We start from the raw sequence: 227,883 nt of genomic DNA on the forward strand, positions 1-227,883 counted from the left end.
ACGGGCGGAAGGCGAAGCAGGGGGCGATTGGGAGGCCATGTGAGGGCTGTTTCCTGATTTTTATGACGTTTGGACAACACACTGTAGGCAAGGCACAACGACCAGCCGGGAAATTATCCAGACAGGATGTGAAAAAAACGGCAAAAGGCAGGAAACAGGGGGACAAATCAAACGCGGAGCGTGGAAGTGATTCAGGCGTCTGTGGGAGCCTGGCTTACCAGAACACCGGACCGCCGCGAAGAGCCCCTTGAGGCCGCTGAAAGCTTCGCGGCGATGCGGCGCCCCGACGAGCCCGCTCCCACAGTTTTTTTAGCGGACGCTGCTGCTGAAGGTGCTGACGTTCGGCAGTTCCAGCACCAGTTCGTCACCGGCGTTGAGCGGACCGACACCTGCCGGCGTGCCGGTCAGGATCACATCACCGGCCTGCAACGAGAAGCACGCGGCCATGTACTGGATCATCGGCACGATCGGGTTGAGCATATCGCTGCTGATGCCGTCCTGGCGCACCTGGCCATTGATGGTCAGGCGGATGCCGATCTGGGTCAGGTCGGGAAAGGTGCTGCCCACCACGAACGGTGCGATCACCGCCGCGCCATCGAACGACTTGGCGATTTCCCACGGCAGGCCCTTGGACTTCAGCTCGGCCTGCTTGTCACGCAGGGTCAGGTCCAGCGCCGGGGCGAAACCGGAAATCGCGTCGAGCACCTCTTCCTTGCTCGGCTTGGTCGACAACGGCTTGCCGATCAGGACGGCGATTTCCGCCTCGTAATGCACCGAGCCGCGATCGGCCGGGATGCTGAAACCACCCTCGATCGGCACGACGCAGCTGCCCGGCTTGATGAACAGCAGCGGCTCGGTAGGCACCGGATTATCCAGTTCCTTGGCGTGTTCGGCGTAGTTACGACCGATGCAGACCACCTTGCCCAGGGGAAAGTGAATGCGGGTACCGTCGACATACTGGTGCTGATAGCTCATTGACCGACTCCTGATCTGTTTTATCGTCGTGACGCGAGGTTCAAACCGCGAAAATCTTGCCCGGGTTCATGATCCCGTTAGGATCGAACACCGCCTTGATCGCCTTCATGTATTCGATTTCAGCCGGGGAACGGCTGTAGGTCAGGTAATCGCGCTTGGTCATGCCCACGCCGTGCTCGGCGGAAATCGAACCGTTGTACTTCTCGACGGTCTCGAATACCCACTTGTTGACGGTGGCGCACTTGGCGAAGAACTCGTCCTTGCTCAGGTTTTCCGGCTTGAGGATGTTCAGGTGCAGGTTGCCGTCGCCGATGTGGCCGAACCAGACGATTTCGAAGTCCGGATAGTGTTCACCGACGATCGCATCGATTTCCTTGAGGAAGCCCGGCACTTTCGACACGGTGACCGAGATGTCGTTCTTGTACGGCGTCCAGTGGGAGATGGTTTCGGAGATGTACTCGCGCAATTTCCAGAGATTCTGCAACTGCTGCTCGCTCTGGCTCATCACGCCATCGACCACCCAGCCCTGCTCCACGCAGTGCTCGAAGGTCGCCAGGGCATCGTTGGCCACTTCTTCGGTGGTCGCTTCGAATTCCAGCAGCGCGTAGAACGGACAGTCGGTTTCGAACGGTGCCGGCACATCGCCACGGCCGAGGACCTTGGCCAGCGCCTTGTCGGAGAAGAACTCGAAGGCGGTCAGGTCCAGCTTGCTCTGGAAGGCATGCAGCACCGGCATGATCGAGTCGAAATCGGGGGCGCCGAGGACCATGCAGGTCAGGTTCTTCGGTGCACGGTCCAGGCGCATGGTCGCTTCGACCACGAAGCCCAGGGTGCCTTCGGCGCCGATGAACAGCTGGCGCAGGTCATAGCCGGTGGCGTTCTTGATCAGGTCCTTGTTCAGTTCCAGCACATCGCCCTTGCCGGTGACGACCTTCATGCCGGCCACCCAGTTGCGGGTCATGCCATAGCGAATCACCTTGATCCCGCCGGCATTGGTGCCGATATTGCCGCCAATCTGGCTGGAGCCCGCCGAGGCGAAGTCCACCGGATAGTACAGGCCGTGTTCCTCGGCCTGGTTCTGCAACTGCTCGGTGACCACGCCCGGCTGGCAGACCGCGGTGCGGTCGGTCAGGTTGATGTCGAGGATCTGGTTCATGTAGTCGAACGACACCACCACTTCGCCATTGGCGGCCACGGCGGCGGCGGACAGGCCGGTACGACCGCCCGACGGCACCAGCGCGACGCGGTGCTGGTTGGCCCAGCGCACGATGGCCTGGACCTGCTCGATGGTCTTCGGAAACACGATGGCCGTCGGCGCCGGCGCGAAATGTTTCGTCCAATCCTTGCCGTAAGCATTCAGGGAGTCAGCATCGGTCAGCACCTTGCCAGGCTCAACCAGGGTCTTCAGCTCATCAATCAGGGCAGGATTGGTCATCGACAGAACTCTCGAACATTTCATGGTCACCCTGAGAACGCTTCACGTCGCAGAATGAGTGTTTGCGGGTCGCATATGCTAGCATACGCACCCCGCAGAAGCGTGCTATCAGGCCGATCTGCGGTGCCGGCGATCACGCCGTGGGGTCAGCTCAAGCTGTCCATTTCCCTGCCATTTTTCTCCGGGACACAGGTTTACGCAGATGAGCAAGACTTCTCTCGATAAGAGCAAGATCAAGTTCCTTCTTCTCGAAGGCGTCCACCAATCCGCAGTCGACGTCCTCAAGGCCGCCGGGTACGTCAACATCGAGTACCACACCAAATCCCTGCCGGATGCCGAGCTGAAGGAAAAGATCGCCGATGCCCACTTCATCGGCATTCGCTCCCGCACCCAACTGACCGAGGAACTCTTCGATCACGCGAAGAAACTCGTCGCCGTGGGCTGCTTCTGTATCGGCACCAACCAGGTCGACCTCGACGCGGCTCGCGAGCGCGGCATTGCCGTGTTCAACGCACCGTACTCCAACACCCGCTCCGTTGCCGAGCTGGTGCTGGCCGAAGCGATCCTGTTGCTGCGCGGCATTCCCGAGAAGAACGCTTCCTGCCATCGCGGTGGCTGGATCAAGAGCGCGGCCAACTCCTTTGAAATCCGTGGCAAGAAGCTGGGGATCATCGGTTACGGCTCGATCGGTACGCAGTTGTCGGTCCTGGCCGAAGGCCTGGGCATGCAGGTGTTCTTCTACGACACCCTGACCAAGCTGCCGCTGGGCAACGCGACCCAGGTCGCCAGCCTGACCGACCTGCTGGGCATGTCCGATATCGTCACCCTGCACGTTCCGGAAACCGCTGAAACCCAGTGGATGATCGGCGAGAAGGAAATCCGCGCCATCAAGAAGGGCGGGATCCTGATCAACGCCGCACGCGGTACCGTGGTCGAGCTGGACGCCCTGGCGGACGCGATCAAGGACAAGCACCTGATCGGCGCGGCCATCGACGTGTTCCCGGTGGAGCCGCGCTCCAACGACGACATCTTCGAAAGCCCGCTGCGTGGCCTGGACAATGTGATCCTGACCCCGCACATCGGTGGTTCCACCGCCGAAGCCCAGGCCAACATCGGCCTGGAAGTGGCGGAAAAGCTGGTCAAGTACAGCGACAACGGCACCTCGGTATCGTCCGTCAACTTCCCGGAAGTGGCGCTGCCGGCGCACCCTGGCAAGCACCGCCTGCTGCACATCCACGAGAACATCCCGGGTGTGATGAGCGAGATCAACAAGGTCTTCGCGGAAAACGGCATCAACATCTCCGGTCAGTTCCTGCAGACCAACGAGAAGGTCGGCTACGTGGTGATCGACGTCGACGCCGAGTACTCGGACCTGGCGCAAGAGAAGCTGCAGCACATCAACGGCACCATCCGGTCCCGCGTGTTGTTCTAAGCTTTACCGGCGCTCATGAAAAAGGGAGACCCTCGGGTCTCCCTTTTTCTTTCTGAACAAATCTTACTTGACGTTAACCGTGATGCGTTTCGACGCTACAGTCGGGTTGAACTGCATGTGCAGTTTGTCGCCAGCCACCAGCTGCAAGGTGTGCTTGCCCGGGGTGAGGGTCAATTGGGTTTCGGTCTGCGCCTTGCCGTAGTGGATCACGGTGTCGGTGGCCGGAATCGGCACGCTGGCGTCCGGCAACTCTTTCTGGTCGACCAGCAGGTGGTGGTGGCCGGTGCCCGGGGTCTGGTCGGTGGCCGGGGCCAGCTTGAGACCTTCCATGCCGAATTTTACCGTGAAGGTCTTGTCGACGGTGGCACCGTCCTTCGGCGACTCGATAAAGACCTTGGCGCCCTCGGGGGGTGCCGAGCGCGGAATGCCGTCGGCCGCGACGGCGAGCAGGCTGGAACTCAACAAAACAGTGGCTAAAGCGACGCGAGACACTAAGGTTTTCATTAACTTCTCCGGTTTTTCCACAAAATTTGGGCAGTCATGACAACTTCAGGACAAATCGTTGTCCAAACCTGCCAATCAACATAAAGCAAAGCGAGCAGCAGTTGCGCATCGCCCGTTACGAATTCATCTAGGAGTGACCATGCGTTTTTTGCCTGGCCTGTTGCTGTTACTGCCCCTTGCAAGTCCTTTCGCCCAAGCCGAACTGATCGATGACGTCAACGACCGGGGCGAACTGCGCATTGCCCTGGAAGGTGACATGCGGCCCTTCAGCTTCAAGGAAGACGGTCGCCTGACCGGCTTCGAAGTGGAACTGGGCGAACTGCTCGCCAGGGAGCTGGACATCAACCCGTCGTTTATCACCACCGATTCCGCCGATCTGCTGCAAGGCGTCGAAAGCGGCAAGTACGACATTGCCATCAACCACATAGCACTGACCCCGGAACTCAAGGAACGTTTCGATTTCAGCGAGCCTTACAGCTACACCAGCGCCCAGTTGATCGTGCGCAAGGAAGAACAAAGACCACTGGGCACACTGGACGCATTGAAAGGCCGTGCCTTGGGTGTAGCCCAAGGCAGCCAGTTCGTCGACGAAGCGCGAACGGTCGAAGGGGTGGACCTGCGCAGCTACCCGAACGCGCAGCAGCCACTCAAGGACGTCGCCGACAAGCAGATCGACGCGGCGATCAGCGATCGCCTGCTGATCCCCTTCGCCATTCGTGACAGCCGCCTGCCGGTCAAGGAAGGTCCTCCCGTGGGGCCGACCGTGACCCTGGCCATCCCGTTCCAGAAGGGTAACCCGGCCTTTCAGGCCAGCATCGACCGGGCCCTGCAGCGGATCAAGGCCGATGGCCGGCTGATGGCGTTGTCGGAAAAATGGTTCGGCATGGATGCGAGCGAGCCGCCGAAGCCCTGATACCAGGGAGGCGGAGCGTCCAGGGTGGCGGTCCCACGCAACCCGTGGGACGGCTTGTCAGGGTTGCGCCGAGTCCAGCACAGCCAGGGCCACCGCTGCCTCGGGCAGTTCCAGCTCGCTGAATACCTGGACGCCGGCCTGCTTCAGCAAGGCCGCCGTCACGCCCTCTCCCGGCACTTTCACACCGCTGAAGGTGCCGTCGTAGGTCAGCAGATTGCCACAGGACGGACTGTTGGCCTTGAGCACCGCGATCCGGATGGCATGCCGCCGCACCAGCTCAAGCGCCTGCCGGGCGCCGTCGAGAAAGGCCGCGCTGACGTCCTCGCCCTCGGTGGTGATGACCCGGGCGCGCCCCTCCAGCACCTGCACGCCCTGCCCTCCGGGAATCTCCGCCGCTGCACGCGGGGTCGGCAAGCCGCCGGCGACTTCCGGGCACAAGGCCACGACCCGGCCTTCAGCCTGCCAGGCCGCCAGTTGGGCGTAGGGACCGCTGGCACCGCCGTCATAGCGCACCAGATGCCCCAGCAGGCAGCGACTGACCAGAATTTTCTGCGGCATCAGAAAGGCTCATCGCCGCGACGACGGAACCAGCCGGTCAGCGACAGGCGCTCGCGCGTCGCCGGCAGCACTTCATGGGGCACCTCGCCGGAAAGGAAGACCACCAGGCTGCCGCCGGCCGGATCCACGTCATGCTCCACGCCACCGTCCAGGTACATCCGCAACTGGCCACCCTCCTCGGGCAACCAGGCGTCGTTCAGGTAGATCACGGCCGAGACCATCCGCCGATCGTCATCGCGAAAGCGATCCACGTGCTTGAGATAGAAAGCCCCGGGCGGGTACAGCGCAAAATGGCTCTCGAAATCCTCGAGGCCGAGAAACAACCCGCGGTTCAACGCCTCGCGCAGGCTGTCCATCATCCCCAGATAACGGTCGCAAGGCTCTGCCTGACCCGGTTCCAGCCATTGGATATGGTCACCGCGGATGCCTTCGCGCACCTGTTGCGACGGCCCGCGACCCACCGCGGCCGGTGCCAGTTCGCCTTCAGCCGCACGTTTACGGCACTCGGCGGCCAGCTCCACGGTCAGAGCAGCAGGCAGGAACACAGGCTGCCGCGACCAGCCGCGCGCGGCCAGGTCGTCGACGATACGTAACAGCAGCGGATGATCAGAGGGTATTTGCATGGCGCGCATAGTATCCATACGCCTGGAAATCCGACAGAGCCACCGGGCATGACAATACGAATTCTCGACAAGTCCCGCGCTCGTCGGGAGAATAGTCGGCTGTAGACAGGAGTCCCTATGCGCCGTTTGCTTTTTTCGCTGTTGATGTTCTGCACCTTGCCCACCTGGGCAGACAGCCACGACCAGTTGTACAAGGTCGCCGGTTGGCCAGAACAACGCGCGCATTTCAGCGATGCCCTGAGCGCCGCCCAGCAAAAGTACCGCAACAGCCTGCCGCCGGCCGTCTATCAGGCCCTGGTCAACAACAGCAACCAACGTTTTGCGCCGCAGGCCATGGACCAGCGGGCCGAGACCCAGCTGCGCCAGAACCTGAACGATCCGAAGCCGGCCCTGACGTTCTTCCAGTCACCGCTGGGACGCAAGATCGTCGCCGCCGAACTGCTCGCCACCCGACGCGACCAATTGGCCAAGAATGCCCAGGGGCTGCCGCATATCGAAGCCAGCGCGACCCGTCGCCTGCTGATCAACCACCTGGCCAACGCCTTGCCGGCCCGTGAAGCCGGTGCCGAAGTCAGTCTCGCCATCGCCGGCGTCGCCGCCGACAGCCTCAGTTCAATGATTCCCGGCCTGCTGGGCGCGGGTTCGGCCCAGGGCCTGCTCAACGGTCAGCGCGAACGCCTGATGCAACAGATCGGCAACGACCTGGACAACACCTTGCTGTACGTCTATCGCGACCTGTCCGACCCTGAGCTGGAAGAGTTCTCGACCTTTGCCGAATCGGCCGAAGGCAAGGCGTACTACCAGGCCGCCCTGGCGGCAATCCGCGCGGGGTTGGCCGTGGGCCAGAACCTGGCGCCGGCGCAACCTGGAAACTGACCGCCACATAGCCCAGCCGGCAACGGTCTATAATCCAGGCGCAATATGAAAGTCCGGGTGCCATCCGTGCAGTAGGCTCACCTCCCCTCAGGAGACGACTCATGTACAGGATCAACCTCGCTACCGCCGCGGACATCGAGGGCATCGCCCAACTGCTCCAGGCCAATTCCCCCTCCCGGGGCGGATCGCTGACCGGGGAATTTCCCCTCGACAAGGTCAGGCAGATGGCCCTCGGCGGCTCCCCCGTGGTGGTTGCCTCTCGCGATGACAACGTCGTTGGCGTGCTGTTCAGCGCGGCCAGGGACATGCACCCCGCCCCGCCGTCGATCCAGGCCATGCTGGCCGCATGGCCGGGCACGTCCGATGCCTACGTGTACGGACCCGCCTGCATCGCCAGCACGGAAAGAGGCCAGGGTCTCCTGCCGCGACTCTATGCCCAGCTCCAGCAGCATTATCCTGGCCGCGAAGCGATTCTGTTCATCCGCCGGGACAACGGCGCCTCGCTGCGCGCCCATGAACGCCTGGGGATGCGCGAGGTCGCGGGTTTCACCCTGGAGGGTGAGGAGTACGCCGTCCTCAGTGACCGACCGGCTGCCACAGAGTAAGGCACGCCTCTCAACGATAAAGCAGGGCGCCTGAAACACCGCGAACCTGCAGGAGCCCGGCTTGCCGGCGAATGCGTCCTCAAGGCCGCCAGAAGCTTCGCTGGCAAGCCAGGCTTCCACAGACAACTTCAGCCTAGGCGGTTTGTGCCTGCCCGGCATGGGACCAGGCCGTGACCCACTCCCGCACCTGCGCATAGGGATAGGCCTCCAGCGCTGAAAACCCCGGCAGCGCCCGCGCCTTCAATTTCGTGAACAACGGCACGCTGATACCGCAGAGGAAGCGCGTCAGGCATTCCGTACTCGGTGAGTGTCCACTGTGCTCCTGGTGCTTGTGGATAAATCCACTGCATAGCCCCGGGAAATCCCGCTGTTCGAGCGCAGGCAGTGCCGGTGGCTCCGGCAGACGGGCCACTTGCCCGTGGCACACCGAACAATGCCCGCAGCGTTCAGGTGCCTGCTCGTCGCCGAAATAGCGGGCCAGCCGATAACCCAGGCATTGCTCGGTCGCAAACAACGCCAGCATCGCGTGAATCCGTGCAATCTCGCTGACCTCATGCTGGGCGAAACAGGCATACAGCTCCAGGCTCAAGGCATGGGGATCGAAGTCGCTGACCAGCAGGCTGTAGACCTCGGTCATCTGCTTGCTCTCCAACTCGATCCAGCGCCGTTCCTGGAAGAAATCCAGGGCCTTCACCACCCGCCCGCGCTCGGCCTGGTGCTGCTGGTACATGGCGTCGAAATCCACCGTGGCCCAGGTGCGCGCGCGACTGGAGGTGTGGATGATCGCCGCGACAAAATCGCGGCGCTCGCCCTCGAACTTCGCCAGCAGCACCTCCGGCTCCACCAGGAACTTGAAACGGTACTCGGCAAAATAGGCATAACGCGGTGCGATCAAGCCACGCAACTCCAACTGGACCAGCAAGGTCTTGAGCGGCAACTGGCGGATATTGCTCTGGTCGGCCAGGGGCCCGAGAAGGAATTCCCACTGGCCGTCCGGGCTCGCGCCCTGCAGTTCGTCCAGCACCCGCCGAATCCCCTCCAGCTCCGGGGTATCGCCGTAGACGAAGTTTTCCAGCACGTTGAGGCTGTCGCGGTTGGCCAGCACCAGGCAATCGGAAGGCTGGCCGTCGCGCCCGGCCCGGCCGATTTCCTGGCTGTAGTTCTCGATGGACTTGGGCAGGTCGAAGTGCACCACGTTGCGGATATCGCTCTTGTCGATACCCATGCCGAAGGCGATGGTGGCGACGATGCAGTTCAACTGCCCGGCCATGAACTGCTTCTGGATCGCCTCGCGCTGCTCATGGGGCAGGCCGGCGTGATAAGCGCTCGCCGCAATACCGCGCTGGCTCAGGTGTTCGGCGATCTGCTCGGCGGTTTTCTGCAGGGTGACGTAGACGATGCTCGCTTGCCCGCTGCGTTCGCCCAGCCACTCCACCAGGCGACGACGCTTGTCCGGGCCGCTGACCGGCTCCACCAGCAGGTTCAGGTTCGGCCGATAGAAACCGGTGGTCACCACATCGGTCGGCGCAATGGCGAACCTGGCCTGCATGTCGACGATCACCTTCGGCGTCGCGGTGGCGGTCAGCAACAAGGCCTGGGGAATACGGAACTGGCGCTGATAATCTGGCAGCTTGAGGTAATCCGGGCGGAAATTGTGGCCCCACTCGGAGATGCAGTGCGCCTCGTCCACCACCAGCAGGGAAATCTGCACCTGCTGCAGGAAATGGCGGAAGCGCTCGTTTTTCAGGCGCTCCACGGAAATCATCAGGATCTTCAGCTCCCCGGAGCGGGCCCGGGCCATCACCGCATTGGCCTCATCGCGACTCTGCACCGAGTCGATACTCGCCGCCGCAATGCCGTGGCCTTGCAGAAAGGCCAACTGGTCCTGCATCAGTGCCAGCAGTGGCGACACCACCAGCGTCAGGTGCGGCAGGAGCAGTGCCGGCAGTTGATAACACAAGGACTTGCCGGAGCCGGTGGGAAAGATCGCCGCCGCCGAACGCCCGGCCAGGACCGCGCTGATCGCCGCTTCCTGGCCGTCGCGAAACCGTGGATAACCAAAAACCCGCTGGAGGGTGTCGTGCATAGGCTGTCACTCCGTTGACCGCTGTGGATAAACAAACCCTAGGCGGTCAGGCGAGAAAAGGTCCGAGGCAAGCATTACAAACCACTACAGCGCGCCAGCCTATCGCAAAGCCGGCCGCGGTTGCGGGATAACCACCAATAGCCGGATACAAATCCACGGGTGCGCCCCCGCGAAAATGTCGATTATATCCAAGCCTCCTATGTTGACTGATACCCGGTCGCCGATCTTCGCGTCGTTGAAACGGACGGTTCAACGACGCTCGTTTACCCAGGAGCCCCCCATGGACACCGCCCCTCGCCCCTTCTCTTCACTGGCCCGTCACGGCCTGCTACTCGCGCCCCTGTTGCTCAGCGGTTGCCTGTCCGGCCCGGACTCCGGCCTGCTCAAGCCGGGCGCGGCGGGCGTCGAGCCGCCGTCCAGCCGTTTCGAAACCCCGGAATACAAGGCACAACGCGCGCTCGCACTGGTCAAGGCGTCGACCCTGTATGCACTGGGCGGCACCGGCAAGGGGGTCAGCGTGGCCATCATCGACTCCGGACTCAACACACAATTACCCGAGTTCAAGGACCGCCTCGCCACCCCGGGTCACGACTACGTACGCGACGTCCCCGCACTGATCGACCCCCACGGACATGGCACCCAGATGGCCGGGATTGTCGCCGCCAACCGCGACGGCCAGGGCATGCATGGCATCGCCTTCGACGCCAGGCTGATCGTCATGCGTATTGGCGACAACAACGAACCGTTCTTTTTTGACGATCAGATCGCCCGCGCCTGGAAAGACAGCTTCGCCGCTGGCGCCAGGATTCTCAGTAACTCCTGGGCCAACGATATTCCCGCCACCGAAATCACTGAAGCGCGGTACAAGCAGGTGATGGGCGATTCCTTGCCGGTCGCCCGCCAATTGGTGGCCGAAGGCGCCGTGTTTGTTTTCCCCACGGGCAACGAGCTGCGGCGCGAGCCCCTGGCCGAACCTGGCCTGCCCCAGGCATTGCCTGAACTGGAGAAGGGCTGGATCGCGGTGGTGGCGCTGAAGAATGACGGCACGCTCATCAACCAGAAATCCAATTACTGTGGCGTGGCAGAGCGATGGTGCATCGCGGTCCCGGGCGGGGATGGTGGTGTCGACAATGGCTTGCTCACCACCAGCGCCAAGGGCGGCTACCAGGAAACCGCCGGGACTTCGCCCGCCGTGGCGTTGGTCAGCGGCGCACTCGCCGCCCTGCAGAGTCGCTTTCCCGAACTCACCACCCAGCAATTGCGCGATGTATTGCTCGATAGCGCCAACCACAGCGGGCCTTACGCCAAGGGCGAAGCCTACGGACGCGGGCTGATGGATCTGGCGGCGGCGGCGCAACTGGCAGCCGAACGGGTGAAGAACCCGCCGACGACGCCGGCCCAACGGTAACGGCCCCGCACAAACGCACAACGCGCCAGACAGGGCGCGTTGTGGGCTTGGATCAGTTCGCTATTCAGCGATTCCTGACCCGCTCGATCGCCGTGTCGTACACCGGGTTGGCTTTCTGTTCCTTGGCCAGCTCGTAGTGACGCAGCGCGTCGGAGAACTGCCCGGCGTCTTCATAGATACGCGCAATGTTGTAGTAGGAACTGGCGCGCACGGTGTTCGCCGAGTTGCCGGATGCCAGGGCAACGGCCTTGCGGTTGGCCCAGATGGCTTCGGCGGTGTTGCCGGCCTTCTGGTACGCCAGGCCGAGGTTGCTGTAGGCCTGGCCGAAGCTGTTGTTCAGATCGATGGCCTGGCGGAAGAAGGCAATCGCCTGTTCCAGATTTCCAGCCTTGTAGGCTGCTTCACCTTTGACATTCAGCGCCTTCGCATCGGCCTGGGCCGTGGAACTGACGGCCACTTCGGCGACCGCCACCTTGTCGTCCAGCAACGGCGAGACTTCGTTCAGCACATCCTTGGCTTCCACGGTCACGCCGCTGAAGGTGTTGATGTCCTGGAAATCACCGTTGCCGGTCATGCGGAACACGGTCCACAGGTTGCCGCTGCGATTGGCCGGCACGTAGTAGGTACGAACCAGGGACTGGCCCATGTAGACAAACACCTTGGCCTGGCTATTGGACAACTGGCGCGAGCTCGGATTGCCGCCGTTGGTGAAGTCATGCACGGCATACACATAGCTTTCGCCATAGTGCTTCTTCTGCAGGGTGATGGTTTCCGGGCCATAGCTGTCGGTGTCATCCACATCCAGCTCGGCATCGTCGCCCCTCTGCTGTTCGAAGTAGATATTGTTGCCGGGGAAGATCATGTGGGAGTCGAGGTCAGCCGGGGTCTTGCCCCAGGTCAGCACCACGCGCAGGCCGTCGAGGCTCTGCATCACCGGGCTGATGGCGTAGGTCATGTCCTTGCACGGGCACTTGACCACCAGGTTGGAATAACCGGCCTTCTTGATGATCAGCAGGTTGCTGGCGTCATCGGCGAAGTTGGCGGCAAGGGTGACCTGGCCCTGGGCGTTGGTCTTGCCGACCACGTTCTGCTCGCCGTTGCGCTGCAACAGCACCTCGGCGTCGGCGATCTTCTGATCCTTGACCACGGCACTGAGTACTTCGATGGGCAATGATTCGGCCTGGACCGTCCATGCCGCGGCACACAACGACACCACCGAGGCCACGCGAAGCAGAGACATACTTAACTCCCTTTAAGTGCAAGTTCGAGCATCGGATGACGCCCGTAAAATTGCAGGGAAACATACCGATTTTTTGCCTGAAGTGTCTGACTTTCATAAGGGAAATTTCATTTTTGTGGAGCCGTCGTTACTGGCAAACGGCTATTTCGCGATTTAATCTGCAAATCTCCTCAAAGCCCATGAGAAAGCGCCGATAACCCGCTGACTCACCAAGGAAGGCAGCGGCGAACCATGCAACAACCACCTGAAGACGACGGCGTCATTCATTTCAAGCGCCTGCACCCCGAGCATTTCGATGTGGTGCTGGGATCGCACCCGACCCGGCAAAAGCCGCCACGTCCGGTTCGCCCCAGATCCTACGGCCTGTGGATACTGTTGCTGATCCTGCTGGGTATGCTCGGCTACATGGTGCACAGCCGCAACAGCAGTCATCGCCCGCCACAGAATGAACCGGTACCACAGCCTGCTGCCGAACCGCTGGCGACCGAGCCTGGCGTCCAGCCCGAAGCCCCGGCAGAGCCGCTGCAATTGCGGACCGAACCCAGCGCCAACCTCGCGCCACTGCCGGCGGAGCCCGTCGCCGCGCAAATCCAGGCACCGCCGCCCAAGGCCCAGGGACTGGTATCCGCCAGCTACCTGGCCGAGTACAAGGCCGACCTGAAGGCGCCCGAAGCCACCCATACGCGCCGGGGCGAAGTCGCCACCGTACTCATCCGCGAGTGGGACGGACGTAATCGCTACGCCGCGAAATGGCGCATCTTCAACAACGTCATCGACAATGCCAGCGTCTGCGCAAACTTCCCGACCACCTCCACGGAACATCGCGAATGCCGCAAGGCCGCCGAGGTGTTTTTCAAGGAACAGTGCGCGGAATGGGGCAAACGCTCGAACCGCGACAAGGACGAGCAAAGCAAGGGGATGCAGGCACGGTATTGCACGGCGATGCAGACGTATAGCCCGCAGGGGTGACCGTCTGTTTCCGCTACGCTTGGACCTTGTCCTTTGAGATAGAAATCATGAGCAAACTGACATTTCGGGAAAAGCAGGATCACTACAACAAGATCCGTCGATCAAACAGCCTGGCAAGCCTTCGTCTCGAAGGGTTCAACACTTCCCGTGCCGATGTCGATAAACCGCTCCCGACGATGGAAGCCGTTCTCAGCCAGTACCGTAGTATCTCCAACTGATGCCAGCCCAATACGGAATTGGTAAAAATCCGTATTGCGACCCCAGCACCCAGGTTCTGCGCAATCTCCCCCGCTCCGAGCTCATAGTCGAAATCGCGCAAACTTATGGAGACTTCAATGTCATTCACCCTTTTCGCGAAGGCAATGGACGAGCCCAGCGAGTTCTGTTCGAGAACATCATCGTAAAACCAGCGCCCACCAACGCCTCCAGGCCGCCAGCGACCTGCTGGAAGCCATGACCTGTGTCAGCCTCGACACCACCTGCGACAAAGACCTCCCCCATGTCACCAATGCCGCCTACCTGTTGGTGCGCGAAGGTTGTGTCCTGTTGCAGTTGGTTCAGCAGCGAACGATGGCATTGAGCAGGCAAGTCGCCCAGTAACATCACGACAAACAGGCCATTTCACAATAGGAAATGGCCTACTGATATTGTGGAATTCACAGCCCATTTTGAGAGTCTGGCTACGAGATTGAAGGTAAAAGCTGATCCACAGCCGGTGTCAGCACCGCCATTATTTCATTCGACCTTCTGACGCTGACTTTCATAGCCCGGAGGAAATACCTTCTGGAGGTAACCCGGTGACAATTCAGACGATGCCCGAGCTGGCATATGCCTTGCCTATGCAAAAAATCGACACTACACTGCATATGCCAGACATATGCAGGGGCGATATCATGCGCACAGTCTCAATTTTCAAGAACGGCAAAAATCAGGCGATACGCCTGCCAAATGACATGGCTTATGAAGGCGTAGGAGAACTGGAGATCACGCGCAATGGCGATGTGATCACCCTGCGCCCTGTGCGCCCCAGCTGGCAATCGCTGGCAGAGCTACCTGCGGCTGATGCTGACTTTCTACAAGAACGCCCGGACATCATCGGCGATGAAGGCAGGTTCAGTCTGTGACCACCTATATGCTCGATACCTGTATTTGCTCGTTCATCATGCGTGAACGCCCCGAATCTGTATTGAAGCGATTGGCAGCAGAAGTGGGTCGAAATAACCGGATCGTAATCTCTGCGATCACTTACTCAGAAATGCGCTACGGACAGATCGGCAAAAAAGCTTCCTCCAGGCACAAAATAATGATCGATGAGTTTGTGAAGCGCCTGGATGCGATCCTGCCGTGGGATCAGAACGCCGTGGACGCGACAGTCGAAGTGAGACGCCAACTGACGGATATCGGCTCGCTCATTGGCGGTAATGACACGGCCATCGCGGGCCACGCCATAGCCACGGGATGCAAGCTGATCACCAACAATCTACGTGAGTTCAGCCGTGTTACAGGGCTCGAATACGAAGACTGGGTTCATTGAGGCATTACCCGCCAGGTTTGTTGTGCAGGGTCAGGCCGATTGATAAAATTTCCGCAACGCATCTGCGTTGAATATTTGCCCAACGTCCAAGGCCCGCATCGATTCGTCTAGCGGGCCTTCGTGTTTTCGGGCTTCCACTGAGACACCTCCCCGATGATATTGGCCAGCAGCCTTCCAGACACCGAATTGATGAAACAACTGATCGAGTTGCTGGACGACGAGATCGGCTTGCCGGAGCACAAGTCCGTTGGCCTGCACACAGCCATCAATCTTGACCTGGGCTGCGACGGCAAGGATGCCAGTGAGTTGATGGAAGCACTGGAAGAACGATTCATCCTGGATCTCATCGACTTCGATCCCTATCGCTATTTCGAACCCGAAGGTTTCGATGTTTTCGCCAAACGTCGCACCAAGGTGCGCAGCCGCAAGGTCGCCCTGACCATCGGCATGCTCTATCAGGCCATCCGACAGAAACACTGGAACACAGCCGAACTGGAACGCCTCGTCGAAAAACGGGTATAAAAAAGCCGCCCCGAAGGGCGGCTTTTCAAACAGCTGGCAACCGATGCTTACAGCTTCGGACCCGCCGCCTTGATCGCGTCGCTCACGTCGAACTTCTTGAAGTTCTCGATGAACAGGCCTGCCAGGGCTTTTGCCGCTTCGTCGTAGGCAGCTTTGTCGGCCCAGGTGTTGCGTGGGTTCAACAGGCCGGTCTCGACGCCCGGTACGGCCAATGGCACGTCCAGGTTGACGGTGTCCAGGTGCTCGGTTTCAACGCCGATCAGCGCGCCGCTCTGGATCGCGGCAATCACGCCACGGGTGGTCGGGATGTTGAAGCGCTTGCCAACGCCGTAGCCGCCGCCGGTCCAGCCGGTGTTGACCAGGTAGACCTTGGAACCGAAACCACGGATACGCTTGATCAGCAGTTCCGCGTATTCGCCGGCCGGACGCGGGAAGAACGGCGCGCCGAAGCAGGTGGAGAAGGTCGACTTGATGCCGCCACCCGAACCCATCTCGGTCGAACCGACCAGGGCGGTGTAGCCGGACAGGAAGTGGTAAGCGGCCTGCTCTTCGCTGAGGATCGACACTGGAGGCAGTACGCCAGTCAGGTCGCAGGTCAGGAAGATCACGGCGTTCGGCTCGCCACCGAGGTTTTTCGGCGCGCGCTTTTCGATCAGTTCACGCGGGTAGGCCGCACGGCTGTTCTGGGTCAGGCTGCTGTCGGCGTAGTCGGCCTTCTTGTTGGCATCGAGCACGACGTTTTCCAGCACGGCGCCGTGCTGGATGGCTTTCCAGATCACCGGTTCGTTCTTCTCGGACAGGTCGATGCACTTGGCATAGCAACCGCCTTCGATGTTGAACACCACGCCCACGCCCCAGCCGTGTTCGTCGTCGCCGATCAGGTAGCGGCTTTCGTCAGCCGACAGGGTGGTCTTGCCGGTGCCCGACAGACCGAAGAACAGGGTCACGTCGCCCTCTTCACCCATGTTGGCCGCGCAGTGCATCGGCAGCACGTCGGCGGCCGGCAGCAGGAAGTTCTGCACCGAGAACATGGCTTTTTTCATTTCACCGGCGTAGCGCATGCCGGCGATCAGGACTTTCTTGGCCGCGAAGTTGAGGATCACGGTGCCATCGGAGTTGGTGCCGTCACGCTCGGGTACGCACTCGAACTCCGGAACGTTGAGGATCTGCCACTCGTCCTTGCCACCGGCGTTGTACTGGCCGGCTTCAGGGTTGATGAACAGGCAACGGCCGAACAGGTTGTGCCAGGCAGTACCGGTGGTCATCTTGACCGGCAGGTAGTGCGCAGGATCGGAACCTACGTGCACGTGGGAAACAAAACGCTCGCGCTCGCCGATAAAGGCTTCGACGCGGTTCCACAGGGCGTCGAACTTGTCGGCCGGGAACTTGCGGTTGATCGGGCCCCAGGCGATGGCATCCTGGGTGGAAGGCTCTTCTACGATGAAACGGTCTACCGGCGAACGACCGGTGCGGTGACCGGTCCGCACGACCAGCGCGCCGGTATCGGCGAGTTCGCCTTCACCACGAGCCAGGGCTTCCTTGACCAGATCATCGACACTCAGATCGGTGTACACGGCATTGTTTGCTTGCGTCATGAGATTCCCCGTCGGCCAGTGGCCGAGTGCTCCAAACGTTTTGTAGTAGAAAGTCGTGCACTACTACCGCGAAAAAAGTGGGCCGGATTATGCCAGAAAAGCCCAAAAAGAGTAGGGCCCTCCTGTCAGAACGCCTATTTTCCGGCGTTTGACAGGAGATTTACCTGTGCTGAAGCGTTTTAGTGACGAGTATCTGACGGGGTGTCGACCCCGGCACCGGCAAACAATTGGGCAATATCGGCCGCATCGAACAGATAACGCTGGTTGCAGAACTGGCAATCGATCTCCACGACACCGCCCCGTTCGACCACCAGTTCCTGGGCATCTTCCAGTCCCAGGCTGACCAGCGCGTTGCCCGAACGCTCGCGGGAGCAACTGCAGCGGAAGCTCAGCGGCTGGATATCGAACAGGCGCACAGCCTCTTCGTGATAGAGGCGATGCAGCACGGTTTCGTTGTCGAGGCCGAGCAGTTCCTCGGCGGTCAGGGTGGTGGCCAGGGCGGTGATGTGCTGCCAGCTGGCGGCACGCTCTTCTTCATCCTTGAGGCGGTCGGCCGGCAATTGCTGCAACAGCAGGCCACGGGCACGCTGGCCATCCGCGTTGAGCCAGAAACGGGTACCGACCTGCTGGGACATGACGAAGTAGTTGGTGAAGCACTCCGACAAGGTGGCGCCGTCGAGGTCGACGATCCCCTGGTAGCGCTGGCCCTGGATCGGGTCCACGGTCAGGGCCAGGACACCATTGGGCATCAGGTCGGCGAGGCTCGCACCGGGGGCGACCTGGTCCGCTTCATAGCGCGCCAGGCCGCGGATTTCGCGCTCGCTGGAGCACTCCACCATCAGCAGCGGCACCGCGCCTTCGGAACGGGCCTGGAGAATCAGCAGGCCGTCGAACTTCAAGGTGCCGACCAGCAGGGCGGCGGCGGCCATCAGTTCACCGAGCAGTTGCGCAACCGGTTCGGGATAGGGGTGCTTGGCCAGGACTTCGGCATAGCTGCGCTCCAGAGACACCAGTTCGCCACGGGTGTCGCTGTCATCGAAGATGAAGCGTTGGGTGTAATCGGTGTCCGGTAGATCTGACATAGGGTTCAATTCTGGAAGTAGGAATAAGGGCGTTCGGCTCAGGAAATATGAGCATTTTATGAACAAACAGGGTTCGAACCAAGCAACATGGGGGCGAATGTCGGCCAGTCAAGGACATGAGGTCCTCTAATAACCGTGCGAGCCGATAGTCAGTCGGCGCCGCTGCCGCGGAATTTGAACAGGTCGCGCCGCTGCTTCTTGCTCGGCTTGCCATCGGTGGTCAGCCCCAGGGCCCCGGCCTTGCGCTGGGCCGCGGCGGCTTCGCGCCGGGCGATGCTGGCTTCGGTTTCAGTGTAGAGCGCCTGCGCCTCCGGTGCGCCGCGCCGGACCACCGACAGCGCCTGCACCACCACGGTACGCTCGTCGAAGCCGACGCGAATCAGCAACTCGTCGCCCACATGGGGCTCCCTGGACGGTTTGCAGCGCTCGCCGCGACAATGCACCTTGCCGCTTTCGATCGCGTCCTTGGCCAGGGCGCGGGTCTTGTAGAAGCGCGCTGCCCATAACCACTTGTCGAGTCGAACCTTGTCGTCCGCTTCCGGTTTCTGCGCCACGGGGATTCCTCAAACTGAAATATTGCTGAACTGTACTACCGTTGCCGTCGAAGCTGAATGTCCCTGGCCAGTCTAGAATGCGGGGAGCCGGGCTGATTTCACGGCCTGATACAAGTCGCACAGATATCTGTCGCCATTTACCCATTATTCTGCGTGAATACCGCGATTATGGCCGCCTCGCGGCCTGAGCGGGTTTCTCACCGGTTGAGCATTTTGAAGACATTTGACCATTTGACTGTTGTAGGTCTGCGCGAGTGGGTGGCGCTCCCGGATCTGGGAGTCGCGGGCCTGCGGGCGAAGATCGACACCGGCGCCAGTACCTCCAGCCTGCATGGCACCGAAATCGAGCCGTTCGAGCGCGACGGAGAGAAGTGGGTGCGCTTCACCGCCCACCTGGGCAGCTTGGTGCAATTGCGCCATCGGCGCTGCGAAGCCCCGTTGCTGGCCATGAAAACCATCAAAAGCTCCAACGGCCATGCCCAGGTGCGCTATGTGATCGCGACCACCCTGGCCATGGGAGACAAGGTCTGGCAGGTGCAATTCACCCTCGCCTGTCGCAAGGCCATGCGTTATCGCCTGTTGCTGGGTTCCAAAGCTCTGATCGACGGTCAGCTGGTGGTCAATCCGGGCCAGAAATACGTTCAAGACAAGCCGGTTTTCCCGGTCACTACTACCTCTGCCACAGGTGTTGCATGAAGATCGCTGTGCTGTCGCGTAACCCGCGTCTGTATTCCACTCGTCGCCTGGTCGAAGCCGGTGTCGAGCGTGGCCATGAGATGGTAGTGGTCGATACCCTGCGCGCCTATATGAACATCGCCAGCCACAAGCCGCAGATCCACTATCGCGGCAAGCCGCTGGAGGGTTTCGACGCGGTGATCCCACGGATCGGTGCTTCGGTGACCTTCTATGGCTGCGCGGTGTTGCGCCAGTTCGAAATGATGGGGGTCTTCCCCCTCAACGAATCGGTGGCGATTGCCCGTTCGCGGGACAAGCTGCGCTCGCTGCAATTATTGTCGCGCCGCGGGATCGGCCTGCCGGTCACCGGTTTCGCCCACTCGCCGGACGATATCCCCGACCTGATCGAGATGGTCAACGGCGCCCCGCTGGTGATCAAGGTGCTGGAAGGCACCCAGGGTATCGGCGTGGTGCTGTGCGAGACGGCGACGGCGGCGGAGTCGGTGATCGAGGCCTTCATGGGCCTGAAGCAGAACATCATGGTCCAGGAATACATCAAGGAAGCCGGCGGTGCGGATATCCGCTGCTTTGTGGTCGGCGACAAGGTGATCGCGGCGATGAAGCGCCAGGCCAAGCCGGGCGAGTTCCGCTCCAACCTGCACCGTGGCGGCAGCGCCAGCCTGATCAAGATCACCCCGGAAGAACGCATGACCGCGATACGCGCGGCCAAGGTGATGGGCCTGAGCGTGGCCGGGGTGGATATCCTGCGTTCCAATCACGGACCGCTGGTGATGGAGGTGAACTCGTCTCCGGGCCTGGAGGGGATCGAGGTCACCACCGGCAAGGATGTGGCGGGAATGATCATCCAGCACATCGAGAAAAATGGCGGGCCGAACATGACCCGCACCAAGGGCAAGGGCTGATCGTCTATTCAGATCCGCGCTGCACGGCTATCCGGCCAAGGCCGGCTAGACCGCGTCGCGCGGCAGCATCAGGCCCAACGGCAGACGAACCCGCGCTTCCAGGCCCCCACCGGAGCGGTTGCGCAGTTCGACATTGCCGCCATGCATCGAGGCGATCCGCTTGACGATCGCCAGGCCCAGGCCGGTGCCCTTGCCGCCACGGGCCTTGTCGCCCCGGGTGAAGGGGTTGAAGATTCCTTCCAGTTCGGCCGGATCGATACCCGCGCCACGGTCCATGACACTCAGGACCACGTAGGGCGCACTGGTATCTCCCGACACATAGGCCGCCACTTCCACGCCCTCTCCGGCATGGTTGAGGGCGTTGCCGATCAGGTTGTTCAGCAGCCGCTTCATCGATACCCGCCGCAGGGGGAACGGCTGGATCGGCTGCAGGCGCATGCGCACCCGCTCTTCGTTCTGGTTGTAGGGCATCACCACCTCGCGCACGAGGTCGCTGAGGTCCACTTCTTCCACCGACTCGTCGCGGCCGTCGCGGATGAATGCGAGGAACTGGTCGAGAATGGCGTCCATGTCCTCGATATCCCGCACCATGTCTTCGCTGAGGTCGCTGTGGTCGCCCATCAGCTCCAGGGACAGGCGCAAGCGCGTCAGCGGCGTGCGCAGGTCGTGGGAAACCCCGGCCAGCATCAGCTCCCGTTCGCGCCCCGCCTGCTCGACGTCCTCGGCCATCTGGTTGAAGGCGCTGTATACCTCGGTCATTTCGCTCGGGGTGTCACTGATCGGCAGGCGCACGCTGCGACCCTGGCCCAGTTGCCGCGCGGCAAAGACCAGGCGCTTCAACGGCTGGTTGAGCTGGCTGACGAAGATCCACGCCGATGCCGTGGACAGCAGGCCGATGGCCAGGAACCAGCCCAGCACACTCCAGATCTTCTGCCCGCGTAGCGGATGCGGATACAGCGGCACCTTCAACCAGCCCGCGCCCAGGCTCGGCGCCCGCACCCACAAGGCCGGCGGCGCATGCATGCGCAGGCGGACCTCGGTATCGGCACCCAGCTCGGCCTGCATCTGGCGCTGGTAGATTTCACTGTAGGGCCAGTGCTGCTCGCCTTCCGGCACGCCACCACTGACCACGCGGATCAGGCCGGCCGCATCGGCGATCTTGTCGCGGTCGTCTTCATCCGCGGCCCAGTAGGCCCGCAGGGTCAGGGCCACGCCGTGGCTGTACTGGCGATCCACCAGGACGTCCTCGTTCATCAGCAGGTAGACCAGGGTCAGTGCCTTGGAGAACAACACCACGATGAGCACCAGCCAAAGGGTGCGCGAGAAGAAACTTTGGGGAAACCAGAGAGGGGTTTTCATAGACAGCCGCTACATACTTTGCAGGAGCGAGCAGGCGGGCTCGCACAATTGTGGATCGCGACTTGCCCGGGCGGCTTTCGCACACCCGGGCAACCCGCTCCTACAAATCACCGGTCACTTGGTTGCAGCGCCATCCGGCACGAACACATAACCCACGCCCCAGACGGTCTGGATATAGCGCGGCTTCGACGGGTCCGGTTCGATCATGCGACGCAGGCGGGAAATCTGCACATCGATGGAACGCTCCAGCGCATCCCATTCCCGCCCACGGGCCAGGTTCATCAGCTTGTCGCGGGTCAGCGGTTCGCGGGCATGCATCACCAGGGCCTTGAGCACGGCGAATTCGCCGGTGGTGAGCATGTGCACTTCGTCGCCGCGCTTGAGTTCGCGGGTGGCGAGGGACAGCTCGTAGTCGCCGAAGGTGACGCTCTCGTCTTCGCTGCCCGGAGCGCCCGGAACCGGAGCCGCCTGACGCCGCAGCACGGCCTTGACCCGCGCCATCAGTTCGTCGGGGTTGAACGGCTTGGCCAGGTAATCGTCGGCGCCCAGTTCCAGGCCCTTGATCCGGCTCAGCTCGTCGCCCTTGGCGGTCAGCATGATGATCGGCACCTGGTTGTTCGCCGCGCGCAGGCGACGGCAGGCCGTCAGGCCGTCTTCGCCAGGCAGCATCAGGTCGAGGACCACCAGATTGAACACTTCACGCGCCAGCAGACGGTCCATTTGCTCGGTGTTGGCCACCGCGCGGGCACGATAGCCCTTGCTGGTGAAAAAACGTTCCAGCAGGCTGCTCAGCCCCGGATCGTCATCCACGATGAGAATTTTTTCGCCTTCAGCAGTTTGTGCAGTGCTGCTCATGGGTTGCTCCTTTGATCTCGGCGCGCATTATGGGGCCAGCGACCGTTATACGTATCCTGTGCATTGTTAGCAGATTTTTCCTCGACTACCAGCAAACGCTGTTTTATGCCTACACGCGCACAATCCCCCCAAGCCCGGAACGCTGGTTATAATGCCCCGCCTTCTGCGTCAGGCAACGTCTGATCATTGCTGTTCGATGCCATCTTTTTTTCAAAGGCTCACAGCAATGTGCTGATTTCACGGGTCACAAGGTGCGCCTTTTGATCCCAAACCAGGCTCGCCCGACAGGCCCAAAGGCCCGGCGTGCCTGATTTCACACTTTGTCAGGTGGTTTTATGGACAGCATCAACAGCCGCATCGCCGAAGAACTCGGCGTACGCCCACAACAGGTCGAAGCGGCCGTCGCTCTACTGGATGAAGGTTCTACCGTACCTTTCATCGCGCGCTACCGTAAGGAAGTGACCGGCAGCCTGGATGACACCCAGCTGCGGCACCTGGAAGAGCGCCTGCGCTACCTGCGAGAACTCGACGAGCGGCGCATCAGCATCCTCGCCAGCATCGAGGAGCAGGGCAAGCTGACCCCGGAACTCGCTCGCGACATCAAGCTCGCCGACACCAAGACCCGCCTCGAAGACTTGTACCTGCCTTATAAGCAGAAGCGCCGCACCAAGGGCCAGATCGCCCTGGAAGCCGGTCTCGGCGAGCTGGCGGACGGCCTGTTCAACGATCCGTCGCTGACCCCGGAAAGCGAAGCCGCGCGCTTCGTCAACGCGGAAAAAGGCGTCGCCGACACCAAGGCGGCCCTCGAAGGCGCCAAGTACATCCTGATGGAGCGCTTCGCCGAAGACGCCAGCCTGCTGGACAAGCTGCGCAACTACCTCAAGCAGGAAGCCACCCTCAGTGCCCGCGTGATCGCCGGCAAGGAAGAAGAAGGCGCCAAGTTCCGCGACTACTTCGAACACGACGAACCGCTCAAGAGCATGCCGTCGCACCGCGCCCTGGCGATTTTCCGTGGCCGCAACGAAGGCATCCTCAGCTCGGCACTGAAAGTCGGCGACGAACTGCCCGGCACCATGCATCCGTGCGAAGGCATGATCGGCCAGCAGTTCGGCATCCAGAACCAGAACCGCCCTGCCGACAAATGGCTCGGCGAAGTGGTGCGCTGGACCTGGAAGGTCAAGCTCTACACCCACCTGGAAACCGACCTGCTGGGCGAGTTGCGCGACGGCGCGGAAACCGAGGCGATCAACGTGTTCGCCCACAACCTGCATGACCTGCTGCTGGCCGCCCCGGCCGGCCCGCGCGCGACCCTGGGTCTGGACCCGGGCCTGCGTACCGGCTGCAAGGTCGCGGTGGTGGACGCCACCGGCAAGCTGCTGGACCACGCCACGGTCTACCCGCACGTGCCGCACAACAAGTGGGACCAGACCCTGGCCGTCCTCGCCGCGCTGTGCGCCAAGCACTCGGTGGACCTGATCGCCATCGGCAACGGCACCGCCAGCCGTGAAACCGACAAGCTGGCCGCCGAACTGATCAAGAAATACCCGGCCATGAAAATGACCAAGGTCATGGTCTCCGAGGCCGGCGCCTCGGTGTACTCGGCCTCGGAGCTGGCGTCCAAGGAGTTCCCGGACCTCGACGTATCGATCCGGGGCGCGGTGTCCATCGCCCGCCGCCTGCAGGACCCGCTGGCCGAACTGGTGAAGATCGATCCGAAATCCATCGGTGTCGGCCAGTACCAGCACGACGTGTCGCAGTTGAAACTGGCGCGCGGCCTGGACGCGGTGGTGGAAGACTGCGTGAACGCCGTCGGCGTCGACGTGAATACCGCCTCGGTGGCGCTGCTGGCACGGATCTCCGGCCTGAACACCACCCTGGCGCAGAACATCGTCAACCATCGCGACGAGAACGGTGCCTTCAAGACCCGCGCCGCCCTGAAGAAAGTCGCGCGCCTGGGCGAAAAGACCTTCGAGCAGGCCGCCGGCTTCCTTCGTGTGATGAACGGCGACAACCCGCTGGACTCGTCCGCCGTGCACCCGGAAGCCTATCCGCTGGTACAGCGCATCGCCGCCGAAACCGACCGTGATATCCGCTCGCTGATCGGCGACGCCAGCTTCCTCAAGCGCCTGGACCCGAAAAAGTACACCGACGAGACCTTCGGCCTGCCGACCGTCACCGATATCCTCCAGGAACTGGAGAAACCGGGTCGCGACCCACGTCCCGAGTTCAAGACCGCCGAGTTCCAGGACGGTGTCGAGGACCTCAAGGACCTCGAACTGGGGATGATCCTCGAAGGCGTGGTGACCAACGTGACCAACTTCGGTGCCTTCGTCGATATCGGCGTCCACCAGGACGGCCTGGTGCACATTTCGGCGCTGTCCGAGAAGTTCATCAAGGACCCGCGTGAAGCGGTGAAGGCCGGTGACGTGGTCAAGGTGAAAGTCATGGAAGTCGACATCCCGCGCAAACGCGTCGGCCTGTCGATGCGCATGAGCGATACCCCTGGCGAGAAGATCGACGGCGCCCGCGGCTCGCGTCCGGGCTCGGCCCCGCGCCAGTCGCAGAACAACGCCCCGCGCAAGGAAACCGTGGCCCCGGCACCGAGCAACAATGCCATGGCCTCGCTGTTCGCCAACGCCAAGCAGCTGAAGAAACGCTGATGGAAATCCCTGACGGCCTTACCCAGAGCGCCTTCAGCGAGCTGATCGGCTGCCGCCTGCAACGCCTCGACAGCGGCGTTGCGGAGGTGGCTCTGTCGCTGACTCCGCAACTGCGCAATCGCGGCAACGTGTTGCATGGCGGCGCGCTGTTCAGCCTGGTGGATATCACCATGGGCCTGGCCTGTTCGGCGACCCATGGCTTCGACCAGCGCAGCGTGACCATCGAGTGCAAGATCAACTACATGCGGGCGGTGGCCGAAGGCGATGTGCTGTGCATCGCCACCGTCATCCACCCCGGGCGCCGCACTCTGGTGGTCGAGGCCGAAGTGCGCCAGGGCGACAAACTTGTCGCGAAAGCACAAGGCACGTTCGCTGTTCTCTAGCTGTCCCGTCTCGATTTGGGTTAATTTCGGCACTGCGAATGCGGTGTCGGAATTTTCCGTCGGCATCACATCCGACTCAGGGACGAAGTATCGGCGTTTTCTGACATTTACCAGGCGACAACGCCAGTTCTCAACTTCACCCTTGTAGACCGTCTTGCCCACCCCCATATTGGGGCGACTGACGCGTGAAGGAATCCAACTTGAGCGAACTTCTCAACCGCCGCCTGGCTCTGCTCGGCGAGCGCGCCCACCTCTCCCTGCTCGAAGAGTGCCTGCACGGCATCGAGCGCGAATGCCTGCGCGTCACCGGCGAAGCCCGCCTGGCGCAGACACCGCATCCGGAAGAACTGGGTGCCGCACTGACCAACGAGCAAATCACCACGGACTACTCCGAGTCGCTGCTGGAGTTCATCACTCCGGCCCTGCCCGACCCGGCCGACACCCTGCAAAGCCTGGACAAGATCCATCGCTTTGCCTACAGCAAGCTCGGCAACGAGTACCTGTGGAGCCCGTCGATGCCCTGCCCGCTGCCAGCCGAGGAAGATATTCCGATCGCCTACTACGGCACCTCGAATATCGGCAAGCTCAAGTATGTGTACCGCCAGGGCCTGGCCCTGCGCTACGGCAAGACCATGCAGTGCATTGCCGGAATCCACTACAACTTCTCGCTGCCGGAAAAACTCTGGCCGGTGCTCAAGCAGGCCGAAGGTTTTGTCGGCACGGACCGCGACTACCAGTCGCTGGCCTATATCGCGCTGATCCGCAACTTCCGCCGCTACAGCTGGCTGCTGATGTACCTGTTCGGTGCTTCGCCGGCCCTGGACGCGGGTTTCCTGCGCGGTCGCTCGCATTCGCTGGAACAGTTCGACGCCGACACGCTGTACCTGCCCTACGCCACCAGCCTGCGCATGAGCGACCTGGGTTACCAGAGCAACGCCCAGGCCGGCCTGACGCCGTGCTACAACGACCTGAGCAGCTACACCGACAGCCTGCGCAAGGCGGTGGCGACGCCCTACGCGCCGTATGTCGAGATCGGCACGCACAAGGACGGTGAGTGGGTCCAGCTCAACACCAACATCCTGCAGATCGAAAACGAGTACTACTCCAACATCCGCCCGAAACGCGTGACCTACACCGGCGAGCGGCCTATCCAGGCGCTGATGGCCCGTGGCGTGCAGTATGTCGAGGCGCGCTGCCTGGACATCAACCCGTTCCTGCCGACCGGCATCGACCTGACCGAGGCGCGCTTCCTCGATGCGTTCCTGCTGTATTGCGCGCTGAACGACAGCCCGCTGTTCGAAAGCAACGAGTGCAACAATGCCACTTCGAACTTCCTCACCGTGGTGAAGGAAGGCCGGCGTCCGGGCCTGCAATTGCAGCGTCGGGGCCAGGCGGTGGACATGAAGGAATGGGCTACCGAATTGCTCGAGCAGATTGCTCCATTGTCGGCGTTGCTCGACCGCAGCCATGGCGGCGATGGTCACAGCAAGTCCCTGGACGAGCAAATGGCGAAGGTCCGCGATTCGTCCCTGACGCCGTCGGCCCAGGTGCTGGCGAGCATGACCCAGCACAAGGAAAGCTTTGCCCAGTTCTCCATGCGCCAGAGCCTGGCCCATGCCGAGTACTTCCGCAGCCAGCCGCTGGCCAAGGACGAACAGGCCGCCTTCGAAGAAAGCGCGCGCCAGTCGCTTGTCCAGCAACTGGAGCTGGAGCAGAACGAAGTGGGTGATTTCGACGTGTTTGTCGGGTCGTACCAGGCGAGCATCCTGTCGATCAGCAACTGAGGCGGCGCCTGTACTGACGCCTTCGCCGGCAAGCCGGCTCCCACAGAGACTTCAGTCGGCCACACATCCGTGGCCGACCCCGCATCCTTGTAGGAGCTGGCTTGCCAGCGAAGAGGCCCTGGAGCGCTCCAAAGCCCCGCAGACCCAACCGGCTCTGAAGCTCAGAGGGCCTTTTCGAAGATCTTCGAATTACGCTGGTAGTTGTACAACGACGCCCGCGCGCTCGGCAGGCGCTCGACGCTGCTCGGCACAAACCCGCGCTCACGGAACCAGTGGGCGGTACGGGTCGTCAGGACAAACAGGGTCTTCAGGCCCTGGGCCCGGGCCCGGGTCTCGATACGCTCCAGCAGTTCGTCCCCGCGCCCGCCATGACGGTACTCCGGGTTCACCGCCAGGCACGCCAGCTCACCAGCATCCGAATCGGCGATCTGGTACAGCGCCGCACAGGCGATGATCATCCCTTCACGCTCGACCACGCTGAACTGCTCGATCTCGCGCTCCAGCACTTCCCGCGAACGCCGCACCAGGATGCCCTGTTCTTCCAGCGGACTGATCAGGTCGAGCAGGCCGCCGACGTCTTCGATCGCCGCTTCGCGCACCAGCTCGAACTGCTCCTGGGCCACCAGCGTACCGCCACCGTCGCGGGTGAACAGTTCGGTCAACAGCGCGCCGTCTTCGGCATAACTGACGATATGGCTGCGAGCCACGCCGCCACGGCAGGCTTCGGCCGCCGCGTCGAGCAACTCGGCCTGGTAATCGCTGCCCAGGCGCTGCAGGTGCGCCGGCACCTGCTGTGGGCGCAACTCGCGGACCAGACGACCATGTTCATCGATCAGGCCGTGATCGGCGCCGAACAACAGGAGTTTTTCCGCCCCCAGGTCGATGGCGGCGCGGGTCGCGACGTCTTCGCAGGCAAGATTGAAGATTTCCCCGGTGGGCGAGTAGCCCAGCGGCGACAACAGCACGATGGAGCGTTCGTCCAAGAGGCGGTTGATGCCCCGGCGGTCGACCCGGCGCACCTCGCCGGTGTGGTGATAGTCGACCCCTTCCAGCACGCCGATCGGCCGCGCCGTCACCAGGTTGCCGCTGGCGACCCGCAACCGCGAACCCTGCATCGGCGAGGCGGCCATGTCCATGGACAGGCGCGCTTCAATGGCGATCCGCAGATAGCCGACCGCGTCGATCACGCACTCCAGGGTGGCGGCATCGGTAATGCGCATGCCGTGATGGTAATGCGGGGTCAGGCCACGGGCCGCCAGGCGGCTTTCGATCTGCGGGCGCGAACCGTGGACCAGCACCAGGCGCACGCCCAGGCTGTGGAGCAGCACCAGGTCATGGACGATATTGCCGAAGTTGGGGTGCTCGACACCGTCACCGGGCAGCATGACGACAAAGGTGCAATCGCGGTGGGCGTTGATATAGGGAGACGCATGGCGAAGCCAGTTTACGTATTCGGGCATGACCTGAACCTGTATAAAAAACAGCCAATAAAAAGTGGGTGCAACATGAAAACGCACAACGGGCTGTTGGTTATCGTCGGAACAGGCTTGGCGACACGCGGGCTCTCCTTAATCGGTAACGGATGGTCTGGCCTGGCATTTAACGCAAGGTCGGGGCCGGGCTCAAGCAATAATGTTCAATCAGTTCACGCAGTAACGCCACGGTAGGCTGCAAACGTGACATTTCGAGGTATTCCCCCGGTTGATGCGCACACGCGATATCGCCAGGGCCGAGTACCAGGGTCTCGCAGCCAAGGCGCTGAAGATAAGGCGCTTCGGTGCCAAACGCCACTGCTTGTGCACGATGGCCGGTGAGTTTTTCGGCGATGCGCACCAGTTCGGCATCCGCCACCTGTTCGAAGGGCGGCACCTCGGGGAACAACGGCGCATAGTCGATCCGGACCTGGTGCAGTTCCGCCAGGGGTTCGAGCTTGGCGCGGATCGCCGCGCGCAGCACGCCCGGGTCCATGCCAGGCAGCGGCCGCAGGTCGAACTCCAGGGAACATTGGCCGCAGATGCGGTTAGGGTTGTCGCCGCCATGGATACAGCCGAAGTTCAGGGTCGGCTGCGGCACGCTGAACTGCGGGTTGTTGTACTCACGCTGCCACTGCCAGCGCAGGCCCTTGAGCTCGCCGATCGCATCGTGCATGGCTTCGAGGGCGCTGTGCCCCAGGCTTGGATCCGACGAATGGCCACTGCGCCCGAGGATTTCGATGCGCTCCATCATCACGCCCTTGTGCAGGCGGATCGGCTTGAGCCCGGTCGGCTCGCCGATCACCGCCGCGCGCCCCAGCGGCCGCCCGGCCTCGGCCAGCGCGCGGGCACCGGACATCGAGCTTTCCTCGTCGCAGGTGGCCAGGATCAGCAACGGCTGCTTGAACGGCTGGTCGAGCAACGGCTTGACCGCCTCGATGGCCAGGGCAAAAAAGCCCTTCATGTCGCAACTGCCCAGGCCGACCCAGCGGCCGTCGACCTCGGTCAGTTTCAGCGGGTCGGTCTGCCACAACGCCTCGTCGAACGGCACGGTATCGCTGTGCCCGGCCAGCACCAGCCCGCCGGGACCGCTGCCGAAGCTGGCCAGCAGATTGAATTTTCCGGGGCTGACCGGCTGGATATCGCAGCTGAAGCCCAGGTCGCCGAGCCATCCCGCCAGCAGGTCGATCACCGGCCGGTTACTCTGGTTCAGGTTCGGCTGGGTACAACTGACGGAGGGAACTGCGATCAGGGCAGCGAATTGATCTTTCATCGACGGCAAAAGCATACACTTGCTCCTTGTTCACAGGACGGCCCCTGCTGCACGCCTCCAGACCTCACGCCATCCTGTGGGAGCCCGGCTTGCCGGCGACGACGTCTTCAAGGACAACGCATGGCATGACGGCCTCATCGCCGGCAAGTCGGACTCCTGCAAGGATCGCGTGGATTTCGAAATCGATCGGCATCCGGGCGATGCCCCATCATAGAGCCATCCAACGCCCGGAATAAACCGCCGCGACGCGTGCGACCCGCTTGTCCTGTACACTGCACGGCCTAGGCAGCCACCCTTTTCCCCGGCTGCGCTCCCGATCCTGGATTTTCCGGCCATGCAGAAAGAAACCGAAATCAAACTCCGCGTCAGCCGCGAAACCCTCGCCGCCTTGCGCGAGCACCCGCTTTTGAAGAAGCGCAACAAAAGTGGCTGGGAACGTCGCGAGCTGACGAATCAGTATTTCGACACCCCCGAGCGCGACCTGGCCAAGGCCAAGGTCGCCCTGCGCCTGCGCCGTGACGGCGAAGAAGTGATCCAGACCCTCAAGACCCGCGGCCAGAGCGTCGCCGGTCTGTCGGAACGCAACGAGTACGACTGGCACCTGCCCAAGGCCAAGCTCGATGTGAAGAAGCTCGACGGCGAATGCTGGCCAGTAGCACTGGCCGAGCTGGACAAGAAGACCCTGAAGCCGATCTTCACCACCGATTTCGTCCGCGAACGGGCAGAAATCGCCTGGGGGCGCGGCAAGTCCAAGGTGGTGATCGAAGCCGCTCTGGACCTGGGCTTCGTTGTCGCCGGCAAGCAGAAGGAAGAAATCTGCGAGCTGGAACTGGAATTGCGCGAAGGCGAGCCGGCCGCCCTGCTGGAACTGGCTGCCGAGCTGGCCGAGAAGCTGGCACTGATGCCCTGCGACATCAGCAAGGCCGAGCGCGGCTATCGCCTGTTCGACGCCAACAGCTACTCCCTGAGCCTGCCGGCCCCGCAACTGACCGCCGAGATGCCGCTGGACGACGCCTTCGCCGCCCTGGCCTGGCATTTGCTCGGCAGCAGCCAGCGACTGGCCGAGCAATACCGCTTCAACGGCCACTGGCGCCTGCTGCAGGATTGGGTCGCGCAACTGATCGAATTGCGCGCCCTGGTCGGCAGCCTCGGCCAGGCCGCGCCACGGCAGGCGACCAGCGAGCTGCGCAGTGCCCTGGATGCGCTGCTTGAAGACTGGCGTCCGTTGCTCAACGCCGGTGCGGAAGACGAAGACGTGCGCAAGGCCGCGCCGGAACAGTTCCTCGAGGAGCTGGAAGACGTGCGCTGGGGCCTGTTCTCCCTGAACACCTCGCGCTGGTTGCTGGCCCGTAGCTGGGCGGCCGACCGTACCACCCGCGGCAACCGCCAGGGCGCGGCGCAGTTGCAGAACTGGCTGCCACGCCTGCTGGCCGAGGAAGCCACTTCGTTGCAACTGGGACGCTACCAGCAGCAACCGGAAGACCTCGCCGAGCAACTGCCGCGCATCGAGCGGATCCAGGCCTGGCTGCACCTGGCTCGTGGCGTGCTGGACCTGCCGGACCTGGATCGCCTGTTCGGTGAACTGAACAAGCTGGCCCAGCTGGCGGAACTGGATATCAGCGAAGAAGTCCTGGAAGCACGGGTGCAGCAGGCGCTGACGGTGTTCCAGAGCCGTGCCTGGAAGACCTTGCTGCGCCTGTAACCTCGCAACCGGTACAAGCCAGGCTCGCTGCAGGAGCCTGGCTTGCCAGCGAAGCTTTTAGCGGTCTTGCAACCCGCTTCGCCGGCAAACCAGGCCCCCATTGAAAAAAATCGCAACCTTTGTCTTGGTATCGGACCAAACGTCAGGCAGCCTCGCGACTATTCTTTGCAATCCAGGGTCAGACAGGGACTACGTCTGAATCAATGGTTGCAAGACCGCCTGAATAGGAGCCCGCATGCCCGTCGCCCCACTCTCCCAGGACCGCTGGCTGGATCTCAACGAGCTGCTGCGCGAACTGGTCGCCCAGGGTTTTATCAGCCAGGACTCGGCCGAGCACGCCCTGACCATCCGGCGCAACGCGCAGAACAGCCAGTTGCATCCGCTGGAATTCATCGCCAGCCAGCACCTGCCCGACCAGAGCCGCCCCGGCAAGCCGCTGGAGCTCGAGAACCTGACCTTGTGGCTGGCGCAACAGGTCGGCCAGCCATACCTGCGCATCGATCCGCTGAAAATCAACGTCGCCGCGATCATGCCGCTGATGTCCTATGCCTTTGCCCAGCGCCACAAGATCCTCGCCGTCGCGGTGGATCACGACGGCGTGACCATCGCCAGCGCCCAGCCCCACGTAAAGGCCTGGGAAGCCGACCTGAGCCATGTGCTCAAGCTGCCGATCAAGCGGGTAGTCGCCAACCCGGTGGATATCCAGCGCTACACCGTGGAATTCTTCCGCCTGGCGAAGTCGGTCAGCGGCGCCAACATGGTCGACCAGAAAGGCCATAACCTGGGCAACTTCGAGCAACTGCTGAACCTCGGCGCCAGCGACCAGGAACCGGACGCCAACGACGCGCATATCGTCAATATCGTCGACTGGCTGTTCCAGTACGCGTTCCAGCAACGGGCCAGCGATATCCATATCGAGCCGCGGCGCGAGCAGGGCACGGTGCGTTTTCGCATCGACGGTGTACTGCACAACGTCTACCAGTTCCCGCCCCAGGTGACCATGGCGATTGTCAGCCGCCTCAAGAGCCTGGGTCGGATGAATGTCGCGGAAAAACGCAAACCCCAGGACGGCCGGGTCAAGACCAAGACCCCGGACGGCGGCGAAGTGGAATTGCGCCTGTCGACCCTGCCGACCGCGTTCGGCGAGAAGATGGTCATGCGCATCTTCGATCCGGAAGTGCTGCTCAAGGATTTCGACCAGCTCGGCTTCTCCGCCGAAGACCTGCGCCGCTGGCAGGACATGACCCGCCAGCCCAACGGCATCATCCTGGTGACCGGGCCCACCGGCTCGGGCAAGACCACCACGCTGTACACCACGCTGAAAAAGCTGGCGACTCCGGAGGTCAACCTCTGCACCATCGAAGACCCGATCGAGATGGTCGAGCCGGCCTTCAACCAGATGCAGGTCCAGCACAATATCGACCTGACCTTCGCCAGCGGCGTACGCGCCCTGATGCGCCAGGACCCGGACATCATCATGATCGGCGAGATCCGCGATCTGGAAACCGCCGAGATGGCGATCCAGGCGGCGCTGACCGGGCACCTGGTGCTCTCGACCCTACACACCAACGACGCGCCGAGCGCCATCAGCCGTTTGCTGGAACTGGGTGTACCGCATTACCTGATCAAGGCCACGGTGCTCGGCGTCATGGCCCAGCGCCTGGTGCGCACCCTGTGCCCACACTGCAAGGCACCGCAGAGCCTGTCCGAGGAAGACTGGCAGACCCTGACCCGGCCCTGGCAGGCACCGCTGCCCACCGGCGCGCAGCGCGCCATCGGCTGCCTGGAGTGCCGCGATACCGGTTATCGCGGGCGAGCCGGGGTCTACGAGATCATGTTGCTCAGCGACAGCGTGAAGGCGCTAATCCATGCCGATACCGACCTGCTGGCGGTGCGCCGCCAGGCGTTCATGGAAGGCATGCGCAGCTTGCGCCTGTCCGGCGCGCAGAAGGTCGCGGCGGGGCTGACCACCATCGAGGAAGTGCTGCGGGTCACGCCTCAGAGCGAACAGCGCTGAACGTGCCGCGACCAGTGTCCGGGCCCGTCCGGCAGGCGTTCATTACGGGGTGATCTCCAACCAGTCGATCACCCCGACCTCGGCATTGGCCTTGATGCTCACCGAGTCCTCATTGCCACGACGCTGGAGGATCGAACGGCCCAGGCTGACCTTTTCTCCCGTGCGCAGATTGACGGCATCCTGCGCCCTGGAAGGGCTGAACAACCAGGCGCCGCCGGCATCGCCCCTTACCCGCGTGCCCGCCACGTAGCGCCAGTCCCCCAGCGTGGCGGACTGGGCCAGTTGGCCCTGCCAGGCCAGCGGCTGGCGCTGCGCATCGAGCATCATGCGCAGCGCCGCCAGTTGCAGGCCGTCGAGGTCGATGCTCAGGTTGTCGGCGTCCTCGGCCCGCAGCATCCAACCCGACCTGTCGCCAGAGACCACCGTGCCCACCGGCCAGTCCACCCCGGCCACACCCATCCCGGGGACCAGGCCACACTCTTTGAAATGCCAGCGACTTGGCCGGAACCTGTCGTCGGCTGCATGCCCGAAGACCACCCAGGCACTTGCGGCACAGGACCAGCCCTGCACCATCCGGTCATGCTCGAGACGTACACGGGCGTTGTCGGAGCCCCAGGAAAAATCCAGCGCCACCACCGGCAACCCGAGGACATCGAGGGCACCGGGCAATTCGATTGACGTCAGGCTTTGCAGGCCGTGCGCCTGGGGCTGCCCCTGCCAGTCCAGCGCCTCCAAGGTACCGATATGCGCCTGGCTGCCCGCCGGAAAATGCAGTTCGCCCAACTGCAGATCAGCTTGCAGGCGAGGGTTCAGTGCCTGCCGTTGCGATTCGGCTTCCTCGTCGATCCGCTGGAAATCCCGCCACATCAGCCCGCCCAGTCCGGCAAACACCAGGGCGACCAGTATCAGCACTGCGTAACGCCGGGGGTTGCGCCGCAGGTGATCGCGCGTCGGCGCGAACAGCGAGGCCACCAGCACCCACAGCAACCCGGCGGCACTGAGCGCCGCCAGCGCGATCAGCAGGAAAACCAGGAAAATGACGGAGGGATCGGGACCGAAGATCATCGAAACCAGGCGCTCACAGGATGCGACAGTGAAAGGACCGCCAAATTAGCATGGCCCGACCTCTACACTTGAATACAAATGAAACACTTATCTTCAACCAGGCTCGCTACAATCATTCCACTATCGCCACCTCGATAAACACTTGAACACAGGGAACCGTCATGCAAATCGGTAGCGTGCTTCTGCTTTTCGTCGGCCTGGCCATTGCCATCGTCTTCATGGGCTTCAAGGTCGTACCCCAGGGGTATCAGTGGACGGTGGAACGCTTCGGCCGCTACACCACCACCCTCAAGCCCGGCCTGAACATCATCGTCCCGGTCATGGACCGTATCGGGCGCAAGATCAACGTGATGGAAAGCGTGCTGGATATCCCGCCCCAGGAAGTCATCACGTCCGACAACGCCACCGTGCAGATCGACGCGGTGTGTTTCTTCCAGGTGGTCAATACGGCCCAGGCGGCCTACGAGGTGAACAACCTCGAACACGCCATCCGTAACCTGCTGCAGACCAACATCCGCACCGTGCTCGGCTCCATGGAGCTCGATGCCATGCTCGGCCAGCGCGACACCATCAACGAGAAACTGCTGCGCACCGTCGATGAAGCCACCGCACCGTGGGGCATCAAGATCACCCGGATCGAAATCAAGGACATCAGCCCGCCCGCCGACCTGATGGCGGCAATGTCCGGGCAGATGAAGGCCGAACGGGTCAAGCGCGCGCAGATCCTCGAGGCCGAAGGCCTGCGGGCGTCGGCGATCCTGACCGCCGAAGGCAAGAAGCAGGCGCAGATCCTCGAAGCCGAAGGTAATCGCCAGGCCGCCTTCCTCGAATCCGAGGCCCGCGAACGGGAAGCCGAGGCCGAGGCCCGGGCGACCCAGGTGGTGTCCGAGGCGATCGCCAACGGCAACGTGCAGGCGGTCAACTACTTCGTCGCGCAGAAATACATCGATGCCCTCGGCAAGCTGGCCTCGGCCAACAACAGCAAGGTGATCCTGATGCCGCTCGAAGCCAGCCAGGTCATCGGCGCGGTCGGCGGCATCGGCGAAATCGTCAAGGCCACTTTCGACGGCAAGAAGGCCTGAGGCACCGCCATGTGGGAATTCCTGCAACACCTGTCCTTCTGGGACTGGCTGGCCCTCGGCACGATCCTGCTGATACTCGAAGTGTTCGGCGCCGGCGGCTACCTGCTGTGGGTCGGCATTGCCGCGGCAGCGGTCGGCGTGTTGACCTTCGTGATTCCCGGCCTGCCGTGGACCGTGCAATTCCTGTTGTTCGGCCTGCTCTCGGTGCTGACGGCGGTGTACTGGTGGAAACGCCAGCGCAGCGCCGCCAGCGTCAGCGACCAGCCGGGCCTCAACGAACGCGGCCATGAGCTGATCGGCAAGACCTTCGTGGTACACGCGGCGATCAGCAACGGTCGCGGCAAGGTCAAGGTCGGCGATGGCGTATGGATGGTCACCGGCCCCGACGCCGAGGTCGGTGTACGGGTCCGGGTGGTCGGCCAGAACGGCACGATCCTGCAGGTCGAAACCGTTGAATGAAGACGATGGAACTCCGCATCGATAACCGCAATCCAACGGTTCATATACCCCCATGCGGAGTCACCACCATGCGTCTCAAATATGCTGTCGCCACCCTGGCATTGCTGTCCATCCCCGTTGGCTCGGCCATGGCCGACGGTTTCTGGCGCAACGTCATTTCGTCCGGTGCCACCACCGGCTCGACCTATCTGACCTTCAAGGACCACAAGCTGATCGTCGCCGCCCAGGACGATGCCGGCAGCTTTGTTGCCAGCGACGGCAATATCCGCGGCCCTTATCTGGAAGCCGCCATGCAGAAAGTGCGTGCCGATAATCCGGACCTGAAAGCAAGCGACATGGAACTGGCCAACGCGATCCTGGCGAAGAACGCACTGGCAGACGAATGATCGACAGCTCGTCGAACTGAATGATGAAAACGCCGACAGCCTGTCGGCGTTTTTCGTTTCTGCCACTCCGTTATTGCGCCGCTACCGCCTTCAGCCCCGCCAGGGCGTAAGTCATCATGTGCTCGATCAGCGCCTGGGGCTCGATATCCAGGCCCGGCAACACGTTCTGGCTCAGGGTCTCATGGGCCAGCAGCAGGAACAGGCAAGGGGCGAATACCCCCAGCGCACAGCGCAACGTGGTCGGGTGGTCGTCCGGCAGGTTCATGATCTGCCCGAGGATGCCACGGAAGATCTTCGCCTTGGGATACGCCTGCTGTTCCAGCACCGAGGGCAACAGGCTCGAGGGCGACAGCAGTTCCCGACTGAGGACCTTGAGGGCCCAGGCCTCGCGATGATCCTGCAGGCGCTCCACCAGCACCGTGATGATCAACCGCAACTTGTCCTCGGCAGGTGCCGGGCTCTGGCTCAGGCTGAGCAGGGTATCGATGCGCAGCAGGCGATCATGGGCCTCCAGCAGGACGGCCCGGTACAGGCCGTCCTTGTTCTCGAAGTGATAGTTGACCGAGGCGGCATTCGACCTGGAGTTTTCACAGACCTGCTTGCTGGTGGTATTGGCGTATCCCAGCTGCGCGAACAACTGACCCGCCGTTTCCAGGATCTGCTGGCGGGTCGCCTGGCCATCCTGGCGCTGGGCACGTTGAGAGGCGGTCTGGTTGGGACCGGACACGGGCATGGGATTCCTCACTAGATCAAATTCAAATTTGACTTTTATTTATACACGGCTTAGTTTCAAATCAACCACTCCCCTCGACAGGCGTGGACGCTGCCGACAGATGCTGTCAGGTCCACAGCCGTTTAGCCAAAGGAAATTACCGCAATGGATGCGCGCGTCATGACCCCGTTCACCTACTTCTCCCTGCCGATGCAGAAGCTGTTCCTGCGCAACCGCGAGGCGATCAAGGACAAGCCCTACGCCAGGTATTTCAGCGGGCACATGCAGGTTCCACTGTCTGCCGTGCGCGGGATCCAGCAAGGACCACTGGCTCCGGAACAGACGCTGACGCCGGGTATCGAGGATATCAATCGTCTGCTGGAAGCGGATTTCGTCAGCGCCGAGTCGGGTTATGCCCTGCTGCCCGGGCCCATGGCCTACGTCCAGAGCCGCAAGTTCTTTCCCGGCTGCACCGCCGAGATGTTCAAGTGGTGGTTCATGTGGCATCCGCTTGAGGCCGAGCGCTATACCCTGTGGTTTCCCTATGCCCATGTCAGCAATCCCTGCGTCAATCACGAACGGCTCAAGGACACTTCCCTGAGTTTCGAAGAGCGCTTGTACGGCAATACCTTCTGCGCCTCGGAATATGTCGGCGATCGCCTGATGCACCTGCATATCCACTTCCAGGAACCGGAGAAACTGGGCCTGCGCACCGAGCTGTACCGGGATGCGAAGATCGACGGCAGCGTCAGCGCGCTGATGAGCCTCGCCGAACAACCGGATGTGCCGGTGTCGCTGATGGTCCACCTGTTCAAGCAGACCCCGGATGGCCTCTACCTGACCAGCCGCTACTGGGTCGGCAGCCATCCGTCGATGGCGCGTTTCCCCGGTGCCGAACGCGCCGCGGCGCTGCTACAGGCCAACGGCCTGGGTGAGGCGGAGCTGGAGACCCTGGCCTACGAGTTCGCCGTCCACGACCTGTGCGAATTCAACCACCTGGCCAGTTTCCTGCCGGATCTGTACCGGGAATTCAGCGCCAGCTGAATCACCGGGCAAGGCATTCCGCCCGGCGGGCGGAATGACCTCCAGGCCTCAGCGTTGCCCCGCCGGACACACACCGTTTATCAGAAGCGTCGTAAATTCCCCGATATCCTGTTCCGCTGTCAGTTGCTCGGTCAGCAGGCGATACCAGCAAAAACCGAAGATCATATCGAGCAGCAATTCGCGATTGGTGTCCTTTGGCAGTTCACCATTACTGATGGCATTTTCCACCAGCTTCTTCGGCATCTCCCGCCGCCGTTCCATGAACTGGTCCTTGAGCTGGACCAGGGTGACCGGATCCAGCTGGGCCTCCGCGATGACACAGCGAAAAGCCTCGCCACAAATCGTCTCACGCCATACCTTCCAGAGATTGTGCAGCAAAAAGTCGAGATCTGCCTTGAAAGAGCCGAGATCAGGAAACTTCCTCACCTGCTCGCTTTCATTCTCGTAAACCTCGGCGATCAACGCCGCCTTGTTGTTCCACCAACGGTAGATCGTCGGCTTGCTGGCACCCGCCCGTCGGGCGACCGACTCGATACTGAGTCCCGAATAACCGCATTCCTTGAGAATCTCGATCGTCGAACTGAGGATGGCCTTGTGGGTGTGGGGGCTTCGTAGGGAACCGATGGAGCTGCGAGAGGGTGTACGAGCCACGGTGAAATCTCCAGGCAGGGTGCTTGACAAAAGCAACGCAAGGTATAGGATTCCCTCGAAATGAAATGAAACGGTCCGTTTCGTTTCATTTCGATGAAACTATGAACGACTGACTTAGATCAATCTGTTTTCCGATTTTCTCATTAGCGTGCAGGAAACAAAGCCTTCTGCTCAGGGCATCCCCCATCAGTCGGCAGCTGTTTTTTCCACCTATGAAATCAAGTCATTTGTTTTATGAATCAAACGATACGTTTCGTATCATAGCAGCTTGAGAGGTAAAAAGGCAATATTTGGCACGTTTTCAGACCCATCGGTCGAAAACGCCAAGTAGTTGAAATCACTGGATAAAACGGCGTTCCCAAGACTCAGGGCTCTACAAACTGTTTTCCGTATGTTTCACGGTGTCTGGCAAGACGCCACCAGGGTTTTCTGACAAAGAATGGAATCAAGAGGAAAATGAACGTGAAAAAAGTAGGGATAGTGAGCTACGGCACCGGCGTTCCCGTTTGTCGCTTGAAAGTCGAAGACGTCATCAACGTCTGGAAGAACACCGATCTGCACCTGGTGCAAAACCAGCTGGGCGTGACCGAAAGAGCGGTGCTGCAACCGGACGAAGATGTCATCACCCTCGGGGTCCTGGCGGCCCAGCGGGCGCTCGACAAGGTCCCCGGCAGCAGCGTCGAAGCCCTCTACCTGGGCACTTGCACCAACCCCTATGACTCCCGCGCCTCGGCCTCGGTCATTCTCGAAATGCTCGGCGCCGGCTACGACGCCTACTGCGCCGACGTACAGTTCGCCGGCAAGTCCGGCACTTCGGCCCTGCAGATCTGCCAGGCGCTGGTAGCGTCCGGCATGACCGGCAGCGCCATCGCCATCGGCGCCGACACCATCAACCGCAACACCGCCCCCGGCGATCTCACGGAGTCCTACGCCGGTGCCGGTGCGGCGGCGCTGCTGGTGGGCACGCAGAATGTCATCGCCGAATTCGACGGCAGCTTTTCCTGCGCGGCCGACGTCGCCGACAACATTCGCCCGCAAGGCGACCGCTACATCCGCTCCGGGATGGGCCTGGGCTCGGACAAGAACAGCATCGGCCTGGAAGACCAGACCCGCCGGGCGGCCGAAGGCCTGATGGCCAAGCTGCGCACCGAACCGAAGGACTACGACTACGTGGTGTTCCAGCAGAACCTGGTGTCCACGCCCTACTCCCTGGCCAGGCACCTGGGCTTCGAGCCCAAGCAGGTCGAACCCGGTATCTACGCCGGTAGCGTGGGCGACGCCGGCGCCGCCAGCCCGCTGCTCGGCCTGATCAACGTGCTCGACCAGGCACGCCCGGGGCAGACGATCCTGCTGGTGTCCTACGGTTTCGGGGCCGGCAGCGACGCCATCGCCCTGACCGTCACGCCGGCCATCGAGGCCTACCAGAAACACAACAAACCGCTGCGCGACCTGCTCGAAAACAAGCTGTACGTCGATTACGGCACTTCCATCAAATACGAGTTCAAGTATTTGCGGGCCGATTACGCCCTGACCGCCTACCTCTGATTTCGCCTGTCTACGCAAGGAGCATGAACATGTGCGCACGTCGTGTTGCAATCGTTTCGGCCGCTTACACGCCGAAACCGGGAAGTTCGCGGGTCCGGCAGACGTTCAAGGAAATGATCGTCGAGTCGGCCTACAAAGCCATCAAGGACGCCAGGATGCACCCGCGGGAAATCCAGGGTGTGGCCTACGGTTATCACGGTGAAGGCATTTCGGAATACGGTGGCCTCGGGCCGACGATCTCCGACGCGCTGGGCATCAGCCCGGCACCGACCTTCATGAGCACGGCCAACTGCACCAGCAGTTCGGTGTCGTTCCAGATGGGCCATCAGATGATCGCCTCCGGGGAATACGACATCGTCCTGGTCGGCGGCTTCGAGAAGATGACCGACCACTTCAACTACGCCGAATACATCGGCTCCAGTACCGAGTGCGAGTACGACTACTTCCTCGGCATCTCCCACACCGACGCCTTCGCCCTGGCGACGGCGGAGTACTTCCAGAAGTTCGGCTACGCCGGGCGCGAGGCCGATGTACTGGCGACCTTCGGCCGGCAGATGCGCATCTATGCGCAGAACACCCCCAATGCCACCCGCTACGGACTGCCGATTCCGTCCCTCGAGGCCCTGAAGAACAGCGAAGCCTTCGGCTCGATGCTGGCCTGGGGCGAAGCCAGCGGCTGCGCCATCCTGGTCGCCGAACACCTGGCCCACAAGTACACCGACAAACCGGTGTTCGTCCGTGGCTGTGCCTACACCGGGGTGTCCCACTACTTCGGTACCCGCTTCCACAATCCCACCCTGCATCACCCGGGCCTGCCCAAGGATGTCGGCATGGCGGTCTCGGCCAACTCGATCGCCTGCGCGGAAATCGCCTACAAGAAAGCCGGGATCACCGCCAAGGATATCGACGTGGCGCAGGTCTACGACCTGCTCGGCGCCGGCCTGATCCAGATGGAATCCATGGGCATCTGCGGCAAGGGCCAGGCCGGCGACTTTGTCCTCGAAGGCGGTATCGCCATCGACGGCCAGCTACCGCTGAACACCGACGGCGGCAATATCGGCCGCGGCCATGCCTCCGGCTGCGACGGCATCCTGCACATCACCGAACTGTTCCGCCAGTTGCGCGGCGAATCCGACAACCAGGTCAAGGGCGCACGCATCGGCGTGTCGCAGAACCTGGGGGGTTACGCCGCCCACAACTCAGTGATCGTTCTTTCCAACGACTAAGGAGCCGGACCATGTCCATGTACCCCGAACAGATCCACCGGATGACCACCGCCAGCATGCTTCGCGAATGGCGCGAACATGGCGGCAAATACCGCCTGGAAGGCAGCCAGTGTGAAGAGTGCAATGAAATCTTCTTCCCGCGCCGGACGGTCTGCGGTGCCTGCAACTCACTGAGCGTCAAGCCCTACCGCTGTGCCCGCAGCGGCAAGATCGAAGTCATGGCCCATGCCGAGAACCCGATCCTCGCCGCCATGGGCTACGGCGAAACCGTACCGCGCTGCATGGCGATGGTGCGCCTGGACGATGGCCTGGTCATTGCCTCGGAAATCGTCGACGTCACCCACCCGGAACAACTCAAGGCCGGCGCGCCGGTACGCATGGTCGTGCGCAAGCACGTCCGGGAAAGCAACCTGGCCTGGCAATACGCCTACAAGTTTGTCCTGGATATATAAGTAACTTGCAACTTGCAGGGCGTCAGTTATTGACGCCCTGCCCTCCCGATATCAAAAACAAGAACTGTGCGTCAGCTTTATAACAACGGCCTCTACATATATTGCAGAAGCCTTTAAGACCCTGTTGCTTCAGGGGCTACGGACTGCCTTCGTCTTAAAAGCGGGGAATGACTCCCCATACTCATTATTGGCCTATATATAGCCGAGGATTCATCATGTCTACTCTTTGTCTCCCACACGTACTGTTCCCGAAAAACAAGATTACCCAGCAACAGATGATCGACCACCTGGAAAGCCTGCACGCCGACCATCCGCGCATGGCGGTGGCCAAGCGCATGATCCAGAACACCGAGGTCAACGAACGCCACCTGATCCTGCCGATCGACGAACTGGCGGTGCATACCGGCTTCACCCACCGCAGCATCGTCTATGAGCGCGAAGCCCGCCAGATGTCCTCCGCCGCAGCCCGCCAGGCCATTGAAAACGCGGGCCTGACGGTCAACGACATCCGCATGGTGGTGGTCACCTCCTGCACCGGCTTCATGATGCCGTCGCTGACCGCGCACCTGATCAACGACCTCGACCTGCCGACTTCCACCGTGCAGTTGCCGATCGCCCAGCTCGGCTGTGTCGCCGGGGCCGCTGCCATCAACCGGGCCAATGACTTCGCCAAGCTGGACGCGCGCAATCATGTATTGATCGTTTCCCTTGAGTTCTCTTCGCTGTGTTACCAGCCCAACGATACCAAGTTGCATGCCTTTATTTCCGCCGCACTGTTTGGCGACGCCGTTTCCGCCTGTGTATTGCGCGCGGATGATCAGGCAGCGGGTTTCAAGATCCATTCGACCAACTCGTTCTTCCTGCCGAAAAGCGAGCACTACATCAAATACGATGTAAAGGACACCGGCTTCCACTTCACCCTGGATAAAGCCGTGATGAACTCCATCAAGGATGTCGCGCCGATCATGGAGAAACTCAACTACGACACGTTCGAACAGAACTGCGCGCAGAATGACTTCTTCATCTTCCATACCGGCGGCCGCAAGATCCTCGACGAACTGGTCCTGCAACTGGACCTCGCCTCCAACCGTGTCTCGCAGTCGCGCACCAGCCTTTCCGAAGCCGGCAATATCGCCAGCGTGGTGGTGTTCGACGTGCTCAAGCGACAGTTCGAGGCCGGTCTGAATCCGGGCGACGTCGGCATGCTGGCGGCTTTCGGTCCGGGCTTCACCGCCGAAATGTCCGTGGGTGAATGGGCGGCCTGACAGGCCGGATATCTGCTCGGGCAACGGGGAACCGCTACGCAAGCCCTGACCGTCAATCGACGCCAGGGCTTGCCGCGCGCCCTCGGGCATCGCGCAAGACGGCGCAGCGCTTCATTGCGCCTGGTTCATGGTTTCACACGGAAGATGAGCGATGAACACAGACAATCACACGACGCTGCCCAGGCGGCGTTACGAACGACGCATGGTACTGCTGCTGTCCCTGAGTTTCGGGCTGGTCGGGCTTGATCGCTTTATCATCCTGCCGCTGTTCCCGGTGATCATGCACGACCTGCACCTGGATTATCAGGACCTCGGTTTTCTCTCGGCCGCGCTGGCCTTCACCTGGGGTTTTTCGGCCCTCGGCGCGGGCTACGTGATCGATCGCCTGGGGCGCAAGAACGCCCTGGTCCTGTCGATCGCCGTGCTGTCCCTGCTGGCGGGGCTCTCGGCCCTGGCCAGCGGTCTGTTCGGCCTGGTGCTCCTTCGCGCCCTGATGGGACTTTGCGAGGGCGCGTTCACGCCGACCAGCATCATCGTCACCGACGAGGTCTCGCATCCCGACCGACGCGGGCAGAACCTGGGTTTCCAGCAGGCGCTGTTTCCGATTCTCGGCCTGTGCCTGGGACCGCTGCTGGCAGCCAGCCTGCTGGAACTGTTCGGCTCCTGGCGCACGGTGTTCGCGATCATTTCCCTGCCCGGCCTGCTGCTGGCCGCCTACCTGTGGAAGGTCTATCGACCGGTTCCGCTGTCCGGGCAGCAACGGCAAGCCCGTGGCAATGCCCGGAACTGGCTGGCGGCCTTCAGGAGCGGCAATGTCAGCCTGAACATCCTGATCATGTTCTGCATCCTCACCTGCCAGTTCGTCCTGTGCGCGATGCTGCCCAGCTACCTCACGGACTACCTGCACCTGGAAACCCTGTCCATGGCCGTGGTGATTTCCGCCATCGGCATCGGCGGTTTCATCGGCCAGTTGATCATTCCGGCGCTGTCGGACCGGCTGGGGCGCCGGCCGGTGGTCATGGTTTCATTCATGACCAGCGCGACACTGGTGGGCCTGCTGATCATCTGCCCGGCGATCACCGGCCTGCTGTTTCTGTTGCTGTTCCTGCTGTCGCTCTTCAATTTCAGCCTGATCTGCATGACCGTCGGCCCGCTGACCAGCGAGTCGGTGCCGGCGGCGCTGCTGCCCACGGCCACCGGCATCGTCGTGGGCTTCGGCGAGATCCTCGGGGGTGGCGTATCCCCCGCCGTCGCCGGTTATGCCGCCACTCATTTCGGCCTGCCATCCATTCTGTACGTCGCCCTGGCCGGAAGCGTCGCCGGCCTGCTGTTGTCACTGTGCCTGCGCGACAGCCAGGCACGACGCGCCCCCGCCGCCGTCCTGCAGCCCATGGAAGCGTTGCCGGCAAGCCTGACCCTGAAGGAGTAGAGAATCATGGGACACTATTTGATGTTGCTCGACCTGTGCCAGCAGGAGCACCGTGGCATCGGCCTGTTCGATTTCCAGACCGGCCGCAACGCCCGGCTGTTTCCCGAGCAGGGCGGGTTGTATGAGACGCTGCAGTACTGCAGCCGCTGGCACCTGGGCTGGGCCGACCACCTCAAGTCCCTGCCGGCCAGCACCAGCACCCGGGAAATCAGCCTGCGGCCACCGCTCAAGCCCGCCAACAACCTGCTGGCCCAGGTCAGCGCGGTCAGCCTGGCGACCCCGAAGCGCAACCAGGCGTGGTTCTACAAAGGCAACGGCAGCCTGCTCAAGACCGACGGCGAAGCGCTGAACATCCCCTATCACGCCCTGAGCATCGCCAGCGAACCGGGGATCGTCTGCGTCTATATGGTCGATCCTTTTGGCAAGTTGCGTTTCGTCGGGTTCACCCTCGGCAACGAAGTGCAGGACCCGCTGCTCGGCAACCTCGATTCACCGGATGCCCTGCAGGCTAGCCTGCGCGAATGCGCGATTGCCCCGGCCATGATTCTCGGGGAGATGCAGTGCCGGCTGTCCATCAACGCCCGTATCGAACGCCTGGACGCGCAGATTTCCTCTCGTGAATACGTCATCGAACTGAAGGAATGGCAAGCGCTGCGCCGCTATACCCAGGCGTTCCTCGAACAGCATGAGCAGTTCCTCCAACCCGGCATGCTGCACTACGTGTTTCATGGCCTGGAGCGGCGGGACAACCCGGCGCCGCTGCAACACGGCGACTGGCTCGACCTCGATTGCCCGGAGCTGGAACTGGGCATGAGCAACCGCATCGTCGAGGAAGAACTGCTGCACCTGTATCCATTGGGCAAGCGCCTGGTCGATAGCAGCCTGCCGGCGCGGGCGGCGGCCCTGCAGCAGCGCCCCGGTGCTCAGCGATAATCGTCCACCGGCACGCAGGCGCAGAACAGGTTGCGGTCACCGTAGACGTTGTCCACCCGGTTCACCGTCGGCCAGTATTTGTGCGCCCGGGTGTGAGCCGTCGGGGTCACCGCCTGTTCGATGCTGTAGGGGCGCTCCCAGACCCCGGTGATATCCGCCAGGGTGTGGGGCGAGCGCTTGAGCGGGTTGTCCTCGGCGGACCAGTTGCCGTTCTGCACCTCGGCAATCTCCGCGCGGATGCGCAGCATGGCCTCGACAAAACGGTCCAGTTCCGCCTTCGACTCGCTTTCGGTGGGCTCGACCATCAAGGTGCCCGGCACCGGGAATGACATGGTCGGGGCATGGAAACCGTAGTCCATCAGGCGCTTGGCGACGTCCTCCTCACTGATCCCGGTCTGGGCCTTGAGCGGGCGCAGGTCGAGAATGCATTCATGGGCGACACGGCCATTGCGTCCGCTGTAGAGCACTGGGAACGCGCCACCCAGCTGCTGTGCCAGGTAGTTCGCGGCGAGGATCGCCACCTCGCTGGCATCGGCCAGTTGCGGCCCCATCATCGCGATATACATCCAGCTGATGGGCAGGATGCTCGCGCTGCCCCAGGGCGCCGCGCTGACCGCGCCGTTCTGCGGCAACGGCCCGTCGATGGGCACCACCGGGTGGTTGGCGACGAAAGGCGCCAGGTGCGCCCGCACGCCGATCGGCCCCATGCCCGGCCCGCCGCCGCCATGGGGAATGCAGAAAGTCTTGTGCAGGTTCATGTGGGAGACATCGGCACCGATATCCGCCGGCCGGGCCAGGCCGACCTGGGCGTTGAGGTTGGCCCCGTCCATGTACACCTGGCCGCCGTGGCGGTGGATGACTTCACAGATCTCGCCGATGCCTTCCTCGTACACACCATGGGTCGACGGGTAGGTCGCCATCAGGCAGGACAAGTGATCGCCGGCGGCCAGGGCCTTGGCCTTGAGGTCTTCGAGTTCGACATTGCCGGCCTCGTCGCACTCGACGATCACCACCTGCATGCCGGCCATCTGCGCCGAGGCCGGGTTGGTGCCATGGGCCGATGACGGGATCAGGCAGATATTGCGCGCGCCCTGCTGGCGGCTTTCGTGATACTTGCGGATCGCCAGCAGCCCGGCGTACTCGCCCTGGGCACCGGAGTTGGGCTGCATGCAGATGGCGTCGAAACCGGTAATCGCGCAAAGCCAGCGTTCCAGTTCCTCGATCATCGCCGCGTAGCCCTGGACCTGTTCGCGCGGGGCGAACGGGTGCAGGTTGGCAAAGCCCGGCCAGGTGATGGGAATCATCTCGCTGCTGGCATTGAGCTTCATGGTGCAGGAGCCCAGCGGGATCATCGACTGGTTGAGGGCCAGGTCCTTGTTCTCCAGCTGCTTGAGGTAGCGCAGCATCTCGGTTTCGCTGTGATGGGCATTGAACACCGGATGGGTCAGGTATGCGGAGCGGCGTTGCAGGTCGTCCGGAATACCGCTGTCCAGGGCTTGCGCATCCAGTTCGGCGACGTCCAGGCCGTGATCGGCACCCAGGAAGATATCCAGCAGGCGCAGCACCGTGGTTTCGTCGCAGGTCTCGTCCAGGCTCAGGCCCAGCTGGCCGCGCCCGAGAATCCGCAGGTTGATCTGCGCCGCCCGGGCACTTTCGAGGATGGCCGTCTGGCTGCCGCCGACCTCCAGGGTCAGGGTGTCGAAAAAGTGCCGGTTGAGGCGCGCGATGCCCTTGCGCTCAAGGCCGCTGGCGAGGATGCAGGTCAGCCGGTGGACCCGCTGGGCGATGCGCCTGAGCCCTTCGGGTCCGTGGTAGACCGCGTAGAAGCTGGCGATATTGGCCAGCAGCACCTGGGCCGTGCAGATATTCGAGTTGGCCTTTTCCCGGCGGATATGTTGCTCGCGGGTCTGCAGGGCCATGCGCAGGGCCATATTGCCCCGGGCATCCCGGGACACGCCGATGATCCGTCCGGGAATCGCCCGCTTGTACTCATCGCGGGTGGCGAAATACGCCGCGTGCGGCCCACCGTAGCCCATGGGCACGCCGAAACGCTGGGACGAACCGAACACCACGTCCGCCCCCAGCTCGCCGGGCGGGGTCAGCAGCAACAGGCTCAACAGGTCGGCCGCGACGCAGGCCAGCGCCTGCCGGGCGTGCAATTGCTCGATCAGCGGCCGCAGGTCACGGATCTCGCCATGGGTATCGGGGTACTGCAGCAAGGCACCGAATACCTGGTGCTGGCTCAAGTTATCCACAGGCCCGACCACCAACTCGAAACCGAAGCCCTCAGCCCGGGTGCGCACCACGGAAATCGTCTGCGGATGGCACTGCTCATCGACGAAGAACAGGTTGCTTTTCGCCTTCGCCACCCGCTTGGCCAGGGCCATGGCTTCCGCCGCCGCAGTGGCTTCGTCGAGCAGCGAGGCATTGGCCAGTTCCAGGCCGGTCAGGTCGATGGTCAGTTGCTGGAAATTGAGCAGGGCTTCCAGCCGGCCCTGGGCGATTTCCGGTTGATAGGGGGTATAGGCGGTATACCAGCCGGGGTTCTCCAGGACATTGCGCAGGATGACCGTCGGTGTCAGGGTGCCGTGGTAACCCATGCCGATCAGGCTGGTCCAGAGCTGGTTCTGCTGGGCATAACCACGCAACTTGTCCAGGGCCGCCTGCTCGTCCAGCGCCGCGGGCAAGTCCAGTTCGCGATTCAGGCGGATGCCAGGCGGTACCGTCTGCTCGATCAGTTCGACCCGGCTCCCGAGCCCGAGGACATCGAGCATCGCCTGCTGTTCGGCGGCATCCGGGCCCAGGTGACGACGCAGAAAAGCCTGGGGATCTCGCAACTGGCTCAAGGACGGCGATAGGGACATGACGGGCTCTCTCTTGGCGGCGCGCAGCGTCGAGGCAACACGGGAATCACCGAGACGACGACGGGTGGACACGTCGTTTCGGCCACTGTGCAAGCAGCATAGCAGCCCGCCTCCCGGGGCGCCGCGAAGCGTCCGTTCAGCATCAGGACAGCAAAAAGAACCGAAATTTCACATCAAATCAGTATCATCGACAGCATCGCGGCCTAGTGGCCTGTGTGGCCAGTTCTGTTAGTCAACTTCGGCGCCATAAGCCCCTGTCCTGCGTTGCTGTTCCTCGCCATAGCGGGCTATGACTCGTCACAGCGCCTTGGTCAGGAACTTCTGGCATCCGAATTTGAGCTAACGAACTAGCCGTACAGGCCACGAGCTGTCTATCCTTTATCGCCTGCGGATCATTTCCCGGCCTTCACATCGGACGTCACGACCCCATGAGCCAACTTCCTTTCCTGCCCTTCTCCAAACCCACCATCGACGAAGCGACCATCTCGTCGGTCGCCGAAGTCCTGCGGTCCGGCTGGATCACCAGCGGTCCCAAGGTGGCGGCCTTTGAAGCCCAGTTGTCGGAATACTTCGGCGGCCGTCCCGTGCGCACCTTCAACTCCGGCACCTGCACCATGGAGATCGCCTTGCGCATCGCCGGCATCGGCCCGGGTGACGAAGTCATCACCACGCCGATCTCCTGGGTCGCCACCGCCAACGTGATCATCGAAGTCGGCGCCACCCCGGTGTTCGCCGATATCGACCCGGTGACCCGCAATATCGACCTGGATCAGGTCGAAGCCGCGATCACTCCACGTACCCGGGCGATCATCCCGGTGTACCTGTCCGGCCTGCCGGTGGATATGGACCGTCTCTACGCCATCGCCAAGAAACACAACCTGCGCATCGTCGAAGACGCCGCCCAGGCCCTGGGTTCGGAGTGGCACGGGCAGAAGATCGGCGCCCTCGGTGACTTCGTGTCGTTCAGCTTCCAGGCGAACAAGAACATCACTTCGTCCGAAGGCGGTTGCCTGGTATTGAACAATGCCGAGGAAGCGCGCCTGGCGGAGAAATATCGCCTGCAGGGCGTGACCCGCACCGGCCATGACGGGCTGGACGTGGATGTGCTCGGCGGCAAGTTCAACATGACCGACGTCGCCGCGGCCATCGGCCTGGGCCAGTTCGCCCATATCGACGCCATCACCGCCCATCGCCGGGAGATGGCCCGCTACTACTTCGAACTGTTCGGCAGCGATTTCGAGGAACAGTACGGCGCGCAGCTACCGGTACAGGATTTCACCCACAGTAACTGGCACATGTTCCAGCTGGTCCTTCCGGAGCGTACCGATGGCCAGCCGGCGCGGGCGACCTTCATGGAGGACATGAAGCAGCAGGGCATCGGTATCGGCTACCACTACCCGGCGATCCACCTGCTGAGCCTGTACCGCGAACGCGGTTTCAAGGAAGGCATGTTCCCGGTCGCCGAACGCGTCGGGCGCCTGATCGTCTCGTTGCCGATGTTCAACGTGATCACCAGGGCCGATGTCGAGCGCGCCGTGGCGGCGGTCAAGACAGCATTGAAACGCTGATACCGCATGAAAAACTGTAGGAGCCGGCTTGCCGGCGATGGCGTCCCTGAGGACAGTACAAGGCTTGAGGACCTCATCGCCGGCAAGCCGGCTCCCACAGAATTCAGTGTACCTCTTACTCGCCGATGGCGGCCTTGTAGCCCGCCGCATCCAGCAGCTTGCCCAGGTCAGCCTCGTCGTTCGGCTTGAGCTTGAAGATCCAAGCCCCATAAGGGTCGCTGTTCAACAGCTCCGGCTCGCCGGACAGCGCGTCGTTGACCGCGATCACCTCGCCGGCAACCGGCGAGTAGATATCGGAGGCGGCTTTCACCGACTCCACCACACCCGCCTGATCACCGGCAGCGAACACATTGCCGACTTCCGTCAGCTCAACGAACACCACATCGCCCAAGGCTTCCTGAGCGTGGTCGCTGATGCCCACGGTGACCGTACCGTCGGCTTCCAGGCGGGCCCATTCATGGCTTTCGGCAAAACGCAGTTCGGCAGGGATATCGCTCATATTCAATGTCCTCGAGAAGAAGTGTCGGCGGACCCGCCACGCGGGCTCGCCAGATAAGATCAGACCAGGGTTTTACCATGACGCACGAACGTCGGCCTTACCACGCGAACCGGGTACCATTTGCCGCGAATTTCCACTTCGGCGCGATCAGCCGTCGCCGAGGGAACGCGCGCCAGCGCAATCGACTTGCTTAGCGTAGGAGAGAAACTACCACTGGTGATCTCACCTTCGCCAATGTCAGCGATACGAACCACCTGGTGGGCACGCAGAACCCCCCGCTCCTCCAGCACCAGGCCGACCAGCTTGAGCTCCGGTCCGCGGGCCTTTTCCGCTTCGAGGGCGGCCCGGCCGATGAAGTCGCGGGACGCCGGCTCCCAGGCAATGGTCCAGGCCATGTTGGCGGCCAGGGGCGAGACATCCAGGTGGATATCCTGGCCGTACAGGTTCATTCCGGCTTCGAGCCGCAGGGTATCGCGGGCACCGAGGCCGATCGGGGAAATACCGGCGCCGACCAGGTCGTTGAAGAAACCGGGCGCCTGCTCGGCCGGTAGCACGATCTCCAGGCCGTCCTCGCCGGTATAGCCGGTGCGGGCGATAAACCAGTCGCCGTCGCTGCGGCCTTCGAAGGGTTTGAGCTGCTGGATCAACTGGCCACGGGACTGGGTCACCAGCTCGCTGATCTTGTGCCGGGCCTGCGGCCCCTGGATCGCCAGCATCGCCAGTTCGGGGCGCTCCAGCAGTTGCACGTCGAACTGGCCGATCCGGGCGTTCATCCACGCCAGGTCCTGGTCGCGGGTGGCCGCGTTGACCACCAGGCGATAACCGTCGTCGATGCGGTAGACGATCATGTCGTCGATCACCCCGCCCTGCTCGTCGAGCATGGCGCTGTACAAGGCGCGGCCGGGGCTGTCGAGACGCTCGACATCATTGGCCAGCAGGTACCGCAGCCAGGCCTTGGCCTGGCTGCCGGTGATATCGATCACGGTCATGTGCGAAACATCGAAGACCCCGCAATCGCGTCGCACCTGATGGTGCTCCTCGACCTGCGAGCCGTAATGCAGAGGCATATCCCAACCGCCAAAATCGACCATCTTCGCGCCAAGGGCGAGGTGCAGGTCATACAGAGGCGTACGCTGTCCCATGGGTTTCTCCTTCCGGGCGTGGCGAAGGTGCGGACAGGCGTCGGATTGGCTTGAGCCCTTTATGGATGGGGCCTTGAGCCATGTTCCAGCACCCGGTCTGTCAGACGGACCGCACCGAATGCCGCGCATTGTAGCCGCAAGGGACCGACCTGGCACCTAACCGATTTGCCGAGCCGAGCGACGGATCAGGCCGATCACCGGCAACAGGCCGACCAGCACCAGTGTCAGCGCCGGCAGCGACGCCCGCGCCCACTCGCCCTCACTGGTCATCTCGAAGATCCGCACCGCCAGCGTATCCCAGCCGAACGGGCGCATCAGCAGGGTCGCGGGCATTTCCTTGAGCACGTCGACGAACACCAGCAAGGCGGCGCTCAAGGTGCCGGGCAGCAGCAACGGCAGATACACTTTGAAAAACAGTCGCGGCCCACCGACACCCAGGCTGCGGGCCGCTTCCGGCAACGACGGACGAATCCGCGCCAGGCTGTTTTCCAGCGGCCCATAGGCCACCGCGATAAAACGCACCAGGTACGCCAGCAACAGGGCCGACAGGCTGCCCAGCAGCAACGGCTTGCCAGCACCGCCGAGCCAGCCGGACAGCGGGATCACCAGTTCCCGGTCCAGGTAACTGAACGCGAGCATGATCGATACCGCCAGCACCGAGCCGGGCAGCGCATAGCCGAGGTTGGCCAGGCTGACTCCGGCGCGGATGGCACGGGTCGGCGCCAGGCGCCGCGCGAACGCCAGCACCAGCGCCACGGCGACGGTGATCAGCGCGGCCATGCCCCCCAGGTACAGGGTGTGCAGGATCAGTCCGGTGTAACGCTCATCGAGGTCGAAGCGGCCGCGCTGCCAGAACCACACCACCAGTTGCAGCAACGGAATGACAAAGGCGCAGGCGAACACCAGCAGGCACCAGCCACTGGCAACCCATGCCTTCAGGCCACGCAAGTGATACAGCGCCTTGCCCCGCGGCCGCTCGTTGCCGGCACGACTGGCGCCGCGGGCCCGCCGCTCGCCGTAGAGCACCAGCATCACCGCGAGCAGCAGCAGGCTGGCGAGCTGGGCCGCGCTGGAGAGGCTGAAGAAGCCATACCAGGTCTTGTAGATCGCGGTGGTGAAGGTATCGAAGTTGAACACCGAGACCGCGCCGAAATCCGCCAGGGTTTCCATCAGCGCCAAGGCCACGCCGGCACCAATGGCCGGACGCGCCATGGGCAGGGCCACGCGCCAGAATGCCTGCCAGGGCGATTGGCCGAGGACCCGGGCGGCTTCCATCAAGCCCTTGCCCTGGGCCAGGAACGCGTTGCGCGCCAGCAGGTAGACATAAGGGTAGAAAACCAGCACCAGTACCAGGATCACCCCGCCGGTGGAGCGTACCCGTGGCAGGCGCAGGCCGCTGCCGAAGACTTCCCGCAACAGGCTTTGTACCGGGCCGGAGAAGTCCAGCAGGCCGACGAAGACAAACGCCAGGACATAGGCCGGAATGGCAAAGGGCAGCATCAACGCCCAATCGAGCCAGCGACGGCCGGGAAACTCGCAGAGGCTGGTGAGCCAGGCGAGACTGACGCCAAGCAGGGTGACGCCGACGCCGACGCCGACCACCAGGGTCAGGGTATTGCCCAGCAGGCGGGGCATCTGGGTTTCCCAGAGGTGGGACCAGATCTGCAGGTCGATCGACTGCCAGGACAGCAACAGCACGCTCAGCGGCAACAGCACCAGGGCCGCGACGGCGAGAACCAGGGGATACCAGCGGCGTTGGGCGGGATGGGCCAAGGGAGCTCTCAGAACAGGTGTTTACACGCCGGCCCCCTGTGGGGGCCGGCTTGCTGGCGATCCAGACGACAGGGTCGGGCAGGAGAACGCATCGATACTATCGCCGGCAAGCCGGCTCCCACAGGGTTTTGTGTCGCGACCGGGCTTTGTCTGGCGCCCCTGTCAGTTCCAGCCGACGCGATCCATCAGGCGGATCGCCTCGGCCTGGCGCTTGCCGGCGATTTCCACCGGCAGGGCATCGGGCACGAACTTGCCCCAGCTCGCCACTTCCGCCGACGGCGGCACCGCCGGGTTGGCCGGGAACTCCTGGTTCACGTCGGCAAAGATCCGCTGGGCTTCAGGTGTGGTCATCCATTCCACCAGCGCCTTGGCCGCTTCCGGGTGCGGTGCATGCCGGGTCAGGCCGATCCCCGACAGGTTCACATGCACGCCTCGGTCGCCCTGGTTCGGCCAGAACAGTTTCACCGCCAGGTTCGGGTTCTGCTTGTGCAGGCGACCGTAGTAGTAGGTATTGACGATGCCGACGTCGCACTGCCCGGCGTTGATCGCCTCGAGCACCGCGATGTCATCGGAGAAGACGTCGGTGGACAGGTTGTTCACCCAGCCCTTGAGGATCTGCTCGGTCCTGGCCGCACCATGGGTTTCGATCAGGGTGGCGGTCAGTGACTGGTTGTAGACCTTCTTCGCCGTGCGCAGGCACAGGCGACCCTCCCACTGCTTGTCGGCCAGGGCCTCGTAGGTGGTCAGGTCGGCGGGTTGCACCCGCTCGGTGGAATAGGCCAGGGTCCGCGCCCGCAGGCTCAAGCCGGTCCATTGGTGGGCCGACGAGCGATATTGCAGCGGGATATTGGCGTCGATCACCTTGGAGGTGAACGGCTGCAGGATGCCCATCTGTTCGGCCTGCCAGAGGTTGCCGGCATCGACGGTCAGCAGCAGGTCGGCGGTGGCGTTCTCGCCCTCGGCCTTGATCCGCTGCATCAGCGGCGCTTCCTTGTCGGTGATGAACTTCACCTTCACCCCGGTCTTCTGGGTGTAGGCATCGAACACCGGCTTGATCAGCTCATCGATACGCGAGGAGTACACCACCACTTCGTCGGCGGCATGGGCCGCGCCCGCCACGAAGGTTAGGGCCAGGGCCGTCAGTAGACGCTTCGGTGCCGACATGGGAGCGATCTCTCGAATTCGAAATGAACGCGAAATGATAGTGACTCACATTTGGCACCTCAACCGAAGTCGGCGCGGAGGCGTTACCAGATGTTGCCGCGCACTGTCAGGCCCTGGCCAGCTCCGGCAGGTCGCCACTCAGGCCCAGCGCCTGGCGGACAAACAGGGCCTTGGCCTCCGGCATCTGGTTGACCATCTTCAGGCCGGTGTTGCGCAGCCAGCGCAGCGGCAGGCGATCGGCCTGGAACAGTCGCTCGAAACCTTCCATCGCCGCCATCAGGCCAAGGTTGTGGGGCATGCGCCGACGTTCGAAGCGACTGAGCACCTGTACATCCGCCAGCCGCTCGCCACGCTCGACCGCGTGCAACAACACCTCGGCCAGTACCGCCGCATCGAGGAACCCCAGGTTCACGCCCTGCCCGGCCAATGGGTGAATGGTATGGGCCGCGTCGCCGATCAGCGCCAGCCCTTCGGCGACATAACGCTTGGCATGGCGCTGGCGCAGCGGCACGCACAGGCGTGGGTCGACGGACAGTACCGTGCCGAGTCGACCTTCGAAGGCCCGCTCCAGCTCGCGGCAGAAAGTCGCCTCGTCCAGTGCCATCAGGCGCTCGGCTTCACCCGGCGTGGTCGACCAGACAATCGAACACCAGTCCTGGCCGCCATCGCGCTCCAGCGGCAGGAAGGCCAGCGGGCCGTCATCGGTAAAGCGCTGCCAGGCGGTCATCTGGTGCGGCTTCGAGCTGCGCACGCTGGTGACGATGGCGTGGTGCAGGTAATCCCACTCGCGGGTCGCGCAGCCGGTCAGGCGGCGCACCGCCGAGTTCGCGCCGTCGGCGGCGATCACCAGCGGCGAGCGCAGCTTGCGCCCGTCGGCCAGGGTCAGCAGCCAGTCATCGCCGGAGCGGCGCATCTGCTCCAGCCGCGCATTGGCCAGCAGGCCCATGTCGCAATCGTGCAGGCGGTCGAGCAAGGCGTCCTGGACCACCCGGTTCTCGACGATATGCCCGAGCACATCGGCATGCACGCTGGCCGCCGAGAAGTGGATCTGTCCGGTGCCGCTGCCGTCCCAGACCTGCATGTCGCGGTAGGGACTGGCGCGCCGCCCGGCAATGCCCGACCACACGCCCAGGCGCTCGAGGATGCGCTGGCTGGCGGCCGACAGGGCACTCACCCGGGGTTCGAACGCTGCCTGCGGGTCGAACGGCTTGACGCTCATCGGACCGCCATCGAGCAACAGTACTTCCAGCCCGCTGTCTTTCAGGGCGAGGGCCAGGGCACTGCCGACCATCCCGGCTCCGACGATCAGCACATCTGCGCGCATTTCCATGCTTTAAGCCTTAGTGAAAGTTAGACGGACCTTGCAGGAGCCGGCAAGCCGGCTCCTACAGGGATCGGCGTATGGATGCAGTGACTAGGCATCGGAACGGGTACCCAGGCCCATGGCCTGGCGGGCGAACCAGCGCTTGGCCGGCGGCAGCAGGTCGAGGCCGAGCAGGCCGAGATTGCGCCCCAGGGCCACCAGCGGCTGTGCCGTGCCGAACAGCCGGGTGACCTGGTCGGAGAAGCCGACGGTCAGCGTCTGGTCCAGGCGCTGGCGCTCCTGGTAACCGCGCAGGGTGGCGAAGTCGCCCAGCCCCGCCTCACTGGCCAGCAGGGCATCCGCCAGCGCCTGGGCGTCGCGCAGGGACAGGTTGAAGCCCTGCCCGGCAATCGGGTGCAGGCTGTGGGCCGCGTTACCCAGCACCGCCAGGTGCGGACGGACCTGCTCCTCGGCCTCCACCAGCGTCAGCGGGTACAGGTGCCGCGCACCGACCTGCTTCAAGGTGCCAAGGCGATAACCGAACACGCCCTGCAATTCACTGAGGAAGCTGCGTTCATCGAGCTCCGCCAGCCGCTGGGCGTCCATTCCGAGCCGGGTCCAGACCAGCGCACAGCGATTGTCCGGCAACGGCAGCAAGGCCATCGGCCCTTCATCGGTAAACCGCTCGAAGGCCATGCCGTGATGGGCCTCGCTCGGCGAAATATTGGCGATCAGCGCACTCTGGTTGTACGGCCGCTTGCGCACGCCGATGCCCAGTTGCTCGCGCAGGCCGGAGCGGCCGCCATCGGCCAGCACCGCCAGATCGCACTCCAGCACGGTTTCATCGTTGAGGGTCAGGCGGTAGCCGTCTTCCAGCGGCTGCAGGCGGGTGACCTCGGCCGGACAACGCCAGCTGACCACCTCCCGGTCCAGTCCCTGCCAGAGGCATTGGCCGAGCCAGGCGTTCTCGACCACGTAGCCCAGGGCCGGAACCCCTTCTTCGATGGCCGACAGCCGCGCCGTGGAGAAACGTCCGCGATCGGACACGTGAATCTGCTTGATCGGCTCGGCCCGCTGCGCAATCGCTTGCCACAGGCCAAGGCGTTCGTAGATCTGCCGGGCACCGAAGGATAGCGCCGAGGAGCGGGCGTCGTAGCTCGGCTGGTAACTGTCGCCGGGGGCGAAGGGCTCGATCAGCACGATCTTCCAGCCCCGTGCCCTGGCCCCGGCCTGCAACGCCAGCGCCAGGCTGGCACCGACCAGGCCGCCGCCGATGATCGCCAGATTGACCCGGCTCATGCCGCTTCGGTCCGGGCCGCAGCCATCAGGGCCTCGATCTCGGCAACGGTCTTGGGCACGCCGCCGGTCAGGATTTCACAACCTTGCTTGGTCACCACCACGTCGTCCTCGATGCGCACGCCAATGCCGCGCCATTTCTTCGCCACGTCCTGGTTGTCCGGGGAAATATAGATCCCCGGCTCCACCGTCAGCGCCATGCCGACCTCCAGCACGCGCCATTCGCCGCCGACCTTGTACTCGCCGACATCATGCACATCCATCCCCAGCCAGTGGCCGGCGCGGTGCATGTAGAAGGCCTTGTAGGCCTCGCCGTCGATCAGCTCGTCGACATCGCCGTGCAACAGTCCCAGCGCCACCAGCCCGCTGGTAATCACCCGCACCGTGGCCTCGTGCGCCTGGTTCCAGTGCTTGTTCGGCGCGATCTCGGCGAACGCCGCTTCCTGGGCAGCCAGCACCAGCTCATAGATCGCCTTCTGTTCGGGCGAGAACTTGCCGCTGACCGGCCAGGTACGGGTGATGTCGCTGGCATAGCAGTCGATCTCGCAACCGGCGTCGATCAGCACCAGGTCGCCATCCTTGAGCAATGCGTCATTCTGCTGGTAGTGCAGGATGCAGCTGTTGCGTCCGGCGGCGACGATGGAGCCGTAGGCCGGCATCTTCGCCCCGCCCTTGCGGAACTCGTAGTCCAGCTCGGCTTCCAGGCTGAACTCGTGCAGGCCGGCACGGCTGGCCTGCATGGCGCGCACATGGGCGCGGGCGGAAATCGCCGCGGCCTCGCGCATCACCTTCACTTCCGCCGCCGATTTATACAGGCGCATGTCGTGCAGCAGATGATCCAGGGCAACGAATTCGTTCGGCGGTTGCGCGCCGAGGTGCGCCTTGGAGCGGATCACATTGATCCAGTCCATCAGGTGGCGGTCGAACTCCGGGTTGCTGCCCATCGCCGAATAGACCCGGTCGCGCCCTTCGATCAGGCCCGGCAGGATGTCGTCGATATCATTGATGGGGAACGCGTCGTCCGCGCCGAAATCGCGGATCGCGCCCTCCTGGCCGGCGCGCAGGCCGTCCCAGAGTTCACGCTCGACATTGCGCTCGCGGCAGAACAGCACGTATTCGCCGTGGGCCCGGCCGGGGATCAGCACGATCACCGCCTGGGGCTCGGGGAAACCGCTGAGGTACTGGAAATCGCTGTCCTGGCGGTAGACATGCTCGACATCGCGATTGCGGATCGCCACGGCGGCGGCCGGCAGGATCGCGATGCTGTTGGGTTCCATCTGCGCCATCAACGCCTTGCGGCGCCGGGCGTATTCCGCTTTGGGGATATGAATCATGGGCAGATGGAGCTCCCTGTCCTGGCTCAGTGCAACGAAGGCTTGGCAGCCGGCTCAACCGCTTTGTTGACCTCGGTGAACAGCAGCAGCGGTGCGACGCGCAGGTACTCCATGACTTCCATGTAGTCGTTCTCGCCGTCGTCGGACTCTTCCAGCGCGTCCTGGACCTGAGCGATGGCCGCGAGGTCCTGCAGCACCTCGGTGGCCTCGATGCTCAGGGCGTTGGCGCGGTAGGTCAGGCCGAAACCGGCGAGGAAACCCTGGCACCACTGGCCCAGGGCAATCGCCCGCTCGGTCAGCGGCGCATCGTCGCTCGGCAGCAGCAGGACAACGGTCATGTCGTCGCTGGTAAGCTCACCCTTGACCATCTCCTGCAAGCCGACCAGGGCGTTGCGCACGTTGTCCTGCGGTTCGCCTTCGAGCAGTTCGGCGGCATCCACCAGCCAGCTGTCGGCTTCGAAGCCGGCACCGGCACAACTGCGGCCGAGCAACAGGCCGTGCAGTTCGGCGGGAGAGACCGGATGACCGCTGGTGCTCAGCAGGGTGGCAAAGGCGTTATACGGGGAATTCTGAATAGGCATGGGCGGCTAGGCGCCGAACGGCGCAATGTCTAGAATGAAGGCCTTGTATCCTAGCATTCGGGAACACGCCAAGACCATCAAGGCGGATAACTCGTTTGCCAAGCGCTCCAGCGACGACCTGCATGCCGCTCGTCATATTCAGTGGACACCAAAGTAGATAACGAATGGAAGACACCGACCTGCACGCGCTGATGGCCAGACTCGAACTGCTGATTACCCGGGTCGAGCAACTTAAAAGCCAAAACGGACTCCTACTAGCTCAGGAAAAAACCTGGCGCGAGGAGCGCGCACACCTTATTGAAAAGAACGAAATCGCCCGGCGTAAGGTCGAATCGATGATTTCGCGCCTCAAGGCCCTGGAGCAAGACTCATGAGTTCAAGCAATAACGTTACCGTGCAGATCCTCGACAAAGAGTACTCGATCATCTGCCCCCAGGAAGAACGCAGCAACCTGGTCAGCGCCGCCCGCTACCTGGACGGCAAGATGCGCGAAATCCGCAGCAGCGGAAAAGTCATCGGCGCCGATCGCATCGCCGTGATGGCCGCGCTGAACATTACCCATGACCTGCTGCACAAGCAGGAACGCCCTGATGTGCAGGCCAGCGGCTCGACGCGCGAACAGGTGCGCGACCTGCTGGATCGGGTGGATCTGGTGCTGTCTTCCGACTCGGATACCAGCAAGGGCTGATTCCCGCGGCCACTTTCAGGTATACTGGCGTCACTCCCTGGAGTACTTGCCAGTTGGTGATGTCCCTGAGCCGATTCGCACTACCCTGGGTGTTACACGTTGGGCCGGTGTGCATGTCCGCTAGACGGAAAGCCTTAAGGTCTACTGTAACTTCCACCTTGAACTTTCGGGTTCAAGGGCTAAGCCGACAGCGCTACGTCGGGGAGCCTGAATTATCGTCCAATGCCGGCCATCGCGCCGGCGTTGGTCTTTCACGAGCCGCCGTCCTGGCCGCTCGATTGCCGACAGCCCGATCCCATGAGCGAACCTGCGCCGCTTTCCCGCCCGCAACTTCGACGACTGCTGCGCAAGGCCCGCCGCGCCCTCACGCCCGGCGAACAACGCCAGGCCGCGCGCGGCCTGTATCGGCAACTGGCGCAACACCCGCTGTTTCGCCGCGCCCGCCATGTCTCCCTGTACCTGCCCACCGACGGTGAAATCGATCCGCGCCTGCTGCTGCGTGAAGCCCAGCGCCGCGGCAAGCACACCTACCTGCCGGTGCTGAGCGCCTGGCCACGAACGAAGATGGTGTTCCAGCGGATTCGTCCGGGGGAAAAGCTCCACCCCAACCGTTTTCGCATCCTTGAGCCGCGGATCAATCCGGCCGCGCAGCGCAAGGTCTGGGCACTCGACCTGGTGCTGTTGCCGCTGGTCGGCTTCGATGCGCAGGGGGGACGGCTGGGCATGGGCGGCGGTTTCTACGACCGCAGCCTGGCCTATCAGTCCCGCCGCCAGAGCTGGTGCAAGCCGCTCCTGCTGGGGCTGGCCCATGAATGTCAGAAGGTCGGGAGACTGGACCAGGCCAGTTGGGACGTGCCGCTGCAGGGAACGGTCAGCGACCGTGCCTGGTATATCGCGAAATAAACGGGGGACGAGGCGTCACCGGGGATGGCGACGCCCTTGCGACGGGATCAGCGCTTGAACAGGGTCGATTGCTGGGGCTGGTGCTGGACGATTTCAACCGGGACGTCTTTCTTGCCCGACCACAGGCCCTGTGCGTAACCCGTGGTTACCACACCCAAACCGAACAAAATAACCAAAATCCATAGTAAATCCGGTTTGCGTTTCATCGATTGCCCCCCTAGGCAAATCACATACGATGACAGCAGCGGTTTTTCTTTATAGGCCGTGCAGCAGCGTCAAGCTTAAAATCCCGGCATTTTGCGATAACGTGAACCGCTACGCAAACGCTGACGTCAACCGACTGTCGGTTTGTGCAAGAAATTGCCCGACAAACTGCCCAAGGAGCAAAACCATGGCCTACTGGCTGATGAAGTCCGAGCCGGACGAACTCTCGATCGAAGGTCTGGCCAAGCTCGGCGAGACCCGCTGGGACGGTGTGCGCAACTATCAGGCGCGCAATTTCCTGCGGGCAATGGCGATCGGCGACCAGTTCTTCTTCTATCACTCCAGTTGCCCGGAACCGGGGATCGCCGGCATCGGCAAGATCGTCGAGGCGGCCTACCCGGACCCGACGGCCCTGGACCCGCAAAGCCACTATCACGACCCGAAAGCCACCCCCGAGAAAAATCCCTGGAGCGCGCTGCAGGTCGGCCATGTGGAAACCTTCGCCAAGGTGCTCGGCCTCGGCTACCTGAAGCAGCAGGCGGCGCTCGAGCAGATGCCGCTGGTACAGAAAGGCAGCCGGCTGTCGGTGATGCCGGTCACGCCGCAGCAGTGGGCGGCCGTCCTAGCCTTGCGCTGAAACGAGCGGAACTGCCCGGTCACGACATTCTCCCTGCCAGCGGTCCGCCAATCAGGTTAGGCTTGCCCTTCATTTGACCGGCATCAAGCCGCCACCGCGCGGAACCGGTCAGACTAGGACGCTACCGATGCAGGATGCAGCAATGTCGATGAATCACCGCCGTTCCCGTCTTTTCGCCGGTTCCCTGCTGGTCGTGCTGTTGGCCGCCGGCGGCTTCGGCTACTGGAAATCCCTCCATGACCGCCTGCCCGAAGGCCTGAGCATGGGCAACGGCCGCCTCGAGGCGACCGAAGTACAGATCGCCAGCAAGATCCCCGGCCGACTGGCCGAGGTCCTGGTCAACGAAGGCGACAAGGTCACCAAGGGCCAACTGCTGGCACGCATCGACACGCGCACCCTCGAAGCCCAGCGGGTCCAGGCCGAGGCCGAAGTGCTGCGGGCCCGGGAAACCTTCGCCGCGGCCCAGGCCAACGTGCAACTGCGCCAGAGCGAACTGCTGCTGGCCGGCCAGGAACTCAAGCGCTTTCGCGAACTGTCCCAGCGCGGGTTCGCCAGCGGCCAGTTGCTCGACCAGCAGCAGGCCCGCTACGACACCAGCAACTCCGCCGTCCTGGCCGCCAAGGCCCAGGTCGCGGCACTGAGCGCTTCCATCGGCGCCGCCCAGGCCCAGGTTGCCCAACTGACCAGCGAAATCGACGACAGCAGCCTGCTCGCCCCCATCGACGGCATCATCCAGCTGCGCCTGGCCGAACCGGGCGAAGTCCTCGGGGCGGGCGGTCGCGTACTGCTGCTGATCGACCCGGGCGACCAGTACATGAACCTCTACCTGCCCGCCTCCGTCGTCGGCCGCCTGACCCCGGGTGACGAGGCGCGTGTACTGCTCGACGCCCTGCCCGAACAACCCCTGCCGGCGAAAATCGCCTTCGTCGCCGCCAAGTCGCAGTTCACCCCCAAGGAAGTGGAAACCCGCGACGAGCGCCAGAAACTGGTGTTCCGGGTCAAGCTGCGCCTGACCGACCCCGCCGCCGTGCCCCAGGCCAAACCCGGCATGCCCGGCGCCGGCTACGTGCGCACGGCGCCCACGGACTGGCCGGCCAACCTGCAATGAGCGGCCTGGCGCTGCAAGCCAGCGGCATCGGCCATCGCTACGGCAGGCAGGCGGCGCTGCTGGATATCGGTTTCAGCCTGCCGGCCGGCACCCGCTGCGGGCTGATCGGCCCGGATGGCGCGGGTAAATCGAGCCTGCTCGGGCTGATCGCCGGGGTCAAGAAACTCCAGCAGGGCCGGCTCGAAGTGCTCGGTGGCGCCATCGACGACCGGCGTCACCGCAACAGCCTCTATCCGCGTATCGCCTTCATGCCCCAGGGCCTGGGTGGCAACCTCTACCCGGAACTGTCCATCAGCGAAAACATCCGCTTCTTCGGCACGCTCTTCGGTCTGTCGAAAACCGACTGCGACCAGCGCATGCACAACCTGCTGCGCGCCACCGACCTCGAACGCTTCGCCGAGCGACCGGCGGGCAAACTCTCCGGCGGCATGAAGCAGAAGCTCGGCCTGTGCTGCGCACTGATCCACGAACCGGACCTGCTGATCCTCGACGAACCGACCACCGGCGTCGACCCGTTGTCACGCCGACGCTTCTGGGAGCTGGTGGACGAGGTCCGCCGCCAACGCCCGCAATTGACGCTGCTGGTGGCGACCGCCTACATGGAGGAGGCCGAGCAGTTCGAACACTGCCTGATGCTCGATCGCGGCAAGCTGATCGCCGCCGGGCCGAGCCGGACCCTGGCCGGCAGCACCGCCAGCGGCAAGCTCGACGATGCCTTCACCCACTTCCAGGGCGACAGCAGCCGCGACAACCGGCCCCTGGTCATCGCCCCCCGGGACAACAGCCAGATCGATATCGCCATCGAGGCCCACGACCTGACCCTGCGCTTCGGCGACTTCACCGCGGTGAACAAGGTCAGCTTTGCCATCGGCCGGGGCGAGATTTTCGGCTTCCTCGGCTCCAACGGCTGCGGCAAGACCACCACCATGAAGGTCCTGACCGGCCTGATGCCGGCCAGCGAAGGCAGCGCCCGGCTGCTCGGCAAACCCGTGGATGCCTGGGACCTGGCGACCCGCAAGCGCGTCGGCTTCATGTCCCAGAGCTTCTCGCTGTATGGCGAGCTGAGCAGCCGGCAGAACCTCGAACTGCATGCCCGCCTGTTCGACCTGCCCAAGGCCGACAGCACCGCGCGCATCCAGGAACTGATCCAGCGCTTCGACCTCGGCGAGATCGCCGACCAGCCCTCCGCCGCCCTGCCCCTGGGCCTGCGGCAACGCCTGTCCCTGGCGGTGGCGGTGCTGCATCGCCCGGAAGTGCTGATCCTCGACGAGCCGACCTCGGGCGTCGATCCGGCGGCACGGGACGACTTCTGGCGGCTGCTGGTCGAGTTGTCCCGGGAACAGGGGGTGACGATCTTCCTCTCGACCCATTTCATGAACGAAGCCCGGCGCTGCGACCGCATCTCGCTGATGCACGCGGGGCGAGTCCTGGCCTGCGATACCCCGGACGCCCTGCAACGACAGTTCCAGGGCGAGACCCTGGAAGCGGCATTCGTCCGCTGCCTGGAACAGGCACAGGACAGCGCCACGCCTGAAGCGCCGGCCCCCACGACAGAAACGCCGGCTGCCCCGGCTGCCGCGTCATCCAACGGCAGCGGCTTCAGCCTTGCGCGCCTGCTGGCGGTCGCCAGCCGCGAGGGCAAGGAACTGCTGCGGGACAAGGTGCGCCTGGCCTTTGCCCTGCTCGGCGCGCTGTTCATGATGGTGATCTTCGGCTACGGGATTTCCCTGGACGTGGAAAAACTCGCCTTTGCCGTCTACGACCAGGACCAGACCCCGCAAAGCCGGGCCTACCTCGAGGCCTTTCGCAGTTCCCGCTACTTCGCCGAACAGGCGCCGATCCGCGATGCCGCGCAATTGCACACACGCCTGCAACGCTCGGAGATCAAGCTGGCCCTGGAGATCCCACCGGGCTTCGGCCGCGACCTGTACGCCGGACGCCAGCCGACGGTCGCCGCCTGGCTGGACGGTGGCATGCCGTTTCGTGCCGAGACCAGTCGCAACTATGTCGAGGCGGTGCACCAGGCCAATCTCGAACAGGGGGCCACCCAAGGCAGCCCGGCCCTGGACAACCGACCGGCCGCCCGCCTGGAAACCCGCTTTCGCTACAACCAGGACGTGGTCAGCGTGAACGCCATTGGCCCCGGCGTCATGGCGCTGATCCTGGCCTTCATCCCGGCCATGCTCACCGCCCTGGGCATCGTCCGCGAGAAGGAACTGGGCTCGATCACCAACTTCTACGCCACGCCGCTGACCCGCCTGGAATTCCTGCTCGGCAAGCAGGCGCCGTACCTGGCGGTGAGCCTGATCAACCTGGGCCTGCTGGTGGCGATGAATCGCTGGCTGTTCGGCGTGCCGTTCAAGGGCAGCGGCCTGGCCCTGGCGTTCGGCGGCCTGCTCTATGTGCTGGCGACCACCAGCATGGGCCTGCTGATCTCGGCGTTTACCCGCACCCAGATCGCCGCGATCCTCGGCACCATGATCATCACCAGCCTGCCGACCATCCAGTTTTCCGGGCTGATCGTGCCACGCTCGTCCCTGGAGGGCGCCGCGGCGCTGATGGGCATGCTCTTTCCAGCCGGGCACTTCCTCGATATCGCCGTGGGCACCTTCACCAAGGCCCTGGACCTGCGCCAGCTCTGGCCGCAGTGCCTGGCCTTGGCCGGGTTCTTCGTGGCCTTCACCGGCCTGAGCCTGGTCATGCTCAAGAAACAGGAGGCGTGATGCACAAGCTTGCCCATATCCTGCGTCTCGGCCTGAAGGAGCTGACCAGCCTGCGCCATGACAGCGTACTGTTGCTGTTCCTGCTGTACGCCTTCAGCGTGGCGATCTACATGCCGGCCGCCGGCTCGGTGATCGGCGTGCACAACGCCAGTGTCGCCCTGGTGGACGAGGATCACAGCGCCCTCTCGCGCCAGCTCGGCGAAGCCTTGCAGCCACCGGAATTCCAGCGCCCCGCGCCACTGGCCTACGACCGGCTGGACCAGGCCCTGGACAGCGGCCAGTACACATTCGTGATCAACGTGCCGGCGAATTTCCAGGCCGACCTGCTGGCCGGGCGACAACCCGCGGTGCAGGTCAATGTCGATGCCACCGCGATGAGCCAGGCGTTCATGGGCGCCGGCTATATCGGACGGATCTTCCAGCGTGAACTGCTGGGCTATGGCGGCCAGGCCGACGCCGCCGGCAAGGCGCCGGTGCTGCTCGCCAGCCGCGCGCTGTTCAACCCGAACCTGGAAGGCGGCTGGTTCCTGGCAGTGATCCAGATCGTCAACAACATCACCATCCTGGCGATCATCCTCACCGGCACCGCGCTGTTGCGCGAACGCGAGCACGGCACCCTCGACCACCTGCTGGTGCTGCCGCTGACCGCCCTGGAAATCATGCTGGCGAAGATCTGGAGCAACCTGCTGGTGGTGGTGATCTGCACCTGGATTTCCCTGGAAGTGATCGTCAAGGGCGCCCTCGGCGTGCCGCTGGCCGGTTCGCTGGGGTTGTTCCTCGGGGTGACGGCGCTGTATCTGTTCGCCAGCACGGCGCTGGGCATTTTTCTCGCGACCCTGGCGCGTTCGACACCGCAATTCGGCTTGCTGGCGATCCCGGTGATCATTCCCATGCTGTTGCTGTCCGGCGGCAGCACGCCGCTGGACAGCATGCCCGAATGGCTGCAATGGGTGATGCAGGGTTCGCCGTCGACGCACTTCGTCAGCCTCGGCGCGGCGATCCTGTTTCGCGATGCGGGAATCAGCGTGGTGTGGCCCGATGTGCTGGCGCTGGCGGGCATCGGGCTGGTGTTCTTCGCGATTGCGCTGGCGCGGTTTCGCAAGAGCCTGGCGTCCTGAAACAGCCAGGCAGCATGGAGGCCGGCTTGCCGCAACGGCCGACCGCCGGGTAAAAGGCGGAGCGGCAGATCGCGCGTTACTGGACGATCAGGTTGTTGAACAGCAGGTCTTCCACCTGCGGCTTGCCGGTCTCGTCGCTCAATACCTGCTGGACCTGCTTCAGGGCTTCCTGGCGCATCTTTTCCTTGGCGTCGACATTGCTCATCGACTCGGTGCTCTGCTGGGCGAACAGCGCCACCAGCTGGTTGCGGATCAACGGCTCGTTGGCCTTGACCGCCTGGGCCGCGGCGTCACCCGTCACACGCAAGGCGACATCGGCCTTGTAGACCTTGAGCTTGGGGCTGCCGTCCAGGCCATAATTGCCGACGAACGGTGGCGTCAGGCTGATATAGCTGACCTTGGGACCCGCCGCTTCACCTTCCTTGGCCTCTTCCGCCATTGCCGCCATCGGTAGCGACAAGGCCAACATCAACATGATCCACGCTTTCACAATTCGCTCCTTATCCGGTTTGCGGCCTAGCATATCGATCCCCGCCGTCGAGCCCAAGCACAAAGCTTATAACCGACTATCAGGCCAGGGCATGCTCGTTGACCCGTTGACTCACACACCTACACTTATCGGCCATCACTCCCAAAGGAATAGCCCGATGAAAGCCGTGCTGTGCAAAGCCTTCGGCCCCGCCGAAACGCTGGTGCTGGAAGAGGTCGCGAGTCCGACGCCGAAAAAGAACGAAATCCTGTTGCAGGTGCACGCCGCCGGGGTGAACTTCCCGGATACGCTGATCATCGAGGGCAAATACCAGTTCAAGCCGCCCTTTCCGTTCTCGCCCGGCGGTGAAGCTGCCGGCGTGGTCGCGGCCGTGGGGGAAAAGATCAGCCACCTCAAGGTCGGCGACCGGGTCATGGCCCTGACCGGCTGGGGCAGCTTCGCCGAGGAAGTGGCGGTGCCGGGCTACAACGTGCTGCCGATTCCCGCCGCGATGGACTTCACCAGCGCCGCGGCCTTCAGCATGACCTACGGCACCTCGATGCACGCGCTGAAACAACGCGCGCAGTTGCAGCCGGGCGAAACCCTGCTGGTGCTGGGGGCTTCCGGCGGCGTGGGCCTGGCCGCCGTGGAAATCGGCAAGGCGATGGGCGCGCGGGTCATCGCCGCCGCCAGCAGCGCGGAGAAACTGGCGGTGGCCAAGGCCGCCGGGGCCGATGAACTGATCAACTACAGCGAAACCAGCCTGAAGGACGAGATCAAGCGCCTGACCGACGGCAATGGCGCCGACGTGATCTACGACCCGGTGGGCGGCGACCTGTTCGACCAGGCCGTGCGCGCCATTGCCTGGAACGGCCGGTTGCTGGTGGTCGGTTTTGCCAGTGGGCGCATCCCCGAGCTGCCGGTGAACCTGGCCCTGCTCAAGGGCGCGGCGGTGGTCGGGGTGTTCTGGGGCTCGTTCGCCCAGCGTCAGCCTCAGGACAACGCGGCGAACTTCCAGCAGCTGTTCGCCTGGTTCGCCGAGGGCAAGCTCAAGCCGCTGGTGTCCCAGACCTATCCGCTGGCCGACGCGGCCCAGGCCATCAACGACCTCGGCCAGCGCAAGGCCGTGGGCAAGGTGGTGGTCCAGGTACGTTGAAGCGTGGGAGCGGGCTTGCCCGCTCCTGCAGGACGGCCATCAATCTGGAAATATCCGGCAACACCCAACCTCCAGAAACGCCCCCTGCCTGCCCCTCGGCGACATGTTCATAAAACAACATCGAGAGTCATCCATTTCTGACTTTTGTGAATGCGAAAGCCTGCTATTTTCGGTAACGAAAATGTAACATTCGCATCCGCAGTCAAAACAAGAAATCTGGAGCTCTTGAATGTTTGCCTTCTTTCGACCTGCCGCACATCAGGCGCCCCTGCCTGAGGAAAAAATAGACAGTACCTACCGCCGCCTGCGCTGGCAGATCTTCGCCGGGATCTTCTTCGGTTACGCCGGCTACTACCTGTTGCGCAAGAACTTCTCCCTGGCCATGCCGTACCTGATCGACGAAGGCTACAGCCGCGGCGAGCTGGGCCTGGCGATGTCGGCGATCGCCATCGCCTACGGCCTGTCGAAGTTCCTCATGGGCCTGGTGTCCGACCGCTCCAACCCACGCTACTTCCTGCCCTTCGGCCTGTTGGTGTCCGCCGGGGTGATGTTCATTTTCGGTTTCGCGCCCTGGGCGACGTCCAGCGTGACCATGATGTTTATCCTGTTGTTCATCAATGGCTGGGCCCAGGGCATGGGCTGGCCGCCAAGCGGGCGGACCATGGTGCACTGGTGGTCGCAGAAGGAACGCGGCGGCGTGGTCTCGGTGTGGAACGTGGCGCACAACGTCGGCGGCGGCCTGATCGGTCCGCTGTTCCTGCTCGGCATGGGTCTGTTCAATGACTGGCACGCGGCGTTCTACGTCCCGGCGGCCGTGGCCCTGGCCGTCGCGGCCTTCGCCTTCATCACCATGCGCGATACCCCGCAGTCGGTCGGCCTGCCGCCGATCGAGAAGTACAGGAACGACTACCCGGAAGGCTACAACGCCAGCCACGAAGACGAATTCAGCGCCAAGGAAATCTTCGTCAAGTACGTGCTGCGCAACAAGATGCTCTGGTACATCGCCATGGCCAACGTCTTTGTCTACCTGCTGCGCTACGGCGTACTGGACTGGGCACCGACCTACCTCAAGGAAGCCAAGCACTTCGACGTCGACAAGACCTCGTGGGCGTATTTCTTCTACGAGTGGGCGGGGATCCCGGGCACGCTGCTGTGCGGCTGGATGTCGGACAAGATCTTCCGCGGCAACCGCGGCCTGACCGGCATGGTATTCATGGGCCTGGTGACCGTGGCGACGCTGGTGTACTGGCTCAACCCAGCCGGCCACCCGACCATCGACATGATCGCGCTGTTCTCCATCGGCTTCCTGATCTACGGTCCGGTGATGCTGATCGGTCTGCAGGCCCTGGAACTGGCGCCGAAAAAGGCCGCGGGCACGGCCGCCGGCTTTACCGGGCTGTTCGGCTACCTGGGTGGCTCGGTCGCCGCGAGCGCGGCCATGGGCTACACCGTGGACCACTTCGGCTGGGACGGCGGTTTTGTCCTGCTGGTCGCGGCCTGCCTGCTGTCCATGGCGTTCCTGGCCCCGACCCTGTGGCACAAGCAGGTCGCCAGCCAGAGCCGCGAAGCCATTGCCTAATGCGCGCCTGAACGGCAGCGCTTGAGCCGCGCCTCCAGATTACGATCCGGCATGGCGTGGCTGCGCAAGGCGCTGGCGGTCTGCTCGACATAGTCACGGGTGGTGCCGTAGCGTCCGCAAGCGCTCTGCAGCACCTGGGTCAGCACACTGTCGGGCAGGTTGCCGGCATAGCTGGGCAGGTGCCGCTCCAGCACAAAGCCCAGGGCCTGGACCGTCTGGCCATTCTCCAGGCGGCAATTGAGCCAGTGCGGCCGGTAGGACGGCACCGGCATCTCCCGCTGCCACAAGGCGTAGAGCGACGCCTCCAGTTGCTCCTCCGGCAGCCGATAGGCAAAACCACTGCAAGAACCCCCGCGATCCAGCCCGAACACCAGCCCCGGCAACTCCGGCGTCCCGCGGTGCTCGTGGGACCACAGGTACAGGCCACGGTGATAACCGTGGACCCGGCCGCGCACCCGCTCCGCCGCCGAACACTCCGGACGCCAGATCAGCGAGCCGTAGGCGAAGAGCCAGACCGGCCCGCCCTTGTGCCGGGCCATGGTGGCTTGCATCGAGCTGAGCAATTGTTCGTGGGTCAGCTGCGCCCCCAGCTCAAGGCGCGGCGGATAGGCCAGACTCAACAACGCAGGATCTGTGACAGCCATGACGAATCGCGTGGAGCTCCTGAAATAGTTACCAGTTGTAAGTCACTTTACCGTAATAAAACGCACCGCTGTAACCGTACGGCGAATAAGTGCTGTAGGCCAGGTTGCCGCCGCTGTTGGCGTAGGCGCTGAGCTTTTCCGGGTACTTGTCGGTGACGTTGTCGCCACCCAGGGTGAAGGTCCACTGCTTGAGCTTGTAGTCCGCCGCCAGGTCCAGCAGCCATGCCGCCTTGAAGGTCTGGTCGTTGATCGCATCGGCCTGGTAGCTGGTGAATTCGCCATAGCGCACCAGGTTGCTGTGCAGCACCCAGTTGCCGAAGCTCAGGTCGTTGCCGAAGGTCAGCTTGTGCTGTGGCGTGGTGTCACCCAGCAGGCCGAGCTTTTCCCGGCGATCGACCCGCACCAGGTTGACCCCGAGCTGGTTGAGGATCGCCGGGTTGTCCTTCACGTCGGTGACCTTGGTGTGGTTGTAGTTGTAGCCCAGGGTGCTGTTCCAGCGCACGCCGTTATCCAGCTGGTAGCGATAGTTGGCGACCAGGTCGATACCGTTGGTGCTGGTATTGGTGGCATTGGTGAAGTAGCGGGCGCTGGTGTAGTTGATATTGCCCACACCGTTGGCCTGCAGGTAGTTGATCGCCGCGTTGTTCAGCACCAGGTTGGACGACAGGCTGATCCGGTCGCGGATATCGATGCGGTAGACATCGGCGGTGACCGTCAGGTTGTCCGTCGGCTCCAGCACCAGGCCGAGGCTGTAGTTACGCGATTTCTCCGCCTTCAGGTCCTCGGCCCCGAGCAGGCGCGCCACCTGGCTGTTGGCCGCGAAGGTGCCGGCCTCCTGGATAGTCGGGCCGATCAGTTGCGACGAGGTGTAGGTGAAGTTCTGCTGGGCCAGGGATGGCGCGCGGAAACCGTTGGAGATGCTGCCGCGCACGGCCACCTGCGGGGTGAAGTCGTAGCGCGCCGACAACGAGCCGCTGACATTCGAGCCGAAATCGCTGTAGTCCTCATGACGTACCGCCGCCGAGGCGCTGAGTTTCTCGGTGAAGTTGGTTTCCAGGTCCAGGTACTGGGCGAAGTTGTGCCGCGAATAACTGCCGGCATCGGCCGCGCGGAAACCACCAAGGCCGGAGCTGCCGGTCTGGTAGTAGGACTCCGGCTGGCCGGCGCTGATCTGGTAGCCCTGACGCAGGTACTCGGCCCCCACCGCCACGGATACCGGATATGGCAGCCAGCCGAGATTGAATTCCCGCGACAGGTCGAAGTTCAACTGACGCTGGTCGTTGCTCAGGGTGCCGTTATCGAACTTGCGCGGGCTGTTCAGGCCCAGCGAGGTGTTGATGGTCTCGGTGCTCAGCTCGTACTGGTTCTTGCCGTAGTTGGCCGACAGGTCGTAGTGCCAGTCGTCTGCCAGCAGGCCGCGCAGGCCAACCACCAGCGAGGTGTCCTCGAGGTTGCCGTGAATCAGCGGCAGGTAGCCGTTGGGGAAAATCGCCGGGATGTTGTTCGAGGCATTGCTGGCCCGGTAGAACGCCGCGGTTTCGCCCCGACGCTTGCTGTAGCCGCCAAAGCTGTAGAGTTCGGCGGCATCGTTGAAGCTGTAGGCAGAGTTGAACTGCAGCTTGCCTTCGTTGGTCGACGGCTCGCCCTGGCGGAATACCTGCTGGCCGTAGGTCGTCGAACCGATGCTGGCCGGACGGTAATCCTTGCCGGCGCGGTTGGTATAGTCGTTGTCGGCGCCTTCGCCGGAAAGATTGAAGAAGCCGTTGTCGCCCAGGGCAAAGCCGCTGTTGCCGCCGATCTGGCGCTGGATGCCGTCGCCCTTCTTGTATTCGCCGAACTTGCTGGAGATCGAGCCGCCATGATCGGTGCTCTTGAGGATCACGTTGATCACCCCGGCAATGGCGTCGGAGCCATAACGGGCGGACGCGCCATCGCGCAGCACCTCGATATGGTCGACCGCCGACAGCGGGATCGCATTCAGGTCGGCCGGGGCCGAACCCCGGCCCACCGCTCCCCCCAGGTTGACGAAGGCGCTGGTATGGCGTCGCTTGCCGTTGACCAGCACCAGTACCTGGTCCGGCGACAGCCCGCGCAGTTGTGCCGGACGCACCAGTTCGGCGCCGTCCACCAGGCTCGGGCGGGGGAAGTTGATCGATGGAATCAGCCGTGCCAGCACGGTGCCCAGTTCATCCGAACCGCTGCTGCGCAGGCTGTCGCCGCTGATCACGTCGATGGGTGACAGCGATGCGCTGGCCGTGCGCTCCTGGGCGCGGGTGCCGGTGACAATCACGGTGTCGAGTATCGGCGCGTCGGCCGTGGTGTTATCAGACTCGGCGGCAGCCGCCGCACTGAAGGTTATTGCGCCTGCGGCGGTCAGCAAATGCGCAGACAAAATCGCCGAGTACAGCCGGTGTTGCGTGTTGCTCCCCATACCGCTCCCCTTGGAATCCAAAGTCGGGGCGTCTTGCCCCGAGTTCGCACGATCGGTCCGTGTGGCGAACGGTGTCGGTCATTGTGTTGATGATTGGCAGATACAAAGCCGGTAGTCCGATGTCATATAGCTTAATGATATGTAACAAAGAAATTAAATATCGGAATCGAATATATATAAGCTAAATGCAGTATCGGTAAAAAACCCTACATCCTTTTCAGACTCCAGGGTCTGACAACCCATTGCCCGGCTTCGTATAACGGCCACTTCTTTAATCGCCGCACACCACGAAAGGCCTGCGCTCATGAACACATCGACCTTCACTCTGGTTCTCACCCTGCTGCTGGGCTCGACCGGCGTGGCGTACGCCGTCCAGGAAGCACCTGGGGAAAAAGGCTTCTGGTACGCCCAGACCAGCCTGTATACCCGACACTATTCGCCGGACCCCGAGCACAACAATCGCCAGGACCTGATCGGTCTGGAACGCCATGAAGCGTCGGGATGGGTGTATGGCGCGGCGACCTTTCGCAACTCGTTCAGCCAGCGTTCGTACTACGGCTACGTCGGCCAGCGTTTCGACAGCTCGCGTTATCCGCTGTATGCGAAGGTGACGGGAGGGTTGCTACAGGGATATCGCGGTGAGTACCGCGACAAGATCCCGTTGAATCGCCTGGGCGTGGCGCCCGTGATCATTCCGTCGGTCGGCGCCCATTACGGGCCGCTGGCGACCGAACTGGTATTTCTGGGTTTCAATGCGGCGATGATTACCACGGGGGTGCGGTTCTGAGCCTCCGAACCACCCACCGGGGCAACACCGCCTGCCGCGGTCAGGGCCTGGGCGCGTAGGCAAACACGTCGGCGCGCATCTGGTGGGCATCCATTCCGGCCTCCACCAGCGCGTCCAGCGTCGCATAGATCATCGCCGGTGAGCCGCTGGCATAGACCTGCACGCTCGACAGATCGGCGATGTCCTCGCAGACCGCCTCGTGCAGCATGCCACAACGGCCTTCCCAGCCGCACAGATCGCTGACCACCTTGTGCAGGAACAGGTTGGGCAGCGTCTTCCATTCGTCCCAGTGTTCCAGCTCGTAGAAATCCTCGGGCCGGCGCACGCCCCAGTACAGGTGTACCGGATGCTGGAAGCCAGCAGAGCGGCAATGCTCGATCAGGCTGTGCATCTGCGCCATACCGGTACCTGCGGCGATCAGCACCAGCGGGCCGTCCGGCAGTTCCGCCAGGTGGGTATCGCCGAACGGCAACTCGACCCGGGCCATCCCGTTGCGCTGCAACTGCTCGATCAGGTTCTGCGCACTGGCTTCGCGCACCAGCACATGCAGCTCCAGGTCACGCCCGGCGTGAGGCGCCGAGGCCAGGGAAAACGCCGATTTCTCGCCGCTGTCGCGCTCGATCATCAGGTATTGCCCGGCGTGATAACGTGGCGGCTTGCCCGCCGGGGCCCGCAGGCGCACCCGCCAGACATCGCCACCGATTTCCGCGCATTCGGTCAACTGACACGCAAGGCTACGCACCGGCAGCTCTCCCAGGGCGAGAACACCATCCCAGAGCACCACGCAATCTTCCAGGGGCTCGGCAATACAAGTGTAGAACTCGCCATGGTCACGCACATCGCCCGCCTGCTCGACCCGCCCTTCCACCAGCAACGCCGCGCAGACATGGCAATTGCCATTGCGACAGCTCTGCGGGCAGTCGTAGCCCAGTCGCCGGGCACCATCGAGAATCCGCTCGCCGGGCCGTATCTCGAGCACGGCTCCGGTGGGCTGCAAGGTCACACGCATCAATCTATTCCTAACTGGTTCCACATGGCATCGATCCGCCGGGTCACGGCCTCATCCTTGACGATCACCCGGCCCCACTCGCGCGTGGTTTCGCCGGGCCACTTGTGGGTGGCATCCAGTCCCATCTTCGACCCCAGGCCGGAAACCGGCGAGGCGAAGTCGAGGTAGTCGATCGGCGTGTTGTCGATCATCACCGTGTCGCGCTTGGGGTCCATGCGCGTGGTAATGGCCCAGATCACGTCGTTCCAGTCCCGGGCGTTGATATCGTCGTCGGTGACGATAACGAACTTGGTGTACATGAACTGTCGCAAAAACGACCAGACACCCAGCATCACGCGCTTGGCGTGGCCCGGATACGACTTCTTCATGGTCACGACGGCCATGCGGTACGAGCAGCCTTCGGGCGGCAGGTAGAAGTCGGTGATTTCCGGGAACTGCTTCTGCAGGATCGGCACGAACACTTCGTTCAGCGCCACGCCGAGGATCGCCGGTTCATCCGGCGGCCGTCCGGTGTAGGTGCTGTGGTAGATCGGCTTGATCCGGTGGGTGATGCGCTCGACGGTGAACACCGGGAAGCTGTCGACTTCGTTGTAGTAGCCGGTGTGGTCGCCATAGGGGCCTTCCGGGGCCATCTCGCCCGGATGGATCACGCCTTCCAGGACGATCTCCGCGGTGGCCGGGACCTGCAGGTCATTGCCACGGCATTTCACCAGCTCGGTGCGATTGCCCCGCAGCAGGCCGGCAAAGGCGTACTCGGACAGGCTGTCCGGCACCGGCGTGACCGCGCCGAGGATGGTCGCCGGGTCCGCGCCCAGGGCCACGGACACCGGGAACGGCTGGCCCGGGTGCTTTTCGCACCACTCGCGGTAATCCAGCGCGCCGCCACGATGGCTGAGCCAGCGCATGATCACCTTGTTGCGGGCAATCACCTGCTGGCGGTAGATGCCAAGGTTCTGGCGATCCTTGTTCGGCCCCTTGGTGACCGTCAGGCCCCAGGTGATCAGTGGCGCGACGTCGCCCGGCCAGCAATGCTGGACCGGCAACATGCCGAGGTCGACATCATCGCCTTCGATGACCACCTCCTGGCAGACCGCGTCCTTGACCACCTTGGGCGCCATGGCAATGATCTTGCGGAAGATCGGCAGCTTGGACCAGGCATCCTTCAGCCCCTTCGGCGGCTCGGGTTCCTTGAGGAACGCCAGCAGCTTGCCTATTTCCCGCAGCTCGCCGACCGCCTCGGCACCCATGCCCATGGCCACGCGCTCCGGCGTGCCGAACAGGTTGCCGAGCACGGGAATATCGAAGCCGGTAGGCTTTTCGAACAGCAGGGCCGGCCCCTTCTTGCGCAGGGTACGGTCACAAATTTCAGTCATCTCCAGGACTGGGGAAACCGGCACCTGGATACGTTTCAACTCTCCGCGCTGCTCAAGTTGCTGCACGAAATCCCGAAGATCCTTGAATTTCATTAACCATGCACCCGTAAAATAGGCGTACATCCTACCTGCTCTTACGACCGCTGGCAGCTTATTGCATATCCTTGCCAGCCATTCCCGCTAAAGACGCCCCGTCACGGTTTGATTGCGCAAGGTGGTGAACAAGGGCTCAAGGAACGCCTCGACATACCGCGATCCCACGTCGGAGAGATGGTTGTCATCGGAGTACAACGAGCGGCCATCAAGCTCGACCCGGCACCCGGCGATTGCGTCGCACAATTTCGGCGCAGGATCCAGCAACTCCACTTCGGGATCGGCATCAGCCAGTTGCACGAACAGCGCATCGATATAGGCCTGACGCTTGAGATGCTCCGCCAGGGCTATGCCCTCACTGTTGATGGGCAGCCCCACCATCGCCAGGCGACTGAGACGATAAGGCACACTGAAGTCCTGCAGCGGGACTTCCTTGACCAGCCAGACCCGATGACCAGCGCCGCGCAACTGCCGCACCAGGTTCCCCATGCCTTCGGCGAAACGCCGCTCGGCGACGGCCCGGTCGTATTTCCCGGTTGCCGGGTCCATCAGGGCAGGCCCGGTATCACCCGAGCGTTGCCCATAGACGTACAGGCTCCAGCGTCCGACCAGCACCACGTCGCTGTACTTTTCCTCGTCCAGCGCCCGGGCTACACGCTGGTTGAAGCGCGCACAACCCGGGGTGCTTTCGCTCCTGCTGAAAGGCAGGCACCCGGAATAGGCGGCATGGGTAATGTTGACGCCGTGCTTGCGCGCTTCATCTTCCAGGGCCGGAATCAACGCCGCGGCATGGCTATCCCCCCAGACCAGCGCGCGCGCCGCTTGAGGTTGCGGACCGAAGTGGCAGAACGGGCGATCGCGTTTCTTGTCATCCGAGAGGCAGCTCATCAGCTCGGGACTCCAGGTGCGCGCCTGGGCATATTGCAGCGCCTGGGGTGACAGCCGCCAGGGAACACCGGCGGCCCAACCCAGGCTCTTTCCCAACAGGCCCAGGCCGAGGATGGCCACACCAGACACCAAGAGGATCTGCCGGCGACCGGCCAACAAGCGTCGCTCACGAAACGGCACCTCGACAAACCGCCAGGATCCATAACTCAGCACCAGGCTCAAAATGAACAGGCCGGCAAGCCCCCAGGCCCCCAGGCCGTAGACACTGGCGTACTTGCCAAACACCAGCACCGGCCAGTGCCACAGGTACCAGGAGTAGGAAATCAACCCGACGCCTACCAGCAAACGACTGCCCAGCACCTGGCCCACCAGGGTTGCCTGCTGGCCGTTGGCCCAGATCAGGCCAGCCGCGCCCACTACCGGTAACAAGGCCGCAGCCCCGGGAAAGGAGGTGCCCGAATCATAAGCAAACACCGCCAGCAGGATCAGCCCCAGGCTGAACACGCTGACGGCCTGGGCCTTTATCAGGCTGATACGTTGCCCGACAGGCATGACCGCCAACACCACGCCTGCCAGCAACTCCCAGGCGCGCATGGGCAAGAGGTAAAAGGCTTTTTGCGGAGAGAGGCCTAGCGTCCACTGACTCATGGCAAAAGACATCAGCAGCAACAGGAACAAGGCCATGCGCCAATACTTCAAGCGACTCGACAGCAACATCAGCAGGAGCGGAAAAATGACGTAGAACTGCTCTTCGATCGATAACGACCAGGTATGCAGCAGCGGCTTGAGATCGGACGCCGTCTCGAAATAGCCATCTTGACGCGCGAACAACAGGTTGGAAGTGAAAATCACCTGGTAGTGAACAGAGCGTCCCAGCTCGTCGTAGTCCTTGGGGGCCAGCAGAAACCACCCGGCCACCAGACTCGCCAGCATCATGACGAACAGTGCCGGCAGGATACGCCGGGCACGCCGGCTCCAGAACTCGACGAGACTGAAACGTCCGTCCTGACGCTCGCGCCAGATGATCGAGGTGATGAGGTAACCGGAGATCACGAAAAACACGTCGACGCCGACGAAACCGCCGGTGAATCCAGGAACATCAAAATGAAACAGCACAACTGCGATGACCGCTACAGCACGCAAGCCGTCGATATCCTTTCGATAGGCGAGAGAGCTCATCAACCGGAGAAACCTGTTCAGATGGAAAATACGGTGACATCCAGCGTAGCCGCGTTTTTCAATCCTGCGCTCGCCGATCAAAAACCGCCTTTCTGCCCTGATGTCCATTATGGCCAGCGTGTGGTGAGACGATCAGGCACGGCGATCGTTCCCTGCCAAACGCGCCCGGCAAAAAAAAAGCGCCCCGTCGGGGCGCTTTTTTCTGACCTGAAACGCGGTCTTACTTGCGTTTCATCGACAGGAAGAACTCATCGTTGGTCTTGGTCTGTTTCAGCTTGTCGACCAGGAACTCGATGGCGGCCACTTCATCCATCGGATGCAGCAGCTTGCGCAGGATCCACATGCGCTGCAGTTCGTCGTCGGCAGTCAGCAACTCTTCGCGACGGGTGCCGGAACGGTTGATGTTGATCGCCGGGAAGACGCGCTTTTCAGCGATCTTGCGGTCCAGGGGCAGTTCCATGTTGCCGGTACCCTTGAACTCTTCGTAGATCACTTCGTCCATCTTCGAACCGGTTTCAACCAGCGCGGTGGCGATAATGGTCAGCGAGCCGCCTTCCTCGATGTTCCGCGCGGCACCGAAGAAACGTTTCGGTTTCTCCAGGGCGTGGGCATCGACACCACCGGTCAGGACCTTGCCGGAGCTCGGGATCACGGTGTTGTAGGCACGGGCCAGACGGGTGATGGAGTCGAGCAGGATCACCACGTCCTTCTTGTGTTCGACCAGGCGCTTGGCCTTCTCGATCACCATTTCGGCAACCTGCACGTGGCGGGTCGGCGGCTCGTCGAACGTCGAGGCAACCACTTCGCCGCGCACGGTGCGCTGCATTTCGGTCACTTCTTCCGGACGCTCGTCGATCAGCAGTACGATCAGGTGCACTTCCGGGTTGTTGCGGGTGATGTTCGCCGCGATGTTCTGCAGCATGATCGTCTTGCCCGCTTTCGGCGGTGCCACGATCAGGCCACGCTGGCCCTTGCCGATCGGAGCGCAAAGGTCGATCACGCGACCGGTCAGGTCTTCGGTGGAACCGTTGCCGGCTTCCATCTTCATGCGCACGGTCGGGAACAGCGGGGTCAGGTTCTCGAAGAGAATCTTGTTCTTGGCGTTTTCCGGACGATCGTAGTTGATCGTGTCGACCTTGAGCAGGGCGAAATAACGCTCGCCTTCCTTCGGAGGGCGGATCTTGCCGACGATGGTGTCACCGGTGCGCAAGTTGAAGCGACGGATCTGGCTTGGCGAGACGTAGATGTCGTCCGGGCCGGCCAGGTAGGATGCGTCGGAAGAACGCAGGAAGCCGAAGCCGTCCTGGAGGATCTCCAGCACGCCATCACCGGAGATTTCCTCGCCGCTTTTCGCGTGCTTTTTCAGCAGGGAGAAAATCACATCCTGCTTGCGCGAACGGGCCATATTTTCTATGCCCATCTGTTCGGCCAATTCGAGCAGTTCGGTAATCGGCTTTTGCTTGAGTTCAGTCAGATTCATATAGGAATGACGTAATCATTTATGGAGGGGGGAAATTAAGCTTTTGGCTTAATGAGGCCGCGCCGCAGAGAAGGCGACAGGATCGCGTACTTGTTCGAAAAGGAGAGCGTCGGCGACGGCTTGCAGGGGGCAGTGGAGAAACCAGTGCGGGGCCGAATGTAACACCTGGGTTTCGGAGCGTCTAGCCCCTTTTTACGAAAAAGCCCCGCAATTTGCGGGGCTTTTTGAGGACAGCCGAACGACGCTTAGATGTTGGCGTCGAGGAATGCCTGCAGCTGCGACTTCGACAGGGCGCCGACCTTGGTCGCCTCGACGTTGCCGTTCTTGAACAGCATCAGCGTAGGGATACCACGCACGCCGTGCTTGGCCGGGGTTTCCTGGTTGTCGTCGATGTTCAGCTTGGCGATGGTCAGCTTGCCTTCGTAGGTAGTGGCGATATCGTCCAGGACCGGCGCGATCATCTTGCACGGACCGCACCACTCAGCCCAGTAGTCGACCAGGACAGGGCCTTCAGCCTTCAGGACTTCTGCTTCAAAGCTCGCGTCGGTGACGTGCTTGATAAGATCGCTGCTCATGGATGTCTCCGGAGTTGTGAGCCAAAAAAAACGTTGCTCATCATAGCCGTCCTTCCTACGTACAGGAAGCCGCAGATGATTGAGTCTAACTATGGTGTTCCATGAGTCAGGGTATAGGCCAATCCGACTTCTTCCGCACAAATGCGCGCGCGTGAACAGTACCGCCCCTTGCAGGAGCCCGTGCGCAGCTTCGGTTGGGGCTGATCAACCGGGCGTGACAAAGGCGATCCCGGTGCGCAACGCGGCATTGCGCACATGTTCCTGCATGGCCTTCTGCGCCGGGCCGCAGGCGCGCCGGGCCAGGGCGCGGAGGATCTTGCGGTGCTCCTGCCAGGTTTCCATCGCCCGTTCCGCCCGGATGAACGGTAGCTTCTGGCTTTCCAGGAACAGCTCGGCGCTGGCACTGAGAATGCCGGCCATCGCCTGATTTCCGCTGGCCAGCAGAATCCGTCGGTGGAAATCGAAGTCCAGGCGGGCAGCGGCCTCGAAATCCCCGGCGCGCAATTCGGCGCGCATGGCGTCGACATTGTCCTGCAGGGTGTCCAGCTCGTCCGCCGTCAACGTCACCGCCGCCAGCCCGGCCGCGAACCCTTCGAGGGCATACCGCAGCTGGAAGATGTCCTCGGCCGACGCCTGGGCCGCGAACGGCCAGGACAACCCGCCGGCCGCCGGCACCTGTTCGACCGTCGCCTGGACAAATACGCCCTTGCCCGGCTGCACGCTGATCACCCCCAGTGCACTCAGGGACGACAGCGCCTCGCGCAGGGAAGCGCGGCTCACCCCCAGTTGCAACGCCAGGTCGCGTTGCGAGGGCAGCGCATCGCCCGGGCCAAAGCCCTCGTCGCTGATCAGTTTACGGATGGCTTGCAGCGCCACTTCGGGTACGGCGCGGGAAATCGAATTCATTGTTTTCAGGCTGATCGGTCCGGTGGAGCGCTAGTTGTAAAGCTATTGCGAGCGGGCGGCAAGTCACGCCCAGCGCTGGTTCGGTCGGCGCGGCCAATGCCCGATAACAGTGCGAAATGCCTGGCAACTGTTCAGACCAGTAAGACCATGAAAAGCGCCTTGAAGCCATGAAGGGCGCGGTTCCAGGCCAGTCTGGCATGGGCTGTGCAATATCGACCGACAGAAATCATCGCCTTTTCAATTCGGAGATCTGCCATGACCAAAGGCTTCAGCGCCCTGCTCACTGCCCTGTTCGCCAGCCTGATGCTGGGCCAGGCGGCCGCCCATGCCAACGGCCTGGATGACGTCGTCGCCCGCGGCACGCTCAAGGTCGCCGTGCCCCAGGACTTCCCGCCATTCGGCTCGGTCGGCCCGGACATGAAGCCACGCGGCCTGGATATCGACACCGCGAAACTGCTGGCCGACCAGCTCAAGGTCAAGCTGGAACTGATCCCCGTCAACAGCACCAACCGTATTCCGTTCCTCACCACCGGCAAGGTCGACCTGGTGATCTCCAGCCTCGGCAAGAACGCCGAGCGCGAGAAGGTCATCGACTTTTCCCGCGCCTATGCTCCCTTCTACCTCGCGGTGTTCGGTCCGCCCGAAGCCTCGATCAACGGCCTGGCTGACCTCAAGGGCAAGACCATCAGCGTCACCCGCGGCGCCATCGAGGATATCGAGCTGACCGCCGTGGCGCCCGAAGGCGTGACCATCAAGCGCTTCGAGGACAACAACACCACCATCGCCGCCTACCTGGCCAAGCAGGTCGACCTGATCGCCAGCGGCAACGTGGTGATGGTGGCCATTGCCGAACGCAACCCGAAACGCATTCCGGCGATGAAAGTGAAGCTCAAGGACTCCCCGGTCTACGTCGGGGTGAACAAGAACGAACCGGCCCTGCTGGAGAAAGTGAACCAGATCCTCGCCGCGGCCAAGGCTGACGGCAGCCTCGAGAAGAACGCCCAACTCTGGCTCAAGCAACCCCTGCCCGCCGATCTTTGATCCGGTTTTCCCGAGGTCCGCTCCATGGCTTATCAGTTCGACTTCCTGCCGGTGCTGCACAACGCCGACCTGCTGGTGCGCGGCGCCCTGTTCACCCTGGAACTGACGGCCATCGGCACCCTGCTCGGGGTCAGTCTGGGGATCGTCGGGGCGGTGGTCCGGGCCTGGCGGATCCAGCCCTTCGCGGCGATCTTCGGCGTCTACGTCGAACTGATCCGCAACACGCCGTTCCTCGTGCAGTTGTTTTTCATCTTCTTCGGCCTGCCGTCCCTGGGACTGCAGATTTCCGAATGGCAGGCGGCGGTGCTGGCGATGGTGATCAACCTCGGCGCCTATTCCACGGAGATCATCCGCGCCGGTATCCAGGCGATCCCGCGCGGGCAACTGGAAGCCGCGGCCGCCCTGGCGATGAGCCGTTTCGAAGCCTTTCGCCACGTGGTCCTGCTGCCGGCGCTGGGCAAGGTCTGGCCGGCCCTGAGCAGCCAGATCATCATCGTCATGCTCGGCTCGGCGGTCTGTTCGCAGATCGCCACCGAGGAACTGAGCTTCGCCGCCAACTTCATCCAGTCGCGCAACTTCCGCGCCTTTGAAACCTACACCCTGACCACCCTGATCTACCTGTGCATGGCCCTGTTGATCCGCCAGCTGTTGAACTGGCTCGGGCGTCGCTACCTGGCGAGGAGCCGCTGATGGATTTCACCTTCTGGGATATCGTCAACAACCTGCTGGCAGGCCTGCAATGGACCCTGGTGCTGTCGCTGGTGGCCTTTGTCGGCGGCGCCCTGATCGGCCTGCTGATCATGGTCATGCGCATTTGCGACAGGTCCGTGGCCCGCGGCTTTGCCCGCGCCTATATCGAACTGTTCCAGGGCACGCCGCTGCTGATGCAACTGTTCATAGTGTTTTTCGGCGTGGCCCTGCTCGGGGTGGATATCTCGCCCTGGCTGGCGGCGGCAATCGCCCTGACGCTGTTCACCAGCGCCTACCTGGCGGAGATCTGGCGCGGCTGCGTCGAATCGATTCCCCATGGCCAGTGGGAGGCTTCGTCCAGCCTGGCGCTCACTCCCTACGAACAACTGCGCCATGTGATCCTGCCGCAGGCCCTGCGCATTGCCGTGGCACCGACCGTGGGCTTTTCGGTGCAGGTGGTCAAGGGCACGGCCGTGACCTCGATCATCGGCTTCACCGAACTGACCAAGACCGGCGGCATGCTCGCCAACGCCACCTTCGAACCCTTCATGGTCTACGGCCTGGTAGCCGCCGGCTACTTCCTGCTGTGCTACCCCCTGTCCCTCAGCGCGCGCTACCTGGAAAGGAGACTGCATGCCGCTTCTTAGAATTTCCGCCCTGCATAAATACTACGGCGACCACCATGTGCTCAAAGGCATCGACCTGAGCGTCGAGGAAGGCCAGGTGGTGGCGATCATCGGCCGCAGCGGATCGGGCAAAAGCACCCTGCTGCGCACCCTCAACGGCCTGGAGTCGATCAACGACGGTGTGATCGAGGTCGATGGCGAATACCTCGACGCCGCCCGCGCCGACTTGCGCAGCCTGCGCCAGAAGGTCGGCATGGTGTTCCAGCAGTTCAACCTGTTCCCGCACCTGACGGTGGGCGAAAACGTCATGCTCGCGCCCCAGGTCGTGCAGAAGGTGCCCAAGGCCAAGGCCGCCATCCTGGCGCGCAAGATGCTCGAACGGGTCGGCCTGGGGGAAAAATTCGATGCCTTCCCGGATCGCCTGTCCGGCGGCCAGCAACAGCGCGTGGCCATCGCCCGGGCCCTGGCGATGTCGCCGAAAGTCCTGCTCTGCGACGAGATCACCTCGGCGCTGGACCCGGAACTGGTCAATGAGGTGCTCAGCGTGGTGCGCCAGCTGGCGAAGGAAGGCATGACGCTGATCATGGTCACCCACGAAATGCGCTTTGCCCGGGAAGTCGGCGACAAGCTGGTGTTCATGCACCAGGGCAAGGTGCATGAAATCGGCGATCCGAAGGTGCTGTTCGCCAACCCGCAGACCGCCGAACTGGCCAACTTCATCGGCACCGTGGAAGCGCAGGCCTGAGCCTTCGCCCACCCGAACCTCCCTTGCTCCCCCCTGGTTGCGCCACGCTTGTGCGTGGCGCATGCCGCGGCACTCCCCTCCTCCCGTCGCCTGCGTCACTGGAATGTCATATTTCAGTAGGAAAAATCACCTAATATCGTCTCGTTGATAAAAATTTCCAGATACGCCAAGCCCTTTCAAAAGCAGTCCCACTCATCGCCCTGATCTTTCCTGCCTGACCGGGTAAACAGCCCGGTGGTCTACCGAGCCTCAAGCACCATCCGTTGGCGGCGACGGTCGATCGTGGCACGATGGCCGGGTTATCGACCGAGATCCTTCAACCATGCCGCATTCCCAAGCCAAGAATCTTTCCCTGATCGCCGCTATCGACCTGGGCTCGAACAGCTTCCACATGGTCGTGGCCAAGGCCCAGAACGGTGAAATCCGCATTCTGGAGCGGCTCGGCGAAAAGGTTCAGTTGGCCGCCGGTATCGATGAAGAGCGCAGGCTCAGTGAAGAATCGATGCAGCGCGGGCTCGACTGCCTGAAACGTTTTGCCCAACTGATCAACGGCATGCCCCTGGGCGCCGTGCGGATCGTCGGCACCAACGCCTTGCGCGAAGCGCGCAACCGGGCCGAATTCATCCACCGCGCCGAGGAAATCCTCGGTCACCCGGTGGAAGTCATTTCCGGCCGTGAAGAGGCCCGACTGATCTACCTCGGTGTCTCCCACACCCTCGCCGACACCCCGGGCAAGCGCCTGGTCGCCGATATCGGCGGCGGCAGTACCGAATTCATCATCGGCCAGCGCTTCGAACCGCTGCTACGCGAAAGTCTGCAGATGGGCTGCGTCAGCTACACCCAGCGGTATTTCCGCGACGGCAAGATCACCCCGGCGCGCTACGCCCAGGCCTACACGGCGGCGCGCCTGGAAATCATGAGCATCGAGCATGCCCTGCATCGCCTGACCTGGGACGAGGCCATCGGCTCATCCGGGACCATCCGCGCCATCGGCCTGGCCCTGAAAGCCGGCGGCCACGGCGGCGGCGAGGTCAATGCCGAAGGCCTGGCCTGGCTCAAGCGCAAACTGTTCAAGCTCGGCGACGCAGAGAAAATCGATTTCGAGGGCATCAAGCCCGACCGTCGGACCATCTTCCCCGCCGGCCTGGCGATTCTCGAGGCGATCTTCGACGCCCTCGACTTGCAACGCATGGACCACTGCGACGGTGCGCTGCGCGAAGGCGTGCTCTACGACCTGCTGGGTCGCCATCACCACGAAGACGTCCGTGAACGCACCCTCACCTCGCTGATGGAGCGTTATCACGTCGATCAGGAGCAGGCGGTGCGGGTCGAGCGCAAGGCGCTCTATGCCTTCGACCAGGTGGCCAAGGACTGGGAGCTGGAAGACGGTGTCTGGCGGGAACTGCTGGGCTGGGCGGCGAAGGTCCATGAAGTCGGCCTGGATATCGCCCACTACCAGTACCACAAGCACGGCGCCTACCTGATCGAGCACTCCGATCTCGCCGGCTTCTCCCGGGAAGACCAGCAGATGCTGGCGTTGCTGGTGCGCGGGCATCGCCGCAACATCCCCAGGGACAAGTTTGCCGAGTTCGGCGATGAAGGCACCAAGCTGATCCGCCTGTGCGTACTGCTGCGCTTCGCGATCCTGTTCCATCACATCCGTGGCACCCAGGAAATGCCGCAGGTCACCTTGCGTGCCGACGGCGATAGCCTGGATGTGGTGTTTCCCAAGGACTGGCTGGAGCAGAACCAGCTGACTCAGGCCGACTTCGCACTGGAAGCGGAGTGGCTGACCCGAGTCAGTATTACCCTCAACGTACGCTGAGCAGCGGGTTGCTCAGGCGATCGAGCAGGGTCGCCTGGGCGCTGCGGGCGTTCTGGTTGCCGGTCGGCGTGTTGCGGATGTAGCGGCCGTCCGACTGCAGGCTCCAGCTGTGGGTGTTATCGGTGAGATAACTTTCCAGTTCCTTCTTGACCCGCAGGATCAACTTCTTGCCCTCCACCGGGAAGCAGGTCTCGACGCGCTTGTCGAGGTTGCGCTCCATCCAGTCGGCGCTGGACAGGAACATCTGTTCCTCGCCGCCGTTGAGGAAGTAGAACACCCGGGTGTGCTCAAGGAAGCGGCCGATGATCGAGCGCACATGGATATTGTGCGAGACACCGGCAATGCCCGGACGCAGGCAGCACATGCCGCGCACCACCAGGTCGATCCGCACGCCGCACTGGCTGGCCTTGTACAGCGCGCGGATGATCTTCGGATCGGTCAGCGAGTTGAACTTGGCGATGATGTGCGCCGGCTTGCCGTCGACGGCGAACTGGGTTTCCCGGGCAATCATGTCGAGCATGCCCTTCTTCAGGGTGAACGGCGCATGCAGCAGTTTCTTCATGCGCAGGGTCTTGCCCATGCCGATCAGCTGGCTGAACAGCTTGCCGACGTCCTCGCACAGCGCGTCGTCGGAAGTCAGCAGGCTGTAGTCGGTGTAAAGGCGGGCGTTGCCGGCGTGGTAGTTACCGGTGCCCAGGTGCGCATAGCGGACGATCTCGCCGGCTTCGCGACGCAGGATCAGCATCATCTTGGCGTGGGTCTTGAAGCCGACCACACCGTAGATCACCACCGCACCGGCCGCTTGCAGGCGGCTGGCCAGTTGCAGGTTGGACTCTTCGTCGAAGCGCGCGCGCAATTCGATCACCGCGGTGACTTCCTTGCCGTTACGCGCGGCATCCACCAGCGCGTCGACGATTTCCGAGTTGGCGCCGCTGCGGTACAGGGTCTGGCGCACAGCCAGGACGTGCGGGTCCTTGGCGGCCTGGCGAAGCAGATCGACCACCGGGGTAAAGGACTCGAACGGGTGCAGCAGCAGGATGTCCTGCTTGCTGATCACGCTGAAGATGTTCTCGCTGTTCTGCAGCAGCTTGGGGATCTGCGGAGTGAACGGCGTGTATTGCAGCTCCGGATGACTGTCCAGGCCGGTGATGCTGAACAGCCGGGTCAGGTTCACCGGGCCGTTGACCTGGTACAGCTCGGTCTCGGACAGGTTGAATTGCTTGAGCAGGTAGTCCGACAGGTGTTTCGGGCAGGTGTCGGCGACTTCCAGGCGCACCGCATCGCCGTAGCGACGGGAGAACAGCTCGCCGCGCAGGGCGCGGGCCAGGTCTTCGACATCCTCGGAGTCCAGCGCCAGGTCGGCGTTGCGGGTCAGGCGGAACTGGTAGCAGCCCTTGACCTTCATGCCCTGGAACAGATCGTCGGCGTGGGCGTGGATCATCGACGAGAGGAATACATAATTATCGCCAGGGCCCCCGACCTCTTCGGGTACCTTGATGATCCTCGGCAGCAGGCGCGGCGCGGGGATGATCGCCAGGCCGGAATCGCGACCGAAGGCGTCGATGCCCTCGAGTTCGACGATAAAGTTCAGGCTCTTGTTCACCAGCAACGGGAACGGGTGCGTCGGGTCGAGGCCGATGGGCGTGATGATTGGCGCGATCTCGTCGCGGAAATAGCGGCGGACCCAGGTCTTGAGCTTGGTGGTCCAGTAGCGGCGACGGATAAAGCGCACCTGGTGCTTTTCCAGCTCCGGCAACAGGATGTCGTTGAGGATCGCGTACTGGCGGTCGACCTGGCCGTGGACCAGCTCGCTGATGCGCGCCAGGGCCTGGTGCGGCTGCAGGCCGTCGGCGCCGGCCTGTTCGCGGGCGAAGGTGATCTGTTTCTTCAGCCCGGCAACGCGAATCTCGAAGAACTCATCCAGGTTGCTGGAGAAGATCAGCAGGAACTTGAGCCGTTCCAGCAGCGGGTAGGACTCGTCCAGCGCCTGTTCCAGCACGCGGATGTTGAACTGCAGCTGCGACAGCTCGCGGTGGATGTACAGGCTGCTGTCATCCAGGCTGGGAATCGCCACCGCCGACGGCACCGCCACATGCGGCGCCTCGGCAACCACCGGCGCGGGTTCCAGCTCCGGCGGGGTTTCGACGATCTGCTCGACCACCGGTTGAGCGTCTTTTACTTCAACTTCGCTGAGTCCTTCGGTATTCATCGAGTGTTCCTGTGAGGGCTATTTTTGCTCTCGTAGCAATTGAGCGGCGCGAACGGCAAAGTAAGTCAGGATGCCATCAGCGCCGGCACGTTTAAAAGCGGTCAGGGATTCGAGAATAACCCCTTCACTCAACCAACCATTCTGGATCGCCGCCATGTGCATGGCGTATTCACCGCTGACCTGATAGACAAAGGTCGGCACCTTGAATTCATCTTTGACCCGGTAAAGGATATCCAGGTACGGCATGCCCGGCTTGACCATGACCATATCGGCACCTTCGGCCAGGTCGGCGGCCACTTCATGCAGGGCTTCGTTGCCGTTGGCCGGGTCCATCTGGTACGAGGCCTTGTTCGCCTTGCCCAGGTTCAGCGCCGAACCCACCGCATCGCGGAACGGGCCATAGTAGGCGCTGGCGTATTTTGCCGAGTAGGCCATGATCCGCACGTTGACGTGGCCGGCCAGCTCCAGGGCTTCGCGAATCGCCTGGATGCGGCCATCCATCATGTCGGACGGCGCGACCACCTGGGCCCCGGCCTCGGCATGGGACAAGGCCTGCCTGACCAGCGCGTCGACGGTAATATCGTTCTGGACGTAGCCTTCCTCATCGAGAATGCCGTCCTGGCCGTGGGTGGTGAACGGGTCCAGGGCCACGTCGGTAATCACCCCCAGCTCCGGAAATCGCGCACGCAAGGCGCGGGTGGCGCGCTGGGCAATGCCCTGCGGGTTCCAGGCCTCGGCGGCATCCAGCGACTTCAACCCGGCCGGCGTGACCGGGAACAGTGCCAGCGCGGGAATCCCCAGCTCGACCCACTTCGCCGCCTCTTCCAGCAACAGATCGATGGTCAGGCGCTCGACGCCCGGCATCGAAGCCACGGCTTCGCGATGGTTTTCACCGTCCAACACGAACACGGGCAGAATCAGATCGTCGACAGTCAGAACATTCTCACGCACCAGGCGCCGAGAAAAATCATCACGACGATTGCGTCGCAGGCGGGTGGCGGGAAACAGGCGATGGGCGGGGGTAAAGCTCACGGCAGACTCCTGAGCCCGCGCAGGCGGGCGAGCATGGCAGTTATAAGCGGCCATTATGACGAAGGAATGACAGTTGTGCTTACTCCTGCGACCGGGCGCCGCACGCGCCGTTCTTGTAGGAAATGTTAACGTCGAGACACATTTGGACACTTTCCTCTCTGTCCTCGAAGGGTTAGGCTGCGCGTTCATTTCGCCAGCATCCAGACAATGCTCCAACAATTTCTGCAGGATTTCGGCTATTTCGCCCTGTTTCTCGGCACGTTTTTCGAAGGCGAGACCATTCTGGTTCTCGCGGGCTTCCTCGCGTTCCGCGGATACATGGACATCAACCTGGTGGTTATCGTGGCTTTCTTCGGCAGCTATGCCGGCGACCAGCTGTGGTATTTCCTGGGGCGCCGGCATGGGCGCAAGTTGCTGGCGCGCAAGCCGCGCTGGCAGATGATGGGCGACCGGGCACTGGAGCATATCCGTCGTCATCCGGATATCTGGGTGCTGAGCTTCCGTTTCGTCTACGGCCTGCGCACGGTGATGCCGGTGGCGATCGGCCTGTCGGGTTATCCACCGGGACGCTACCTGCTGCTCAATGGCATCGGCGCGGCGATCTGGGCCGCGGCCCTGGCCGCCGCCGCCTATCACTTCGGCGCGATCCTCGAAGGTCTGCTGGGCAGCGTGAAGAAATACGAGCTGTGGGTCCTCGGCGGCCTGCTGGTGGTCGGCCTGATCCTCTGGAGCTGGCGCCGCATCAAGAGCGCGCGCCTCGCCCGCAAGGCCGAGGCCGAAGCCTCCCTGGCCGGACCTAAGACCCCGCCAGGCGAATGAGCCGGCTACGGCTCCAGTAAAGGCCGATCACGCTCAGCAGGCTGTAGCTGAGCAGGCCGATCCAGCCCAGCGGGCTGGCCGGCCACAACCCCACCAGCGGTGCCAGCCAGACCAGCGGCACATTCAACAGCAGCCGCGTCACTTCCAGCTTCAACGCCCACGGCCGGTTCTCCAGCGCCGCCCCCAGCACGAACAGCCCCAGCAGCATGGCCCCCCAGCCCAGGACCAGGGCGATTGGCGACAGGCTGGCGGCGAAGTTCATCAGGTAGCTGCCCAGCGCCACGTACACCACGAACTGCAAGGCGATATAGACCTGCTGGCGCGGCTCCAGCGGCACCTCGAACTTGCGGAACTTCGCCAGGTCGTGCTTTGCCAGCGGGTACTTCGCCGCCACATCCGCCGGACGCCAACCGGTGCGCATGAACCAGATCCGCAGCTTGTCGCGGTAGCTTTCGGCATGCCGGGCGTCGGCCGCCAGTTGTGCATAGAACTGCAGGTTGGCCCACAACGGATTCCAGCTGGCCAGCGGCGTGGTCACGCCGAACACCACCGGCTCGGCGTCATCCTCCTCCTGGAAGGTGCCGAACAGGCGGTCCCAGAGAATGAACACGCCGCCGTAGTTGCGATCCATATAGAGAGGGTTCTGTGCGTGGTGCGCGCGGTGATTGGAGGGCGTGACGAAAAACCATTCGTACCAGCCGAGCTTGGGGATGTGCCGGGTATGCACCCAGAACTGATACAGCAGGTTCAACGCCGCCACTGTCACGAAGACCGTCAACGGCACACCGAGGACGGCCAGCGGCAGGTAGAAGATCCAGCTCAGCAGAAAGCCGGTGCTGGTCTGGCGCAGGGCCGTGGACAGGTTGTAGTCCTCGCTCTGGTGATGCACCGAGTGCGCGGCCCAGAGGATATTGCGCTCATGACCCATGCGATGCAGCCAGTAGTAGCAGAAGTCATAGACCACGAAGGCCATGACCCAGACCCAGGGGTTGTCGGCCGCGAGGTCGAACAACGCCAGGTGCTCCAGGGCGACGGCGTAGGTCACCAGGCCGACGCCCTTGGTCAGCAGGCCGGTGGTAGTCGAGAGCACACCGGTGCTGAGGCTGTTGATCGCGTCGGCCACGCGATAATTGCGGGTGCCGCGCCAATAGTCGGCCAGCAGTTCGACAACGATCAGCACGACGAAAAACGGAACCGCAAGGGCAATAAGGTCCATGGCGCCACCCGAAAGGAACGATGGGTCCAAGATTAGGTGTAGTCGGGAAAAATTCCGCTGACAATGAATGCCAGATTGGTAGACATTTAACGCCAGGCATCGGGAGATCGAACATGACCAAGAAAATCGCGGTAATCCTTTCCGGCTGCGGCGTGTACGACGGCGCCGAGATCCAGGAAAGCGTGCTCACGCTGTTGCGCCTGGACCAGCGCGGCGCGAAGGTACAGTGCTTTGCGCCGAATATTGCCCAGTTGCATGTGATCAACCACCTGACCGGGGAAGAAATGCCCGAGTCGCGCAATGTCCTGGTGGAGTCGGCACGCATCGCCCGGGGCGAGGTCAAGGACCTGCGCGAAGCCGACGTCCGGGAATTCGACGCGCTGATCGTACCCGGCGGCTTCGGCGCGGCGAAGAACCTCTCCAACTTTGCCCTGGAAGGGGCCAATTGCAGCGTACAGGCCGAAGTCCTGGCTTTGGCCGAAGCCTTTGCCGAAGCCGGCAAGCCGGTGGGGCTGATCTGCATCACCCCGGCCCTGGCAGCGAAGATCTACGGTCCGGGCGTGACCTGCACCATCGGCAACGACGCCGATACCGCCGCCGCGCTGGACAAGATGGGCGCCACCCACAAGGAATGCGCGGTGGGCGATATAGTCGAGGACAAGGCACGCAAGCTGGTGACGACCCCGGCCTATATGCTCGCGCAGTCCATCGGCGAGGCGGCGTCCGGGATCAACAAGCTGGTGGATCGGGTGCTGGAACTGACCCAGCAGGCCTGATCGCACCCCTGTGGATCAAGCTCGGGAAGCGCGGGAAAGCCGGGTGAGGATGCGGTCGAAGGCATTGGCGAAAGCCTGCTTCTCCCGCTCGCCGTAGGGCGGCTGACCGCCGCCCATCTGCCCCTGCTCGCGCAGGTCGGTGAACAGGTTGCGCACCGCCAGCCGCTCGCCCATGTTGTTCGGGTCGAACTCCTTGCCCCGCGGATCGAGTGCCGCCACGCCCTTTTTCACCAGGCGGTCGGCCAGCGGCACGTCGCTGCAGATCACCAGTTCCCCCGGCACCGCATGCTCCACCAGGTAATCATCGGCGGCGTCCGGTCCGCTGGGCACGACGATCAACCTGACGCAGGCGAAGGCCGGCTTGACCTGCGGCTGGCCCGCCACCAGCACCACGTCGAAGTGGCGCTTGAGGGCGAACTTCACCACCAGGTCCCTGGCCGCCTTGGGACAGGCATCGGCATCGATCCACACGCGCATGCTCAGGAAGCCTGCAACCGACGCTTCTCGGCCAGCTTGCTGCGGCTGTAGAGCACGATGATCGCCAGCAAGGCGACAGCCTGGGCGCCCAGCGAGTAGGCGTCGGCATGGATTCCCAGCCAGTCGAAGTCGAAGAACGCCACCGGCCGCGTGCCAAAGATCCCGGCTTCCTGCAACGCCTTGACGCCATGGCCGGCAAACACCACCGACAGCGCGCACAGCAACCCGGCATTGATACCGAAGAACAGTGCCAGCGGCAGTTTCGCCGAGCCGCGCAGGATCACCCAGGCCAGGCCGATCAGTAGCACCAGCGCCGTCGCACCGCCCGCCAGCACCGCGTTGTGCCCGGCAGGACCGGCCTGCAGCCAGAGGGTTTCATAGAACAGGATCACTTCGAACAGCTCGCGATACACCGAGAAGAACGCCAGGATCGCGAAACCGAAACGGCCGCCACCGCTGACCAGGCTGCTCTTGATGTAGTCCTGCCAGGCCGCGGCATGACGGCGATCGTGCATCCACACGCCGAGCCAGAGCACCATCACGCTGGCGAACAGCGCCGTGCAACCTTCCAGCAACTCGCGCTGGGCGCCGCTGACATCGATCACATAGGCCGCCAGTGCCCAGGTCCCGAGCCCCGCCAGCAAGGCCAGGCCCCAGCCGATATTGACGCTGCGCACGGCCGATTGCTGGCCGGTGTTGCGCAGGAAGGCGAGGATCGCCGCCAGCACCAGAATCGCTTCCAGGCCCTCGCGCAGCAGGATCAGCAGGCCCGAGATAAAGCTCAGGGACTGGCTCAGGCCGTCGTTGCCGAGCAACCCGGCGGATTCCTTGAGCTTGCCCTTGGCGAACGCCAGGCGCTGCTCGGCCTGCTCGACCGGCAGGCCGTCCTGCAGGGATTGCCGATAGGCCATCAGGGACTTCTCGGTGTCCTTGCGCACGGTGGCGTCGACGTTGTCCAGGGAGCTTTCGACCAGTTCGAAGCCTTCCAGGTAGGCGGCCACGGACAGGTCGTAGGCCTGCTCATGGTCGCCGGCACGGTAGGCCGCCAGGCTCTTGTCCAGGGTCGCGCCGGTGTAGTCGAGCAACTGCGCCGGGCCGCGCTTGACCTGCGGCGGCTGGGCACGCTGGGCGCGGAACAGCGCGGCGGCCTCGTTGCCTTCGGCGGCCTGCACTTCGGCAGGGGTCTGGCGGGCCAGGTCGGCCAGGTTGTAGGCCTTGTCGCTCTTTGCCACCGGCGCGGCGCTGAAGCCGGCGATATAGGTGGCCAGGTCCCAGCGCTGACGTTCATCGAGCTGGTCGGCGAACGACGGCATGTCCGTGCCTTCGACACCCAGGGTCAGGGTGTTGTAGATGCCATACAGGCTCAGCCGATCCAGGCGCGCGGCATCCCGCAGGTTGGCCGGTGGCGGTGTCAGGCCGACACCCGCCGGACCGTCGCCGGCACCCGTGTCGCCATGGCAGACCGAACACTGCTGGGCGTAGAGCGGTGCACCACGGCTCGGGTCCGGGGTGATGGCCGGAGCCTGGCTGACCTCATAGGTCACCGCCAGTCGTGCCCCCAGTTGCCGGGCCTGGCGCGCGACCAGCGTGCCGTCCTGGCGCTGGCTGATGGCCGTGCGCAGATCGACCACGCCCTGCTCCAGCTCCGCCCGCTCGGCACGGGCCGGCAGCGCGACCACCAGCTTCTGCAGGGCCGTCAGGAACTCCAGCTGTTCGTGGTATTCGGTTTCGTCGATGACCTTGCCATCCGCCACCGTGGCCGGATAGTCCGCGCCGATGTAGTCGATCAGGTGCAGGGCCTGGGGGGCGCCTTCCACCGTGTTCGCCAGCAGGCTGGAGCTGCATAGGGCGAACATCGGCAGCATCAGCCAGGCCAGGAAACGCGTGGGAACAATCATTGAAACAACCTAAATGGAAATGCGAAGTAACACATTGTTCCCTCTCACTGCGCTTCACTCAAGCGCCGTGCATCCCGAAGGTGCAAATAGTGCTCTTCAATGGCCGACCGCCAGTCCCCGGTAATGCTCGCTCATGTGGTCGACAAACGCCCGCACCTGGGGCGCCAGGTGCCGCCCATGGGGATAGAGTGCGTAATAGTGTCGCTGCCCCAGGCTGTAGTTCGGCAGCAGCCGGACCAACTGGCCGCTCAGCAACGCCTCATGCACGGTCACCCGGGTGAACGCGGCGATGCCGACGCCGGCCAGGGCCGCCGCGTGCAGCGCGCTGATCGAGTCCGCCTTGAATTGACCCTGGGGGCGTATCCGCACGGGCGCGCCCCGGGGCGGTGCCAGCTCCCAGTCCGCACCCCCGCTGAAGGCCAGCAAGCGATGCCCCGCCAGTTCCTCGGCACGACGCGGCAAGCCGTGGCGGGCGACATAGGCCGGCGAGGCCACCAGCACCAGTTCCGAGACGATCAGCAGCCGCGCCACCAGCGACGAATCGGCCAACGGCGTACTGATCCGCAAGGCCACGTCCATGCCCTCGGCCACCAGGTCGATGAAACGATCGTCGCAGGACAGGTCGACCTGGATCTCGGGGTAGCGCTGCTGGAAGGCCGGCAACCAGCTCGCCAGCTCCAGCGTGCCGATCACCACCGGCGCGCTGATGCGCAACGGGCCGGCAGGCCGCTCGGAGGCCAGCGCCTGCCCGGCGGCATCGACACGGTCGAGGATATCGACGCAGGCAGCGTAGTACTGTTCGCCGGCAGGCGTCAGGCTGAAGCGGCGGGTGTTGCGGTTGATCAAGCGCGCGCTCAACGCCTGTTCGAGCTGCTGCAGTTGCCGGGAAATCGTCGAATGCGTGGTGTCCAGGCGCTCGGCAGCGGCGCTGAAACCCGCGGATTCAACGATGCAGCGAAAAGCTCGCATGGCCAGCAATTGATTCATGACCGGGTTCATCCCGCCAGTGATGGGTCGACACTCAGTGCAGCGACAGGCGCATGATCTGCGCGGTGGTCAGCACGTCGCCAAAGGTGTCTTCGATCTCGGCCAGGGCGGCACGATGCAGACTGTCCTTGTCGACGCCCTCACCGTTGTAGCGGGTGATCGCGCGGGTTGCCGTCGCGTCCGATGCTACCACGACCTGGTAACCCAGCGGTGCCGCGTCCCGGGCCGCTCCGGCGACACAGGCATGGGTCATCAGCCCGCTGATGATCAGGGTCCTGATCCCGTCCCGCTTCAGCCGGGCATCGAGGTCCGTGCTGGCGAAGACGCTGACGGTGGTTTTCTCCAGGACCTTGTCCTGCTGGCGTGGCCGCATGTCCGGATGGAATTTCCAGCCCTCGCTGCCCCGGGCAAATACCGGCGAACCCGCTGGCGCGACATGCTGGATATGGTAGACAGGGATCTTCGCCCGGTCGGCGAAGGCGATCAGTTCGCGGGTCTTTTCCAGCGCTCCCGGGCCATCCGGGATCGGCATGCGACCGGTGAAGTACTCGTTCTGGAAATCGATCACCAGCAGCGCTGTACTGGCCGGCTCCAGTCGCTCCAGGGGCTTGGCACCGAACATCGCCCGGATGGTCGGTGGCGGGTTTTCGCCGGCCACGGCCTGCATCGGCAGGCTCAATGAAAGACTCAGGCCGGCACACAGCGCGGCAAAAAGCTGTGGCAGGGATTTCGAAGGGAACGCAAACATGGTGGAACTCCTGCAAGGAAGGAAGTAAAACATCTCGCAGAAAGTCTATGGACGCGCCCCGGGTACAACTACGCCGCTTCTGCGACATGTCCTGTGCAGGAAATGCACAACCGAACCACTTCCGGACGCCAGGGAAGCCATACGCAAATGGGTTTGCGCCTCTTCACTTTCTTGTGCCTCTTCTGTCTGCTGGGCAGTTGCGCGGCCTATCGCGACTACAACGACGAACTGCGGATAACCAACGAGCAACTGGCCGCCGGCAATGTCGACGAGGCCTTGTACCTGCTCGAACGTCATAACCCCTGGGACGCCAAGGACCTGCTGTATTACCTGGAGAAAGGCGAATTGCTGCGGGCCAGGGGCGACCTGCTCGCCAGCCAGGGGGCCTGGCGGACCGCGGATCGCGCGGTGTTCCAGCGCGAGGACGCGACGGACTTCGACTACGGCAAGCTCCTGGCCGAACTGGGCACGATGTCGATCAACGACAAGATCCGCCGCTACGACGGCTATGACTATGAAAAGGTCATGCTGACCACCCAGATGGCCCTCAACCTCCTGGCCCTGCGCGACTTCGACGGTGCCCGGGTCGATATCAAGAAAACCCATGAGCGCGAAGCGCAGATCGCACAATTGCGCGACAAGGAATACCTGCGGCTGGAGACGCAGGCCCGTGAGCAGGGCATCAGCCTGCGCTACAAGGATTTGCAGGGCTATCCGGTGGCGATCCTCGATGCGCCCGAAGTTCTGGCGCTGAAAAACGGCTACCAGAGCGCGTTCAGTCACTACCTGGCCGGCTTTGTCTACGAGGCGTTGGGCGAGCGCGACCTCGCCGCCCCGGGTTATCGGCAGGCCATCGAGTTGCGCCCGAACACGCCCTTTCTCGAACAGGCCCTGTCAAACCTCGGCAAGCCCCCTGAGTCGGCCCGTGGCAGCGATGTACTGATCATTGTCCAGAGCGGACTGGCACCGGCCCGCAGCTCGGTGCGCCTGCCCTTCCCGGTGCAGATGCAGGACGGCCAGACCATCACCTCGATCGTATCCTTTCCCATACTGCTGCCGGACACCTCGACGCCCAGGCCCGGCTCGATCAGCGTCGATGGGCGTAAACAGCCCCTGACCCAGCTCAACAGCATTACCGACATGTCCCTGCGCACCCTGCGGGATGATATGCCGGGAATCATTCAACGCACCCGCTGGCGCGCCACCCTCAACGCGCAGACACAGGCGCTGGACAACAAGAAACATCCGGAGAAAGCGAAATACATCGTCGAAGCGCCTTTCGAGCAAGCCGACACCCGAACCTGGCGCACCCTGCCGGACAATACCTACGTCGTACGCCTGCGACTCAAGCCCGGCCAACACCGGTTGAGCCTGCCCCTCGCATCGGCAAGCGCGCCGGTGACCTTCACCATCGACCAGCCATTCCAGGTCATCAGCCTGCGCGTCATCGGAAATCGGATATTTCCTCGATAGTGTCAGCCACTTCCCACACAACCTGCTTCCCCCTGCACGTCGACACCGCGCATCGCCCCACTTAACGTGGTGCAGCGACAACAAAACCGGGTTTCGGCTTCGTACCGAAAGCCACGAAAGGGCATGTGCAACACAGGGAACGGATCCACGGCACAAGCCGAACCGCATCACAAACCGGAACAAAAAAGCCATTACATCGCCAGCACTCACGCCTATAATGCCGCGCCGATGTTATGGCTATAAGAAATTAAAGCGCCTCTTTTTATGAGGAATTGACAGGTAAGCAACCTGACCTGCCAATGGGTCCCTTTCAGCCTGACCCGCATTCCCGGCTGCTCTTTATCAGGGAAGATATCGTCATGACATCCTGCACTCGCCTTTTGATTGCCCTGGGCACCATTGCCTTGCTGTCCGGCTGCTCGGTATTTCGCAACTACGACAGCGAGCTGGCACAGACCAGCCAGCAACTGGCCTCGGGCAATGTCGACGCGGCACTGGCCCTGCTGGACAAGAACAACGGCAGCGAAGACCGCGATCTGCTCTATTACTTCGAGAAAGGCGAGCTGCTGCGGGCCAAGGGCGACCTGCCCGGCAGCCAGCAGGCCTGGGGTCATGCCGACCAGGTGGTCGGCCACTGGGAAGATGACGTCAAGCTGGACACCGCCAAGTACGTCGCCCAGTTCGGCAGCTTCCTGGTCAACGACAAGGTGCGCAAGTACGAGGGCTACGACTACGAGAAGGTCATGCTGACCACGCAGATGGCGCTGAACTTCCTCGCCGTCAACGACTTCGAGAGCGCCCGCACCGCCATCAAGAAGACCCACGAACGTGAAGCGGTGATCGCCGACCTGCGCGACAAGCAGTACCTCAAGAGCGAGGAAGAAGCCGACCAGCAGGGGATCAAGACCCAGTACAAGGATCTCCAGGGTTATCCGGTGGCCAGCCTCGACGCCCCGGAAGTGGTCGGCCTGAAAAACAGCTACCAGAGCGCGTTCAGTCATTACCTGGCCGGCTATGTCTACGAAGCCCTCGGCGAGAAGGACCTGGCCGCGCCGGGCTATCGCCAGGCGGCCGAGTTGCGTCCCAACACGCCGCTGCTGGAACAGGCCCTGGTCAACCTCGACAAGCCCGCCAAGGACGACGACAGCGATATCCTGATCGTCGTGCAGAGCGGCCTGGCGCCGGCCCGCGACTCGATCCGCATTCCGCTTCCATTGCCGATCGACAACGGCATCGTTATCACCCCGCTGTCGTTCCCGATCATCAAGCCCGACACCTCGACCCCGGGCTTCGCCCAGATCGGCGTCGACGGCCAGCCCGTCAACCTGACCGCGCTCAACAGCACCACCGCCATGTCCCGGCGCGCCCTGCGCGACGACATGCCGGGCATCATCCTGCGTACCAGCGTACGGGCCATCAGCCGCGGCATCGCCCAGAAGAACCTGAACAAGGTCAACCCGATGGCCGGCCTGGCCGTGGGCATCACCTCGGCCGTCCTCGAAGGCGCCGATACCCGGACCTGGCGCACCCTGCCGGACACCACCCAGGTGGTGCGCCTGCGCCTGAAGAAAGGCGAGCACCAAGTGTCGCTGCCAAGCGCCGTCGGCGGCTCGCTGGTCAAGGTCACCATCGACCGCCGCTACCAGGTCATCAGCCTGCGCGCCGTCGGTAACCAGGTATTCACCAGCGGCCTGGCGGCCCGGCTGATCCCGAGCGCCAACCCGACGGCCGTGGCCAGCATCAAACAACCTTGAGAACGGAGTCTTGCGCATGCACTTCAAACTGACCGCTGTCGTTGCCCTGGCCTTGCTGGCCGGCTGTGCCACCCCACCGCCGCCCCCGGCGCCGGGGAGTGCCGCGAGCAAGATCGTTGCCCTGGGTGAAATGGAAGATATCCAGGTCGGCGCCATTCGCGTCGCCCGGGAAAACGGCTTCCTCACCGTCAAGGTGCAACTGAGCAACACCCGCACCAAGAACAAGATGATGTACTACCGCTTTGCCTGGCTGGGCAATGACGGCTTCCCGGTCGCCGACGAGGAAACCTGGAAGACCCTGGGCCTGTATGGCGCCCAGAGCACCTTCCTGCCAGGCATCGCCCCGACACCGAAGGCCACCGACTTCCGCCTGGAAGTCAAAACCCCTTGATGCGCCGTCGCCCCCTTGCGCCCCTTTGAAGAGAACCTCTCCATGTTTGCACGCTTTTCACTCCTCGCCGTTGTCGCCCTGCTGGCCAGCGGTTGCGCCCAGAACACCTCGCCGGTCCTGGGTGGGAAGAACATCAGCTACGGTGACACCAAGGCCGTCGAGCTGGTCACCAACGAGTTCGGCTCCACCGACCTGCAGATGATCGCCGAGTCCATGACCCGTTCCCTGGCCCAGTCCGGCATCCTGCAGGGCCGTCCGGTGGTGCAGGTGTATGACGTGAAGAACAAGACCAGCGAATACATCGACACCCGCGAGATCACCACCTCGATCAAGACCCAGTTGATGAAGTCTGGCACCGCCCGCTTCGCCAGCGACAACACCGAGATGCAGAGCCAGGTCGACCAGCTGAAGCTGCAGAACCAGAGTGGCCTGTACAAGAAGAGTACCGTCAGCAAGACTGGCAACATGATCGCCGCCAAGTACCGCCTGGAAGGCTCGATCAGCTCGATCGTCAAGCGCAGCAGCGACTACAAGGACGTCTTCTACAAGTTCAGCCTGCAACTGATCGACGTCGAAAGCGGCCTGGCCGAATGGATGGACGAGAAAGAGATTCGCAAAACCACGGAGCGTTGAATGATGCGAGCATGGATTGGCATTATCGGCCTGGCCTGCGCCTTTGGCGTGCAGGCCGCGCCGAAGGTCGCGGTGGCGGACCTGGCGTATCAGGCGCAAGTGGAGCAGTACATCCGCAGCGTCTCGGCGCGCAACAACTACCAGCAGAGCTACTACGGCGCCTCGGGCTCGTCGAGTTATGACGAATACGAGAGCCGCAGCAGCTATATCGAGCAAGGCGAGTTGCGCAAGTTCACCGGCGACATCAAGGGCGAGATCCTGCGTACCGGCATGTTCCAGCTGATCCAGGGCACGCCCTACACCGCCAGCTCCAAGGGCGATGTCTACGACGTGATCAAGCGGATCAAGGGCGGCAGCTTCAAGGGTGCCGACTATGTGCTGTTCGGCACCGTCTCGGACATCGACTTCACCCAGGATGTGAATGAACTGGCCAACACCAACAGTTACTCCGCGGTACTGGGGCTGACACTGGTGGGCGATTTCAGCCTGATCAACACCCGGACCTACGAGATCACCTCGGCGTTCACCGCCATGGGCGAAGGCCAGGACACCAAGCTGGTCAACAGCCGGGATATCCGCGTTTCGCTGAATCGTCCGCGGGTGGTGCGTGATGTATCCAAGTCCCTGGGCGAGGATGTCGCGCGACAGTTGAGCATGCAACTGGGCGGCCCGGATATGTCCCCGGATGCGCGCCAGCCACTGCAACGCAACAACCTGCCACCGGATGAGCCGGCGCGGGTCCTGCAATAATCCGGGACCGCGTGATCGCTCATCGCCAGCAAGCCGGCTCCCACAAAGCCCGCGTCGAGCACACTTGCACGGCACGACGCTGATCCCGAGGGAGCCGGCATCGAGCACGCTTCCCGGCTACGGCACAGATCCTGTGGGAGCCCGCGTCGAGCACACTTGTGCAACACGACTCAGATCCTGTGGGAGCCCGCGTCGAGCACACTTGTGCAACACGACTCAGATCCTGTGGGAGCCGGCTTGCCGGCGATAGCGTCCGCTCAGGCAACAAAGAGCCTCAGGTGGTCGCCTTGTGCAGCGTTGCCAGAAATCCGGCCGCACCGACGAACAACCCGGCAAAGGTCCGGTTCATCCGGCGTTGCTGCCTGGGGGTGCGCAGCAGACGCAAGACCTTGGCTGCCAGGCCGGTGTAGCCGGCCATGACGATCATGTCGACGCCGATCATGGTCACGCCGAGGATCAGGTACTGGTGCACCAGCGGCGCATGGGGATCGATGAACTGCGGCAGCACCGCGAGCATGAACACCAGTGCCTTGGGGTTGCTGACGTTGACCAGGAAACCGCGGAACATCAGGGTCAGCGGCTTGCCGACCGGACGGATCGTCGCTTCCTCGGTCATGTCGCTGGGCAGCGCGCGCCACTGTTTGACCGCCAGGTACACCAGATACACCACGCCGAACCACTTGATGGCGTAGAAGGCCGTCGCCGAAGCGGTCAGGACGGCACCGACACCGGCAGCGATCACTGCGATCTGTGCCGCCAGGCCCAGTTGCAGACCGAGGGCATTCCAGTAACCGCGCAGGAAACCATACTGCAGGCCGCTGGACATCGAAGCGATCGCGCCAGCGCCAGGAGACAGGCTGATTACCCAGCATGCCGCAAAAAATGCCAGCCACGTCTCAATCAGCATCACGCACCTCGGATAAGAGTTTCAACAAACCTCTAAGCTAATCCGCGGGCGTGAAATTGACCATCGTTTTTTGTCGGACAACTATCGGTCAGGACAGCGCTTCCAACTCCGCCTGCATGCTTTCCAGCACCTCCAGGGCTTCCATCCAGGCTTCTTCGAGTTCCGCCTCGCGGACCTTGAGCCTGGCCTGGTCGGCCAGCAGGTCACGCAGCTCGTCCTTGCGGTCAGCTTCGTAGACCGCGCTGTCGCCGAGGCTCGCCTCGATCTTCGCCAGCCGCTCGTGCAGCTTGCCCAGCTCGGCTTCGAGCTTGTCGGCCTCGCGCTTGTGCGGGGCCAGTTGCTGACGCAACGCAGCCGCGGCCTGGCGCTGGGCCTTCTTGTCGGTCTTGTCCGCATTCACCGGCGTGTTGCTGACCGGAGCGTTGCGCTGGCGATACTCGACCAGCCAGCGGGCATAGTCTTCCAGGTCGCCGTCGAACTCCTCGACCTTGCCGTCAGCCACCAGGTAGAAATTGTCGGTGGTGCTCTTGAGCAGATGACGGTCGTGGGAGACCACCAGCACCGCACCGCTGAACTCCTGCAAGGCCATGGTCAGCGCCAGGCGCATTTCCAGGTCCAGGTGGTTGGTCGGTTCGTCGAGCAGCAACAGGTTCGGCCGTTCCCAGGCAATCAGGGCCAGCGCCAGGCGGGCTTTTTCACCGCCGGAGAAATTCAGCACCGGCTCGTCGATGCGCGCGCCACGGAAGTCGAAACCCCCGAGGAAGTCGCGCAGGGTCTGCTCGCGCTCGGTCGGTGCCAGGCGTTGCAGGTGCAGCAGCGGGCTGGCCTTGGCGTCCAGCGAGTCGAGCTGGTGCTGGGCGAAGTAGCCGACCACGGTGTTTTCACCGCGGGTCATGCGTCCCGCCAGCGGCGACAGCTCGCCGGCGAGGTTCTTGATCAGCGTCGACTTGCCTGCGCCATTGGGGCCGAGCAAGCCGATCCGCGCGCCCGGGGTCAGTTGCAGCTTGACCTTCTCCAGGATGGTTTTCTCGCCATAACCCAGGCGGGCATCGGACAGGTCCAGCAACGGGCTGGAGATCTTGTGCGACTCGCGGAAGGTGAAGTCGAACGGCGAGTCGACGTGGGCCGCCGACAGCTCTTCCATCCGTTCCAGGGCCTTGATCCGGCTCTGCGCCTGACGGGCCTTGGTGGCCTGGGCCTTGAAGCGGGCGATATAGCTTTCCATGTGCGCACGTTGCGCCTGCTGCTTCTCGTAGGCCTGTTGCTGCTGAGCCAGGCGCTCCGCACGGGCGCGCTCGAACGCGCTGTAGCCACCGCGATAGAGGGTGATCTTGCGCTGGTCGACATGGGCCACGTGATCGACCACTTCGTCGAGGAAGTCGCGGTCGTGGGAGATCAGCAGCAAGGTGCCGGGGTAGCTCTTGAGCCACTCTTCCAGCCAGATGATCGCATCGAGGTCGAGGTGGTTGGTCGGTTCGTCGAGCAGCAACAGGTCCGACGGACACATCAGTGCCTGCGCCAGGTTCAGGCGCATCCGCCAGCCGCCGGAGAAATCGCCAACCGGGCGGTCCATCTGCTCATTGGTGAAGCCCAGCCCGGCCAGAAGCTTGCGGGCCCGGGCGTCGGCGGTGTAGCCGTCGGCGCTGTCGAGCTCCGCGTGCAGGCGCGCCTGGGCAGCGCCATCGTGGGCCACCTCGGCCGCCGCCAGGTCGTGCTGCACCTGGCGCAGGCGTATGTCGCCATCGAGCACATAGTCGACCGCCAGGCGGTCGAGGGTATCGACCTCCTGGCGCATGTGGGCGATACGCCAATCGGCCGGCAGGAAGCAGTCACCCGAGTCCGGGTGCAGCTCACCCCGCAACAGGGCGAACAGGCTGGATTTGCCGGCGCCGTTGGCACCGATGAGGCCGGCTTTATGGCCGGCGTGCAGGGTCAGCTCGGCGTCTTCTAGCAGACGTTGCGGGCCACGCTGTAAAGTCAGGTTCTGAAGTCGAATCATAATGGCGGCGGAGTCTACCAGCTTCCCTCGCAACTGGCGCGGATCGAACCATGCATGCTGACCTGTGGACGTTTTCTCTCGAGACTTATGCCAAGCCCGGCGTGGAAGAAGCCTGCCTGGCCCTGCAGGCGCAGGGGGCGGATGTCTGCCTGATGCTCTGCGCGGCGTGGCTGGGGGTACGCGGCGTCAGCTGCGAGGCCGGGCGATTGGCGCAATTGCGCCTGGTCGCACAACCCTGGCAGGCGCAGGTGGTGCAGCCACTCAGGCAATTGCGCGGGCAATGGCGGGCCATGGCGTTGCAGGACAGCGAGCTGAAGGTACTGCGCGATCAGGTGAAGGCACTTGAACTGGAGGCGGAACGCCAATTGCTGTTGCGCCTGGAAGGGTTGTGCCGGGACTGGCCACAGGGAATGGCCGACGACCTGATGGCGTGGCTGGACGGCAGCACCGCACAAGCGGCCCACCTGAGCCGCGACGCGCTGCAACAGCTGCGCGTCGCGGTGAGCCAGGCTTAGGAAGCGCTGGTTGGGGTGCTGCTGGCGACCGGAGCCGGCGCTGGAGCAGTAACGGCCGGAGCCGGTGCAGCGGCTGCAGTCGGCGCCGGTGCTGCTGGAGCAGGTGCCGGAGTTGCAGGCTTGGCAGCTGCTGGCTTGGCTACGGCTGGTTTGGCAGCAGGTTTCGCCGCGGGCTTGGCAGCAGCCGGTTTGGCAGCAGCGGGTTTCGCCGCTGGCTTGGCGGCAGCCGGTTTGGCAACAGCAGGTTTTGCAGCCGGCTTGGCGGCAGCCGGTTTGGCAACAGCAGGTTTTGCAGCTGGCTTGGCGGCAGCGGTTTTAGCAGCCGCTGGTTTTGCAGCTGGCTTGGCGGCAGCCGGTTTGGCAGCGGCTGGTTTCGCCGCTGGCTTGGCGGCAGCGGTTTTAGCAGCCGCTGGTTTTGCAGCTGGCTTGGCGGCAGCCGGTTTGGCAGCGGCTGGTTTCGCCGCTGGCTTGGCAGCAGCGGGTTTGGCAGCGGCTGGTTTCGCGGCCGGCTTGGCGGCAGCGGTTTTAGCAGCAGGTTTCGCAGCCGGCTTGGCGGCGGCAGGTTTGGCAGCGGCTGGTTTCGCGGCTGGCTTGGCGGCAGCAGGTTTTGCAGCCGGTTTGGCGGCGGCGGGTTTAGCAGCGGCTGGTTTCGCGGCCGGCTTGGCGGCAGCGGTTTTAGCCGCAGGTTTTGCAGCCGGCTTGGCAGCAGCGGGTTTGGCAGCGGCTGGTTTCGCGGCTGGCTTGGCAGCAGCAGTTTTAGCAGCGGCAGGTTTTGCAGCCGGCTTGGCAGCGGCAACCTTGGCCGGAGCGGCAGGCTTGGCGGCGCGGGTGGACAGGGCCTTGGTCACGGCCTCTTTCACACGGCCAACACCTTGCGCCAGTTTCAGGCTCTCTTGCGCATCGCGCTTGAGTTGCAGGATGTAGGTACGGGTTTCGGACTGGCTGGCTTTCAGCTTGTCGAGCAGCTCTTCCAGTTCCCCCACTGCGCTCTTGGCCTTGGCTTGTGCCTTGGCTTTTCCGGCAGTAGCGGCTTCCTGCAATTTGGTGCGGGACTTGTGCAGTTTTTCCTGTGCTTTACCGCGTTGCTTTTCCAGTTTGGCGAGCAGTTTTTCAGCATCAGCCAAGGCTTGGGAACAAGCGTTTTCCAAATGCTCGAGCAGGCTGCCCGACAACTGTTGGAGTAAGTGCAACGGAGTATTTACAGGCTTCTTGGTGGCCGACATGGTTTACCTCCTGGCTGACGTGAGTGCGGCTCATACTAGCCCTCTGTGACTACCGCCGCTAGGGCATGTTGACAGTATCGAATGGCTGGCGTTGCATGCTGCAAAAAATGTTCTTCGGGATCATCGGACGAACACAGAAATCGCCGATAAAATTCCCCTCGCACAGGCGATATTTCGTCGTGTTTTTCCGGACCGCGTCCCCACTCTTTTTCGCGTTCCACCACCCGCTTCGAGCACACCGCAATCGGCGGTTTTTCAGGGCGCCGCGAGTTCTCCAACAACCGTCGCGCAGCACTGGCATAATCCTTCGGATCTCAGGTCGGAGAGTCCCCATGTCGCGTTATCTACTGCTGTCGTTGTGTCTTGTCTTGCCACTGGCCCATGCCGCGCCAGAAGAAAAAACCGACGATGCCCATGACCTCGCCTACAGCCTCGGCGCCAGTCTCGGCGAACGCTTGCGCCAGGAAGTTCCGGACCTGCAACTCAAGGCACTGGTCGAAGGTTTGCAGCAGGCTTACCAGGGCAAGCCGCTGGCCCTGAAGGACGAACGCATCGAGCAGGTCCTGGCCGCTCACGAAGCCCGGGCCGCCGAGGAAGCGGCAAAACCGCAAAGCGAGATTGCCCTCGAAGCCGAGAAGAAATTCCTCGCCGAGGAAAAAGCCAAACCGGGTGTCCGAGAACTGTCCGACGGCATCCTGGTGACCGAACTGACACCGGGCACCGGTGCAAAAGTGGCTGCCAATGGGCGGGTACAAGTGCGGTATGTGGGACACCTGCCCAATGGCACGGTGTTCGACCAGAACAGCCAACCGCAATGGTTTCGCCTGGACAGCGTGATCGATGGCTGGCGCAGTGCGCTGCCGCAGATGCCGGTGGGGGCGAAGTGGCGTCTGGTGCTGCCTTCGGCACAAGCCTATGGCGCGGATGGCGCGGGTGACCTGATCGCCCCGTATACGCCGCTGGTGTTCGATATCGAGTTGCTGGGCGTCGCCAGCTGAGCCTGCCCCACAAACGAAAAACGGCGCGCCATGCGCACCGTTTTCAGTGGAGAATCGCTACACCTCAGGCCTGGGCGACCGCCTCTTCCTTGTGTGCGGTGTGCAGCACTTCGATCAGGCAGTCCTCGAGTTCGAAGCGTTCATGCAGCAGGCCACCGAGCTCCTTGAATTTCTCCGCCACGCATTTGCCGGCGTCGCACAGATCGTTGAAGGCCAGCAGTTTTTCGGTGATCACATCGATACGGGGATAGATCGTCTCGGCCAGTTCCAGCCCGCGCTTGTCGCCGAACGCCTTGGCCTCGCCGGTCAGCTGTTCGTAGATTTCGAAGTGACCGGCCGACACGTAGTCCACCAGGACCCCGCAGAACTCCTGCAGCGGCTGGCGATTGTCCGCCAGGGCTCCGGGCTCGGCACCGAGAGCATCATAAGCCCGTACCAGTTCGTGACGCGCCTGCAACCAGCGGTCGATCAGCAGATGCACTCCACCCCAGCGTTCCTGAGCATTCTGACAACTTTCGAGCATGGTGATCTCTTCCCTTCTGGGTCATGCCGCCCGACACCTCGTACACGCCGAGGATCCTGACTTGGCCAAACAGAACAACCTATTTGCGATAACACGTGCGGGCCAGATTATGCCCGCACGACACCTGCTTCAAGGTACGCAGGAGATAAAGTTCATACAAGTGTTTAATCCGGAGGGCGACTACCGGTTGCTTCACGCACGGCGTTCAGCGCCGGTGGCCGGGCCAACTATCTGATAGATCGCCAGAATACTCATGCCGACAAAGGCCAGCAGGCTCCACTCGGGCAGACTCAGGTCGAACAGGGTCCAGTGGATCTGCGCGCACTCGGCGGTCGCCCGGAACATCAGGACCAACGCCTTGAAAGGCGAGACCTGTTGCATCAGGCAATGCAGGCCGGGCTGGCAGATCATCAGTTCCTCTATCGGCACCCGCTGCAGCAGGACCTGCCGGGCCGCGGTCGCCGCCCCCGCCAGGACGAACAGCAACCCCAGCGCACCATAGACCCAACGACCGATGCGCGCCGGCCCGTGCAAGGCGCCCACCAGGCTGACCAGGCAGAAGCCGCCGAGGAACAGGCGCTGCATCACGCACAGCGAGCACGGCTCCAGCCCGACTCCATACTCCAGGTACAACGATGCCCCCATGACCAGGGCCGCTGCCAGAAAAGCCAGGGAGAACAGAGAACGTGAGCGGGCCAAGAACATGGCTTTTCCGTAACAGGAGAGACAGGCAGTTACGGTAGAGGAAAGGCCTTGGCCCTTTCAAGGCGGGCCGCAGCAGATAATTCCTCAAGCCTGTAGGGAATTACCGACAGACATCCTATGAAACCATTAAGTAGCGAGTAGGATTTCGGTATCAGAGCATTACAGGGAAATAGGCCGGGGGCCTGAGACGGGTCGCCCATCGCGGACCACCCGCCCCGATCTCGCCTAGGCGCTCACCGGTACCGGCAGCGGCAACGCGAGCAAGCGTTCGTCCAGCAGGCCAAGACCTTCCTGGAACAGCTGGTTGCTGCGCTCGGTATCCCCCAACTGGGCCAGCAACCTGGCCAGTTCGGCACAGGCTTCCGGGTTGCGCTGTACCCGCAGGCTCCCTTCCAGATAATCGCGAGCCTTGCCCCACAGGCTGTTCTGCAGGCACAGGCGCCCCAGTGTCAGCAACAGGCTGGCATCCGCCGGATGGTCCTTGAGCCAGCCCTCGGCGGTCTGCAGCTGGCGAGCCGGATCGCGCCCGCGCAGCAGCCCGTAGAGGCGCGCCAGATGGCTGTCGTACTGACGCTTGAGCGCCGCGCGCAAGACCTCCTCGGCCTGCACCTCGGCCCCCAGCCGGCGCAGTTGCTCGGCATAAGCCAGCACCAGTTGCGGCTCCTGCCGCTGGGCCGCGGACAATTGCTGCCAGGCCCGCTCCAGCGACTGCAGGCCGGCCTCGCCATCCTCTTCACGACGCGCCGCCAGACCGAGGTTTTCGCCCCACGCGCGCCGCTCCAGTTCGGCCAGCTCGCTTTGCGGCAACGCCTTGTCCTTGCGCAGTTCCGGCAGCAGCCGGACCACCGCCGACCAGTCGCCCCGCTGCTGATGCAGGCGCTGCAACTGGCGCAGCACCTGGACACTGTGGGGATGGAGCTCGTGCATGGCCTGCAGCGTACCCAAAGCACCCTCGGTATCGCCACGGTCCACTTGCAACTGCGCGTGACTCAGCGCAATCGCCAGCTCGGCCTGCGGCTGGCGCGTCAGGGCGCGCTCCAGCAGGCTGTCGCACTCTTCATATTTACCCTGCTCATTGGCCGCACGCGCCGCGCCGAGGTAATAAAGCAGCGGCTGGCGCTCAGCCTCGGCAGCCCGATGCAGGTGTTTCTGGGCACTGGCCCAGCGACCTTCGGCGAGATCCATCTGGCCTTGTTCGATGGCCAGCTGGATCCGCCGGCTACGGTTGCGCCGGGACCAGGGGTTGGCCGCCGAACTCGACGCCGTGACCAGGCCGACGAGGAACCTGAGCAGTCGATAGGCCAGCCACAGCACCAGCAGCACGGCCAGGAATGCCCACAGGCTGGATTCGTAACGGAAGCTGTCATAGGCGATCAGGACGTAGCCGGCATGCCTGGAAATCGCGAAGCCCAGCAGACCTAGCGCGACGATGACCAGCAGTGCAATCGCGATAAACCGTTTCATGGACTGGTCTCCTGCGCCGGGTTGGCACTACCGCTCACCGGCGTATCGGCTTCCACGTGGCGCCGCTCGAGATAGGCCTGGACGGCACCGAGGGTCGCAGCCAGGTCCGGGGTCAGCACCGTCACCGGTTTCCTGCTCAGTTCGCTGAGCTGCTCGACCATGACCTTGCTCTGCGGGTTGTCCGGATTGAAGCTGCCGGTCAACACATCGCGAGCTTCCGTCAGCGCCTGGGTGTAAACCCCCGCCTGGCCGTTCAGGGCCGCCCATTGCGCCTGCTCCAGCGCCAGGCTCAAGGCCAGGCGGACCTGGGTCAGGCTCTGCCCGGCGAGCAACGGCCGGATGTTCTTGTTGGCATTGAAGTCGATACGGATATAACGCGAGATCTCGTCCCACCACTGCGCCCAGCGACTGGCGCCGTCGCCATCGGAGGTCAGGCCCAGCAGGGAGTCGCCGCGGTCCTTGTACTCCGGTGCCAGTTCGTTGAGCTGCGCGACCTGGTCACGCAAGGCGCCCAGTTGCAGGAACAGTCCGGTGCGATCCGGCTGCTCGGTACTGCGCAGCGCCGCCAGGCTCTTGGCCAATTGTTCGCGGGCGGCAAAGGAGCCCGGGTCGTTCTGTTCACGCAGGATATCGTCGGCACCCTGCACCAGGGCCAGGGCACTGGTGATGTCCTGCAACGCCGACAGGCGCAGCGTGGCCAGGCGCAACAGGTGCTCGGCCTCGGCCAGACGCCAGTCCTTGCGGCTGGCGCCCAGCACGCTTTCCAGACGCTGGCCCAGGCGCTGCTGATCGCCCTGCAACTGCGCCACCAGGCGCCGGCGGTCCTCCAGTTCGGCGGCACCCGGCAGTTGGTCCAGGCGCGCGGCCAACTGCTGTTCGCTCAGCTTGAGCGACTGCGCCTGGTTGCCCAGTTCCTGCAGTTGCCCGCCCTGCTGCTGGTGATTGGCCTGCAGGTTGCGCACCTGCCAGACACCCCAGCCGCCCGCGGCCACACCGGCGGCACCCAGCAGCAACGCCAGGATCGCCAGACCATTGCCACGGCGCTCGACAGGCGCCACCGGCGGTTTGACCGGCGCCTCGGGCACCGGTTGAGCTTCTTCTTTTGGCAAGGCTGTTTCGCTCACGTATCCATCCTTTGCATTCAGAAAGCGGGTACGGGGAACTCCCGTAGCGCCGCCAGCAAAGCCGTGGCGTTGGCACCACGACAATCCACAACATGTTGAGCCCCGGCGGCACGAGCCATCTGCGCCACCCGGGTGCTTGGAACAAACAACGGCAACCGGGCCACTTCCGGCCAGGCCGCGCCCGCCAACTGCCGCAGGTGTTCAAAACCCTGCCCACTGCTGACCACCAGCCCGTTCAGGCGTTCCGCGCGAATCTGCCCGATCAGGGTGCCCTCGGCATACGCCGGCAGGCAGCGACGATAGAGTTCCAGATAGTCGACACTAGCACCTTGGCCGCGTAAACGCTCAGCCAGGAGCTCGCGCCCGCCCTCTCCGCGCAGGATCAGCACGCGGGGATCGGGCTGTGCCAGGGCTTCCTGCAAGGCCGGCAGGTCGAGCAAGGCCTCGCTGTCATCGCCATCGGCCGGATAGTCCACCCGCAGGCCGTAGTCGTCCAGCAAGCGCGCCGTCGCGGCACCGACGGTGAACCAGGGCAGCAGCGGCGGCTGCGGCCAGTACTGGTCCACCAGCTCCAGTCCCAGGCGCGCGGCCGGCTTGCTGACGACAATCGCCGCCGAATAGAAAGGCAGGTTGAGAATCTTCGTCAGCCCGGCACCATCGACCACCAGCGGCTCGATTTCCAGCAGCGGCAAGGCACTGCTGAAGATCCCGGCCTCGGCCAGTACCGCCGACAGCGCGGCCGACTCATCCGTCGGCCGCGTGAGCAGCAGACGCCAGCCGGTCATTCCTCGCCGGCCTCGCCATAGACGGCCTTGAGAATGACGTCCGCGCCCTGCCCCAGCAGATCCTCGGCCACCCGCACGCCCAGCGCCCGGGCATCCGCTTGCGGAGCGCGCGCTTCGGCGCTCAGCAGCAGGCCGCCGCTGGGCTGGCCGACCAGGCCACGCAGCCAGACCTGCTCGCCTTCGAGCACGGCGTAACAGGCGATCGGCACCTGGCAGCCACCGTTGAGGTGCTTGTTCAGGGCCCGCTCGGCGGTGACCCGTACGGCGGTGTCGGCGTGATGCAGGGGGGCGAGCAGTGCATGGATCTCGCTGTCGGCGCTGCGACATTCGATACCGACCGCGCCCTGGCCACCGGCCGGCAGGCTGTCCTCGACGCTGATGGCCGAGGTGATACGGTCTTCGAAACCGAGGCGGATCAGCCCCGCAGCCGCCAGGATGATCGCGTCGTACTCGCCGGCATCGAGCTTGGCCAGGCGAGTGTTGACGTTGCCGCGCAGGAAGCGGATCTGCAGGTCGGGACGGCGGGTCAGCAGTTGCGCCTGGCGGCGCAGGCTCGACGTGCCGACCACCGCACCCGGCGGCAACGCATCCAGGCTGGCATGGGTATTGGAGACGAAGGCATCGCGGGGATCTTCACGCTCGCAGATGCAGAACAGGCCGAGCCCCTCGGGGAAATCCATCGGCACGTCCTTCATCGAGTGCACGGCGATATCCGCCTCGTGCTCGAGCAGTGCGGTTTCCAGCTCCTTGACGAACAAACCCTTGCCGCCGATCTTCGACAGCGGCGAGTCGAGCAGCTTGTCGCCGCGACTGACCATAGGTACCAGGGTCACCTTCAACCCCGGGTGAGCCTGTTCCAGGCGGGCCTTGACGTATTCGGCCTGCCAAAGGGCCAGCGCGCTCTTACGGGTGGCGATGCGGATTTCGCGAGAAGACATGGATCGATCCGTACTGAATAGATACGGCAGATAATAACAGTTCAGCCCGGCCAGCTTTGACTTGTATCAGAAAGTCCGCAGCCTCCCTGGCCTGGAACAGCGGACGGACAAACCTCGGGGCCTGTGACAAGCCCCGGATCAGAGCTGCTGCATCATCTTGCGCACACCGGCGACATGGCGCCGGCTGACGATCAGCGCATCGCCGTTGAGGCCCTTGAGGAACAACTGGAAGTGCCCCAGGGGCGTGCGCTGCAGGCGTTCGATGCGTTCGCGGGCCACCAGCGCATTGCGGTGGATACGCACGAAGCGGTCGCCGAACTCGTCTTCCAGGGCCTTCAGCGGCTCGTCGAGCAGGACTTCGCCGCCTTCGTGGCGCAAGGTCACGTACTTGTGATCCGCGATGAAATAGATCACCTGGTCGAGGGGAATCAGTTCGATCCCCTTGCGGGTCCGCGCACTGATATGGGTACGCGGTCCGGCGCCGGTTTCCGCGGCCGGGCGGGTCAGCGCGGCCAGTTGCACGCGGTTGGGCCGCTCGGCCTTCTTCAGGGCCTCGAGCAGATGCTCGGAACGCACCGGCTTGACCAGATAACCCACGGCGCTGACCTGGAACGCCTCCAGGGCAAACTCGTCATGGGCGGTGCAGAACACCACCGCCGGCGGCGTTTCGCGCTCGCACAGGCGCGCGGCCACCTGCAGGCCATCCAGGCCCGGCATGCGGATATCGAGCAAGACGACATCCGGCTTGAGGCTGTCGATCAGGGCCAATGCCTCTTCGCCATTGGTGGCGCTGGGCTCCAGGACACTGTAACCCTCGAGTTCGCCAACCAAACGGCTCAGGCGCTCGCGGGCCAGGGGTTCGTCATCAACGATCAGGACATTCATATTGCGCTGGATTCCTGCGTGAGTCTCGCACAAGGATAGCGTAGACAGGTGAAGTGACGTCCGTCACGGCGATCCACGCTAAGACTAGCGCGAGGCCCAAAAAGTGCCGTAAGTCGGGCACCAATGTTCACCAGCGCCAGTTGAGTACCGCTCGACACCTGCTGCTGGGCAGCATCGTCGTAGGGATTGCTGATACACAATATGAACTCTCCCTCTTTATAGTCGGCTTCGACTCTGACCACCCCGCCTTCGACCCGCGGCGCGATTCCATAGATCAGAGCGTTTTCCAGCAATGGTTGCAAGGTTAGTTGCGGGATCGGCAAATCGTCCGGAATTGTCCCCACCCTCCAGTCCAACTGTAGACGGTTGCCAAGCCGATAGTGTTCGATCGACAAATATCGTTGCGCTAATTCCAGCTCGTCGCGCCACGACACCAGGTTCCCCGGCTTGGCGAGACTGGCCCGGAACAGGTCCGACAGATCCAGCACCGCCTGCTCGGCCTGCCTCGGGTCGGTCGCCACCAGGCTGGCAATGCTGTTCAGGCTGTTGAACAGGAAGTGCGGCCTGATCCTCGCCTGCAACGCCTCGAGCCGCGCCTGCAACTCCGCCTGCTGCTGGCGCCGCCACTGACTCTGCAGGTAAAAGTAGCGCAACATCAGCGCCGACATGATGAGACTGATCAAGCCATGGCGTAGATAACGGCCGAAACTGCCGGCGTCGACCTGCCGCTCGACAAGGGAAAGGTACTCGGTCAGGGCGGTGCAGATCAGCGTCAGGCCGACCACCAGGGCACAGCACAAGGCACCCGCCACCCCGGGACGCAGGCGCGCCAGCCAGGACCGGGCGCCACACAGCACCGCCGCCGAGAGCAGCACGATCCACTGCACGTACAGCGAGGTCAGCGCCAGGCGCACCCAGTCGAAACCGGCGGGCATCGGCTCGGACAGCACCAGCACCATCACCAGCAACTCGGCCAATATCACCAGCACCAGCAGCGCTTCTGGCAGGCAGAGCTCCGGCAGGAAGAATTCCGGTGTCGCCGGCGCATCACGCGCCACCTTCGTTCGTGAGATTGGCATACGGGGCGTATTCCCGAAACGAGAGACCCAGTCTCCGCGCCTGCGCTGCCGGCGACAAGCCACCCGACCGATTCGGTCGAAATAAAAACCGCGCGACCAGTGTCAGCCCCAGCGGGGGCAACCCTGTTATGATCGGCAACGACTTTTCCGGCAACCCACCTTCAGTAGATCACGAGCGAATCCATGAGCACCGACAAGACCAATCAGTCCTGGGGCGGCCGCTTCAGTGAACCCGTCGACGCCTTCGTCGCACGCTTCACCGCCTCCGTCACGTTCGACCAGCGCCTCTATCGTCACGACATCATGGGCTCCATCGCCCACGCCAGGATGCTGGCCAAGGTCGGCGTGCTGACCGATGCCGAGCGCGACAGCATCGTCGACGGACTGACCACCCTCCAGGGCGAAATCGAGGCCGGCAACTTTGACTGGCGCGTGGACCTGGAAGACGTGCACATGAACATCGAGGCGCGTCTGACCGACCGCATCGGCGTCACCGGCAAGAAGCTGCACACCGGGCGCAGCCGCAACGACCAGGTCGCCACCGATATCCGCCTGTGGCTGCGGGACGAAATCGACCTGATCCTGGCGGAAATCACCCGCCTGCAAAAAGGCCTGCTGGAACAGGCCGAGCGTGAAGCCGGCACTATCATGCCCGGTTTCACCCACCTGCAGACCGCGCAGCCGGTGACCTTCGGCCACCATATGCTGGCCTGGTTCGAAATGCTCAGCCGTGACTACGAGCGCCTGGTGGACTGCCGCAAGCGCACCAACCGCATGCCCCTGGGCAGCGCGGCGCTGGCCGGCACCACCTACCCGATCGACCGCGAATACACCGCCCAGCTGCTGGGCTTCGATGTGGTCGGCGGCAACTCCCTGGACAACGTTTCGGATCGTGACTTCGCCATCGAGTTCTGCTCGGCGGCCAGCATCGCGATGATGCACCTGTCGCGCTTCTCCGAAGAGCTGGTGCTGTGGACCAGCGCGCAGTTCCAGTTCATCGACCTGCCGGACCGCTTCTGCACCGGTAGCTCGATCATGCCCCAGAAGAAGAACCCGGACGTACCGGAGCTGGTACGCGGCAAGACCGGCCGGGTGTTCGGTGCCCTGATGGGCCTGCTGACCCTGATGAAAGGCCAGCCCCTGGCCTACAACAAGGACAACCAGGAAGACAAGGAACCGCTGTTCGACGCCGCCGATACCCTGCGCGATTCGCTGCGGGCCTTCGCCGACATGATCCCGGCGATCAAGCCCAAGCACGCGATGATGCGCGAGGCGGCACTGCGCGGCTTCTCCACCGCGACCGACCTGGCGGACTACCTGGTGCGTCGTGGCCTGCCGTTCCGTGATTGCCACGAGATCGTCGGCCACGCGGTGAAGTACGGCGTGGAAAGCGGCAAGGACCTGGCGGAAATGAGCCTGGAAGAGCTGCGCAAGTTCAGCGACCAGATCGACCAGGACGTGTTTGCGGTATTGACCCTGGAAGGCTCGGTCAACGCCCGCGATCATATCGGCGGAACCGCGCCGGCACAGGTCAAGGCAGCGGTCGCCCGCGGCCAGGCACTGCTCGCCAGCCGCTGATCCCTGGTGGGAGCCGGCTTGCCGGCGAGGGCGATCGATCAGCCGAGGCCAGGCTTACGGGCCTCTTCGCTGGCAAGCCAGCTCCCACAAGGTTTGTGCTCGAACCCATGTTCCGCATGCGACACTCATCCGGTGGGAGCCGGCTTGCTGGCGATGGCGTCATGATGAACGCCACAACCTATTTCTTGGCGGCAATCATCGCCATGAACGCCGGCATCGCGGCCTCCTTGTCCGCCGCGATCCGCTGGGCATGCTCCGTCTGCTGCAGACGCTCCAGCAAGGCCTTCGCCTCCGGCATCCCGGCCAACAGATCGATCCCGAACAGCTTCTGGCCGACCGCGCAGGCCAGGTCGACGCTGTAGAGAAAATACAGGTCCGCCACGCTCAACTCGTTGCCCGCCACATAAGGGGCGAACCGGCCATGGCGCTTGAGCGAGGCAAAGCCCAGCAACAGCTCGGTGCGGGTCTTTTCCTTGATCGCCTCCGGCACCGGCATGCCAAAGAACGCCTCGGCAAACGAAGCCCGCGCCGGCAGCTCGATGTACAGTTCGATCTCCTTGGCCAGCGCCAGGACCTGGGCACGCCGGAACGGGTCGCTGGGCAGCAGCGCCTTGCCGCCCTGGGTGTCGTCGAGGTATTCGAGGATCACGCTGGTTTCGTTGATATAGCCCTGCTCCACGCCCAGCACCGGAACTTTCCCGCGCGGGCTGATTGCCAGGGCCTCCGGCGTCTGTCCGGCGTAGAACGGCACTTCCTCGAACGACAGGCCCTTCTCGAGCAATGCCAGCTTGACCATGTTGTAGTAGTTGCTGACAGCAAATCCATAAAGCTTGAGCATCACAAAGCCTCCAGGCCGTGCGGGGGGTTGGCGGGGGAAGTTATAGTGCACCGGACAAAATTCAACCAGCAGCATCACGGCGATGAATACGGGTAAACTGCCGACCTTTCCTTGAGGAGCCTGCCATGAGCGAGCCAACCGATATCGACAACGACGAAGAAGAGTTCGCCGAGAGCACCCTGGTCCAGGCCATCGAAAACCAGATCGAAAACGACAACCCGCCGGCCGCCAAGGCCACGTTCAACAAACTGACCCTGGTCGGCTACGAACGCGACGAGATTCTCACCCTCATGGCCCATGTATTGGCGACGGAAATCGACGCGATGCTCGACGATGACCGCGCGTTCGATACCCAGTGGTACGAAGACGCCCTGCGCGCCTTGCCGGAGCTGCCGCCCGAGAAGCAGTGAGCGTTTCAGCAAGGACTGTCTACACTGGAAAAACCCTGTAACAACTGATCCCACGCCTCCAGCACGCCATCCGGCCGCGCGCTCATCCAGCACTGGACAGCCCGCGCAAGTGGGATCACCTTAGGGGCGCTGTCGTCCAATAATTCCTAGAAAGTCTGGAGTCCTTATGTCGTATACCCCTGAGTTGGTTGCCGAACTGGAAATCCTTGCACTGTTCAACCTGGGGAGTTCCCAGGAGGGCCTGAAAATTCATCAGACCGCTGCCCCGACTGCCATCGCCGCCGCCAAACGCCTGTTCGACAAAGAACTGATCACCCAGAGAGACGGTGGTTACCTGACCAGCCTGGGCCGTGACGCCGCCGAACATGCCCAAGGCCTGCTGACCATCCTGAACGTCCGAAAAGAAGCCGCCTGAGTCCGCCCCAGGCCCACGCAATCCTGTGTTTTCACGGGTTGCGCGGGCTGACCGCGGCCACTCATCTGGCAATCTGACATCCATCGACAAATTCAGCTTAAAGCGCGGCCCGCTTAGCCTGTAAACTGCCACCCTTCAGAGATTTCCTACTGTCGAGCGCCGCTGAGCCGGTTTGAGTTTGAAATGACGCGCACCCACGAAATTCGCCCAAACCTGGACGAGGGCATCGACCGCAAGGTGCTCAGCCAGCTGCGCTCGCGCTTTCTGAAGCTCAACCAGGGTCGGCTCGACCGTGCCATGGAAGGTCTCTCGCCGCGCCAGCAGGTCGTGCTGAACGTGCTGCCGCTGTTTTTCCATGTCAATCATCCCCTATTGCCCGGCTATGTCTCGGGCAGCACGCCGGCCGGGCTGTCGAGCTACGAGCCGGACGATTCGGCGCTCGCCGAAGCCCAGCGCCTGACCCGCTCCTTCTCCTACAAGGCCCGTCACGGCAACCCACCGCGGCCGATCCACGGGCTGTTCCTGATGGGCAGCCTGGGAACCCTGGCCCAGGCCGACCAGAGCGACATGGACTTCTGGGTCTGCCACGCCAGCGACCTGAGCCAGGGCGAGCTGGCGGAACTGCGCAAGAAATGCCAGTTGCTGGAAACCTGGGCGGCCAGCCAGGGCGCCGAAGCGCATTTCTTCCTGATCGACCCGGCGCGCTTCGTCCGTGGCGAGCGGGACGCCCAACTGAGCTCGGAAGACTGCGGCACCACCCAGCACTACCTGCTGCTGGACGAGTTCTATCGCACCGCCATCTGGCTCGCCGGACGGACGCCGCTGTGGTGGCTGGTGCCGGTGTACGAGGAGGCGCGCTACGACCAATACACCCATACCCTGCTGTCCAAGCGCTTTATCCGCGCGGACGAAGGCCTGGACCTCGGCCATCTGGCGCAGATCCCGCCGGGCGAGTTCATCGGTGCCGGGCTCTGGCAGTTGTTCAAGGGGATCGAGTCGCCCTACAAGTCGGTGCTCAAGCTGCTGCTGACCGAGGTCTATGCCAGCGAGCACCCGCGGGTCGAATGCCTGAGCCTGCGCTTCAAGCAGGCGGTGTTCGCCAACCAGCTGGACCTCGACGAGCTGGACCCCTATATCGTGGTCTACCGGCGGATCGAGGAATACCTCAAGGCCCGCAACGAGCCGGAACGCCTGGAACTGGTACGGCGCAGCCTGTACCTGAAGGTCAACCGCAAGCTAACCGGCAACAGCTCGCGCAACACCAGCTGGCAACGCCAGTTGCTGGAGCGCCTGGCCGGCGAATGGGGCTGGGACCGCCGGCAACTGGCGCTGCTCGACAGCCGCAGCCAGTGGAAAGTCCGCCAGGTCAGCGCCGAACGCCGCGCACTGGTCAACGAACTCAACTACAGCTATCGCTTCCTGACCCAGTTCGCCCGTACCGAGCAGGCGGTCAGCCTGATCAACAAGCGCGACCTCAACGTGCTCGGCCGCCGGTTGTACGCCGCGTTCGAGCGCAAGGCCGGCAAGATCGAGTTCATCAACCCCGGCATCGCCCCGGACCTCGCCGAAGACACCCTGACCCTGGTCCAGTCGCCCAACCGCAAGGAGCCGGGGCAGACCCATTGGGGCCTGTACAACGGCAGCCTGGGCGCCCAGGAGTGGGAACACTTCGCGCCGATCAAGCGCAGCCGCGAGCTGCTGGAATTGCTGACCTGGTGCCACCGCAACGGCGTGATCGACAGCAGCACCCGCCTCGCCCTGCACCCCGGCAGCAGCGACCTGACCGAATTCGAGCTGTTCAACCTGCTCGGCAGCCTGCAGCAGGTGATCGCCCTGCCCCTGAGCACCGTCGGCGAGGAACAGTTGCTGCGTCCGAGCATCCCGGGCGAGGTGCTGTTGCTGGTCAACGTCGGCGTAGACCCGCTCAAGCACCACCGCGATCTGAATATCCTGATGACCACCGAGCGCACCGACTCCCTGAGTTATGCCGGTGTCCGGGAAAACCTGGTGCTGACCCTCGACCAGGTCACCCTCAACAGCTGGAACGAAGTGCTGATCAGTCGTTACGACGGCCCCCATGCCCTGCTCGACTGCCTGCGCGACTACCTCAACAACCTGCCCCTGGGCCGCGAGATGCCAAGGCTGCGGGTACGCTGTTTCTGCCACAACCGCGCGCAATTCATCGCCCAGCGGGTCGAGGAAGTGCTCAATACCGCCCAGGAATTGCTGATCGGCGACCTCAACCACCGCTACCTGGTGCAGGTCCAGCAGCATTACCACGTCCTGGAACTGGTGCCCGGCCAGGTCCGCCATATCGCCCTGGACAATCTGTCGACGCTGCTCGACTACCTGAGCGCCGACCTGTCGAGCTACAGCCCGTTGCACCTGGATCTGCGGGCCATGGAGGAACACGACCTGGCCCTGGTGCTGCCGATGGGCCAGCCCGAGTGCATACAGGTGTTCTTCCGGATCAACGAGAACCAGGCCGAGCTGTATGTGCTCGATGAGTTCAATGCCTTGTGGCAACAGCGCCTGCCATTCCATGACGAGCAAAGCCTGCTGGTGCCGCTGCAACGTTTCCTGCAGTCGATCCTGTACCGTCGCGAGGCCTTGATGCCGATGGATTCGACGTTGCCCGCGACCGTGCTGGAAACCCTGTATTACCAGCTGCTGCCCTCGGCACCGGGGCGGGCACGACGGGTCGAGACCCGGCCGGCACCGCAGACGCCGGTCAACAAGCCGTTCTACGACGTCCAGGCGATCGTCGGCAAGGCCGGGCCGAACGAAGTCCAGGTCACCCTGTACTGCAATCAGCGGGAGTTTTCCCAACTGGAATACGGCGACCAGCTGTTTATCGCGGTCGCCCAGGAAATTATCGGCCAGCGGCGCGAGGTCGAGCGCTATCGCTGCTACATCACCGACCTGGACCTCAGCGGCCTGGTCGGCGAAGGCACGGGCTCGACCAACCTGTACCTGCGCTACAAGGCCGACCTGGAAAGCTCGCTGAATATCGCCCTGGAACAGGCCTGAGAGGGTTCAGGGGTGTGAGGGCTTGTAAGTGAGGGCTCAGAGGTGGAAGTCACCGGCCGCTTCCGGCTGGTATTCCACTTCCAGCAGGGTCAGCTTCAGGGTCTTGCCACCCGGGGCCGGCCAGTCGATGTGCTGGCCGACCTGCAAGCCGAGCAGGGCGCTGCCGACCGGCGCGAGAATCGAGATCTTGCCTTCGTCGGCATTGGCATCCTGGGGATAGACCAGGGTCAGGTGATAGTCCTTGCCACTGCCTTCTTCACGGCAATGGACCCGGGAATTCATGGTCACGACACCGGCGGGCACTTCTTCGTGGCCCACGACGCTTTCAGCGCGATCCAGTTCGGCCTGCAACGCGACGACGCCCGGCAGCGAATCGTCCAGGCTGTCGATCAGGCGCTCGAGACGCTGCACATCGAGGCGGGTGAGGATGATGGAAGGTGCGGTGATCATGATCCAGGCAGACTCCTTTTTTCTGCACGATAAAAGCAAAACCCCGCCACGAAAGGCGGGGTTTTCACTGGCCTCGTCATCGCGAGGCATGGTCGGACACTATCACAGCAGCGCAAATACACAAGTCGCAGAACAATGCATGTCCCGCTGGGAGCTGGCTTGCCAGTGACTACGATGCCCTGTTCACCGCAGCCATCGCGGGCAAGGCAACGCCCGCGAGGACCGCGATCAGGCCTGCGCCCGGCGCTGTCGCGCCTGCTCGCAGATCACCCGGCGGCGCTGGTCGTCCGCCGAGCGCCATTCGCGAATGTCCTCGACATGCCGAAAACAGCCGATACACACTTTTTGCTCGTCGAGCCGGCACAGGCTCACGCAAGGCGAAGGCACGGCCGGGCTGATGTTGCTGTACAGCGGCTTGGCGGGTCTTGCCGGTGTGGCTTGCTGCGTCACGATCAGATCTCGTCGAAGTCCAGGTTGACGCCGGCTTGCTCCAAAGTCGAGCGAGCAATGATCTCGCTCAGCAACTCATCGGTCTTGTCGCACGTCCAGACGCAGTTTTCTTCATCATAGTCAAAATGAAAACCGCCCGACTTAGCGGCCAGCCAGAGCTGACGCAGAGGCTCCTGGCGGCTAACAACCAGCTGGGAGCCCCCTTCGAACTTCACGGTCAACACACCCGCGGAGTTCTCCAGGTCCACATCCAGGCCACTCTCGTCAAAAATATCTTCCAGCACTTGCTGGGTGGCATCGACCAGATCGTGAAAACGGGCTTCAGTCAAACTCATTGCGCGAACCTCGAAAAATACTGGTCACTCCAGGCGCCCGAAGATACGGGCGCTCGCGGATGATTGCAAAGCATAACCACCCTGGAGCGACAGTGACATCAATAATCCACCAGGTCCCGATCGACCCGGCGGAGTCCGGCTGGCGGCCCGCATAGGCAAGCCGCCGGGTGGCCGGTATACTCGGGCGCAATTAATGCTTTTACAAAGGATTTCGCCATGAAGCGCCTGATCTCTTCCCTTGCTGCGCTCCTCGCGATCGCTTGCCTGGTCTCTGCCTGTGGGCAAAAAGGTCCGCTGTATCTTCCCGATGACAGTCAGAACCCGGACGACCAGGCCAAGTCCTCGCAGGCCAAAGCGCACAAGCACGACACCTACTAAGGGATCACCATGGACGCTTTTAACTACCGCGACGGTGAACTGTTCGCGGAAGGTGTAGCTTTGTCCGCCATCGCCGAGCGCTTTGGCACGCCGACTTATGTCTACTCCCGCGCCCATATCGAGGCGCAGTACCACGCTTATGCCGATGCCCTGCAAGGTGCCCCGCACCTGGTCTGCTATGCGGTCAAGGCCAACTCCAACCTCGGCGTGCTGAATGTCCTGGCGCGCCTCGGCGCCGGTTTCGACATCGTATCCCGTGGCGAACTGGAGCGTGTCCTGGCCGCCGGTGGCGCGGCGGACAAGATCGTCTTCTCCGGCGTCGGCAAGAGCCGTGACGACATGCGTCGTGCCCTGGAAGTCGGTGTGCACTGCTTCAACGTCGAGTCCACCGACGAGCTGGAGCGCCTGCAGGTGGTGGCGGCCGAGATGGGCGTTCGCGCGCCGATCTCGCTGCGGGTCAACCCGGACGTGGATGCCGGCACCCACCCGTACATCTCCACCGGTCTGAAGGAAAACAAGTTCGGCATCGCCATCGCCGACGCGGAAGAGGTCTATGTCCGCGCCGCACAGCTGCCGAACCTGGAAGTCCTGGGCGTCGATTGCCATATCGGCTCGCAACTGACCAGCCTGCCACCGTTCCTCGACGCCCTCGACCGCCTGTTGGCGCTGATCGACCGCCTCGGCGAATGCGGTATCTACCTGCACCATATCGACCTCGGTGGCGGTGTCGGCGTGCGTTATCGCGATGAAGAGCCGCCGCTGGTGGCCGACTACATCAAGGCCGTGCGCGAGCGCACCGCCGGCCGCGACCTGACGCTGATGTTCGAACCGGGCCGCTTTATCGTCGCCAACGCCGGCGTGCTGCTGACCCAGGTCGAATACCTCAAGCACACCGAATACAAGGACTTCGCCATCGTCGACGCGGCGATGAACGACCTGATCCGCCCGGCGCTGTACCAGGCCTGGATGAACGTCACCGCCGTGCGCCCGCGTGACAGCGAGCCACGGGCCTACGACATCGTCGGACCGATCTGCGAAACCGGCGACTTCCTGGCCAAGGACCGCCAGCTCGCGCTGGAGGAAGGCGACCTGCTGGCCGTGCACTCGGCCGGCGCCTATGGTTTTGTCATGAGCTCCAACTACAACACCCGCGGCCGTGCCGCCGAAGTGCTGGTGGATGACGAGCAGATGATCGAAATCCGCCGTCGCGAGACATTGGCCGAGTTGTACGCCGGCGAAAGCCTGTTGCCGGAGTAAGACCATGCTGCTGCGTTTTACCAAGATGCACGGCCTGGGCAACGACTTCATGGTCCTCGACCTGGTCAGCCAGCACGCGCACATCCTGCCCAAGCACGCCAAGCAATGGGGTGACCGGCACACCGGCATCGGCTTCGACCAGTTGCTGATCGTCGAGGCACCGAGCAATCCCGAGGTGGATTTCCGCTACCGGATCTTCAACTCCGACGGTTCGGAAGTGGAGCAATGCGGCAACGGTGCCCGTTGCTTCGCACGCTTCGTCCTGGACAAGCGCCTGACCGCCAAGCGGCAGATCCGCGTCGAGACCAAGAGCGGCATCATCGAACTGGACGTGCGCCAGGACGGCCAGATCAGCGTGAACATGGGCGCCCCGCGCCGGGTGCCGGCGGACATTCCGTTCCAGGCTGCGGCCCAGGCCCTGAGCTACCCGGTCGACGTCGACGGCCAGAACGTCGACCTGGCCGCCGTGTCCATGGGCAACCCCCATGCGGTTCTGCGCGTGACGGATATCAACAGCGCCCCGGTGCACGAACTGGGACCGAAGATCGAACACCATCCGCGCTTCCCGGCGCGGGTCAACGTCGGCTTCCTGCAGGTGATCGACCGCCAGCGCGCGCAACTGCGCGTCTGGGAACGCGGCGCCGGGGAGACCCAGGCCTGCGGCACCGGCGCCTGCGCGGCAGCGGTCGCGGCCATCAGCCAGGGCTGGATGGATTCACCGGTGACCATCGACCTGCCCGGCGGACGCCTGTCCATCGAGTGGGCCGGCGACGGCGCACCGGTGATGATGACCGGGCCGGCCGTACGGGTGTATGAAGGACAAGTGCGTCTATAAGCGAGCGAACGTCATGACCGATCAGCCTCAGGCTCCAGCCGAACAGCCCAACGAACTGCCTGCGCAAAGCCTGGAGGCGGCGACCGTCGCCGCCTACCTGGAGGCTCACCCGGACTTCTTCGTCGAGCACGAAGAGCTGCTGCCGGCGCTGCGCATTCCACACCAGCGTGGTGACACGGTATCGCTGGTCGAACGGCAGATGAAGATCCTGCGCGAACGCAATATCGAGATGCGCCACCGGCTTTCGCAACTGATGGACGTCGCCCGCGACAACGACCGGCTGTTCGACAAGACCCGTCGGCTGATCCTCGCGCTGATGGACGCGGCCAGCCTGGAAGACCTGGTGATGGCCGTCGAAGACAGCCTGCGCCAGGATTTCCAGGTGCCCTTCGTCAGCCTGATCCTGTTCAGCGACAACGCCATGCCGGTGGGCCGCTGGGTCAGCGGTGCCGACGCGCAGCAGGCGATCGGCGGCCTGCTCTCGGAAGGCAAGAGCATCAGCGGCAGCCTGCGCGAGCACGAGCTGGACTTCCTGTTCGGCGAAGAACAACGCAAGCAGATCGGCTCCACCGCCGTGGTCGCCATCAGCCATCTGGGCCTGCACGGCGTGCTCGCCATCGCCAGCCGCGACCCGCAGCACTACAAGAGTTCGGTCGGCACCCTGTTCCTCAGCTATATCGCCGAAGTCCTGGGACGTGTCGTCCCGCGCTTCACCCACTCCCTGCGCTCGGTGCGCTAGTCGTGGAACGGCAACTGGACGCCTACTGCGAGCACCTGCGCAGTGAGCGCCAGGTGTCGCCCCACACCCTCGAAGCCTACCGGCGCGACCTGAACAAGGTCCTCGCCTTCTGTGCAAAGGAACAGATCGGCAGTTGGTCGGCCCTCGATATCCAGCGGCTGCGGCGGCTGGTGGCGCGCCTGCACCAGCAGGGACAATCCTCGCGCAGCCTGGCACGGCTGCTGTCGGCGGTCCGCGGGCTGTACCAGTACCTGAACCGCGAAGGCCTGTGCAACCACGACCCGGCCACCGGCCTGGCGCCGCCCAAGGGCGAACGCCGACTGCCCAAGACCCTCGACACCGATCGCACCCTGCAACTGCTCGACGGTGCCGTCGAGGATGATTTCCTCGCCCACCGCGACCAGGCCATCCTCGAGCTGTTCTACTCCTCGGGCCTGCGTCTCTCGGAACTGACCGGGCTCAACCTCGACCAGCTGGACCTGGCGGACGGCCTGGTTCAGGTCCACGGCAAGGGCAGCAAGACCCGCGTCCTGCCGATCGGCCGCAAGGCCCGCGAAGCCCTGCTGACCTGGCTGCCGCTGCGCGCCCTGAGCAATCCGGCGGACGATGCGGTATTCGTCAGCCAGCAGGGCCGGCGCCTCGGCCCCCGGGCCATCCAGCTGCGGGTCAAGGCTGCCGGCGAGCGTGAACTGGGGCAGAACCTGCACCCGCACATGCTCCGGCACTCCTTTGCCAGCCACCTGCTGGAGTCCTCCCAGGACCTGCGCGCGGTGCAGGAGCTGCTCGGCCACTCGGACATCAAGACCACGCAGATCTACACCCACCTGGACTTCCAGCACCTGGCAACCGTCTATGACAGCGCCCACCCCCGGGCCAAACGCAGCAAGGATAGTGAGTAATGACGATTCAGCTGATCACCTTCGACCTCGATGACACCCTGTGGGATACCGCGCCGGTGATCCACAGCGCGGAGAACGTGTTGCGGGAGTGGCTGGCCGGGCACGCGCCGGACCTGGGCGGCGTGCCGATCGAGCACCTGTGGGCGATCCGCGAACGGGTGCTGCTCAAGGAACCGACGCTCAAGCACCGCATCAGCGCCTTGCGCCGCCGGGTGCTGTTCCATGCGCTGGAAGAAGCCGGCTATGCCCACGGGCAGGCCGAGACACTGGCAGCGGAAGCGTTCGAAGTGTTCATTCACGCCCGGCACCAGATCGAGGTGTTTCCCGAGGTCGAGCCGACCCTGGAGACCCTTGGCCGCTCCTTTGCCCTGGGCGTGGTCACCAATGGCAATGCCGACGTGCGCCGCCTGGGCCTTGCCGACTACTTCCGCTTTGCCCTGTGCGCCGAGGACATCGGCATCGCCAAGCCCGATTCACGGCTGTTCCACGAAGCGCTGGTCCGCGGCGGGAATGTCCCGGCAGAAGCGGCGGTGCATATCGGCGACCATCCGGGCGACGATATCGCCGGGGCGCAGCAGGCGGGCCTGCGGGCGATCTGGTACAACCCCGCGGGCAAGGCCTGGGAAGCGGACCAGCCACCGGATGCGCAGATCCGCAGCCTGACCGAACTGCCGGCGCTGCTGGCCGCCTGGAACACCAGGGCCTGACCGGCAGGCATGAAAAAGCCCGCAGCGACGGCGGGCTTTTTCGACAAGCGAGGAAGCTGACACTCAGATAGGTCGGCTGCCGTACTTGTTATCCGGCTTCTTGGGTGGATCTGCCACCACATTGGCCTCGACTTCCTGCACCTTGCCACCACGTGCGAGGAACTCTTCCATCGCGCGGGCCAGAGCATCACGCTCCTTGTTCTTGGCTTCCACGCTGGGCAGTTCGTCAACCGATACGGCTGCCTTGGCCTTACCCTTGGCAGTCGGCGCGGGGACATCGCCACCGTCGTCATCGGCAACGTCTACGTCTTCAGCCGCCGCTTCCAGACCTTCTTCGGTTTCGTCTTCGTCGCCTACTTCGAGGTCATCGTTTTCCAGATCATCGTCGCTCATGTTCTACCTCATGACTTGCGAAAAGCAGATTAGTTATAGCCCAGCTGCGCCGACTGTCGTAGGCCGCCGGAAAAAAATCAACATCCGCTGGACCCCAGCGGCTTATGCCCCATCACCCTGCAGGGTGGCGAGGACTCTACGAACACCGCCATGATCACGGTGTTCGCCCAGATAGACACCTTGCCAGCTACCCAGAGCCAACCGTCCCGCCGTTACCGGCAAAGTCAGCTGACAGCCTAGCAAACTGGCCTTGAAGTGCGCCGGCAAGTCATCCGCGCCTTCGTCGTCATGTTCATACTCGAGCCCGCCTTGCGGCACCAGTCGGTTGAAAAAACGTTCGAAGTCACGGCGAACCGCCGGATCGGCATTCTCGTTGATCGTCAACGAGGCCGAGGTATGCTGCAGCCACAAATGCAACAGACCGACTCGACATGCCTTCAGTTCAGGCAAGCCATCGAGCAACTCCTGGGTCACCAAATGAAAACCCCGGGGCCTGGCCCGCAAGGTAATCAGTGTCTGTTGCCACATACAGTTCTCCGCCCATCGGCGCGCATTCTAGCGCGCTCAGGAAAAAAGCAAAGCGCCTAATACGCCAGCCATGCTGTAAGCCATCGGCCCATGGGGAATAGTCCCGGCGTTTTGGCTGGAATGCTTCTGGATAAAACCTTTCAGCTCTCTTTGCACTGACAAAATCCAGGCAAAAAAATGCCCGGCAAGCCGGGCAAATTTTTTAAACGCGCTTACAGGTTATAGCCGCGCTCGTTGTGTTGTGCCAGGTCGAGGCCGACCGATTCTTCTTCGTCGGTCACACGCAGGCCCATCACTACATCCAGGACCTTGAGGATGATGTAGGTCACGACTGCGGTGTAGATGACGGTGAAGCCGACGCCTTTGCACTGGATCCAGACCTGGGCAGCGATGTCGGTGGTTGCAGCGTTGAAGCCGCCCATCGACGGTGCCGCGAACACACCGGTCAGGATGGCGCCGAGGATACCGCCGATACCGTGCACGCCGAAGGCGTCCAGGGAGTCGTCGTAGCCCAGCTTGCGTTTCAGGGTCGTGGCGCAGAAGAAGCACACCACACCCGCCGCCAGGCCGATGATCAGCGAGCCCATCGGGCCGACGGTACCGGCAGCCGGGGTAATGGCGACCAGGCCGGCCACTACGCCCGAGGCGATGCCCAGTGCGCTTGGCTTACCGTGGGTCAGCCACTCGGCGAACATCCAGCCCAGTGCGGCAGCGGCGGTGGCGATCTGGGTCACCAGCATCGCCATACCGGCGGTACCGTTGGCCGCGGCGGCGGAACCGGCGTTGAAGCCGAACCAGCCGACCCACAGCATGGCCGCGCCGATCAGGGTGTAGCCGAGGTTGTGTGGCGCCATCGGGGTGGTCGGGAAGCCTTTGCGCTTGCCCAGCACCAGGCAGGCCACCAGGCCGGCGATACCGGCGTTGATGTGCACCACGGTGCCGCCCGCGAAGTCGAGCACGCCCCAGTCGCCCAGCAGGGAACCCGGACCGCTCCAGACCATGTGCGCGATCGGTGCATACACCAGGGTGAACCAGACGCCCATGAAGATCAGCATCGCGGAGAACTTCATCCGTTCGGCGAAGGCACCGACGATCAGCGCCGGGGTGATGATCGCGAAGGTCATCTGGAAGGTGACGAACACCGCCTCGGGGAACAACGCCGCCGGGCCGGTGATGCTCGCCGGCGTGATACCGGCGAGGAAGGCCTTGGCCAGGCTGCCGACGAAGGAGTTGTAGTTGACGACGCCGGCTTCCATCCCGGTGGTATCGAACGCCATGCTGTAGCCATAGATGAACCACAGGATGGTGATCAGACCGGTAATGGCGAAGCACTGCATCATCACGGAAAGAATGTTTTTCGACCGCACCATGCCGCCGTAGAACAGCGCGAGGCCTGGAATGGTCATGAACAGCACGAGGGCCGTGGAGGTCAGCATCCAGCTGGTATCACCGGAATTGAGGACTGGAGCCGGTACCGGGTCCGCCGCCATGGCCAGGGCCGGCATTACGAGGGACAACAGGGCTCCTAGCCCTGCGAATTTACGCAGAGTCATATTGTTTTCTCCTGGGGCGTTGGGTTTGGCGGCTTAGATTGCGTCGGTATCGGTTTCGCCGGTACGGATGCGAATAGCCTGTTCCAGATTGACCACAAAGATCTTGCCGTCACCGATCTTGCCGGTGTTGGCGGCCTTGGTTATCGCCTCGATAACCCGGTCAAGATCCTTGTCGTCGATGGCGACATCAATCTTCACCTTGGGCAGGAAGTCGACCACGTATTCCGCGCCGCGATACAGCTCGGTGTGACCCTTCTGCCGACCGAAGCCTTTGACCTCAGTAACGGTAATGCCCTGCACGCCGATTTCGGACAACGACTCGCGCACGTCGTCCAACTTGAACGGCTTGATGATGGCAGTGACTAGCTTCATGAAACTCTCTCCCGAATTGGTGGACTTGCCCCAGGAAAACAAACCCGACTCAAGTCTAAGCGCAGTGCCTGGCTTTGTAACGCATCGTTGGCCCTGATCAGCCTGTCGACGCCAGCTAACCGCTGCCGGCGAAGCTTCCCAGCTCCGCCTGCCGCACTGCTTCGTCACAGCGACTGCATCAGTGCATGGGTCACAAGCGACTAAGCAGAAACCTTGCCATCTCTACAAAACCCACTGATTTCAATCCCTTGGTCGCCGTGGAGGACGAAAATCCCGCCCGCATGCGGACAACACGCACAAAAACGGTGCGCGACCGCCCGGCGTGCTGCGCGAAAAGCGTGCATCGCCGCCCTCGGAAATCACTATAGACACTGCGTGGTACACTGGAACGACCCTGTATCCGGAACCCAGACCATGCTCGCGCCCAAAGCCTTCCTCGACGCCCTGAGCGGCCACGCCTCCCGCCTGTTCAGCGGCGAAACCCCGTTGCCGCGCACTGAAATCGAAAGCCAGTTCAAGGCCCTGCTGCAGAGCGGTTTCAGCAAGCTGGACCTGGTCAGCCGGGAAGAATTCGATAGCCAGATGGTGGTCCTGGCCCGCACTCGCGCGCGCCTGGAAAGCCTGGAGGCGAAGGTGGCGGAGTTGGAGGCAAGGCTGGCGCCAACCCAGCCATAAACCCCCTCCTGCCTCACGCGGGGAGCAGGACGATGCCGTCATCGTCCTGCCGGCCACATCCGCGCTGAGCATGCGTAGCGTCAGCCAACCCTCAAGGAATCAGATGTAGCTTCCATCGGCGTGACCGGCTGGCCAGGCCGCCGCCCTCCCTGACATACCTGACGGCCAATACCGGCCCCTGCCTGATAACAGAACCCCCCTCCCTCGAGGATGTTCACACCAACGCCCCCCAGGGCGCTGTCAGCCCCTGTTCGAACATCACCACAATTGTCCCTTATTTAGAATCAATGATTCTCTATTTCGCTAGATTGTCCCATCAGCTGATCACCCATAAAGTACACCCATGCCGCAGCCACTGACCGAAACGACAGGCCAGCACCGAATTCGCTCCACCTACTTTCTCGACTCAAAAGGAACTCGAACATGTCCATTCGTGAACTGCTGAACCCAACCAACTCCGCCCTGATCCTGATCGACCACCAGCCACAGATGTCCTTCGGCGTGCAGTCGATAGACCGCCAGACCCTGAAGAACAACACCGTGGGCCTGGCCAAGGCCGCGAAGGTCTTCAACGTGCCGACCATCTACACCTCGGTCGAGACCGAAAGCTTCAGCGGTTATATCTGGCCTGAACTGCTGGCGGTCAACCCGGGCGCCCAGCCGATCGAGCGCACCTCGATGAACTCCTGGGAAGACAAGAAACTGGTCGAAGCAGTGAAGGCCACCGGCCGCAAGAAGCTGATCATGGCCGCCCTGTGGACCGAGGTCTGCCTGACCTTCCCGGCCCTGGAAGCCATGGCCGAAGGCTACGAGGTGTACATCGTCACCGACGCCTCGGGCGGCACCACCCAGGAAGCCCACGACATGTCCGTGCAACGGATGATCCAGGCCGGCGCGGTGCCGGTGACCTGGCAGCAGGTATTGCTCGAGTTCCAGCGCGATTGGGCGCACAAGGAAACCTACGACGCGGTCATGGACCTGGTGCGCGAGCACAGCGGCGCCTACGGCATGGGCGTGGATTACGCCTACACCATGGTGCACAAGGCCCCGCAACGTACCCTGGGCTGATCCTCCCGACCACTTGCCCGCCAGGCAGCACCGCTGGCGGGCTTTCATTGCCCTATCCTGAAGAAAGGGAGTTCTCCCATGCCCCATGAAGGCAGCCTGCTGCAGGCCGCGGTCATTTTCCTGATGGCCGCGGTCATCGTCGTTCCCCTGGCCAAGCGTCTGCAGCTCGGTGCCGTGCTCGGCTACCTGCTGGCCGGCGCGCTCATCGGCCCACAGGTGCTGAAACTGATGGGTGACGCCGAGCATGTCTCGCACTTTTCCGAAATGGGCGTGGTCTTCCTGCTGTTCATCATTGGCCTGGAGCTGTCGCCCAAGCGCCTGTGGCTGATGCGCAAGGCGGTATTCGGCGTCGGTCTGGCCCAAGTGCTGCTGACCGCGCTGGTGATCGGCACCCTGGCCATCGTCGCTTTCGGCCAGACCCTGCAGGCGGCGCTCGTCCTCGGTCTCGGCCTGGCGTTGTCGTCGACCGCGATGGGCTTGCAGAGCCTGGCCGAGAGCCGCCAGTTGAACAGCCCCCACGGTCGGCTCGCCTTCGCCATCCTGTTGTTCCAGGATATCGCCGCCATCCCACTGATCGCCCTGGTACCGCTGCTGGCGGTCACCGAAGCACAGGCTGCCGGCGAAAGCGGCCTGGTCCACGGACTGAAAGTACTCGGCAGCATCGCCGTGGTCGTGGTCGGAGGGCGCTACCTGCTGCGCCCGCTGTTTCGCACCGTGGCCCGCACCGGCCTGCCGGAAGTGGCCACCGCCACCGCGCTGCTGGTGGTGATCGGCACCGCCTGGCTGATGGAGCTGGCGGGTGTGTCGATGGCACTGGGCGCCTTCCTCGCCGGCCTGCTGCTGGCCGACTCGGAATACCGCCATGAACTGGAATCGCAAATCGAGCCCTTCAAGGGCCTGCTGCTGGGCCTGTTCTTCATGAGCGTGGGCATGGGAGCGAACCTGCCGCTGCTGTTCGAAACCCCGGGGCTGATCATCGGCCTGACCGTGCTGCTGATCGCGGTCAAGTTGCCGCTGCTGATGTTCATCGGGCGCATGGCCGGCGGGTTGTCGCGCATCGGCGCAGTGCGCCTGGGCGTGGTCCTGGCCGCTGGCGGCGAGTTCGCCTTCGTGGTCTTCAAGCTCGGCCAGAACCTGGGTCTGTTCGATGCCCGCACCTACGATACCCTGATCATGACCATCACCCTGTCGATGGCCATCACTCCACTGCTGTTGTTGGCCTGCGCGCGCTTTATCAAGACACGCCCACAGCCGCCCCGCGAGGTGCCGCCAGAATTCAAGGCGATCAAGAGCGACGGCCCACGGGTGGTGATCGCCGGCATGGGCCGCGTCGGCCAGGTTATCGCGCGCATCCTGCGGGCACAGGGCATTCCCTTCGTCGCCCTGGACACATCGGTCGATACCATCGAGATGACCCGCAGCTTCGAGCACGTGCCGGTGTTCGTATGGTGATCCCATGCGCCCGGAAATCCTCAGCGCCGCCAAGGTCGGCGAGGCCGAGTACTTCATCGTCGCCCTGGACGACCCGGAAAAGGCGGTGAGGACCGCCGAGACGGTGCAGCGCCTGTACCCGCGGGTCAAGGTCCTGGCCCGTGCGCGCAACCGCCAGCACGTACACCAGTTGCTCGACGCCGGTGCGGAACCGGTGCGTGAAACCTACTATTCGAGCCTGGAGATGACCCGCCGCGCCCTGGAAGGGCTGGGCCTTGGCTCGGCCCAGGCGCAGCGGCGCATTGAGCAGTTCATGGCCCACGACGAACAGGTTCTGGCCGCTCAGCGGCTGGTGCGTGGCGACCGCTCGAAGGTCATGCAGACCGCACAGGAAGCGCGGGTGGAACTGGCACGGTTGTTTGAGAGCGATGAGGAGGATGTGGAGCAGGCAGGAGTTTCTGAGAAGAGATAAGTCACGACAGGTCTTCCGTGATCAAGCGGCCTGGAGAATGCCCCCCTTGACTGGCACTTGATCGGAACACACTCTAGTTAGTCCACATAACGGACTAAGCTTGGTTCGTCAGCCAACCTGTGGGAGGCAACGACATGCAGACTCACAACATCCATGCAGCCAAGACGCACTTCTCGCAGCTTGTTGATGCAGCGGCGGGTGGCGAAACCATCATCATCGCCAAGGCAGGTGTTCCGGTCGCCAAGCTAGTTCCCATCGCCGCACCCAAACGTCGCGGGATGCTCAGTGGCGTGGCATTCAACACCGAGGTCTCGGACGCCCTGGATGCAGATATCGCCGACCTGTTCGAGGACAAAACGTGAGGCTGCTGCTCGACACCCATATACTCATATGGGCTGCCATTGGCGACGCAAAGCTATCCATAACAGCAGCCAAGCTTATCGACGATGAAGCCAATCTCCTGTATTTCAACGCTGCCAGCATCTGGGAACTGACCACCAAGGGAGCCGAGCGTACGAGCATCACTCCAGCCGTGCTGCGCAGAGCACTGCTGGATGCCGGCTATCTCGAACTACCCATCACCGCAGAGCACGGACTTATCGTCGGCACGCTGCCCAACCATCATCGCGAACCGTTTGATCGGATCATGGTGGCTCAGGCCATTGCCGAAGGGATGAGCCTGTTGACGCACGACAGTGCGATGCATGCCTATCCGCATACGCTTATCGTGTAAGGGCGAATCATCTCGACAACGTTCCCCATATGCTGCCGGAGGGAGAACAGCCACGTAGCAAACGCCCCCCCCCATGGCGGAAACGAGCATCACGCCTGCTGCCTTCCTTCTCGTAAGGCCAACGGAGTTGAGGGCCAAGTTAAATCCTCCGGTGGCTTGAGATGGCTACGCTACCGGAGCATTTTTCCAACGCCCCCACTCGGCACAAGTCTGCGGAAACCTATCATGGGCCTGAATCCAGGCAAACAATGCAGGGTCGATCCACTTGATGACTTCTGATAGATCACGGTGGAGCGCAAAAAGCGGTTGCCAGAGCAATGGCTCGTGGTGAAAACATCTGTTGCGAAGATCTCGCCCATTGTTCAGACGTGTACGAATCAAGTCAGGCCGGCGTAGTGTTTTGGGGCAATGGAAAAAGACCTTCATCAGCGGCTTCGACAAATCTTGAATCGTTGCCCTGTTGAACAAGGTCGTCCAGAAACCAAAGCTGAGCTCTGCAACTAGATTATCCGGCGTGATCGCAACCCGCCGCTGGGCCAGACCTGCCTTGGCCTCTCTGATTTTGTCGTAAAGCCTTTCCAGAGCGGGCTTGGTGCAGCCATCCCAGACTTCATACCAGTCATCACGACCGTAGTACAAAGCCATTTCCTTTTGGATTCCGTTGCGCAACGCGACTTCCAGCACATGAAAAACAGACACCAGAGACTCGGCGATTTTCATGTTATGGAGATAGGCTTGTGCAGCCCTTGCTTCCTCTCCCTGATGCCCCTGCAGATAGCGCGACATTCTCGGGGTGGAAAGCTTTGATTCAAGCGTCTGCCATACCATCTGTCGTTCATGGCTCCTTGATTTTAACGTCTGATTTCCAGGTTTGACCGGGCCGTCACAGTCAAATATGATTACTTCGCTGCCCTAGCCACTCCACTCCCGGGCTACTGAAACGGTGAAGAAACTAGGTATGTTATGGCCCCGCTATGCGGGGCCTACTTGTTTCTGGCGAGCTCACCGCCAGTGTTTGTATCCCATGCGCCCGCCCTCCCCCACGCATAGCGTTTGCCAGAAAATCGATCATTCGGATGTCTGCCATTCCTGATCATTGTTCACCTCAGTAATGTTCTACGGTCCCGCATGATTGACGCTTGGCGCTCTCATGACCAGACAACGAATCGTCCGGACACACAAAAGCCCACAAGCCCTCCCCCCGCTCGACTAGCCTTGCAGAACCTCAGCAAATCCGCTTCGCGTTCAAGGAAAGAACATGTCCCTGGCCATCGTCCACACTCGCGCCCAGGTGGGCGTGGAAGCCCCCGCCGTTACCGTTGAAACCCATATGGCCAACGGCTTGCCCTCCCTTACCCTGGTCGGCCTGCCCGAAACCGCCGTGAAGGAAAGCAAGGACCGGGTGCGCAGCGCGATCCTCAATTCGGCCCTCGACTTTCCCGCTCGGCGCATCACCCTCAACCTCGCTCCGGCGGACCTGCCCAAGGACGGTGGGCGCTTCGACCTGGCGATTGCCCTCGGCATCCTCGCCGCCAGCGTGCAGGTGCCGACCCTCACGCTGGAAAACCTGGAGTGCCTGGGTGAACTCGCCTTGTCCGGCGCCATTCGCCCGGTGCAGGGCGTGTTGCCGGCGGCGCTCGCGGCACGCGCCGCCGGACGTACGCTGGTGGTGCCGCAGGCCAATGCCGAAGAGGCCTCGCTGGCTTCCGGGCTGACGGTGATCGCGGTCGATCATCTGCTGCAACTGGTCGCCCATCTCAACGGCCATGCACCGATCAGCCCCTTCGAGTCCGATGGCCTGCTGCACCTGGGCAAGCCCTATCCGGACCTGAGCGAAGTGCAAGGCCAGCTCGCCGCCAAACGCGCCCTGCTGATCGCCGCCGCCGGCGCCCACAACCTGCTGTTCAGCGGGCCGCCGGGTACTGGCAAGACGCTGCTGGCAAGCCGTCTGCCCGGCCTGTTGCCGCCGCTGGATGAACAGGAAGCGCTGGAAGTGGCGGCGATCCAGTCGGTCGCCAGCCATGTGCCCCTCAGCAGTTGGCCGCAGCGACCGTTTCGCCAGCCCCATCATTCGGCTTCCGGGCCGGCGCTGGTGGGCGGCGGGTCCAGGCCGCAGCCTGGCGAGATCACCCTCGCCCACCATGGCGTGCTGTTTCTCGACGAGTTGCCGGAGTTCGACCGCAAGGTGCTGGAGGTTTTACGCGAGCCGCTGGAGTCGGGCCAGATCATCATTTCCCGGGCCCGGGATCGGGTACGCTTCCCGGCGCGCTTCCAACTGGTGGCGGCGATGAATCCCTGCCCCTGTGGATATCTTGGCGACCCCGCCAACCGCTGTCGCTGCACGCCGGAGCAGGTCCAGCGCTATCGCAACAAACTCTCCGGCCCCCTGCTCGATCGCATCGACCTGCACCTGACCGTAGCCCGCGAGGCCACGGCCTTGAGGCCCGCCCGGGAGCCGGGAAACAACACGGCCAAGGCCGCGACACAGGTGGCAGAAGCCCGCCACTGCCAGCAACAGCGCCAGGGCTGCGCCAATGCCTTTCTCGATCTGGAAGGCCTGCGACAGCACTGCAAGTTATCCACAGCCGACGAACACTGGCTGGAAACGGCTTGCGAGCGATTGACCCTGTCGTTGCGGGCGGCCCATCGATTGCTGAAGGTCGCGCGGACCCTGGCGGATCTGGAGCAGCTGGAAACCATCAGCCGCGACCATCTGGCCGAGGCGCTGCAGTATCGGCCCAGTGCCAGTTGAGACCGTGGTGCCTTGCAGACCGCCTTTGCAGCGGTCCGGCATCAAGGCCTACACCCACTCAACGAAACCGATCAACCTCCTGACGCAGGTCCGCCGCCAGGCCTTCCAGTTCCTTGGCGGTCAGCGCCAGGTTGGAGACCACTTCGCGCTGTTCGCTGTTGGCCAGGGCGATGCTTTGCAGGTTGCTGCTGAGCAGGGTCGCGGTGCTGCTCTGTTCCTGGGTCGCGGTGGTGATGGCGGCGAACTGCTGGCCGGCCGAGCGGCTCTGTTCGTCGATCCGCGCCAGTGCCGAGGCAACGTTGGCATTGCGTGACAGACCTTCCTGCATCAGCGCGTTGCCCTGCTCCATGGTCTGGATGGCATGGCTGGTTTCCTGCTGGATGCTGTGGATCATCCCGGAAATCTCGTCGGTCGCCTCGCGGGTACGACCCGCCAGGCTGCGCACTTCATCCGCCACCACGGCAAAACCACGGCCCTGCTCGCCGGCACGGGCGGCTTCGATGGCAGCGTTCAACGCCAGCAGGTTGGTCTGGTCGGCAATCGAGGTGATCACTCCGACGATGCCACCGATTTCCTGGGAACGCTGGCCCAGAGTGTTGATCACCGTCGCGGTGCTGTTGAGCGCTGCGGCGATCTGCTCCAGGGAGGAGGACGCTTCGTCCATGGAGGTCCGGCCGATCCGCGTCTGCTGGGCATTTTCCTGGGCCAGGCGCTCGGTACTGCCCATGTTGTCGGCAATGTTCAGCGAGGTCGCGCTGAATTCCTCCACCGCCCCGGCCATGCTGGTGATTTCGCCGGACTGCTGTTCCATTCCCTCATAGGCCCCGCCGGACAGGCCGGACAAGGCCTTGGCGCGACTGTTGACCTCGGCGGCGGCCTTGCGGATGTGCTCGACCATGGTCGACAGCGCCTGCCCCATCTGGTTGAAGCTGGCAGCCAGTTGGCCGATTTCGTCATGGCTCGACACATTCAGCCGTACGCTCAAGTCACCGGCACCCAGGGCTTGCGCCTGGCGCACCAGGTCTCCCAGCGGTTGCAGCTTGCTGCGCAACAGCCAGACCGCCGCACCGACCGCCAGCAACATCGCCAGCACGCTGCCCAATACCAGGCGAATACCGACGCTCCAGGTCACTTCGCGAATCTCGGCCTTGGGCATGCTCGCCACCACCGTCCACGGCCCGCCTTCGAACGGCACCGCGACACTGTAGAGGTCGTCGCCCTTGTCGCTCCAGAAACGTCCCTGGCCCGGTTGCCTGGCGAGGTCGGCGATCACCGGGACCGCCTGGTCGAGGTCCTTCACCCCGGCAGGCGGCACCAGCCAGTGCTTCTGCTCGTCGAGCAACGACAGGGAACCGGTGGTGCCGATCCGGAAGCGCTTGAGGTTTTCGAACTGCGCGTTCTGCGCATCGGTGTAGTCGAAGCCGACAAACAGCACCGCGAACACCTTGCCACTGCTGTCACGCACTGGCGTGTACTGGGTCATGTAGGAGCGATCGAACAGCAGGGCGCGGCCGACATAGCCCTGGCCGGCCATCAGCCTGGCGTAGGCCGGGTGCTGGTGGTCGAGCAAGGTGCCGATGGCCCGGCTGCCGTCCTGCTTGGTCAGGGAGGTGCTGACCCGGATAAAGTCGTCGCCACTGCGCACGAACAAGGTCGCGACGCCAGCCGACATCTGCTTGAACTCGTCGACTTCGCTGAAATCGTTGTTGAGCAGGTGATCGCCCAGGTACAACCCGGGGGCCTGGGTGCCGGCGACGGCCACCGGGGCCTCGGGGCGTACGCTCAGGCCGCTGCTGAAGCGTTTTTCGAACAGCCCGCTCAGGCGCTGGGTGCTTTCGCGCAGGGTGCCGTGGAAGGTATTCAACTGGTCGGCCAGCAGCCGCGCCTCGCTGGCCAGGTGCTCTTCACGGGTGTCGAGGTTGGCGGAGTCCAGCGAGCGGAGGGCAAAGACAGTACTGCCACTGATCACCACTGCCAGGATGACAGCGAGCGCAAGACCCAGTTGCGTGGCGATTCGAGCACGGGGTTGAGACATGAACAGCTCCTGGCCGAGCGGCCGGATCATCCTGATCTCGTGGCGCTACCCGGTAATAATTCTAAAAGTTGAGTCGTGAGTGGGGCTTTCTGAACGAAGGTTCCATATGGGTAGATTCGGCGGCCAGCAGCGATACTTGAGTAAATCAGGTGGATATCGGCCAAATCCCGGACTGACGGGCTGTTTCGATTCAGCTCAGGCGTTCGACCGGGGGCAATTCCATCGCGGCGACCTCGCCTTGCAGGAAGTCGCTCAGGCGCCGCAGGCGCTCGCCGCCAGGGCGGGTTTTCGGCCATACCAGGTAGTATTTCTCGCCGCTGGCCACGGCGGTCGGCCATGGCAGGCTCAGGCGGCCCTGGGCGACATCCTCCGCCACCATCAGCAGGTCGCCCATGGACACGCCGTAGCCACGGGCCGCGGCGATCATGCCCAGTTCCAGGGTATCGAACACCTGGCCGCCCTTGAGGGAAATCCGCTCGGACAGGCCCATGCGCTCCAGCCAGCTGCGCCAGTCACGACGATCCGGCGTCGGATGCAACAGCTCGGCGCCGGCCAGCCGCTCGACATCCCAGGGCTGGTCGTTGAGCAGCGTCGGCGCGCCTACCGGGATCAGCCATTCGGAAAACAGGTAGCTGGCTTCCCAGTCCGGCGGGAAGTGCCCGTTGCCGAGCAACACCGCGCAATCGAAAGGCTCCTGGTTGAAGTCGACACTGTCGATGTCCATCCAGGCGCTGGTGAGCTGCACCTCGTTGCCTTTCTGCAAGTGCCGGAAGCGGCTGAGCCGGGCCAGCAACCAGCGCATGGTCAGGGTCGAGGGCGCCTTCATGCGCAGGATGTCATCTTCGGCGCGCAAGGTATTGCAGGCACGCTCCAGGGCACCGAAGCCTTCGCGGATCCCCGGCAACAGCAGGCGCGCGGCTTCCGTCAATTGCAGGTTGCGGCCATTGCGCTGGAACAGGCGACAGGCGAAGTGGTCTTCGAGCGTGCGGATATGCCGGCTGACCGCGCTCTGGGTGATCGACAGTTCTTCCGCCGCGCGAGTGAACGAGCTATGTCGCGCCGCGGCTTCGAAAGCACGCAAGGCGTAGAGGGGCGGCAGGCGGCGGGACATGCGGAACCTTCCGATGGCTGGATAGCGAAGAACTTACCAGAAATGCCCCTGCATGAGTTTTTATCATGCGAGCAATCGTTTTTATCCCTTTGTGCAAACCCGCGCAGGCGCCGAGAATCAATCCTTTCCCCAGCCTGCCACTTTTTGAGCCTGATGATCATGCAGCATCCAGCACGTACCGAACTCTGGGCCATCCTGCGGCTGTCGGGGCCGTTGATCGCCTCGCAGTTGGCACACATGCTGATGGTGCTGACCGACACCCTGATGATGGCCCGACTCAGCCCCGAGGCCCTGGCCGGCGGCGGCCTGGGTGCGGCGAGCTATTCATTCGTGTCGATTTTCTGCCTCGGCGTGATTGCCGCGGTCGGCACCCTGGTGGCCATTCGTCACGGCGCCGGCGATGTCGAGGGCGCCACCCGGCTGACCCAGGCCGGGCTCTGGCTGGCCTGGGCCATGGCGCTGGTCGCCGGCCTGCTGCTGTGGAACCTCAAGCCGCTCCTGCTGCTGTTCGGCCAGACCCCGAGCAACGTGCACGCGGCCGGCCAGTTCCTGCTGGCGCTGCCGTTCGCCCTGCCCGGCTATCTGAGCTTCATGGCCCTGCGCGGCTTTACCAGTGCCCTGGGACGCGCCACCCCGGTGATGGTGATCAGCCTCTGTGGCACCGTGGCCAACTTTGCCCTCAACTATGCGTTCATCACCGGGATGTTCGGCCTGCCCCGGCTGGGACTGACCGGTATCGGCCTGGTCACCGCCATCGTCGCCAACTGCATGGCGCTGGCCATGGCCTGGCACATCAGGCGGCATGCCGCGTATCGCGACTACCCCTTGCGCCGCGGCCTGTCCCGGCCGAACTGGCAGTACCTGCGCGAGCTCTGGCGACTGGGCCTGCCCATCGGCGGCACCTACGCGGTGGAAGTCGGGCTGTTCGCCTTCGCTGCCCTGTGCATGGGCACCATGGGCAGCACCCAGCTGGCGGCCCACCAGATCGCCCTGCAGATCGTCTCGGTGGCGTTCATGATTCCGGCGGGGATTTCCTATGCCATCACCCTGCGCATCGGTCAGCACTACGGTGCCGGACAACTGCTGGATGCGCGGCGCGCGGGACGGGTCGGCATCGCCTTCGGCGCGGCGACCATGCTGGCCTTCGCCATGCTCTTCTGGCTCGCGCCGCATCAGTTGATCGGGTTGTTCCTGGACCACAACGACCCGGCATTCCGTCCGGTGATCGACCTGGCTGTCAGCCTGCTGGCCGTGGCCGCCTGGTTCGAGCTGTTCGACGGCACCCAGACCATCGCCATGGGCGCGATTCGCGGGCTCAAGGATGCCAAGACGACCTTCCTCGTCGGGCTCGGTTGCTACTGGCTGATCGGCGCACCGGCGGCGTGGCTGCTGGCGTTCAGTGTCGGCTGGGGCCCTACCGGCGTCTGGTGGGGCCTGGCCCTGGGGCTGGCGTTCGCGGCGGTGGGCCTGACCCTGGCGTTCGAATGGCGGATGAAGCGGATGCTGAAGCATGGCCGGACGAATTCGTCAGCGCGCACGACCCCGACGGGTGGGAGCCGGCTTGCTGGCGATCGCGTTGTATCAGCCGGCAAAGATGTCGCCTGATCGATCGCAATCGCCAGCAAGCCGGCTCCCACGGGGGACCGCACCCCGACAGGCTCAGCAGACGTCCTGCACCGCCTGCTGGCTGGCACCGAACGTCAGGTACTCGACCAGTTCCACCAGCGGCAGCGGCCGGCTGATCAGGTAGCCCTGGGCCTGGTCGCAGCCGAAGCCACGCAACAGCGCCAGTTGCTCCGGTGTTTCGACCCCTTCGGCCACCACTTCCAGGTTGAGGTTGTGGGCCAGGTTGATCATGGCGTGAACCAGCTTGCGGTTCTCTTCGCGCAACTCCATGCCGCCGACGAAACTCTTGTCCACCTTGAGCAAGGCTATTGGCAGGCTGTTGAGGTGCACGAAGGAGGAGAAACCGGTGCCGAAGTCATCCAGGGAAAAACGCACCCCCAGCCGCCCGAGGGCATCCATGGTCTGCTTGACCAGGTCGCTGCGCCGCATGACCGCGGTTTCGGTGAGTTCGAACTCCAGCCATTGCGCCTCGACGCCGCGCTCGGCGATCAGCCGGCTCAGGGTCGACAGCAACTGGCTGTCCTGGAACTGTCGGAACGACAGGTTGACCGCCATGTGCAATGGCCCCAGTCCGCGCTCGCGCAAGTCCTGCATATCCCGCAGGGCCCGGGAAATCACCCAGTAGCCCAGGGGCACGATCAACCCGCTCTGCTCGGCCAGCGGCACGAATTCGCTGGGCGGCAACAGTCCGCGCTCGCCGTGGCGCCAGCGCACCAGGGCTTCGAGGCCGACGATCTGCCCGGTGCCCAGGTCCAGGCGCGGCTGGTAGTGCAGCTCCAGCTCGTCGCGGCGCAACGCCCGGCGCAGCTCGCTTTCAAGGTCGGCGAGGCTGCGGGCATTGCGATTGATGCGTTCATTGAAGATGTGGAAGGTGCAGCCCTGGGTGCTCTTGGCCTGCTGCATGGCAATGTGCGCGTGCCACATCAGCGGGTCGGCCCCGGCGTTGGCGCGAGCGTGGGCGATGCCCAGGCTGCAGCCGATCAACAGGCTTTCACCGTCGACCCAATAGGGTTCGGCCATGACTTCGATGATCCGCTCGGCCATCCACTCGGCCCGCTGCGGTGCGCGACGGGTATCGATCAACAGGGCGAACTCGTCGCTGCCCAGGCGCGCCAGTTGATCACCGGCTTCGAGCTGGCTCTTGAGGCGGGCGACCACTTGCAGGATCAGCCGGTCACCGGCCTGGTGCCCCAGGGCATCGTTGGCATGACGGAAGTTGTCCAGGTCGAGGTGCCCGAGGGCCAGGCCGCGCCCTTCATTCTCGGCCAGGCGCGCCGCCAGCAGGGTCTGGAACCCCTGGCGATTGGCGATACCGGTGAGCGGGTCCTGTTCGGCGAGACGTTGCAGGGTGTTTTCCAACACGCCGCGCTCACGCACGTGCCGCAGGCAGCGACGCAGGGTCGAGGCGTCCAGGTCCGCGCGGACCAGCCAGTCGCTGACGCCCAGCGGCGCCACGTCGGGCTCGCTGTCGAGCAGCAGCACGGTCGGCAGGCTGCAACGCCCCGGCGCCGGCTGCAGGCCGGGCACGGTGAGCAATACCGCCGTGCGTTCGTCATCGAAGAGGCTACTGACCAACTCCCAGGAGGTCGCACTGACCAATACGGCCGCGCCTCCCATCGGAGCGAGACACTCGCGCAACAACGCTGCCCACACCGGCTCTTCGGCCAGAAGCAGCAAACGCAAGGGTTCGACAGGCTTGGACAAGCTAGCTCCCTAGACTCTGCAAAAAATAGTGGCGAAAGGCATTATGACGCGCCGTGCAGCGACTACAAACGCAATTGATTCTCAACCGCCGTCTTGTACCGTGCAAACGTGAACGATAGCCTTAAATTCTTCGCGCATCCTGCGGGAAAGTAACAAAACCGGCAAATTTAGATCGCGTGGTACGTCACAGTGTCGGAGAGTCGCGGCAGAATCTGTCCAGCCTGTTAAAATGCCCGCCCTTTTTCGTAACAGACCACTTACTTCGCCATGTCCCGACTCAACCCCCGGCAGCAAGAAGCCGTGAACTACGTCGGCGGCCCTCTTTTGGTGCTCGCCGGTGCCGGCTCCGGCAAGACCAGCGTGATCACCCGCAAGATCGCCCACCTGATCCAGAACTGCGGCATCCGCGCCCAGTACATCGTCGCCATGACCTTCACCAACAAGGCGGCGCGGGAAATGAAGGAACGCGTCGGCACCCTGCTCAAGGGTGGCGAAGGCCGTGGCCTGACGGTCTCGACCTTCCACAACCTGGGGTTGAACATCATCCGCAAGGAACACGTGCGGCTGGGCTACAAGCCGGGCTTCTCGATTTTCGACGAGACCGACGTCAAGGCCCTGATGACCGACATCATGCAGAAGGAATACTCGGGCGACGACGGCGTCGACGAGATCAAGAACATGATCGGCTCGTGGAAGAACGACCTGATCCTGCCGCCCCAGGCCCTGGAAAACGCGCGCAACCCCAAGGAGCAGACCGCCGCCATCGTCTACACCCACTACCAGCGCACGCTCAAGGCGTTCAACGCGGTGGACTTCGACGACCTGATCCTGCTGCCGGTGAAACTGTTCGAGGAACATGCCGACATCCTCGAAAAGTGGCAGAACAAGGTCCGCTACCTGCTGGTGGACGAATACCAGGACACCAACGCCAGCCAGTACCTGCTGGTGAAAATGCTGATCGGCACGCGCAACCAGTTCACCGTGGTCGGCGACGACGACCAGTCGATCTACGCCTGGCGCGGCGCGCGTCCGGAAAACCTGATGCTGCTCAAGGACGACTACCCGTCCCTGAAAGTGGTGATGCTCGAGCAGAACTACCGCTCCACCAGCCGTATCCTGCGCTGCGCCAACGTGCTGATCTCGAACAATCCCCACGAGTTCGAAAAACAGCTCTGGAGCGAGATGGGCCACGGCGACGAGATCCGCGTGATCCGCTGCCGCAACGAGGACGCCGAGGCCGAGCGCGTGGCCATGGAAATCCTCAGCCTGCACCTGCGCACCGACCGGCCCTACAGCGATTTCGCCATCCTCTATCGCGGCAACTACCAGGCCAAGCTGATCGAGTTGAAGCTGCAGCACCACCAGATCCCCTATCGCCTGTCCGGCGGCAACAGCTTTTTCGGACGCCAGGAAGTGAAGGACCTGATGGCCTACTTCCGCCTGATCGTGAACCCGGATGACGACAACGCCTTCCTGCGGGTGATCAACGTGCCACGCCGGGAAATCGGCTCGACCACCCTGGAAAAGCTCGGCAACTATGCCACCGAGCGCAAGATCTCGATGTACGCCGCCACCGACGAGATCGGCCTCGGCGAACACCTGGACAGCCGCTTCACCGACCGCCTGGCGCGGTTCAAGCGCTTCATGGATCGCGTGCGTGAGCAGTGCGCCGGCGAAGACCCGATTTCCGCCCTGCGCAGCATGGTCATGGACATCGACTACGAGAACTGGCTGCGCACCAACAGCTCCAGCGACAAGGCCGCCGACTACCGGATGAGCAACGTCTGGTTCCTGATCGAGGCGCTGAAGAACACCCTGGAGAAAGACGAAGACGGCGACATGACCGTCGAGGACGCCATCGGCAAGCTGGTCCTGCGTGACATGCTCGAACGCCAGCAGGAAGAGGAAGAAGGCGCCGAAGGCGTGCAGATGATGACCCTGCATGCGTCCAAGGGGCTGGAGTTCCCCTATGTGTTCATCATGGGCATGGAGGAGGAGATCCTCCCCCACCGCTCCAGCATCGAGGCCGACACCATCGAGGAAGAACGGCGCCTGGCCTATGTCGGGATTACCCGCGCGCGCCAGACCCTGGCCTTCACCTTCGCCGCCAAGCGCAAGCAGTATGGCGAGGTCATCGATTGCGCGCCGAGCCGTTTCCTCGATGAACTGCCTCCCGACGACCTGGCCTGGGAAGGCAACGATGACACACCGACCGAAGTGAAAGCCGTTCGCGGCAACTCCGCGTTGGCGGATATACGCGCCATGTTAAAGCGCTAGAATTGGATTCCCCTTTATTTGTGGGAGCGGGCTTGTGTGGGAGCGGGCTTGCCCGCGAAGCTTTTCAGTAGCCTCACTGGCCCCTTCATGGGCAAGCCCGCTCCTACCCAAACCCGCTCCTGCAGGAGCAATATTTTCAGCGTAAACGCGCTATTCGAGGACGTTCCGTGGAAGCACTGCATAAGAAAATTCGCGAAGAAGGCATCGTGCTTTCCGATCAGGTCCTGAAGGTCGACGCCTTCCTGAACCACCAGATCGACCCGCAGTTGATGAAACTGATCGGTGACGAATTCGCCACGCTGTTCGCCGATTCGGGCATCACCAAGATCGTCACCATCGAAGCCTCGGGCATCGCCCCGGCGATCATGACCGGCTTGAACCTCGGCGTACCGGTGATTTTCGCCCGCAAGCACCAGTCCCTGACCCTGACGGAGAACCTGCTGTCGGCGACCGTCTACTCCTTCACCAAGCAGGTGGAAAGCACCGTGGCGATCTCCCCGCGCCACCTGACCAGCAGCGACCGCGTGCTGATCATCGATGACTTCCTGGCCAACGGCAAAGCGTCCCAGGCGCTGATCTCGATCATCAAGCAGGCCGGCGCGACCGTGGCGGGCCTGGGCATCGTGATCGAGAAGTCGTTCCAGGGCGGCCGTGCCGAGCTGGACGCCCAGGGCTATCGCGTCGAGTCCCTGGCCCGGGTCAAGTCTCTGGCCGGCGGCGTCGTGACCTTCATCGAGTAACCCGTCCCGCGACAGGCCGGTCCCCGCCGGCCTCAGAAACCCATCGCGTTCGAATCCCGTAGCGAACTGGACAGCTTGAACAGTTCGCTGTCGGTCTTGATCCCCAGCTTGCGGTAGGCCGACTGTTTCTGGGTGCTGATGGTATTGGCGCTGCGCGAGAACTTCTCGGCAATCCCATTCACCGACATGCCATCGAGAAAGCAGCGCAGCACTTCCCGCTCCCTGGGAGAGAGGATGTCATGGGCACACGCGGGCACCTGCTCGCTGGCGCTCGCCGCCTCGTACACCTCCTTCTCCGACACCGTGGCGACCTCCCTGGCCATGATCGGGTGCAGGTAGATCTTGCCCCGGGCCACGGTACGGATCGCCGCCAGCCCGTCCAGGCGCTGGGTCTTGCCAAAGAAACCCCAGCTCCCGGCCCGTAGCGCCAGCGACACGGTCGCCGGGGTGTAGTGGGCCGAAAGCACCAGTGGCCGGCAATCGGGATAACGCACCCGCAGCGCACGGATGAGGTTGATCCCGTCGATCTCCGTCGGGCCGAGCATGAAGTCGATCACGAGGATATCCGGCTGCCTGATGGCCAGGGCGGCGAGCAGTTCCCTGCCCGTGGAAAAGGAACCGACAACCTCAAGGTCAGGCTCTTTCGACAACCACAGGGACGTACCCACCCTTATCAGTTCGTGATCGTCCAGCAGCATGACTGTGTAGGAACCAGGGACTGCGCTAGTCATCTTTATTTAGACCTCCCGAGAAAAAACCGAGCCAGCAGATAAGGGCCGCGACGAATACCTACAGAACTTTCAGGCTTATAGCACCCAGCGCCGAGAGCACAAACGGAAAGCCCTTCGAGAAATCACGAAACTGCAGGGTTTCGAGTTATCTCGATGTTCCAGCGACCCCGGCTACGCGAGAGTAGCGGCCTCGTCCGACAGGCTATCACCCTCCACCCGGAGGGCTGTCGGAAGGGAAATCAACTGAAACCATTCAAGGTAATCCGATGAAAATCTCCCAAGTCTCTGCCGCCGTCTCCCTCGCCCTGGCCGCACTCATTGCCCTGCCGGCTGCCGCCGCCAATGACGGCGTCATCAACTTCAATGGCCTGGTGACCGACGTGACCTGCACCATCGAAGGCGAAGCGCCAGGCGGTGGCAGCGTGGTCAAGAACGTCGACCTCGGCGGCGTGTCCGCGGCCCGCCTGACGAACGCCGGCGATCGCGCCAACCTCACCGGTTTCTCGATTCGCGTGGGTGCGCCGGGTGAAACCGCCTGCACCAACGGTCGTACCGCAATGGTCGCGTTCGACCCGACCAGCCCGGCCATCGATGTCGCCACCGGTCGCCTGAACATCGACACCACCGGCGACGCCGCCAGCAACGTGCAGGTCGAGGTCACCCAGCGCGACGGTACGCCGATCCACGTCTACACCGAGAAATCCGAAGGCGTGGTCATCGCCGACAACCAGGCGGTCATTCCCCTGGGCGCACAGTACTACGCCACCGGTGCAGCGGGTGAAGGCCAGGTCGCCACCCGGGTCGGCTTCATGATCGAGTACGCCGAGTAAGCGTCATCCAACGGACCCGCGCCCTGTCGCGGGTCCAGCCTTCAACACGAGAGCTTCGCCAATGAACAACCTGGTTCGTTCGGGCATGGTCGCCTGTGCCCTTCTGACGGCATCGCTGCACGCTACTTCCTCGCTTGCCGCCGTGGTCATCCATGGCGCGCGCGTGATCTATCCCGCCGAGCAACAGGAAGTCGTGGTCCGGCTGGAGAACAAGGGCGAACGTCCCGCCCTGGTCCAGCTCTGGCTCGACGACGGCGACAAGCGCGCGACGCCCGCCACCGCACAGGCGCCCTTCACCGCGATGCCGCCGATCCTGCGCATCGAACCGAAAAAGCAGCAGGCCCCGCGCCTGCGCTATACCGGCGGCCCGCTACCCACGGACCGCGAAAGCCTGTTCTGGCTGAATGTGCTGGAAGTGCAGCCGACCACCGTCGGTACTGCCGACAGGAACCTGCTGGAACTGTCGTTTCGTTCCCGGCTGCGAGTGTTCTACCGGCCGGAAGGCCTGCCCTATCCGAAAACCAGCGCGGCACCGAAGCTGAGCTGGAAACTCGTGCGCCATGAAGGTGGCCACGCGCTGGAAGTCCTCAACCCGACGCCTTATCACGTCTCCCTGGGCTCGGTGGAACTGGTGGGCAAGGGCCGCGACGAGCGTTACCCGAAGGCACCGAACAAGGAGGTCAACGACAGCCTGTTGCTGCCGTCCGGCGACATCAAGCGCTTCCCGCTGCCCAACCTGCGAACCCCGCCCAGCGGCGCCCTGAAGGTCGAGTTCAGTGCGATCAGCGACTTCGGCGCGCGCGTCAGCCACAGCGCCGACATCACCTCTTGAACCGGACCGACCAGTGCTCATGAACACACTCCCGCGCAGCGCCGCGACCGCACGCCTCGTCATCCTGCTTGCCCTCGCAATCCTGATGCTGAGCACCAGCTTCATGGCCCGAGCCAGCGTCATCATCACCGGCACCCGGGTGGTGTACCCGGCGAACCAGAAGGAAGTGACCATCCGGTTCGAGAACAAGAACCAGAAACCGGCCCTGGTGCAGGTCTGGCTGGACACCGGCGACGAAGAAGTGGCGCCGGAACAGGCCCGGGTGCCCTTCCTCGCCACGCCCCCGATCTTCCGCATGGAACCGGGCAAGCAACAGGTCGTGCGCCTGGCCTATACCGGCGAATCGCTGCCCAAGGACAAGGAGAGCCTGTTCTGGCTGAACATGCTGGAGGTACCGCCCAAGGCCCGGGACTCGGAAGAGAGCAACCAGCTGCAACTCGCCTTCCGCACGCGCATCAAGGTGTTTTTCCGGCCGCGGGACCTGCCCTACCCGCCCGCGCAAGCCGTGGAAAAACTGCGCTGGACACTGGTGTCCGGCGTCCAGGGACCCGCCCTGGAAGTGCATAACCCTACGCCCTACCACCTGAACTTCGATTCGGTGGAACTGGTCGCGGCGGGCCAACGCCATGCCAAGCCGGTCGGCCAGACAGGCGCCGGGAACATGGTCAACCCGAATGCCAGCAACCGCTTCGTCCTGCCGAGCCTGAAGTCGGCCCCCGCCGCTGGCGCCCTGGTCGAGTTCCAGACCATCGACGACTACGGCGCCCGGCATTCGCACAAGGTCCAGGTCACGCCATGACCGGCTGATATCAGCGCCTGGCGCGCCTGGAACGCCAGCCAGTAAAGGAACTCCCGCCCCGTCCGCGAACAAGAACGCGCGACGGTCGGGCCCGGCTTGCCCGAATCCGGCAATACACAAGGTTTGGAATGTTTGCGATGAGATCGAAGACCCAGTCTGTACCCGGCGGATTGCGCACCCCGCGCAACCGTCTGGCCCATGTCATTCACAGCCTCCTGCTGCTGGCAGCCGGCAATGCCCTGGCCGCGGACGAGGTCGAGCGGGTGGAGTTCAACCCGGCGTTCTTCCCCGGTGGCGGCGGACAGATCGACATCTCGCGCTTCAACGAAGGCAACGTGGTCCTGCCGGGCCAGTACCGCGCGGACGTCTCCGTCAACGGCATCTGGATCGGCCGGGAAGAACTGACCTTCGCCGCCGTCGAGGGCCGCAACAATGCCCAGCTCTGCCTGGAACGCCCGCTGCTGACCCGGCTCGGGGTAGATCTCGATGGCATCGCGCAGAAGGCCGCCGAAGCCGGTGAACCCGTGCCGCCGGCGCTGCCGCCGCTGTCTACCTGTGGCGATATCGGCACCTACATCCCCGGCGCCAGCGTCAGTTTCGATGCCGGTGAAGGACGGCTGGACCTGCAGGTGCCACAGCTCTACCTGTCACGCACGGCACGCGGCTACGTCAGCCCGGAGCATTGGGATCCGGGGGTGAACGCGGCGTTCGTGCGCTACAACGCCAACGGTTTCATGAACAACAACAAGGGCCGCTCATCGTTCTCCAACTACCTGGGGCTGCACACCGGTCTCAACCTCAACGGCTGGCACCTGCGACACAACGGCGCCTACAGCAGCAACGAAGCCAGCAGCAGCTACCAGAGCAGCGCCACCTATCTGCAACGGGAACTGCCCGGGCTGCAATCGCAACTCATGGCCGGCGAGATCTACACCACCGGCGAGCTGTTCGACAGCATCCGCCTGCGCGGCATGACCCTGTCCACCGACGATCGCATGCTGCCCGACTCATTGACCGGCTACGCGCCCATCGTCCGTGGCGTGGCCGAAACCAACGCCCGGGTCAGCGTGCGCCAGCGCGGCATACTGCTGGACGAAGTCACCGTACCGCCGGGCCCATTCGTGCTCAATGACCTGTTTCCCACCGGTTACGGCGGCGACCTGGAGGTCACCGTCACCGAGGCCGATGGCCGGCAACGGCAGTTCATCGTGCCGTTCGCCTCCAACGTCAACCTGATCCGGCCGGGCTACAGCCGCTACTCGCTGAGCCTCGGCGAAATGGACGAGCTCGGTGTCGACAGCAAGCCCTGGCTGAGCCAGGGCACCTTCCAGTACGGTCTCAACAACCTGGTCACCGGCTATGTCGGCGCCTTGGCGTCGGAAGGCTATCACTCGCAACTGCTGGGAGCGGCGTTCAATACGCCGGTGGGGGCGATCTCCCTCGACCTGACCACCTCCCAGTCTGAACTGCCGGGGTTTGCCAATCGTCGCGGCCAGAGCCTGCAGGCCCGCTACAACAAGAACTTCGCCGATACCGGGACCAACTTCGCCCTGGGTGCCTTCCGCTATTCCACCGACGGTTTCCTCAGTGCCCGCGACACCGCGCAACTGCGGGATATCGCCCGCCGGGGCGGGGACCTGGAAAAAGTCAGCCGGGTGCGCGAACGCCTGGATGTCAGCCTCAACCAGAGCCTGGACCAGGGATCGGTATTCCTCACCGGCTCGTCGCAGAACTACTGGAACCGCAAGGGCGGCAGCCTGAGCTTCACCGCCGGCTATAGCAGTTCCTGGCAACGCATGAACTACACCATCAGCGCCCAGCGCAGCCGCGACCTGCTGACCGAGCGCAGCAGCAACCAGATCGACCTCACCATCAGCCTGCCGCTGGGCTACTCGAACCGCGCACCGAACCTGTGGAGCAACCTCACCCGCGGCGACCGGCAAAGCAGTGTCCAGGCCGGCCTGGGCGGCACCTGGGGCGAACGCAGCGAGGTCAACTACGGGGTTTCGGCCAGCCACGCCGGCAATGGCGTCGGCAACAGCTTCAACGCCGACCTGCAATACCGCAGCCGCTATGCCGTGGCTTCCACCAGCCACAGCCAGGGCAACGGCTACCACTCGCAATCGCTGGGGTTGTCCGGCGGGCTGGTCGCCCATGCCGACGGCCTGACCCTGAGCCCGGAACTGGGCGACACCATCGGCCTGGTCCACGCACCCGGTGCCAAGGGGGCCTGGGTCGGCAGCAACAACGATGCCCAGGTGGACGGCAAGGGGTACGCCGTGGTGCCGCACCTCACCCCGTACCGCCAGAACGTGGTCGAACTGGACCCTCGCGACATGTCCCACGACGTGGAGCTCAAGTCCGCCTCGCACAACGTCGCCCCCGGGCCGGTTCCGTGGTGGTGATGAAGTATGAGACCAGCAGCGGGCGGGCCGTGATCATCAATGCCAGTCGGGAAGATGGCAGCCCGCTGCCGTTCGGTGCCGATGTGTTCGATGAAAGCGAGGCCAACGTGGGCGTGGTCGGGCAGAACAGCATGGTGTTTGTCCGGCTGCCAGACGATAGCGGCCAGTTGACGGTCAAGTGGGGGCCGAGCAGCGCGGACAGCTGCCGGATCGCCTACGACCTGGGCACGCTCGCCGACTCGGAGGGCTTACGTCAAATGGAGGGGGAATGCCGGGCCGACAGTAGCGATACGTCCCGCTCGACCCCGCCCGATACTCCTGCAGATGAGGCTTGATCATGGTCGCGAATACCTGCCCCGCAAACGCTCCGGTCGACAGACTCCAGTCCCTGCTTCAGGCGAGACCACACATGAAACGCCCCCTCCAGGCAGCGTGTGCGTTGCTGGTCCTCCTGCTGCCCGTGACAGCCCAGGCCGCGTGCAACTATTACCCGAGCAACCCCCGCAACGGCGTGACGTTTCCAGCGACCATCAGCGTGCCGTCAACTCTGCCCGTGGGCGCCGTGATCGCCAGGGCCCCCTTCGGTGGTCCCTACCCCAGCGGCATCAGCACCTGCAGCCCGCCGATCATGCAGCAAACGGTCGGGCGGTACACCACCGCCGACTGGGTGGCGCTTCCCGGGCTGACGAATGTCTATCGAACCAACGTTCCAGGGATCGGCATGCGGGCCCATGCAACGCTCAGGGGAGGAGTCTTGTATCCCATGCCTCTCCACAGCAGCTCGATTGCACTGGGCTACACAGCCTACGAACACACGATGTTGACCATGGAGGCGCAGTTCTACAAGATCGGGAACGTATCGAACGGCACGGTCCCCAGCGGCAACCTCATGGTCAACAGCTGGGATGGACGCACCATCCACACGGTTCTCCTGAACAACGCGGTCAGCTTCGTCGCGCCCACCGCCACCTGCGACCTGGCCACCGGCGACGTCAATCGCACCATCACGCTCGACCCCGTGCAGATCGCCAACTTCACCGGCATCTCCACCGGCGTCAAGCACTTCGACCTGACCGCCACCTGCAGCAACGCCTCGAACGTCACCTTCAGGTTCACCGGCACTCCGGCGCCCACCAACCCCGCGCTCTTCGCCAACACAAGCGGCACGGCCGGCGGCGTTGCGTTATGGCTGCATACCCCGAACCAGACGGTCAGCCACAACAGCACCCGGACCGTGGCGGTATCCGCCAACCGGGCCGTGCTGCGAATGGGCGCGGAGTATCACAAGACCACCGGCGCCCTGACCAAGGGCACGCTGGTCAGCACCGTCACCGTCAACATTTCCTACAACTGAGCAAGCCCGTGGTCGGCGGCGTCTTTCACCAACCGCCACGAACCGATCGACTTCCCAACCCATGAGGACCCCGACAATGAAATCACCTCTTTTCGCACTCTCCTTGTGCATCGCTGCGACAACGATCAGCGCCACCGCCCAGGCGGTCCAGACCGGCAGCCTGACCATCCGCGGGACTATCCAGGGCGGGACCTGCCACCTGGCCACCAGTGACGTCACCCGCACGATCAATCTGCCCAATGTCAAAGTCAGTGACTTCGATAGCGCCGAGTGGGCCGGATTGCATGAGTTCAACCTGACCGCCAACTGCGACTCGGATATCAGGAATGTCACCTTCACCTTTGCCGGAAAGTCGGCTCCCACCGCCCCCACACGCTTCGCCAACGACGGCAACGCCGCCGGCATTGCCACCGTGATCCAGTCGCGCATCGGCGGATCCATCTACAACTTCCCGGCCAACGGCGACGCCACCGCTCGCTCGCGAACCATTGCGGCAACCTCCGGCCGCGCGGTACTGCCGATGGGCGCGCACTACATCAGGATCGGCACCGTTTCCAAGGGTTCGTTGCTGACCACGGCCTCCGTGACCATTACCTACAACTGACGCCCCAAACCCTATGTGGAAGCAGCCTCCAGCCGGCCCGCCAGAACGGACTACACCCCATGAAAACGTACCTGATATCCCTGGTGCTGACGGTTACGGCCATCGCCCAAGCCTCGGCCACCGAGGTCCTGAATCCGGGAAACCTGCAGATCAAAGGCACTGTCGAGGGTGGCACCTGCAGCCTGGTTGCCGATGACATCGAGCAGCCCATACGCCTGCCCTCGGTCAAGGTCAGTGACTTCGCCAATACGGACTCGGCGGGTCACAAGCCCTTCGAGCTGAGTGCCCGCTGCGAGTCGGATATCAACAGCGTCACCTTCACCTTCCATGGCACCCCGGCACCCTCGGATGGTGCCCGGTTCGCCAACACCGGCGACGCCAGGGGCCTGGGGTTGTGGCTGTACTCGCGCCTGGGGGGCGTGCAGCAGACCATTCGCGCCGACGGTCGCGAGAATGTCCGCACCCTGACGCCGAATGCCGGCCTGGCCGTGCTGCCGCTGGGGGCGGCCTACTGGAAATCCGGGACGGTAAGCGAAGGCACGCTGGAGAGCCTGGCGACTGTGGAAATCACCTACAACTGAGGCAAACAGGTTCACGCAGGTCGCGTGCGCCGGGCCCGGGAACCATCGGTATCAACAACCAGGGGAGGCAAATGAACAAACCCTACAAGGCAATATCCGCGGTGGCGCTGCTCGGGTTCATGTCCGGGCAGGCGTTCGCCGCGTGCACGTCTTCCGTCTATCATCCGGGTGGTTATTCCGGTGATATCGGCACGGTCACGGTGACCGATCTCAATGCATCGGTCGGCAGCCCGCTCACCGGCTGGCGAGACTTTCCGAGCGTGACCCACGGCACCAAGCGTGTCAGTTGGTACTGCGATAGCCGCACCGATGTGAAATTCAGTGCCCAGGGGGCCGCCGGCGCGGTGTCGACCTATAACGACGGATCTCGATCCTATAGCGTCTACCCGACCGGGATGCCGGGCATCGGCATTGTCTTCAGGACCAACGGTGACACCCAGGTGGGGGCGCACAACATCGTCACCGGTATCCTGAGCAACAACACCCAGCGAACGTACAGCCAGACCAATCTGTCGGCGAGCAACAAGACCTACGCCTATGAAATAAACTACCGGCTGATCAAGACCGGCCCCATCTCCTCCGGCAGCATCGTGCCCCGCGTGATTGCCAGGACGTGGTGGGAACCGGTGCCCTCGCATTTCAACCCGCGGGAATACAATATCCTGCTGGGCAGGGGCACCATCGTCGCTCCGGTTCCCACCTGCGACCTGGCAACGGGCGACGTCAATCGCACGGTGACGCTGGACACCATCCGGCTCTCGAACTTCACCGGCACCTGGCTGGCCAAGAAAACCTTCGAGATCAGCGCCAACTGCCGCAATGCCTCCAACGTGACCTTCAGATTCACCGGTACACCGGCAACCGGCAACGCCGCGCTGTTCAGGAACACCGGCGACGCCGCCGGTGTCGGCCTGTGGCTGTACTCGCGGATCGGCGGCGTCGAGTCGACCCTGAGCCACAACGGCTCACGGACCGTGACGGTATCGAGCGATCGGGCGGTGCTGCCGCTGGGCGCGGCGTATCACAAGACCACCGGCACGGTCACCAGAGGCACGCTGGTCAGCACCGTGACCGTCAACATCAGCTACAACTGAGGCAGGTGACAGGCCGCGATAGCATGCCGCCTAGCCGGTTGTGGCCTGCAGTCCCGCCAGCAGCAGGCGCTGGTAGAGCTCCTCGCGCAGTCCTTGCGGTTGGGTCAGGCCCATGCGTTGCAGGTGCTCGGGGAATACCGACGGCTCGGGTGCGTCCAGCGTCGCCTTGCCCAGCTCGAAGACTTCGCTCAGCTTGAACTTGCTCTTGAGCCAGTTCAGCGCCCGCAGCAGGTCACGCTCCTCGGCGCTGAAATTGCTGCCCAGCGGATACTCCGGAAACAGCTGCGGGTGCCGCGCCCGGATCGCCTGCAGGCGCTCCGGACGGTTATCGGCAAAACGCGGATCGAGGCGGAAGTCCTTCGGCAGCTTGCCGACCTTCTGCGCCTGCTCGATCAGGCCGGCCTGGAACCGCGAGTCGCTGATATTGAGCAATGCCTCGATCACCGTCGCATCGTTCCTGCCGCGCAGGTCGGCAATCCCGTACTCGGTCACGACGATGTCGCGCAGGTGCCGGGGAATGGTGCAATGGCCGTATTCCCAGACGATATTCGAACTGACCTCGCCCGCAGATTCGCGCCAGCTACGCAGGATCAGCACCGAGCGTGCACCTTCCAGGGCATGTCCCTGGGCCACGAAATTGTACTGCCCGCCCACTCCGCTGAGCACCCGCCCGTCTTCCAGCTGGTCGGCGACACCGGCCCCGAGCAGCGTCATGGTGAAGGCGCTGTTGATAAATCGCGCATCCAGGCGTTGCAGGCGCTTGAGTTCCTCCTGGCCATACAACTCGTTGATGTAGCTGATGGCGGTCATGTTGAACTCGGCGAGCCGCTCCTTCGGCAACTCCCGCAAGCGCTGGTAAAAGCTCTGCGGCCCGAGAAAGAAGCCACCGTGCACGGCGATGCCGCCGACCGCCGTCGTCTCGTCGAGCAGCCCGGCATTGGCCTGGCGCTGCTGGGCGATATCGGCATAGACCTTGCGCCGCACGATCCCCGCATCGGCCAGTACCAGCAGGCCGTTGACGAACATCTCGCTGCAGCCGTAGAGCCCCCGGGCAAACGGCTCGGTACCGCCCTGCCGGTCGATCAGCGACTTCCATGGCAGCACGTCGATATCGGCGAGCAGTGCCCGATAGCCTCCGTTATCCGCGTGGCGCGCCAGCAGCGCCGCCGTCAGCGCATCGCCCATGGAGCCGATGCCGATCTGCAGGGTCCCGCCATCGCGCACCAGGGTACTGGCATGCAGGCCGATAAAGTGATCCTGGGTGTCCACGGGCATGTTCGGCGTGGAAAACAGGGTGCTTTGCTCCTGCTCGTCGATCAGCAGGTCGAAGGCGTCACGGTCGATTTCAGAGTCGCCCGGCATGTAGGGCAGGTCGCCATGGACCTGGCCCAGCAGGAGGATGGTTTCACCGGCGGCACGGCGCCTGGCGATCATCGGCAACAGATCGAGAGTGATGTCCGGGTTGCAGCTCAGGCTCAGCCGGTCCGGCTGCCGCGGATCGGCGGCGACCAGCTGGGCCACCAGGTTCAGGCCGCTGGCATTGATATCCCGGGCCGCGTGGCTGTAGTTGCTGCTGACGTAGTCCTGCTGCGCCGCCGCGCTGTTGAGCAGGCTGCCGGGCTGCATGAAGAACTGCTCGACATGGATGTTCGACGGCAGCGTGTCACGATGCAGGTCGGCGAGGAAATCCAGTTCCGGGTAATCACCGAACACCCGCGCCACGAAGGGCTCGAGAAAGCGCCGTTGCAAACCATCGCCAAGGGCTGGGCGGCCCAGGCTCAGGGCCGTGTAGATCGTCAGCCGGCGCTCCGGCAACCGGCTGACACGCCGGTACAGGGCATTGACGAAACGATTGGGTTTGCCCAGCCCCAGGGGCATGCCCATGTGGATATGCACCGGCAACCGCGCCAGCACCTCGTCGACCGCTTGCTCGATAGAACAGTCCTGCACCATTCGATCCTCCCCACCTTTCCCTGAATTGAGGTTGGACCGAGCTTGCCCGCTCTTTGCTGCAAATGACAGCCACAAGATGTAAACGCCAGACACGAAAAAGCCGCTCGAAAGCGGCTTTTTCAGCGCGGGACCCGCGTTATTTCAGGCCGGACATCTTGCCGATGGCGCCTTTGAGCTCGTCATCGGAGCAATCGGCGCAGGTGCCTTTTGGCGGCATCGCGTTGATCCCGGTGATGGCCTTGGCCAGCAGGCCATCCAGGCCGCCCTGTTCCTTGGCACGCTTGCCCCAGTCGGCCGCGTCGCCGATTTTCGGCGCGCCCAGCAGACCGCTGCCATGGCAGGCATTACAGTGCTTGGCAATCACCTCGTCGGGCGTCTTCGCCCCGCCACCGCCACCGGCCGAGGCTGCAACTTCCATCCCCTTGCATTCCTGGCCCTGTACACAGACCTGGCCGACCGGCTCCAGGCGTTTGGCAATATCGTCGTTCGTCGCAGCTTGAGCGCTGACAGCCCATAGGGCCAACACGGTTGCTGGTACGGCCAGCATTTTCATAATTGGATTCACGCGTACACCCTCAATGGTGGCTAATCACACCCCGAACCACGGTTTCGCAGGCGGGCGTGAGTATAGCGGTAAGACCGCCACTGCGAAACAACCCCTTGAGTTACAGGGGTATTACCCCAGTCGCGTATCCGTACGGCCGGGCGCCTTGAAATCCGTGACCTGGCGCCTCTGGTTCTCAGAAATTCGCGGGTGTCGCTGCGCTGATTAGTCGCGCCGGTGTATCGAACGGATTGCGAAAGCGGTGCGGCTTGGTACTTTCGAAATAGTAGCTGTCGCCCGCTTCGAGCACGAAGGTTTCCAGGCCGACCACCAGTTCCAGCCGCCCTTCGACCAGGATGCCGGTTTCCTCACCTTCGTGAGTCAGCATTTCCTCGCCGGTATCGGCGCCTGGTGGATAGATTTCGTTGAGAAACGCGATGGCGCGGCTCGGATGGGCCCGCCCGACCAGCTTCATGGTCACGGCGCCATCGGAGATATCGATCAGTTCGTTGGCTTTGTAGACGATCTGCGTCGGTTTTTCCTGGAGAATCTCTTCGGAAAAAAACTCGACCATCGACATGGGAATGCCGCCAAGCACCTTTCTCAGTGAGCTGATCGAGGGACTGACGCTGTTTTTCTCGATCATTGAAATGGTGCTATTGGTGACGCCCGCACGCTTGGCGAGTTCACGTTGAGACAGACCTTTCAGTTTGCGGATGGATTGCAGTCGTTCACCGACGTCCAATGCGGCAGCCTCCCAGGGATTCAGGCAATTGTTGTAATTGAGCGATATCATGGCATAGCGTTCAGTATTTACAACACTTTGGCCCGAATCCACTTCGGCAGAACTTTCCGTGAGGCGCTGCGCCAGGCGCTAGCTCCCGGTGTAGAGCCTCGGGACCCGACGCAGGTTGCAGAAGATCTGGTACGGGATGGTCTCGGCGCAGGCGGCCACCTCGCTGGCGAGGATGTTCCGGCCCCACAATTCCACAGTCGAACCGAGCCCGGCCTGGGGCACGTCCGTCAGATCGACACACAGCATGTCCATCGATACCCGTCCCAGCAGCTGGCTGCGCTGCCCGGCCACCAGCACCGGCGTGCCGGTCGGCGCATGCCGTGGATAACCGTCGGCGTAGCCCATCGCGACCACACCGACCCGCATCGGCTTGGGCGTGATGAACCGCGCCCCGTAGCCCACCGGCTCGCCAGCCGGCAGTTCGCGCACGCTGATGATTTTCGACTCCAGGGTCATGACCGGCTGCAAGCGCGCCGCCACCGGATGTTCCTCGCCGAACGGCGTGGAGCCGAACAACAGGATCCCCGGACGCACCCAGTCGCTGGGAATGCTCGGCCAGCCCAGCACCGCCGGGGAATTGCGCAGGCTGACTTCTGCCGACAGGCCCTGGCGCGCCGCCTCGAATACGGCGACCTGCTCGTCGCTGCGCTGGCAGCCCAGTTCATCGGCGCGGGCGAAGTGGCTCATCAGCACGATCTTCGCCACCTTGCCACTGGCCAGCAGGCGCTGGTAGGCCGCCTGGTAGTCCGCCGGGTGCAGGCCGACACGGTGCATGCCCGAGTCCAGCTTCAGCCAGACGGTGATCGGCGCACCGACCGCCGTCCGCTCGATGGCCTCCAGTTGCCACAGCGAATGCACCACGCACCAGAAATCGTGCTCGACGATCAACGCCAGCTCGTCGGCTTCGAAAAAGCCTTCCAGCAGCAGGATCGGCGCGCGGATGCCCGCGGCGCGCAACTCCAGCGCTTCCTCGATGCAGGCCACGGCAAAACCGTCGGCCTCGGCTTCCAGGGCCTGGGCGCAACGCACCGCACCATGGCCATAGGCATCGGCCTTGATCACGGCGAGGGCCTTGGCCCCCGATATTTCACGGGCCAGCTGGTAGTTGTGGCGCAAGGCCTGGAGGTCGATCAGGGCACGGGCAGGACGCATGGCGGCAGACTTCTGGACGGTCGGTTGGGAATAAAAAACCGGCACGACAAGCGGTGTTGCCACACGCCGTGCCGGGAGAGGGATCTTGCGTTAAGGCAGGGCGGCCACGACGGACAGCTCGACCAGGATTTCCGGTTCGCAGAGCTTGGCCTGCACCGTGGCACGGGCCGGGGCCACGCCCTTGGGCAGCCACTTGTCCCAGACCGAGTTCATCCCGGCGAAATCGGCATCGACGTCTTTCAGGTAGATGGTCACCGACAGCAGCCTGGTCTTGTCGGTGCCCGCCAGGTCCAGCAAACGCTCGATATTGCCCAGGGCTTCACGGGTCTGCGTCTCAATCCCGGCGCTCATGTCGTCGCCGACTTGCCCGGCCAGATACACGGTCCCGTTGTGAACGACGATCTGGCTCATGCGCTCATTGGTGAGCTGGCGCTGGATTGACATGTCTTGCAGTCTCCTGGTGATTGCCATAACGGGAAATATCGAGGCCTTCTGCGCTGATCTGCGGCGTTTTCTTCGCCATCAGGTCGGCCAGCAGGCGACCGGAACCACAGGCCATGGTCCAGCCGAGCGTACCGTGGCCTGTATTCAGGAACAGATTGCGGAACGGCGTGGCGCCCACGATCGGGGTGCCGTCGGGGGTGGTCGGACGCAGGCCGGTCCAGAAACTGGCCGCCTGGAGGTCGCCGCCCTGAGGATAGAGGTCGTTGACGATCATCTCCAGTGTTTCGCGCCGACGTGGGTTCAGCGACAGGTCAAAACCGGCGATTTCCGCCATGCCGCCAACGCGGATACGGTTGTCGAAACGGGTGATCGCGACCTTGTAGGTTTCGTCGAGAATGGTCGAGGTCGGAGCCATTGCCGAATTGGTGATCGGCACGGTCAGCGAGTAACCCTTGAGCGGGTAGACCGGTGCCTTGATCCCCAGCGGCTTGAGCAACTGCGGCGAATAACTGCCCAGGGCCAGGACGTAGCGGTCGGCGGTTTCCAGCTTGCCGTCGATCCACACCCCGTTGATCCGGTCGCCGGCGTAGTCGAGACGCTGGATATCCTGTTCGAAGCGGAATTCCACGCCCAGCTTGGCAGCCATTTCGGCCAGGCGGGTGGTGAAGATCTGGCAGTCGCCGGTCTGGTCGTTCGGCAGGCGCAGGGCACCGGCGAGGATATCGGTGACGCTGGCCAGGGCCGGTTCGACGCGGGCAATGCCGGCGCGGTCGAGCAGTTCGTAGGGCACGCCGGACTCTTTCAGCACCGCGATGTCCTTCGCCGCGCCGTCCAGTTGCGCCTGGGTGCGGAACAGCTGGGTGGTGCCCAGGCTGCGGCCCTCGTAGGCAATGCCGGTTTCGGCGCGCAATTCGTCGAGGCAGTCACGGCTGTACTCGGACAGGCGGACCATGCGCTCCTTGTTCACCGCGTAGCGGCTGGCCGTGCAGTTGCGCAGCATCTGCGCCATCCACAGGTACTGGTCGACATCGGCGGTGGCCTTGATCGCCAGCGGCGCATGGCGTTGCAGCAGCCACTTGATGGCCTTGAGCGGCACGCCAGGCGCGGCCCAGGGCGAGGCATAACCCGGCGAGACCTGGCCGGCGTTGGCGAAGCTGGTTTCCCTGGCGGCGGCAGGCTGACGGTCGACCACCACCACTTCAAAGCCGGCTCGGGCCAGATAATAAGCGCTGGCGACACCGATGACGCCACTGCCCAATACCAGAACTCGCATGTGTATGTCCCTCAATCGCGGCCAGCTGCCGATGTTTGTTGTTCAGAGCGAAGATGCGCGCAGTGTAAAAAACAATAGCCAGTGCTTTTCACTATATAACCGCCTATATTTGGCGAGAATTCTCGGCAATATGGCTTTTCACGGAGGCGCATCCCCTATGCGAACCAACCACCAGACCAAACGCGAGCTGGACAAGATCGACCGCAACATCCTGCGGATCCTCCAGGCCGACGGGCGCATCTCGTTCACCGAGCTGGGGGAAAAGGTCGGTTTGTCCACCACACCCTGCACCGAGCGGGTCCGGCGGCTGGAACGCGAGGGGATCATCATGGGCTACAACGCCCGGCTCAACCCGCAGCACCTCAAGGGCAGCCTGCTGGTGTTCGTCGAGATCAGCCTCGACTACAAGTCCGGCGACACCTTCGAGGAATTCCGCCGCGCCGTGTTGAAGCTGCCGCATGTGCTGGAGTGCCACCTGGTCTCGGGTGACTTCGACTACCTGGTCAAGGCACGGATTTCCGAGATGGCGTCCTATCGCAAGCTGCTGGGCGATATCCTGCTCAAGCTGCCTCATGTGAGGGAGTCCAAGAGCTATATCGTGATGGAAGAGGTGAAGGAGAGCCTGAACCTGCCGATTCCGGACTGATCCGCCGAACGATCCATGGGCTCAGACCAGGACCTGGCGGGTGCTGGCGATGTACTCGTGTACCTGCTTCTCGGCACGTGGATGAATCATTTCAACCGGACGCCGGCCATTGGGGCACGGCAGGCTCGGCGTGGTGCCGAACAGGCGGCAGATCAACGGTCGCTCGTCATACACCGTGCAACCGTTCGGCCCCAGGTGCACACAGTTCAGTTCGTTCAGCGCCGCTTCCTGTTCGGCCGCGGTCTTGCGCGGCAGACGGGCCATTTCCTCCGATGAGGTGGTCACCGGCCCACAGCAGTCGTGACAACCCGGCACGCACTCGAAAGACGGGATCTGCTGCCGGAGAAAGCGGATTTTCTGGCTGTTGCAGCTCATCGGGGCGATTACCGGAGACAGGGATGGGTAAGAATTCTGCCTGAAAAGCCCGACAGCAGACAGCGGTAGCCGCCCCGCGGTTGCCCGCCCGCAAGGGTCCGGCTTATCCTCCGTAAAATTTTCCAAACACAAAAATCAGGATCATGCACATGAACGCCCCTGCCCGGCACACCACCTCCTACTACGCCGCCAGCAGCCACCCGCAGCCGGAATATCCGCTCCTGCAAGGTGAGGTGCAGGCCGATGTCTGTGTGGTCGGCGGCGGTTTCTCCGGGCTCAATACCGCCATCGAACTGGCCGAGCGCGGCCTGAGCGTGGTCCTGCTGGAGGCGCGCAAGATCGGCTGGGGTGCCAGCGGACGCAACGGCGGGCAACTGATCCGCGGCGTCGGCCATGGGCTTGAGCAGTTCACCGACATCCTCGGCCAGGACGGCGTACGGCAGTTGAAGCTGATGGGGCTGGAGGCCGTGGACATCGTCCGCCGGCGCATCGAGCACTTCCAGCTCGACTGCGACCTGACCTGGGGCTACTGCGACCTGGCCAACAAGCCCCGCGACCTCGAAGGCTTCGCCGAGGACGCCGAGGAACTCCGGCAACTGGGCTATCGCCATGCAACCCGCCTGCTGCAAGCCCATGAAATGCACAGCGTGGTCGGCTCCGAGCGTTATGTCGGCGGCCTGGTGGACATGGGCTCCGGTCATCTGCACCCATTGAACCTGGCGTTGGGCGAAGCGGCCGCCGCCACGCAACTGGGGGTGCGGCTGTTCGAGCAGTCGGCGGTGACCCGTATCGATTACGGCCCCGAAGTGCGGGTGCACTGCGCCCAGGGTTCGGTTCGCGCCAAGACCCTGGTCCTCGGCTGCAACGCCTATCTCAACGGGCTCAACAGCGAACTCGGCGGCAAGGTGTTGCCCGCCGGCAGCTATATCATCGCCACCGAGCCCCTGAGCGAAGCCCAGGCCCGCTCGTTGCTGCCGCAGAACATGGCGGTCTGCGATCAACGGGTCGCGCTGGATTACTATCGGCTATCGGCCGACCGTCGCCTGCTGTTCGGGGGCGCCTGCCATTACTCCGGGCGTGATCCGCAAGATATCGCCGCCTATATGCGACCGAAAATGCTTGAGGTGTTCCCGCAACTGGCCGGGGCCAGGATCGATTACCACTGGGGCGGGATGATCGGTATCGGCGCCAACCGGCTGCCACAGATCGGTCGCCTGAAGGAGCAGCCCAACGTGTATTACGCCCAGGCCTATGCCGGACACGGGCTCAACGCCACCCACCTGGCCGGCAAGCTGCTGGCCGAAGCCATCAGCGGCCAGCAGAGCGATGGCTTCGACCTGTTCGCCCGGGTGCCGCATATCACCTTCCCGGGCGGCAAGTACCTGCGTTCTCCGCTGCTGGCCCTGGGCATGCTCTGGCATCGCCTCAAGGAATTGCGTTAAGACCGCCAGAAAGGTTTCAGGCCTTCCGCCCTTGCCTGCTCCCGACTCAGCCCGATATCCCGCAACTCGTCGGGCGTGAGTTCGAGCAGCACCTTGCGGGTACGCAGGCGATGCCAGAGCAGCTCCATCCGACCCAGCGCGGGCGCGCATTGGCGGACGGAAACCGCACCCGCGTGCTCCTGCTCGATCATCAGTTCCTGACTGCGCAAAACCAGACGCACATCGCTCAAACCGTTCATTGCCGCTGCTCCTTTGTTACTCGGTTGCCATGAGCAGAGAGCATGACGATTCGGGGAAAACCATTACAGATTCAATCCTCCTGTATTATTTCCATACAGAATTGACAAAATCGTCACTGAATCCTGTATTTTCCACCTATCTGTACTGGTCAACCGTTTCCCTCCTGAGCGAGCACCCGCCATGACCCTCTACATCAACCTCGCCGAACTGCTGGGAACCCGCATAGAACAAGGCTTCTATCGCCCAGGCGACCGTTTGCCTTCTGTACGGGCATTGAGCGTGGAACATGGGGTCAGCCTGAGCACGGTGCAGCAGGCCTACCGGATGCTGGAGGACAACGGCCTGGCCCTGCCCAAGCCAAAGTCCGGCTATTTCGTGCCGACCAGCCGCGAATTGCCGGCCTTGCCGGTGGTGGGGCGCCCGGCCCAGCGGCCGGTGGAGATCTCCCAGTGGGACCAGGTGCTGGAACTGATCCGTGCGGTACCGCGCAAGGACACCGTACAGTTGGGCCGGGGCATACCGGACGTCGGCAGCCCGACCATGAAACCGCTGCTGCGCAGCCTGGCACAGATCAGCCGGCGCCAGGACCTGCCAGGGCTGGCCTACGACAACATCTACGGCAACCTGGGCCTGCGCGAGCAGATCGCCCGGCTGATGCTCGACTCCGGCTGCCAGCTCGGCCCCCACGACCTGGTGGTCACCACCGGTTGCCATGAAGCACTATCCGCCAGCATCCGCGCCACCTGCGACCATGGCGACATCATCGCGGTGGACTCGCCGAGCTTCCATGGCGCCATGCAGACCCTCAAGGGCCTGGGCATGAAGGCCCTGGAAATCCCCACCGACCCGATCACCGGGATCAGCCTCGACGCCCTCGAACTGGCGCTCGAACAGTGGCCGATCAAGGCCATACAGTTGACCCCCAACTGCAACAATCCGCTGGGCTATATCATGCCGGAGTCGCGCAAACGCGCGCTGTTGCAGCTGGCACAACGTTTCGACGTGGCAATCATCGAGGACGATGTGTATGGCGAGCTGTCCTACACCTACCCGCGTCCACGCACCATCAAGTCCTTCGACGACGATGGCCGGGTCCTGCTCTGCAGTTCGTTTTCCAAGACCCTGGCCCCGGGCCTGCGCATCGGCTGGGTGGCGCCCGGGCGCTACCTGGAACGCGTGCTGCACATGAAGTACATCAGCACCGGCGCCACTGCCCCGCAGCCGCAGCTGGCCATCGCCGACTTCCTGCGCAACGGTCATTTCGAACCGCATTTGCGGCGGATGCGTACGCAATACCAGCGCAATCGCGACTTGATGCTCGACTGGGTCAGCCGCTACTTTCCCGCCGGGACCCGGGCCAGCCGGCCCCAGGGCAGCTTCATGCTGTGGGTCGAGCTGCCGGATGGCTTCGACACCCAGCGGCTCAATCGCGAACTGGTGGACCAGGGCGTCCAGGTCGCCGTGGGCAGCATCTTTTCGGCCTCGGGCAAATACCGCAATTGCCTGCGGATGAACTACGCTGCCAAGCCGACGGCACAGGTCGAGGAAGCCGTGCGCAAGGTCGGCGTGGCGGCGACCCGGCTGCTGGCCGAAAACCCGTGCGGCAGCGATTGACCTTTATCCGCCGGACAGCGTCCATATGCCAATACCTGCCATGACTCAGGGCGACTGCGCTTGAAATCCTGTTTGCTGTTGATCGCCCTGCTCTTGAGCGGATGCGCCTCACTGGAAGTTCCCCGAATCCCCAGCCAGGCCTTGCCGGCAGCGGACTCGGCCTTCGGCCGCGCGCTCCAGGCCCAGGCCGCGGCCTACCAGGGGCGCTCGGGCTTTCGCCTGCTGCCCAATGGCGGCGAGGCCTTCCGGGCCCGGGCCGAACTGATCCGCAACGCCCAGAGCAGCCTCGACCTGCAGTACTACATCGTCCACGACGGCCTGAGCACACGGATGCTGGTGGACGAACTGCTCAAGGCCGCCGACCGCGGCGTGCGCGTGCGAATCCTGCTGGACGACACCACCAGCGACGGCCTCGACGACATCATCGCCACCCTGGCCGCCCACCCGAACATCCAGATCCGCCTGTTCAATCCGCTGGACCTGGGGCGCAGCACCGTGGCCACGCGCACCCTGGGCCGGCTGTTCAACCTGTCCCTGCAACACCGGCGCATGCACAACAAGCTGTGGCTGGCCGACAACAGCGCGGCCATCGTCGGCGGACGCAATCTGGGCGACGAGTATTTCGGCGCGCAACCGGACCTGAACTTCACCGATATCGACATGCTCGGCGTGGGACCGGTGGCCGAACAGCTCGGCCACAGCTTCGACCAGTACTGGAACAGCGCCCTGAGCAAACCCATCGGCGAGTTCCTCTCGCGCCAACCCACCGCTCGCGACCTGGCGGACACCCGCACCCGCCTGGAACAGTCCCTCGACGCCTGGCGCCAGCAGAACCCCGCGCTGTACCAGCGCCTGGCCGATTACCGTTATCGCCCCCGCCTCGACACCTGGCGCCGCGAGTTGATCTGGGCCTGGAACCAGGCCCTGTGGGATGCGCCGAGCAAGGTGCTGGCCAGGAACGAGCCCGATCCGCGCCTGCTGCTGACCACCCAGCTGGCGCCCGAGCTGCAGAATGTCCATACCGAGCTGATGATGATTTCCGCGTACTTCGTGCCCGGCCAACCGGGGCTGGTGTACCTGACGGGACGAGCGGACGCCGGAGTGGCCGTCAGCCTGCTGACCAACTCGCTGGAAGCCACCGACGTGCCGGCGGTGCACGGTGGGTATGCGCCCTACCGCAAGGCGTTGCTGGCACACGGGGTGAAACTCTTCGAACTGCGCCGCCAACCCGGCGACCGTGGCGGCAGTGGCCCGCACCTGTTCCACAGCGGCTCATCCAAGGGCTCGGATTCCAGCCTGCACAGCAAGGCGATGATCTTCGACCGGCAGAAATCCTTTGTCGGCTCGTTCAATTTCGACCCGCGCTCGGTGCTGTGGAACACCGAGGTCGGGGTGCTGGTGGACAGCCCGGAGCTGGCTGAACACGTGCGCACCCTGGCCTTGCAGGGCATGGCCCCGGCCCTGAGCTACGAGCCACGGCTGGAAGCCGGGCAACTGGTCTGGGTCACCGAGGACAACGGCCGGATACATGTCCTGCATCGCGAACCCGGGAGCTGGTGGCGCCGCTTCAATGCCTGGCTCGCCAGCAGCGTCGGGCTGGAGCGCATGCTTTAGGCGGACACGGGCTCCGTCCGGCCAAACGCCCCCTGGCGCAGTACCAGGATCACCAGGCCCAGCGCCCCCGCGGCCATGAACAGCGGCAAGGCATGCCCGCTGATCCACTGGCTGCCCGCCCCCGCGGCCAGCGGCCCGACCAGGCAACCGATGCCCCAGAGCTGGGCCACATGGGCGTTGGCGCGGACCAGCGCGTCGTCACGATAACGCTCGCCGATCAGGATCAGCGACAGCGTGAACAAGCCGCCCGCGCTCGCCCCGAACAGCACCCACAGCGGCCAGATCAACAGGGTGTCGAGCAACAGCGGCACCGCCAGGCTCGACAGCATCAGCGCCACCGCGCAGCCGGTGAACATCGCCCGCCGCGAGATTCGGTCGGCCAAGGCTCCGATCGGCAACTGCAGCAGCGCATCGCCCACCACCACGGTGCTGACCATCGCCAGGGCGATGTCCGCCGTGAATCCCTGGCGCAGGCAGTAGACCGGCAGCAGTGTCAGGATCATCGCCTCGAAGGCGGCAAACAACGAGATAGCCCAGGCAATCGCCGGCAGGTTCCGGCAGAACCCCAGCAGGTCCATCAGGGTCACCCGGCTGGATTCCGAGGTCGGAGCCCCGCTACGGCCCAGCAACAGGAACGGCGAAAGCACCAGCAGGCCCACCCCGACCCAGAAACCGTAGTCGCCTTGCGTGCCCACCGCCGCCAGCAGCAACGGCCCGGACAGCTGGCTCAGGGCATAGCTGCTGCCATAGAGCGCCACCAGCCGGCCGCGCCAGCGCTCGACCACCAACTGGTTGATCCAGCTTTCGCCGAGAATGAAGACGATGGTCAGGATCACCCCGATCATCAGGCGCAGCACCAGCCAGACCGGATAACTCGGCAACAGCGCCAGCAGGCCGATGGACAATGCCCCGGCCCACAGACACAGGGCCATCAGCCGCGCCGTACCGAAGTGAGCCGCCAGGCGGCTGGACACACTCGCGCCAACCAGCACGCCAATGGCCGGCATCGCCGCCATGACCCCGATGGCGAACGAACCATAGCCCCAGCCTTCCAGCCGCAGCGACACCAGCGGCATGCTCACGCCCAGCGCCAGGCCGACGCTCAGCACAGCGGCCAGGACGGCGAAATAAGTCGCCCAACGCATTTCCACGCTCCTGTGGATAACTCTGTCTGGAGACAACGCAGCCGGACCTCCTTGCGGAAAGTCCGGCTGTGTCTTTTGGATACCTTCGATCGTTCCCATGCTCCGCGTGGGAACGATCGTCAGACGCGTTCCTTGTGGGAGCCGGCTTGCTGGCGATGGCGTCCGGACTGACAGCGCAGGCCCCAGGACCTCATCGCCAGCAAGCCGGCTCCTACAGGTTTTGTTGCGCCCTGAAGATTACAGCTTGATCCAGGTCGCCTTCAGCTCGGTGTACTTGTCGAACGCATGCAGCGACTTGTCGCGGCCGTTACCCGACTGCTTGAAACCACCGAACGGCGCGGTCATGTCACCGCCGTCGTACTGGTTGACCCACACGCTGCCGGCACGCAGGGCCTTGGCGGTCAGGTGTGCCTTGGAGATGTTCGCGGTCCAGACGGCAGCGGCCAGGCCATACGGCGTGTCGTTGGCAATCTGGATGGCTTCTTCGACGCTATCGAAAGCGATCACCGACAGCACCGGGCCGAAGATTTCTTCCTGGGCGATCTTCATCGCGTTGCTCACGCCATCGAAAATCGTCGGCTCGACATAGGTCCCGCCAGTCTCCTGGAGGGTTCGCTTGCCGCCGGCCACCAGCTTGGCGCCATCGGCATGGCCGGAATCGATGTAGGACAGCACGGTGTTCATCTGCTGGGTGTCCACCAGGGCCCCGACATTGGTGGCCGGATCCAGCGGGTTGCCCGGCTTCCAGGCCTTCAGCGCCTCGATCACCAGCGGCAGGAAGGTGTCCTTGATCGAACGCTCCACCAGCAGGCGCGAACCAGCGGTGCAGACTTCGCCCTGGTTGAACGCGATGGCGCTGGCCGCGGCTTCGGCGGCGGCCTGCAGGTCCGGGGCGTCGGCAAAGACGATGTTCGGGCTCTTGCCGCCGGCTTCCAGCCAGACGCGCTTCATGTTCGACTCACCGGAGTAGACCATCAGTTGCTTGGCGATCTTGGTCGAACCGGTGAACACCAGGGTATCGACATCCATATGCAGGGCCAGGGCCTTGCCGACGGTGTGGCCGTAACCGGGCAGCACGTTGAGCACACCCGCCGGGATGCCGGCCTCGACGGCCAGGGCCGCGATGCGGATGGCGGTCAGCGGGGATTTTTCCGATGGCTTGAGAATCACCGAGTTACCGGTGGACAGCGCCGGGCCGAGTTTCCAGCAGGCCATCATCAGCGGGAAGTTCCACGGCACGATGGCGCCGACCACGCCGACCGGCTCGCGGGTCACCAGGCCCAACTGGTCATGGGGCGTCGCGGCGACTTCATCGTAGATCTTGTCAATGGCTTCGCCGCTCCAGCTCAGTGCCTGGGCCGCGCCCGGCACGTCAATGAACAGCGAGTCGGTGATCGGCTTGCCCATGTCTAGGGTTTCAAGCAGGGCCAGCTCTTCGGCATTGGTCTTCAGCAGCGCGGCGAAACGGATCATCGCCGCCTTGCGCTTGGCCGGCGCCAGGCGCGACCAGACGCCGGAATTGAAAGTGGCACGGGCATTTTCCACGGCGCGCTGGGCATCGGCGGCATCGCAGCTGGCAACATGCGTCAGCAGGCGGCCGTCGACCGGGCTGATGCACTCGAACGTGTCGTTGGAAACCGCGGCGGTGTATTCGCCATTGATGTAGGCGCGGCCTTCAATCTTCAGCTCACGGGCGCGTTGTTCCCAGTCAGCACGAGTCAGGGTGGTCATGCGAGTGTCCTCCTCTTATTGAAATACAAGCGCCACGCGCTCTTGCGCCAGCACCGTCCAGAATTCTGCCCGACGAGCCCTGTTTTCGGCCCACGGCACCCACCACCCTAAACCAGCGGCACCCGAAGTTTCAATATATTTGACACAAGGTCGGTAAACGCCGTTGCCATGTTCGTTTTAATAAACATAGACTCGTGACTGCCGATCACCCGCCTTACCACTGCCGAGGAAAAGCAGCATGAGCATCCAGGACATCGTCGACTTCAGCGAAGCCAGCACCACGCCCGAACGCTTTCGCCCGGTACCGGAAAAGGTGCTCAAGGGCGATCCGGAACAGACGATCTTCAATCACTACGCCAGCCCGTGCGGCCAGATGAATGCCGGTGTCTGGGAAGGCGCGGTCGGCCAATGGACGGTGAACTACACCGAGCACGAATACTGCGAAATCGTGCAGGGCGTTTCGGTGTTGCGCGATGCCGATGGCAACGCCAAGACCTTGCGCGCCGGCGACCGCTTCGTCATTCCAGCAGGCTTCAAGGGCACCTGGGAAGTGCTGGAGCACTGCCGCAAGATCTACGTGGTCTTCGAACAGAAAGCCTGATCAGGCCTCGATGCACCAGATGCGCGGGTCGTCGACGGCCCGCACCGGATAGGGCAGGTCGAGCTTGAGGTCGTCGCGCTCGACGCGCAGGCGACCGTCGTCGCCCTTCTCCAGTTCGTCCGCCGTCAGGGCCAGGATCCAGTAGAAATCCTCGCGCCCACAGGCTTCCTGCAGCCGACTCGCGACGGTGGCCGCCCTGAGTTCGATGCGACCGTCACGGAAGGCGAAGCCCGCCCGCACCCCCACTTCGATTTTCTCGGGCTGCGCGGCCAGAAGGTAGGACTGGACGATCTCGAAACTGCCCTGCATGGCTCGGTTCGACACCATCAGGCGTGCGCCGGAGGGATCGTTGAAACGCTGCAGGAACGGCTCGAAGGCCTGCGCCGCCTGGCGATTGGCCTTGGCGACGGCAGCGTCGATGCGCTGGCTCAGCACCTCGTCAGCAGGCGTGGCGAGCGGTGGCAGCGATCCCAGCAGGATCGCCACCGGCGTCTCGCCCCGGGCGACACGCGGCAGCCAGTCCACCCCCTGGCGCTCAAGCAGATACCCGGCCAGATCGCCCAGCACATAACTCTCGTGGTCGGCGGTCAGATAGTCTTCCCGCCCCTGCCGGACCAGCGCTTCGAGCATCAGTGTCGACCATTCGGCAGAGTCCGGCCGTACGCCCTGCGCCAGCAATCGGGCAACCGACTCCACATGACGCGCACTGCCTTCGGAGCGGTCGGTGTTGCCGACACGCCTGGCCTCGTCGGCATGCTCGCTCAACCAGCGGCGATGCCAATGGCTGGCCCGTGCCAACCCGTCAGGCTGTCCCTGGGCCGCCGCCAGCAGGTGACGGATGATCAGGTTGCGATATAGCCTCGGCGCGGCGGACGCGGGATACAGGACGCTGCGCTCCGCCCCAGGACCAACCACCCAGTCGTCCTCGGCGTAAAAATGAAAGGCCTCGTGGGTCGCCAGGCTGAACACATCGGGAACTGCCCGCGGATCCTTCAGGCGCTGCCGCTCATCCTCGGGCAAGGCTTCTCCCAGGCCGACAAAGACAGCCGGGCGGCCCTGCCAGCGGATCTTCCGATAGCGCTGGTACTCGTGTGACAGCCCCAGTGCGGTGACCTGCGCCATCTCCACTTCGCGCCCGCCCTGGGCATTCATCACCCAGGCGCGCCGGCCATTGCTGGTCACCAGCTGGATATCGGCAAACACCCGGGTGGCCTGGTTGAACCCGGCCAGCGCGGGCCAGGCGACTTGCGTCGCCTCGATCATCCGGCGCACATAGGCGTCGGTGCCGGTTTCGCCATCGGCCGACGGCGCCGCCGAAACCGCGACACTGGCCGCCGCCAGGAACACCAGCAACAGCAATGCAAACATCCTCGCAATGATCATCCACGCCCTCCATGACTGTGTTGTCCCGTTGTTCAGGCAGTCTAGGAAAGGCACAACGGGAGAGACGCAGGAAAAGGCCATGCGAAATGAAGGAAACAGCCGAAAAACAGGCGAAAAAAAACCCCGAACCAGTCGGGGTTTTTCTCGAAAAACAAAATCAATTACTTGATTTTGCCTTCCTTGTAGATCACGTGCTTGCGAACAACCGGATCATATTTCTTGATCTCGATTTTGTCCGGAGTAGTGCGCTTGTTCTTGTCAGTCGTGTAGAAATGACCAGTACCGGCGCTCGAGATCAAACGAATCAATTCACGCATGATTTAGCTCCCTTATACCTTGCCATCGCGACGGAGTTCGGCCAGCACGACATCAATGCCACGCTTGTCGATGATACGCATGCCCTTGGCGGAAACGCGCAGACGCACGAAACGCTTCTCCGACTCAACCCAGAAGCGGTGATGCTGCAGGTTCGGCAGGAAACGACGACGGGTTTTGTTGTTTGCGTGGGAAATGTTATTCCCAGTCACCGGACCCTTACCGGTAACTTGACAGACTCTAGACATGCCTCAGCCCTCTAAACCACATGCCCAACCCGGCATGGGTTGGCCGCTTAATCTCTCAGTCATTTGGCGCCAGGCGCCGCGTTTCTTTAAGGGTCTTACCGGCTACACCTACAAGCGAAGGAACCGGGCCCCTAGAAAAGAGCGCTGCTTTATACCAGAAAGACTACGTTGCAACAACATCAAGTGCGATTAAAACCGTGTCGAGCGCCCGAGAACCAGGGTACGGGACGCCAATGCCGGGGGCTTGGGCAACAAATGCCGCTCGTCGCACAAAGCCAGGCCCTGCGGGGAAAAGCCCGGAACCCTGTATGGGGAAGACCGCGCGATTGTACAGTGCCCCGGGCAAGCCGAGTAAAAATGGGATAGTCAATTGTCGCCCGGCGCACTAGGGTAGAGGTTTTTCCAGACTGCACTCGCAGATGGGACAACGACCTGCAAAGGAAACTGAATATGCGCTTCGCTGCCCTACCGCTATTGCTCGTCCCTTTTCTCAGCCCGCTGGCCTCGGCCGCGACCTCGCTGAGCGTCTGCACCGAAGCCAGCCCGGAGGGCTTCGACGTCGTGCAATACAACTCGTTGACCACCACCAACGCCTCGGCGGATGTGCTGATGAACCGCCTGGTGGACTTCGACGCCGCCAGCGGCAAGCTGGTGCCGAGCCTGGCCGACAGCTGGAGCGTCTCCGATGACGGCCTGACCTACGACTTCAAGCTGCACCCCGGGGTGAAATTCCATCGCACCGATTACTTCAAGCCGACCCGCGACCTGACCGCGGCCGACGTCCGCTTCAGTTTCGAACGCATGCTGGACCCGGCCAACCCCTGGCACAAGATCGCCCAGAGCGGCTTCCCCCATGCCCAGTCGCTGCAACTGCCGGCACTGATCAAGCGCATCGAGGCCACCGATCCGCTGACCGTGCGCTTTACCCTGGACCACCCGGACTCGACCTTCCTGGCGGCGCTGAGCATGGGCTTTGCCTCCATCTATTCGTCGGAATACGCCGACAAGCTGATGGCCGCCAATACCCCGGAGAAGCTCAACAGCCAGCCGATCGGCACCGGCCCGTTCGTTTTCGGGCGGTTCCAGAAGGACGCATCGATCCGTTATACCGCCAATCCGGACTACTTCGCCGGCAAGCCGGCGGTCGACAACCTGATCTTCGCGATCACCCCGGACGCCAACGTGCGGCTGCAGAAGCTGCGGCGTAACGAATGCCAGATCGCCCTCTCGCCCAAGCCCCTGGATGTCGGTGCGGCGAGCAAGGATCCGGCGCTCAAGGTGGAGAAGACCGCCGCCTTCATGACCGCCTTCCTCGCCATCAACAGCCAGCATCCGCCGCTGGACAAGCCGGAAGTCCGCCAGGCGATCAACCTGGCTTTCGACAAGACCAGCTACCTCAAGGCCGTCTTCGAGGATACCGCCGAAGCCGCCAACGGCCCTTACCCGCCCAATACCTGGAGCTACGCCAGGGACCTGCCCGGCTACGCCCACGATCCGGCGAAGGCCAAGGCGCTGCTGGCCAAGGCCGGCCTCAAGGACGGCTTCCAGACCACTATCTGGACCCGCCCGTCGGGCAGCCTGCTCAACCCCAACCCGAGCCTTGGCGCGCAACTGCTGCAGGCCGACCTGGCGGAAGTGGGGATCCAGGCGGAAATCCGCGTGATCGAATGGGGCGAACTGATCCGCCGCGCCAAAGCCGGCGAGCATGACCTGCTGTTCATGGGCTGGGCCGGCGACAATGGCGACCCGGACAACTTCCTGACCCCGCAATTCTCCTGCGCCGCCGTAAAATCCGGCACCAACTTCGCGCGTTATTGCGATGCCGGCCTGGACAAGCTGATCAGCGCCGGGAAAACCACCAGCGAACAGGGCGTGCGCAGCAAGCTCTACCAGCAGGCCCAGGCCCAGATCCAGCAGCAGGCGCTCTGGCTGCCACTGGCCCACCCGACCGCCTTCGCCCTCACGCGCAAGGATGTCCAGGGCTACCAGGTGAGTCCGTTCGGGCGCCAGGACTTCTCCCGGGTCGCCCTGAAACCCTGAGATTGACACGCCCCCTGCAGGAGCCGGCTTGCCGGCGATGAAGCCTTCGAGCCTTGCGGCGCCCATCCGGACGCCATCGCCGGCAAGCCGGCTCCTGCAAGGGATCGCGGTATCTGCCCGCCTCCCACCTACATCAGGCCATGCTCCATCATTGAAAACGGCTCGCCCTCGCCGACAATGAAATGATCGAGCACCCGCACATCCACGAATTCCAGTGCATCCTTCAGCCGCCGGGTCAGCAGCCGGTCGGCCTGGCTGGGCTCGGCAACCCCCGAAGGATGGTTGTGGCACAGGATCAACGCCGCCGCATTGTGCGCCAGCGCCCTTTTCACCACCTGGCGGGGATAAACGCTGGTGTTGTCGATGGAGCCCTGGAACAAAGCCTCGAAGGCCAGCACCCGGTGCTTGGCATCCAGAAACAGGCAGCCGAACACCTCATGGGGCTCATGGCGCAACATCGCCTTGAGGTAGTCGCGCACGGCCCGCGGACTTTCCAGGGCCGAATCACGCCGCAGGCGCTCGGCCAGGTGACGGCGGGCCATTTCCAGCACCGCCTGCAACTGGGCGAACTTGGCCGGCCCCAAACCCAGCTCACGGCTGAACTCCCGCTGGTCGGCCTCCAGCAGGCTACGCAAACTACCGAACCGTCCTAACAGATGTCGCGCCAGATCCACGGCACTTCTGCCGGAAACCCCGGTGCGCAGGAAGATCGCCAGCAGCTCGGCATCGGACAGGCTTGCCGATCCCAGCTCCAGCAGCTTCTCCCGCGGCCGCTCCGCAGCCGGCCAATTGCGAATACTCATCCCACCTCCCTGTCCTTTGGGCCCCGCTGTTCCATGGCGGGCGCTGTGTTATCGTAGCCCATCTTTTTTACCCCCGATCCGGCCTGGGGAGGCGTCGTCGGGGGTAGCAATCACCGGACTAAAAGGCAGGCCTATGCAGCGGCTGTATCGGAAACGCATCGTTCTCGGCGTCGGCGGCGGCATTGCTGCCTACAAGAGCGCCGAGCTGGTTCGCCGACTTCTCGACCAGGGCGCCGAAGTGCGCGTGGTCATGACCCGCGGCGGCAGCGAGTTCATCACCCCGCTGACCATGCAGGCGCTGTCCGGGCACCCGGTGCACCTGGACCTGCTCGACCCGGCGGCCGAAGCCGCGATGGGCCATATCGAACTGGCCAAGTGGGCCGACCTGGTGCTGATCGCGCCCGCCACCGCCGACCTGATCGCACGCCTGGCCCAGGGCATCGCCGACGACCTGCTGACCACCCTGGTGCTCGCCACCGACGCCACCGTGGCCATCGCCCCGGCGATGAACCAGGCCATGTGGCGCGATCCCGCGACCCAGGCCAACACCCAGTTGTTGCAGAGCCGCGGCCTGAAAGTCTTCGGCCCGGCCTCCGGCAGCCAGGCCTGCGGCGACGTCGGCCTGGGGCGCATGCTCGAAGCCACCGACCTGGCCCAGTGCGCCGCCGACTGCTTCCAGCACCTGGCACTGACCGGCAGGCATGTCCTGATCACCGCCGGCCCGACCCAGGAAAACATCGACCCAGTGCGCTACATCACCAACCACAGCTCCGGGAAAATGGGCTTTGCCCTGGCCGAGGCCGCGGTCGAGGCCGGCGCCCGGGTGACCCTGATCACCGGCCCGGTGCACCTGCCGACGCCTGACCGGGTCAGCCGTATCGATGTCGTCAGCGCCCGCGACATGCTCGCCGCCTGCGAAGCCGCGATCCCCTGCGATCTGTTCATTGCCTCGGCCGCGGTGGCGGACTACCGCCCTGAAGTGGTTGCCCCGCAAAAACTCAAGAAAGATCCTACGAACGGCGACGGCCTGCTGCTGCAGATGGTGCGCAACCCGGACATCCTGGCCACCATCGCCTCACGTCCCGATCGTCCGTTCAGCGTCGGTTTTGCCGCCGAGACCGAGCATCTGCTCGACTACGCCGCGCGCAAGCTGAAGGACAAGAACCTCGACCTGATCGTCGCCAATGACGTGGCCAACCCCAGCATCGGCTTCAACAGCGAGGAAAACGCCTGCAGCGTGATCGACCGGGACCTGCACGCGACACTTTTCGCCCAGACCAGCAAAGGCAAGATTGCCCGCCAGCTGATCTCTTTTATCGCCACACGACTGAACCAGGTTTAATCCACATGCACGCTTTGCAAGCCAAGATCCTCGACCCACGCATCGGCAACGAATTCCCGCTGCCGCAGTACGCCACCCCCGGCTCGGCCGGCCTCGACCTGCGCGCCATGCTCCAGCAGGACACCGTACTGGAACCGGGCCAGACCTTGCTGATCCCTACCGGCCTGTCGGTCTATATCGGCGATCCGGGCCTCGCCGCGCTGATCCTGCCGCGCTCCGGCCTGGGCCACAAGCACGGTATCGTGCTGGGCAACCTGGTCGGCCTGATCGACTCGGACTACCAGGGCGAGCTGATGGTGTCGTGCTGGAACCGCGGCCAGACCGCCTTCAATATCGCCGTCGGCGAGCGCATCGCCCAACTGGTGCTGGTGCCGGTGGTCCAGGCGCATTTCGAACTGGTCCAGGAGTTCGACGAAAGCCAGCGCGGTGCCGGCGGTTTCGGGCATTCGGGCAGCCATTGACCTACGCTGATCAAGGCCGGGCTCCACACCCGGCCTGAACAATTCGCGCTGCACTTCAGGATGAGTTTCGCGGAGACGGTATTTGAAAGGCATCAAGCGCAGTGCAAAGACCGCCAACGGTCCCGAACACCCTGACCATTCGTCTTCGAATGAGGCCGCCAATCCACTGCTTCCGGGCCTGAAGATCGCCCTCGGCGGCCTGCTGCTGGCAGCCGCACTGCTCTGGTTCGGCGTGCTGGGCCCATCGCACCAGTACTTCCGCCTGCAACTGGCGCAAACAGCCGGTTCCGTGATGGCCTCGGGCCTGGGACAGGCCACCACCGACCTGATCGCCCAGACCGACGCCGCCGCGCTCAACCCCGCCCTGCTGAAAGCCCTGCAAAGCCAGAACGCCGATAGCGTGAAAGCGACGGAAGACAGCCTGCGCCATATGGATGGCCTGGTGGACGTGCAGCTCAACCTGCGGGACGCCGCCCAGCCGGTTGCCGACCGTGCGGCGCCGCTGAACTTCTCGGCCCTGGACCTGATCCGCCGCGCCGAACGCGGCACCCGGCCACCGCCGGAGGCCTACAAGGTCGGCCAGCGCTGGCTGGTGTACAGCGTAGCGACCCTCGGCGACGCAACCGATGCCCGTGGAACCCTGCTGCTGGTATTCGACCTGCAACGCCTGCTCAAGCCCCTCGGCACCTGGCACCCGGACAACGGTTCGCTGCAGCTCACCCAAAGCATTCTCGGCAGCCCGGAACAGGTACTCGACCAGCGGGGCAATGGCGCCTCGGGGGATAGCTATACCCTCGGCACCAACAACGCCAACTGGATACTGAAGTTCAGCCCCGGCCCGGCGTTCCAGTTCGGCTACCCGCTCAGCGCCTATGGACTCATGCTCCTGGCGCTGCTGGTGGTGCTCGGCAGCGCGGTGCTGGCGATCTACCTGACCCACAAACGCCTGCAAAACCGTCTCGACGGCGATGCCCGACAGCTGGAACAGCTGTTTCACGAACTCTCCGGCGGAAAAGCCGTCAAAGCCTTCAGTTTGAGCCTGCCGGCCCTCAACGGACTGGCGCAGGATCTGGCGCGCTTCTCTCTGCGCAATGGCCAGCCTGCCGCCGCCGCGAATCAACCCGGCATCGATCCAGGCCCGACGACCAGCAGTGCCCCAGCGCCGATCCAGACCGTCACCCCGGGTGCCGAATGGATCGATCCGCTGTTCCAAGATACCGATATCCTCGATGTCGACATTCTCGACGAAAACCAGGATTTCCTGAGAACGGAGCACCCTCTCGCCATGAACAGCATCACACGCACTGTCCCGACATTCCCCGACAGCATCTTCCGCGCCTATGACATCCGCGGCACGATTCCGGAAACCCTGACCGCCGAAACCGCCTACTGGATCGGTCGTGCCATCGGCTCGCAGAGCCTGGCCCAGGGCGAACCGAATGTATCGGTTGGCCGCGACGGGCGCCTGTCCGGCCCGGAGCTGGTCCAGCAACTGATCCAGGGCCTGCATGACAGCGGCTGCCATGTCAGCGATGTCGGCCTGGTGCCGACACCGGCGCTGTACTACGCCGCCAACGTGCTGGCCGGCAAGTCCGGGGTCATGCTCACCGGCAGCCACAACCCGTCGAACTACAACGGCTTCAAGATCGTCATCGCCGGCGACACCCTCGCCAACGAACAGATCCAGGCCCTGCACACGCGCCTGAAGACCAACGACCTGAGCAGCGGCAAGGGCAGCATCGAGAAGGTCGAGATCCTCGACCGCTACTTCCGGCAGATCCGCGAAGACATCGTCCTGGCGAAGAAACTCAAGGTAGTGGTCGACTGCGGCAACGGTGCCGCCGGCGTGATCGCCCCACAACTGATCGAAGCCCTGGGCTGCGAAGTGATTCCGCTGTTCTGCGACGTCGACGGCAACTTCCCGAACCACCACCCGGACCCGGGCAAGCCGGAAAACCTCGAGGACCTGATCGCCAAGGTCAAGGAAACCAATGCCGACCTGGGCCTGGCCTTCGACGGTGACGGCGACCGCGTCGGCGTGGTGACCAACACCGGCAACATCGTGTTCCCGGACCGCCTGCTGATGCTGTTCGCCAAGGACGTGGTGTCGCGCAATCCGGGCGCGGATATCATCTTCGACGTCAAATGCACCCGGCGCCTGACTCCCCTGATCCAGGAATATGGCGGCCGCCCGGTAATGTGGAAGACCGGTCACTCGCTGATCAAGAAAAAAATGAAGCAGAGCGGCGCCCTGCTGGCCGGCGAGATGAGCGGCCATATCTTCTTCAAGGAGCGCTGGTTCGGTTTCGACGACGGCATCTACAGCGCCGCGCGCCTGCTGGAGATCCTCAGCCAGGAGAAAGCCACCGCCGAGGAGCTGTTCGCCACCTTCCCGAACGATATTTCCACGCCGGAAATCAATATCAATGTGACCGACGAGAGCAAATTCAGCATCATTGAAGCCTTGCACGACGCACAATGGGGCGACGCCAACCTGACCACCATCGACGGTGTACGGGTCGACTACCCCAAAGGCTGGGGCCTGGTTCGCGCCTCCAACACCACGCCGGTGCTGGTACTGCGCTTCGAGGCCGATACCGAGGCCGAGCTGCAGCGCATCAAGGATGTGTTCCACGCGCAACTGAAACGTGTTGCACCCGATCTCCAACTACCGTTCTGACATACAGGCGGTGTAAAAACACCGTCTGACCACTTGTTCCACCGGAGCCCTGAATGACCCTCGAACGCGATGCCGCTGCCAATACCGCCAAGGTTCTTTCCGAAGCGTTGCCTTACATCCGCCGCTACGTCGGCAAGACGCTGGTGATCAAGTACGGCGGCAATGCTATGGAAAGCGAAGAGCTGAAGACCGGCTTTGCCCGCGATATCGTGTTGATGAAGGCCGTGGGCATCAACCCGGTAGTCGTGCATGGCGGTGGCCCGCAGATCGGCGACCTGCTCAAGCGCCTGTCCATCGAGAGCCATTTCGTCGACGGCATGCGCGTCACCGACGCGCAGACCATGGACGTGGTGGAAATGGTCCTCGGCGGCCAGGTGAACAAGAGCATCGTCAACCTGATCAACCGTCATGGCGGCAGTGCCATCGGCCTGACCGGCAAGGACGCTGAGCTGATCCGTGCGAAAAAGCTCACCGTGACCCGCCAGACCCCGGAAATGACCGCGCCGGAAATCATCGACTACGGCCAGGTGGGCGAAGTGGTCGGGATCAATACCGATCTGCTGAACCTGCTGGTCAAGGGCGACTTCATCCCGGTGATCGCGCCGATCGGCGTGGGCGCCAATGGTGAGTCCTACAACATCAACGCCGACCTAGTCGCCGGCAAGATCGCCGAGGCACTGAAAGCCGAGAAGCTCATGCTGCTGACCAATATCGCCGGCCTGATGGACAAGGAAGGCAAGGTCCTGACCGGCCTGAGCACCGACCAAGTCAACGGCCTGATCGCCGACGGCACCATCTACGGCGGCATGCTGCCAAAGATCCAGTGTGCGCTGGAAGCGGTACAGGGCGGCGTGGGCAGCTCGCTGATCATCGACGGCCGGGTACCGAATGCGGTCCTGCTGGAGATCTTCACCGACACCGGCATGGGCACCCTGATCAGCAATCGCAAGCGCCACTAAGCGCCGGCGATGAAAAAAGCCCCGCTCCGGGAAACCGGGCGGGGCTTTTTTCTGCCGTCTGGACAACGACTCAGATGGTCAGCGTCCAGTCGTAGTCGACGATCAGCGGTGCGTGCTGCGAGAAGCGCGGCTGGCGCGGCAGGCGCGCGCTGCGTACGAAGCGGCGCAGGCCCGGCGTCAGGATCTGGTAATCGAAGCGCCAGCCGAGGTTGAGCATCTCAGCCTGCTCGTTATCCGGCCACCAGCTGTACTGGTCGCCTTCGCGGCTGACTTCGCGCAGGGCATCGACATAGCCCATGTTGCCGACAATCTCGTCCATCCAGGCGCGCTCAGGCGCCAAGAAGCCCGGGGATTGCTGGCTGTCGCGCCAGTTCTTGATGTCGAGCTTCTGCTGCGCCACGTAGAGCGAGCCGCAATAGATGTACTCGCGACGTTTGCGCCGCTGCTTATCCAGGTAGCGGGCGAAGTCGTCCATAAGCTTGAACTTCTGGTTCAAGTCTTCATCGCCGTTCTGCCCTGATGGAAGCAGCAAGGTCGCGATGCTGACCTTGTCGAAATCGGCTTGCAGGTAGCGCCCGTAGCGGTCTGCCGTCTCGAAACCGAGACCGCTGATGACAGCCTTCGGTTGCAACCGCGAATACAGAGCCACGCCACCTTGGGCAGGGACTTCGGCATCGCAGGCATAAAGGAAGTAGCCATCCAGTTGGAAGGCTGGGTCGTCCAGTTCAAAGGCGGAGGCGCGGGTGTCCTGCAGGCAGATGACGTCGGCATTCTGGGCTTGCAGCCAACTGAGCAAACCACGCTCGACTGCAGCCTGAATACCATTGACGTTCACACTGATGATCCGCATAAATGGCCCCAAAAATCACGTGCGTGTATGATACCCGAGGTCTACCTAATTAGCTAAATCCGTGGTATTTGGGGCTTTTTTCATGCAGGCGTATCAGCGCGATTTCATTCGTTTTGCCATCGATCGCGGGGTTTTGCGCTTCGGTGAGTTCACCCTGAAGTCCGGACGCACCAGTCCTTACTTCTTCAATGCCGGCCTGTTCAACTCAGGTTCCGCCCTGGCCCAGCTGGGGCGTTTCTATGCCGCGGCGATCGTCGAGAGCGGTATTCCCTTCGACGTTCTGTTCGGCCCGGCCTACAAGGGCATTCCCCTGGCGGCCGCGACTGCCGTGGCGTTGGCCGAGCATCACCAGCTCGATCTGCCATGGTGCTTCAACCGCAAGGAGGCCAAGGCCCACGGCGAAGGCGGCAGCCTGGTCGGCGCGCCATTGACCGGCAACGTGCTGATCATCGACGACGTGATCACCGCCGGTACGGCAATTCGCGAAGTGATGCAGATCATCGAATCCCAGGACGGCGCCAAGGCCGCGGGCGTGTTGATCGCGCTGAATCGCCAGGAACGCGGCAACGGTGAGTTGTCGGCGATCCAGGAAGTCGAACGTGACTTCGGCATTCCGGTGGTCAGCATCGTGTCGCTGAACCAGGTCCTCGAATTCCTCGCCGGCGACGAGCAGCTCAAGCAGCATCTGCCGGCGGTCGAGGCTTATCGCGCACAGTACGGGATCTGACCCTTCTTGAGGCGCGGATACCTGTGGCTGGCCCTGGCCATCGGGGCTTCGTTCGCCGTGCAGGCGGACGAAGTGCTGCTGTACCGTTATGTCGATAACAAAGGCGTGACGGTCCTGGATCGCCAGGGTGTGCCGCCGGAGTACATCGGCAAGGGCTACCAGGTGCTCAACCAGCGCGGCCGGGTGATCCAGACCGTGGCCCCGGCGCTCACCGCCGAACAGATCCAGCAGAAGCAGGCCGAGAAAGCCCAGGCCGATGCCAATGCGCAATTGCTGCAGCGCTATTCCAGCGTCGATGAGGTCGACAAGGCCCAGGGACGCAAGCTGGCCGAGCTGGATGGGTTGATTGCCAGCGTGCAGACCAATCTCCAGGCGTTGCTGGCCCAGCAGGCTGCCCTGCAAGGCCAGGCGGCGGAGCAGGAACGCGCCGGCAAGGAGGTTTCGCCACAACTACTGGCCCAGCTCGCCGGCTTGCGCGACGAGCAGGTGCGGATGAAGGCCGATATCGACAAGTATCGGGCGGCACGGGTCCAGTCACAGCAGGATTTCGCGGTGGATCGGGCACGGGTCGAGCAGTTGCTGCGCTGACCGACAACCACAAAAAAGCCGACCTCGCGTCGGCTTTTTTGTGCGTCGGGCTGGACAGGGGAGCTTGTACCGCCGCCTGCGCATCAACCCAGCCCCGACCCGAAGCTACTTGATCGGACGCCAGGTGAACGGATAGCGATAGGCGATGCCCTGGTTGGCCTTGATGCCGGCAATGATGGTCAACACCACCGCACCGATGGCCAGCAGGCCGAACAGCAGGAAACCGATCACCACGAACATCAGCGCAAAACAGACCATCGCGGCCACCGCCACGGTGATCTGGAAATTCAGCGCTTCCTTGCCCTGGGCATCGATGAACGGATCCTGCTCGCGCTTCATCTGCCAGAGGATCAACGGCCCGATCAGGCTGCCGAAGGGAAACCAATAGCCGAGAAACGCCGACAAGTGACAGAACATCGCCCACTGACGGACGTTTGCATCCGGTGCCGGCACAGGCATCTGCTCACTCATGGCGCACTCCTTTTACGCGGGGAAAAGTCCGGATCATCAGTCAGCCAGTGCGGCGTTCTGCAATTCGAAGATCTCGTTCATGCCTTTTTGTGCCAGTGCCAGCATCGCATTCAGCTCTTCCGGCTGGAACGGCGCGCCTTCGGCGGTGCCCTGGACCTCGATGAAGCCACCGGTGCTGGTCATCACCACGTTGAGGTCGGTCTCGGCGGCGGAGTCTTCCAGGTAGTCCAGGTCGAGTACCGGCTCACCCTGGTACATGCCCACCGAAACGGCGGCAATCATCTGCTTGAGCGGGCTGCCACCCTTCAGGCCGCCACGTTTCTTGATCACGGCCAGGGCATCGGCCAGCGCCACCATGGAACCGGTGATGGACGCGGTGCGGGTGCCGCCGTCGGCCTGGATCACATCGCAGTCGACATACAGGGTCACGTCGCCGAGCTTGGACATATCCAGCGAAGCACGCAGCGAACGGCCGATCAGGCGCTGGATTTCCAGGGTCCGGCCGCCCTGCTTGCCACGGCTCGCCTCACGCTGGTTACGCTCGCCGGTGGCCCGTGGCAGCATGCCGTACTCGGCGGTCAGCCAACCCTGGCCCTGGCCCTTGAGGAAGCGCGGCACCCCATTCTCGACACTGACCGTACAAATCACTTTGGTGTCACCGAACTCGACCAGTACAGATCCCTCGGCGTGTTTGGTGTAGTTGCGGGTGATGCGGATCGAGCGGAGCTGATCGGCGGCGCGACCACTTGGACGTTTCATCTGGGAATACCTGTACAGGGACGGAAATCTACCCGGCATTATAGAGGGCATGGCCCGCGCTGGGCACTTCTTAAAATTCTGCAGCCGCCGGCTCCCACGGTTTCGCGGCGATCGGCAGGTCATCGACCGGCATTGGGGCATTCGCCGCACTGCGCTACAATCCTGCGCCTTTGCTGCCAGTCGGCTTTAATTTATTCATCAGGTCAGCCCCGGCAACGCCGGCAGGCCCGAACAGCGAGGTACCTCCATGGTCCACAGCATGACCGCCTTCGCCCGAGTCGAAAGCGCCGGAACCCAGGGCACCCTGAGCTGGGAACTGCGCTCGGTCAACAGCCGTTACCTGGAACCGCACCTGCGCCTGCCGGAAGCGTTCCGCGACCTCGAGGGCGCGGTGCGCGAAGCCCTGCGCCAGGGCCTGTCCCGGGGCAAGCTGGAATGCACCCTGCGCTTCACCGAGGAAACCACCGGCAAGCCGCTGCAGGTCGACCGCGAACGCGCCACGCAACTGATCGCCGCCGCCGAGACCGTCGCCGGCCTGATCAAGCAGCCGGCCGCGCTGAACCCGCTGGAAGTGCTGGCCTGGCCCGGCGTGCTGGTGGCCGATGCCAGCGACCCGCAGGCCCTCAACAATGAAGCCCTGGCCCTGTTCAACAAAGGCCTGAAGGAACTGAAGAACGGCCGCGAGCGCGAAGGCGCGGAGCTGGCCCGACTGATCAACGAACGCCTGACCTCGATCGAGGAAGATGTCCTGACCCTGCGCGAACTGGTGCCGCAAATGCTCGCCACCCAGCGCCAGAAGGTTCTCGACCGCTTCGCCGACATGCAGGCCGAACTGGATCCGCTGCGCCTGGAACAGGAAATGGTCCTGCTGGCGCAGAAAAGCGACGTGGCCGAGGAACTCGACCGCCTGAGCACGCATATCATCGAAGTACGCCGGGTGCTCAAGTCCGGCGGGGCCGCCGGCCGGCGCCTGGACTTCCTGATGCAGGAGCTCAACCGCGAAGCCAATACCCTGGGCTCCAAGGCCTTCGACCCGCGCAGCACCACCGCCGCGGTCAACCTCAAGGTGTTGATCGAGCAGATGCGCGAACAAGTACAGAATATCGAGTAAGGCTACCCCGACATGACCCACAGCACTGGCACCCTCTACATCATTTCCGCACCGTCGGGCGCAGGCAAGACCAGCCTGGTCAAGGCCCTGATCGATGCCCAGCCGCAGATCCGCGTCTCGGTTTCGCACACCACCCGCGCCATGCGTCCGGGCGAAGTCGACGGGGTGAACTACCACTTCGTCGACCGCGCCGAGTTCGTGCAGATGATCGAGCACGGCGATTTCCTCGAGCAGGCCGAAGTCTTCGGCAACCTCTATGGCACCTCGCAGAGTCACCTGCAGCAGACCCTGGACGAAGGCCATGACCTGATCCTCGAAATCGACTGGCAAGGCGCCGAACAGGTGCGCCGGCAGATGCCCCAGGCCAGGTCGATCTTCATCCTGCCGCCGAGCCAGCACGCCCTGCGCCAGCGCCTGACCAACCGCGGCCAGGACAGCGATGAGATCATCGAAGGGCGGATGCGCGAGGCCGTCAGTGAAATGAGCCACTACGTCGAATACGATTTCCTGATCATCAACGACGATTTCGCCCACGCCCTGGACGATCTCAAGGCGATTTTCCGCGCCAACCAGTTGCAACAGCAGTCCCAGCAGCAGCGTTTCAGCGCCCTGCTGACGCAATTGCTGGCATGACAAGGACTTCCCAAAACCGCTGCGAGGGCTTTACATTGGCACTTGTAGCGCGTTCGGGTGTTTGCTGGAAAAATCAGCGCTTCCCTAATCGCTGGTGATTTTTTAAACTGTTCAGTCCGCTCGCCCATCCGGGCAGCGCGCCTACCGCATTTGCTACGAGGAACACCATGGCCCGCGTAACCGTTGAAGACTGCCTAGAACACGTGGATAACCGTTTTGAGCTGGTCATGCTCTCTACCAAGCGTGCTCGTCAACTGGCGACCGGCGGCAAAGAGCCGAAAGTGGCATGGGAAAACGACAAGCCTACCGTTGTGGCCCTGCGTGAAATCGCCGAAGGCCTGGTGAGCTACGAAATGATCGCCAACGAAGAGATCGTCGAAGACGAACCTCTGTTCGCGGCGTTCGAGGACGAGTCCAACGAGGCCGTCTAAGCCTATGCCTGGTCGACGTAGCACGGCGCAGGGTACAAGGCTTCGGCCGGGGGAAACCTCATGCCGAGCATAGACGCCCTCGCCGATCGCTTATCGACCTACCTCGGCGCCGACCAGGTCAATCTGGTCCGCCGGGCGTATTTCTACGCCGAACAAGCCCACGATGGCCAACGCCGTCGCAGCGGCGAAGCCTACGTCACGCATCCGCTGGCGGTGGCCAATATTCTTGCCGACATGCACATGGACCATCAGAGCCTGATGGCGGCGATGCTGCATGACGTGATCGAAGACACCGGGATCGCCAAGGAAGCGCTGCAGGCGCAGTTCGGCGAAACCGTGGCCGAACTGGTCGACGGGGTCAGCAAGCTGACCCAGATGAATTTCGAGACCAAGGCCGAGGCCCAGGCGGAAAACTTCCAGAAGATGGCCATGGCCATGGCTCGCGATATCCGCGTGATCCTGGTCAAGCTCGCCGACCGCCTGCACAACATGCGCACCCTGGAAGTGCTGTCCGGCGAGAAGCGCCGGCGCATCGCCAAGGAAACCCTCGAGATCTACGCACCCATCGCCAACCGGCTGGGCATGCATGCGATCCGCGTCGAGTTCGAAGACCTCGGCTTCAAGGCCATGCACCCGATGCGTTCCGCGCGGATCTACCAGGCGGTCAAGCGCGCCCGGGGCAACCGCAAGGAAATCGTCAACAAGATCGAGGAATCCCTCAGCCACTGCCTGGCCGTCGACGGCATCCAGGGCGAGGTCAGCGGCCGGCAGAAACACCTCTACGGCATCTACACCAAGATGCGCGGCAAGCGCCGGGCCTTCAACGAGATCATGGACGTCTATGCGTTCAGGATCATCGTCGACAAGGTCGACACCTGCTATCGCGTGCTCGGTGCTGTCCATAATCTGTACAAGCCCCTGCCCGGCCGCTTCAAGGACTACATCGCGATTCCCAAGGCCAACGGCTACCAGTCGCTGCATACGACGCTGTTCGGCATGCACGGCGTACCGATCGAGATCCAGATCCGTACCCGCGAAATGGAAGAGATGGCCAACAACGGCATCGCCGCCCACTGGCTGTACAAGTCCAGCGGCGACGAGCAGCCCAAGGGCACCCACGCCCGCGCCCGCCAGTGGGTCAAGGGCGTGCTGGAAATGCAGCAACGTGCCGGCAACTCCCTGGAATTCATCGAGAGCGTGAAGATCGACCTGTTTCCCGACGAGGTCTACGTCTTCACGCCCAAGGGCCGGATCATGGAGCTGCCAAAAGGCTCCACGGCGGTCGACTTCGCCTACGCGGTGCACACCGACGTCGGCAACAGCTGCATTGCCTGCCGGATCAATCGCCGTCTCGCCCCGCTGTCCGAACCGCTGCAAAGCGGCTCCACGGTCGAGATCGTCAGCGCCCCCGGCGCCCGGCCGAACCCGGCGTGGCTCAACTTCGTGGTCACCGGCAAGGCCCGCACGCATATCCGCCATGCCCTGAAGCTGCAGCGCCGCTCCGAATCCATCAGCCTGGGCGAACGCCTGCTGAACAAGGTCCTCAACGGCTTCGACAGCGCCCTGGACAAGATCCCGGCCGAACGCATCCAGATGATGCTCCACGAGTACCGCCTGGAGCTGATCGAAGACCTGCTGGAAGATATCGGCCTGGGCAACCGCATGGCCTACGTGGTCGCCCGCCGCCTGCTCGGCGAAGGCGAACAGCTGCCCAGCCCCGAGGGCCCGCTGGCGATTCGCGGCACCGAAGGCCTGGTGCTCAGCTACGCCAAGTGCTGCACACCGATCCCCGGCGACCCGATTGTCGGTCACCTGTCCGCGGGCAAGGGCATGGTCGTGCACCTGGACAACTGCCGCAATATCAGCGAAATCCGCCACAACCCGGAAAAATGCATCCAGCTCTCCTGGGCCAAGGATGTCACCGGCGAATTCAACGTCGAGCTGCGCGTCGAGCTGGAACACCAGCGCGGCCTGATCGCCCTGCTGGCCAGCAGCGTCAATGCGGCCGACGGCAATATCGAGAAAATCAGCATGGACGAACGCGATGGTCGCATCAGCGTGGTCCAACTGGTGGTCAGCGTGCACGACCGTGTGCACCTGGCCCGCGTGATCAAGAAACTGCGCGCACTGACCGGGGTGATCCGCATCACCCGCATGCGCGCGTAGCCGCCCAGACAGTCCAGACATTACAAGGAGTCATTCATGACCAAGAGCGTTATCAGCAGCGACAAGGCCCCGGCCGCCATCGGCACCTACTCCCAGGCGATCAAGGCCGGCAACACCGTGTACATGTCCGGCCAGATCCCCCTGGACCCGAAAACCATGGAACTGGTCGAAGGCTTCGAAGCCCAGACCGTCCAGGTCTTCGAGAACCTGAAAGCCGTGGCCGAAGCGGCCGGCGGTTCGTTCAAGGACATCGTCAAGCTGAACATCTTCCTGACCGACCTGAGCCACTTCGCCAAGGTCAACGAGATCATGGGCAAGTACTTCGAACAACCGTACCCGGCCCGCGCCGCCATCGGTGTCGCAGCGCTGCCACGCGGCTCGCAGGTCGAGATGGACGCGATCCTGGTCATCGAATAACCCGTCACCCCAGAACAACCCCGCACTGCCTGGCGCAGCCTCCAACACTGCGCCAGCCTCGTCTGCAAGGATTCGACCATGCGCAAAGCGCTTGCCATCCCGGTGTTTGCCCTCCTGCTTGGCGGCTGCGCCAGCGACCCCGCCAAATATGACATCAGCGGCACCTGGATCAACCAGGCGGCCATCGATGCGGCCGTGAAAAAGGGCAGCTTGCGTGAAGCCCTGGAAACCTACGGGCCGAACCTGGAATGGAATATCGACACCCGCAACAGCCAGGCCAAGTACAGCAACGGCTTCGAGCGCCCCGAAGGGCATGTGCGGGCGGACGGCAAGCAGAAGTGGCACGTTGATTTCTATGGCAGCACCGGCACTCCCCTGCTACGCGACGGCAAGGAGCTGATCCAGGGCGCCAGCGACTCCGAGCCCGAGCAGACATTCGTCCGGGCCCAGAGCGAGCTGCCGGCCGAAGCGCCGGTAGGCGCCAGCTTCGAACAGGCCCTGTATACGGCTTACATGGGTGGCGACTGGAAAATCGTCAGCGGCCCCGGCGAAGGCGCCCAGGTGAAATTCCTGCCGGACGGACGCCTCGAAGGCCTGCCCGGCAGCGACCGCTACGCCCTCTGCCTCGCCGGCGATTGCGCGAACATGAGCGGCGACAACGACAGCATCTGGCTGCAGCAGGGTGACAAGGGCAATGCCTGGATCTTCGTGCGCAAGGGCAAGCAACTGGAAATCTTCCAGGCACTGAACTCGGCCCAGGCCGACGAACAGCCGCAGCTTTACCCGGGCAACCGCCAATGGTTGCTGGAGAAATAATCTTCCACGACTGAAAACCGCAGGCCCCTTGCTGGCGATGAGGCCCTTGAGCCTTGCGCTGCCCATGCGAGCGCCATCGCCAGCAAGCCGGCCCCCACAATGATCGAGGCAAGACAGGGGGCGGCGACAAGGCTCCCGCAGGGATTGCGCTCGCCTGTTTCAGCAACGCCCTTCGAGAATCGCCGCATACCCCTCGCGGTAGCTCGCATACCTCGGCACCCAACCCAGGGCCCGCGCCCGGGCATTGCTGCAACGCTTGCTGCCGGTGCGACGCACGCTGGACTCGGCATCCCACTCGGTCACCCCCAGGTACTCGCGCAACCAGCCCACCACCTCGGCCAGGGGTGCCGGTGCGTCATCGACGCCGATATAACAGTCCTCCAGCACCTTGCCCGCCCGATCCGCCTCCAGCAGGAACGCCAGCAACCCGGCAGCGTCGTCGACATGAATGCGGTTGCCATATAAAGGCGGCTCGACGGCCACCCGATAACCGCGGCGCACCTGCGTCAGCAGCCATTCGCGGCCCGGCCCGTAGATCCCCGTCAGGCGCACCCGGCTCGCCGGGATACCGCTGTCGAGCGCCAGTTGCTCGGCCTCGAGCATCAGGCGTCCGGAATACCCCTCGGCTTCGGTCGGCGAGGTCTCGTCGACCCATTCGCCCTGCTGCTGCACATACACACTGCTGCTGGAGACGAACAGCAGGCGCCTGGGCCGCTGTCCCGACTGCCCGAGCCAATTCAGGACATGCCGCAGGCCTTCGACATAGGCGGCCCGATAACCGGCTTCATCGTGATCGGTGGCCGCCGCGCAATACACCAGGTAATCCAGCGATCCACCCGGCCAGCCGGTGGGACGCTGCTCGACGAACAGGTCCCCCGCCACCCCGAGAACACCTTCCGGCAGACGGGAAATCGAGCGGCGCAGGCCATGCACCTGCCAGCCGCCGGCCAGCAATTGCGTGGCCAGGCGACTGCCGACATCACCGCAACCGGCAATCAGAACAGAAGGAGCGGACATCGGGAACCTCCACAAAAAGAGCCACAGACTAGCTTCAGGAATGGACGAGCGGCTAGCAATGGAAGAAAAAAAGAGACGCTATTACTTCTGTTAACAAGAATTACTTGCAATAATGTCCACCCATTTGTTCTCGGCCCCACGAGGCCTGGAAGGACAAGACCCACTTTCAATTCGCTCAGGTCCGGCCAGAATGACACGCAATCCAATCTCCGCCTCGCCAACCCAGTCTCACCGTCCCTCTCGCGCCTGGCGTTCGATTGCTGCGTTGCTGTTCAGCCTGCTGCTGGCGCCGACTGCCGCCTTCGCCGACGAGCCGACCAACCACACCGCGCCTGCCGCTGCCGCACCGGCTGCCGCCGAACATGCCGCGCCCAGCGTGACTCCGGTGGCCGCTGATCCGGCCCAGGCTGAAAACGCCGCGCCGGCCGATGCCGACGTACTGCCGGTCGAAGACACCACCCTGGGCCTGGGCCACGACCTGTCGCCCTGGGGCATGTACAAGAACGCCGACATCATCGTCAAGCTGGTCATGATCGGCCTGGCCATCGCCTCGATCATCACCTGGACCATCTGGATCGCCAAGGGCTTCGAGTTGCTGGGCGCCAAGCGCCGTCTGCGCGGTGAAATCGCCAACCTGAAGAAGGCCACCACCCTCAAGGAAGCCAGCGCCACGGCGGCCAGGGAAGGGACCCTGGCCAACCTGCTGGTACACGACGCGCTTGAAGAAATGCGCCTGTCGGCCAACAGCCGCGAGAAAGAAGGCATCAAGGAACGCGTCAGCTTCCGCCTGGAGCGCCTGGTCGCCGCCTGCGGTCGCAACATGAGCAGCGGTACCGGCGTGCTCGCCACCATCGGTTCCACCGCGCCGTTCGTCGGTCTGTTCGGTACCGTATGGGGCATCATGAACAGCTTCATCGGCATCGCCAAGACCCAGACCACCAACCTCGCCGTGGTCGCCCCCGGCATCGCCGAAGCCTTGCTGGCGACGGCCCTGGGCCTGGTCGCCGCGATCCCGGCGGTAGTGATCTACAACGTCTTCGCCCGCTCCATCGCCGGCTACAAGGCCCAGGTGTCCGACGCTTCGGCCGAAGTCCTGCTGCTGGTCAGCCGCGACCTCGATCACCTGCCGGTCGCCGAGCGCTCCGCGCAACCCCATGTGGTCAAAGTAGGGTAATCGGCCATGGGCTTGCATTTGAAAGAAGGCGCGGACGACGATCTCGCCGAGAACCATGAAATCAACGTCACGCCGTTTATCGACGTGATGCTGGTGCTGCTGATCATCTTCATGGTCGCGGCGCCCCTGGCCACCGTGGACATCAAGGTCGACCTGCCCGCCTCCACGGCCAAGCCGGCACCGCGTCCGGAGAAGCCGGTGTTCCTCAGCGTCAAGGCCGATCAGCGCCTGTTCCTCGGCGAAGACGAGGTCAAAGCCGAGTCCCTGGGCGCATCCCTGGACGCCAAGACCCACGGCAAGAAAGACACCACCATCTTCTTCCAGGCCGACAAGGGCGTGGACTACGGCGACCTGATGCGCGTCATGGATTCCCTGCGCGCCGCTGGCTACCTGAAGGTCGGCCTGGTCGGACTCGAGACGGCAGCCAAGAAATGATCACGACGCGCCATAAACTGACGCGTTACGGCGGTAGCCTGGTCCTGGTACTGGGCGTTCACGCGGTGGCGATTCTCGCCGCCCTGAACTGGTCGGTGTCCAAGCCGATCGAACTGCCGCCGCAGGCCATGATGGTCGAGCTGGCCCCGTTGCCGCCCGCACCGCCGCCTCCGGCGCCACCCAAGGTGGTGACGCCGCCGCAGCCGCCGGCACCAGTCGAAGAACTGCCGCTGCCCAAGCTCGCCGAAGCGCCGAAGCCGACGATCTCGGTGCCCAAGCCGGTCAAGCCCAAATCCAAGCCGCAGCCACCGAAGCCGGAAGTGAAGAAGGAACCGGAAAAGGAAAAGCCCAAGGAAGAGAAACCTTCCGAGGAGCCGCCGACCAACCGTCCGCCGGAGAAATCCGCCGCACCGGCACCCGGCCCTTCGCCACAGCAGGTCGCCGCCAAGGCGAGCTGGGAAGGCACCCTGCTGGCGCACCTGGGCAAATACAAGAAGTACCCGCCCGCCGCGCAATCCCGTGGAAAGGAAGGCCTGAACCGCCTGCGCTTCGTCGTCGACGCCGAAGGCAAGGTACTCTCGTACGAGCTGGTGGGCCGCTCGGGCAATGCCGATCTGGACCGGGCCACCCTGGAAATGATCCGCCGCGCCCAGCCACTGCCCAAGCCTCCGGCAGACATGCTCACCAACGGCAGCATCGAGATTGTCGCGCCCTTCGTCTATTCCATCGACAAGCGCGGCCGCTAGATCAAGACAGGGAGCGGGACCTATGTGGGAGCGGGCTTGCCCGCGAAGCTTTCAAGGACCTCAAGGGCCTCTTCGCGGGCAAGCCCGCTCCCACAGTTTCCTGATCGCCAATCGCTCCCGAACCTCCCGTCCCACCCCCGCAAACCCGTCGTTTCATTAAATTAACGACAATCGCCGCTTATCCTGCGTCTGATAACGTGCGTCTATCGATTGCAGCCGTTATGCTTGGCCCGCAACCTTATGGACGCTCGCTATGACTCTGACAGAATTACGCTACATCGTTACCCTCGCCCAGGAGCAACACTTCGGTCACGCGGCCGAGCGCTGCCATGTCAGCCAGCCGACCCTGTCGGTGGGCGTGAAAAAGCTGGAAGACGAACTCGGTGTGCTGATTTTCGAGCGCAGCAAGAGCGCCGTGCGCCTGACGCCGGTCGGCGAAGGCATCGTTGCCCAGGCACAAAAGGTCCTGGAACAGGCCCAGGGCATCCGTGAACTGGCCCAGGCCGGGAAAAACCAGCTGACCGCACCGCTGAAAGTCGGCGCGATCTACACCGTCGGCCCCTATCTGTTCCCGCACCTGATCCCGCAACTGCACCGGGTCGCCCCGCAGATGCCGTTGTATATCGAGGAAAACTTCACCCACATCCTGCGCGACAAGCTGCGCAACGGCGAACTGGACGCGGTGATCATCGCCCTGCCGTTCAACGAAGCCGATGTGCTGACCCTGCCGCTGTACGACGAACCGTTCTACGTGCTGATGCCGGCCTCGCACCCCTGGACCCAGAAGGAAACCATCGACAGCGCCCTGCTCAACGACAAGAGCCTGCTGCTGCTGGGCGAAGGCCACTGCTTCCGCGACCAGGTCCTCGAAGCCTGCCCGACCCTGGTCAAGGGCAGCGAAGCGGCCAAGCACACCACGGTCGAATCCAGCTCCCTGGAAACCATCCGCCACATGGTCGCGTCCGGCCTGGGTATTTCCGTGCTGCCGCTCTCGGCGGTGGACAGCCATCACTATGCGCCCGGCGTCATCGAGGTCCGGCCGCTGACGCCGCCCGTACCGTTCCGCACCGTGGCCATCGCCTGGCGTGCCAGCTTCCCGCGGCCCAAGGCGATTGAAATCCTCGCTGACTCGATCCGCCTGTGTTCGGTGGCCAAGCCGCCCGTCGCGAGCTGAATGCCGTGACTGAGCTGTCGCAGGTGTCGGTCACGGCACTCAAGGGTGTCGGCGAAGCCATGGCCGAGAAACTGGCCAAGGTCGGCCTGGAGAATATCCAGGACGTCCTGTTCCACCTGCCCCTGCGTTACCAGGACCGCACCCGCATCGTCCCCATCGGCGCCCTGCGCCCCGGCCAGGACGCGGTGATCGAGGGCGTGGTCAGCGGTGCCGACGTGGTCATGGGCAAGCGCCGCAGCCTGCTGGTGCGCCTGAACGATGGCACCGGCAGCCTGAGCCTGCGCTTCTACCACTTCAGCAATGCGCAGAAGGAAGGCCTCAAGCGCGGCACCCATGTGCGCTGCTACGGCGAGGCCCGCCCCGGCGCCTCGGGCCTGGAAATCTACCACCCGGAATACCGCGCCCTGACCGGCGACGAACCGCCCCCGGTGGACCAGACCCTGACCCCGATCTACCCGCTGACCGAAGGCCTGACCCAGCAGCGCCTGCGCCTGCTGAGCCAGCAGAGCCTGGCGATGCTCGGCCCGCGCAGCCTGCCGGACTGGCTGCCCCAGGAACTGGCCCGCGACTACCAGTTGGCGCCGCTGGACGATGCCATCCGCTACCTGCACCAGCCGCCGGCCGACGCCGATGTCGAGGAACTCGCCCTCGGTCATCACTGGGCCCAGCACCGCCTGGCCTTCGAGGAACTGCTCACTCACCAGCTGTCCCAGCAACGCCTGCGCGAAAGCCTGCGGGCCCTGCGCGCGCCGGCCCTGCCCAAGGCCAGCAAGCTGCCGGAACGGTTTCTCGCCAATCTCGGATTCCCGCCCACCGGGGCCCAGCAGCGGGTCGGCAACGAAGTCGCCTACGACCTCAGCCAGCCCGAGCCGATGCTGCGACTGATCCAGGGCGATGTTGGCGCGGGCAAGACCGTGGTTGCCGCCCTGGCCGCCTTGCAGGCCCTGGAGGCCGGCTACCAGGTGGCGCTGATGGCGCCGACCGAGATCCTCGCCGAACAGCACTTCATCAACTTCCAGCGCTGGCTGACGCCGCTGGGCATCGAGACCGCCTGGCTGGCCGGCAAGCTCAAAGGCAAGGCCCGCGCCGCCGCCCTGGAACAGATCGCCGGCGGCACGCCGATGGTGGTCGGCACCCACGCGCTGTTCCAGGACGAAGTACAGTTCAAGAACCTGGCCCTGGTCATCATCGACGAACAGCACCGCTTCGGCGTCCAGCAGCGCCTGGCCCTGCGCCAGAAAGGCGTGGGTGGACGCATGTGCCCGCACCAGTTGATCATGACCGCCACGCCGATCCCGCGCACCCTGGCGATGAGCGCCTACGCCGACCTGGACACCTCGATCCTCGACGAACTGCCCCCCGGTCGCACGCCGGTGAACACCGTACTGGTGGCCGACAGCCGGCGCTTCGAAGTGGTCGAGCGAGTCCGCGCCGCCTGCGCCGAGGGCCGCCAGGCCTACTGGGTCTGCACACTGATCGAAGAGTCCGAGGAGCTGACCTGCCAGGCGGCCGAAACCACCTTCGAGGAATTGACCGCCGCCCTCGGCGAACTGCGCGTCGGGCTGATCCACGGGCGCATGAAACCGGCGGAAAAAGCCGCGGTGATGGCCGAGTTCAAGGCCGGCAACCTGCAACTGCTGGTGGCCACCACCGTGATCGAAGTCGGTGTCGACGTACCCAACGCCAGCCTGATGATCATCGAGAACCCCGAGCGCCTGGGCCTGGCGCAACTGCACCAGTTGCGCGGCCGGGTCGGCCGGGGCAGCGCCGCCAGCCACTGCGTGCTGCTCTACCATCCGCCGCTGTCGCAGATCGGCCGCCAGCGCCTGGGCATCATGCGCGAAACCAACGACGGTTTTATCATCGCCGAGAAAGACCTGGAACTGCGCGGCCCCGGCGAAATGCTCGGCACGCGCCAGACCGGCCTGCTGCAATTCAAGGTGGCCGACCTGATGCGCGACGCCGACCTGCTCCCCGCCGTGCGCGACGCGGCCCAGGCCCTGCTCGCCCGCTGGCCGCAACATGTCAGCCCGCTACTGGAACGCTGGCTGCGTCATGGGCAACAATACGGTCAAGTGTGATAGACCTCACAATTCATGGACCAATCACCAGGACAAGCTGGTTATACTGGTGAAATTGTAGGAAACCGGATACAGACCATGACAGAAGTTGCCCTCATTGATGCAACCCCGCACACCCCGTCTGTGGTCCGGCTGCTGCTCGACAAGCTAGCCATCAACTACCGCGAAGTCCCGGACCTGCCTGGTCTGCCGGCCGCTCGCAAGGTACAGGCAGTGCTGCTCGACGACGCAGTCGGCGCGCTCATGGTCCTGTTTCCGCAGAACCAGTTGCTCGACCTCAACCGCCTGACCGAACTCACCGGTCGGCGCCTGACGGCCGTACCGACCGAACGCCTGGAGCGCATGCTCGGCAAACACAGCCTGCACCTGCTGCCGGGCCTGCCGGCACTGACCAGCTCGCCGTGCCTGTACGAAGAACAGCTGCTGCGCGAACCCAGCGTGCTGATCAACTCCGGTGAGGTCGGCCTGCTGCTGGAGATCTCCAGCGACGACTTCAAGAGCATGCTCACCAAGGCCAGCGCCGCCAGCTTCGGCGAAGCGCTGAGCAGCATCCGCCCCAACCTCGACCGCCCGGACGATGACCGCGAGGAAATCACCCAGGCGGTGCAGGCCTTCACTGCCCGGCGCATCCAGCAACGCCTGGAAGCGACCATCGAGATCCCGCCGCTGGCGGAAACCGCGCAGAAGATCATCAAGCTGCGGGTCGATCCCGATGCGACCATCGACGACATCACCGGCGTGGTCGAGACCGACCCGGCGCTGGCCGCGCAGGTGGTGAGCTGGGCGGCATCGCCGTACTACGCCTCGCCGGGCAAGATCCGCTCGGTGGAAGACGCCATCGTCCGCGTGCTGGGTTTCGACCTGGTGATCAACCTGGCCCTCGGCCTGGCCCTGGGCAAGACCCTGAGCCTGCCCAAGGACCACCCGCAGCACAGCACGCCGTACTGGCAGCAATCGATCTACACCGCCGCGGTGATCGAAGGCCTGACCCGGGCCATGCCTCGCGCACAGCGCCCGGAAGCCGGCCTGACCTACCTGGCGGGCCTGCTGCACAACTTCGGCTACCTGCTGCTGGCTCACGTGTTCCCACCGCACTTCTCGCTGATCTGCCGCCACCTGGAGGTCAACCCGCACCTGTGCCACAGCTATGTCGAGCAACATCTGCTGGGCATCAGCCGCGAACAGATCGGTTCCTGGCTGATGCGTTACTGGGACATGCCGGACGAACTGGCCACCGCGCTGCGCTTCCAGCACGACCCGAGCTACGACGGCGACTATGCCGAGTACCCGAACCTGGTGTGCCTGGCCGTGCGCCTGCTGCGCAGCCGCAATATCGGTTCCGGGCCGGACGAGGAGATTCCCGACGCCCTGCTCGACCGCCTGGGCCTGAGCCGCGACAAGGCCGAGGACGTGGTGAACAAGGTGCTGGAAGCGGAAGTCCTGCTGCGCGAACTGGCTTCGCAGTTCAGCCAGGGCTGATACGGCGCCTGGACGATCGCCATCGCTGGCAAGCCAGCTCCCACAAGGTCGGTGCCGCATGCAGCCGCACTGCACGCTATCCGTGGGAGCCGGCTTGCTGGCGATCCAGGCGACGCGGTCCGACAGCAAGACCGCGGTGATATCATCGCTGGCAAGCCAGCTCCCACAAGGTCGGCGCCGCATGCAGCCGCACTGCACGCCATCCGCAGGAGCCGGCTTGCTGGCGATCCAGGCGACGCGGTCCGACAGCGAGACCGCGGTGACATCATCGCTGGCAAGCCAGCTCCTACAAGGTCGGCGCCACATGCACGCAGACTGCACACCATCCGTAGGAGCCGGCTTGCTGGCGATCCAGGCGACGCGGTCCGACAGCAAGACCGCGCTGACATCATCGCTGGCAAGCCAGCTCCTACAAGCGATCCAGGCGGCTGAGGATGAGTATCAGGCCTTCTTTTTCTTCGGCTTGAGGTACTTGGTCAGGCCCTGGAACCAGATCACCAGGGCCGGATTTCCCTTGATCTGGATCGACTTGTCCTGAATCCCCGTCATGAACGCCAGCTGCTTGTTCTTCGCCTGCATCGTGGCGAAGCCGTAGGCGGCATCCTTGAAGGCAATGGCAAACGCCGGCTCCGGGTAAGTCCCGGACTTGCTGGTGATGCGCTGGTCCTTGACCGTGAAATGACGCGCCACCTTGCCGTCCAGGGTCTGCAGCTGGAAGACCAGGGCCTTGTCGGCCAGTTGCTGCTGGAACGCGGGGTTATTGCGGCTGGCCCGGGCCATCAACAGGCCCATTGCCCAGAGAAGAAAACGGAATTTCATGCACAGCGCCTCGGCAGAAAAATTGAATAGCCGGCGCAGTGTAGCGGTTTGTTCGGGGAACGCCACCGATCTGCTTCGTTGCAAGAAGATCGGTGGGCGTTTGCTGCTTATCTCAGCACGTTAGTGACCAACCGGTCACTCAGACGTTCGGGCAAGGCACGGGTGCCCAGTCGCCCAGGTCCGGGTTCTTGCACATGCTGTTGACCTGGGACTGGCCGGTGCTCGCCACTTCCTGGCTGGCAGCTTTCTTGGCGTTGGCGTCCTGGATGGTCTTCTCGGTCGCGACTGCTTCTTTCGGCACGGTCGGCAGTGGTGGCTTCTTCACGACCTTGACCTGCTTCTTGCCCTTGCCGGTGGTCGGCGCAACCACGGGCGCGGTATCGGCGGTCGCCACGGTGACCACGTCAGTACGCTGGACGCCGACGGTCTGCAGGTCTTTTTCGTAGGCCTGGGTGTAGTTGCTCAGGTCTTCGCTGGCCTTGCCGTTCACCGCGACGATCAGGTCATTGGACTCTTTCAGGCCGGCAACGATTTCCGCCAGGCGCTTGCGGCCCTCGGTATCATTGATGGTCTTGGCCTTGCGGGCATTGACCAGGCTGGTGAATTCACGCTGGTAGCAGCTCTGCGAAGCCCTGGCGTAGGCGGTGCTGCGATCGATATCGGCGGCGCTTTTGTTGATATCGGTGGCATAGGAACCGATACGCTGGTTGTCATCGGTGATCTGCTTCTGCTTCTCGGTGTAGTAGCCTGCCGCGCCGCCCGCGAGGGCACCGCCGGCGGCACCGATGGCGGCGTTGCGACCACGCTTGTCGGAGTCGCCGGTCAGTGCGCCGAGGGCCGCGCCACCCAGGGCACCGAGTACCGCGCCGGTGGCGACGGACTTGGTCATGTCCGAGTCAGTGGCGCGCAGGTGCTGCACCGGCTCGTAGCAGGTCGGGTAGTACTCGACCTTGGTGGTCGCGCCGACCTTGGACGTCGCGGACGTGGCGCAACCGCCCATCAGCACGGTGCTGAATCCGGCGGCAACCCACAGCGCGGCACGGCACCTGGAGGTTAAAGCAAGGGGTTTGCTGGAGAAAATCATGTTCATGTTCCCTTTCTTGGTTTGACTTGGCCGGACGACACCCTGCCGCCCGGATCCCCTCTACACTCGCCGGATCACGACCGCTCAAGGCTTCTGCGCGGTCGATGCGAGTAACGCTTTCAAGATCGCCGCCGGATCGGCCCGCTGCTGCTTGCGGTAGTCCCCGACATGACGAACGAACAAGGTCGCCCGCGCCACCAGGCTGTTGCCGAGCACGGGCTTGCGATTGAGTTCTTCCCTGACCCGCTGGAACTGCGCCTGGATCACCGCATCGGTGTAGCGCGTGGCCGTTGCCAGGTTGTCGATATAGATCGCCACGGCGCCGTCCAGGGCGCTGCTGCCGTTATCGATGGCGGTGGCGAACAGCGCGGCGCTGGCTTCGTCCTTGGCATCGAGGGCCTGCTGGCGGCTCTTCTTCAGGTTGGTCAGGCGGATGTTGTAGTTGTTGACGGTTTCGGCCACCAGGGCCGCCGACTGGATCAGGTTGCCGGCGGCTTCCTCGCGCTGGCGGGCGATCAGCGAGACGTTGCGCTTGAGCTCTTCGTTGACCAGTCCCAGTTCGGCCTGCAGGCGCGGGTCGGTGCTGGCGGAAATGATCCCGTCCAGGCGCTTGGTCGGGTCCTGGGCATCGTCGATGGCATCGGTCAGGGCGGCCAGGCGGCCCTCCTTCTCCCATTGGCTGAACAGCTCCTTGTAGCGCGAGCGCGGCGCCGACAACGCGCCGATGGCCACCCGGAAGCCGGTGGTCTCATTGCTCTGCTCGGTGCCGTCTGCGGCGAACAGCGGGTACTCGCGGCGCATGCCGGTAAACAGTGTGCCTTCGCCTTCGAGGTAGTTGCCGCCCTTGACCACGAAGCCGCCATAGGCGCCCTGGCGCCGCCCGGCGTGCACCAGCTGGAAGGATTCCTGGACCATCTGCGCGGCATTGCCGATCACATCGAACAGGCCGATGGGATTGGGCAGCTTGGTGCCCACCGGCATCAGCCGCGCGGCCTGGCCGGTGCCGCCGGCAACCTGGTTGAACACCGCGTAATCGGCCAGCGGGCCGTCGCTGTCGCTGCCTGGCTGGCGCCGGGGAAACAGCCGGCCTTCCAGGTCCTGACGACTGACCGCCTGGCCACCGCGGGCCGCGAACTCCCACTCGACTTCAGTGGGCAGGCGCACGAACCCCAGGCCGCCGTCGTCGGCCGATGAACCACGTCCACTGACCGGCAGGCGATCACGGTGATACTTCATCAGCCAGGCACTGTAGACCGCGGAAAAACGCTCGGCATCAAACCGCGAGACCTTGACCTTGGGCAGGCGCCCGGCGATGCCCTCCGGTGCCTCGCAGGCCGGGGCCGGCTCGCCGCTGGCCAGCGACTGCGCCTGGGCCATGACCAGCGCGTACTGGCGCGCCGTCACCGGGTATTTGCCCATGAAATAGAACATCGGCTTCAACGGCGAGCCGCTGTCGGTTTTCGGCAGGGCCGGGGAAATGGCTTTCTGCCAATCGGCCGGCAGATCCTTGAGGGTGAACTGGCCGTTGATGAAATCGCGCCGGTAGCCGGAAATGAACGACTGCTTGTAGCCGGGTTCGTCTTCGCTGAAGGGATAACCCAGGCTGATCTCGCGGTCATCCAGGGTGCCCTGGGCGAGGATATAGACGTAGCGGAACACCATCTCGCCGTCGCACGGCAGCGGCAGGCTGATATCGCCACTCAAGGGCTTGGGGTTGTCCAGCTTGTTGCCGTCGTCGTCGGCCAGGGCCATGCCCCCCGCGATCAGGGAACCGACAAGAACCGCCAGGGCCGCGCTGCGCAGCTTAAACATCTCTGATTCCTTCCGAAGCTTCTATCCGTGCCACGCGCCAGCCACCGAGGGCTGCAGCCAGAGCACAGACCACCAACACCGAGAAAAGTGCCAGCACATAGTGGCGCCACAGCAACTGACTGGCGTATTCGCCGGCTACCTGCACAAACAGATGATTCAGGCCCTGCTCCGCCACGGCGTACAGCGCCACGCTCAACGCCGCGGCGAACAGCCCGCTGTAGAGCGCCTGCAGCACCACGAACAGGAGCAGGGCACCGGTTCCCAGGCCGAGCAGGCGTAGGACCGACAGCTCGCGACGCTTGCGCTCGACCGCCGCCAGCGCCCCGGCGCAAATCGCCGCGAAGGCACCGGCCAGGGCCAGCGCGGCGATGATCCAGAACACGATGGACAGGTTGCGGCTCAGGGACTGCACCTGGGCAATGGTCTGGGCCTGGGTCGAGACCAGCAGGCCGCGCTCGGCGAAATAGCGGCGCAACGGCTCGACATCGCCCAGCTCGCGGGCATACAGGCGGAAGGCCGGATACACCCGCTGCGCGGCGGAACCCGCCGGCTCGCCGCTCCAGCCCAGCAACGGCACGCCACGACCGTCGCGATAATCTTCCGCGGCCTCCAGCAGGCCCAGCGGCGCAAACAGCGCATCGCGACCGAAGGCCTCCAGCGGCAGCACCGCCTGCACGCGGATCTGCGTGTGCTGGCTTTCCACCCGGCCCGCCACCTGCCGGCTGAAGGACACCTCCAGCCAGTCCCCCGCCTTGGCCCCGAGCTTCTCCGCGGCCGTCTGGCTCAACAGCATCGCCGCCAACCCGATCGGTGCCGGCAGGCCACCCAGCAACGGATCGCCCTCGGCGGTCGGCAGCATCTCGACGTTGAGCGCCGGGCCCTGCCTGTCGAGGGACAGATCGGCGGTGGCGGCGATCTGTCGGGTACGCGGCAAGGCGAACGCCACGTCTTCGCGCCGCCCCAGCTCGGCGATATAGGCCGCGTTGAAGCGGCCGCCGCCCAGGGGAATGATCTCGCGCACCGTCGGGTCCTGCTCCAGCCGCTCGGTCAGGCTGCTGACCAGCCCGAACTTGAGGCCGAACAGCACCAGCAGCGGCGCGATCACCGCCACCAGCGCCAGCACCGAACAGGCCGACAGCCGGGCATCGGCGCGATAGTCCTGCCAGGCCAGCGCCGCCACCAGCGCAGCGCGCATCACAATGCCGCTCCCAGGGTCGCGGTGACACCGCCATCGGCATCGCGCCGGCAACTGATACGCAGCACCGCCAACCCCAGCTCGCGCACCAGGGCTTCGTCATGGCTGGCAATCACGCAACACGCACCCTGCTCGCGGGCCTGGTTCAACAGCAACTGCATGACCCGCCCGGCATTCAGCGGATCGAGCGCCGCGGTCGGCTCGTCGGCCAGCAACAGTCGCGGCCCATGGGCCAGGGCCCGGGCACAACCGACCCGCTGGCGCTGCCCCACCGACAGATCGCGGGGCGGCTTGTCCAGTTGATCGGCGATTTCCAGCTGCTCGGCGAGCTGCTGCACCGTGCCGTCGTCGCCCATTCCCAGCAGCTTGCGCGACAGCCCGATATTCCCGCGCACATCGAGAAAGCCCAGCAGGCCGCCGGTCTGCAACACATAGCCGAGGTAGCGGCTGCGCAACTCCGCCAGCCGTGCGTGCCGACCCTGGCGCCAGAGCGCGGCGATATCCAGCGCGCCACTGTGGTCATCGAAGGCGAACAGCCCCGCGCGATCCGGCGCCGACACCAGCGCCAGGAGGTCGAGCAAGGTACTCTTGCCGCAGCCGCTGGGGCCGACCACCGCCCACTGCTGGCCGGGCGCCAGGGTCAGGCGCGGAACCACCAGGCTGTAGCGCTGGGCGCCCTCGCCGCGCGTCTTGCGCACCTCGCGCAGGCTGATCATCACGGCAGCGTCGACAACGGCACGCGATACAGCGCGTCACCCGGCTCGGCATCGCCGAACCGGACCCAGTTGGCCACATCGTTGTGGAAGGTCTCGTAGAGACGGATCTTCGAATCCAGTTCGTCGATAAAGTCTTCCTGCTCGGCGACGCTCAGGGACAACCACAGGTCCTGGGTCATGCTCAGCGACTTGCTGCGATATGGCAGGCCTTCCAGGTACTCGCCGAGCACGCCGCCGTCGGCGAGGTTGCCGCCCTTGCGCAGGGCCGCCGGATCGCGGCTCATGTAGGCGCTGGCGCTGGCGATTTCCTGAAAGAAATCCTTGGGCGAGGTCTGGGTCTTGCGCGCGGCATCGACAATCAGTTTCAGCGACTGCTGCAGATCGTTGAGCTGCAGCTTGGTCAGCATCACGCAGACCTGGAACGCCGGCAGGGCCGGGTTGGTCAGGTCGCGGTCGGCGGTCCAGGCACTGACCAGCTGCGGCGCCTGGCTGGCCCCCTTGCGGCCGAGGAAATCCATGTGCATCGCATAGCCGATGGCCGCCGACTTGTCCGCCAGGCTTGGCGCCGCCGCCAGCAGCGGCACGGCCTGCGCCTGGTTGCTGCGCACCTGGTGCACGAGATTGGCGAACACCGAGCCGATCTCGCCGACCCGCTCGCCGAGCTTGCGCACATCGCCGCCCTGGACCGGGATATAGAGATCGCCGATCTTCGGGTTGGCGTCGGCGGTCAGGGTCCGGTACTGCTGCTCGGCGAAGGCGTGATTCTTCTTCCCGGCATCGCTGCGCAGGTGCAGCGCGTAGATCTTGATCTGCTTGCCCAGCGCCGCCTGGCGAATCTCCGCCTCGTTCATCTGGGTGCTGCTGTAGGGATCGTTCTTGCGCAGTGAACCGGCGTCGCTGACCAGCAGGATCAGGCGCCCGCCGTAGCCCGACCAGTCCATGCCGTTGACCGCCTGCATGACTCCGGCGAAGGAGTCCTCGTTGAACGAATGGCTCGACACCGTCGATGCCTTGACCTGCCGCGCCAGTTCGAGAAAGCGCTCGGGATCGCGGCCCTGGTCGAGGGTCACCAGGGTCTTGGCCAGGTACTCCAGGCCGGGGGTCTTCTGGATGTTGTTGCGAAAGCCCACCAGGCCGAAACTCACGCTGTCCAGTTCGCCGCGCTGGGCGATCTGGCTTTGCAGTTCGTGGACCACATCGCGGATCTGGTCGATATAGGGCTGCATCGACACCGTGGTGTCCACCACCAGCACGATAGCGGTACGGAAGCTGTCGGTCGCCGCCGCTACGGGCGCGGCGCCGTTGCCGGTGCTTTGCCCACCGGTGCCGGGATCGATCGAGGCGACATTGAGCAACTGCACCGGCTGGCCGTTTTCATCGAAGCTTTCCCGCGAGGCGAAAATCGGCAGCAGGTAGAACTGGTTCTGTGGCACGGCGCTGGCCGCCGGTTCCAGGGCCAGCACGCGCTGGTCGTCCGCCGGATTCTTCTGGGCGTTGAGCAGCAGGTTCTTCGCCGCCGACGGATCGGCCAGCAGGCGGTCGAGATCGGCGGACTGGCGCAGGAACATCACCGGTGCCCGTCCGGAGCGCTCGGTGAATTTCAGCACCAGGCTCTGCTTCCACTCGCTGACCTTCGCGCCCGGCAGCCAGCCCGCGCTGCGTCCGTCGCTGGCCGCGCCGACGCGCACCCAATCGGCGCCGTCGACATGCTTGCGCTGATAGACATAAAGCACCGAGAACGCCGGCAGGACCTTGTCCTTCTGTCCCCCCGGCGAACTGTAGAGCTGTGCACCGGGCTGGCTCAGCACGCGCTGGAACAGGGTCTTCTTGCCCGCCATCAGTAAGGGGCGATTGCCGCCGTCCGCTTCGCCCGGCGTCGATTCGCCGACGGTCGGGAGCGCTGTCGACGGCGTGGTCGGCTTGTCCGAGGCCGGAGGTGGTTTCGTCGCCGCGGTGGCCGTCGCCGATGAGCCCGTGGTCGCTCCCGGCGGCGTTGACGAAGACGTCGTGGCGCTGGCGCTCGACTGACCGCCCGCAGGGGGTTTCGCCGGGGCATCGGCGCTCAGCCACCAGTAGCCGGCGCCGCCGATGCCCAGGGCAGCCGCCACCGCCACGGCCAGCAACGCGAGCACCGGGCCACGGCGCTGCTGCGAGCCGGCAGCCGGATCGAGCACCGGTTGCGCAGCCGGGCGCGGCGCGGGCGCGGGTTGTGCCGGCGCACTGGTGGGAATCTCGATCGAGACCGGCGTCAGCCCACCCAGGTCGGTTCCCGGGGACGGCATCGGCTGCGCAACCGGCGTCGGCACCGCCAGGGGCTGGATCAGGGTCGACTCCAGCGTCTCGGGCGGCAGGTTGTCCAGCGCCGCCAGCAAGGCCGCCGCATCGGGGAAACGCTCCGCCGGGTCCTTGGCCAGCAGCCGACGCAGGATGTCCTGGTAACGACCGTGCTGGATCGGCAGCTCCGGCAACGGCTCGGTGAGGTGCGCCAGCGCCGTGGACAGCGCATCGGTGCCGGTATACGGCAGCTTGCCGACGAGGATCTCGTAGAGCACCACGCCCAGCGCGTAGAGGTCGGCGCGACCGTCGATATCCTGGCCCCGCGCCTGCTCCGGGCTCATGTAGCTCGGCGTGCCGACCGCGAATCCGGCCTGGGTGAACTGGGTACGGTCGTCCAGCGACTTGGCGATGCCGAAGTCCGAGAGCACCGCGGTACCGTCGGCGCGGAACAGGATGTTGGCCGGTTTCACATCGCGGTGCACCAGGCCCTGGGCATGGGCATACCCCAGCGCCGAGGCGATCTGGCGGATATAGCCCAGGCCCTGCTCCGGGCTCAGGCCGGCGGCGATGCGCTCCTTGAGCGTGCCGTTGGGCAGGTACTCCATGGCCATGTAGTACAGCTCGCCGACATTGCCGATATCGTGGATGGTCACGGTATGCGGGTGCGACAGCCGCGCCAGGGTCCGGCCTTCGCGCAGGAAGCGCTCGCAGAAGCTCGGGTCGGCGGCCAGCGCGGCCGCCATGACTTTCAGCGCCACCTTGCGCTCCAGCGACCGTTGGGTCGCCAGGTAGACGGTGGCCATGGCGCCTTCGCCAATCTCGCCGTCGATGTCGAATCCGGGAATCAGTATGTCCATGGGTTGGGGTGTCTTCAGGTGGCTTTGACGACGATCGCCGTAATGTTGTCGGGGGCGCCCCGGGTCAGGCCCAGGTGCACCAGGCTGCGCACCACCTCATAGGGATCCGGGTGGCCGAGCACGTCGCGGATCTCCGCATCCTCGGCGGTCTTGTTCAGACCGTCGCTGCACAGCAGGTAGCTGTCGCCGGAGAGCACCTGGAAGTTGCTCGTCGACAGTTCCAGTTGCGCCTCGACGCCAATCGCCCGGGTGACGATATTGGCCCGTGGATGCACCCGCGCCTCGGCCTCGCTGAGCAGGCCGCTGTCCTGCAGGTCCTGGACATAGCTGTGATCGCGGGAAATGCTCTCCAGCTGGCCGTCGCGCAGGCGATACAGGCGGCTGTCGCCGGCCCACAGGCAGACCGCGGCATCGCCGCGCACCGCCAGCAGGACCACGGTACTCCCCATCATCGCGACACCCCGGTTGCTCGTTTCCTCGCGGACCGCCGCGTTGACCTCGGCCAGCCGCGTGCGCAGGGCATTGCTGTAGATCGCCAGGGAGTCCGATGGCGGAATGCGCCGCAAGGTGTCGACGATCAGGCTGGCGACGTAATCGCCCGCCGCGTGACCGCCCATGCCATCGGCGACGGCCCACAGGCCGGCATCGGGCAATTCCAGGCAAGCGTCTTCGTTGATCTGGCGAACCATGCCGACATGGCTGTAGCTGGCGGACTGATAAGTGATTGCAGGTGTGCTGGACATCTAGTTCGACACTCCGCTGCCCAACAGGAAACTGCCGAAATCGGCGGTCGCCGGCAACCCCGTGCAGCGCATCAGGCCGGCGGCGATCCGCTGCGAACCACGTCCCCACCACAGACTCGCGCCGACACAGGCCTGCTCGGCCAGGGCCAGGCCACGACTCTGCGCATCGAGCGCGGCAAAGCGCTGCAACCCGGCGAAATCGCAGGTCGGGGGCTTGTTGGCAAACAACAGTGCGCCGAGGTCCTGGACGCCCTGGTCGAAGGCCTCGAAACCGGCCTCTTCTTCCAGGGTCGCCAGCAACAGCGCCTCGGCCTGTTCGAACCAGTCGTCGGCGCCGCCCACCACCGTCGCCAGGGCATGCCCGGCGTCCAGCGGCTGGGCGATGGTCAGCGGAAAATAACGGCCGACCCGGTCGATGCTCGGCATCAGCACGCCGGCGATCGCCTCGGGCCCACAGACGCCCGGTGCCAGGACAAAACGCCAGAGCGGGCTGACCAGGTACACATTCAGCCAGTCGCTGCCCAGTTGCTGCTGGCTGGCGAGCAGGCCGGACGCCAGCCAGGCGTCCCAGGGCTGCACGAAGCCCTGGGGCAGGCCGCGACTGACAAAGTCGCCGCGGCTGGCCAGCTTGCCGTAGAAACCCACTGTCGTCATAGGCGCTCCGGCAGGCTGAAGCCGCTGAGCACACGACTCTTGAACGGGTTGAAGGCGCTGTTGGCGCGCAGCTCGTAGGAGATGCTCGCGCCGTCCACGCGCAAGCGCAGGTTGAAGCGGTCCGGGGAATTGCCGGCGTCCAGGTCCGACTGCTCCAGCAGGCGGAACCAGGCCCACGGGCCATCCAGGGTGATGCCGGAACGACCGGTCGCCGAGGGCGGCGAGATCGACAGGCGGACCACGCCGATACTTCCGGGGTTGGGCCATTGCATCGCCACCGGCCGGCTCGGGCCGTGGTCGTAGCTGATCTGCTGGCCATCGAGGTCGAGCAGGAACTGGGTGATCGAGGCATCCATCGCTACCGGCTTCAACTCGAAACGCACGATCGGCTGAGTGCCGCCGGAGCGGAAGAACGCATCGCGAATCGACGCGGCGCGCTGGAAGGTCTGCAACACGCCCGGTGCGATCCCCAGCTTCTGCGCGGCACCCGGCTGCCAGCGCCAGGTCGCCGCCGACGTATCGACGTAGGGCTGCAGGTATTTGCGGAAGTAGTTGTCCATCACCCCGCCCACCCCGAAGAACTGGCCGAAGTCATCCAGGGTCGCGTCCCGGGCACTGCCGGAGGCCAGCGGATAACGGCCGCTGAGGGACTGCCGGTAGACATTCACCACTTCGCTGGTCCAGGCCGCGTTCAGCTGGTTGCGCACCCCGCCCATCATGCTGTTGGTGGTGGAGCTGACCACCGACTTGACCAACCCCTGGACCAGCGGTGGCTGGCGCTCGGCGGTCAGGCTGACCCGCGCGGCGGCGGCGCTGGCCTGGTTCTTCGCTTCACCGAGCAAGGCATCGCCACTGGCACCGACCATGGCGCTGACCTGCACATACAGTGCGTTCATGTCCGCCAGCAGGCCATCGATGGCCGCCGGCTCACCCTCGCCCTTGTTGACCAGGGCATTGAGTTCGGCGAAGTGCGCGCTGACCGGGTCCTCGCCCGCCGCCGCCGGCGCGGTGCCGGCCGCCTGTTCCTGGCCGAGCATCGAACCCAGGCGCTGCTTGATCTGGTCGACCCCGCTGTCGACCTTCTTGCCCTGGGCCGCCAGCAGGCGTTCTTCCTGCTGCAGGTCGGTTTCCCTGGCCACCGCCACCAGCAGTTTTTTCAGTGGCGAGGTCGGTCCGGATATCACCCGCAGGACATCGGCCGCCTGGGCCACGCTGGTGATCGGCACAAAGTCGATATCCGCCAGCAGGGCATCCCACTGGCGCAGGTAGTCCTGGAAGTACAGGCGGCGCACATCCGCCGCCAGGCTGGCGACATTCTGTTGCTCGGCCTGGTCGCGCCCCAGTACCCACTGCTCTTCGGCCAGGGTTCCGGCCTGGCTCAGGCTGCTCAGCAGGAACGCCTCGCGATAGCCCCTGGCGGTGAAGAAGCCGCTCAGGGGATCGCCCAGGGGCTTGCCGCTCTTGCGACTGAAGACCAGCGCGGCATCGCGACCGGCGGCTTCGTTCAGGCGGAAATCGGGCACCCCTTCCGGCAGCTTCTGGCGCTTGACGCGGTCGTAGACCCGCTGCGCCACCGGCAGTTGCTGCAACTGGCGGCGCAGGTCGTCGATCAGCCGCTCGTCCAGCCGGGCATTCGGCGGACGGCGCTCGAACAGCGCCTTGAGGTGCTCGCCCAGAGCCAGCCGCTGCTCCGGCGGCAGGTCACGGGGCAGGCTGCGGTCCCAGTCGAGGGCGATCCAGGCCTTGATGAACTCCGGATCGTAATGCTCGTTGTCGGCCAGCATCAGGTAGGCCTTCAGCCCCTCGTAGAGGAAGTCCGAGTTGCCGCCGCCGTGCAGTTGTTCCTCGACCCGGGTCAGCAGGCGCGGCGCGAACACCGCGATCAACAGCTTGCGATAGACACTGGCGGACTCGGCCTCGAGCATGTCGCCCTGATACAGCCCCAGCCCTTCGGACCAGCCCGGCGCATCGCCGGCCAGGTGCCTGACCGCGTTGAGCAGCGGCAGCACCGCCAGCACATCGCGCTGCGCCGGGCTGAGGTTCTGCACGCTCTGGCCCAGCGGCGCGACCTTCTGGTCGACCTGGGCGATATAGGCCTGGTTGGCGCGGTAGCTCACCAGCCACAGCGTGCCCACCAGGAGCACCACCGCGACCGTTGCCGCCAGCACGCCACGGGCCAGCCATTTGCGTCGGCGCTCGACCTTGGGGTTGACGCCGACCAGTCCGCGCTCGGCGAAGGCCACGGCGGTGAACAGCTTCTCGATGAAATAGCTGCGCCCGGTACCGCTCTGGCGGGCCAGTTGCTGGCGGTCCAGGTTCATGCTCTGGGCCATGGCACCGATCAGGCGGTCGATCGGGCTGCCTTCCTGGGTGCCGCTGGTGAAGTACACGCCGCGCAACAGCGCCCGGTCTTCATAGGCGTTGGGCTTGAACACGCCGTCGAGGAAGCTCTGCAGGCATTCCTTCAGCGCGCCGAACTGCTGCGGGAAACCGTAGATCAGGTCGCGCCGCGCCGGGTCGCGTTCCTGCTGCAGGCGCTCCACCAGGCGGGCGTTGAGGCGCTGCTCAAGCGCGGCGAATTCGCTCTTGAAATGCAACAGCGGACCTTCGGCGTTCTTGCCGTCGTCCAGGGCAAAGGTCATGCCCCAGACCTGTGCCCGTTCTTCCTTGCTCAGGGCATCGAAGAACTCCATGAACCCCGGCACCAGGTCCAGCTTGGTCAGCATCAGGTAGATCGGGAAGCGCACCCCGAGCTGGGTGTACAACTCCTGGATCCGCGCGCGGATCGCGGTGGCATGGGCCGCCCGCTCCGCGTCGGTGCTCAGCAGCAGGTCGGACAGGCTGATGGCGATGAAGGCGCCGTCGATGGGCCGGCGCGAACGCTGGGTCTTGAGCAGGTCGAGGAAGCCCAGCCAGGCCGCCTTGTCCACCTGGGCATGGCTGTCCTGGGTGGTGTAGCGCCCGGCGGTGTCCAGCAGCACCGCTTCGTCGGTGAACCACCAGTCGCAGTTGCGCGTGCCACCGACCCCGCGGATCGCCCCGGCGCCGAGTTGCGCGGCCAGGGGGAAGTGCATCCCGGAATTGACCAGCGCGGTGGTCTTGCCCGAACCCGGTGGGCCGATGATCACGTACCATGGCAACTCGTACAGGTTGCGCCGCTCGTCACCGCCGAGCTTGGCCTTCTTGAGCAGCACCAGCGCCTCGTCCATGCGTTGGCGCAAGGTCGCCAGCTCCTCGGCGGTGGCCACGCTGGCGGGGTCCGGCGCGGTTTCCGCGGCCAGGCTCTGCATGACTTTCGCCGCCTGGCGGCGGGCCTGGATCAGGCGGAACAGGCGATAGCCGATCCACACCGCGAAGATCAGGATGATCAGCGCCCAGCGCCGCCCTGGCGGCACCAGCGCTTCCAGCAGCGGGCCGACGAACCAGATGATCAGGCTCAGGGCGATCAGCCCCAGCAACGGGATCACCCAGCGAATGACAAAACCGAAAAACGCCTTCACTCGACTCCCTCCGCCAAGACTGTGATTTCCACCCGACGATTCTTCGCCCGGCCCTCGGCCGTGGCGTTCGAGGCCAAGGGCTCGGTGTCGCTGCGCCCTTCGGCGCTGAAACGTTCCGGCTGGCCGGTCTTCGCCGCGAGGATCTGCAACACCTGCTCGGCCCGCGCCTGGGACAAGGCCCAGTTCGACGGGAAGCGCAGGGTGGCGATCGGGCGGTTGTCGCTGTGGCCGGTGACCCGCACCTGGCCCTTGACCTTGTGGATAGCGTCGGCGATGCGCAGCATCAGCGGCTGGAAGTCATCGACGATGCTGGAGCTGGCCGAGGCAAAGAGTTCGTCGCCGCGAATGGTCACCACCGAGCGATCGACCTTGTCTTCGACGGCGACCTTGCCGGCCTTGATCTCCTCGGCGAGGAACCCCGCCAGGCGCGGCCGCTCCACCAGCTTGGGCTGCACCACCGGACGGTCGATGGTCTGCACCGGGATCTCGCCCAGGGCATGGATATTCCTGAACACCGGCTCGGCGTCGGCGGCCAGCTTCAGGCGCAGGCCGAACAGCAGCGCCAGCAGCAACGCCAGACCGATGGCGACACCGACCCAGGGCGGCATGAACTGGCTCAGGCGGTCGCGTACCACGCTCAGGCCGCGCCAATGGGGCGACAGCTCGCGCTCGTACTCGCCACGGGCACTGCGGATCGCCGCGCTGGTGCGTTCGCGCAGGGCATCGAGCTGGCTGCGACCGTCGTTCATCACCCGATAACGACCTTCGAACCCCAGGCAGATGCACAGGTACAGCAGCTCCAGCAGATACAGGCGTTCGCGCGGGCTCTGCAGGCAATGTTCGAGCAGCTGGAAGACCTTTTCGCCACCCCAGGCCTCGTTGTGCACAGTGATCAGCAGGCTCTGCTTGCCCCATTCACTGGCGCTGCCCCACGGCGTGCTGAGCACGGCTTCATCGAGGGCGGTGCACAGCGCGTAGCGCGCCAGCAGCACTTCGTTGCGGGCCACGCCGGCGGCTTCGGCGCGCTCTTCGAACTGGCGCAGATAGGCCAGCAATTGCGCGCGCAGGCTCGCCGGTGCCGGGTGGGCGATGGTGTTGCGCAAGCGTGTCAGCAACGCCAGCAACGGGCCGGCGGCGCTTTCCAGCGGGTTCAGGCCCTGGGACTGGCCCAGCGGCAGCGGCGCGGCCGGCATCGACAAGGGCGCCACCGGCTCGGCCCGGGCAGCGGCTTGCGGCTCGCGGCCACCGGGACGCGGCATGAACTGGGTACGGTCGTTGGGGACCGGCGCGGGCTGGCCCAGCGGATCTTCATTGGAGTGCATCGCGGCTTATCCTCGAATGGCCCAGAAGGCCAGGTTCAACCCCGGAAACTCGCCGGCGACATGGAACGCGAAGCCGCCGGAGTGGATCAGTTGCTTCCAGTGCTCGCTGCCACGGTCCAGCTCGTAGTAGGTGGAACCGGCGTGGAACGGGATCTGCCGCGGCGCCACCGGCAACGGCAACAGACCGATACCCGGCAACTGCAGGTTGACCAGGTCGCGGATGTGCTCCACCGAACCGATCTTGCTTTGCTGGGCAAAACGCCCGCGCAGGGTTTCGCTGGGGATATCGGCACGCACCACCAGGATGAAGCTGGCGTTGTCGATCAGGGTCTTGTCGGCGAGCATCGCCACATGGATACCGTAGGCTTTCTCGACGATCGGAATCGGCGTGGCCTTGCTGTCGATCAGCATCGACAAGGCTTCGCGCAGCGCCTGCATGACCGGGGCGAAGCTCAGCACCAGGGCATCGTGCTGGTACTGCGGATACTCGGCAGGACGCCGGCCGCTCTGGGAAAAGGTGGCAAACTCGCCGGCCAGACTCACCAGTTCGCTGTAGAAACGCTCGGGGTGCAGCGGGCTCAGCTGGCTCAGGTGATTGACCAGCGGCTCGGCGCGGTTGACCAGTTGCAGCAGCATGAAGTCGGCGATCTCCGAGGCACCGCCGGCGCCCGAAGCGACGACCCGCCCGGCCAGGGCTTCGCCACGCTGGTGCAGGAGGCCCAGCAGCTCGCTGCGAAAGGCCGTCAGCGGCTTGCTGGCGGCCACGTCCAGCACCGGCGGGATATAGCTGTCGTCCAGCACCAGGGCGCGGTCGGCACGTTTTTCCTTGATCCGCACCAGGCCGATGGCGGCGTAGTCGCTCAGGCCATCGCCGGTGGTCAGCAGGCGCAACGCACGGGAGCCCACGGCCACCGGCGCACGGTTCTCGAACGGGGCGTTGTCGTCACGCACTTCGCGCACCTGGCTCAGGTAGCGTGCGCCGCCGAGTTCCTCGCCTTCGTCGACGGTATCGCGGGCACCGGCACGCTTGAGCGGCAACGCCAGGTAGATCACCCCGTCACGCAGGCTGTCCTCGATGCTCAGCGGGCTCGGCGCCACGTCGTCATGGGGAATATTGAACGGCGTGCCGTCCGGCAGCAGGCCCCGGGCGGAAACGATGGCCAGCTTGCCCTGGGCCAGCAGGCCCTGGTCGATCAACAGCTCGGAAAAACCCCAGGCACCGACCGCCAGCGGGCGGCTGCGGGCGTCGATCAGGTTTTCCAGATAACGGTCATGCTGCTGGAAGTGCTGCGTTCCGATGAACATGCCTTCCGACCAGACCACTCGATTGTTCCAGGACATGGCTTCTCCGTTTGCCTAAGGGGCGGTGCGTTCGACGGCGCTGCGCACGGCACGCACATCGAGGCTGATCTGATAGTCGGTGACTTGCCGGGGCGGCACGTTGAGCACGCTGCGCCAGAGCGCCTGGTCGATTTCGCGATAGCCCACCACCAGCCCGACCTGGCGGGTCGCGGGATTGAGCGGGCGCTCGACACTCAGTTGTTCGCCGGGCTGGACCAGCACCTCGTCCTGATCGACAAGATCGGCACCGAGGGTGGCCTGGGCCCGTTCGGCCAGGGCGAAATAATCGGCACGGCTGAAGTTGGCGGTATTCTTCAGCTCGAAAATACGCACGCGCACCGGGGCCGGCGCGCCGTTGGCGCCAGGGTTGAGGCCAGCGATGGCATGGAAATTCAAGACAACGGTGGCGCTATCGGCAACCGGGCTATCGGCGGGCGCTGGAGCCGCCGCATCCCTGGCACATGCGCTCAGCAGCAGTGTCGCGGCTGCGGCGAGTAAAGCTCGGTGAATCATCCTGCGTCCTCAATGACGTGCTGAACTATCCGTTAAATCCTGTGTTGCAAAAAATCGTTGGCGCCGTGGCGCTGCTACTGGCGCCTTCGCGGGCAAGCCCGCTCCTACAGGGGTCCAGGCGTACACAAAATCTGCGCAAGACCCGGACATTGTGGGAGCGGGCTCGCCCGCGAAGAGGCCCCCGTGGCCACCCCACTAGCCCCGGCGCAATCGCGCGCTGTGTTCTTCATAGGCCCGGCTGAACTCCCGCCCGAACAGGTCCTGGAAGTCCTCTTCGGCCTCGCGGGAGATGTTCGTGTACAGCTCGGTGAACTGTTGCCAGTACTGTGCCTGACGCGAACCGCTGAACAGGTTCGACAGGCCGCCGGGCCGGCTCATGCGGGCCTCCAGTTCGGCCGGCTCGAAGCGCTTGAGCAGGTGCTTGATCGCCGCTTCCACCCCGGCCATGACCGCCAGCTGGTGGGCCCGCAGGTCATCGAAACTGTCCCGCACCGCCTGGTCCGGGGCCATGAAGGCCTGGTTGCCATGGCGCAGCAGCAACAGCAGCGCCTCATCGGCGTTCGGGGCAAATTTCAGCGGATTGTTTTCCACCGGGCGGATCATCGTCTGCTGCATGCGGAATTCGCCCTTGAGGCTGCTGCGCGCCCGCAGGACATCGATCAGTCCTTCGACCATCAGCCGATAACTGCGACCGATGGCCTCCATCTGCGCTTCCACCTGGGCGCCGTCGATACGCAACTGATCCAGGCCCGCACCGCGCAGGAAGGCTTGCAGCAGGGCCGCCTGCGACCCGGCCGTCGACGGTGAATCAACGGCCGGCGCCACAGGGGCCACGAGCGGTTCGACCACTGCCGCGAGCGGCGCGGGAATCGGCTCGATAATCTCCGGTATCGCTACCGGGACCGGTGGCGGCGGGTTGATCGCCACCTTCGGCGTATCGCCGAACAGGTCCCAGTCTTCAGGAATCACCCCGCCGGCGGGAACAACCGCGGGTGCGGCCACGGCAACCGGCGGGCTCAGGGGGGTCGGCGGACGGAAATCATGCTGCTGCGCCGGCACATGATCCGGCTGGGTGGCCGGCGGCACGCTGGTGGGTGTCAGGAAATCGAACAGGTCGGGCAAGGTATCCATCGCCGAGCCGCCCTGGAAATGCACCGCGGGCGTATTGACCGGCACAGGCGTCGGCGCTGGCGCGGCACGCCCCATCAGCGCCTCGAAACTGTTGGAAGAGTCCACGCCGGAAAACGCGGCATCGGCCAGTTGCAGGTTGAAGTCGATGCGTGCGCGGATCTCGTATTCACCGATACGGATAACTTCGCCATCCTGCAATGGCTCGCTGTTACCCCTGCGCAAACGGATACCGGCATTGACCAGTTCCACTCCATTGGTGCTGTTATCGGTCAGATAGTAACGTCCGTCCTTATATTGAATAACGCAATGTCGGGAAGAAACCAGCCGCTCCGGATCGGGAAGTACCCAGTCATTTTCAGAACTACGGCCAATTGCCATCACTCCCTTGTCCATGGATTTCTCGGGACATTGGCCGGGGGTGATCTTGTGATAACTAGTGATAGTCAAACACAGCGACATTGCGCCTCCTTGCAGTACTTCCACGCGCGGCCAGCCCGCCACAACGACCTTGCGGCGAGCCCCGTCCGGGCCTTGCAAACCCTGGATAAAAACCTATTGATTTCAGCCAGTTCGGCGAAACTACCGGATTCTACCCACAATTTTCTTACAATCGTACACGGCATGACCCATGAGTCGTCAGCCTTGCCGAGTCCGTCACAACGGTAACAAAGGGCAGATAGCTTACCTTGACAAGCCCCAAGTACTACACCAAAAATGCACAACTTCTCGTTTATACATGATGGCTACGTGATATCAAGCAGCCAATATCAACGAGAACTATGAGACTTTCCTCCCGGGAACTTTCACAGGAAATAGCTGGCACTTTGCCAGCAGATAAGGAGATCGATTTTGCTGGACGTGCCGTTGTTGCTCGCCGCTGTTTCCGCGAACTCGCCCTGTGGCGAGGACCTGGAATATGACGCGCAATTCTTGCAATTGGAGCGCGACGCCCAAGGCAAACCCGAGCGTAGCATGGGCGATTCGGTGCAACCTGCCGAGCCCCCGCCTGGCGTGCCATCGAACAGTCGAGCACGTCCCTGCTGCAGCGCAGCAAAGACCTGCGCATCACCCACTTCCTGACGCAAAGCGCCCTGGCCCTCGACGGTTTCGCCGGCCTGAACGATGCCCTGAACCTGATCAGCCAGCTGCTCCAGCAGTACTGGGCCGAGCTTTACCCGCAGCTCGATGCCGATGACGACAATGACCCCACGGTGCGGGTCAATGCGCTCTCGGGCCTGGCCTGCGAGACCAATGTCCGCCTGCTGCGCGAAAGCGTGCTGACCCGCTCCCGGGCCTTCGGCACCGTCACCCTGCGCGCGGCGCTGAACGCCAGCGGCCTGCAGAGTTTCTCCGACGAGAGCCTGAACGCCGACGAGCTGGGCGGCGCCCTGCGCGACAGCGATCCGCAGCAACTGGACGCCGTGCGCCGTAGCCTGACCGAAGCCCGCAGCGCCCTCGACGCCATCGAGCGCTTCGTCTCCGAACAGGTCGGCTCGGCCCAGGGCGTCGACCTGAGCGCCTTGCGCCAGCTGCTCAAGCTCGCCTTGCAGGTGCTCGCCGAGTACGCCCCGGACAGCGCCGGCGAGCCGGAAACCGAGGCCGCCGAAAGCCCCGCCGACACCAGCGGATACCCCCGGTCGACGCCCCTGCAGCCGCGACTCCACGCGCCACGGGCGAGATCGGCAACCGCGACGACGTGTTGCGCAGCCTCGATCGGATTCTCGCCTACTACACTCGCCACGAGCCCTCGAGCCCGTTGCCGGTGCTGTTGAACCGGGCGAAGAATCTGGTCCACGCCGACTTTGCGGCGATCGTGCGCAATCTGATTCCCGATGGCATGTCCCAGTTTGAAAACCTGCGTGGTCCCGAGGGCGAGTAAGCCCCCGCGGAATGCGCAGTTACGTTAACGGCAGACACCGATGACGCCTACACCGTCGCAGCAGCGACCAGGAGCAGCAACGTGGCGAAGCAAAGTTCTCAGAAATTCATCGCGCGCAACCGCGCGCCACGGGTCCAGATCGAGTACGACGTGGAACTCTACGGCGCCGAGAAAAAGGTCCAGCTGCCCTTCGTCATGGGCGTGATGGCCGATCTCGCCGGCAAGCCCGCCGAACCCCTGGCCGCGGTCGCCGACCGCAAGTTCCTGGAGATCGACGTCGACAACTTCGACTCGCGCCTCAAGGCCATGCAGCCACGAGTCGCGTTCAACGTGCCGAACGAACTGACCGGCGAAGGCAACCTGAGCCTGGACATCACCTTCGAAAGCCTGGACGACTTCAGCCCCGCCGCCGTGGCCCGCAAGGTCGACTCGCTGAACAAGCTGCTCGAGGCGCGGACCCAGCTGGCCAACCTACTGACCTACATGGACGGCAAGACCGGCGCCGAAGAAATCATCATGAAGGCCATCAAGGATCCGGCGTTGCTCCAGGCCCTGGCGAGTGCGCCAAAGCCCCAGGACTCCGAGCCCAGCGCTTAATCAGGACGAACGATCATGACCCAGTTGCAGCAAGACAATCAGCCTCTGCAAAGCGGCACCACCGAACCCAGCGAGTTCGCCAGCCTGCTGATGCAGGAGTTCAAGCCCAAGACCGAGCGTGCCCGCGAAGCCGTCGAAGGCGCCGTGCGTACCCTCGCCGAGCAGGCCCTGGCGCAGACCAGCCTGGTGTCCAACGACGCCATCAAGTCGATCGAATCGATCATCGCCGCCATCGACGCCAAGCTCACCGCGCAAGTCAACCAGGTGATCCATCACCCTGACTTCCAGCAGTTGGAAAGCGCCTGGCGCGGCCTGCACTACCTGGTCAACAACACCGAAAGCGATGAACAGCTGAAGATCCGCGTGCTGAACATCTCCAAGCCGGAACTGCACAAGACCCTGAAGAAATTCAAGGGCACGGCCTGGGACCAGAGCCCGATCTTCAAGAAGATGTACGAAGAGGAATACGGTCAGTTCGGTGGCGAGCCCTACGGCTGCCTGGTGGGCGACTACTACTTCGACCAGTCGCCGCCGGATGTCGAGTTGCTCGGCGAGCTGTCCAAGGTCTGCGCGGCGATGCACGCGCCGTTCATTGCCGCCGCCTCGCCGACGGTGATGGGCATGGGCTCGTGGCAGGAACTGTCGAACCCGCGTGACCTGACCAAGATCTTCACCACTCCGGAATACGCCGGCTGGCGTTCCCTGCGCGAATCCGAAGACTCGCGCTACATCGGCCTGACCATGCCGCGCTTCCTCGCGCGCCTGCCGTACGGGGCCAAGACCGATCCGGTGGAAGCCTTCGCCTTCGAAGAAGACACCGACGGCGCCGACAGCAACAAATACACCTGGGCCAACGCGGCCTACGCCATGGCGGTGAACATCAACCGCTCGTTCAAGCACTACGGCTGGTGCTCGCGGATTCGCGGCGTCGAGTCCGGCGGCGAGGTCCAGGACCTGCCGGCCCACACCTTCCCGACCGACGACGGCGGCGTGGACATGAAGTGCCCGACCGAGATCGCCATCTCCGACCGGCGCGAGGCCGAGCTGGCGAAGAACGGCTTCATGCCGCTGCTGCACAAGAAGAACACCGATTTCGCCGCGTTCATCGGTGCCCAGTCGCTGCAGAAACCGGCCGAATACGACGACCCGGACGCCACCGCCAACGCCAACCTGGCCGCCCGCCTGCCGTACCTGTTCGCCACCTGCCGTTTCGCCCACTACTTGAAGTGCATCGTTCGCGACAAGATCGGCTCGTTCAAGGAAAAGGACGAAATGCAGCGCTGGTTGCAGGACTGGATCCTCAACTACGTCGACGGCGACCCGGCTCACTCCACCGAAACCACCAAGGCCCAGCACCCGCTGGCGGCGGCGGAAGTGGTGGTCGAGGACGTCGAAGGCAACCCGGGGTACTACACCTCGAAGTTCTTCCTGCGTCCGCACTATCAGTTGGAAGGCCTGACGGTTTCGTTGCGCCTGGTATCGAAGCTGCCGTCGGCAAAAGGGGCGTAACCCCAAACCTTGTGGGTACCACCCACCCTGCAGGAGCCGGCTCCCGCAAGGGGCCGTGTAACCCTCGATAACAGCGAATCCGCCCCCTACCTGGCGGGTCCTGGCTAACAACATCGTGGTGAAGACCACACTGGAGAAAACATGGCTGTTGATATCTTCATCAAGATCGGCGACATCAAGGGCGAGTCCCAGGACAAGGCCCACAAGGACGAGATCGACGTCCTGAACTGGAGCTGGGGCATGTCCCAGTCCGGCAACATGCACATGGGCGGTGGCGGCGGTGCCGGCAAGGTCAATATCCAGGACCTGTCGATCACCAAGTACGTCGACAAGTCGTCGCCGAACCTGATGATGCATTGCGCCAGCGGCAAGCACGTCGACAAGGTCACCCTGGTGGTGCGCAAGGCCGGCGGCGAAAGCCAGGTCGAGTACATGAAGATCGACCTCGAGGAAGTGCTGATCACCTCCCTGAGCACCGGCGGTTCGGGCAGCGATGATCGCCTGACCGAAAACGTCACCCTGAACTTCGCCCAGGTGATGGTCGAGTACCAGGAACAGAAGGCCGACGGCTCCAAGCAGGGCGGCCCGGTCAAGTTCGGCTGGAACATCCGCTCGAACACCAAGCGCTGATCCCCGCGCCCCCGACGCCTGGCGTCGGGGGCGTCTGGCGTTACCCCCGAATTCGATTCACTCCCGGTGCCCGAGCATGGCCAAGCCTTCGTTTCCCGATCAGCGCTGCTGCCATCCCAGAGCGGCCCGCCCCCATGACGTTCGGACGGGCGACGTTGCGCCATGAGTAGCGTGCCCAGCGACTTCGCCCTGCGCGAACGCCTGCAACCGTCGCTGCTCGACCGGCTGACCGACGACGAACCCGGCCATCTGCAGGAAGGCACGGACAAACGCGTGTTGTCCCTCAGCCAGCTCAAGGCCTCGGTGCTGCGTGACCTGACCTGGCTGCTCAATACCACGTCGCTGCTCGACGCCGACGCCACCGTGCACACCCCGGCGGGCACCTCGGTGATCAACTACGGCCTGCCGGCACTGGCCGGCTACAGTGCCTCGAGCATCGATATCCCGGTACTGGAAAGCCTGATCCACAAGGCCATCGTCACCTTCGAGCCGCGCATCCTGGCCAGCACCTTGCGGGTCCGCGCCCAGGTCGCCTACGGCGAGATGAACCACAATGCCCTGAGCTTCGAGATCGAGGGCGATCTCTGGGCGTTGCCGGCCTCCCTGCCATTGCTGCTGCGCACCGACCTCGACCTGGAGTCCGGCCATGTACGCGTGGTCCCGGCCGAGCAACGGAGACGTTCATGAACCCGCGCCTGCTCGACCTCTACAACCAGGAACTGCAGCACGTGCGCGAAAGCGCCGCCGAGTTCGCCAAGGAATACCCGAAGATCGCCGGGCGCCTGACGCTGTCCGGGATCGACTGCGCCGACCCCTATGTCGAGCGCCTGCTGGAAGGTTTCGCCTACCTCACCGCGCGGGTGCAGCTCAAGCTCGACGCCGAGTACCCGACCTTCACCCACAACCTGCTGGAAATCGCCTACCCGCACTACCTGGCGCCGACCCCGTCGATGACCGTGGTGCAACTGCAGGCCGATCCCGACGAAGGCTCGCTGGCCGGCGGTTTCACCCTGCCCCGCGACAGCGTGCTGCGCGCCACCCTGGGCAAGGACACCCAGACCTCCTGCGAGTACCGCAGCGCCCATGCCGTGACCTTGTGGCCGCTGCAGGTCAGCCAGGCCGAGTACTTCGGCAATCCTTCGGCAGTGCTCGGGCGCCTGGCCGCCAGTGAGCCGAAAGCCAAGGCTGGCCTGCGCCTGACCCTGCGCACCGGGGCCGAGCTGCCGTTCAACCAGCTCGACCTGGACAGCCTGCCGCTGTATCTCAATGGCGCCGACGAGCAGCCGTTCCGGCTCTACGAGCAACTGCTGGGCAATGCCTGCGCGGTCTTCGCCCGTGCCCCCGGCGGCGACTGGGTCGAACGCCTGCCGCCGGATGCCCTGCGCGCCTGCGGCTTCGATGACCGGGAAGCAGCGATGCCGGTGGTGGCCCAGGCCTTCCAGGGCTATCGGCTGCTGCAGGAATACTTCGCCCTGCCGCAACGCTACCTGTTCGTCGAGTTCGCCGGGCTGGGGCGCGCGGTCAAACGCTGCGCCGGCCAGGAGCTGGAACTGATCGTGCTGTTCGAGCGCTTCGACCAGAGTCTGGAAGGCAGCGTCGGCAGCGCGCAGTTCGTGCCCTTCTGCACGCCGGCGATCAACCTGTTTCCCCGTCGCGTGGACCGCATCCACCTGTCCGACCGGGTCAACGAGCACCATGTGATCGCCGACCGCACCCGGCCCATGGACTTCGAGATCCACTCGCTGACCGGCGTCACCGGCCACGGCACCGGACCCGACCAGCCGTTCCTGCCGTTCTATGCCGTGCGCGATCCGTCCCGCTATGGCCGCGACCAGGCCTACTACACCCTGCGCCGCGAACCACGGGTGCTGTCCAGCGAACAACGGCGCAAGGGCACCCGCTCGACCTATATCGGCAGCGAGACCTTCATCAGCCTGGTGGACAGCCAGCAGGCCCCGTACCGCCACGACCTGCGCCAGCTGGGCGTCAGCGCCCTGTGCACCAACCGCGACCTGCCGCTGTTCATGAACGTCGGCACCGGCAAGAGCGACTTCACCCTGGCCGACAGTGCCCCGGTGTCGGCGGTGCGCTGCCTGGCCGGGCCGAGCCGGCCGCGCGCCAGCCATGCCCATGACAACAAGGCCTGGCGCCTGATCAGCCAGCTGTCGCTGAACTACCTGTCGCTCAGCGAACAGGGCCAGGGCGCCGCTGCCCTGCGCGAACTGCTGCGCCTGTATGGCGACAGCAACGACGCCGCCCTGCACTTGCAGATCGAAGGCCTGCGCGAGGTCAGCAGCAAGGCCTGCACCCGGCGCCTGCCGATGCCCGGGCCGATCGTCTTCGGCCGCGGGCTGGAGATCACCCTGGAATTTGACGAGAACGCGTTTCGCGGCACCGGGGTGTTTCTCCTCGGCGCGGTGTTCGAACGTTTCCTGGCACGCTATGTGTCGATCAACAGTTTTACCGAGACGGTGATCCGTACCACCGAACGCGGCGAGATCATGCGATGGAAAGCCAAGCCCGGACGCCGTCCGACCCTGTGAGCACGCTCACGGCGATGCAATCCGAGCCCTGGGAATACGATTTCTTCCAGGCGCTGCGACGTATCGAGTGCGAATCGCCGCACCTGCCGCGCTTCGGCCATTCGTTGCGCCTGGCGGACGATCCGTTGCGCCTCGGCCAGCAGCTCGATTGCGCCTTCGCCCCGGCGACCCTGGCGTCGATGTCACCGGCCACCGAGACCACGCCGGCGCGCCTGGAACAGTTCTTCTTCGGCCTCGGCGGCCCCAATGGCCCGCTGCCGCTGCACCTCACCGAATACATGCGCGAGCGCCAGCGCAATAACGCCGACAGCACCAGCAAGCGCTTTCTCGATGTCTTCCACCACCGCCTGCTGAGCCTGTTCTACCGGGCCTGGGCCGAGGCGCGGCCGACCGTCAGCCACGACCGCCCGGACGATGACTACTGGTCCGCGCGCCTCGCCGCCCTGAGCGGCCGGGGCATGCCCAGCCTGCTCAAGCAAGGCTTGATCCCGGATACCGCCAAGCTGCACTTCAGCGGCCACCTCGCCGCGCAGACCCGCTATCCGGACGGCCTGAAGGCGATCCTCAGCGAGTATTTCGGCCTGCCGGTGGAAATCGAGGAATACGTCGGCCAGTGGCTGGAGCTGCCGGAACGCAGCCGGGTCGGGGTCAGCGCCCACCAGCTGGGCGTGGACTTCTGCCTCGGGCGCCACGTCTGGGATCGCCAGCACAAGTTCCGGATCCGCTTCGGCCCGCTGAAGCTCGATGAATACATGGGCCTGCTGCCCGACGGCGAACCCTTCCGTCATCTGGTGGCCTGGGTCGCCGAATACCTGGGACACGAGCTGGACTGGGACCTGAACCTGGTCCTCGAACAGCCCGAAGTCCCCAGGTTGCAACTCAACGGCCGGTTCCGCCTGGGCTTCAACACCTGGGTCGGCCAACCCCGAGACGATGCCAGGGACCTGATCCTGGCCCGGCATTACGCCGAACACGCCACACCAGCCCACCACTCAAGGAGCACAGAGCATGGGTGAAATCAGTCGCGCCGCGCTGTTCGGCAAACTCAACAGCGTCGCCTACAAGGCCATCGAGGCCGCCACGGTCTTCTGCAAGCTGCGGGGCAATCCCTATGTGGAACTCGCCCACTGGTTCCACCAGTTGCTGCAATTGCAGGACTCGGACCTGCACCGGCTGGTGCGCCAGTTCAACCTCGAACCGGCGCGCCTGGCCCGCGACCTGACCGAGGCGCTGGACCGCCTGCCCCGTGGCTCGACCTCGATCACCGACCTGTCGTCCCATGTCGAGGAAGCCGTGGAACGCGGCTGGGTCTACGGCAGCCTGATGTTCGGCGAGAGCCAGGTGCGCACCGGCTACCTGGTGCTCGGTATCCTCAGGACCCCGAGCCTGCGCCATGCGCTGCTGGGATTGTCGACGGAGTTCGACAAGATCAAGGCCGAGGCCCTGAGCGAACGTTTCGACGAATATGTCGGTGACTCGCCGGAAAACAACCTGGTCGCCAGCGACGGCTTCAATGCCGGTGCCGTGCCGGGCGAAGCCAGCGGTGCCATGGCCCCGAGCGCCATGGGCAAGCAGGAAGCCCTCAAGCGTTTCACCGTCGACCTGACCGAACAGGCCCGCAGCGGCAAGCTCGACCCGATCGTCGGCCGTGACGAGGAGATCCGCCAACTGGTGGATATCCTCATGCGCCGGCGCCAGAACAACCCGATCCTCACCGGCGAAGCCGGGGTCGGCAAGACCGCCGTGGTCGAGGGCTTCGCCCTGCGCATCGTCGCCGGCGACGTACCGCCGGCCTTGAAGGATGTCGAGCTGCGCAGCCTCGATATCGGCCTGCTGCAGGCCGGCGCGAGCATGAAGGGCGAGTTCGAACAACGCCTGCGCCAGGTCATCGAAGACGTCCAGGCCTCGCCCAAGCCGATCATCCTGTTCATCGACGAAGCCCACACCCTGGTTGGTGCCGGTGGCGCCGCCGGCACCGGCGACGCGGCCAACCTGCTCAAGCCCGCCCTCGCCCGCGGCACCCTGCGTACCGTGGCCGCCACCACCTGGGCCGAGTACAAGAAGCACATCGAGAAAGACCCGGCGCTGACCCGCCGCTTCCAGGTGGTGCAGGTCGCCGAGCCCTCGGAAGACAAGGCCCTGCTGATGATGCGTGGCGTCGCCTCGACCATGGAAAAACACCACCAGGTGCAGATCCTCGACGAAGCGCTGGAGGCCTCGGTCAAGCTGTCCCATCGCTATATCCCGGCGCGGCAGCTGCCGGACAAGTCCGTCAGCCTGCTGGACACCGCCTGCGCGCGGGTCGCCATCAGCCTGCACGCGGTGCCGGCGGAAGTCGATGACAGTCGCCGACGCATCGAGGCCCTGGAAACCGAGCTGCAGATCATTGCCCGCGAACACGCCATCGGCATCGATACCGGCGCCCGCCAGAACAACAGCGAGACCTTGCTGGGCAACGAGCGCGAGCGCCTGGCCGAACTGGAAAGCCGCTGGGCCGAAGAAAAAGGCCTGGTGGACGAACTGCTCGCCACCCGCGCCGAGCTGCGCGAAAGCGTCGGCGTGGTCGACAGCGAGGCCGGCACCGAACAGGGCCACGCCCTGCGGGAAAAGCTGGTCGACCTGCAACAGCGCCTCAGTGCCCTACAAGGCGAAACCCCGCTGATCCTGCCGACCGTGGACTACCAGGCGGTGGCCTCGGTCGTGGCCGACTGGACCGGCATTCCGGTGGGCCGCATGGCCCGCAACGAACTGGAAACCGTGCTCAACCTCGACCAGCACCTGCAAAAGCGCATCATCGGCCAGGACCATGCCCTGCGAATGATCGCCAAGCGCATCCAGACCTCCCGCGCCGGCCTCGACAACCCGAGCAAGCCGATCGGCGTGTTCATGCTCGCCGGCACCTCCGGCGTGGGCAAGACCGAAACCGCTCTGGCCCTGGCCGAAGCCATGTACGGCGGCGAGCAGAACGTCATCACCATCAACATGAGCGAGTTCCAGGAAGCCCACACCGTCTCGACCTTGAAGGGCGCCCCGCCGGGTTATATCGGCTATGGCGAAGGCGGCGTGCTGACCGAGGCCGTGCGGCGCAAGCCCTACAGCGTGGTGCTGCTGGACGAGGTGGAAAAAGCCCACCCGGACGTGCACGAGATCTTCTTCCAGGTCTTCGACAAGGGCGTGATGGAGGACGGCGAAGGCCGGGTGATCGACTTCAAGAACACCCTGATCCTGCTCACCACCAACGCCGGCACCGAGCTGATCTCGCACCTGTGCAAGGACGCCAGCAACGTGCCGGACCCGGAAGAGATCGCCAAGGCGCTGCGCCAACCGTTGCTGGAGATCTTCCCGCCGGCGCTGCTCGGGCGCCTGGTGACCATTCCGTACTACCCGCTCAGCGACAGCATGCTCAAGGCGATCACCCGCCTGCAGTTGGGCCGCATCAAGAAGCGCGTGGAGAGCACCCACAAGGTCGCCTTCGACTTCGACGACGCGGTGGTCGACCTGATCGTCTCGCGCTGCACCGAGACCGAAAGCGGCGGGCGGATGATCGATACCATCCTGACCAACAGCCTGCTGCCGGACATGAGCCGCGAATTCCTCACGCGCATGCTCGAAGGCAAGGCCCTGGCAGGCGTGCGGATCAGCGAGCGGGATAACGAGCTGCACTACCAGTTCAGCGACGCAACTTGACTACGCCATAACCTGTAGGAGCTGGCTTGCCAGCGATGATAGCGACACGGTGTCCTTCCAGACCGCATCGCCTGGATCGCCAGCAAGCCGGCTCCTACAAGTGTGTAGCGCTCCATCTATCGCATTCAACGAGATAATCGATGCAATTCACACAAGCCACCCGCCTGGCCCAGATCAACAGCCCACTCGGGCCGGACGTGCTGTT

Annotated in this window: 209 protein-coding genes, 1 other RNA gene and 5 pseudogenes (2 of these 215 only partly in view); 116 read left to right on the forward strand and 99 right to left on the reverse strand. The window is 63.8% G+C overall.

Annotation, left to right across the window (positions count from 1 at the left end; all coding sequences use genetic code 11):
- From KI243_RS31080 to KI243_RS31090, 3 genes are all read right to left on the reverse strand, one after another.
- Window positions 1-39: the start of an SdiA-regulated domain-containing protein gene (locus tag KI243_RS31080; RefSeq protein WP_212810259.1), read on the reverse strand. It extends 891 nt beyond the left edge of the window; 39 of the gene's 930 nt are visible here — the first part of the coding sequence; its start codon is at window positions 37-39; its stop codon lies off the left edge, out of view.
- A 270-nt stretch (window positions 40-309) separates the two neighbouring features.
- Complete coding sequence (locus KI243_RS31085; protein WP_017125380.1) at window positions 310-975, reverse strand: fumarylacetoacetate hydrolase family protein; 666 nt, start codon at window positions 973-975, stop codon at window positions 310-312.
- A gap of 40 nt (window positions 976-1,015) precedes the next feature.
- Window positions 1,016-2,410 (reverse strand): FAD-binding oxidoreductase, encoded by a 1,395-nt coding sequence (locus KI243_RS31090; RefSeq protein WP_017125381.1) that lies wholly within the window; start codon window positions 2,408-2,410, stop codon window positions 1,016-1,018.
- A gap of 202 nt (window positions 2,411-2,612) precedes the next feature.
- Between KI243_RS31090 and serA the strand changes: the two genes are divergently transcribed.
- Window positions 2,613-3,842, forward strand: a complete 1,230-nt coding sequence (gene serA, locus KI243_RS31095; protein WP_103032767.1) for a phosphoglycerate dehydrogenase — start codon at window positions 2,613-2,615, stop codon at window positions 3,840-3,842.
- A 63-nt stretch (window positions 3,843-3,905) separates the two neighbouring features.
- Here serA and KI243_RS31100 read toward each other — a convergent pair whose 3' ends face one another.
- Window positions 3,906-4,346, reverse strand: a complete 441-nt coding sequence (locus KI243_RS31100; protein WP_042935083.1) for a DUF4399 domain-containing protein — start codon at window positions 4,344-4,346, stop codon at window positions 3,906-3,908.
- Window positions 4,347-4,485: 139 nt separating this feature from the next.
- Between KI243_RS31100 and KI243_RS31105 the strand changes: the two genes are divergently transcribed.
- Window positions 4,486-5,259 carry a transporter substrate-binding domain-containing protein gene (locus KI243_RS31105; protein ID WP_017125385.1) on the forward strand — a complete coding sequence of 258 codons (774 nt, stop codon included), beginning with the start codon at window positions 4,486-4,488 and terminating at the stop codon, window positions 5,257-5,259.
- 57 nt (window positions 5,260-5,316) lie between these two features.
- On the opposite strand, the gene KI243_RS31110 is transcribed toward KI243_RS31105, so the two are convergent.
- Together KI243_RS31110 and KI243_RS31115 are read right to left on the reverse strand one after the other, a co-directional pair.
- Window positions 5,317-5,817 carry a DUF523 domain-containing protein gene (locus KI243_RS31110; protein WP_177128273.1) on the reverse strand — a complete coding sequence of 167 codons (501 nt, stop codon included), beginning with the start codon at window positions 5,815-5,817 and terminating at the stop codon, window positions 5,317-5,319.
- A complete protein-coding gene (locus KI243_RS31115) occupies window positions 5,817-6,449 on the reverse strand; it encodes a 2OG-Fe(II) oxygenase (RefSeq protein WP_212811264.1) in 633 nt (210 codons plus the stop codon). The genes KI243_RS31110 and KI243_RS31115 overlap by 1 nt, the downstream gene beginning before the upstream one ends.
- A gap of 108 nt (window positions 6,450-6,557) precedes the next feature.
- Here KI243_RS31115 and KI243_RS31120 point away from each other — a divergent pair, with 108 nt between their 5' ends.
- Together KI243_RS31120 and KI243_RS31125 are read left to right on the forward strand one after the other, a co-directional pair.
- Window positions 6,558-7,316 (forward strand): DUF2059 domain-containing protein, encoded by a 759-nt coding sequence (locus tag KI243_RS31120; RefSeq protein WP_212810260.1) that lies wholly within the window; start codon window positions 6,558-6,560, stop codon window positions 7,314-7,316.
- Window positions 7,317-7,417: 101 nt separating this feature from the next.
- On the forward strand, window positions 7,418-7,921 hold the full coding sequence (locus KI243_RS31125; RefSeq protein ID WP_212810261.1) for an N-acetyltransferase: 504 nt from the start codon (window positions 7,418-7,420) through the stop codon (window positions 7,919-7,921).
- Between the two features lie 133 nt (window positions 7,922-8,054).
- Here KI243_RS31125 and KI243_RS31130 read toward each other — a convergent pair whose 3' ends face one another.
- Window positions 8,055-10,007, reverse strand: a complete 1,953-nt coding sequence (locus KI243_RS31130) for an ATP-dependent DNA helicase RecQ (RefSeq protein ID WP_212810262.1) — start codon at window positions 10,005-10,007, stop codon at window positions 8,055-8,057.
- Between the two features lie 280 nt (window positions 10,008-10,287).
- Between KI243_RS31130 and KI243_RS31135 the strand changes: the two genes are divergently transcribed.
- A complete protein-coding gene (locus tag KI243_RS31135; protein ID WP_212810263.1) occupies window positions 10,288-11,415 on the forward strand; it encodes a S8 family peptidase in 1,128 nt (375 codons plus the stop codon).
- Window positions 11,416-11,479: 64 nt separating this feature from the next.
- On the opposite strand, the gene KI243_RS31140 is transcribed toward KI243_RS31135, so the two are convergent.
- Window positions 11,480-12,655: a tetratricopeptide repeat protein gene (locus KI243_RS31140; RefSeq protein WP_177128265.1), complete on the reverse strand. Its 1,176-nt coding sequence runs from the start codon at window positions 12,653-12,655 to the stop codon at window positions 11,480-11,482.
- A gap of 231 nt (window positions 12,656-12,886) precedes the next feature.
- On the opposite strand from KI243_RS31140, the gene KI243_RS31145 reads away from it, so the two are divergent.
- The 6 genes and pseudogenes from KI243_RS31145 (at window position 12,887) to KI243_RS31170 (ending at window position 15,680) form a co-directional block, all read left to right on the forward strand.
- Window positions 12,887-13,624 carry a hypothetical protein gene (locus KI243_RS31145; protein ID WP_212810264.1) on the forward strand — a complete coding sequence of 246 codons (738 nt, stop codon included), beginning with the start codon at window positions 12,887-12,889 and terminating at the stop codon, window positions 13,622-13,624.
- A 47-nt stretch (window positions 13,625-13,671) separates the two neighbouring features.
- Window positions 13,672-13,842 carry a YhfG family protein gene (locus tag KI243_RS31150; RefSeq protein ID WP_085983767.1) on the forward strand — a complete coding sequence of 57 codons (171 nt, stop codon included), beginning with the start codon at window positions 13,672-13,674 and terminating at the stop codon, window positions 13,840-13,842.
- A gap of 71 nt (window positions 13,843-13,913) precedes the next feature.
- Window positions 13,914-14,027 (forward strand): annotated as a pseudogene (locus tag KI243_RS33030) (Fic family protein); the annotation flags it as partial.
- A 490-nt stretch (window positions 14,028-14,517) separates the two neighbouring features.
- A complete protein-coding gene (gene vapB, locus KI243_RS31160; RefSeq protein ID WP_042935145.1) occupies window positions 14,518-14,748 on the forward strand; it encodes a type II toxin-antitoxin system VapB family antitoxin in 231 nt (76 codons plus the stop codon).
- A complete protein-coding gene (locus KI243_RS31165) occupies window positions 14,745-15,158 on the forward strand; it encodes a type II toxin-antitoxin system VapC family toxin (RefSeq protein WP_017125396.1) in 414 nt (137 codons plus the stop codon). The genes vapB and KI243_RS31165 overlap by 4 nt, the downstream gene beginning before the upstream one ends.
- Window positions 15,159-15,311: 153 nt before the next feature.
- The gene (locus KI243_RS31170; RefSeq protein ID WP_177087131.1) at window positions 15,312-15,680 is read left to right on the forward strand and encodes a DUF1493 family protein; all 369 of its coding nucleotides are present in this window, start codon (window positions 15,312-15,314) and stop codon (window positions 15,678-15,680) included.
- 47 nt (window positions 15,681-15,727) lie between these two features.
- On the opposite strand, the gene KI243_RS31175 is transcribed toward KI243_RS31170, so the two are convergent.
- The 3 genes from KI243_RS31175 to KI243_RS31185 form a co-directional block, all read right to left on the reverse strand.
- Complete coding sequence (locus KI243_RS31175; RefSeq protein ID WP_017125398.1) at window positions 15,728-17,275, reverse strand: phosphoenolpyruvate carboxykinase; 1,548 nt, start codon at window positions 17,273-17,275, stop codon at window positions 15,728-15,730.
- Window positions 17,276-17,454: 179 nt separating this feature from the next.
- Window positions 17,455-18,357 (reverse strand): Hsp33 family molecular chaperone HslO, encoded by a 903-nt coding sequence (gene hslO, locus KI243_RS31180; RefSeq protein WP_017125399.1) that lies wholly within the window; start codon window positions 18,355-18,357, stop codon window positions 17,455-17,457.
- 149 nt (window positions 18,358-18,506) lie between these two features.
- Window positions 18,507-18,911 (reverse strand): S4 domain-containing protein, encoded by a 405-nt coding sequence (locus tag KI243_RS31185; RefSeq protein ID WP_177087133.1) that lies wholly within the window; start codon window positions 18,909-18,911, stop codon window positions 18,507-18,509.
- Between the two features lie 213 nt (window positions 18,912-19,124).
- Here KI243_RS31185 and KI243_RS31190 point away from each other — a divergent pair, with 213 nt between their 5' ends.
- Window positions 19,125-19,607 carry an ATP-dependent zinc protease gene (locus tag KI243_RS31190; RefSeq protein ID WP_212811265.1) on the forward strand — a complete coding sequence of 161 codons (483 nt, stop codon included), beginning with the start codon at window positions 19,125-19,127 and terminating at the stop codon, window positions 19,605-19,607.
- Entirely contained in the window at window positions 19,604-20,509 is a 906-nt protein-coding gene (gene rimK / locus KI243_RS31195) for a 30S ribosomal protein S6--L-glutamate ligase (protein ID WP_017125402.1), read from the forward strand. Before KI243_RS31190 ends, rimK begins: the two co-directional genes overlap by 4 nt.
- 45 nt (window positions 20,510-20,554) lie before the next feature.
- Here rimK and KI243_RS31200 read toward each other — a convergent pair whose 3' ends face one another.
- Window positions 20,555-21,868: an ATP-binding protein gene (locus KI243_RS31200; RefSeq protein WP_177055827.1), complete on the reverse strand. Its 1,314-nt coding sequence runs from the start codon at window positions 21,866-21,868 to the stop codon at window positions 20,555-20,557.
- A 114-nt stretch (window positions 21,869-21,982) separates the two neighbouring features.
- On the reverse strand, window positions 21,983-22,723 hold the full coding sequence (gene ompR / locus KI243_RS31205; protein ID WP_017125404.1) for a two-component system response regulator OmpR: 741 nt from the start codon (window positions 22,721-22,723) through the stop codon (window positions 21,983-21,985).
- 335 nt (window positions 22,724-23,058) lie between these two features.
- Between ompR and KI243_RS31210 the strand changes: the two genes are divergently transcribed.
- From KI243_RS31210 to gshA, 3 genes are all read left to right on the forward strand, one after another.
- Window positions 23,059-25,383, forward strand: a complete 2,325-nt coding sequence (locus KI243_RS31210; protein WP_017125405.1) for a Tex family protein — start codon at window positions 23,059-23,061, stop codon at window positions 25,381-25,383.
- Entirely contained in the window at window positions 25,383-25,766 is a 384-nt protein-coding gene (locus KI243_RS31215) for a PaaI family thioesterase (protein ID WP_017125406.1), read from the forward strand. Before KI243_RS31210 ends, KI243_RS31215 begins: the two co-directional genes overlap by 1 nt.
- 200 nt (window positions 25,767-25,966) lie before the next feature.
- Window positions 25,967-27,550, forward strand: a complete 1,584-nt coding sequence (gshA, locus tag KI243_RS31220; RefSeq protein WP_017125407.1) for a glutamate--cysteine ligase — start codon at window positions 25,967-25,969, stop codon at window positions 27,548-27,550.
- 161 nt (window positions 27,551-27,711) lie between these two features.
- Here the strand turns inward: gshA and argA are convergent, their stop codons facing one another.
- Together argA and argE are read right to left on the reverse strand one after the other, a co-directional pair.
- Window positions 27,712-29,010, reverse strand: coding sequence for an amino-acid N-acetyltransferase (argA, locus tag KI243_RS31225; RefSeq protein ID WP_017125408.1), 1,299 nt, complete (start codon window positions 29,008-29,010; stop codon window positions 27,712-27,714).
- Window positions 29,011-29,149: 139 nt separating this feature from the next.
- A complete protein-coding gene (argE, locus tag KI243_RS31230; protein ID WP_212810265.1) occupies window positions 29,150-30,310 on the reverse strand; it encodes an acetylornithine deacetylase in 1,161 nt (386 codons plus the stop codon).
- A 319-nt stretch (window positions 30,311-30,629) separates the two neighbouring features.
- Here argE and KI243_RS31235 point away from each other — a divergent pair, with 319 nt between their 5' ends.
- Window positions 30,630-31,997, forward strand: a complete 1,368-nt coding sequence (locus tag KI243_RS31235) for a CYTH domain-containing protein (protein WP_212810266.1) — start codon at window positions 30,630-30,632, stop codon at window positions 31,995-31,997.
- Window positions 31,998-32,232: 235 nt separating this feature from the next.
- Complete coding sequence (locus KI243_RS31240) at window positions 32,233-34,014, forward strand: GspE/PulE family protein (protein WP_177087137.1); 1,782 nt, start codon at window positions 32,233-32,235, stop codon at window positions 34,012-34,014.
- A gap of 42 nt (window positions 34,015-34,056) precedes the next feature.
- Here the strand turns inward: KI243_RS31240 and KI243_RS31245 are convergent, their stop codons facing one another.
- Complete coding sequence (locus KI243_RS31245; RefSeq protein WP_017125414.1) at window positions 34,057-35,079, reverse strand: hypothetical protein; 1,023 nt, start codon at window positions 35,077-35,079, stop codon at window positions 34,057-34,059.
- 161 nt (window positions 35,080-35,240) lie between these two features.
- On the opposite strand from KI243_RS31245, the gene KI243_RS31250 reads away from it, so the two are divergent.
- The 3 genes from KI243_RS31250 to KI243_RS31260 all read left to right on the forward strand — a co-directional run bounded on the left by KI243_RS31250 (window position 35,241) and on the right by KI243_RS31260 (window position 37,006).
- Window positions 35,241-36,161 (forward strand): SPFH domain-containing protein, encoded by a 921-nt coding sequence (locus KI243_RS31250; protein WP_017125415.1) that lies wholly within the window; start codon window positions 35,241-35,243, stop codon window positions 36,159-36,161.
- Between the two features lie 9 nt (window positions 36,162-36,170).
- Window positions 36,171-36,620, forward strand: coding sequence for an NfeD family protein (locus tag KI243_RS31255; RefSeq protein ID WP_212810267.1), 450 nt, complete (start codon window positions 36,171-36,173; stop codon window positions 36,618-36,620).
- Window positions 36,621-36,688: 68 nt separating this feature from the next.
- Complete coding sequence (locus KI243_RS31260; RefSeq protein ID WP_017125417.1) at window positions 36,689-37,006, forward strand: DUF2388 domain-containing protein; 318 nt, start codon at window positions 36,689-36,691, stop codon at window positions 37,004-37,006.
- A gap of 70 nt (window positions 37,007-37,076) precedes the next feature.
- On the opposite strand, the gene KI243_RS31265 is transcribed toward KI243_RS31260, so the two are convergent.
- Entirely contained in the window at window positions 37,077-37,739 is a 663-nt protein-coding gene (locus KI243_RS31265; protein ID WP_017125418.1) for a TetR/AcrR family transcriptional regulator, read from the reverse strand.
- A gap of 144 nt (window positions 37,740-37,883) precedes the next feature.
- On the opposite strand from KI243_RS31265, the gene KI243_RS31270 reads away from it, so the two are divergent.
- Entirely contained in the window at window positions 37,884-38,762 is an 879-nt protein-coding gene (locus KI243_RS31270; RefSeq protein ID WP_177087143.1) for a 2,4-diacetylphloroglucinol hydrolase, read from the forward strand.
- A gap of 48 nt (window positions 38,763-38,810) precedes the next feature.
- Here KI243_RS31270 and KI243_RS31275 read toward each other — a convergent pair whose 3' ends face one another.
- The gene (locus tag KI243_RS31275) at window positions 38,811-39,413 is read right to left on the reverse strand and encodes a TetR/AcrR family transcriptional regulator (RefSeq protein WP_103033105.1); all 603 of its coding nucleotides are present in this window, start codon (window positions 39,411-39,413) and stop codon (window positions 38,811-38,813) included.
- Between the two features lie 456 nt (window positions 39,414-39,869).
- Between KI243_RS31275 and KI243_RS31280 the strand changes: the two genes are divergently transcribed.
- The 6 genes from KI243_RS31280 (at window position 39,870) to KI243_RS31305 (ending at window position 46,263) form a co-directional block, all read left to right on the forward strand.
- Window positions 39,870-40,958 carry a hydroxymethylglutaryl-CoA synthase gene (locus KI243_RS31280; protein WP_244861797.1) on the forward strand — a complete coding sequence of 363 codons (1,089 nt, stop codon included), beginning with the start codon at window positions 39,870-39,872 and terminating at the stop codon, window positions 40,956-40,958.
- A gap of 29 nt (window positions 40,959-40,987) precedes the next feature.
- Window positions 40,988-42,184, forward strand: a complete 1,197-nt coding sequence (locus KI243_RS31285; protein WP_042935088.1) for a thiolase family protein — start codon at window positions 40,988-40,990, stop codon at window positions 42,182-42,184.
- A gap of 11 nt (window positions 42,185-42,195) precedes the next feature.
- Window positions 42,196-42,636, forward strand: a complete 441-nt coding sequence (locus tag KI243_RS31290; RefSeq protein ID WP_017125423.1) for an OB-fold domain-containing protein — start codon at window positions 42,196-42,198, stop codon at window positions 42,634-42,636.
- Between the two features lie 215 nt (window positions 42,637-42,851).
- Window positions 42,852-43,901, forward strand: coding sequence for a type III polyketide synthase (locus KI243_RS31295; RefSeq protein ID WP_042935089.1), 1,050 nt, complete (start codon window positions 42,852-42,854; stop codon window positions 43,899-43,901).
- A 151-nt stretch (window positions 43,902-44,052) separates the two neighbouring features.
- Window positions 44,053-45,330, forward strand: coding sequence for an MFS transporter (locus KI243_RS31300; protein WP_212810268.1), 1,278 nt, complete (start codon window positions 44,053-44,055; stop codon window positions 45,328-45,330).
- A 6-nt stretch (window positions 45,331-45,336) separates the two neighbouring features.
- The gene (locus KI243_RS31305) at window positions 45,337-46,263 is read left to right on the forward strand and encodes a hypothetical protein (RefSeq protein WP_017125426.1); all 927 of its coding nucleotides are present in this window, start codon (window positions 45,337-45,339) and stop codon (window positions 46,261-46,263) included.
- On the opposite strand, the gene gcvP is transcribed toward KI243_RS31305, so the two are convergent.
- Entirely contained in the window at window positions 46,254-49,127 is a 2,874-nt protein-coding gene (gene gcvP / locus KI243_RS31310; RefSeq protein ID WP_177087150.1) for an aminomethyl-transferring glycine dehydrogenase, read from the reverse strand. The two genes, KI243_RS31305 and gcvP, sit on opposite strands and share 10 nt — an antisense overlap.
- Window positions 49,128-49,555: 428 nt before the next feature.
- On the opposite strand from gcvP, the gene KI243_RS31315 reads away from it, so the two are divergent.
- Window positions 49,556-50,695, forward strand: coding sequence for a DegT/DnrJ/EryC1/StrS aminotransferase family protein (locus KI243_RS31315; RefSeq protein ID WP_017125428.1), 1,140 nt, complete (start codon window positions 49,556-49,558; stop codon window positions 50,693-50,695).
- A gap of 115 nt (window positions 50,696-50,810) precedes the next feature.
- On the opposite strand, the gene gcvH is transcribed toward KI243_RS31315, so the two are convergent.
- The 8 genes from gcvH to KI243_RS31355 all read right to left on the reverse strand — a co-directional run bounded on the left by gcvH (window position 50,811) and on the right by KI243_RS31355 (window position 59,787).
- Window positions 50,811-51,194, reverse strand: coding sequence for a glycine cleavage system protein GcvH (gene gcvH / locus KI243_RS31320; RefSeq protein WP_017125429.1), 384 nt, complete (start codon window positions 51,192-51,194; stop codon window positions 50,811-50,813).
- A gap of 59 nt (window positions 51,195-51,253) precedes the next feature.
- A complete protein-coding gene (gcvT, locus tag KI243_RS31325) occupies window positions 51,254-52,336 on the reverse strand; it encodes a glycine cleavage system aminomethyltransferase GcvT (RefSeq protein WP_177108958.1) in 1,083 nt (360 codons plus the stop codon).
- Window positions 52,337-52,492: 156 nt separating this feature from the next.
- On the reverse strand, window positions 52,493-54,109 hold the full coding sequence (locus tag KI243_RS31330) for an iron ABC transporter permease (protein ID WP_017125431.1): 1,617 nt from the start codon (window positions 54,107-54,109) through the stop codon (window positions 52,493-52,495).
- Window positions 54,110-54,271: 162 nt separating this feature from the next.
- The gene (locus KI243_RS31335) at window positions 54,272-55,273 is read right to left on the reverse strand and encodes an extracellular solute-binding protein (RefSeq protein ID WP_017125432.1); all 1,002 of its coding nucleotides are present in this window, start codon (window positions 55,271-55,273) and stop codon (window positions 54,272-54,274) included.
- Window positions 55,274-55,379: 106 nt separating this feature from the next.
- The gene (locus tag KI243_RS31340) at window positions 55,380-56,597 is read right to left on the reverse strand and encodes a 2-octaprenyl-3-methyl-6-methoxy-1,4-benzoquinol hydroxylase (RefSeq protein WP_167331628.1); all 1,218 of its coding nucleotides are present in this window, start codon (window positions 56,595-56,597) and stop codon (window positions 55,380-55,382) included.
- Between the two features lie 90 nt (window positions 56,598-56,687).
- Window positions 56,688-57,875 carry a 2-octaprenyl-6-methoxyphenyl hydroxylase gene (ubiH, locus tag KI243_RS31345; protein WP_017125434.1) on the reverse strand — a complete coding sequence of 396 codons (1,188 nt, stop codon included), beginning with the start codon at window positions 57,873-57,875 and terminating at the stop codon, window positions 56,688-56,690.
- Entirely contained in the window at window positions 57,872-59,206 is a 1,335-nt protein-coding gene (gene pepP / locus KI243_RS31350) for a Xaa-Pro aminopeptidase (protein ID WP_017125435.1), read from the reverse strand. The genes ubiH and pepP overlap by 4 nt, the downstream gene beginning before the upstream one ends.
- 26 nt (window positions 59,207-59,232) lie before the next feature.
- Window positions 59,233-59,787: a YecA family protein gene (locus tag KI243_RS31355; protein WP_017125436.1), complete on the reverse strand. Its 555-nt coding sequence runs from the start codon at window positions 59,785-59,787 to the stop codon at window positions 59,233-59,235.
- 164 nt (window positions 59,788-59,951) lie between these two features.
- On the opposite strand from KI243_RS31355, the gene KI243_RS31360 reads away from it, so the two are divergent.
- The 4 genes from KI243_RS31360 (at window position 59,952) to KI243_RS31375 (ending at window position 61,378) form a co-directional block, all read left to right on the forward strand.
- Window positions 59,952-60,161, forward strand: coding sequence for a TIGR02449 family protein (locus KI243_RS31360; RefSeq protein WP_017125437.1), 210 nt, complete (start codon window positions 59,952-59,954; stop codon window positions 60,159-60,161).
- Window positions 60,158-60,475: a cell division protein ZapA gene (locus KI243_RS31365; RefSeq protein WP_017125438.1), complete on the forward strand. Its 318-nt coding sequence runs from the start codon at window positions 60,158-60,160 to the stop codon at window positions 60,473-60,475. Before KI243_RS31360 ends, KI243_RS31365 begins: the two co-directional genes overlap by 4 nt.
- Window positions 60,476-60,506: 31 nt before the next feature.
- A non-coding RNA gene (ssrS, locus tag KI243_RS31370) (6S RNA) lies at window positions 60,507-60,684 on the forward strand.
- An 88-nt stretch (window positions 60,685-60,772) separates the two neighbouring features.
- On the forward strand, window positions 60,773-61,378 hold the full coding sequence (locus KI243_RS31375) for a 5-formyltetrahydrofolate cyclo-ligase (RefSeq protein ID WP_042935149.1): 606 nt from the start codon (window positions 60,773-60,775) through the stop codon (window positions 61,376-61,378).
- A gap of 47 nt (window positions 61,379-61,425) precedes the next feature.
- Here the strand turns inward: KI243_RS31375 and KI243_RS31380 are convergent, their stop codons facing one another.
- On the reverse strand, window positions 61,426-61,584 hold the full coding sequence (locus KI243_RS31380; RefSeq protein WP_085983771.1) for a hypothetical protein: 159 nt from the start codon (window positions 61,582-61,584) through the stop codon (window positions 61,426-61,428).
- A gap of 185 nt (window positions 61,585-61,769) precedes the next feature.
- On the opposite strand from KI243_RS31380, the gene KI243_RS31385 reads away from it, so the two are divergent.
- From KI243_RS31385 to KI243_RS31400, 4 genes are all read left to right on the forward strand, one after another.
- On the forward strand, window positions 61,770-62,219 hold the full coding sequence (locus tag KI243_RS31385) for an EVE domain-containing protein (RefSeq protein WP_017125441.1): 450 nt from the start codon (window positions 61,770-61,772) through the stop codon (window positions 62,217-62,219).
- A gap of 142 nt (window positions 62,220-62,361) precedes the next feature.
- Window positions 62,362-63,327 carry an efflux RND transporter periplasmic adaptor subunit gene (locus tag KI243_RS31390; RefSeq protein ID WP_017125442.1) on the forward strand — a complete coding sequence of 322 codons (966 nt, stop codon included), beginning with the start codon at window positions 62,362-62,364 and terminating at the stop codon, window positions 63,325-63,327.
- Window positions 63,324-66,050: a ribosome-associated ATPase/putative transporter RbbA gene (gene rbbA / locus KI243_RS31395; RefSeq protein ID WP_212810269.1), complete on the forward strand. Its 2,727-nt coding sequence runs from the start codon at window positions 63,324-63,326 to the stop codon at window positions 66,048-66,050. The genes KI243_RS31390 and rbbA overlap by 4 nt, the downstream gene beginning before the upstream one ends.
- Entirely contained in the window at window positions 66,050-67,168 is a 1,119-nt protein-coding gene (locus KI243_RS31400) for an ABC transporter permease (RefSeq protein ID WP_017125444.1), read from the forward strand. Before rbbA ends, KI243_RS31400 begins: the two co-directional genes overlap by 1 nt.
- A 76-nt stretch (window positions 67,169-67,244) precedes the next feature.
- Here KI243_RS31400 and KI243_RS31405 read toward each other — a convergent pair whose 3' ends face one another.
- Window positions 67,245-67,658 (reverse strand): flagellar basal body-associated protein FliL, encoded by a 414-nt coding sequence (locus KI243_RS31405; protein WP_017125445.1) that lies wholly within the window; start codon window positions 67,656-67,658, stop codon window positions 67,245-67,247.
- Between the two features lie 157 nt (window positions 67,659-67,815).
- Between KI243_RS31405 and KI243_RS31410 the strand changes: the two genes are divergently transcribed.
- Window positions 67,816-68,793 carry an NADPH:quinone oxidoreductase family protein gene (locus KI243_RS31410; RefSeq protein ID WP_017125446.1) on the forward strand — a complete coding sequence of 326 codons (978 nt, stop codon included), beginning with the start codon at window positions 67,816-67,818 and terminating at the stop codon, window positions 68,791-68,793.
- Window positions 68,794-69,022: 229 nt separating this feature from the next.
- Window positions 69,023-70,372 (forward strand): glycerol-3-phosphate transporter, encoded by a 1,350-nt coding sequence (gene glpT / locus KI243_RS31415; protein WP_017125447.1) that lies wholly within the window; start codon window positions 69,023-69,025, stop codon window positions 70,370-70,372.
- On the opposite strand, the gene KI243_RS31420 is transcribed toward glpT, so the two are convergent.
- Both KI243_RS31420 and KI243_RS31425 read right to left on the reverse strand, forming a co-directional pair.
- Window positions 70,369-71,016 carry a gamma-glutamylcyclotransferase gene (locus tag KI243_RS31420; RefSeq protein WP_017125448.1) on the reverse strand — a complete coding sequence of 216 codons (648 nt, stop codon included), beginning with the start codon at window positions 71,014-71,016 and terminating at the stop codon, window positions 70,369-70,371. The genes glpT and KI243_RS31420 overlap by 4 nt on opposite strands.
- 28 nt (window positions 71,017-71,044) lie before the next feature.
- Complete coding sequence (locus KI243_RS31425) at window positions 71,045-73,447, reverse strand: TonB-dependent receptor (RefSeq protein ID WP_017125449.1); 2,403 nt, start codon at window positions 73,445-73,447, stop codon at window positions 71,045-71,047.
- A gap of 304 nt (window positions 73,448-73,751) precedes the next feature.
- On the opposite strand from KI243_RS31425, the gene KI243_RS31430 reads away from it, so the two are divergent.
- Window positions 73,752-74,234, forward strand: a complete 483-nt coding sequence (locus KI243_RS31430) for a hypothetical protein (RefSeq protein WP_017125450.1) — start codon at window positions 73,752-73,754, stop codon at window positions 74,232-74,234.
- Window positions 74,235-74,274: 40 nt separating this feature from the next.
- Here KI243_RS31430 and KI243_RS31435 read toward each other — a convergent pair whose 3' ends face one another.
- The 6 genes from KI243_RS31435 to KI243_RS31460 form a co-directional block, all read right to left on the reverse strand.
- Window positions 74,275-75,243, reverse strand: a complete 969-nt coding sequence (locus tag KI243_RS31435) for a CDP-6-deoxy-delta-3,4-glucoseen reductase (protein WP_017125451.1) — start codon at window positions 75,241-75,243, stop codon at window positions 74,275-74,277.
- On the reverse strand, window positions 75,243-76,709 hold the full coding sequence (gene ubiD / locus KI243_RS31440) for a 4-hydroxy-3-polyprenylbenzoate decarboxylase (RefSeq protein ID WP_017125452.1): 1,467 nt from the start codon (window positions 76,707-76,709) through the stop codon (window positions 75,243-75,245). Before ubiD ends, KI243_RS31435 begins: the two co-directional genes overlap by 1 nt.
- A gap of 87 nt (window positions 76,710-76,796) precedes the next feature.
- Window positions 76,797-78,776, reverse strand: a complete 1,980-nt coding sequence (locus tag KI243_RS31445; RefSeq protein ID WP_042935093.1) for an acyltransferase family protein — start codon at window positions 78,774-78,776, stop codon at window positions 76,797-76,799.
- Between the two features lie 220 nt (window positions 78,777-78,996).
- The gene (rho, locus tag KI243_RS31450) at window positions 78,997-80,256 is read right to left on the reverse strand and encodes a transcription termination factor Rho (protein ID WP_017125454.1); all 1,260 of its coding nucleotides are present in this window, start codon (window positions 80,254-80,256) and stop codon (window positions 78,997-78,999) included.
- Window positions 80,257-80,501: 245 nt separating this feature from the next.
- Complete coding sequence (gene trxA / locus KI243_RS31455) at window positions 80,502-80,831, reverse strand: thioredoxin TrxA (RefSeq protein ID WP_017125456.1); 330 nt, start codon at window positions 80,829-80,831, stop codon at window positions 80,502-80,504.
- A gap of 204 nt (window positions 80,832-81,035) precedes the next feature.
- Window positions 81,036-81,737: a FadR/GntR family transcriptional regulator gene (locus tag KI243_RS31460; protein WP_017125457.1), complete on the reverse strand. Its 702-nt coding sequence runs from the start codon at window positions 81,735-81,737 to the stop codon at window positions 81,036-81,038.
- A 255-nt stretch (window positions 81,738-81,992) separates the two neighbouring features.
- Between KI243_RS31460 and KI243_RS31465 the strand changes: the two genes are divergently transcribed.
- The 5 genes from KI243_RS31465 to ppx all read left to right on the forward strand — a co-directional run bounded on the left by KI243_RS31465 (window position 81,993) and on the right by ppx (window position 86,664).
- Window positions 81,993-82,778, forward strand: coding sequence for a transporter substrate-binding domain-containing protein (locus KI243_RS31465; protein WP_017125458.1), 786 nt, complete (start codon window positions 81,993-81,995; stop codon window positions 82,776-82,778).
- Window positions 82,779-82,802: 24 nt separating this feature from the next.
- On the forward strand, window positions 82,803-83,468 hold the full coding sequence (locus KI243_RS31470; protein WP_017125459.1) for an amino acid ABC transporter permease: 666 nt from the start codon (window positions 82,803-82,805) through the stop codon (window positions 83,466-83,468).
- Complete coding sequence (locus tag KI243_RS31475; protein WP_083875311.1) at window positions 83,465-84,115, forward strand: amino acid ABC transporter permease; 651 nt, start codon at window positions 83,465-83,467, stop codon at window positions 84,113-84,115. Before KI243_RS31470 ends, KI243_RS31475 begins: the two co-directional genes overlap by 4 nt.
- Window positions 84,102-84,839, forward strand: a complete 738-nt coding sequence (locus KI243_RS31480; RefSeq protein ID WP_103033053.1) for an amino acid ABC transporter ATP-binding protein — start codon at window positions 84,102-84,104, stop codon at window positions 84,837-84,839. Before KI243_RS31475 ends, KI243_RS31480 begins: the two co-directional genes overlap by 14 nt.
- A 322-nt stretch (window positions 84,840-85,161) precedes the next feature.
- Window positions 85,162-86,664: an exopolyphosphatase gene (gene ppx, locus KI243_RS31485; protein ID WP_017125461.1), complete on the forward strand. Its 1,503-nt coding sequence runs from the start codon at window positions 85,162-85,164 to the stop codon at window positions 86,662-86,664.
- Here ppx and ppk1 read toward each other — a convergent pair.
- Entirely contained in the window at window positions 86,651-88,873 is a 2,223-nt protein-coding gene (ppk1, locus tag KI243_RS31490; protein WP_017125462.1) for a polyphosphate kinase 1, read from the reverse strand. The two genes, ppx and ppk1, sit on opposite strands and share 14 nt — an antisense overlap.
- Before the next feature lie 18 nt (window positions 88,874-88,891).
- Window positions 88,892-89,905 (reverse strand): porphobilinogen synthase, encoded by a 1,014-nt coding sequence (hemB, locus tag KI243_RS31495; RefSeq protein ID WP_017125463.1) that lies wholly within the window; start codon window positions 89,903-89,905, stop codon window positions 88,892-88,894.
- A 207-nt stretch (window positions 89,906-90,112) separates the two neighbouring features.
- Between hemB and KI243_RS31500 the strand changes: the two genes are divergently transcribed.
- Window positions 90,113-90,724, forward strand: a complete 612-nt coding sequence (locus KI243_RS31500) for a DedA family protein (protein ID WP_017125464.1) — start codon at window positions 90,113-90,115, stop codon at window positions 90,722-90,724.
- Here the strand turns inward: KI243_RS31500 and KI243_RS31505 are convergent.
- Window positions 90,702-91,940 (reverse strand): sterol desaturase family protein, encoded by a 1,239-nt coding sequence (locus KI243_RS31505; RefSeq protein WP_017125465.1) that lies wholly within the window; start codon window positions 91,938-91,940, stop codon window positions 90,702-90,704. The two genes, KI243_RS31500 and KI243_RS31505, sit on opposite strands and share 23 nt — an antisense overlap.
- 113 nt (window positions 91,941-92,053) lie before the next feature.
- On the opposite strand from KI243_RS31505, the gene elbB reads away from it, so the two are divergent.
- Window positions 92,054-92,716: an isoprenoid biosynthesis glyoxalase ElbB gene (gene elbB, locus KI243_RS31510; protein WP_017125466.1), complete on the forward strand. Its 663-nt coding sequence runs from the start codon at window positions 92,054-92,056 to the stop codon at window positions 92,714-92,716.
- Window positions 92,717-92,731: 15 nt separating this feature from the next.
- Here the strand turns inward: elbB and KI243_RS31515 are convergent, their stop codons facing one another.
- The 4 genes from KI243_RS31515 to KI243_RS31530 all read right to left on the reverse strand — a co-directional run bounded on the left by KI243_RS31515 (window position 92,732) and on the right by KI243_RS31530 (window position 96,745).
- A complete protein-coding gene (locus KI243_RS31515) occupies window positions 92,732-93,193 on the reverse strand; it encodes a YaiI/YqxD family protein (RefSeq protein ID WP_103033054.1) in 462 nt (153 codons plus the stop codon).
- A 2-nt stretch (window positions 93,194-93,195) separates the two neighbouring features.
- Entirely contained in the window at window positions 93,196-95,091 is a 1,896-nt protein-coding gene (locus KI243_RS31520) for an FTR1 family protein (RefSeq protein ID WP_017125467.1), read from the reverse strand.
- 96 nt (window positions 95,092-95,187) lie between these two features.
- A complete protein-coding gene (locus KI243_RS31525) occupies window positions 95,188-96,078 on the reverse strand; it encodes a LysR family transcriptional regulator (protein WP_017125468.1) in 891 nt (296 codons plus the stop codon).
- Window positions 96,079-96,112: 34 nt separating this feature from the next.
- Complete coding sequence (locus KI243_RS31530; RefSeq protein WP_042935151.1) at window positions 96,113-96,745, reverse strand: cysteine hydrolase family protein; 633 nt, start codon at window positions 96,743-96,745, stop codon at window positions 96,113-96,115.
- A gap of 228 nt (window positions 96,746-96,973) precedes the next feature.
- Here KI243_RS31530 and KI243_RS31535 point away from each other — a divergent pair, with 228 nt between their 5' ends.
- From KI243_RS31535 to KI243_RS31555, 5 genes are all read left to right on the forward strand, one after another.
- Window positions 96,974-98,299, forward strand: coding sequence for a hypothetical protein (locus KI243_RS31535; protein WP_212810270.1), 1,326 nt, complete (start codon window positions 96,974-96,976; stop codon window positions 98,297-98,299).
- 359 nt (window positions 98,300-98,658) lie between these two features.
- Window positions 98,659-100,053 carry a lipoprotein gene (locus KI243_RS31540; protein ID WP_042935153.1) on the forward strand — a complete coding sequence of 465 codons (1,395 nt, stop codon included), beginning with the start codon at window positions 98,659-98,661 and terminating at the stop codon, window positions 100,051-100,053.
- Between the two features lie 16 nt (window positions 100,054-100,069).
- Window positions 100,070-100,444: a YcfL family protein gene (locus tag KI243_RS31545; protein WP_017125472.1), complete on the forward strand. Its 375-nt coding sequence runs from the start codon at window positions 100,070-100,072 to the stop codon at window positions 100,442-100,444.
- 42 nt (window positions 100,445-100,486) lie between these two features.
- Complete coding sequence (gene lpoB / locus KI243_RS31550) at window positions 100,487-101,077, forward strand: penicillin-binding protein activator LpoB (protein ID WP_177058276.1); 591 nt, start codon at window positions 100,487-100,489, stop codon at window positions 101,075-101,077.
- A 3-nt stretch (window positions 101,078-101,080) separates the two neighbouring features.
- Window positions 101,081-101,827, forward strand: a complete 747-nt coding sequence (locus tag KI243_RS31555; RefSeq protein ID WP_042935154.1) for a hypothetical protein — start codon at window positions 101,081-101,083, stop codon at window positions 101,825-101,827.
- 274 nt (window positions 101,828-102,101) lie between these two features.
- Here KI243_RS31555 and KI243_RS31560 read toward each other — a convergent pair whose 3' ends face one another.
- Window positions 102,102-102,734, reverse strand: coding sequence for a LysE family transporter (locus tag KI243_RS31560; protein ID WP_017125475.1), 633 nt, complete (start codon window positions 102,732-102,734; stop codon window positions 102,102-102,104).
- A gap of 88 nt (window positions 102,735-102,822) precedes the next feature.
- On the reverse strand, window positions 102,823-104,733 hold the full coding sequence (locus KI243_RS31565; protein WP_017125476.1) for an ATP-binding cassette domain-containing protein: 1,911 nt from the start codon (window positions 104,731-104,733) through the stop codon (window positions 102,823-102,825).
- A gap of 50 nt (window positions 104,734-104,783) precedes the next feature.
- Between KI243_RS31565 and KI243_RS31570 the strand changes: the two genes are divergently transcribed.
- A complete protein-coding gene (locus KI243_RS31570) occupies window positions 104,784-105,248 on the forward strand; it encodes a TIGR02444 family protein (RefSeq protein ID WP_212810271.1) in 465 nt (154 codons plus the stop codon).
- Here KI243_RS31570 and KI243_RS31575 read toward each other — a convergent pair.
- Window positions 105,245-106,471, reverse strand: a complete 1,227-nt coding sequence (locus KI243_RS31575; protein WP_212810272.1) for an AlgP family protein — start codon at window positions 106,469-106,471, stop codon at window positions 105,245-105,247. The two genes, KI243_RS31570 and KI243_RS31575, sit on opposite strands and share 4 nt — an antisense overlap.
- Window positions 106,472-106,803: 332 nt before the next feature.
- On the opposite strand from KI243_RS31575, the gene KI243_RS31580 reads away from it, so the two are divergent.
- Window positions 106,804-107,469, forward strand: a complete 666-nt coding sequence (locus tag KI243_RS31580; RefSeq protein WP_212810273.1) for an FKBP-type peptidyl-prolyl cis-trans isomerase — start codon at window positions 106,804-106,806, stop codon at window positions 107,467-107,469.
- Between the two features lie 64 nt (window positions 107,470-107,533).
- Here KI243_RS31580 and KI243_RS31585 read toward each other — a convergent pair whose 3' ends face one another.
- From KI243_RS31585 to KI243_RS31620, 8 genes are all read right to left on the reverse strand, one after another.
- The gene (locus KI243_RS31585) at window positions 107,534-107,992 is read right to left on the reverse strand and encodes an Rsd/AlgQ family anti-sigma factor (RefSeq protein ID WP_017125479.1); all 459 of its coding nucleotides are present in this window, start codon (window positions 107,990-107,992) and stop codon (window positions 107,534-107,536) included.
- Between the two features lie 192 nt (window positions 107,993-108,184).
- The gene (locus tag KI243_RS31590; RefSeq protein WP_017125480.1) at window positions 108,185-108,697 is read right to left on the reverse strand and encodes a disulfide bond formation protein B; all 513 of its coding nucleotides are present in this window, start codon (window positions 108,695-108,697) and stop codon (window positions 108,185-108,187) included.
- A gap of 225 nt (window positions 108,698-108,922) precedes the next feature.
- Complete coding sequence (locus KI243_RS31595; protein WP_212810274.1) at window positions 108,923-110,161, reverse strand: heme biosynthesis protein HemY; 1,239 nt, start codon at window positions 110,159-110,161, stop codon at window positions 108,923-108,925.
- Window positions 110,158-111,285, reverse strand: a complete 1,128-nt coding sequence (locus KI243_RS31600) for a uroporphyrinogen-III C-methyltransferase (RefSeq protein WP_017125482.1) — start codon at window positions 111,283-111,285, stop codon at window positions 110,158-110,160. The genes KI243_RS31595 and KI243_RS31600 overlap by 4 nt, the downstream gene beginning before the upstream one ends.
- Window positions 111,286-111,302: 17 nt before the next feature.
- Complete coding sequence (locus KI243_RS31605) at window positions 111,303-112,070, reverse strand: uroporphyrinogen-III synthase (protein ID WP_212810275.1); 768 nt, start codon at window positions 112,068-112,070, stop codon at window positions 111,303-111,305.
- Window positions 112,067-113,008, reverse strand: coding sequence for a hydroxymethylbilane synthase (gene hemC, locus KI243_RS31610; protein WP_017125484.1), 942 nt, complete (start codon window positions 113,006-113,008; stop codon window positions 112,067-112,069). Before hemC ends, KI243_RS31605 begins: the two co-directional genes overlap by 4 nt.
- 138 nt (window positions 113,009-113,146) lie before the next feature.
- Window positions 113,147-113,893: a LytTR family DNA-binding domain-containing protein gene (locus KI243_RS31615; protein WP_017125485.1), complete on the reverse strand. Its 747-nt coding sequence runs from the start codon at window positions 113,891-113,893 to the stop codon at window positions 113,147-113,149.
- The gene (locus KI243_RS31620; protein WP_177087188.1) at window positions 113,890-114,972 is read right to left on the reverse strand and encodes a sensor histidine kinase; all 1,083 of its coding nucleotides are present in this window, start codon (window positions 114,970-114,972) and stop codon (window positions 113,890-113,892) included. Before KI243_RS31620 ends, KI243_RS31615 begins: the two co-directional genes overlap by 4 nt.
- A gap of 183 nt (window positions 114,973-115,155) precedes the next feature.
- Between KI243_RS31620 and argH the strand changes: the two genes are divergently transcribed.
- Window positions 115,156-116,550: an argininosuccinate lyase gene (gene argH, locus KI243_RS31625; RefSeq protein ID WP_177087190.1), complete on the forward strand. Its 1,395-nt coding sequence runs from the start codon at window positions 115,156-115,158 to the stop codon at window positions 116,548-116,550.
- A gap of 178 nt (window positions 116,551-116,728) precedes the next feature.
- On the opposite strand, the gene KI243_RS31630 is transcribed toward argH, so the two are convergent.
- Window positions 116,729-117,388 (reverse strand): glutathione S-transferase, encoded by a 660-nt coding sequence (locus KI243_RS31630; RefSeq protein ID WP_017125488.1) that lies wholly within the window; start codon window positions 117,386-117,388, stop codon window positions 116,729-116,731.
- A 125-nt stretch (window positions 117,389-117,513) separates the two neighbouring features.
- Between KI243_RS31630 and KI243_RS31635 the strand changes: the two genes are divergently transcribed.
- From KI243_RS31635 to KI243_RS31645, 3 genes are all read left to right on the forward strand, one after another.
- Window positions 117,514-117,798: a hypothetical protein gene (locus tag KI243_RS31635; protein ID WP_178992327.1), complete on the forward strand. Its 285-nt coding sequence runs from the start codon at window positions 117,514-117,516 to the stop codon at window positions 117,796-117,798.
- Between the two features lie 166 nt (window positions 117,799-117,964).
- On the forward strand, window positions 117,965-118,213 hold the full coding sequence (locus KI243_RS31640) for a TIGR02647 family protein (protein ID WP_017125490.1): 249 nt from the start codon (window positions 117,965-117,967) through the stop codon (window positions 118,211-118,213).
- Between the two features lie 183 nt (window positions 118,214-118,396).
- On the forward strand, window positions 118,397-121,243 hold the full coding sequence (locus tag KI243_RS31645; protein WP_177118618.1) for a class I adenylate cyclase: 2,847 nt from the start codon (window positions 118,397-118,399) through the stop codon (window positions 121,241-121,243).
- A 36-nt stretch (window positions 121,244-121,279) separates the two neighbouring features.
- Here the strand turns inward: KI243_RS31645 and rnk are convergent, their stop codons facing one another.
- The 3 genes from rnk to cyaY form a co-directional block, all read right to left on the reverse strand.
- On the reverse strand, window positions 121,280-121,693 hold the full coding sequence (gene rnk / locus KI243_RS31650) for a nucleoside diphosphate kinase regulator (protein WP_212810276.1): 414 nt from the start codon (window positions 121,691-121,693) through the stop codon (window positions 121,280-121,282).
- Between the two features lie 228 nt (window positions 121,694-121,921).
- Entirely contained in the window at window positions 121,922-122,143 is a 222-nt protein-coding gene (locus tag KI243_RS31655) for a DUF1289 domain-containing protein (RefSeq protein WP_177087194.1), read from the reverse strand.
- A gap of 2 nt (window positions 122,144-122,145) precedes the next feature.
- On the reverse strand, window positions 122,146-122,478 hold the full coding sequence (gene cyaY, locus KI243_RS31660; protein ID WP_017125494.1) for an iron donor protein CyaY: 333 nt from the start codon (window positions 122,476-122,478) through the stop codon (window positions 122,146-122,148).
- 216 nt (window positions 122,479-122,694) lie between these two features.
- On the opposite strand from cyaY, the gene KI243_RS31665 reads away from it, so the two are divergent.
- Genes KI243_RS31665 through KI243_RS31690 form a run of 6 tightly spaced genes read left to right on the forward strand, consistent with a single transcriptional unit; the run spans window position 122,695 to window position 127,293 of the window.
- The gene (locus tag KI243_RS31665; protein ID WP_017125495.1) at window positions 122,695-122,856 is read left to right on the forward strand and encodes a lipoprotein; all 162 of its coding nucleotides are present in this window, start codon (window positions 122,695-122,697) and stop codon (window positions 122,854-122,856) included.
- 9 nt (window positions 122,857-122,865) lie between these two features.
- Complete coding sequence (gene lysA, locus KI243_RS31670; protein ID WP_212810277.1) at window positions 122,866-124,113, forward strand: diaminopimelate decarboxylase; 1,248 nt, start codon at window positions 122,866-122,868, stop codon at window positions 124,111-124,113.
- A 4-nt stretch (window positions 124,114-124,117) separates the two neighbouring features.
- Entirely contained in the window at window positions 124,118-124,948 is an 831-nt protein-coding gene (gene dapF / locus KI243_RS31675) for a diaminopimelate epimerase (RefSeq protein WP_177087200.1), read from the forward strand.
- A 13-nt stretch (window positions 124,949-124,961) separates the two neighbouring features.
- Complete coding sequence (locus KI243_RS31680) at window positions 124,962-125,687, forward strand: DUF484 family protein (RefSeq protein WP_017125498.1); 726 nt, start codon at window positions 124,962-124,964, stop codon at window positions 125,685-125,687.
- A gap of 2 nt (window positions 125,688-125,689) precedes the next feature.
- Entirely contained in the window at window positions 125,690-126,586 is an 897-nt protein-coding gene (gene xerC / locus KI243_RS31685) for a tyrosine recombinase XerC (protein WP_177128204.1), read from the forward strand.
- Window positions 126,586-127,293, forward strand: coding sequence for an HAD family hydrolase (locus KI243_RS31690; protein ID WP_017125500.1), 708 nt, complete (start codon window positions 126,586-126,588; stop codon window positions 127,291-127,293). Before xerC ends, KI243_RS31690 begins: the two co-directional genes overlap by 1 nt.
- Window positions 127,294-127,356: 63 nt before the next feature.
- Here the strand turns inward: KI243_RS31690 and sutA are convergent, their stop codons facing one another.
- The 4 genes from sutA to glnK all read right to left on the reverse strand — a co-directional run bounded on the left by sutA (window position 127,357) and on the right by glnK (window position 130,139).
- Window positions 127,357-127,686 (reverse strand): transcriptional regulator SutA, encoded by a 330-nt coding sequence (gene sutA / locus KI243_RS31695; protein WP_017125501.1) that lies wholly within the window; start codon window positions 127,684-127,686, stop codon window positions 127,357-127,359.
- 102 nt (window positions 127,687-127,788) lie between these two features.
- Window positions 127,789-128,214, reverse strand: a complete 426-nt coding sequence (locus KI243_RS31700; protein ID WP_017125502.1) for a secondary thiamine-phosphate synthase enzyme YjbQ — start codon at window positions 128,212-128,214, stop codon at window positions 127,789-127,791.
- Between the two features lie 212 nt (window positions 128,215-128,426).
- Complete coding sequence (locus KI243_RS31705) at window positions 128,427-129,767, reverse strand: ammonium transporter (protein ID WP_177058305.1); 1,341 nt, start codon at window positions 129,765-129,767, stop codon at window positions 128,427-128,429.
- Window positions 129,768-129,800: 33 nt separating this feature from the next.
- Entirely contained in the window at window positions 129,801-130,139 is a 339-nt protein-coding gene (gene glnK, locus KI243_RS31710) for a P-II family nitrogen regulator (protein ID WP_002555808.1), read from the reverse strand.
- 414 nt (window positions 130,140-130,553) lie between these two features.
- Here glnK and KI243_RS31715 point away from each other — a divergent pair, with 414 nt between their 5' ends.
- The 5 genes and pseudogenes from KI243_RS31715 to KI243_RS31735 all read left to right on the forward strand — a co-directional run bounded on the left by KI243_RS31715 (window position 130,554) and on the right by KI243_RS31735 (window position 134,518).
- The gene (locus KI243_RS31715; protein ID WP_177108753.1) at window positions 130,554-130,814 is read left to right on the forward strand and encodes an accessory factor UbiK family protein; all 261 of its coding nucleotides are present in this window, start codon (window positions 130,554-130,556) and stop codon (window positions 130,812-130,814) included.
- Between the two features lie 423 nt (window positions 130,815-131,237).
- A complete protein-coding gene (locus KI243_RS31720) occupies window positions 131,238-131,882 on the forward strand; it encodes a hydrolase (RefSeq protein WP_212810278.1) in 645 nt (214 codons plus the stop codon).
- A gap of 78 nt (window positions 131,883-131,960) precedes the next feature.
- Window positions 131,961-133,785: pseudogene (locus tag KI243_RS31725) on the forward strand (monovalent cation:proton antiporter-2 (CPA2) family protein).
- A gap of 134 nt (window positions 133,786-133,919) precedes the next feature.
- Window positions 133,920-134,147, forward strand: coding sequence for a type II toxin-antitoxin system prevent-host-death family antitoxin (locus KI243_RS31730; protein WP_177108756.1), 228 nt, complete (start codon window positions 133,920-133,922; stop codon window positions 134,145-134,147).
- Window positions 134,144-134,518, forward strand: a complete 375-nt coding sequence (locus tag KI243_RS31735) for a type II toxin-antitoxin system VapC family toxin (protein WP_212810279.1) — start codon at window positions 134,144-134,146, stop codon at window positions 134,516-134,518. Before KI243_RS31730 ends, KI243_RS31735 begins: the two co-directional genes overlap by 4 nt.
- A gap of 165 nt (window positions 134,519-134,683) precedes the next feature.
- Here KI243_RS31735 and KI243_RS31740 read toward each other — a convergent pair whose 3' ends face one another.
- On the reverse strand, window positions 134,684-135,346 hold the full coding sequence (locus KI243_RS31740; protein WP_212810280.1) for an Abi family protein: 663 nt from the start codon (window positions 135,344-135,346) through the stop codon (window positions 134,684-134,686).
- A 430-nt stretch (window positions 135,347-135,776) separates the two neighbouring features.
- Here KI243_RS31740 and KI243_RS31745 point away from each other — a divergent pair, with 430 nt between their 5' ends.
- Window positions 135,777-137,270, forward strand: coding sequence for a YifB family Mg chelatase-like AAA ATPase (locus KI243_RS31745; protein WP_103033056.1), 1,494 nt, complete (start codon window positions 135,777-135,779; stop codon window positions 137,268-137,270).
- A gap of 58 nt (window positions 137,271-137,328) precedes the next feature.
- On the opposite strand, the gene KI243_RS31750 is transcribed toward KI243_RS31745, so the two are convergent.
- Both KI243_RS31750 and KI243_RS31755 read right to left on the reverse strand, forming a co-directional pair.
- Window positions 137,329-139,305: a methyl-accepting chemotaxis protein gene (locus KI243_RS31750; protein WP_177128201.1), complete on the reverse strand. Its 1,977-nt coding sequence runs from the start codon at window positions 139,303-139,305 to the stop codon at window positions 137,329-137,331.
- A gap of 190 nt (window positions 139,306-139,495) precedes the next feature.
- Window positions 139,496-140,416 (reverse strand): LysR substrate-binding domain-containing protein, encoded by a 921-nt coding sequence (locus KI243_RS31755; protein ID WP_103033057.1) that lies wholly within the window; start codon window positions 140,414-140,416, stop codon window positions 139,496-139,498.
- Between the two features lie 159 nt (window positions 140,417-140,575).
- On the opposite strand from KI243_RS31755, the gene KI243_RS31760 reads away from it, so the two are divergent.
- On the forward strand, window positions 140,576-142,021 hold the full coding sequence (locus tag KI243_RS31760; protein WP_244861798.1) for a NorM family multidrug efflux MATE transporter: 1,446 nt from the start codon (window positions 140,576-140,578) through the stop codon (window positions 142,019-142,021).
- A 54-nt stretch (window positions 142,022-142,075) separates the two neighbouring features.
- On the opposite strand, the gene KI243_RS31765 is transcribed toward KI243_RS31760, so the two are convergent.
- Window positions 142,076-143,746, reverse strand: coding sequence for a bifunctional diguanylate cyclase/phosphodiesterase (locus KI243_RS31765; protein WP_017125510.1), 1,671 nt, complete (start codon window positions 143,744-143,746; stop codon window positions 142,076-142,078).
- A 267-nt stretch (window positions 143,747-144,013) separates the two neighbouring features.
- On the opposite strand from KI243_RS31765, the gene rep reads away from it, so the two are divergent.
- Together rep and KI243_RS31775 are read left to right on the forward strand one after the other, a co-directional pair.
- A complete protein-coding gene (gene rep / locus KI243_RS31770) occupies window positions 144,014-146,023 on the forward strand; it encodes a DNA helicase Rep (protein WP_042935111.1) in 2,010 nt (669 codons plus the stop codon).
- 167 nt (window positions 146,024-146,190) lie between these two features.
- Window positions 146,191-146,763 carry a xanthine phosphoribosyltransferase gene (locus KI243_RS31775; protein ID WP_017125512.1) on the forward strand — a complete coding sequence of 191 codons (573 nt, stop codon included), beginning with the start codon at window positions 146,191-146,193 and terminating at the stop codon, window positions 146,761-146,763.
- A gap of 32 nt (window positions 146,764-146,795) precedes the next feature.
- On the opposite strand, the gene KI243_RS31780 is transcribed toward KI243_RS31775, so the two are convergent.
- Window positions 146,796-147,461: a response regulator transcription factor gene (locus tag KI243_RS31780; protein WP_212811267.1), complete on the reverse strand. Its 666-nt coding sequence runs from the start codon at window positions 147,459-147,461 to the stop codon at window positions 146,796-146,798.
- Between the two features lie 299 nt (window positions 147,462-147,760).
- Here KI243_RS31780 and KI243_RS31785 point away from each other — a divergent pair, with 299 nt between their 5' ends.
- The 8 genes and pseudogenes from KI243_RS31785 (at window position 147,761) to KI243_RS31820 (ending at window position 155,993) form a co-directional block, all read left to right on the forward strand.
- Window positions 147,761-148,324: a fimbrial protein gene (locus KI243_RS31785; RefSeq protein ID WP_212810281.1), complete on the forward strand. Its 564-nt coding sequence runs from the start codon at window positions 147,761-147,763 to the stop codon at window positions 148,322-148,324.
- Window positions 148,325-148,385: 61 nt separating this feature from the next.
- A complete protein-coding gene (locus tag KI243_RS31790; RefSeq protein ID WP_177118611.1) occupies window positions 148,386-149,156 on the forward strand; it encodes a fimbria/pilus periplasmic chaperone in 771 nt (256 codons plus the stop codon).
- A 19-nt stretch (window positions 149,157-149,175) separates the two neighbouring features.
- The gene (locus KI243_RS31795; RefSeq protein WP_212810282.1) at window positions 149,176-149,955 is read left to right on the forward strand and encodes a fimbria/pilus periplasmic chaperone; all 780 of its coding nucleotides are present in this window, start codon (window positions 149,176-149,178) and stop codon (window positions 149,953-149,955) included.
- A 137-nt stretch (window positions 149,956-150,092) separates the two neighbouring features.
- Window positions 150,093-152,695 (forward strand): annotated as a pseudogene (locus KI243_RS31800) (fimbria/pilus outer membrane usher protein).
- A 74-nt stretch (window positions 152,696-152,769) separates the two neighbouring features.
- Window positions 152,770-153,714, forward strand: a complete 945-nt coding sequence (locus tag KI243_RS31805; protein WP_212810283.1) for a fimbrial protein — start codon at window positions 152,770-152,772, stop codon at window positions 153,712-153,714.
- A 76-nt stretch (window positions 153,715-153,790) separates the two neighbouring features.
- Entirely contained in the window at window positions 153,791-154,318 is a 528-nt protein-coding gene (locus tag KI243_RS31810) for a fimbrial protein (protein WP_212810284.1), read from the forward strand.
- Window positions 154,319-154,377: 59 nt separating this feature from the next.
- Window positions 154,378-154,899, forward strand: coding sequence for a fimbrial protein (locus KI243_RS31815; protein WP_212810285.1), 522 nt, complete (start codon window positions 154,378-154,380; stop codon window positions 154,897-154,899).
- Between the two features lie 71 nt (window positions 154,900-154,970).
- On the forward strand, window positions 154,971-155,993 hold the full coding sequence (locus tag KI243_RS31820) for a fimbrial protein (RefSeq protein WP_017125521.1): 1,023 nt from the start codon (window positions 154,971-154,973) through the stop codon (window positions 155,991-155,993).
- Between the two features lie 30 nt (window positions 155,994-156,023).
- On the opposite strand, the gene KI243_RS31825 is transcribed toward KI243_RS31820, so the two are convergent.
- From KI243_RS31825 to dadA, 6 genes are all read right to left on the reverse strand, one after another.
- The gene (locus tag KI243_RS31825) at window positions 156,024-157,946 is read right to left on the reverse strand and encodes an acetyl-CoA hydrolase/transferase family protein (RefSeq protein ID WP_177118606.1); all 1,923 of its coding nucleotides are present in this window, start codon (window positions 157,944-157,946) and stop codon (window positions 156,024-156,026) included.
- 136 nt (window positions 157,947-158,082) lie between these two features.
- On the reverse strand, window positions 158,083-158,499 hold the full coding sequence (locus tag KI243_RS31830) for a c-type cytochrome (protein ID WP_305729616.1): 417 nt from the start codon (window positions 158,497-158,499) through the stop codon (window positions 158,083-158,085).
- Between the two features lie 187 nt (window positions 158,500-158,686).
- A complete protein-coding gene (locus KI243_RS31835) occupies window positions 158,687-159,235 on the reverse strand; it encodes a cupin domain-containing protein (protein WP_042935159.1) in 549 nt (182 codons plus the stop codon).
- Between the two features lie 129 nt (window positions 159,236-159,364).
- Entirely contained in the window at window positions 159,365-160,438 is a 1,074-nt protein-coding gene (gene alr / locus KI243_RS31840) for an alanine racemase (protein ID WP_177087229.1), read from the reverse strand.
- Between the two features lie 90 nt (window positions 160,439-160,528).
- Window positions 160,529-160,882, reverse strand: a complete 354-nt coding sequence (locus KI243_RS31845) for a RidA family protein (protein ID WP_177118605.1) — start codon at window positions 160,880-160,882, stop codon at window positions 160,529-160,531.
- Window positions 160,854-162,155: a D-amino acid dehydrogenase gene (dadA, locus tag KI243_RS31850; RefSeq protein WP_212810286.1), complete on the reverse strand. Its 1,302-nt coding sequence runs from the start codon at window positions 162,153-162,155 to the stop codon at window positions 160,854-160,856. The genes KI243_RS31845 and dadA overlap by 29 nt, the downstream gene beginning before the upstream one ends.
- Before the next feature lie 157 nt (window positions 162,156-162,312).
- Here dadA and KI243_RS31855 point away from each other — a divergent pair, with 157 nt between their 5' ends.
- Window positions 162,313-162,801, forward strand: a complete 489-nt coding sequence (locus tag KI243_RS31855) for an Lrp/AsnC ligand binding domain-containing protein (RefSeq protein WP_017125528.1) — start codon at window positions 162,313-162,315, stop codon at window positions 162,799-162,801.
- A gap of 21 nt (window positions 162,802-162,822) precedes the next feature.
- Here the strand turns inward: KI243_RS31855 and KI243_RS31860 are convergent, their stop codons facing one another.
- On the reverse strand, window positions 162,823-163,176 hold the full coding sequence (locus KI243_RS31860) for a YkgJ family cysteine cluster protein (RefSeq protein WP_177087231.1): 354 nt from the start codon (window positions 163,174-163,176) through the stop codon (window positions 162,823-162,825).
- Between the two features lie 149 nt (window positions 163,177-163,325).
- On the opposite strand from KI243_RS31860, the gene KI243_RS31865 reads away from it, so the two are divergent.
- Window positions 163,326-164,618, forward strand: coding sequence for an FAD-binding oxidoreductase (locus KI243_RS31865; RefSeq protein WP_212810287.1), 1,293 nt, complete (start codon window positions 163,326-163,328; stop codon window positions 164,616-164,618).
- On the opposite strand, the gene KI243_RS31870 is transcribed toward KI243_RS31865, so the two are convergent.
- Complete coding sequence (locus tag KI243_RS31870) at window positions 164,615-164,857, reverse strand: DUF1127 domain-containing protein (RefSeq protein ID WP_017125531.1); 243 nt, start codon at window positions 164,855-164,857, stop codon at window positions 164,615-164,617. The two genes, KI243_RS31865 and KI243_RS31870, sit on opposite strands and share 4 nt — an antisense overlap.
- A 181-nt stretch (window positions 164,858-165,038) precedes the next feature.
- Between KI243_RS31870 and KI243_RS31875 the strand changes: the two genes are divergently transcribed.
- On the forward strand, window positions 165,039-166,472 hold the full coding sequence (locus KI243_RS31875) for a PLP-dependent aminotransferase family protein (protein WP_017125532.1): 1,434 nt from the start codon (window positions 165,039-165,041) through the stop codon (window positions 166,470-166,472).
- A 60-nt stretch (window positions 166,473-166,532) separates the two neighbouring features.
- Entirely contained in the window at window positions 166,533-168,086 is a 1,554-nt protein-coding gene (locus KI243_RS31880) for a phospholipase D family protein (protein WP_244861799.1), read from the forward strand.
- Here KI243_RS31880 and KI243_RS31885 read toward each other — a convergent pair.
- Both KI243_RS31885 and KI243_RS31890 read right to left on the reverse strand, forming a co-directional pair.
- Window positions 168,083-169,231, reverse strand: a complete 1,149-nt coding sequence (locus KI243_RS31885; RefSeq protein WP_017125534.1) for an MFS transporter — start codon at window positions 169,229-169,231, stop codon at window positions 168,083-168,085. The two genes, KI243_RS31880 and KI243_RS31885, sit on opposite strands and share 4 nt — an antisense overlap.
- Before the next feature lie 237 nt (window positions 169,232-169,468).
- Entirely contained in the window at window positions 169,469-170,962 is a 1,494-nt protein-coding gene (locus KI243_RS31890) for an aldehyde dehydrogenase (RefSeq protein WP_017125535.1), read from the reverse strand.
- A 238-nt stretch (window positions 170,963-171,200) separates the two neighbouring features.
- On the opposite strand from KI243_RS31890, the gene KI243_RS31895 reads away from it, so the two are divergent.
- On the forward strand, window positions 171,201-171,563 hold the full coding sequence (locus tag KI243_RS31895) for a cupin domain-containing protein (protein ID WP_017125536.1): 363 nt from the start codon (window positions 171,201-171,203) through the stop codon (window positions 171,561-171,563).
- On the opposite strand, the gene KI243_RS31900 is transcribed toward KI243_RS31895, so the two are convergent.
- The 3 genes from KI243_RS31900 to rpmB all read right to left on the reverse strand — a co-directional run bounded on the left by KI243_RS31900 (window position 171,564) and on the right by rpmB (window position 173,509).
- Window positions 171,564-172,946, reverse strand: a complete 1,383-nt coding sequence (locus KI243_RS31900; RefSeq protein WP_017125537.1) for a hypothetical protein — start codon at window positions 172,944-172,946, stop codon at window positions 171,564-171,566.
- A gap of 161 nt (window positions 172,947-173,107) precedes the next feature.
- Complete coding sequence (gene rpmG / locus KI243_RS31905) at window positions 173,108-173,263, reverse strand: 50S ribosomal protein L33 (protein ID WP_003177274.1); 156 nt, start codon at window positions 173,261-173,263, stop codon at window positions 173,108-173,110.
- 12 nt (window positions 173,264-173,275) lie between these two features.
- Window positions 173,276-173,509: a 50S ribosomal protein L28 gene (gene rpmB / locus KI243_RS31910; RefSeq protein WP_007921114.1), complete on the reverse strand. Its 234-nt coding sequence runs from the start codon at window positions 173,507-173,509 to the stop codon at window positions 173,276-173,278.
- 450 nt (window positions 173,510-173,959) lie between these two features.
- On the opposite strand from rpmB, the gene KI243_RS31915 reads away from it, so the two are divergent.
- Window positions 173,960-175,549 (forward strand): ABC transporter substrate-binding protein, encoded by a 1,590-nt coding sequence (locus tag KI243_RS31915; protein ID WP_017125539.1) that lies wholly within the window; start codon window positions 173,960-173,962, stop codon window positions 175,547-175,549.
- 128 nt (window positions 175,550-175,677) lie between these two features.
- On the opposite strand, the gene radC is transcribed toward KI243_RS31915, so the two are convergent.
- Window positions 175,678-176,352, reverse strand: coding sequence for a DNA repair protein RadC (gene radC, locus KI243_RS31920; RefSeq protein ID WP_017125540.1), 675 nt, complete (start codon window positions 176,350-176,352; stop codon window positions 175,678-175,680).
- A gap of 133 nt (window positions 176,353-176,485) precedes the next feature.
- On the opposite strand from radC, the gene coaBC reads away from it, so the two are divergent.
- The 4 genes from coaBC (at window position 176,486) to argB (ending at window position 181,794) form a co-directional block, all read left to right on the forward strand.
- Window positions 176,486-177,694 carry a bifunctional phosphopantothenoylcysteine decarboxylase/phosphopantothenate--cysteine ligase CoaBC gene (gene coaBC / locus KI243_RS31925; protein ID WP_103032865.1) on the forward strand — a complete coding sequence of 403 codons (1,209 nt, stop codon included), beginning with the start codon at window positions 176,486-176,488 and terminating at the stop codon, window positions 177,692-177,694.
- Window positions 177,695-177,699: 5 nt separating this feature from the next.
- Window positions 177,700-178,155 (forward strand): dUTP diphosphatase, encoded by a 456-nt coding sequence (gene dut / locus KI243_RS31930; RefSeq protein WP_017125542.1) that lies wholly within the window; start codon window positions 177,700-177,702, stop codon window positions 178,153-178,155.
- A 1,285-nt stretch (window positions 178,156-179,440) separates the two neighbouring features.
- Window positions 179,441-180,835, forward strand: coding sequence for a phosphomannomutase/phosphoglucomutase (gene algC, locus KI243_RS31935; protein WP_209436724.1), 1,395 nt, complete (start codon window positions 179,441-179,443; stop codon window positions 180,833-180,835).
- A 53-nt stretch (window positions 180,836-180,888) separates the two neighbouring features.
- A complete protein-coding gene (gene argB / locus KI243_RS31940) occupies window positions 180,889-181,794 on the forward strand; it encodes an acetylglutamate kinase (RefSeq protein ID WP_017125544.1) in 906 nt (301 codons plus the stop codon).
- A gap of 70 nt (window positions 181,795-181,864) precedes the next feature.
- Here the strand turns inward: argB and KI243_RS31945 are convergent, their stop codons facing one another.
- The gene (locus tag KI243_RS31945; protein ID WP_017125545.1) at window positions 181,865-182,644 is read right to left on the reverse strand and encodes an exodeoxyribonuclease III; all 780 of its coding nucleotides are present in this window, start codon (window positions 182,642-182,644) and stop codon (window positions 181,865-181,867) included.
- An 82-nt stretch (window positions 182,645-182,726) separates the two neighbouring features.
- Between KI243_RS31945 and pyrE the strand changes: the two genes are divergently transcribed.
- Both pyrE and KI243_RS31955 read left to right on the forward strand, forming a co-directional pair.
- The gene (gene pyrE, locus KI243_RS31950) at window positions 182,727-183,371 is read left to right on the forward strand and encodes an orotate phosphoribosyltransferase (protein ID WP_017125546.1); all 645 of its coding nucleotides are present in this window, start codon (window positions 182,727-182,729) and stop codon (window positions 183,369-183,371) included.
- A gap of 6 nt (window positions 183,372-183,377) precedes the next feature.
- Window positions 183,378-183,959, forward strand: coding sequence for a hypothetical protein (locus tag KI243_RS31955; RefSeq protein WP_017125547.1), 582 nt, complete (start codon window positions 183,378-183,380; stop codon window positions 183,957-183,959).
- A gap of 105 nt (window positions 183,960-184,064) precedes the next feature.
- Here KI243_RS31955 and KI243_RS31960 read toward each other — a convergent pair whose 3' ends face one another.
- Together KI243_RS31960 and rph are read right to left on the reverse strand one after the other, a co-directional pair.
- A complete protein-coding gene (locus KI243_RS31960; protein ID WP_017125548.1) occupies window positions 184,065-184,430 on the reverse strand; it encodes a DUF4870 domain-containing protein in 366 nt (121 codons plus the stop codon).
- Between the two features lie 36 nt (window positions 184,431-184,466).
- The gene (gene rph, locus KI243_RS31965; RefSeq protein ID WP_017125549.1) at window positions 184,467-185,189 is read right to left on the reverse strand and encodes a ribonuclease PH; all 723 of its coding nucleotides are present in this window, start codon (window positions 185,187-185,189) and stop codon (window positions 184,467-184,469) included.
- Between the two features lie 247 nt (window positions 185,190-185,436).
- Here rph and KI243_RS31970 point away from each other — a divergent pair, with 247 nt between their 5' ends.
- The 6 genes from KI243_RS31970 (at window position 185,437) to KI243_RS31995 (ending at window position 190,763) form a co-directional block, all read left to right on the forward strand.
- Window positions 185,437-186,300, forward strand: a complete 864-nt coding sequence (locus KI243_RS31970; RefSeq protein WP_017125550.1) for a YicC/YloC family endoribonuclease — start codon at window positions 185,437-185,439, stop codon at window positions 186,298-186,300.
- Window positions 186,301-186,312: 12 nt separating this feature from the next.
- On the forward strand, window positions 186,313-186,933 hold the full coding sequence (gmk, locus tag KI243_RS31975) for a guanylate kinase (protein WP_017125551.1): 621 nt from the start codon (window positions 186,313-186,315) through the stop codon (window positions 186,931-186,933).
- A 167-nt stretch (window positions 186,934-187,100) separates the two neighbouring features.
- Window positions 187,101-187,364: a DNA-directed RNA polymerase subunit omega gene (gene rpoZ / locus KI243_RS31980; RefSeq protein WP_010447888.1), complete on the forward strand. Its 264-nt coding sequence runs from the start codon at window positions 187,101-187,103 to the stop codon at window positions 187,362-187,364.
- A 60-nt stretch (window positions 187,365-187,424) separates the two neighbouring features.
- Window positions 187,425-189,530, forward strand: a complete 2,106-nt coding sequence (gene spoT / locus KI243_RS31985; RefSeq protein ID WP_017125553.1) for a bifunctional GTP diphosphokinase/guanosine-3',5'-bis pyrophosphate 3'-pyrophosphohydrolase — start codon at window positions 187,425-187,427, stop codon at window positions 189,528-189,530.
- Window positions 189,531-189,566: 36 nt separating this feature from the next.
- Window positions 189,567-189,947: a RidA family protein gene (locus KI243_RS31990; RefSeq protein ID WP_017125554.1), complete on the forward strand. Its 381-nt coding sequence runs from the start codon at window positions 189,567-189,569 to the stop codon at window positions 189,945-189,947.
- Window positions 189,948-190,025: 78 nt separating this feature from the next.
- The gene (locus KI243_RS31995) at window positions 190,026-190,763 is read left to right on the forward strand and encodes a hypothetical protein (RefSeq protein WP_212810288.1); all 738 of its coding nucleotides are present in this window, start codon (window positions 190,026-190,028) and stop codon (window positions 190,761-190,763) included.
- Between the two features lie 159 nt (window positions 190,764-190,922).
- Here the strand turns inward: KI243_RS31995 and KI243_RS32000 are convergent, their stop codons facing one another.
- Window positions 190,923-191,780 carry an SDR family oxidoreductase gene (locus tag KI243_RS32000; RefSeq protein ID WP_212810289.1) on the reverse strand — a complete coding sequence of 286 codons (858 nt, stop codon included), beginning with the start codon at window positions 191,778-191,780 and terminating at the stop codon, window positions 190,923-190,925.
- 190 nt (window positions 191,781-191,970) lie between these two features.
- Between KI243_RS32000 and exbB the strand changes: the two genes are divergently transcribed.
- From exbB to KI243_RS32030, 6 genes are all read left to right on the forward strand, one after another.
- Entirely contained in the window at window positions 191,971-192,954 is a 984-nt protein-coding gene (gene exbB, locus KI243_RS32005; RefSeq protein WP_177087242.1) for a tonB-system energizer ExbB, read from the forward strand.
- A gap of 6 nt (window positions 192,955-192,960) precedes the next feature.
- Window positions 192,961-193,389: a TonB system transport protein ExbD gene (exbD, locus tag KI243_RS32010; RefSeq protein WP_017125558.1), complete on the forward strand. Its 429-nt coding sequence runs from the start codon at window positions 192,961-192,963 to the stop codon at window positions 193,387-193,389.
- Entirely contained in the window at window positions 193,386-194,135 is a 750-nt protein-coding gene (locus tag KI243_RS32015) for an energy transducer TonB (protein ID WP_212810290.1), read from the forward strand. Before exbD ends, KI243_RS32015 begins: the two co-directional genes overlap by 4 nt.
- Before the next feature lie 253 nt (window positions 194,136-194,388).
- Window positions 194,389-195,309, forward strand: coding sequence for a hydrogen peroxide-inducible genes activator (locus tag KI243_RS32020; protein WP_017125560.1), 921 nt, complete (start codon window positions 194,389-194,391; stop codon window positions 195,307-195,309).
- A 5-nt stretch (window positions 195,310-195,314) separates the two neighbouring features.
- A complete protein-coding gene (gene recG, locus KI243_RS32025; protein ID WP_042935161.1) occupies window positions 195,315-197,390 on the forward strand; it encodes an ATP-dependent DNA helicase RecG in 2,076 nt (691 codons plus the stop codon).
- Between the two features lie 78 nt (window positions 197,391-197,468).
- The gene (locus tag KI243_RS32030; RefSeq protein ID WP_017125562.1) at window positions 197,469-198,869 is read left to right on the forward strand and encodes an aminoacyl-tRNA deacylase and HDOD domain-containing protein; all 1,401 of its coding nucleotides are present in this window, start codon (window positions 197,469-197,471) and stop codon (window positions 198,867-198,869) included.
- Between the two features lie 441 nt (window positions 198,870-199,310).
- Here the strand turns inward: KI243_RS32030 and KI243_RS32035 are convergent, their stop codons facing one another.
- The 13 genes from KI243_RS32035 to tagH form a co-directional block, all read right to left on the reverse strand.
- Window positions 199,311-199,688, reverse strand: coding sequence for a helicase (locus KI243_RS32035; protein WP_083875310.1), 378 nt, complete (start codon window positions 199,686-199,688; stop codon window positions 199,311-199,313).
- A 139-nt stretch (window positions 199,689-199,827) separates the two neighbouring features.
- Complete coding sequence (gene tagQ / locus KI243_RS32040; RefSeq protein WP_042935162.1) at window positions 199,828-200,772, reverse strand: type VI secretion system-associated lipoprotein TagQ; 945 nt, start codon at window positions 200,770-200,772, stop codon at window positions 199,828-199,830.
- Between the two features lie 84 nt (window positions 200,773-200,856).
- A complete protein-coding gene (locus KI243_RS32045; protein ID WP_177066332.1) occupies window positions 200,857-202,584 on the reverse strand; it encodes an SUMF1/EgtB/PvdO family nonheme iron enzyme in 1,728 nt (575 codons plus the stop codon).
- On the reverse strand, window positions 202,577-203,779 hold the full coding sequence (locus KI243_RS32050) for an FtsX-like permease family protein (RefSeq protein WP_103032605.1): 1,203 nt from the start codon (window positions 203,777-203,779) through the stop codon (window positions 202,577-202,579). Before KI243_RS32050 ends, KI243_RS32045 begins: the two co-directional genes overlap by 8 nt.
- Entirely contained in the window at window positions 203,779-204,495 is a 717-nt protein-coding gene (locus tag KI243_RS32055; RefSeq protein ID WP_017125566.1) for an ABC transporter ATP-binding protein, read from the reverse strand. The genes KI243_RS32050 and KI243_RS32055 overlap by 1 nt, the downstream gene beginning before the upstream one ends.
- Window positions 204,495-207,629 carry a serine/threonine-protein kinase gene (locus KI243_RS32060; protein WP_212810291.1) on the reverse strand — a complete coding sequence of 1,045 codons (3,135 nt, stop codon included), beginning with the start codon at window positions 207,627-207,629 and terminating at the stop codon, window positions 204,495-204,497. Before KI243_RS32060 ends, KI243_RS32055 begins: the two co-directional genes overlap by 1 nt.
- Before the next feature lie 14 nt (window positions 207,630-207,643).
- Window positions 207,644-208,372 carry a protein phosphatase 2C domain-containing protein gene (locus KI243_RS32065; RefSeq protein WP_017125568.1) on the reverse strand — a complete coding sequence of 243 codons (729 nt, stop codon included), beginning with the start codon at window positions 208,370-208,372 and terminating at the stop codon, window positions 207,644-207,646.
- Complete coding sequence (tagF, locus tag KI243_RS32070) at window positions 208,373-209,026, reverse strand: type VI secretion system-associated protein TagF (RefSeq protein ID WP_017125569.1); 654 nt, start codon at window positions 209,024-209,026, stop codon at window positions 208,373-208,375.
- On the reverse strand, window positions 209,023-212,526 hold the full coding sequence (tssM, locus tag KI243_RS32075) for a type VI secretion system membrane subunit TssM (RefSeq protein WP_017125570.1): 3,504 nt from the start codon (window positions 212,524-212,526) through the stop codon (window positions 209,023-209,025). The genes tagF and tssM overlap by 4 nt, the downstream gene beginning before the upstream one ends.
- The gene (locus KI243_RS32080) at window positions 212,523-213,848 is read right to left on the reverse strand and encodes a DotU family type VI secretion system protein (RefSeq protein WP_017125571.1); all 1,326 of its coding nucleotides are present in this window, start codon (window positions 213,846-213,848) and stop codon (window positions 212,523-212,525) included. Before KI243_RS32080 ends, tssM begins: the two co-directional genes overlap by 4 nt.
- Window positions 213,849-213,854: 6 nt before the next feature.
- Window positions 213,855-215,189, reverse strand: coding sequence for a type VI secretion system baseplate subunit TssK (gene tssK / locus KI243_RS32085; protein WP_177087254.1), 1,335 nt, complete (start codon window positions 215,187-215,189; stop codon window positions 213,855-213,857).
- 15 nt (window positions 215,190-215,204) lie between these two features.
- On the reverse strand, window positions 215,205-215,702 hold the full coding sequence (tssJ, locus tag KI243_RS32090; protein WP_103032606.1) for a type VI secretion system lipoprotein TssJ: 498 nt from the start codon (window positions 215,700-215,702) through the stop codon (window positions 215,205-215,207).
- 195 nt (window positions 215,703-215,897) lie between these two features.
- Window positions 215,898-217,292 (reverse strand): type VI secretion system-associated FHA domain protein TagH, encoded by a 1,395-nt coding sequence (tagH, locus tag KI243_RS32095; protein ID WP_212810292.1) that lies wholly within the window; start codon window positions 217,290-217,292, stop codon window positions 215,898-215,900.
- Between the two features lie 399 nt (window positions 217,293-217,691).
- Between tagH and KI243_RS33035 the strand changes: the two genes are divergently transcribed.
- The 11 genes and pseudogenes from KI243_RS33035 to KI243_RS32140 form a co-directional block, all read left to right on the forward strand.
- Entirely contained in the window at window positions 217,692-217,913 is a 222-nt protein-coding gene (locus KI243_RS33035; protein ID WP_280529446.1) for a type VI secretion system ImpA family N-terminal domain-containing protein, read from the forward strand.
- Window positions 217,892-218,014: pseudogene (locus tag KI243_RS33140) on the forward strand (type VI secretion system ImpA family N-terminal domain-containing protein); the annotation flags it as partial. The gene KI243_RS33035 and the pseudogene KI243_RS33140, both read left to right, overlap by 22 nt.
- 452 nt (window positions 218,015-218,466) lie before the next feature.
- Window positions 218,467-218,712 (forward strand): annotated as a pseudogene (locus KI243_RS33040) (type VI secretion system protein TssA); the annotation flags it as partial.
- 81 nt (window positions 218,713-218,793) lie between these two features.
- Window positions 218,794-219,309, forward strand: a complete 516-nt coding sequence (gene tssB / locus KI243_RS32105) for a type VI secretion system contractile sheath small subunit (RefSeq protein WP_017125576.1) — start codon at window positions 218,794-218,796, stop codon at window positions 219,307-219,309.
- Window positions 219,310-219,324: 15 nt separating this feature from the next.
- A complete protein-coding gene (gene tssC / locus KI243_RS32110; protein WP_177087258.1) occupies window positions 219,325-220,818 on the forward strand; it encodes a type VI secretion system contractile sheath large subunit in 1,494 nt (497 codons plus the stop codon).
- A gap of 141 nt (window positions 220,819-220,959) precedes the next feature.
- Window positions 220,960-221,448 (forward strand): type VI secretion system tube protein Hcp, encoded by a 489-nt coding sequence (locus KI243_RS32115; RefSeq protein ID WP_017125578.1) that lies wholly within the window; start codon window positions 220,960-220,962, stop codon window positions 221,446-221,448.
- Between the two features lie 171 nt (window positions 221,449-221,619).
- Window positions 221,620-222,135 carry a type VI secretion system baseplate subunit TssE gene (tssE, locus tag KI243_RS32120; protein ID WP_017125579.1) on the forward strand — a complete coding sequence of 172 codons (516 nt, stop codon included), beginning with the start codon at window positions 221,620-221,622 and terminating at the stop codon, window positions 222,133-222,135.
- Window positions 222,132-223,991: a type VI secretion system baseplate subunit TssF gene (gene tssF, locus KI243_RS32125; protein ID WP_177087260.1), complete on the forward strand. Its 1,860-nt coding sequence runs from the start codon at window positions 222,132-222,134 to the stop codon at window positions 223,989-223,991. The genes tssE and tssF overlap by 4 nt, the downstream gene beginning before the upstream one ends.
- The gene (gene tssG / locus KI243_RS32130) at window positions 223,955-225,007 is read left to right on the forward strand and encodes a type VI secretion system baseplate subunit TssG (protein ID WP_042935125.1); all 1,053 of its coding nucleotides are present in this window, start codon (window positions 223,955-223,957) and stop codon (window positions 225,005-225,007) included. Before tssF ends, tssG begins: the two co-directional genes overlap by 37 nt.
- Window positions 225,000-227,678, forward strand: coding sequence for a type VI secretion system ATPase TssH (gene tssH, locus KI243_RS32135; RefSeq protein ID WP_212810293.1), 2,679 nt, complete (start codon window positions 225,000-225,002; stop codon window positions 227,676-227,678). The genes tssG and tssH overlap by 8 nt, the downstream gene beginning before the upstream one ends.
- Before the next feature lie 140 nt (window positions 227,679-227,818).
- A protein-coding gene (locus tag KI243_RS32140; RefSeq protein ID WP_017125583.1) for a type VI secretion system tip protein VgrG crosses the window boundary here: on the forward strand, window positions 227,819-227,883 show its 5' portion. Its footprint extends 1,870 nt past the window's final position; 65 of the gene's 1,935 nt are visible here — the first part of the coding sequence; its start codon is at window positions 227,819-227,821; its stop codon lies off the right edge, out of view.

It is taken from the genome of Pseudomonas sp. Ost2 (assembly GCF_018326065.1).
GTDB lineage: Bacteria > Pseudomonadota > Gammaproteobacteria > Pseudomonadales > Pseudomonadaceae > Aquipseudomonas > Aquipseudomonas gingeri.

Excerpts from the sequence above, each read along its gene's own strand:
- KI243_RS31085 (WP_017125380.1), bottom strand. The coding sequence starts at position 975 with ATGAGCTATCAGCACCAGTATGTCGACGGTACCCGCATTCACTTTCCC.
- KI243_RS31090 (WP_017125381.1), bottom strand. The coding sequence starts at position 2,410 with ATGACCAATCCTGCCCTGATTGATGAGCTGAAGACCCTGGTTGAGCCT.
- serA (WP_103032767.1), top strand. The coding sequence starts at position 2,613 with ATGAGCAAGACTTCTCTCGATAAGAGCAAGATCAAGTTCCTTCTTCTC.
- KI243_RS31100 (WP_042935083.1), bottom strand. The coding sequence starts at position 4,346 with ATGAAAACCTTAGTGTCTCGCGTCGCTTTAGCCACTGTTTTGTTGAGT.
- KI243_RS31105 (WP_017125385.1), top strand. The coding sequence starts at position 4,486 with ATGCGTTTTTTGCCTGGCCTGTTGCTGTTACTGCCCCTTGCAAGTCCT.
- KI243_RS31110 (WP_177128273.1), bottom strand. The coding sequence starts at position 5,817 with ATGCCGCAGAAAATTCTGGTCAGTCGCTGCCTGCTGGGGCATCTGGTG.
- KI243_RS31115 (WP_212811264.1), bottom strand. The coding sequence starts at position 6,449 with ATGCGCGCCATGCAAATACCCTCTGATCATCCGCTGCTGTTACGTATC.
- KI243_RS31120 (WP_212810260.1), top strand. The coding sequence starts at position 6,558 with ATGCGCCGTTTGCTTTTTTCGCTGTTGATGTTCTGCACCTTGCCCACC.
- KI243_RS31125 (WP_212810261.1), top strand. The coding sequence starts at position 7,418 with ATGTACAGGATCAACCTCGCTACCGCCGCGGACATCGAGGGCATCGCC.
- KI243_RS31130 (WP_212810262.1), bottom strand. The coding sequence starts at position 10,007 with ATGCACGACACCCTCCAGCGGGTTTTTGGTTATCCACGGTTTCGCGAC.
- KI243_RS31135 (WP_212810263.1), top strand. The coding sequence starts at position 10,288 with ATGGACACCGCCCCTCGCCCCTTCTCTTCACTGGCCCGTCACGGCCTG.
- KI243_RS31140 (WP_177128265.1), bottom strand. The coding sequence starts at position 12,655 with ATGTCTCTGCTTCGCGTGGCCTCGGTGGTGTCGTTGTGTGCCGCGGCA.
- KI243_RS31145 (WP_212810264.1), top strand. The coding sequence starts at position 12,887 with ATGCAACAACCACCTGAAGACGACGGCGTCATTCATTTCAAGCGCCTG.
- KI243_RS31150 (WP_085983767.1), top strand. The coding sequence starts at position 13,672 with ATGAGCAAACTGACATTTCGGGAAAAGCAGGATCACTACAACAAGATC.
- vapB (WP_042935145.1), top strand. The coding sequence starts at position 14,518 with ATGCGCACAGTCTCAATTTTCAAGAACGGCAAAAATCAGGCGATACGC.
- KI243_RS31170 (WP_177087131.1), top strand. The coding sequence starts at position 15,312 with ATGATATTGGCCAGCAGCCTTCCAGACACCGAATTGATGAAACAACTG.
- KI243_RS31175 (WP_017125398.1), bottom strand. The coding sequence starts at position 17,275 with ATGACGCAAGCAAACAATGCCGTGTACACCGATCTGAGTGTCGATGAT.
- hslO (WP_017125399.1), bottom strand. The coding sequence starts at position 18,357 with ATGTCAGATCTACCGGACACCGATTACACCCAACGCTTCATCTTCGAT.
- rimK (WP_017125402.1), top strand. The coding sequence starts at position 19,604 with ATGAAGATCGCTGTGCTGTCGCGTAACCCGCGTCTGTATTCCACTCGT.
- KI243_RS31200 (WP_177055827.1), bottom strand. The coding sequence starts at position 21,868 with ATGAAAACCCCTCTCTGGTTTCCCCAAAGTTTCTTCTCGCGCACCCTT.
- ompR (WP_017125404.1), bottom strand. The coding sequence starts at position 22,723 with ATGAGCAGCACTGCACAAACTGCTGAAGGCGAAAAAATTCTCATCGTG.
- KI243_RS31210 (WP_017125405.1), top strand. The coding sequence starts at position 23,059 with ATGGACAGCATCAACAGCCGCATCGCCGAAGAACTCGGCGTACGCCCA.
- KI243_RS31215 (WP_017125406.1), top strand. The coding sequence starts at position 25,383 with ATGGAAATCCCTGACGGCCTTACCCAGAGCGCCTTCAGCGAGCTGATC.
- argA (WP_017125408.1), bottom strand. The coding sequence starts at position 29,010 with ATGCCCGAATACGTAAACTGGCTTCGCCATGCGTCTCCCTATATCAAC.
- argE (WP_212810265.1), bottom strand. The coding sequence starts at position 30,310 with ATGCTTTTGCCGTCGATGAAAGATCAATTCGCTGCCCTGATCGCAGTT.
- KI243_RS31235 (WP_212810266.1), top strand. The coding sequence starts at position 30,630 with ATGCAGAAAGAAACCGAAATCAAACTCCGCGTCAGCCGCGAAACCCTC.
- KI243_RS31240 (WP_177087137.1), top strand. The coding sequence starts at position 32,233 with ATGCCCGTCGCCCCACTCTCCCAGGACCGCTGGCTGGATCTCAACGAG.
- KI243_RS31245 (WP_017125414.1), bottom strand. The coding sequence starts at position 35,079 with ATGATCTTCGGTCCCGATCCCTCCGTCATTTTCCTGGTTTTCCTGCTG.
- KI243_RS31250 (WP_017125415.1), top strand. The coding sequence starts at position 35,241 with ATGCAAATCGGTAGCGTGCTTCTGCTTTTCGTCGGCCTGGCCATTGCC.
- KI243_RS31255 (WP_212810267.1), top strand. The coding sequence starts at position 36,171 with ATGTGGGAATTCCTGCAACACCTGTCCTTCTGGGACTGGCTGGCCCTC.
- KI243_RS31260 (WP_017125417.1), top strand. The coding sequence starts at position 36,689 with ATGCGTCTCAAATATGCTGTCGCCACCCTGGCATTGCTGTCCATCCCC.
- KI243_RS31265 (WP_017125418.1), bottom strand. The coding sequence starts at position 37,739 with ATGCCCGTGTCCGGTCCCAACCAGACCGCCTCTCAACGTGCCCAGCGC.
- KI243_RS31270 (WP_177087143.1), top strand. The coding sequence starts at position 37,884 with ATGGATGCGCGCGTCATGACCCCGTTCACCTACTTCTCCCTGCCGATG.
- KI243_RS31280 (WP_244861797.1), top strand. The coding sequence starts at position 39,870 with ATGAACGTGAAAAAAGTAGGGATAGTGAGCTACGGCACCGGCGTTCCC.
- KI243_RS31285 (WP_042935088.1), top strand. The coding sequence starts at position 40,988 with ATGTGCGCACGTCGTGTTGCAATCGTTTCGGCCGCTTACACGCCGAAA.
- KI243_RS31290 (WP_017125423.1), top strand. The coding sequence starts at position 42,196 with ATGTCCATGTACCCCGAACAGATCCACCGGATGACCACCGCCAGCATG.
- KI243_RS31295 (WP_042935089.1), top strand. The coding sequence starts at position 42,852 with ATGTCTACTCTTTGTCTCCCACACGTACTGTTCCCGAAAAACAAGATT.
- KI243_RS31300 (WP_212810268.1), top strand. The coding sequence starts at position 44,053 with ATGAACACAGACAATCACACGACGCTGCCCAGGCGGCGTTACGAACGA.
- KI243_RS31305 (WP_017125426.1), top strand. The coding sequence starts at position 45,337 with ATGGGACACTATTTGATGTTGCTCGACCTGTGCCAGCAGGAGCACCGT.
- gcvP (WP_177087150.1), bottom strand. The coding sequence starts at position 49,127 with ATGTCCCTATCGCCGTCCTTGAGCCAGTTGCGAGATCCCCAGGCTTTT.
- KI243_RS31315 (WP_017125428.1), top strand. The coding sequence starts at position 49,556 with ATGAGCCAACTTCCTTTCCTGCCCTTCTCCAAACCCACCATCGACGAA.
- gcvH (WP_017125429.1), bottom strand. The coding sequence starts at position 51,194 with ATGAGCGATATCCCTGCCGAACTGCGTTTTGCCGAAAGCCATGAATGG.
- gcvT (WP_177108958.1), bottom strand. The coding sequence starts at position 52,336 with ATGGGACAGCGTACGCCTCTGTATGACCTGCACCTCGCCCTTGGCGCG.
- KI243_RS31335 (WP_017125432.1), bottom strand. The coding sequence starts at position 55,273 with ATGTCGGCACCGAAGCGTCTACTGACGGCCCTGGCCCTAACCTTCGTG.
- KI243_RS31340 (WP_167331628.1), bottom strand. The coding sequence starts at position 56,597 with ATGCGCGCAGATGTGCTGATCGTCGGAGCCGGGATGGTCGGCAGTGCC.
- ubiH (WP_017125434.1), bottom strand. The coding sequence starts at position 57,875 with ATGAGCCGGGTCAATCTGGCGATCATCGGCGGCGGCCTGGTCGGTGCC.
- pepP (WP_017125435.1), bottom strand. The coding sequence starts at position 59,206 with ATGATTCATATCCCCAAAGCGGAATACGCCCGGCGCCGCAAGGCGTTG.
- KI243_RS31355 (WP_017125436.1), bottom strand. The coding sequence starts at position 59,787 with ATGCCTATTCAGAATTCCCCGTATAACGCCTTTGCCACCCTGCTGAGC.
- KI243_RS31360 (WP_017125437.1), top strand. The coding sequence starts at position 59,952 with ATGGAAGACACCGACCTGCACGCGCTGATGGCCAGACTCGAACTGCTG.
- KI243_RS31365 (WP_017125438.1), top strand. The coding sequence starts at position 60,158 with ATGAGTTCAAGCAATAACGTTACCGTGCAGATCCTCGACAAAGAGTAC.
- KI243_RS31375 (WP_042935149.1), top strand. The coding sequence starts at position 60,773 with ATGAGCGAACCTGCGCCGCTTTCCCGCCCGCAACTTCGACGACTGCTG.
- KI243_RS31380 (WP_085983771.1), bottom strand. The coding sequence starts at position 61,584 with ATGAAACGCAAACCGGATTTACTATGGATTTTGGTTATTTTGTTCGGT.
- KI243_RS31385 (WP_017125441.1), top strand. The coding sequence starts at position 61,770 with ATGGCCTACTGGCTGATGAAGTCCGAGCCGGACGAACTCTCGATCGAA.
- KI243_RS31390 (WP_017125442.1), top strand. The coding sequence starts at position 62,362 with ATGTCGATGAATCACCGCCGTTCCCGTCTTTTCGCCGGTTCCCTGCTG.
- rbbA (WP_212810269.1), top strand. The coding sequence starts at position 63,324 with ATGAGCGGCCTGGCGCTGCAAGCCAGCGGCATCGGCCATCGCTACGGC.
- KI243_RS31400 (WP_017125444.1), top strand. The coding sequence starts at position 66,050 with ATGCACAAGCTTGCCCATATCCTGCGTCTCGGCCTGAAGGAGCTGACC.
- KI243_RS31410 (WP_017125446.1), top strand. The coding sequence starts at position 67,816 with ATGAAAGCCGTGCTGTGCAAAGCCTTCGGCCCCGCCGAAACGCTGGTG.
- glpT (WP_017125447.1), top strand. The coding sequence starts at position 69,023 with ATGTTTGCCTTCTTTCGACCTGCCGCACATCAGGCGCCCCTGCCTGAG.
- KI243_RS31420 (WP_017125448.1), bottom strand. The coding sequence starts at position 71,016 with ATGGCTGTCACAGATCCTGCGTTGTTGAGTCTGGCCTATCCGCCGCGC.
- KI243_RS31425 (WP_017125449.1), bottom strand. The coding sequence starts at position 73,447 with ATGGGGAGCAACACGCAACACCGGCTGTACTCGGCGATTTTGTCTGCG.
- KI243_RS31430 (WP_017125450.1), top strand. The coding sequence starts at position 73,752 with ATGAACACATCGACCTTCACTCTGGTTCTCACCCTGCTGCTGGGCTCG.
- KI243_RS31435 (WP_017125451.1), bottom strand. The coding sequence starts at position 75,243 with ATGCGTGTGACCTTGCAGCCCACCGGAGCCGTGCTCGAGATACGGCCC.
- ubiD (WP_017125452.1), bottom strand. The coding sequence starts at position 76,709 with ATGAAATTCAAGGATCTTCGGGATTTCGTGCAGCAACTTGAGCAGCGC.
- KI243_RS31445 (WP_042935093.1), bottom strand. The coding sequence starts at position 78,776 with ATGAGCTCTCTCGCCTATCGAAAGGATATCGACGGCTTGCGTGCTGTA.
- rho (WP_017125454.1), bottom strand. The coding sequence starts at position 80,256 with ATGAATCTGACTGAACTCAAGCAAAAGCCGATTACCGAACTGCTCGAA.
- trxA (WP_017125456.1), bottom strand. The coding sequence starts at position 80,831 with ATGAGCAGCGATCTTATCAAGCACGTCACCGACGCGAGCTTTGAAGCA.
- KI243_RS31460 (WP_017125457.1), bottom strand. The coding sequence starts at position 81,737 with ATGAATTCGATTTCCCGCGCCGTACCCGAAGTGGCGCTGCAAGCCATC.
- KI243_RS31465 (WP_017125458.1), top strand. The coding sequence starts at position 81,993 with ATGACCAAAGGCTTCAGCGCCCTGCTCACTGCCCTGTTCGCCAGCCTG.
- KI243_RS31470 (WP_017125459.1), top strand. The coding sequence starts at position 82,803 with ATGGCTTATCAGTTCGACTTCCTGCCGGTGCTGCACAACGCCGACCTG.
- KI243_RS31480 (WP_103033053.1), top strand. The coding sequence starts at position 84,102 with ATGCCGCTTCTTAGAATTTCCGCCCTGCATAAATACTACGGCGACCAC.
- ppx (WP_017125461.1), top strand. The coding sequence starts at position 85,162 with ATGCCGCATTCCCAAGCCAAGAATCTTTCCCTGATCGCCGCTATCGAC.
- ppk1 (WP_017125462.1), bottom strand. The coding sequence starts at position 88,873 with ATGAATACCGAAGGACTCAGCGAAGTTGAAGTAAAAGACGCTCAACCG.
- KI243_RS31500 (WP_017125464.1), top strand. The coding sequence starts at position 90,113 with ATGCTCCAACAATTTCTGCAGGATTTCGGCTATTTCGCCCTGTTTCTC.
- KI243_RS31505 (WP_017125465.1), bottom strand. The coding sequence starts at position 91,940 with ATGGACCTTATTGCCCTTGCGGTTCCGTTTTTCGTCGTGCTGATCGTT.
- elbB (WP_017125466.1), top strand. The coding sequence starts at position 92,054 with ATGACCAAGAAAATCGCGGTAATCCTTTCCGGCTGCGGCGTGTACGAC.
- KI243_RS31515 (WP_103033054.1), bottom strand. The coding sequence starts at position 93,193 with ATGCGCGTGTGGATCGATGCCGATGCCTGTCCCAAGGCGGCCAGGGAC.
- KI243_RS31520 (WP_017125467.1), bottom strand. The coding sequence starts at position 95,091 with ATGATTGTTCCCACGCGTTTCCTGGCCTGGCTGATGCTGCCGATGTTC.
- KI243_RS31525 (WP_017125468.1), bottom strand. The coding sequence starts at position 96,078 with ATGAATCAATTGCTGGCCATGCGAGCTTTTCGCTGCATCGTTGAATCC.
- KI243_RS31530 (WP_042935151.1), bottom strand. The coding sequence starts at position 96,745 with ATGCAGGCCGTGGCCGGCGAAAACCCGCCACCGACCATCCGGGCGATG.
- KI243_RS31535 (WP_212810270.1), top strand. The coding sequence starts at position 96,974 with ATGGGTTTGCGCCTCTTCACTTTCTTGTGCCTCTTCTGTCTGCTGGGC.
- KI243_RS31540 (WP_042935153.1), top strand. The coding sequence starts at position 98,659 with ATGACATCCTGCACTCGCCTTTTGATTGCCCTGGGCACCATTGCCTTG.
- KI243_RS31545 (WP_017125472.1), top strand. The coding sequence starts at position 100,070 with ATGCACTTCAAACTGACCGCTGTCGTTGCCCTGGCCTTGCTGGCCGGC.
- lpoB (WP_177058276.1), top strand. The coding sequence starts at position 100,487 with ATGTTTGCACGCTTTTCACTCCTCGCCGTTGTCGCCCTGCTGGCCAGC.
- KI243_RS31555 (WP_042935154.1), top strand. The coding sequence starts at position 101,081 with ATGCGAGCATGGATTGGCATTATCGGCCTGGCCTGCGCCTTTGGCGTG.
- KI243_RS31560 (WP_017125475.1), bottom strand. The coding sequence starts at position 102,734 with ATGCTGATTGAGACGTGGCTGGCATTTTTTGCGGCATGCTGGGTAATC.
- KI243_RS31565 (WP_017125476.1), bottom strand. The coding sequence starts at position 104,733 with ATGATTCGACTTCAGAACCTGACTTTACAGCGTGGCCCGCAACGTCTG.
- KI243_RS31570 (WP_212810271.1), top strand. The coding sequence starts at position 104,784 with ATGCATGCTGACCTGTGGACGTTTTCTCTCGAGACTTATGCCAAGCCC.
- KI243_RS31575 (WP_212810272.1), bottom strand. The coding sequence starts at position 106,471 with ATGTCGGCCACCAAGAAGCCTGTAAATACTCCGTTGCACTTACTCCAA.
- KI243_RS31580 (WP_212810273.1), top strand. The coding sequence starts at position 106,804 with ATGTCGCGTTATCTACTGCTGTCGTTGTGTCTTGTCTTGCCACTGGCC.
- KI243_RS31585 (WP_017125479.1), bottom strand. The coding sequence starts at position 107,992 with ATGCTCGAAAGTTGTCAGAATGCTCAGGAACGCTGGGGTGGAGTGCAT.
- KI243_RS31590 (WP_017125480.1), bottom strand. The coding sequence starts at position 108,697 with ATGTTCTTGGCCCGCTCACGTTCTCTGTTCTCCCTGGCTTTTCTGGCA.
- KI243_RS31595 (WP_212810274.1), bottom strand. The coding sequence starts at position 110,161 with ATGAAACGGTTTATCGCGATTGCACTGCTGGTCATCGTCGCGCTAGGT.
- KI243_RS31605 (WP_212810275.1), bottom strand. The coding sequence starts at position 112,070 with ATGACCGGCTGGCGTCTGCTGCTCACGCGGCCGACGGATGAGTCGGCC.
- hemC (WP_017125484.1), bottom strand. The coding sequence starts at position 113,008 with ATGTCTTCTCGCGAAATCCGCATCGCCACCCGTAAGAGCGCGCTGGCC.
- KI243_RS31615 (WP_017125485.1), bottom strand. The coding sequence starts at position 113,893 with ATGAATGTCCTGATCGTTGATGACGAACCCCTGGCCCGCGAGCGCCTG.
- KI243_RS31620 (WP_177087188.1), bottom strand. The coding sequence starts at position 114,972 with ATGCCAATCTCACGAACGAAGGTGGCGCGTGATGCGCCGGCGACACCG.
- argH (WP_177087190.1), top strand. The coding sequence starts at position 115,156 with ATGAGCACCGACAAGACCAATCAGTCCTGGGGCGGCCGCTTCAGTGAA.
- KI243_RS31630 (WP_017125488.1), bottom strand. The coding sequence starts at position 117,388 with ATGCTCAAGCTTTATGGATTTGCTGTCAGCAACTACTACAACATGGTC.
- KI243_RS31635 (WP_178992327.1), top strand. The coding sequence starts at position 117,514 with ATGAGCGAGCCAACCGATATCGACAACGACGAAGAAGAGTTCGCCGAG.
- KI243_RS31640 (WP_017125490.1), top strand. The coding sequence starts at position 117,965 with ATGTCGTATACCCCTGAGTTGGTTGCCGAACTGGAAATCCTTGCACTG.
- KI243_RS31645 (WP_177118618.1), top strand. The coding sequence starts at position 118,397 with ATGACGCGCACCCACGAAATTCGCCCAAACCTGGACGAGGGCATCGAC.
- rnk (WP_212810276.1), bottom strand. The coding sequence starts at position 121,693 with ATGATCACCGCACCTTCCATCATCCTCACCCGCCTCGATGTGCAGCGT.
- cyaY (WP_017125494.1), bottom strand. The coding sequence starts at position 122,478 with ATGAGTTTGACTGAAGCCCGTTTTCACGATCTGGTCGATGCCACCCAG.
- KI243_RS31665 (WP_017125495.1), top strand. The coding sequence starts at position 122,695 with ATGAAGCGCCTGATCTCTTCCCTTGCTGCGCTCCTCGCGATCGCTTGC.
- lysA (WP_212810277.1), top strand. The coding sequence starts at position 122,866 with ATGGACGCTTTTAACTACCGCGACGGTGAACTGTTCGCGGAAGGTGTA.
- dapF (WP_177087200.1), top strand. The coding sequence starts at position 124,118 with ATGCTGCTGCGTTTTACCAAGATGCACGGCCTGGGCAACGACTTCATG.
- KI243_RS31680 (WP_017125498.1), top strand. The coding sequence starts at position 124,962 with ATGACCGATCAGCCTCAGGCTCCAGCCGAACAGCCCAACGAACTGCCT.
- KI243_RS31690 (WP_017125500.1), top strand. The coding sequence starts at position 126,586 with ATGACGATTCAGCTGATCACCTTCGACCTCGATGACACCCTGTGGGAT.
- sutA (WP_017125501.1), bottom strand. The coding sequence starts at position 127,686 with ATGAGCGACGATGATCTGGAAAACGATGACCTCGAAGTAGGCGACGAA.
- KI243_RS31700 (WP_017125502.1), bottom strand. The coding sequence starts at position 128,214 with ATGTGGCAACAGACACTGATTACCTTGCGGGCCAGGCCCCGGGGTTTT.
- KI243_RS31705 (WP_177058305.1), bottom strand. The coding sequence starts at position 129,767 with ATGACTCTGCGTAAATTCGCAGGGCTAGGAGCCCTGTTGTCCCTCGTA.
- glnK (WP_002555808.1), bottom strand. The coding sequence starts at position 130,139 with ATGAAGCTAGTCACTGCCATCATCAAGCCGTTCAAGTTGGACGACGTG.
- KI243_RS31715 (WP_177108753.1), top strand. The coding sequence starts at position 130,554 with ATGCTCGCGCCCAAAGCCTTCCTCGACGCCCTGAGCGGCCACGCCTCC.
- KI243_RS31720 (WP_212810278.1), top strand. The coding sequence starts at position 131,238 with ATGTCCATTCGTGAACTGCTGAACCCAACCAACTCCGCCCTGATCCTG.
- KI243_RS31730 (WP_177108756.1), top strand. The coding sequence starts at position 133,920 with ATGCAGACTCACAACATCCATGCAGCCAAGACGCACTTCTCGCAGCTT.
- KI243_RS31740 (WP_212810280.1), bottom strand. The coding sequence starts at position 135,346 with ATGGTATGGCAGACGCTTGAATCAAAGCTTTCCACCCCGAGAATGTCG.
- KI243_RS31745 (WP_103033056.1), top strand. The coding sequence starts at position 135,777 with ATGTCCCTGGCCATCGTCCACACTCGCGCCCAGGTGGGCGTGGAAGCC.
- KI243_RS31750 (WP_177128201.1), bottom strand. The coding sequence starts at position 139,305 with ATGTCTCAACCCCGTGCTCGAATCGCCACGCAACTGGGTCTTGCGCTC.
- KI243_RS31755 (WP_103033057.1), bottom strand. The coding sequence starts at position 140,416 with ATGTCCCGCCGCCTGCCGCCCCTCTACGCCTTGCGTGCTTTCGAAGCC.
- KI243_RS31760 (WP_244861798.1), top strand. The coding sequence starts at position 140,576 with ATGCAGCATCCAGCACGTACCGAACTCTGGGCCATCCTGCGGCTGTCG.
- rep (WP_042935111.1), top strand. The coding sequence starts at position 144,014 with ATGTCCCGACTCAACCCCCGGCAGCAAGAAGCCGTGAACTACGTCGGC.
- KI243_RS31780 (WP_212811267.1), bottom strand. The coding sequence starts at position 147,461 with ATGCTGCTGGACGATCACGAACTGATAAGGGTGGGTACGTCCCTGTGG.
- KI243_RS31785 (WP_212810281.1), top strand. The coding sequence starts at position 147,761 with ATGAAAATCTCCCAAGTCTCTGCCGCCGTCTCCCTCGCCCTGGCCGCA.
- KI243_RS31790 (WP_177118611.1), top strand. The coding sequence starts at position 148,386 with ATGAACAACCTGGTTCGTTCGGGCATGGTCGCCTGTGCCCTTCTGACG.
- KI243_RS31795 (WP_212810282.1), top strand. The coding sequence starts at position 149,176 with ATGAACACACTCCCGCGCAGCGCCGCGACCGCACGCCTCGTCATCCTG.
- KI243_RS31805 (WP_212810283.1), top strand. The coding sequence starts at position 152,770 with ATGAAACGCCCCCTCCAGGCAGCGTGTGCGTTGCTGGTCCTCCTGCTG.
- KI243_RS31810 (WP_212810284.1), top strand. The coding sequence starts at position 153,791 with ATGAAATCACCTCTTTTCGCACTCTCCTTGTGCATCGCTGCGACAACG.
- KI243_RS31815 (WP_212810285.1), top strand. The coding sequence starts at position 154,378 with ATGAAAACGTACCTGATATCCCTGGTGCTGACGGTTACGGCCATCGCC.
- KI243_RS31820 (WP_017125521.1), top strand. The coding sequence starts at position 154,971 with ATGAACAAACCCTACAAGGCAATATCCGCGGTGGCGCTGCTCGGGTTC.
- KI243_RS31825 (WP_177118606.1), bottom strand. The coding sequence starts at position 157,946 with ATGGTGCAGGACTGTTCTATCGAGCAAGCGGTCGACGAGGTGCTGGCG.
- KI243_RS31830 (WP_305729616.1), bottom strand. The coding sequence starts at position 158,499 with ATGAAAATGCTGGCCGTACCAGCAACCGTGTTGGCCCTATGGGCTGTC.
- alr (WP_177087229.1), bottom strand. The coding sequence starts at position 160,438 with ATGCGTCCTGCCCGTGCCCTGATCGACCTCCAGGCCTTGCGCCACAAC.
- KI243_RS31845 (WP_177118605.1), bottom strand. The coding sequence starts at position 160,882 with ATGTCAATCCAGCGCCAGCTCACCAATGAGCGCATGAGCCAGATCGTC.
- dadA (WP_212810286.1), bottom strand. The coding sequence starts at position 162,155 with ATGCGAGTTCTGGTATTGGGCAGTGGCGTCATCGGTGTCGCCAGCGCT.
- KI243_RS31855 (WP_017125528.1), top strand. The coding sequence starts at position 162,313 with ATGCGAACCAACCACCAGACCAAACGCGAGCTGGACAAGATCGACCGC.
- KI243_RS31860 (WP_177087231.1), bottom strand. The coding sequence starts at position 163,176 with ATGAGCTGCAACAGCCAGAAAATCCGCTTTCTCCGGCAGCAGATCCCG.
- KI243_RS31865 (WP_212810287.1), top strand. The coding sequence starts at position 163,326 with ATGAACGCCCCTGCCCGGCACACCACCTCCTACTACGCCGCCAGCAGC.
- KI243_RS31870 (WP_017125531.1), bottom strand. The coding sequence starts at position 164,857 with ATGAACGGTTTGAGCGATGTGCGTCTGGTTTTGCGCAGTCAGGAACTG.
- KI243_RS31875 (WP_017125532.1), top strand. The coding sequence starts at position 165,039 with ATGACCCTCTACATCAACCTCGCCGAACTGCTGGGAACCCGCATAGAA.
- KI243_RS31885 (WP_017125534.1), bottom strand. The coding sequence starts at position 169,231 with ATGCGTTGGGCGACTTATTTCGCCGTCCTGGCCGCTGTGCTGAGCGTC.
- KI243_RS31890 (WP_017125535.1), bottom strand. The coding sequence starts at position 170,962 with ATGACCACCCTGACTCGTGCTGACTGGGAACAACGCGCCCGTGAGCTG.
- KI243_RS31895 (WP_017125536.1), top strand. The coding sequence starts at position 171,201 with ATGAGCATCCAGGACATCGTCGACTTCAGCGAAGCCAGCACCACGCCC.
- KI243_RS31900 (WP_017125537.1), bottom strand. The coding sequence starts at position 172,946 with ATGATCATTGCGAGGATGTTTGCATTGCTGTTGCTGGTGTTCCTGGCG.
- rpmG (WP_003177274.1), bottom strand. The coding sequence starts at position 173,263 with ATGCGTGAATTGATTCGTTTGATCTCGAGCGCCGGTACTGGTCATTTC.
- rpmB (WP_007921114.1), bottom strand. The coding sequence starts at position 173,509 with ATGTCTAGAGTCTGTCAAGTTACCGGTAAGGGTCCGGTGACTGGGAAT.
- KI243_RS31915 (WP_017125539.1), top strand. The coding sequence starts at position 173,960 with ATGCGCTTCGCTGCCCTACCGCTATTGCTCGTCCCTTTTCTCAGCCCG.
- radC (WP_017125540.1), bottom strand. The coding sequence starts at position 176,352 with ATGAGTATTCGCAATTGGCCGGCTGCGGAGCGGCCGCGGGAGAAGCTG.
- coaBC (WP_103032865.1), top strand. The coding sequence starts at position 176,486 with ATGCAGCGGCTGTATCGGAAACGCATCGTTCTCGGCGTCGGCGGCGGC.
- dut (WP_017125542.1), top strand. The coding sequence starts at position 177,700 with ATGCACGCTTTGCAAGCCAAGATCCTCGACCCACGCATCGGCAACGAA.
- algC (WP_209436724.1), top strand. The coding sequence starts at position 179,441 with ATGAACAGCATCACACGCACTGTCCCGACATTCCCCGACAGCATCTTC.
- argB (WP_017125544.1), top strand. The coding sequence starts at position 180,889 with ATGACCCTCGAACGCGATGCCGCTGCCAATACCGCCAAGGTTCTTTCC.
- KI243_RS31945 (WP_017125545.1), bottom strand. The coding sequence starts at position 182,644 with ATGCGGATCATCAGTGTGAACGTCAATGGTATTCAGGCTGCAGTCGAG.
- pyrE (WP_017125546.1), top strand. The coding sequence starts at position 182,727 with ATGCAGGCGTATCAGCGCGATTTCATTCGTTTTGCCATCGATCGCGGG.
- KI243_RS31960 (WP_017125548.1), bottom strand. The coding sequence starts at position 184,430 with ATGAGTGAGCAGATGCCTGTGCCGGCACCGGATGCAAACGTCCGTCAG.
- rph (WP_017125549.1), bottom strand. The coding sequence starts at position 185,189 with ATGAAACGTCCAAGTGGTCGCGCCGCCGATCAGCTCCGCTCGATCCGC.
- KI243_RS31970 (WP_017125550.1), top strand. The coding sequence starts at position 185,437 with ATGGTCCACAGCATGACCGCCTTCGCCCGAGTCGAAAGCGCCGGAACC.
- gmk (WP_017125551.1), top strand. The coding sequence starts at position 186,313 with ATGACCCACAGCACTGGCACCCTCTACATCATTTCCGCACCGTCGGGC.
- rpoZ (WP_010447888.1), top strand. The coding sequence starts at position 187,101 with ATGGCCCGCGTAACCGTTGAAGACTGCCTAGAACACGTGGATAACCGT.
- spoT (WP_017125553.1), top strand. The coding sequence starts at position 187,425 with ATGCCGAGCATAGACGCCCTCGCCGATCGCTTATCGACCTACCTCGGC.
- KI243_RS31990 (WP_017125554.1), top strand. The coding sequence starts at position 189,567 with ATGACCAAGAGCGTTATCAGCAGCGACAAGGCCCCGGCCGCCATCGGC.
- KI243_RS31995 (WP_212810288.1), top strand. The coding sequence starts at position 190,026 with ATGCGCAAAGCGCTTGCCATCCCGGTGTTTGCCCTCCTGCTTGGCGGC.
- KI243_RS32000 (WP_212810289.1), bottom strand. The coding sequence starts at position 191,780 with ATGTCCGCTCCTTCTGTTCTGATTGCCGGTTGCGGTGATGTCGGCAGT.
- exbB (WP_177087242.1), top strand. The coding sequence starts at position 191,971 with ATGACACGCAATCCAATCTCCGCCTCGCCAACCCAGTCTCACCGTCCC.
- exbD (WP_017125558.1), top strand. The coding sequence starts at position 192,961 with ATGGGCTTGCATTTGAAAGAAGGCGCGGACGACGATCTCGCCGAGAAC.
- KI243_RS32015 (WP_212810290.1), top strand. The coding sequence starts at position 193,386 with ATGATCACGACGCGCCATAAACTGACGCGTTACGGCGGTAGCCTGGTC.
- KI243_RS32020 (WP_017125560.1), top strand. The coding sequence starts at position 194,389 with ATGACTCTGACAGAATTACGCTACATCGTTACCCTCGCCCAGGAGCAA.
- KI243_RS32030 (WP_017125562.1), top strand. The coding sequence starts at position 197,469 with ATGACAGAAGTTGCCCTCATTGATGCAACCCCGCACACCCCGTCTGTG.
- KI243_RS32035 (WP_083875310.1), bottom strand. The coding sequence starts at position 199,688 with ATGAAATTCCGTTTTCTTCTCTGGGCAATGGGCCTGTTGATGGCCCGG.
- tagQ (WP_042935162.1), bottom strand. The coding sequence starts at position 200,772 with ATGATTTTCTCCAGCAAACCCCTTGCTTTAACCTCCAGGTGCCGTGCC.
- KI243_RS32045 (WP_177066332.1), bottom strand. The coding sequence starts at position 202,584 with ATGTTTAAGCTGCGCAGCGCGGCCCTGGCGGTTCTTGTCGGTTCCCTG.
- KI243_RS32050 (WP_103032605.1), bottom strand. The coding sequence starts at position 203,779 with ATGCGCGCTGCGCTGGTGGCGGCGCTGGCCTGGCAGGACTATCGCGCC.
- KI243_RS32055 (WP_017125566.1), bottom strand. The coding sequence starts at position 204,495 with ATGATCAGCCTGCGCGAGGTGCGCAAGACGCGCGGCGAGGGCGCCCAG.
- KI243_RS32060 (WP_212810291.1), bottom strand. The coding sequence starts at position 207,629 with ATGGACATACTGATTCCCGGATTCGACATCGACGGCGAGATTGGCGAA.
- KI243_RS32065 (WP_017125568.1), bottom strand. The coding sequence starts at position 208,372 with ATGTCCAGCACACCTGCAATCACTTATCAGTCCGCCAGCTACAGCCAT.
- tagF (WP_017125569.1), bottom strand. The coding sequence starts at position 209,026 with ATGACGACAGTGGGTTTCTACGGCAAGCTGGCCAGCCGCGGCGACTTT.
- KI243_RS32080 (WP_017125571.1), bottom strand. The coding sequence starts at position 213,848 with ATGCACTCCAATGAAGATCCGCTGGGCCAGCCCGCGCCGGTCCCCAAC.
- tssK (WP_177087254.1), bottom strand. The coding sequence starts at position 215,189 with ATGTCCTGGAACAATCGAGTGGTCTGGTCGGAAGGCATGTTCATCGGA.
- tssJ (WP_103032606.1), bottom strand. The coding sequence starts at position 215,702 with ATGATTCACCGAGCTTTACTCGCCGCAGCCGCGACACTGCTGCTGAGC.
- tagH (WP_212810292.1), bottom strand. The coding sequence starts at position 217,292 with ATGTCGCTGTGTTTGACTATCACTAGTTATCACAAGATCACCCCCGGC.
- tssC (WP_177087258.1), top strand. The coding sequence starts at position 219,325 with ATGACCCAGTTGCAGCAAGACAATCAGCCTCTGCAAAGCGGCACCACC.
- KI243_RS32115 (WP_017125578.1), top strand. The coding sequence starts at position 220,960 with ATGGCTGTTGATATCTTCATCAAGATCGGCGACATCAAGGGCGAGTCC.
- tssF (WP_177087260.1), top strand. The coding sequence starts at position 222,132 with ATGAACCCGCGCCTGCTCGACCTCTACAACCAGGAACTGCAGCACGTG.
- tssG (WP_042935125.1), top strand. The coding sequence starts at position 223,955 with ATGGAAAGCCAAGCCCGGACGCCGTCCGACCCTGTGAGCACGCTCACG.
- tssH (WP_212810293.1), top strand. The coding sequence starts at position 225,000 with ATGGGTGAAATCAGTCGCGCCGCGCTGTTCGGCAAACTCAACAGCGTC.